The sequence below is a fragment of the Kitasatospora sp. NPDC001261 genome, assembly GCF_042896795.1.
Lineage (GTDB): Bacteria > Actinomycetota > Actinomycetes > Streptomycetales > Streptomycetaceae > Kitasatospora.
Window position 1 is genome coordinate 1 of sequence record NZ_JBIAXP010000022.1, and the last position, 177,007, is coordinate 177,007.

The window sequence follows — 177,007 nt, forward strand, 5'->3', positions numbered from 1 at the left end:
TCGATGCAGTTGCGCCCAAGAACGCCGCCCCAGCGCAGTAAGGCAGTCACGAGGCGTCACCGCCCTGGCTTGACAACATCATTGGGAATCTCCCTCGTCGAGGAGTTGCACGGTACGGGGGGCGGCGTTCGCCGGTGGGCGTTCACAGCCGTCGACGGTTCTAGCACCCCCGACGGGCCGTCATCCCGCCCTTCCGCCCGGGATGATCGCTCCGGCGCCCGCCGTCCACGCGCGCCCGTACGGATCCTCCGGCCCGCCTCGGCCGATCGGCCCGCCGGTCCCCTCCCGCGCCTGGCGCAGCCGCTCCGCGGGGGCACCGCCCACCAACCGCCGTCCGCTACCCGCTACCCGCTATCCGAGCGCGAGCATCGCCTCGGCGACCGCGCCGACCGCCGCGTCGGGGATCGCGGTGGCACCCCCGTCGAGGACGAGCAGTCGCGCCCCGGGGACGGCGCGCGCGATCGCCTCGCCGTTGCCGACGGGGAAGAACCGGTTGCGGCGGCCGTGGACGACGAGGGTGGGTACCCCGATCCCGGGCAGGCGCTCTCGCCAGCGGGGTGTGCAGTCCAGCCCGGCGAACACGGTGCCCAGGTGGTTGGCCGTCTGGACCGGGGGCGCGGTGCCGGGCGTGCGGTCCCAGATACGCGCGGCGACGGCGCGGGCCGTGATCGGGTCGTCGCCGAGGATCTCCGCGCCGGTGGCGGCGAACTCCGCGACCGCCGCGCGGTCGCTCCAGTCGGGCGCCGGGCGGGCGAACAGGCGGCTCATCGTCGCCCGGTCGTGGTCGGGGAGGTCGTCGTCGGGCGGGCCGGGGGCGACGGCGCGGGTGTTGACCAGGGTGAGCGCGGAGAACGCGCCCGGGTGGTCGAGCGCGGCGACCTGGGCGACCATCCCGCTGACGCCGGTCCCGGCGAGGTGCGCGGGCGCCCCGCCGAGGGCGTGGGCGAGGGCCGCCGCGTCGGCGGCGAGGTCGCGCAGGGTGTAGCCGGGTGCCCGCGGGTCCGTCGTCGTCGACTCCCCGCTGTCGCGCAGGTCGTAGCGCACGGCGCGGCGCCCGCCGGCGGCGAGGCGTTCGCAGAGCGCGTCGGGCCAGGAGAGCATCGTCGGCCCGCCCGCGAGCAGGACGAGCGGCGCGTCGACGTCACCGAACGACTCGACGCCCAGGGCGGTCCCGTTGACGGAGACGGTGGCCATCCCGGGTCACCGAGCGTCGTCGTCGTGCCCGAGGCCCCGGTCGGGCAGGCTCATGTCGCCGGTCCTCGGCGTGCCGTCCGCGAGCCCGTAGCGCAGGTAGACGGTGCCCTGCGCACCCGCCACCGGCGGTTCGAGGAGCGTGAGGTTGGTGGGCACCGCGCCGTCGTCGAAGACCTTCTTCCCGACGCCGAGCACGATGGGGTGCACCCACAGGTCGAGCCGGTCGAAGAGCTTCTCGCGCAGGAGGGTCTGCACCAGGTTCAGGCTCCCGACGACCTTCACGTTCCGGTGCCGGTCGCGGACTGCGCGCACCGCGCCGGCCAGGTCCGGGCCGAGCAGCGTGGATCCGGCCCACGGGAGGTCGGGGGTGCCCCGGGAGGCCACGTACTTCGGGACGCGGTTGAAGAGTTCGGCGATCTCGCCCTCCTTCTGCTGCGGCCAGTACGAGGCGAAGAGGTCGTACGTCCGCCGGCCGAGCAGGAGGGCGTCCGTGCCCTCGTACGCGGCGAGGATCTGCGCGCCGGTGACCTCGTTCAGCAGGGGTGCCTGCCAGCCGCCGTACGGGAACCCCTCCGGGTCCTCGTCAGGTCCGCCGGGCGCCTGCCCGACGAGGTCGAGGGTCGCGAACAGTTCGATCTGGATGAGGCCCATGTCTGTGCTCCCGGTGGGGGGTGAGGTGGTCGTCCCGGTCGAGATGTAGACCTTCCGGGGCCGGAAAACTCATCGCCACGCCGACACCCGGTTTCCGCCCCCGCCGACGACTCGCCGACCGACTCGCCCCCGATGCTCCCCTCAGGGTCAGACGGGCGGCAGCAGGTCGCTCCCGCTGACGGTGTACGTCAGCGGGGGGTAGCCGGGGCGGGCCGGGCCCCGCCGGCTCGTCGTCCGCCGCGCGTCGTCTCAGGCCGTGACGGTGCGGAAGATGTGCTGGGTGATGGCGAGACCCTTTCCGACGTACGCCAGTACGAAGGTGTCGCTGTAGTTGATGACCGAGTCGTCGACCGAGAGCTTGCCGATGACGGTGACGAGCTCGGCCGTTCCGCGCCGCCTGTTCGGCGACCGTCCCGCATGTACGGACATTGTCTCAGGTGGCACGTCTCGCCGGCTTCTTGCAGCAGGTCAGGGCCGCGGCCAGGGCCAGGCCACGGCGCTGCCGGGCGTACGGGATCTTGAGGCCACGAGCAGTCCATGGCAGCCTCATGGCGCATGATCGATGAATTCGCGAAGGACAACCTGCACGGGCGACTGCGGCGGGACCGCGAGGCACTGCTCTGGAAACTCGACGGCCTGTCCGAATACGACGCCCGCCGACCTCTGACAGCGTCCGGGACCAACCTCCTCGGCCTGGTCAAACACGTGGCCACCGTCGAGGCCAGGTACTTCGGCGAGGTCTTCGACCGCCCTTCCCCGGAACCGCTGCCCCGGTGGCAGGACTCCGACGGCGGCGATCTGTGGGCGACCGAGGACGAGACCCTCGATCAGATCACCGGGTTCTACCAGCGCACATGGGAACTCTCGGACGCGACGATCAACGAACTCCCCCTCGACGCACCGGGCCACGTGCCGTGGTGGCCGGAGCCTCATGCCGGCACGAACCTGTTCGCCGTCATGGTCCATGTCCTCGGCGAGTCCAACCGCCATGCCGGGCACGCCGACATCCTCCGCGAGAGCCTCGACGGCCGGACCGGCATGCGCCCCGAACACGCGAAGCAGATCGACGGGCAAGCCCGTGCGGCCTACTTCGCGAAGATCGAGCAGGCCGCCAGGTCGGCCGCACCGATCGAGGCTCAGGCCGTCTGATGCCGTGATCAACTCGCCGACGAGCAACGGACGTTCATCGAGTCATCCTGAGCTTGTGGGCGGCTCCACGCCACATCGCGGTGTCATTCCGGACATCCACAACTCTTCTGGCTCCCAGGTCAGTGGCGAACCGCAGCATGGTGGGCTCGGAAGCTCCCCTGGATCACCCCCATCCCGTCCGTTGCCACTGCCGGAGAGAAGGTTGTCATGAGCGCACCTACCCGTACCAGGTTCGCCCGCTTCCTGGCCGTCCCCGCCCTTGCCATGGCGAGCACGGTCCTCGCAGCCGCGCCCGCGAGCGCCGGAGGACTCTCCATAGGCGTCAACGGCGCCACCGTCGCGGATGCCGGGCGGACGCTGAACGTCTCCGTCACCTACCGGTGCCTCCCGATATTCGACTGGGTCAAGATCACCGTCCAGGCCACGCAATCCGCCGTGTCGGGCGTCGGCTCGGTCCAGCTCCCCTGCACCGGCGGGGAGACCGTGACCATCCCGGTGGGCGTCACCTCGCCCGGTGACACCTGGATCAGGTCCTCGGTGAACGTGGTCGTGCACATCTACGACGCCGAGCTCGACCGCGGCGGGGCCGCGGCCACCGTCGTCGCCACCTGACCGGCGTCCACGGAGAACGAAACGGCCGGTCGATCCGAAGATCGACCGGCCGTCCCGGCTCGTCGGGGGCTCACACAGGCCATAGAGGCCTCCGAACCCCTTGGAATCGATCACCCAGGACCTGCCGGGCGCCGTAGCGTGACTGGTCCATGGCGAGGGTACTCGCGTCATGATGGCCCGGACGGGCTCCGGCACCGGATGCCACCCCGGCAGGATCGCACTACGATCGCCCTGCAACGGCGCGGCAAGGGGTGGAGATGCCGGATGGGATGTTCGTCGTGTTCTGGTCGGTGCCGGTGGTCGCGGTGGCGCTGGTCTGCTTCGCCGCTCTGAGGGAGCACGGCACGCCTTCCGCCAAGCGGGCCGCTTACGTGTTTCTGGGCATCGCGGCACTGCCGGCGCTGTTCCTGGCGTTGATCGTGTTCGCGCTCGCGACGGGCTGATAGGGATCGAGGCCCGGCCCGCATGCGCTGTCCGGAGCAGCTTCCGGACAGCGCGTCACACTGGGCCAACAGGGCGGGTGTTGGCGGATCACACGCGGTAAATCCGGCGACGGCGGCGGTGATCCCCGGAATACTGGTCGCCCATGGATGAGGTCGAAGTCGTCGTCGCCCATTCCGAACGCGCGACCCTGCGCGTCGGCGACGTGTTCCTGAAGGTGGACGCCGATCAGGCGCGCATCGACCGCGAGGTCGAGGCGATGTCCCTCGCGCCGGTCCCGACGCCCGAGGTGCTGTGGCGCAAGCCGCCCGTACTCGCGCTCGCCGCGGTCCCCGGGACGACGCTCGGGCGCCTCGGCGGGCCGGCGACCGGGTCACCGGCCGCGTGGGCGGCGGCGGGCGCCGCCATCCGGAAGCTGCACGACGCGCCGCTGCCGCTCCGGCCCGGCCGGGCGGGCCGGAGCGTCGCCGCGCTGGAGGCTGAACTCGACGAGGAGTGCGGAGTGTTGGTGACGAACGGCATCCTGCCCGTCGACCTGGTCACCCGCAACCGCCGGGTCGCCGAGGCCGCCTTCCGGCCGTGGACCCCGGCGTTCACCCACGGCGACCTGCAGATCGCGCACGTCTTCGTCGACGGCGACGAGGTCACGGGCATCATCGACTGGTCCGAGGCCGGGCAGGGCGACGCCCTGTACGACCTCGCCACCTTCACGCTCGGCCACGAGGAGCACCTCGCCGACGTCATCGCCGGCTACGGCACCGATGTCGACGTCGACCTCGACGTGATCCACGCGTGGTGGTCGCTGCGGAGCCTGCTGGCGGTCCGCTGGCTGATCGAGCACGGCTTCGACCCCTTCGCGCTGGGCTGCGAGGTCGACGCGCTGAAAGCCCGGATGTGAGGCAGCACGGGATGGCAACCTCCGCGACCTCATTGGAAGCTTTCACTAACTCCCATTTGTCATCTGGTGGTTGACACCAGCGGTGTGACAACGGGCAGGGCCCCGACCCCGACAGCCCCCGGAGGCGCCGCAGCGGGCTCACGCAGGGAAGTCCCCGGACCGGATCACGGCGATGAACGACTTCCAGGCGGCGGACGGGAAGACGAGCGCCGGGCCAAGGGGGTCCTTGGAGTCACGCACGGGGACGAGGCCGGGGAATCCGGGGGCCACCTCGATGCAGTCGCCGCCGTTGCCCCCGCTGTAGCTGCTCTTGCGCCAGACCAGACTCATGCAGGGAACTCACCCTCCTGAATCGCGGCGATGAAGGAGTCCCAGGCGGCGGACGGGAAGACGAGGGCCGGGCCGTGCGGGTCCTTGGAGTCACGCACCGGGACGGCGCCGGACAGGAAGCCAAGGGCCACCTCGATGCACTCGGCCCCGTCGTCCCCGCTGTAGCTGCTCTTGCGCCAGATCAACACAGCCAGCTCCCTGAAGAGGTCTACGCCGGAAACTCGCCCGAACGGACAGCCACCACGAAGGCTTCCCAAGCGGCAGCCCGGAAAACGAGGGCCGGGCCATGAGAGTCCTTGGAGTCACGCACCGGGACGACGCCGGACAGGAAGCCAGGGGCCACTTCGATGCACTCGGCCCCGTCGCCCCCGCTGTAGCTGCTCTTGCGCCAGGCCGCCCTCTTGAGATCGACGTTCAGCAAAGCGGTACTCCTCCATCGCATCGACGATCAGGGCTCGGGTATCCCCTGGCGAGAGTACACCGGTACGCACCATGTCGAAGTCTCGCCTGGACTCCTCGACAACCGACGGCGCGTCGCTGAAGTGCCCGCGATACAGGCTCTCCGAGTACACCCACTCCTTCCCGTCCGGCATCAGCATGAGCACCATGGACGTCGCTGGCGTTGTCGCCGGCGGGCTGCCGAACGGCATCACCTCGACAACGATGTTCGAGCGCTCGGTCACCGCGAGCAGGTGTTCCATCTGCCGTCGCATCACGCCCGGGCCGCCGATGACAGTACGGATGGCACTCTCATCGAGCACCACCATGAGCGTCGGTCCCTCAGTAACCAAGAAACGACCCTGCCGCTTCAATCGGGTCTCGACCAGCTCGGCGTACCGCTTCGGGTTGTTGCGCGCATTTCCGGTGTTGATCATCGCGCGAACGTACTCTTCGCACTGCAAGAGGCCATTGATCCGGTTGAACTGAAGCACCCGAATCGCCAGCGCCTCGTCCTCCAGTTCCATGAACTTCTCGAACCAGTCCGGGGTTTCGATGTCCGCCTGCCAGTCCACCCGCTCCCAGAGCCGGACCAGCAAGCCCCCCATGGCCAGGATCCCGTCAGCCTTCTCGACGGTCTCCCGATCCATCGGCCTTCTACCACCCTCGAACCGGGTGATCACCGTACGGTCGAGGTGCAGCAGCTTGCCCAACTGCCCCTGGGTGTAGCCGGCTCGCTCACGCGCGAAGCGGAGCGCTTCGCCGAACATCTCCGCCGGGTTCGCCGTCGGCTCGAGCCCAAGGCGCCGATGTGCCATGTGTTTCCCCCTCAGGTGTTTCAGATCTCCACACAGTGTTTTGGTCGCAACCGTAACTCCGGCACCCCCATCATTGATGCCAGAACGCAATCTATTGCATGCGTAGCGTTACATCGCACGCCCCCCTTCACGCCCCCTCCGCCCCCATGAGGTGCTCCCCCATGCTCATGTCCCGCCGGCCCCGTGCCTTCGTCGCGCGTCTCGACTCCTGCATCGAATCCACGCCCCTGGCGAGGTACTTGCTCCGGGCCTATCTCGCGGGCCTGCCCTCCGGCGACCGCTACGCCGACACCGCCGAGCTCCTCCTCGGTGAGCTCTTCGCCAACGCCGTCCAGCACTCCGACGCCCCCGACGACCGCCACATCGAGATCCGCTTCACCCTCGTCAACTCCCGCCTCCGGCTGGAAGTCCACGACGCCGGCAGCGGCCGCCCGTCCCTCCACGCCCCCACCCCCTCCGACGAGCACGGGCGCGGCCTGTTCCTCGTCGACGAACTCGCCGAACGCTGGGGCTGCACCTCCCGACCCGACGACATCGGCAAGTTCGTCTGGGTGCTCATCGCCCCGGCCCCCGTCTCCGCCCTCGCCACCGCCTGAAAGCCCGAACCCCCATGCACCTCACGACCCTGGCCCGCCACGCCCTCTCCCGCGGCCGGACCCCCGCCGACACCTACGCCCTCCTCGCCCGCCGCACCCGCAAGCCCCTCCCCTCCGCCCGCGCCGTCTGCCTCGCCCTGTCGATCCCCCTCGCCGAGACCACCCGCCGCCTCAACGACTGCTACGACGCCCTCCTCGCCGACCCCCGCCCCGACTCCGAGACCGACACCGGCGAACTCCTCGAAGCCCTCGGCGTCTTCGACATCCCCAAGTCGCTCACCGACACCGAACTCGCCGTCGTCGACCTCTTCATCACCGCCGTCGATGCCATGGGCGGCATCCGCCCCGGCCACCAGCACGGTCTCCAGCGCTGGTTCACCACCGGCAACCTGACCACCGCGTACCTCTCCCTCACCGCCGCCCGCCCCATGCCCCGTACCGGCGACCCCGCCCTGTACTGGGCCACCCTCGTCACGGCCGGCGAACTCCTCACCACCACCCACCACTCCGAGACCCGCATCAAGTACGCCCTCGCCCACTGCCGCGCCCGAGCCGCCCGAACCTAGGCCGTTCCTTCGGATCATCCGATCGCTGGTTGAGGTGTGCGTCATTGACTGACACCCAGTGGGCAAGGATCGAGCCGTTGCCGCCGGATCCGACACCTCGGCGGGGAGGGCAGTGGCGTGATCACCGGCAGGTGATCGGCGCGATCGCCTTCAAGTACCGCACCGGGGTGCCGTGGATGGATCTGCCTGAGCGCTTCGGCTCGTGGAAGGGCGCCCACAACCGCTGCGGAAGTGGGCCGCCGACGGCACATGGGAGAGGGTCTTCACCGCCCTGCTCCATCGTCATCCGGTCGGCCAGGTGACTCCAGCCGGGCCGCCTAGACCCATCCCTCGTCGAGGTAGACCGTCCAGGCGTCTCCCACTGCTCTGTGCAGTTCAACCAGGGCCGCGACCTCCGCGACGGCTGCCGGGGCGTCGGACAGTCGCAGCGGGGAGTCCGGGACGCTGTCGCGGGTGTAGACCGGTAGCTCGCCGTCGCAGCTGAAGGCGTGAAGCGATGAGGGGGCGAGGCTGAACCATGCGGGACGGTTCTCCTCGGCCCATGCAGCCGCAGCGTCGACACGGTCTACATGCACCAGTAGATGCTCAGGTGCGGGCCCGCAACTGAACTGCACGAGGAAACCGTGGGCGTCCACTGCCCACCAATCCCACATGAACCCAGGTCGGGGGTGCCGCAGGATCGTCGTCATGTCAAAGGATCAGCAGCCGACTTCACCAAGGCCGCGTCAGCCGCGCTCGGGCCAGACCGGGCCCTGGTCGGTCCAGATGACGCCCTTGTTGCGGCACAGGCAGAAGGGGTGGCCGATCGGGTCGGTGTAGACCTGCCAGCCGTAGCCGTTGGGGCCGATGAAGTCCTGCCTCAGCGTCGCGCCGAGGTCGAGGACGCGGCGCTGCTCGGGCTCGATCTCGTCCACTTCGAAGTCGAGGTGGAACTGCTTGGGGTGCTCGCTGTCGGGCCACTGCGGAGCGCGGTAGTCGTCCACCCGGATGAATGCCAGCTCGATCTCGCCGAACTGGATGCCGGCCCAGTCCGCCGAGCTGCCTTCCTTGATCGGACGGCCCGTCACCTCGGAGTAGAAAGCCGCCAGCTTCATCGTGTCCGGGCAGTCGATGATGAAATCGGTGAGTCGCAGCATCCCGCGATCTTGCCACAAGCTCACACCCGACTTCGAGACGGGCGCCCCCAGACCCCGTTCACCAGGGGCGGCCGGGTTCGTACCGCAGGTTCGGATCGGCAGCGGGCTTCGGCGGAGCCGCTCAGCGCTCCGGTTGTGACGTCGTGATCGGCGTCAGTCGCGAGCGTGCCCGGTTGCCTCCGCCCGGTCCCGGGCCGCCATCACGTCCTCGCCGTGTTCGAAGGCCCAGGCGCCGAACGCCTCGATCGGTTCCAGGAGTGTCCGCCCCAACCCGGTGAGGGTGTACTCCACGCGCGGCGGCGACCCGGCGTACGCGCGGCGTTCCACCAACCCGTCGGACTGGAGCCGGCGCAGCGTCTCCGTGAGGACTTTGGGGCTGATCCCGCCGATCCGCTCGCGCAGTTCGCCGGGCCGCGAGGGCCCGTCGCGCAGCGCCCACACCAGGACGGCGTTCCAGGTGTTGGCGAGCAGGTCGAAGGCGAGCCGGGCTCGGCAGTCGGCGAGGAAGCCGTGGTCAGGGATCACTTACCAGATGGTGCCCCAGGACTTTCCTACTGTCTCCCTGTTCCGACTGGCAGGTCGTCACAAGGAGGTTGGTCATGATGAGGATCGGAATCATCGGTACCGGCGCAATGGCGCGGGTGCTGGGTACCCGGTGGGCGGGGGCCGGGCACGACGTGCTGGTGGGTGGACGGGACACGGGCCGCGCCGCCGCCCTCGCCGACCAGATCGGCGGACGGGCGGGGACTCCGCGGGACGCGGTCGAACACGGCCTGGACGCGGTGCTGCTGGCCGTGCCGTACGCGGCGGCGATCGGCGTGGTCTCCGGCCTGGCCGACGCCGCGCGGGGAAGGACGCTGGTCGACTGCACCAACCCGATCGCCCCGGGTTTCGTCCTGGAGACCCATGGCGGGCCGTCGGCCGCCGAGCGCATCGCGGCCGCGGCGCCTGGCGCGTCCGTGGTCAAGGCGTTCAACCTCTGCCACGAGAGCGTGTGGCGCAGGACCCCGACCGTCTTCGGCGGACGCCCCCTCGCGGTGCCGCTCTGCGGCGACGACGCGCCGGCCCTCGACACCGTCGGACACCTCGTTCGCGACCTCGGCTGCGTACCGCTCAACGGCGGCGGGCTCGACCGGGCGGGCCTCCTGGAGGCGACGGCGGCGTTCCTGATCGGCCTGTGGGTGGGCGAAGGCGCGGACGCCCAGGCGATCGCGCCGCCGCTGGAGTACGCGGGCGTCGATCCCTCCTGATCTGCGAGGGCTCCCAACCACCCGCCCCGCACAGGAAGTCGGACCCGCCGACTTCTCACTCAGCCGCCTGGTGCGGGGACCCGCTCTGCCGACCCCTCCCGTACAGCACGTGCTGGTCGCAGGGGCGATCGCTGCGTCCATGGACGTGGCGGAAGACCGGCGGCCCGGACGGCCGGCTCCGTCCGGGCCGCCCCGCTCACTCCACGACCTCGGTGCTCCACGTGCCGTTCCGCAACGCGGTCTCCTGGAGCTCCCCGTCGCTCCGGCGGGCCGTGTAGACACGGGTGACGCCGCCGTGATCCACCACCGCCGGCTCGAAGCCGTCGGCCACCTGCTGAACACCGGCGTTCGCCAGGGAGGCCTGTGGCGTCCACCCGTCGCCCGCCGCCTTCGTCTCGGTCAGCAGGCCGTTCCCGTCGACCAGGAAGAGGCTGGTGGTCCCGCCGTGCACCAGGGCCGCCGGGGCGGAGCGTGGCACCGGCACCCGGAAGTCCTTGGTCAGGTCGTGGAGTCGCCACCCTGCATCCTGCGTGCCGCCCGCCGACGTCCCCGGAGGCGTCAGCCGGGCCTCCGAGAGATGGCCGTCGCCGCTGTTGACGGTGAAGACGCTCGTCACCCCGTCGTGCACCACCGCGCTCGGCGTCATGACGGACGCCGGCACGCCGGTCATGGTGAAGATGTTCCACTTCTCGCCGATCCTCAGCGACGACTCCTGGAGCTGCTGGTCCTTCGTGATCGTGTACACCCTGACCAAATCCCCCTCCACCACCGCCACCGGCGCGGTGCCGGCGGCGACCGGCGCGGCGGGCAGCTGCCCCGCGCCCAGGAGCCCGAGGTCGTCGTGCAGGTCCTGCCTGCCCCAGCCCGAGTCGTCCAGGTAGGACCGCCGCAGGTGGTTGTCCACGCCGACGGTGAACACGTTGACCTTCCCGTCCAGTACCGCCGCGGTCGGAGTGCTCCGGACCTCCTGATCACCGAGGTCGGTGGCCTGCCAGTCCTTGTTGGGTTCCAACCGGGCCTCCACCAGGTGCTTGTTCACGGAGTTCACGACAAACACCCGGACGATGCCCTTGTCGAGCACCGCCACCGGGCGGGTGCCGGCCAGCACCTGGGGGATGTTGGAGTCTTCGGACCTGAGTGCGTAGTCCACCACCCTGACCTGGCCCGGGTTCGGGCTCTGCCGGAGCTTCGCCGCCTCGTTGCCGAGGTCCACGTAGCTCTCCAGGAGCTGCTGGTCCTTGTACGCCGTGAAGACACGGAGGTGCTGGTCGTCGGACACCGCCGGACCGGCCGCGTTCCCGGGCGTCGCCGTGGCCGTCATGGCGGCGTCCTGGGCGGGTGAGGAGGCCGAGGATGTCGCGGGGGGCAAGGGGGCGGAAGAGGCCGAGGGGGCCCCGGTGTCCCGGGCGGGCGAGGAAGCCGCGGCGCCGGCGCCGCGGGCGGCGTCGTCATCGCTCCGGAGCAGGGCCCAGGACAGGACCGACGCGCAGACGACGGCGACCGCGGTGGCCAGCGCGATCCGGGTCCGGGGCTCCCGCAGCCGTCCGGGGCGGGGCACGGTCGGTGTGGCTGTCGCCGTCGGTGTCGGTGTCGGCGTCGGTGCTGCCGTCGATGTCGGCGTCGGCGTCGCCGACGCGGGAGGGGTGACCGGAGGAGAGACCGGGAGGTCGGGCTCGGTGGGCGTGGCAGCGACCGCCGGTCCGCCGGTCGGTTCCGCCGCTACGGGGTCGTGCTGCGGACCGGCGCCCCCGACCGCCGGTCCGGGGCCGTCGAGCATGGCCAGCCCCGCCGCCGCGTCGGGCCGACCGGCCGGGTCCCGGGAGAGCAGCGCGGTGATCAACGGCGTCAGCCTGCCCGCCCGTTGAGGCGGCGGGACGAGGGCGAGCGCGACGGCGGCGATCGTCATCGCGGTCGTCTCCCGCCGGAACGGCGACACCCCCTCGACGGCCTCGTACAGCGTCGCGCCGAGGCTGAACAGGTCGACGGCCGGGGTGTCCGGCTCGTGGGCCAGCCGCTCCGGGGCGATGTAGTCCAGCGTCCCGACCAGGGACCCGGTGGTGGTCAGCACGGTGCCCGCGTGGTTCTTGGCGATGCCGAAGTCGGCCAGCAGCACCCCGCCGTCGTCGGCCAGCATGATGTTCGACGGCTTCACGTCGCGGTGGAGGATGCCCACCCGGTGCGCAGCGGCCAGCGCCCGCAGCACCCCGACGGCCACCTCGGCGGCCCGCTCCGGCCCCAACGGCCCGTCGGCCCGGAGCACCTGTGCCAGCGAACGGCCGCGGACCAGCCGCATCACCATCCACGGGCCGCCGTCCTCCACCACCACGTCGTGCACCGTGACGATGTTGGGGTGGTCGCGGAGCGCGGCCGCGTGGCGGGCTTCCGCCATGGCCCGGGCGATGGCCTGCTCGTGCTCGTCCTCGGAGAGGTCCTCCTCCTCCCAACGGACCTCCTTCACCGCGACCTCGATGTCCAGCAGTTCGTCCCTGGCCTCCCAGACCTGGCCCATGCCCCCGGCCGCCAGAGCTCTCACCAGCCTGAACCGTCCGCCGACGAGCCTGTTCGGTGCGGAACTCGAGTCCATGCGAAACCCTTACGCAGTTGGATGGTGACGGAACGTCAGGTCGAGTACAGAGCATAGCGAGGACGTGCGCCGGTTCGGGCCCCGAACCGTAACCGTCCGGCGCCCGGCCCCGACGCCCGCGCCGTTTCGCGCCGGACCGCGCCGGTTCACACCGGTTCGCGCCGGACCGCCCGGTCGGCCACTCCAGGACTCGCCCCCGAGACGAACCCCACGGACCGGCGGCTCGCCTTGACGGCCCGCTGGTCGGCTGGGCAGGGAAGTGGGGCCGCCCGCCTCCGGTGTCACCGGCAGCGGATAGCCTCCGGCGGGAACGAACGCCTGACGGGAGTGGACGTGGACATCGAGGAGACACTGGACCGGCTCGGCGCGGTCATCGGGCCGCCGCCCGCGGGCGGAGTCGTCCCGGTCCCGTGGGAGCTCGGGCCCGAGGTGCTCGGTTTCCAGCTGCCCGCGGACTACCGGGCGTTCGTCGACCGCTACGGGATGGTCAGCATCAGCGACGAACTGCACATCTACACACCATCGGCGGCGCCCAGTTCCCAGGTCAGTCAGCCGCTCGGTTTCGAGGGATTCCTGTACGACACGACCGATCCCTACGGATACTGCGCCTGGCTGGCCGAGGCCTACCGGGACGGGGACCACGACGAGTGCCCGTACCCGCTGTTCCCCGCCGAGGGAGGGCTGCTGAAGTGGGCCAACAACTCCAACTCGGACCACTTCTTCTGGCTGATGCGGGGCCCGGACCCGGACCGCTGGCCGGTCGCCGCCAAGTTCCACTCGATGCGGGAGTGGGACCTGTTCGAGGGCGGCTTCCTGGAGTTCCTGCTCGCGGCGGTGACGGAACAGTACCCGTACCACGACGACGTCGTCCCCGGCGGGACGAGGCAGCTCGGCGACGGCCGCGCCTACCGCCCCGGAGGAGACTGGTCGAAGCACCTACCGCAGTGAATCCGCGGACACGGCCGGCCCCCTGCCGCTACGGCCAGACCCCCAACCACCCACCCCGCGCAGGAAGTCGGACCCGCCGACTTCCTGCGCAGCCCCGAATCAGCCGCTCAGCTCCACCCCTTGCCCTTCCGACCACCGGCCCAGGTCCGCCGGAGCCACCCACCGGGTCATGAGCACCGCCATCGCCCGGTGGACCATCCTCCTCGGCACTGCTGGTGCGGCGCCCGAAGTCGCGCGCCAGGCGGCGACCACGCCGGCGACCGACTGCGCCAATAGGGACTCCTGAACAGCCTGTTGGCGTAGAAGCCCTGCGAGCTGACTAGGCCCGGCTCCCCTCTGCGGGAGCAACAGTCAGGAGTTGCGGGTGAGGCCCTCCGACTCGACAGCGGTGATCTCGGCTGCTGCGAGCCGAGCCTCCTCGCGCACCTCTGGGTCGGGGTGAGGGAGATAGGGTTCGATCAGCGGCCGGGCCTGCAGGGCGTGGGTGGCGCCGAGGATGTAGAGCGTGTGGACGAGGAGTTGGCGTTCCATCGTCGGCATGGCTGCCGCCAGCGGTTCGACGAGAGCCGGAGGCACGCGGTAGTGGTCGAACGCCTCGCTGATCGAGTTCAGGGCGGACTCGCACACCTTGGTCACCGGTTCGTTGACGGCCACGCTGACCAGATGTTCGACGACCAGGCGGGCGGAGTCCGCGTCGAGTGCGGCGTCGCGCAGGAGGTCGCCGAGGACGTCGGCGGCGACGTCCCGACGGCCCGGATCGCGATCGGTCAGCGCTTCAAGTGCCTCGAACATGTCGTTCATGCTGCCACCTCGGGCCGCTCGACCAGGACGCCGTTCTCGAAGTGCGCGCCGGCACGGACCAGCGGCACCGGGTGTACGCCGTCGGCCCACACGGAGACGTAGTCCCGGTCGGCCAGGTCCCGGGTCCGGAGGTCGGCGTGGTCGTCGCTCCACTGTTTGGTCAGCCAGGTCATGGTGGCCGGCGACAGGCCGGCGGTGCCGCCGAGGAGCTGCTCCAGGGCGGGCACGAAGCCCCCGGACGACAGGCCGTGCAGGTAGAAACAGGGGCAGCACCTCGGGGTCGTTGTTCCGACCCTTTCAGGGCGCAGGCATGTAGTCCAGGGGAAGCTCGACTCCTGTGCCGGCGTGCAGCCGTGCCATGTCCTGTCGGTCCTTGTCCGTGGCTTCATAGCCGAGGTGACACAGCACCTGCGTCGCCGCGTCGACACACGGGACCCGGCGCCCGCCGATGCAACCGGTCACCGGCGGCGGGTAGTGGAACCGTTCACCGCCCGGGAGAAGCTGCACCCCGCCCTCGCGGGAGGAGCCGAGGACGGGGTGCAGGTCGATCTCCCGGCCGGCACCGTCCGCGACGGCAAGCGCGGCGGGCAGCCAGTCCCGCAGGACCTCCGTGAACCCGGCCTCGGCCAGCGCGTCTCGCACCACGTCGAGCTGGTCCAGCAGGACGACCAGGTCGAGGTCCGCATGGATTCGGGTCGTCTCCCCGATCAGGGCGTCCACACCCCAGCCGCCGTCCACCCAGGCTGCGGCCCCTGCGCTCTTGAGCAGGTCCAGCACTTCGAGTACATCGGATTCCTTCAGCACCAGGGCACTCTGGCAGTGCGGACGAGCTGTCGCCACCGAGATACCCGCCGGTCCGGCGCAGTTCGCCACCGACTACGGCCCGGCCCGCGAGCGCGGGTTCAGTGCCTGCGGTCCTCGACCGTCCAGTCGTCGCCCAGCTCGCGGCGCAGCGCCTCCAGCGCCACGTCGGCCTCGCTTCGGAACGATTCCTGCTGGTCCCGGGTCCAGGGCGAGGGGCCGGCCGGGTGGTCCCAGTCGAGGGAGGACTGGTACAGGTCGGCGAGTCTGGCGAGTTCGTTCCGGGTGGCCGGGGTGATGGGCAGCTTCTCCAGGACACAGGGGTATTCGTAGGGGCTGTCGAGGTCGGGAGCGCTGTGAGGGCCCGGCCACAACGGGGTGTCGACGCCGTACTCGAAGAAGAACCGCAGGTGATAGGGCATGCCCCAGCCTTTCACGGCGCCGAGCACACCGTGCGGGCGGCCGACGTGCTCAGCCCAAGCTCCCAACCACCCCCGCGCACGGGAAGTCGGCTCCGCCGACTTCTCACGCAGCCGCGTGGTGATCCGCGGACCGGGCGGCCGCAAAACTCGGAGCGAGCGCCGTCGCACAGGCCCGATACTGATCGCCATGGCCGACGAACCCCTGTCCATCCCCCTTGCCGACCTGCGCCGATCGTTCGACCTGGTACTGCGCCACATCGAGGCCGCCACACCAGGCGACAGCCTCGCCCTGGACAAGGACTACTTCTGGTCCGTCCCTCCGGACGGCCTCTACGACGTCTACCGGGCCCCGGACGAGCTCACGATCGGTCAGCTCTCCGAGTCCTGGCAGCACCTGACCGGCCTCCTCGCCGAGCCGGATCGTGCGGTGGGGTACCACCTGGTGTGGCTCGCCGACGTCCTGCGGGCGATCGGCCAGGACATCGCGGCCTGAGGAGGCGTCGGGTCATTGATCAACCGCATGGCGTGAGGCGCTGAGGGTGAGCTTCGCGGACGCCCCGACCGCGAATCCGCAGCCGTCAGGCCTGCTTCTCATCCGCCGCGCCGACGCTGGACGATGGTCTTCCGGTCAGCCCAGCGATGCGCTCGCCGCGCGCAGTTCGTCCAGGGCCGCCAGAACGTACCCGGCGAGCTCCTGCTCTGCGCCACCGTCGTCCTCGGCGCCACGCTCACCCTCGGCGCCCCGGTCTCCCCGGTCGCCCTCGGCCCATTCGGCGTACCCCCGCTTGAAGGCAAGGACGCCCAGCTCACCCGCGAGGGCCGCGATCGGATCGGGTACGCCGCGGGCGACCAGCGCGGCGGTCATCGCGGCCGCGAGGCTGACGGTCTTGAGGGTGTCGCGTTCCTGGAGCTCGGCGCTGGCCGCGATGGCTGCCTTCAGGCGGGGGGCGAGTTCGCGGGTGGCCTGGCCCATCGCGGTCGAGGCGCGCTCGAGACCGGCGGCGACGGCCTCCAGCGGGCTGGCGTCACCGGGCGCTTCGGCGATGCCCTCGGTCAGCAGCCGGCTCAGCGTCTCCTGCCCGGCGACCAGCAGCTCGCGCTTGTCGGGGAAGTGCCGGAAGAAGGTGCTCTTGGTGACCCCGGCGCGCTCGGCGATCTGCGCGACCGTCGTGGCGTCGTACCCCTGCTCCGTGAACAGGTCGACCGCGGCCACGACGAGGCGTTCACGCGCACCTGGTTCCCATCGACTCATGGGATCAGCATATGCGATGGGACTCTTGTCCCATCATCCTGCTACGGTGATGGGACAAGAGTCCCATCACTTCCGGGAGGATTCCCATGCGCGTCTTCGTCACCGGCGGCACCGGTCTGATCGGCTCCGCCGTCGTCGCCGAACTCCTCGGCAACGGCCACACCGTCCTCGCGCTCGCCCGCTCCGACGCCTCCGCCCGGGCCGCCGAGGCGGCCGGCGCCGAGCCCCTGAGGGGAGGCCTCGCCGACCTGGACGTGCTGCGCTCCGGCGCCGCCCAGGCCGACGGGGTGATCCACCTGGCCTTCGGCAACGACTTCAGCAGCCCCGAGGCCCTCGCCCGGAACGTCGCCGAGGAGACCGCCGCCCTCACCGCCCTCGGCGAGGAGCTCCTCGGCAGCGACCGCCCCCTGGTCACCGTCTCGGGTACGCCCCACGTGCCGGGCCGCGCCTCCACCGAGGCCGACCCGGTGCCGACCGACGGGCCGGTCGGCGGCCGCGGTCGCACGGTCACGGCGATCCTCGGCCTGGCCTCGCGCGGAGTCCGGAGCACCTCCGTCCGTCTGCCGCGCACGGTCCACAACGAGGGCACGGGCGGGTTCGCCGGCCTGCTGACCGACATCGCGCGCCGCAGCGGCGTCTCCGGCTACCCCGGCGACGGCACCCAGCGCTGGCCCGCCGTCCACGCGCTCGACGCGGCCGCCCTCTTCCGGCTCGCCCTGGAGCGGGCGGAGCCCGGTACCGCCTGGCACGCCGTGGCCGACGAAGGAGACGAGGTGCGGGACATCGCGGCCGTCATCGGCCGACGGCTGGGCCTGCCGGTCCAGTCGGTGCCGGAGGAGACCTACGGCCCGCTCGGCCCGATCTTCCGGGCCGACCAACCCGCGTCCAGCGCCCGCACCCGGCAGGCGCTCGGCTGGGAGCCGCGGCACCCCGGCCTGCTGGCGGACCTGGAGAACATCCGGCCCTGACCGGCAACCGGCGATCCGCGATCGGGGGCGGACCCGCAGCGGCGCAGCCCGCAACAACCCGCTCCCGTACGGCACTTCACGTCCACAGCAAGGTCCACACCAAGCAGGAGGTTCCATCATGGTGGCAGTCGTCTTCGGCGCCCGCGGCAACGTCGGTCGTCATGTCGCCGACGGGCTGCTGGCCGCCGGCGAGCAGGTCAGAGCGGTCAGCAGGACCCCGGCCACGGGCTCGACCCCCGGGTACGAAGCGGTCGTCGCCGACCTGGACCGTCCCGAGACGCTGCCCGCGGCGCTCGACGGTGCCGACAAGGTGTTCCTGTACGGAATGCTCGACCCCCAGAAGCCCTACGACATCGAGAAGGTCACCGCGGCGGCCGCGGCGGCCGGGATCCGGCAGGTGGTCCTGCTCTCGTCGGTGGCGGTCGTCCTCGACCCCGCCGCCGACCACCCCGTCGCCCGCCTGAACCGCACGATCGAGCAGGCCGTCCAACGGTCCGGCCTGGACTGGACGTTCCTCCGGCCGGGGACGTTCGCAACCAACACCCGTACCTGGTGGGCCGAATCGATCCGCACCGGCAACGTCGTCCGCCTCCCCTATCCGCTCGCGCAGTCGGCGCCGGTGCACGAGAAGGACATCGCGGCGCTGGCGGTGACCGCCCTCACCGAACCGGGCCACTCGCACCAGGCCTACACCGTCCACGGGGCCGAGTCCCTGACCCTGCGACGCCAGGTCGAGCACATCGGCGAGGCCATCGGCCGTCCCATCCGGGTCGAGCACGTCTCCCACGAGCAGGCCCGCGCGGACGTCGCCAGGACCATGCACCCGGTCGTGGCCGAGGCGATCGTCGGCCAGTGGGCCGCCGCCGACGGTGTCGCGGCCGTGACCTCCGTCATCGCCGAAAAGATCACCGGCGCCCCGGCACACGCCTACGCCCAGTGGGCCGTCGACCACGCCGACGACTTCCGCTGAGCCCGTCGTACCGACCGGGCGAAGTGTCGGGTCATTGATCACCTGACCTGCACGGCGCGCACTGCCGAGGGTGGGTCTTCGCGGGCGGCGTCCCGTCCGCGAAAGCCACCCTCGTGTGTGCGCGTCTGCGCGAGCCGCCGACAGATGGTGGACGCCGCCGCCGGCTTCGCCTCCAGGAACACCGCCCGAACCGTTCCGAGGGCGCACCGGGCTACTCCGGGGGCCCGCCGAGCGGCGGGATCACGTCCAGTTGCTGGAGGAAGCCGAGGACGTCCTTGTCCGACCACTTCTCGGCGAGCTTCCCGTTCTCGATGCGGTGGATCACCGTCGCCGTCATCGTGATCGGCCGGCCGGTCGCCGGGATGCCCGGGAGGTCCCCCACGCACATCCCACGGCCCGTCAGCCGGGTCACCACCTTGTCGCCCTCCGCGATCTGGTCCTCGATCTCGTGGACTCCGGGCGTGGCCTCCCAGAACAGCCGGAACGCCTGCTTCAAGCCCTCCCGGCCGGCGGCGAGCCCCGGGAACGGCGGCGGCGAGTGGTCCTGGTAGTCCTCGGCGACAAGGTCGTCCATGGCATCCAGGTTGCCGGCGTCCACCTCCTGGTAGAACCGGCGGACCAGCCTCTTGTTCTCTTCGATGGACATGGGCACCTCTCCCTGCGTACGGTCGCGCCGCCGGAGCGGCGCACGACGCCCGCATCGTCGCCCGCCCGCTCCCCGCGCCACGTCCTCGGCACGCGCGGCCGCCGTGGACGTTCACCCGGAAAGCAGCCGTGCGGGCCCGCCGTCAACGGGCAGTTGGGACGTACCGGTCCGCCGACAGCGCGAAGACCCGGACTCGCCGGCCGCCGGTGGGATTGACGGTCTCGCGCTCCAGCCGCATCCCCAGCTTGGTCATGATCCGCTCGGAGGCGTCGTTGCCCACCTGGGCGATGCTGACGATCCGCTCCAGCCCCCGCTCCTCGACGCCGAACCGTACGGCGGCCGCGGCCGCTTCGGTGGCCAGGCCCCGCCCCCAGTGGGCACGTCCCAGCCGCCAGCCGACCTCGACCGCCGGCAGCACCTCCGGCAGGTAGGAGGGCACCGAAAGGCCGGTGAACCCGGCCAGTTCGCCGGTGGAGCGGATCTCCACGGCGAACAGGCCGAAGCCCCGTGCCTCCCACTCCCCCTCCCACGCCCGGATCCCGTCGCGGGTCTGCTGCTCGTCACGGACACTGCCGTCACGGATCCACCGCATGACCTCGGGGTCGGCGTTGACGGCGGCCATGGGCGCGACGTCCTCCTCGCGCCAGCGACGCAGGATCAAACGGGAAGTCTCAAGCCTGATCATCCGATCATTCTGGATCGCCGAGGGGCTCTCCGCCAGCGTCGCCGGGCACCGAGGGAACTTGTACGAAGGCCGCATCCGGGCCGCTACCGCAGGCAGGCGAAGGCCTGGTCGGCCTCGGCGACGGCCTCGGGCCGCACGTCGCGGGCGCTCCGCCCGTCGGCGATCTTCTGCCAGTTGGCGCGGGCGAGCACCCGCTGGACCGCGATCACCTGGGCCGCCCTCAGCCGTGCCTGGACGTCCGGACCCGGGTCGAGGGCCTCGGCCAGCGCCTGCTCGTCCGCGAGCATGTACTGCAGGAGCCGTCCCGCCAGGCTCGGCGTGGTGAACACCAGACGGTGGAAATCCACCACCGCGGGATGGTCGTTGAGGCCGGTGACGGGTTCGAACCGATCGAGGCCGTCCAGGAAGTGCGCGTGCAGTGCCGCCATCGGCGAGACGTCGGACGGGCGGTCGCGCACGACGCGCGCGGCCTCGCCCTGGTGGTCCGCGAACCGCTGAAGGACCAGGTCCTCCTTGGTGGGGAAGTACCGGAAGAGGGTCGGCTTGGAGACCTCGGCCACGGCGGCGATGTCGCTGACCGAGACCTGGTCGAATCCGTGCGCCAGGAACAGTGAGACCGCCGCTTCGGCGATGGCGTCACGGGTCCGCGCCTTCTTGCGGGCGCGCAGCCCCGTCGGCTCGATCACCTGAACAGCATAACATTAGTGACCAGGTTGCGTTTTTAACCGAGTAACGATTTCCTGGAGCAATGACCCAGCCGAACAGCACACGAAACACCGCACGAACCCCCATGCCGCCGGTGCTCGTCACCGGGGCCACCGGCCGGATCGGGCGCGGAGTCGTCGACGAACTCCTCACCGCGGGCGTGCCGGTCCGCGCCCTCACCCGTCGTCCCGAAGCGGCGGCCACGCTGCCGCCCGGCGTCGACGTCGTCACCGGCGATCTCACCGTGCCCGCCTCCCTCGACGGGGCGCTGCGGGGCGTCGGCGCCGTCTTCCTCCTCTGGACCGCACCGCCGCCGACCGCCGCGGCAGTCGTCGAGCGCCTGGCCGCCCACGCGCAGCGCGTCGTCCTCCTCTCCTCACCGCACCAGACACCCCACCCCTTCTTCCGGCAGCCGAACCCCATGGCGGTGCTCCACGCCGAGATCGAGCGACTCATCGCGGCCACCGGCCTCGAATCGACGATCATCCGGCCGGGGATGTTCGCATCGAACTCCCTGGCCTGGTGGGCACCCGCCATCCGCGCCGGCGAGGTGGTCCGCTGGCCGTACGGCGCCGCCGAGACCGCCCCCGTCGACGACCGTGACATCGCGGCCGTCGCGGCACGCACCCTCTACGAGGACGGACACGCCGGCGGCGACTACGTCCTCACCGGCCCCGAGTCCCTGAGCCAGGCGGCGCAGGTGGAGATCATCGGGAACGTCCTCGGACGCCCGACCAGGTTCGAGGAGCTGTCACCGGACGAGTTCCGCGGCGCGATGGACGGAAAGGCACCGCGCCCGGCCGTCGACATGCTGCTCAACGCCTGGGGCGCGACGATCGGAAGGCCCGCGTACCTCACCTCCGCGGTGTCCGACATCCTCGGAGTACCGCCGAGGCCGTTCTCCCGGTGGGTCGCCGACCACGCCGAAGCGTTCAGGCCGGGCCCGACCCCGTCGACCTGACCTTCGCCCGAGTCATCGCCCGAGCCGTCGGCCGGGTGGCGGGGGCCGCGTCGGCCGCCATAGCGTGGCAGGCCAGGACAGCACCGGCCCGGCGGGAGGGACGACATGGCAGGGACGGATCCGCGGTTCGCCGCCTACGCCCCCGCCCCGGCCGAACGGCACGCACCCGTGATCGCGGTGGTGGCGGAGGCCACCGAGGACGACGTACCCGCGCTAGCCAGGCTGCAGGCCCGGGCACGCGGCGGCTCGACGGACGAATGGGCGGACCGCATCCACCGGGCACTCCATGGCGAGCGCAGCCTGGTCGTCACCGCGAAGGTCTCCGGTGAAGCCGTCGGGTACGCGAGTGCGGCCTACCTGCCCGCGCACCCGGCGGACGGCGCCCCGGCCGGCCACTACCTGACCGGCGTCACGGTGGATGCCGCCTGGCGGCGCCGGGGCCTGGCGAGGCTGCTGACCCGACGCCGGATGGAATGGGCCTGGGAAAGGGACTCGGCGGTCTGGTGCTTCATCTCCGCCAGGAACCGCGCCTCGCTCGACCTGCACCGGGAACTCGGCTTCGAGCAGGTGGAGTTCGGCGCCTCCTTCCAAGGCGTCGGATTCGCGGGCGGCGAAGGCCGGCTGCTACGGGCGGACCGGCCGCGGACGCCCTCGCCCGACATTGCAGGAACGTCCCGTGAGAGCCTGCCCGAACGCCACGGTCCAGGCCCCGGGCCCATCAGCACCTGCGATGCCACCACGCCAACTCGGCGTCCGCCGTCGGCTCATGATGCGTCCGCCCGAGAAGCACCACGTCCAGGCGATCCAGCTGAACCCGGAGTTCGCCCGCAGCCCTTGGCGGAAGCATGAACAGAGCCTCCTGCAACGTGTCCCGGGCCCAGCCCGACCCACAGCACGGACAGGTGAACTCGGCCTCCCACCGCCTCCACCGGCGCTCGGTGCCGTGGACACGCACGGACCAGACGCTCAGCGCCACTGACACCATGCCCGGAGCCAACCGCTCCCGCTCAAGCACACGGACGGCGGCGTTGGCCGCCCCCGAAAGACCCGGGACATCGCGATACCGCACCCAGGCCCTCCCCCAGCCGCGTGCGCGCGGCCGAAGTGAAGCCGGTGTTCTACGCGGCATGGCCCCTTCGAATGCACGTCATGGATGACATCATCCCATGCTCCGAGATCGACCCGGTAGAACCCGGACCCGCCGGACATCAGGATTGAAGGAATTCCCGACGGCTTTCAAACGGTCAAAAACCAGGTGCGGATACCCCGGCACGCACTCCTATACTCGTGCGAACTCACGGAAAGGAGGTGCAGGCGGTGAAGCTTGCCGAGGCACTGGCAAAACGCGCGGAGGCGACGCGCCGAATAGAACAGCTGCGGGCGCGCGTCGTCAGCAGCGCGCGGCACCAGGAGGGGGAGACCCCCGCCGAGGACGCGGCCCAGCTGCTGGCCGAGATCGGTGAAGTGCTGGACGCCCTGGAAACGTTGATCCGGCGGATCAACCGGACCAACGCCACCGTGGAGATGGGACCGGACGGCACGCTCACCGACGCCCTCGCGCGCCGGGACGTCCTGCGGCTGCGCCACTCCGTGGTCACCGCGGCGGCCGACGCGGCGGCGGGTACCGGCGAACGGGGATACGGCCGGCAGCTCCGGTCCGAGCTGATGATGCTCTCCGCACTCCCGGTCGCGGACCTGCGCGCCCAGGCGGACGCACTCGCCCGGGACATCCGCGAGGTCGACGTGCGGATCCAGCGGACCAACTGGGAAGTCGACCTGCTGGACTGAGCACTCCGGCAGAATGACGGGACGCGATGTGGAGCAGGTAGCGGCTTCGGAGGCGTGCACACACCGAGAGCCGGCGGTACTCCGGCCCACTCCTGGCGCGTGAAGAGCAACGCGGGGTTCGACTCCCCACCAACAGCGCAGCTCAGCACCGCGTACAGGTAACAGTGCACATCACACAGCACATCACCATGTGCAGATCCGAAGCGGCGAGGGCGGGTTCGGGGCTTTCCACACCGTGCCACGGGTTTCCCCGTGGACCATCGGACGTACACCACCCCTCCTATCATGGAGGCATGAGTTCGTATACGGGCACTGAGACTCGACCGGAACTGACTACGGCATTGAGTGGGAACGAACTGGCCCGCTGGTACTGGACGCTGGCCGAACTGACCACGCTCGCCCGGGAACTCGGCGTGCCGCGCGGCGGCGGAAAGGCAGCACTGACCGAGCGGCTACGAGCCGCACTCGACGGCGCCGCCCCACCCGCCGCCCCACCCCGCGCACGCAAGGCCGACCGCCAGCTCGCCGCACCGGTGGACGGATCCACCGTCATCCCCGAGGGCCAGCGGTGCAGCCAGGTCCTGCGCGAGTACTTCCGCCGCGAGCTCGGCCCGGCCTTCCACTTCGACGCCCACATGCGCACCTTCATCGCCGAATCCGCCGGACGCACCCTGGCCGACGCCACTGCCCACTGGCACACCACCCGCCAGGCCGCCTCCCAACCCCAGGAAATCGGCCCACAGTTCGAACTCAACCGCTTCCTCCGCACCTGGCACACCTCCCACCCGGCCTGCACCCACACCGAAGCCCTCACCGCCTGGCGCACCCACCGCAACCGCCCCCGCAGCCCGGCCACGGGGTGACCGGCCCCAAGAGGCCGGGGAGCAGGGCTCGACGAGGTGACCGCCATCGAGAGCATCATGGCTGCCGCCGCGCAGAAGCTGGAGGCCATGCGCGACCGGGCAGCACAACCGTCCGCGGTCCACCTCGGCATGCCCGACATCCGACGCGACACCGGACGAAGCAGCGCAAACGTCTAGAGATCCTTCCCATCGGATCCTAAGCTTCGCGGATGACCTATGAAGAGTTGTGCTGGGAACCGATAGTGGCGCTTCCAGAAGGCGAGCCCGAGACGTCCTTCGGTGGGCGTTGGGAGGACCGGCTCTGGTTGAACGTTCCTGGCCCCTTCTATACCGGGATCGCCGATAACTGTTGGACGGGCCGGCTACACGCACCACGTCATGTACTCTACGGCGGCGAGTACTTCGGTGAATATGTGTATCGCCAGCCGGCGACCACGGCCGAGGTCCTGAACCTGGTGACAGCAGCCCAGGAAGATCCGTACCGCGGCTATGCCTGCGACGGCAACAGCCGATGGACACCCGAGGCTGTTCGGGACTGGTGGCTCGACCGTGGGCGGGTCACCGAGTACCTGGAGTCCCTCCTGCCCACATGGTCATCCAGCGACAGGTCTGACGAGAGGGAAGCCGCGGAGGGGCTGAGGGACTTTGCCGCCTACATCACTGAAGGGCTCCGCGCGGACCTCCGGAAGTACCTCTTCCGGCTTCAAGAGGGCTGCTACCCAAAGAACTCCGGACCACTGCCTGAGCTCCGATAGGCAATGACGGCCTTGGGGAGACCGGCCAACGGTGCGAGGGCCAGTTGACGATCGCTGCGATCAGCGGCAGATCCAGTAGCTGTTTCGGGCCGGATGCCTGCGTCGCTGACCGGTCGGGCACGTCACAGCAATGGTGCCGTCCTCGTACGAGACTCGGTCGCCGACCGCGACGAATACCGACCCGTCCAGTTCGACCCGGAAGTCGGGGCGGAGCAGGAACTCGCTGACCAGCAGCATCCGCGGCACCGGGGTGACACCGTCGAAACTCACGCGCATGAGCCGAGCATCGCAGAGGGCACGGCGACATCTCCATGTGCCTACGGACGCTCAATAGCATCCCCTGGAAGGACGAACGGGTCCTCCGGTCCGAAACAGCCGTAGTCCTGCAACGGCATCGGATCGTCGAGCACGACCTGCCTGCGTTCGCCCGCAGGCGAAAGACCATCCGAACGATCAAAAGTCCGTTGGCCGGGAAGGCCGGCGAACGTGTTCGGCGCATCGGCTGCAAGGTGGCCGAACCGCTCCAGCAGGACGAACACAGCTTCATGGACATCGTTGACGATCTCGGACGCGGTCTCCTCGGTGACATCGGGAGACAGTTCGCGATACGCCTGGCGGGCCGAGGCGAGGAAGCGCTCGGGATCAACGATCACCACGTCCTGGCGCGTCCGAACGCTGATCGTCATACCCGCTGTCGGGACCGTCGGTTCATCCACCCCATCAACGTACTCGTTGCCACACCAGCAGTGACAGCCCCCGTCGCCCACCACGCACCTCGGCTCGTTCGCGTGCCATCAGAAACAGGTACTCACGTTGTCGCTCAACGACTTCGTCGGGCGAGACCGATGAGGGACCCTGTTGACCGGCAGAGCCAGTACAAGAGCCGATTCAGCGCCACGTAGTAGTGGAAACCGACCCATCCGTTCTCTTTGTCGACGACCTGGGGTGCGCCGTCCCGGCATCCCCACCACCATGGGCGGCAGGGGATTCAGCCGGGCCTACCGTCCCACCCGCCGTGGTGACCTGTTCCTACACGTCATCGAACGCGGCTGCAGCGATCTCGCCCTCGTCGGCATGACCGGCCCTCTCGCCGGGCGCGTGGTCGTCGGCAACGCAGACGGCTTCTGGGGTCCGAACGTCTCCTCGGCCCCGGACTTTCTCGCCTGGTATGAGCGGTGGCTCGATCACATGGCTGCCGGACAGGACAACCGGGCTCCGGGGCTCACCTCGCCCCGGCACCTCGCTCGTCGATTCGGCGGCGGCTGACGACTCGACGTGGGAAGTCGGGCCTGCCGACTTCCCACGTCGGGCTGTGGTCAGGGTGGGGTCGGGGGGCCGGGGTGGCCGCGGAAGGTGGTGCGGTAGGTCTGGGGGGAGACGCCGATCGCCGCGTGGAGGTGCTGGCGGAGGGAGGCGCCGGTGGCGAAGCCGATCTCGGTGGCGATGCGGTCGACGGGGAGGTCGCTGGTCTCCAGCAGGTGACGGGCGCGGTGGAGGCGTTGCTGGATCAGCCAGCGGCCCGGGCTGGTGCCGGTCTCGTCCTGGAAGCGGCGGGCGAAGGTGCGCGGGCTCATCCGGGCGTGGGCGGCCAGCTCGCGGAGGGCGAGCGGGCGGTCGAGGTGTTGGAGGGCCCAGGCCTGGGTGGCGGCGGTGCCGTTGGTGCCTTCCGGGGGCACCGGCTGCTCGATGTACTGGGCCTGGCCGCCCTCGCGCCAGGGCGGGACCACGCACTGGCGGGCGACCTGGTTGGCGACGGCGCTGCCGTGGTCGGAGCGCACCAGGTGCAGGCAGACGTCGAGGCCGGAGGCGGCGCCCGCCGAGGTGAGGATGTCGCCGTCGTCGACGAAGAGCACGTCGGCGTCCAGGGCGACCCGGGGGTACATCCGGCGGAAGGCCGGTGCCAGGGCCCAGTGGGTGGTGGCGGGGCGTCCGTCGAGGAGGCCGGCGGCGGCCAGCGCGAAGGCGCCGGTGCAGATGGAGACGATGCGGGTGCCGGGGCGGATCCGGGCGAGGGCCGCGCGCTCGGGCTCCGGCAGGTCGGCGGTGGCGCGGTGCAGGGCGTACGGCGGGATGACGACGGTGTCGGCGCTCTCCAGGGCCTCGGGCCCGTGCCCGACGGTGATGGTGAAGTCGGCGCTGGTCGCGACCGTCCGGTCCTCCGTCGCCGCGCACGTCACCACCTCGTACGCGCCCGGCACCCCGGGGAAGACCCGGTTGGGGATGCCGAGCTCGAAGGGGTAGACGCCGTCGAGGGCGAGGACGACGACTCGGTGCGGCGGCCGGGCGCCGGGGCCGCCAGAACCGAGAGGACCACAGGGTTCCATCGCAGGCATGGCACGATCCTATCGGTCTTTGGCAATCTTGCCATTTCGCTGGCCAGGGGCGCGGCCGCAGGCTGGATCCATGACCACGAACTCCATGAGCACGAACACGATGAGCACGAACACGATGCGAGCCATCACCCAGACCGCCCTCGGCACCCCGGACGTCCTCCACGAGGCCGAGGTCGAGCGGCCCGTGCCCGGCGTCGGCCAGGTCCTCGTCGCCGTCCACGCCGCCGGGGTCAACCCCACCGACTGGAAGCACCGCGACTGCGGCTACTTCCTCGGGCAGCCGCCGTTCACGCTCGGCTGGGACGTCTCCGGCACCGTCGAGGCGGTCGGCGTCGGCGTCTCGCTCTTCGCCCCGGGCGACGAGGTGTTCGGCATGCTGCCCTACCCGTACGGCGCCGGCGCGCACGCCGAGTACGTCGCCGGCCCCGCCCGGGCCTTCGTGCCCAAGCCCGCCGTACTGAGCCACGTCGAGGCCGGGGCGCTCCCGCTGGTGGCGCTCACCGCCTGGCAGGCGCTCGTCGACACGGCGGGGCTGCGGCCGGGGCAGCGGGTCCTGGTGCACGCGGCGGCCGGCGGCGTCGGGCACGTCGCCGTGCAGATCGCCAAGGCGCGCGGCGCGTACGTCATCGGTACGGCGTCCGCCGCCAAGCACGATTTCGTCCGGGGCCTGGGCGCGGACGAGGTCATCGACTACCGCACGGCCGACTTCGTGGCGGAGGCCCGCGACATCGACGTGGTCCTCGACCCGCTCGGCGGCGACGACCGGCTGCGCTCCCTGGAGACCCTCCGGCCCGGCGGCGTCCTGGTGTCGATCCTGCCCCAGGGCCTCGACGAGGTGGCCGAGCGCGCCGCCGAGCTGGGCGTGACGGCGAAGGCCCTGCTGGTCGAGCACGACCGGGCGGGCATGGCCGCGATCGCCGCTCTCGTCGAAGCCGGGCAGCTGCGCCCGCACGTCTCCGCCACCTACCCGCTCGCGGAGGCCGCGAAGGCCCACGCCGAGGGCGAGACCGGCCGGGTCACGGGCAAGCTGGTCCTCACCGTCCGCCCGTAGCGGTCACCCAGGCCCCGGGAGCGACCAGCGCTCGGGAAGCGAACAGACCGGGGCAGATTCAGACCGAATCGGGCAGGGTGGGACGATACCTGCCATGCCTAGCAAGTCTCCATCGGTCCGGGACACCGACGCCCCGCCCGACCCGCTCTGCCGTCTCCTGCTCGACCTGGGCGAAGCCCTGCTGGGCGGCGGCCTGCCCGTCCATGAGGTCGAGGACGAACTCCGTGGACTGGGGCGGGCGTTGGGCGCCCCGGAGGTCCAGGTCGCCGCGCTGACCAACGGGCTGTTCGTGGCCCTGCACCCGGACGGCGCCACCAGGTTCCAGCCGCTCGGCGGCACCCTGCGGTTCGAGCAGACCGCCGACGTCCTCGACCTGGTGCACCGGCTGCGGGCGGGCGGACTCGACGGGCCGCGGGCGCGCGCCGAGCTGGACCGGATCCGGCGGGCGCCCGCCCGCTGGCCCGCGTGGGTGGCGGACTTCGGGGCGCTGCCGGTCGGGGTCGGGGTCTGCATCTTCCTGCAGCCGGTGGCGGCGAACGTGCTGGCCGCCGGGCTCGGCTCGCTGATCGTGGTGGGCCTGACCGTGCTCGCCCGGCGGCGGCCGCACCTGCGGCCGCTGCTGCCCGTCACGGCCGGCTTCCTCGTCGCGCTGCTGGTCCTGGCGCTCGCGCGGGCCTCGCTGCTGGACGGGCCGCTGCGGACGATCGTGGCCACCCTGGCGATCCTGCTGCCGGGCGGACTGCTGGTCACCGGGCTGTCCGAGATCGCCGCCGGCGCCGCCAACGCGGGCACCGCCCGGCTGGTCTCCGGCGCCGTGCAGCTGACGCTGTTCCTCGCCGGGGTGGCCGCGGCCGCCACCGCGATCGGCATGCCGTCCACCGCGCTGGCCAACGTGCAGGTGGCCAAGCCGAGCTGGTGGGTGATCGCGCTGGGGCTGGCGATCGCGGTGGCCGGGGTGGTGGTCAACGTCCACACCCCGCCCTCGGCCATCCCGTGGATCGTCGCGGTGATCGCGGTGAGCGTCACCGCCCAGGTGGCGGTGGGGTCGGTGCACGGCGCGGCGATCGGCGGCCTGGCCGGTGCCGTGGCCGCCGCGGTCGCGGCCACCCTGGTGCACTGGCTGCCGGGCGGTCCGCTCTGGCAGGTGCTCTACCTCCCGGCGTTCTGGATCGTCGTGCCGGGCTCCTTCGGTCTGCTGAACACCGCGCAGATCGAGGTCGGCAACGGGGCGCAGTCGCTGCTGGCGGCCGTCTCGGCGGTCTTCGGGGTGTCGATCGGCACACTGATCGGCGCGGTGATCAGCCGGATCCCCCGCCCCAGCCTCACCGGCCTGCCGCACCGGGCCTGAGCCGGTCGGAACCAGGCCTGAGCCGGGCCCGAGCCAAGCCGGACCCGGGACCGGTACGGGCCGGAACCGGGCCCCGGGGCGCGCGGAGGTGCGCCCCGGAGCCCGGAGTCTCGGAACCCGAGGTTCGGAACCCGAGGTTCGGAACCCGTGACCAGGGAACCCCGGAACCTCGGAATCCGAGAGCCTCGGAGCCCCCGTCAGGGCTGGCGCAGGGCCTCGGTGAGCCGGTGGGCCGCCTCGACGACGGCCTGGGAGAGCTGGGCACCGGGGTGGCGGCTGAGCCGTTCGATCGGCCCGGAGACCGTGACGGCGGCCACCACCCGGTTGGACTGGCCGCGGACGGGCGCGGCCACGGAGGCGACCCCGACCTCGCGCTCGCCGACCGACTGGGCCCAGCCGCGGCGCCGCACGCCGCTCAGCGCGGTGGCGGTGAAGCGGGCCCCCTGCAGGCCGCGGTGGAGGCGCTCGGGCTCCTCCCAGGCGAGCAGGATCTGGGCGGCGGAGCCGACCTTCATGGGGAGGGTGACCCCCACCGGAACGGTGTCGCGCAGGCCGGTGAGCCGCTCGGCGGCGGCCACGCAGATCCGGACCTCGCCCTGCCGCCGGTAGAGCTGGGCGCTCTCGCCGGTGGCGTCCCGGAGCTGGGCGAGGACCGAGCCGGCCGCGGCCAGCAGCCGGTCCTCGCCGGCGGCCGCCGAGAGCTCGCCGAGGCGGGGGCCGAGCATGAACCGGCCCTGGACGTCCCGGCTGACCAGGCGGTGGTGTTCGAGTGCGACGGCCAGCCGGTGGGCGGTGGGCCGCGCCATGCCGGTGGCGGCGACGAGGCCGCCCAGGGTGGCGGGCCCGGCCTCCAGGGTGCCGAGGATCGAGGTGACCTTGTCGAGCACGCCGACGCCGCTCGTGTTCTCCATGGGATGGGTACTCCAGTCTCAAGGCCCGGGAGCAGCGGGTCCGCGCTGCTCACGGCGGCTCCTGGCGGGGAGCCGGGGGGTGTGGTCAGCGAGGACAGGCCGGAGAAGTCGGCCGATTGCCTGCGCCGGGCACGAGACGGGTACGCGAAAGGACCGGGGCGGGAAGCGCCCGGGCGAAGGACAGCACAGAGAGCACCGTGTCTCCTCATCTTTCCCGCGCCACAGTGGCGACAGGCCGGAGTTGGCACTGCCCCCGCCAACACGGCGCGTACTTCGGACGCCGGGTCGAACGGGGAGTTGCCGGGGCTTCGTAGGGCCGGTCCCTCCACCCCTCTGGATGATTCGCCAGGAACGATACAAGACATCCGGGGCGGGTCGGCAAGTCCCCCCGCCCTCGACCACGCCCCGCGGGGCCGGCTCAGCGGTGGCGCGGCCCCGACAGGCCGGTGCACGGGGCCCCGTCCGGGCTGCCGGGGAGGGTCGCGTCCCAGGCGTGGAGGGCGGCGAGGGCGGCGGTGCGCTCGCGGTCCGTGGGCCGGGTGCCCTCGGGGCCGAGCAGGTAGTCGGCGACCGGGGTGAGCAGCAGGGTGGCGTCGCCGGCCGGGAGCAGCAGCGCCTCGTCCCACTGGTGCCGGATGACGGTGCGGCGCAGCAGCGTGCCGTGGCGCGGCGAGGTGCCGTGGCACGGCGGGGTGCCGGCAGAGGTCCGGCGGCGGAGTTCGGGGGCGACCTCGGCCTCCAGGACGGTGCGGACGTCCCGCAGGGCGCCGAGCGGCACGTGCTCGGCGGCGAGGTCGAGGAGGGCGGCGGCCTCCGGGGCGAGCCGGTAGGCGGCGACCACCGCGGCGGTCTCGACGGGCTCGAAGGGCTGCCCGGCGAGCCGGGCCACGTCGATCACGTCGCCCGCGAGGAAGGTGCGCCCGAGCCCTTCCTCGGCGAGGGCGATCAGGCATTCGACGTGGTCGTCGGCGGCCAGGTAGGGGCGGACCGGGACGGTGGCGAGGTCGCCGGGGAGCGCGGCGGTCGCGACCCGCACCTGGTACCACGGGTCGAGCAGCGGGTCCCCGGCCGGCCAGCGCAGGGTGACGGCGGTGTGCCGGGGGCGCTCGCCGAGCAGGGTGACCTCCACGGACTCCACCGGGTGGTCGGTGACCAGCCGGTTGACGGCCTGCCAGAGCGAGGCCTCGGTGGGGCTGACGAGGCTGAGCTCGGCCAGCGGCCGGGGCAGGTCGGGCGGGTAGTAGCCGGCCAGCGGCAGGTCGCGGATCGGGCGGACCCCGGTGGCGTCGGCGAGGTCGCGGGCGACCCGGGCGTAACACTCGACCCGGTCGCGGGCGCGCCGCAGCTCGTCCCGGGCGTGCGCGCCCATCCGGACGTCCTCCCGGGCGAGCGCGGCGAGCACCAGGTACGGGAGGTGGCGCTCGCCCCGGGCGCGGTGGAGCAGTTCGACGGGTCCGCAGGCCGGGTCGACGTCGAGCAGGCGGTGGAGCAGGTCGGTGTCCAGGCCGCCCTGCCGGTCCGTGGCCCGGTCGGTGCTCAGGTCCGTGCTCAACGCCGTACTCGGTTCCGCGTGCGGATCCGCTTTCCGGCCGGTGCTCAGGTCGCTGTTCCGGTCCGTGTTCATGGGCGTCCGCCTCCGAGAGCCGTGGGGGTCGCCGGTCGGCGGCCGGGCGACCGGGGACGTGGCGGGTCCGGCGGTGAGGGGCCGGGCCGACTGCGGGCGCCACATCACCGATTGTGGCGACGGCCGATCAACACCGGATCACCACCGGGTCGACGATCTCTCGACATCCCGCCAGGTCCCGTGGGTTGATAGGGACTCACCAATTCGGGGGTGGCACGTGCGGGCGGGGGCGAGCACATGAAGCGGGCAGGTGCAGGAATGGATGATTTCCGGTTCTCGGTGCTGGGCTTGATGCGGGCGCAGCGCGGCGCGACCGTGCTGAAGGTGGGCAGCCCCCAGCAGCAGGCGATGCTGGCGGTGCTGCTGCTCCGGCCCGGCCACGGCGCGAGCGCCACCGACCTGATCGACGCCCTGTGGGGCGAGGAGCCGCCGGGCACCGCGATGACGACGGTGCGCACCTACGCCTGGCGGTGGCGCAAGGTCCTGCACGGCGAGGCGCCGGACGCGCCGACCGTGCTGACCTCGGTCGGGGACGGCTACCGGCTGGTGCTGCCCAAGCACGCGGTGGACGCGGCGCAGGCGGAGGAGCTGGCGGCGCAGGCCGAGCGCACTGCGGCCGCCGGGGAGCCGCAGCAGGCGCGCGACCTGCTGAACCAGGCGCTGGAGCTGTGGCAGGGCGAGCCGCTGGCCGGCATCCCCGGGCCGTTCGCGCAGCGGCAGCGCCAACGGCTCCAGGAGCTGCGGCTGACCCTGCTGGAGGAGCGGATCGCCCTGGACCTGGCGCTGGGGCGCTACTCCCGGTGCATCCCGGAGCTGACCTCGCTGACCACCGAGCACCCGCTGCACGAGCGGGCGTACGGGCTGCTGATGCGGGCGCTGTACCAGGCCGGGCGGCAGGCGGACGCGCTGGCCGTGTTCCGGGGCGCGCGTCAGCTGTTCCTGGCCGAACTGGGGGTGGCGCCCGGGGCGGAGCTGGACCTGCTGCACCAGCGGATCCTGGAGGGGGACCCGTCGCTCGCCGCCCCGGCACCCTCCGTCGCGCTCGTCCCCGCCGCGCTCGTCCCGGGCCCGGTCGCCGCCGGTCCGGCGGAGCCGGCCGCGCCCGGGGCCGAGGCACCGGACCCGCCCACCGGACCGGCGGCGCCGAACGCCCCCGCCACCGCCCCGGCCGGGAGCAGCACACCGACCCCCAGACCGGCCCAACTGCCGCCCGACGCGGCCGACTTCACCGGCCGATCGGTCCTGGTCGAACGGCTGGGCAAGGCTCTCGGCGGGCCGCATGGAGGGGCGCACGGAGGGGCGCCCGACAGAAACCCCGGCGCACCGGGCCAGCAGGCGCTGGTGATCGCGACCGTGGTCGGCATGGGCGGGGTCGGCAAGACCGCGCTGGCCCTGCACGTCGCCCACCGGGTCCGCGAGGCCTACCCGGACGGTCAGCTCTACGTCGACCTGCGCGGCGCCGACGCCACCCCGGCCGATCCGGAGGCGGTGCTCAGCGGCTTCCTGGTGGCGCTCGGCGTGCCGGCCGACGCGGTGCCGGAGGGGCTGGACGCCCGCTCGGCGCTGTTCCGCTCGGCGGTGGACGGCCGGCGGCTGCTGCTGGTCCTCGACAACGTCCACGACACCGCGCAGATCAGACCGCTGCTGCCGGGCGCGGTCGGCTGCGCCGTGCTCACCACCAGCCGGACCCGGCTGTCCGGCCTGCCCGCGACCGTCCAGGCCGACCTCGGCGTCTTCGAACCCGAGGAGGCGCTGGAGCTGCTGGGCCGCACCATCGGCGCCGAGCGGCTGGCCGCCGAGGCGCAGGCCGCCCGGGAGCTGCTGCTCGTCTGCGGCCACCTCCCGCTCGCGGTCCGGATCGTGGCGGCCCGGCTGGCGGCCCGGCCGAGCTGGACGGTGCAGACGCTGGGCCGCCGGCTGGCGGTCGAGCGGCGGCGGATCGACGAGCTGCGGATCGGCGACCTGGAGGTGGCGGCGGCCTTCGAGCTGAGCTACCGCCAGTTGACGCCCGCCCAGGCCCGGGCGTTCCGGCTGGCCGCCTCGGTGGACGGGCCGGACCTCGGGCTGCAGGCCGCGGCCGCCCTGCTGGACCTGGACGAGTACGACGCCGAGGACCTGTTGGAGGCCCTGGTGGACGTGGCGATGATGGAGTCGCCCTTCCCCGGCCGCTACCGCTTCCACGACCTGCTGCGCGCGTTCGCCCGGCGCCGTCCGGACGATCCCGGCGCGGCCGTGGCGGCCCGCGACCGGATGCTGGACCACCTGCTGGCCACCGCGTGCTCGGCCTTCCAGCACGCCGTCCCCGGGGATCCGGCGGCCGGCGCGCTCGGGCCGGCCCGTAGCGCGGGCGTCCCGCTGGACGGCCCGGACGGGGCGCGGGCCTGGGCCGAGGCGGAGGGTTCCGGGGCGATCGCGCTGGCCGCGCAGGTGGCGGGCTGGAGCGTCGCGGACGACGCCGACGGCCCGACCGGCGGGCCTTCCGACGGCCCGACACCGGCCCCGACACCGGACTCCGCCGACGGACCGACCACGGACCCGCTGCGCGCCGCGATCGACCTGCTGATCGCGCTCACGCCGTTCGTCCTCGCCCCGCCCAGCCGCCAGCTGGCCACCACCGCGGAGGCCCTGGCCGCCGCCGCGGTCCACCGCGCCGACCACCGGGCAGCTGGTCGGGCGCACTTCCTGCGCGGCAACGTCGCCCTGGCCGCCACCCGGCTGGAGGAGGCGGAGGCGGCCTCCCGGCTGGCGGTGGCCGCCTCCCGCGCGGCGGGCGACACGGTGATCCTGCGCCAGGCGCTGAACGACCTCGGCCTGGTCTGCCAGTTCCTCAGCCGCTACGACGAGGCTGTCGGGCACTACGACGAGGCGCTGCTGCTGGCCCGCGAACTCGGCCACCGCTCCGGGGCGCTGGTGACGACGGTGAACGCGGCGCTGGCCCGGGTGCGCAGCGGGCGGGCCGCCGAGGCGGTGCCGATCTGCCACGAGGCGCTGGCCGAGCTGCGGACCCGGAACGACGATCCGGGCCGGGCGTACACGCTGTACGTGCTGGGGCTGGCGCTGCACGGGCTGGGGCGGCACGAGGAGGCGGTCACCTGGTTCGGCGAGTGCCTGGCGGTGGCCTCGGCGTCCGGTCTGCGGGCCCGGGCCGGGCACGCCCGCTACCGGATGGCGGACAGTCTGCGCTCGCTCGGCCGGACGGAGGAGGCGCTGGAGCACGCCGGGCAGGCGCTGGAGCTGTGCGAGGAGCTGGGTGCCGAGCGGGACCAGGGCCACGCGCTGCTGGTGCTGGGCCGGACGCTGGCCGACCTCGGGCGGGAGGCCGAGGCGTACGGGCGGCTGCGGGAGGCGCACCGGATCTTCGTCCGGCTGGGGCTGCCGGAGGCGGCGGAGGTGGCGGGGCTGCTGCCCCGGGCCGAGGGTCCGGATCCGTCGACCCCGTCGGGCCGGGCGGTCCGGCGGGCCGCCGACCGGCTCTCCTCGGGCTGCTGAGGAATCGATCCTGCTGACGGTTCCGGTGCGTTCAGGAACCGGTGCGTTCAGGAACCGGTGCGTTCAGGAACCGGTGTGCTCAGGAGCCGATGTTCAGGAGCCGGTGCTGTTCCAGTCGCCGTTGCCGCCGGTCGGGGTGGGGGTCGGGGTGGGCGTCGGCGTCGCGCCGCCACCGCTCACCACCGTCGCCACCCCGGCGTCGGCCGCCGCCCCGGCGACCGTCACCGAGAGGCCGGCGCCCAGGGCGACGGTCACCCCGAGGCCGACCGTGAACAGCCGGAGGCGGGTGCGGATGGTGGTGGCCGGACGCTGCGTCATCTCTGGTACTCCTCGGCTCGCTTCCCTGCTGGGAAGGGGTTCCGTCGTGGTGTGGCACCAGTCTGGCCGGGAGCGTTCAACGGTCGATCTACAGTCGAGCACCGGTGATCACCAATGATCACCGGTGCTCGGTGGGCCGCCCGCTGACGCCGCCCGCTCAGGCCGTCGCGCGGATCTCCAGGGTGCAGCACTTCACGCTGCCGCCGCCCTTGAGAAGCTCGCTGAGGTCCATCCCGATCGGCCGGAAGCCGCGCTCGCGCAGTCGCGAGGCCAGTCCCACGGCCGCCTCCGGCAGCACCACGTGCAGGCCGTCGCTGATCGCGTTGAGGCCGAACACCTCCGCGTCGGCCCGGTCCGCCAGCAGCGCGTCCGGGAACAGCCGCCGCAGCACCGCACGGCTGCCGGCCGAGAAGGCCTCCGGGTTGTACATGATCTCGTCGCCGTCCAGCACGGCGAGCGCGGTGTCCAGGTGGTAGAAGCGCGGGTCGACCAGCTCCAGGCCGACCACCGGGCGGCCGAAGAACTCCTGCGCCTCCGCGTGCCCGTCGGCCACGCTGCGGAAGCCCCGCCCGGCCAGCACGTAGCTCGCCGTCGTCAGCAGGTCCCCCTCGCCCTCGTTGACGTACTCCGGGTCGCGGGTCTCGAAGCCCCGGGCGCGGAACCACTCCAGGTAGGCCGGGCCCTCCGCGGCCCGCTCGGTGTTGCGGAAGCGCGCCCCGAGCACCCTGCCGTCCACCACGGTGGCGCCGTTGGCCGCGTAGACCATGTCGGGCAGGCCGGGCAGCGGGTCGATCAGGTCGACCCGGTGGCCGAGCTCGCCGTACAGGGCGTGCAGCCGCTCCCACTGGGCGACGGCCAGGTCGGTGTCCACCGGCTTCGCCGGGTCCATCCAGGGGTTGATCGCGTAGGTGACGTCGAAGTGGGTCGGACGGCACATCAGGTAGTGGCGCGGGCGGGCGGTGCGGGCCATCGGAAGCTCCTCGGAAGTCGGGTACGGGCGGCAGGGGCGTCACGGGCGGTACGGGCGGTACGGGCAGTACGGGCGGTGCGAGCGGTGCAGGCGGGGGCCGGTCAGGCCGTGGGGGCCGGCGGCCGGGTCGGGAAGTCGCGCAGGCCGCGCAGCGGGCTGGCCAGCAGCACCGCGCCCGCCGACAGCAGCACGCCCGCCATCAGCCAGATCGTGCTGCGGGCGCCGATCGCCTCGCCGAGGTAGCCGCCGAGCAGGGCGCCCACCGGGATCGCGCTGTAGTTGAGGGTCGCGGAGCTGGCCCGGATCCGGCCGATCATCGCGGGCGGGCAGTAGCCCTGGGAGAAGCTGCCGGCGAGGACGTTGCCCGCCACCACCCCGCAGACCGCGACCGCCCAGGCGAGCGCGCTGACCACCAGCGGCAGCCGGTCGCCCGCCAGCGGCAGCAGCAGGATGAAGGGCGCGACCACCAGTTCGCAGACCAGCAGCCCACGGGCGCTGCCCAGCTTGCGGGCGACCCGTCCGGCCAGCATCGCGCCGGCCAGTCCGCCGACGCTCACCAGCGCGAACACCCCGCCCACCGCGCCCGGTTCGAGCCCCACACTGCGCACCAGGAAGACCGTCTGCACCGCCTGGATGCCGTTCAGCCCCAGGTTGCCGACCGCCGCGAAGCAGGCGAACGTGCGCAGGTACGGGTCGCGCAGCAGGAACCGGACGCCCTCGCCGATCTCGCGCGGGATGCCGCGCCGCTCGGACACCGGCGGGGGGCGCTCCTCCGTCCTGATCCGCCGCAGGAACACCGCCGACACCAGGTAGGTGAGCGAGTCCGCGAACATCCCGCTGGCGGCGCCGAACGCCTGGGAGAGCAGACCGGCCGCGCCCGGGCCGGCGATCTCGGCCGCCGAGGCGCCGGAGCGCAGCTTGACGTTGGCCTCCAGCAGGTCGGCCTTGCCGACCAGGGTGGGCAGCACCGCGCCGTAGGCGGTGGAGAAGAACACCTTCACCGCCCCGGTCAGCAGGGCCACCACCACCAGGTGGGCCAGCGAGAGCACCCCCAGCCAACTGGCCACCGGCACGCTGCCGAAGAGGAGGAGCAGCAGCAGGTCGCAGACCAGCATCACCCGCAGCCGGGGCCAGCGGTCCACCCAGGCGCCGGCCAGCAGGCCGAGGAACAGCCAGGGCAGCCAGGCGGCCGCGTTGATAACGCCCACCGCGAGGGGGCTGGCGCCCAGGGTGACCACGGCCACCAGGGACAGCGCCACGCTCCCGACGGCCGTGCCGAAGTTGCTGGTGGTCTCACCGATCCAGAGCCGGCGGAAGTCCCCGTGGGCCCACAGGCCCCACCTGCTGCGCGGCCGGTCCGGCGGTGCCGGTGACTCGATCGGGACGGTGGTGGTCATCGCGGCTCACGCTCCGGACTTCTCGGTGTTCTGGGACTTCTCGGCGTTGTCGGTGGTGCCGGCGCTGTCGGTGGTGCCTGCGTTGTCGGTGATGCCTGCGCTGTCGGTGGTGCCTGCGTTGCCGGTGGTGCCGGCGCTCTCGGGCCGCAGCTTGTCGGCGAGCACGGCGGCGATCCGGGCGAGCGGCTCCGGCCGGGCCAGGTCACCGTGGCCGAACGGCAGCCGGTGGCCCTCGATCCGCCCGTCCAGGTGAGGCCGCCAGGCCTCCTCGTACGGCCAGTCGGCCGGCTTGCCGAGGGTGGCGCCGAAGAAGACGGCATCGCCCCGGTAGTGCTGGGGCCGGTGCTCGGCCATCAGTTTGCGGTGGCGGTCGAACACCTCGGGCAGGACGTGCGTGGCCTCGCCGAGCACCGCCGCCAGATCGGCCTGGCCGCTGCCGTCCGCCGGGTCGTAGCCCAGCGAGCGCAGCAACTCGTCCACCGTGTCGGCGGGTTCGGACGGCGGGGCGGCAACGGTGCGGACCGCCGGGCCGCCGTCCAGCAGGGCCAGCAGCCCGACCGGCGCGCCCTCGGCCTGGAGCCGGACGGCCATCTCCTGGGCGACCACCGCACCGAAGGACCAGCCCAGCAGGTGGTACGGGCCGGACGGGTGGACGGCGCGGATCTGCCGTACGTAGTCCTCGGCGATCTCGGCGACGCTGGCCGGCGCCCCGCCCCGCAGGCCGCGGGCCTGGAGGCCGTACACCGGCTGCCCCGGGTCGAGGTGGCGCAGCAGCCCGGAGTAGACCCAGCTGATGCCGGCCGCCGGGTGGACGCAGAACAGCGGGGGCCGGTCGCCGCCGGTGCGCAGGGGCAGCAGCACGTCCAGGGCGTCGGCCGCCGGGCCCTGGTCGAGCCGGCCGTCCAGCCCGGCCACCGTGGGCGCCTCGAACAGCGCCCGCATGCCGAGATCGACACCGAGGGCGGTGCGGACGCGCGAGAGCAGTTTCATGGCGAGCAGGGAGTGCCCGCCCAGATCGAAGAAGTCGTCGTCGATGCCGACGCGCTCCAGGCCGAGGGTTTCGGCGAACAGGGTGCAGAGCAGCTGCTCGCGCGGGGTACGGGCCGGGCGGCCGGCCGGGTGGGCGGCGAACTCCGGTGCGGGCAGGGCGCGGTGGTCGACCTTCCCGCTGCCGGTCAGTGGCAGGGCGGGCAGCGCGACGAAGGCGGCGGGCACCATGTGGGCGGGCAGCCGCTCGGCGGTGAAGGCCCGCAGTCCGGCCGGGTCGAGCGGGCGGTCGGTGACCAGGTAGGCGACCAGTCGGGTGCCGCTGTCGTCCGGCCGGACGACGGCCGCGGCGACCTCGGGGTGAGTCGTCAACACCTGCTCGATCTCGCCGAGTTCGACCCGGAAGCCGCGGATCTTCACCTGGTCGTCGGTGCGGCCGAGGTACTCCAGCTCGCCGTCCCGGGCGCGGCGCACCAGGTCCCCGGTGCGGTACATCCGCTCGCCGGGGGTGAACGGGCTGGCGACGAACCGCTCCGCCGTGAGCGCGGCGCGGCCCAGGTACCCGCGGGCCAGTCCGGCGCCCGCCAGGTACAGCTCCCCGGGGATGCCGACGGGCACCGGGTTCAGGTGCTCGTCCAGCACGTACCCGGCGGTCCCGGCGACGGCCCGGCCGAGCACCGGCCGGTCCGAGTCGTCGAGCGGCTGCTCCAGCGCCTCCACGGTGGACTCGGTCGGGCCGTACAGGTTGTACGCCCGCAGTCCCGGGGTCTCCCGCAGCCGCGTCCACAGCGCCTGGCCGACGGCCTCGCCGCCCACCAGCACGACGCCCGGCGCAGGCGCCTCCAACAGGCCCTCCTCGACGAGTTGGGCCACGAAGGACGGGGTGGCGTTCACCACGTCGATGCCGTGCGAGCCGAGGTGGCGGACCAGCGCGGCCGCGTCGAGGCGCAGGTCCTCGCCGATCAGGTGCAGCTCATGCCCGACCACCATCCACAGCAGGCCCTCCCAGGAGGCGTCGAAGCAGAGCGAGGCCGTCAGCGCGAACTTCCGGTTCTCCTCCCCCGCCATCATGCCCGCCCGATGGCCGGCCAGCAGGGCGGCTAGGCTCCCGTGCGAGACCACCACACCCTTCGGGCGGCCGGTCGAGCCGGAGGTGTAGATCACGTAGGCAGCGTCCGCCCCGTCCAGGACGGGCCTGGTGAACTCCGCCGGTCCGGGCGCGTCCGTGACGTCCAACACCGGGAGTTCGGTGAGCAGTTCGGGCAGCGGCCACCGGTCGTCGGTCAGCACCAGCGCGGGCTCGGCGTCCGCCAGGGTGTAGGCCGTGCGCTCCGCCGGGTACCCGGCGTCCAGCGGCAGGTACACCCCGCCGGCCTTCAGCACCGCGAGCAGCCCGACCACCGACTCCACCGAGCGCGGCAAGGCGATCGCCACCACCGCACCGGGCGTCACCCCCGCACCGACCAACCGACCCGCGAGCCGTCCGGCCCGCGCATCCAACTCCCGATACGTCAGCACCTCTTCGCCGCACACCAGCGCCACCGCCTCCGGCGTGGCCGCCACCTGCTCCTCGAACACCGCCGGAAGCAACGGCACCTCCGAAGCCAACGGCCGCGCAGCACCGAGCAGTTCGGCCCGCTCCTCCTGACTCACCAACGGCAGTGCCCCGATCCGGGTGTCCGGCCGCTCGACGGCCGCCGTCAGCAGGCCGGCGAAGTGGCGGACCATCGCCTCGGCCGTCTCGCGGTCGAAGAGGTCCGTCGCGAAGTCGAGCACGCATTCCAGACCGGCCGGCGCGCCGTCCGGACCGAAGGACTCGCCGATGCCGACACTCAGGTCGAACTTGGCGACCGCACGACCGGACGGCTCGACCGAGACGTCCAGCCCGGTCGCGTCCAGCGGCGCCGTGTCACCACCGCCCTGAAGGACCAGCATCACCTGGAACAGCGGATGCCGGGCCAGCGAACGCGCCGGGTTGAGCTCCTCGACCAGGCGCTCGAACGGCACGTCCTGATGGGCATGCGCATCGAGCTGGGTCTCCCGGACCCGGCCCAACAGCTCCGTGAAACTCGGATTGCCCGAGGTGTCCGTGCGCAACACCAGGGTGCTGACGAAGAAGCCGACCAGCTGGTCCACCGCCTCGTCCGAACGCCCCGCCGTCACCGAACCGATCGGGATATCCGTCCCGGCACCGAGCCGGGTGAGCAGGGCGGCGAGCGCCGCCTGCGCGGTCATGAACATCGTCACCCGCTGCTCACGCGCCAACGTCACCAGCGCACGGTGCAGTTCGGCACCCAACGGAAGCACCACCCGGTCACCCCGGTGACTGGCCACGGCACCCCGCGGACGGTCCGCCGGCAGCGCCAGCTCCTCCGGAAGATCGGCCAGCGCCTCGCGCCAGTAACCGAGTTGGCGTGCCATCGGGCCGTCCTGGTCCGCTTCGTCGAGCAGCTCGCGCTGCCAGAGCGCGTAGTCGGCGTACTGGACGGGCAGCGGCGCCCACCCGGGCACGGTGCCCGCCGTCCGCGCCGCGTAGGCGGCGGCGAGGTCCCGCAACAGCGGACCCATCGACCACCCGTCACCGGCGATGTGGTGCAGCACCAGGACCAGCAGGTACTCGGCCTGCCCGGCCGGGATCAGGTGGGCCCGGATCGGCAGGTCGGCGGCCAGGTCGAACGGGCGCCCGGTGCAGGCCTCCGGCGCGGTGCCCTCGGGCAGCAGCTCGACGGGCACCCGGGCCGCCCAGGCCGGCAGGACGCGCTGGTACGGGGTGCCGTCCTCCTCCTCGATCAGCGTGCGCAGGACCTCGTGCCGGGCGACCAGGTCGCCCAGGGCCGAGCCGAGGGCGTCGGCGTCCAGCTCACCCGCCACGCGGAGCACCAGCGGCAGGTTGTACACCGCACTGGGCCCCTCCATCCGGTCGATCAGCCAGAGCCGCTGCTGCGCGAAGGAGATCGGCGCCCGCTCCGGCCGCTCGGCGTAGGCGGTCAGCGCGAGACGCTCCGCCCCCGAACCCAGGCGGGCCGCCAACCCGGCCGGCGTCGGCGCTTCGAACACGTCCCGAACGGCCAACTCGGCGGCCAGCGTCGAACGGACCCGGCTGAGCAACCGGGTCGCCAGCAACGAGTGCCCGCCCAGCGCGAAGAAGTCGTCCTCCACCCCGACCACGTCCAGCCCGAGCACCTCCGCGAACAGACCGCACAGGATCTCCTCCTGCGGCGTACGGGCCGCCCGGCCACCGGCCGGCGCGAATGCTGCCAGGTCGGGTTCGGGCAGGGCACGGTGGTCGACCTTGCCGCTGCCGGTCAGCGGCAGGGCGTCGAGCGTCACCACCGCGGCCGGGACCATGTAGCCGGGCAGCGACTCGGCCGTGAACCGGCGCAGTGCGCCACCGAGTTCGGAGGTGGCATCCTCGGCCACCGCGCAGTAGGCGATCAGCCGACGGTCCCCGTCCTCACTCTCCCGAACGGTCACCACGGCCTGACGGACAGCCGGATGGGCCGCCAACACCGCCTCGATCTCACCGAGTTCGATCCGGAAGCCACGGATCTTCACCTGGTCGTCGGTCCGGCCCAGGTACTCCAGCTCACCGTCACGGGCCCGGCGCACCAGGTCACCGGTGCGGTACATCCGCTCGCCGGGGGTGAACGGGCTGGCGACGAACCGCTCCGCCGTGAGCGCGGCGCGGCCCAGGTACCCGCGGGCCAGTCCGGCACCGGCCAGGTACAGCTCCCCGGGGATGCCGACCGGCGCCGGGTTCAGGTGCTCGTCCAGCACGTACCCGGCGGTCCCCGCGACGGCCTGGCCGAGCACCGGCCGGTCCGAACCGTCGAACGGCTGCTCCAGCGCCTCCACGGTGGACTCGGTCGGCCCGTACAGGTTGTACGCCCGCAGCCCCGGGGTCTCCCGCAGCCGCGTCCACAGCGCCTGGCCGACGGCCTCGCCGCCCACCAGCACGACGCCCGGTGCCGGCGCCTCCAACAGGCCCTCCTCGACCAGTTGGACCAGGAAGGACGGCGTGGCGTTCACCACGTCGATCGCCGACTCGCGCACATGGCGGACCAGTTGCCCGGCGTCCCGCCGGACCTCGTCGTCGATCAGGTGCAGCTCATGCCCGACCACCATCCACAGCAGGCCCTCCCAGGAGGCGTCGAAGCAGAGCGAGGCCGTCAGCGCGAACCTCCGGTTCTCCTCCCCCGCCATCATGCCCGCCCGGTGGCCGGCCAGCAGAACGGCGAGGCTGCCGTGCGAGACCACCACACCCTTCGGGCGGCCGGTCGAGCCGGAGGTGTAGATCACGTACGCCGCGTCCGCTGCGCCCAGGGCGATCAGGGGACCCTGTGCCGATCCGGGCACGTCCGTGACGTCCAACACCGGGAGTTCGGTGAGCAGTTCGGGCAGCGGCCACCGGTCGTCGGTCAGCACGAGAGCGGGCTCGGCGTCCGCCAGGGTGTAGGCCGTGCGCTCCGCCGGGTACCCGGCGTCCAGCGGCAGGTACACCCCGCCCGCCTTCAGCACCGCGAGCAGCCCGACCACCGACTCCACCGAGCGCGGCAAGGCGATCGCCACCACCGCACCGGGCGTCACCCCGGCATCGACCAGCCGACCCGCAAGCCGTCCGGCCCGCGCGTCCAACTCCCGGTACGTCAGCACCTCATCGCCGCACACCAGCGCCACCGCCTCCGGCGTGGCCGCCACCTGCTCCTCGAACACCGCCGGAAGCAGCGGCACCTCCGAAGCCAACGGCGTGGCACCGCCCAGCAGTTCGGCCCGCTCCGCCGGGGACAGCAGCTCCGCCCTGCCGATCGGCAGGTCCGGACCGGCCGCGACGGCGGCCAGCAGCCGGCCGAACCGGACGGCGATCGCCTCGACCGTCTCGTGGTCGAACAGGTCCGTCGCGAAGTCGACCACGCACTCCAGACCGGCCGGTGCGCCGTCCGGACCGAAGGACTCACCGATGCCGACACTCAGGTCGAACTTGGCGACCGCACGACCGGACGGCTCGACCGAGACGTCCAGCCCGGTCGCGTCCAGCGGCGCCGTGTCACCGCCGCCCTGAAGGACCAGCATCACCTGGAACAGCGGATGCCGGGCCAGCGAGCGAGTCGGGTTGACCTCCTCGACCAGGCGCTCGAACGGCACGTCCTGGTGGGCATGGGCGTCGAGCTGGGTCTCCCGGACCCGGGCCAGCAGCTCGGTGAAGCTCGGGTTGCCCGAGGTGTCGGTCCGCAGCACCAGCGTGTTGACGAAGAAGCCGACCAGCTGGTCCACCGCCTCGTCCGAGCGCCCCGCCGTCACCGATCCGATCGGGATGTCCGTTCCGGCACCGAGCCGGGTGAGCAGGGCGGCGAGCGCCGCCTGCGCGGCCATGAACATCGTCACCCGCTGCTCACGCGCCAACGTCACCAGCGCACGGTGCAGTTCGGCACCCAACGGAAGCACCACCCGGCCGCCTTGGTGGCTGGCGACGGCACCCCGCGGACGGTCCGCCGGCAACGCCAGCTCCTCCGGCATTCCGGCCAGGGCCTCGTTCCAGTAGGCGAGTTGGCGGGAGATGAGGCTCTCCTCGTCGGCCTCGTCGCCGAGCAGGTCGCGCTGCCAGAGCGCGTAGTCGGCGTACTGGACGGGCAGCGGCGCCCACCCGGGCGCGGTACCCGCCGTCCGCGCCGCGTAGGCGGCGGCGAGGTCACGCAGCAGCGGACCCATCGACCACCCGTCACCGGCGATGTGGTGCAGCACCAGGACCAGCACGTGATCTTCCGAGGAGACCCGCAACAGCAGGGCGCGCACCGGGAGTTCGGCCGCCAGGTCGAAGGGCCGGCGGGAGGCCGCGTCGACGGACTCGCCGACCTCGTCGGCCGGGCAGTCCCGGACCTCGAAGGGCACCGATGCCGCCCCGACCGGCAGGATCAGCTGGTGCGGTTCGCCGTCGGTCTCCACCACCAGCGTGCGCAGGGCCTCGTGCCGGGCGACCAGGTCGCCCAGGGCCGAGCCGAGGGCGTCGGTGTCCAGCTCGCCCGCCACGCGGAGCACCAGCGGCAGGTTGTACACCGCACTGGGCCCCTCCATCCGGTCGATCAGCCAGAGGCGCTGCTGCGCGAAGGACAACGGCACCCGCTCCGGCCGCTCGGCGTGAGCGGTCAGCGCGAGACGCTCCGCCCCCGAACCCAGGCAGGCGGCCAGCCCGGCCGGCGTCGGCGCCTCGAAGACGTCCCGGACGGCCAACTCCGCGGCCAGCGTCGAGCGCACCCGGCTGAGCAGCCGGGTCGCGAGCAGCGAGTGCCCGCCCAGCGCGAAGAAGTCGTCCTCCACCCCGACCGCGTCCAGGCCGAGCACCTCGGCGAACAGGCCGCACAGGATCTCCTCCTGCGGGGTGCGGGCGGCCCGGCCGCCGGCCAGCGCGGCGAAGTCGGGGGCCGGGAGCGCGGCCCGGTCCAGCTTGCCGTTGGCGGTCAGCGGCAGGGCATCGAGCGTCACCACGGCGGCCGGGACCATGTAGCCGGGCAGCGACTCGGCGGTGAACCGGCGCAGCGCGCTACCGAGTTCGGGGCCGGCATCCTCGGCCACCGCGCAGTAGGCGATCAGCCGACGGTCCCCGTCCTCGCTCTCCCGAACGGTCACCACGGCCTGACGGACAGCCGGATGGGCCGCCAACACCGCCTCGATCTCGCCGAGTTCGATCCGGAAACCACGGATCTTCACCTGGTCGTCGGTCCGGCCCAGGTACTCCAGCTCACCGTCACGGGCACGACGCACCAGGTCACCGGTACGGTACATCCGCTCACCCGCGACGAACGGGCTGGCGACGAACCGCTCCGCCGTCAGCGCGGCGCGTCCCAGGTACCCGCGGGCCAGTCCGGCACCCGCCAGGTACAACTCGCCCGCCACCCCACGCGGGACCAGGTTCAGGTGCTCGTCCAGCACGTACCCGGCCGTCCCCGCGACAGCCCGGCCGAGCACCGGCCGGTCCACGCCGTCAAGCGGCCGGGTGAGGGCGTGCACGGTGGACTCGGTCGGGCCGTACATGGTGTGGCCTGCGGTCAGCGGAGCCGCGCACAGCCTGGTCCACAGGCCCTGCCCGATGGCCTCGCCACCGAGCAGCAGCAGCTTCGGCGCCGGCTCCTCCAGCAGCCCCTCCTCGACCAACTGCTCGGCGTACGACGGAGTCACGTGCAGCGCGTCCAGCCCGACCTCGCGGACGTGGCGGACCAACTGCCGGGCGTCCCGACGCACCTCGTCACCGATCAGGTGCAGTTCGTGCCCGGCGACCATCCACAGCACCACCTCCAACGAGGCGTCGAAGCAGAGCGAAGCCGTCAACGCCACCCGCAGTCTGCCGTGCGCCGCCTCCGCGTCCGCGACCAACGTCGCCCGGTGGCCGGCCAGCAGGGCGGCGATGCTGCCGTGCGAGACCACCACACCCTTCGGACGACCGGTCGAGCCGGAGGTGTGGATCACGTACGCCGCGTCCGCCCCGCCCAGGACGGGCCTGGTGAACTCCACCGGTCCGGGAACGTCCGTGACGTCCAACACCGGCAGCTCGGCCAGCACCTCGGGCAGTGGCCAGCGGCTGTCCGTCAGCACCAGCGCCGGCTCGGCGTCCGCCAGGATGTGCCCGGTACGCTCCGCCGGGTACTCGGCGTCCAGCGGCAGGTACACCCCGCCCGCCTTGAGCACCGCGAGCAGCCCGACCACCGACTCCACCGAACGCGGCAGTGCCAACGCCACCATCGCGCCCGGCGTCACCCCGGCACCGACCAGCCGGCCCGCGAGCCGCGAGGCCCGCGCGTCCAACTCCCGGTACGTCAGCACCTCCTCGCCGCACACCAGCGCCACCGCCTCCGGCGTGGCCACCGCCTGCTCCTCGAACACCGCGGGAAGCAGCGGCACCTCCGAAGCCAACGGCGCGGCACCGCCGAGCAGTTCGGCCAGCTCCTCCGGACTCACCAGCGGCAGCGCCCCGATCCGGGTGTCCGGCCGCTCGACGGCCGCCGCCAGCAGGCCGGCGAAGTGGCGGACGATCGCCTCGGCCGTCTCCTGGTCGAACAGGTCCGTCGCATAGTCGAGCGCGAAGTCGATCCCGGCGGGCTCACCGTCCGGGCCGAAGAGCTCCTGGGCGGTCACGTTGAGGTCGAACTTGGCGACCCCGGTGGCGGCCGGCAGCACCCCGTTCCACAGGCCGGACGAGGAGGCGTCGGCCTGCTCGTTGTTCTGGAGCACCATCGCGACCTGGAAGAGCGGGTGCCGGGCCAGCGAGCGGGTCGGGTTGAGCTCCTCGACCAGGCGCTCGAACGGCACGTCCTGGTGGGCGTAGGCGCCGAGGTCGGTCTCCCGGACCCGGGCCAGCAGCTCGGTGAAGCTCGGGTTGCCCGAGGTGTCGGTGCGCAGTACCAGGGTGTTGACGAAGAAGCCGACCAGTTCGTCCAGCGCTTCGTCGGAGCGCCCGGCGACCACGGAGCCGATCGGCACGTCGGTGCCCGCGCCGAGCCGGGTGAGCAGGGCGGCGAAGGCGGCCTGGATGGCCATGAACATCGTCACCCGCTGCTCGCGCGCCAGGGTCCGCAGCGCACGGTGGAGTTCGACGTCGAGCAGCTGTGCCACCCGGTCGCCCTGGTGGCTGGCGGCGGCGCTCCTGGGGCGGTCCGCCGGGAGCGCCAGCTCTTCCGGCATTCCGGCCAGGGTCTCGTTCCAGTAGGCGAGTTGGCGGGAGAAGAGGCTCTCCTCGTCGGCCTCGTCGCCGAGCAGGTCGCGCTGCCAGAGCGCGTAGTCGGCGTACTGGACGGGCAGCGGCGCCTGTCGCGGCGCGGTTCCGGCCGTCCGCGCCGCGTAGGCGGCGGCGAGGTCGCGCACCAGCTTGCGGGTCGACCAGCCGTCGCTCGCGATGTGGTGCAGCACCAGGACCAGCACGTGTTCCTCGGCGTCGACCCGCAACAGCAGGGCGCGCACCGGGAGTTCGGCCGCCAGGTCGAAGGGCCGCCGGGAGGCCGCGTCGACGGACTCGCCGACCTCCTCGGCCGGGCAGTCCCGGACCTCGAAGGGCACCGAGGCCGCTCCGACCGGCAGGATCAGCTGGTGCGGTTCGCCGTCGGTCTCCACCATCAGCGTGCGCAGGACCTCGTGCCGGGCGACCAGGTCGCCGAGGGCGCGTTCCAGCGCCGCCCGGTCCAGCTCGCCGGTCAGGCGCAGCGCCAGCGGCGAGTTGTAGAGGGCGCTCGGCCCCTCGATCCGGTCGATCAGCCAGAGCCGCTGCTGGGCGAAGGAGAGCGGCACCCGCTCCGGCCGCTCGACGTAGGCGGTCAGCGCGAGACGCTCCGCCCCCGATCCCAGGCAGGCGGCGAGCCCGGCCGGTGTCGGCGCCTCGAAGACGTCCCGGATGCCGAGTTCCGCGCCCAGCGTCGCGCGGACCCGGCTGAGCAGCCGGATGGCGAGCAGCGAGTGGCCACCGAGCTCGAAGAAGTCGTCGTCGGCGCCGACCACGTCGAGGCCGAGCACCTCGCGGAACAGGCCGCAGAGGATCTCCTCCTGCGGGGTGCGGGCGGCCCGGCCGCCGGCCAGCGCGGCGAAGTCGGGGGCCGGGAGCGCGGCGCGGTCCAGCTTGCCGTTGGCGGTCAGCGGCAGGGCGTCGAGCTCCACGAAGGCGGCCGGGACCATGTAGCCGGGCAGCGACTCGGCGGCGAAGGCGCGCAGGGCGGCCGCGTCGAGGGGGCCGTCGGCGACCAGGTAGGCGACCAGGCGCCGGCCGCTGTCGTCGGGCAGCACGGCGGCCTGGCGCACGGCCGGGTGGCCGGCCAGCACGGCCTCGATCTCGCCGGGTTCGATCCGGAAGCCGCGGATCTTCACCTGGTTGTCGGTGCGGCCGAGGTACTCCAGCTCGCCGTCACGGGCGCGGCGCACCAGGTCACCGGTGCGGTACATCCGCTCGCCCACCACGAACGGGCTGGCGACGAAGCGCTCCGCCGTGAGAGCGGACTGGCCCAGGTACCCGCGGGCCAGTCCGGCACCGGCCAGGTAGAGCTCCCCGGGGACGCCGACCGGCGCCTGGTTCAGGTTCTCGTCCAGCACGTACCCGGTGGTCCCGGCGACGGTCTGGCCGAGCACCGGCCGGTCCGCGCCGTCGAAGGGACGGGTGAGGGCGTGCACGGTGGACTCGGTCGGGCCGTACATGGTGTGGCCTGCGGTCAGCGGAGCCGCGCACAGCCTGGTCCACAGGCCCTGCCCGATGGCCTCGCCACCGAGCAGCAGCAGCTTCGGCGCGGGCTCCTCCAGCAGCCCCTCCTCGACCAACTGCTCGGCGTACGACGGAGTGACGTGCAACGCGTCCAGCCCGACCGCGTGGACGTGGCGGACCAGCTGCCGGGCGTCCCGGCGCACCTCGTCACCGATCAGGTGCAGCTCGTGCCCGGCGACCATCCACAGCACGACCTCCATCGAGGCGTCGAAGCAGAGCGAAGCCGTCAACGCGACCCGCAGCCGACCGTGCGCCGCCTCCGCCTCCGCGACCAGCGTCGCCCGATGGCCCGCCAGCAGGGCGGCGATGCTCCCGTGCGAGACCACCACACCCTTCGGGCGACCGGTGGAGCCGGACGTGTGGATCACGTACGCCGCGTCCGACCCGCCCAGGACAGGCCTGGCGAACTCCGCCGGACCCGGCGCGTCGGTGACGTCCAACACCTGGAATTCGGCGAGCAGTTCGGGCAGCGGCCAGCGGCCGTCGGTCAGCACCAGCGCGGGCCCGGCGTTCGTCAGGGTGTAGGCGGTGCGGTCCGCCGGGTACTCGGCGTCCAGCGGCAGGTAGACCCCGCCGGCCTTGAGCACCGCGAGCAGCCCGACCACGGACTCCACCGAGCGCGGCAAGGCGATCGCCACCATCGCGCCCGGCGTCACCCCGGCACCGACCAGCCGGCCCGCGAGCCGGGAGGCCCGCGCGTCCAACTCCCGGTACGTCAGCACCTCCTCGCCGCACACCAGCGCCACCGCGTCCGGCGTGGCCGCCGCCTGCTCCTCGAACACCGCCGGAAGCAGCGGCACCTCAGAAGCCAACGGCCCTGCGGAGTGGCGGAGTTCGGCCGCCCCGCCCGCGGGCGTCAGCCCGGCCGCCGCGACGCTGAGCTCCGGGTCGGCGGCGGCCTGCCGCAGGATCAGGGCCAGCACGTCGGCCAGCCGCTGCGCGGTCTCCGGGTCGAACAGGTCGGTGGCGTACTCCAGCCCGCCCGCGAGCCCGTCCGGGGTGCCGTCGGCGCGGTGGCGCTCGGTCAGCGCCAGCTTGAGGTCGAACTTGGCGGTGCCGTACTCCACCGGCTCCTCGGTGGCCGTCACGCCGGGGAAGGCGGGGCCGCCCTCGGCGGCGGCGGCGAAGGTCAGCATCACCTGGAACAGCGGGTGCCGGGCCAGCGAGCGGACCGGGTTGAACTCCTCGACCAGGCGCTCGAACGGCGTGTCCTGGTGCTCGTACGCGGCGAGGTCGGTCTCCCGGACGCGGCGCAGCAGTTCGGCGAAGCTCGGCCGGCCGGAGAGGTCGGTGCGCAGCACCAGGGTGTTGGCGAAGTAGCCGACCAGGTCGGTGGCGGCCTCGTCGAGGCGCCCGGCCACCGGGGTGCCGATCGGCAGGTCGGTGCCGGCGCCGAAGCGGTGCAGCAGGGTGGCGTAGGCGGCCTGGAGGACCATGAAGAGCGTCGCGCCGTGCTCGGCGGCGAGGTCGGCGAGCCGGGCGTGCAGGTCCGCGTCGAGCTCCAGCGGGACGACGGCGCCGCGGTGGCTGGCGACCGGCGGCCGGGGGCGGTCCGCGGGCAGTGCCAGCTCCTCCGGCAGCCCGGCCAACGCCTCGCGCCAGTGGGCGAGTTGGCGGGCGGCCAGGCTCTGCGGGTCGTCCTCGTCGCCGAGCAGTCCGTGCTGCCACAGCGCGTGGTCGGCGTACTGGACGGGCAGCGGTTCCCAGTCGGGGGCGTGGCCGCCCTGGCGGGCCCGGTAGGCGTCGGTGAGGTCGCGGTAGAGCGGGCCGAGCGAGGCGCCGTCCCCGGCGATGTGGTGCAGGACCAGGACCAGGACGTGCTCGTCCGGGCCCTCGGGCCGCAGGTAGGCGTGCACGGGCAGGTCGGCGGCCAGGTCGAAGCCGTGCCGGGCGAGTTCGTCCACCGGGCGGTCGGTGGTGGTGAGCAGCGGGGCCACGGGCCCGTCCAGGATGCGCTGGTACGGGGTGCCGTCGTGCTCGGCGAAGACGGTGCGCAGCGCCTCGTGCCGCCGGACGGTGTCGCCGAGGGCGTCCGCCAGGGCAGCGGAGTCGAGCGGGCCGCGCAGCCGCAGGGCGAGGGTGATGTTGTAGGTGGCGGTGGGGCCCTCGGCCTGGGCGAGGAACCAGAGGCGGCGCTGGGCGAAGGAGAGCGGCACCCGCTCGGGCCGGACGGCGGGCCGCAGCGCCGGGCGGGCCTGGGCGGGGGCCCCGGCGGCGCGCTCGGCGATCCGCTCGGCGAGCCCGGCGACGGTGGGCGCCTGGAAGAGGTCGCCGATGGCGAGTTCGACGCCGAGTTCGGTGCGTGCCCGGCCGACCAGGCGGGTGGCGAGCAGGGAGTGGCCGCCGAGGGCGAAGAAGTCGTCGTCGATGGTGATGTCGTCGATGCCGAGGAGTTCGCCGTAGAGCTCGCAGAGCACCCGTTCGCGCTCGTCGCGGGGGGCGCGCCCGGTGTCGTCGGCGGCGAGGTCGGGGGCGGGCAGGGCGCGCCGGTCGACCTTGCCGTTGGCGTTGAGCGGCAGGGCGTCCAGCAGGACGGCCGCGGCGGGGACCATGTAGCCGGGCAGTACGGTGCCGGCGAAGGCGCGCAGCCCGTCCGGGGTGAGCCCGGGCTCGGCGGTGCAGTAGGCGACCAGCCGCAGGTCGCCGGGGCGGTCCTCGCGGGCGATCACGATGACCTGGCGGACGGCGGGGTGGCGGGACAGCGCCGCCTCGATCTCGCCGAGCTCGATCCGGAAGCCGCGCAGCTTGACCTGGCCGTCGATCCGGCCGAGGAACTCCACGGCGCCGTCGGCGCGCCGGCGGACCAGGTCCCCGGTGCGGTACATGCGCTCGCCCGGCAGGTACGGGCAGGCGACGAAGCGTTCGGCGGTCAGGCCGGGCCGGTTGAGGTAGCCGCGGGCCAGGCCGGCGCCGGCGAGGTACAGCTCGCCGGGGACGCCGGGCGGCACGGGGCGCAGCCGGGCGTCCAGGACGTAGCCGCGCGTGTTGTCCAGCGGGCCGCCGATCGGTACCCGGGGGCCGTCGAGGTCGGCGGGGGCGAGCGGGTGGTGGGTGGCGAAGGTGGTGGTCTCGGTGGGCCCGTAGACGTGGGCGAGCAGCAGGTCGGGGCAGGCGTCCAGGACGCGGCGCAGCAGGGTGCCGGAGGCGGCCTCACCGCCGGTGCAGACGACGCGCAGGGCGGCGAAGGTCTCCGGGGCCTGCTCGGCGACGAGGTCGAACAGGGCCTTGGTGAGGAAGACGGCGGTGACGCCGTGGCGGACGGTGACGGCGTGCAGGGCGGTGGCGTCGAGGGCGCCGGGCGGGGCGACCACGACGGTGCCGCCGGCCAGCAGGGGCGTCCAGATCTCGTAGGTGGCGGCGTCGAAGGCGTGCGGGGAGTGCAGCAGGACGCGCTGGTGGCGGCCGTCCTGCCAGCGCCGGTCGGCGGCGAGGTCGACGACGTCGCGGTGGCGCACGGCCACGCCCTTGGGGCGGCCGGTGGAGCCGGAGGTGTACATCACGTAGGCGAGCCGGTCCGGGTGGACGGGCAGGCCGGGGCGGTGGTCGGGGGCGCCGGCCTCGTCGCCGGGGCGGACCACGGCGGCGCCGTGCGGGAAGCCGGGGTCGGCGCGGTCGGTGAGCAGCACGGGGGCGCCGGTGTCGGCGAGCACGTCGGCCATCCGCTCGGGCGGCAGGCCGGGGTGCATGGGGACGTAGCAGCCGCCGGCCTTGAGGACGGCGAGGGTGGCGACGACGACGTCGGCGGAGCGCTCCATCAGCATCGCGACGGGGGTCTCGGGGCCGACGCCGAGGGCGGTCAGGTGGTGGGCGAGCCGGTTGGCGCGGGCGTCGAGTGCGGCGTAGTCGAGGGTGCCGCCGTCGTGGACGAGGGCGGTGGCGTGCGGGGTGCGGTCGGCCTGGCGCTCGAAGGACTCGGCGAGGGTGCCGCTCCACCGGGGCGCGTCGGTGGCGTTCCACTCGGTGAGGACGCGGGTGCGCTCCTCGGGGGCGAGCAGCTCCAGGGTGCCGATGGGGGCGTGGGGGTCGGCGGCGGCGCCGGCCAGCAGCCGGCCGAGCCGCTCGGCGAGGGCGGCGACGGTGGCGCGGTCGTAGAGGTCGGCGGCGTACTCGATCGAGCCGGTGAGCCCGGCGGGGGCGCCGTCGGGGCCGTGCTGTTCGGCGATGCCGATGTTGAGGTCGAACTTGGCGACCCGCAGGCCGATCGGTTCGGGGGCGGACTCCAGTCCGGGCAGGGCGAGTTCGGCGTCCTGGCCGTGGTTCTGGAGCACCAGCAGGGTCTGGAACAGCGGGTGGCGGCCGAGCGCGCGGGGCGGGTTGAGCTCCTCGACGAGGCGCTCGAAGGGGAGGTCCTGGTTGGCGAAGGCGTCGAGCTGGGCCTCCCGGACCCGGCCGAGCAGCTCGGCGAAGCCCGGGTCGCCGGAGGTGTCCGCTCTCAGGACCAGGGAGTTGACGAAGAAGCCGACCAGGTCGTCCAGGGCCTCGTCGGCGCGTCCGGCGAGGCCGGTGCCGAGCGGGATGTCGGTGCCGGCGCCGAGCCGGGTGAACAGGGCGGCCAGGCCGGCCTGGAGGACGGTGAACAGGGTGGTGCGGTGGGTGTGGGCGAGGTCGAGCAGGGCGGTGTGCAGGCCGGCGTCCCAGGCGAGGTCGACGGAGTCGGCGGCGCCGGTGGGGGCGGGCGGCCGGGGGCGGTCCGTCGGCAGTTCCAGTTCCTCCGGCAGCCCGGCCAACGCTTCGCGCCAGTAGGCGAGTTGGCGGGCGAGCAGGCTCTCGGGGTCGTGCTCGTCGCCGAGCAGGTCGCGCTGCCAGAGCGCGTAGTCGGCGTACTGGATCGGCAGCGGCTCCCAGTCGGGGGCGCCGCCGGCCAGCCGGGCCCGGTAGGCCTCGGCGAGGTCGCGCAGCAGCGGGCCGAGCGACCAGCCGTCGCCGGCGATGTGGTGGAGCACCACGAGCAGCACGTGCTCGGTCGGGGAGAGGGTGAACACCGTGACCCGGATGGGCAGTTCGCGGCTCAGGTCGAAGGTCTCGGCGGCCGCGGCGTCCCGGCGGGCCGGGTAGTCGGCCGGTGCGCAGTCCTCGGCCAGGAAGCGCGGTCGCGCCTCCTCGGCCGGCAGGATCCGCTGCACCGGGACTCCCCCGGCCACCGGGAACACCGTGCGCAGGGCCTCGTGCCGGGCGACCACGTCCGCCGTCGCGGCACGCAGCGCGGCGGTGTCGAGCGCGCCGCGCAGGCGCAGGGCGAACGGCAGGTTGTACAGCGCGGTCGGCCCCTCGATCTGGTCGATCAGCCAGAGCCGCTGTTGGGCGTACGAAACCGGGATCACGGTGCTTCCTCTACTCGGGTCTACTGACGGCACGGGCTGGTCGAGGGGTCGGACGGCGGTCAGACGGTGAGCCCCGCGGTGGGCCGGCAGTCCTGGATCTCCAGGGGCTGCCCCATCGAGACGGCGATCTTGCGCCCGCCCCGGTACGGGTCCCGGCCGTGGGCGCAGAGCACGTTGTCGACCAGCATCACGTCGCCGACCTGCCAGCGCTCCCGCACGGTGGCGGCGTGGTAGGCCTCGTTGAGGGCGTCGACGTCGGCGCGCTCCAGCGGCTCGCCGTCGCCGAAGCCGGTGTTGAACGGCAGTCCGTCCGGCCCGAACTCCTCGGTCATCGCCTCCCGGATGTCCGGGTCGAGCGACCACGCGTTCCAGAAGGCGAGGTGGTTGAACCAGACCTGCTCGCCGGTCCGCGGGTGGCGGATGGTGCCGGGGCGCACCTGGGTGGTGCGCAGGTTGCCGTCCGCCAGCCACTCGCAGCTGATGCCGTTCTCCTTGCAGTAGGCCTCGACCTCGGCGCGGTCCTCGGTGGCGAAGGCGGTGCGCCAGCCGAGCGAGATGTAGTCCGAGTAGTTGCGGGTGAGCGTCCAGCCGCCGGTCCGCATCCGCTCCACCAGGTGGGCGGGCAGCTGCGCGAGCACCTGGCGGCAGTCCGCGGTGGGGGTGGCCCCGCCCTCGTCGGGGGCGGTCAGGCAGGCGAAGAGCAGCCGGCCGGGGAAGGTCAGGGTGTAGCTGTTCTCGTTGTGCATCCGGATCGGCTGGACCGGCGGCAGGTCGGTGGACGAGTAGACGCCGTTGCCGTAGTCGCTGCGCGGGGTGGCCTTCTCCCGGTAGGGGGTGCGCTCGGGGATGAGGACGTCGCGCACGGCGGCGACGTCCTCGGTGCCGGTGACCGGCAGGCCGCGCAGGAAGATGGTGCCGTACCGGTGCAGGGCGTCGGTGAGCGCGCTCTCGTTCTCGCGCAGCCACTCGCAGGCCTCGCCCATGTCCGCGGTGCGCGGCGCGTGGGCGAGGGCCGGGCGGCCGGGGTTCAGTTCCCAGGTCGGCATGGCGGCGGTCACCGGTCGGCGGGGGCGGAGAGGGCGGCGACCAGGCTGGCGGGCCTGATGTCGGTCCAGTTGGCCTCGATGTAGTCGAGGCAGCCCTGGCGGGTGTCCTCGCCGTGGACGGTGGTCCAGCCGGCCGGCACGTCGATCCAGACCGGCCACAGCGAGTGCTGGTTCTCGTCGTTGGCCAGGACCAGGTAGCCGGCGCTGTCGTCCTCGAACGGGTTGCTCATGGTGTCCTCTTCGGGTTGCTTCGAAGCTCGGCTTGCTTCGCTCGGGTTGCTTCGAAGGTAGGGGCGGGCCGCGGGGCGGAAGGGCAGGAGTCGCGGCAGGAACGCGGCAGTTGGGCCCTGCCGCCTGCCGTCCCGCCCGCCGTCCCGCCGCCCCGCCTGCCACCCCGTCGGCCGCCCCGCCCGCCGCCCCGCCCGCCGTCCCGTCGCCCGGCTCGGCACCCGGCGGTTCAGCGCGGGGTGAGGCGGACCGGGAAGCGGTCCAGGCCGAAGTTGATGATCGAGCGGTTGTGGACGACCGGCCCGGTCTGCTCGATCACGGCGACGCGCTCCAGCAGCGCCGTGAACAGGCCGCCGAGTTCGGCCTTGGCCAGCGGCGCGCCGACGCAGTAGTGGGCGCCGAGGCCGAGCGCGAGGTGCTTGTTGGGGGCGCGGTCGAGCAGGATCTCCTCGGGCCGGTCGAAGGCCTCCGGGTCCCGGTTGGCGGACCACACCCAGACCGCGACCCGGTCGCCGCGCCGGATGGTGCGCCCGTCGAGCTCGGTGTCCCGGCTCGCGGTGCGCAGGGTGTGCAGCCCGACCGAGGTCCAGCGCAGGAGTTCGTCCAGCGCCGAGTCCATGCCGACCTCGCCGCGCTGGAGCCTCCGCCACAGCTCGGGGTGCCGGACCAGGGTGTACAGGCCCATCGCGGCGGTGTGGCGGACGGTCTGGACGCCGCCGACCACGATGTTGTCCAGGTTGAGGACGACGTCCTCGATCGGCAGCAGCCTCCCGCCGACCCGGTAGGTGGCCATCATGCTGATCAGGTCGTCGCGCGGGTCGCTGCGCCGCAGCATCACCTGGTGCAGCAGGTACGGGATGAGCTGCTGGTGGCCGGCCCGGCGCTCCTCGGGGGTGCGGCCGAGGAAGGCGACGTCGCAGACCCGCTCGACCATCTCGCGGTCGCCCTCGGGGACGTCCAGCAGGTCGCACATGACGGACAGCGGCAGCGCGGAGACCGCGTCGACGAGGTCCACCTCGCCCAGTTCGACGGCCCGGTCGACGATCGAGGCGGCGAGTCCGGCGATGCCCCGGGCGGCCCCGCGCACGGCGCCGGGCGAGAAGAACGGGTTGGCGGGGGCGCGCAGTTCGCGGTGCCGGGGCGGGTCGGTGAGGGCCATCATCCGGCCGGAGCCGACCGGGACGTTGCCCTCGCCGGCGCCGAGCAGCGAGCCCTGCTCGGAGCTGTAGACGGCGGCGTTGCGCAGCACCTCGGCGGAGTGCCGGTAGGAGAGCACCGACCAGACCGGCCCGTCGTCGACGGTGTCGGTGCGGTGGACGGCGGACTCCCGGCGCAGCTCCGCGACCAGCGCGGGGGTGTCGGGCCGGGCCCAGAGGTCGGGGTCGGTGAGGTCGACCGCGGTGGTGGTGGGCATCAGTGCTCCGTCCGGGACAGGTGCGCGGTACGGGGCCGCGCGATGAGGGAGGTCAGCAGGTCGACCGGGCCGGGCCCGTCGACGGTGGCGAGCAGGTGGCCGCCGGGGACGACGTGGTGGCCGGAGCCGCCGCTGGTGTGGGCGGCCCAGCCTTCGAGGCCGCCGACGGCCAGGAGCGGGTCCTCGGCGCCGACGACGGTGTGCAGGGCGGAGCCGATCGGCGGGTGCGGACGGGGCCGGTAGGTGTCGACCACGTCCAGGTCGGTGCGGATGCCGCGCAGCGCGTGCTCCTTCAACTCTGCTTCGCCTTCGACGAGTTGCCCCATTCCGGCGAGGCGCAGCAGCTCGTCGGCGGTGTACTGGGGGCGGTCCGCCCCGGCCCAGGCGGCGGGCGGCGAGGCGGAGGCGGCGACGACCAGTTCGGGCCGCCGCCCGGCCGGCAGCGCCCGGGCGGCCTCGTAGCCGAGCAGGGCGCCGAAGCTCTGCCCGTAGAAGCCGAACCGCCCGGTCAGGTGCGGGCCGAGGGCCTCCAGGACGGCGTCGACCAGCAGGTCGAAGCTCGCGGGCATCGGGTGGCCGAGCCGGCCGCCGCGGGCCGGCGGGCGCAGCGCCCAGACCTCGGCCACCGGGGCGAGGGCGCGGGCCAGCGGGGTGTAGGCGGTGGCGTCGCCCCCGGCGTGCGGGAAGCAGAACAGCCGGTACGGGCTCCGCGGTTGGGGCACGGGGACGAACAGCCAGTCCCCTTCGACGCGGGGCCGCACCCGCAGGGCGGTGGTCATGCGCCGGCCGCCCGGGCGCGGGCGGTCAGGGCGGGCCGGGGGGCGGCGGTGCCGGCCGCGACGGCCCGTTCGACGGTGGCGGTGAAGGCGGCCAGGTCGGCCGAGTCGAGCAGGTGGCGCAGCTGGAGTTCGATGCCGAGGCGGCGGCGCAGCAGGTGGACGACCCGCAGTGCGGCGATGGAGTGGCCGCCGAGCGAGAAGAAGTCGTCGGTGGGCCGGAGGCCGGTGACGCCGAGCACGGTGCCCCAGACCTCGGCGACCTGCCCGGCCAGTCCGCCGGCGCCCGACTCCGCGGCGGAGGCGGAGGCGGCGGGGGCGGGGGCGGGGGCGGGCAGCGCCGCCAGGTCGACCTTGCCGTTCGGGGTGAGCGGCAGGGCGTCCAGCACGGTGATCACCGAGGGCACCAGGTGGGCGGGCACGGTGGCCCGCAGCCGCTCGGTCAGCTCGGCGGCGGTGACGGCGCCGGTGACGTAGCCGGCCAGCCTGCGGTCGCCGGGCGCGGGCTCGTGGACGGTGACGGCGGCGGCCCGGACGCCCGCCAGCCGGGCCAGGGCGTGCTCGACCTCGCCGAGCTCGACCCGGTAGCCGCGCAGCTTGACCTGGCGGTCCACCCGGCCGACGTACTCCAGCCGGCCGCCCTCGCCGCGCCGGGCCTGGTCCCCGGTGCGGTACATCCTCTCCCCCGCGGCGACCGGGTCGGCGACGAAGCGTTCGGCGGTCAGTCCGGGCCGGCCGAGGTAGCCGTGGGCGAGGCCGGGCCCGGCCAGGTACAGCTCGCCGACGACGCCGTCGGGGACGGGGGCGAGCTTCTCGTCCAGCAGGTGCAGGCGCACCCCGGGCAGCGGCGCGCCCAGGTGCGGTCCGGGGCCGCTGATCGGCGCGGTGACGGCGTCGACGGTGCACTCGGTGGGCCCGTACAGGTTGAGCGCGTCGACGCCGCCGTCGGCCAGCTCGCGCCAGGTGCGCTCGGGGACGGCCTCACCGCCCATGAACAGCCGCGGCACCCGGGCGCCGGCCAGCGGCTCGCGCAGCAGCTCCCAGTGCGAGGGGGTCAGGTCGAGGTCGGTGACGGCGTGCTCGGCCAGCAGGGCGGCCACCCGGGCCGGGTCGGCGCGGTGCTCCTCGCCGATGACCAGGACGGTGTCGCCGCGGCAGATCCGGGCCCACTGCTGGACGGAGGCGTCGAAGGAGACGCTGGCGTTCCAGCCGACCACACCGGGCTCGGCGCGGTAGGCGCCGCTCGCCTCCAGGGCCGTGACCAGGGCGGCGACGGCGCCGCGCGGCACCTCGACGCCCTTGGGGCGGCCGGTGGAGCCGGAGGTGTAGATGACGTACGCCGGGTCCAGCGGGTGGGCGTGCTCGGGCAGTTCTCCCCCAGCCTGGCGGCCGGGAGGTACCCCCAGCCCGTCGGCGGCGGCGTCCGGGCGCAGCACCGGCACCCCGTCGGCCGCCGGGAGGCCGTCGGCGCTGATCAGGGCCGCGAGACGGGCGTCGGCGGCCATGTGGGCGAGCCGCTCGGCGGGGTAGGCCGGGTCGAGCGGGACGTAGGCGGCGCCGGCCCGCCAGACGGCGAGCAGGGCGACCGGCAGGTCGGCGGTGCGGGCGAGGTGGACGCCGACCCGGTCGCCGCGGCCGACGCCGCGCTCGCGCAGGGCGCGGGCCAGGGCGGCGGTGCGGCGGTCGAGTTCGGCGAAGTCCAGGCGGTCGGCGCCGGCCAGGACGGCGGTGCGCCCGGGGTGGGCGGCGACGGTGTCGCGCAGGCGGTCCAGCAGATCGGTCATGACGGCTCCTCAGGACTCTCGGGCGGCGGCGGCCATGGTGTGCAGGGCGGCGGCGTAGGTGTCGATGAACTGCTCGGCGGTGTGGTCGGCGACCAGCGAGCGCTGGTGGTCCACGGCGAGCAGCACCCGCTGCGTGACCGGGTCCTGGATGACCGAGGCGCCGAAGGCGAAGCTGTTGGGTTCGTGGCGCAGGGTCGGCTCGGTGCCGATCCGGCCGTCCACGATGCGGGCCGAGCTGAGCCGGCCGAGGGCGTGGAAGCGCAGGTAGCCGAACTGGCTGTCCAGCGCGGTGTCGGTCATCAGCCGGGCGAGGCGGGCGAAGGGCACCCGGCGGTGCGGCATCATGTCCAGCTCCTCGCGGTGGACCTCGCGGACCAGGGCGAGCAGGTCGTCGGTGGGTTCGCAGCTCAGCGGGACGGTGTTGAGGAACAGCCCGTACACCTCGGTGCCGCCGAGCCGTTCCAGCCGGCCGTTGACGGCCAGGCCGGTGGTGACGCGCCGACGCCCGGTGACGGCGGCGAGGGCGTGCAGGTGGGCGGCGAGCGCCACCGACTTGACCGGCACGCCGAGCGCGTCGGCGACGTCGCGCAACTGCCCGGGCGCCTCCGGCAGCACCCGTTCGACGGTGCGCGGCGCCTCGTGCACGGACTCGCTGCCGGGGAAGGACTGGCCGCTGACGCCGTCCAGCCGCTCGCGCCAGTAGGCGAGCGAGCGCTCGTCCCCGGCGGCCTGCCGTTCGACGGCCACGAAGTCGCGGAAGGCGGTGCGCGGCGGCGGGGCGGGCGCGCCGAGCGGGTCATCGGCGATGGCCGTGTGGCGTTCCAGGATCTCGGTGAGCAGCGAGGTGAAGCTCCAGCCGTCGAGGATCGCGTGGTGCTCGGAGACGGTGAGCTGGAAGGCGTCCTCGGCGAGGCGCTGCACGGTGATCCGGAACAGCGGCGGCGCGGTGAGGTCGAAGGGCGTCCACCGGTGGGTGTCGAACACCTCGCGGATCGCCGCGTCCTGGTCCTCCTCGGCGGCGCCGCGCAGGTCGGCGAACTCGACGGGGGCGGGCAGCCGGCCGTGGACGAGCTGCAGCGGTTCGCCGTAGCCGGACAGGTCCAGGCCGGTGCGCAGCACGGCGTGGCGGTCCATGGCCTCGGCGACGGAGCGGCGGAAGGCCTGCTCGTCGAGGTCGCCGGAGATCTTGTAGGAGTTGACGTTGTGGTAGCTGTCGGTGCCGCCGGCGATCTCCATGTGGAAGACCATGGAGAGCTGCATGGACACCATCGGGTAGGCGTCGACCAGGCCGGGCGGCAGGTCGGCGCGGTCCTCGGGGGTGACCAGGGCGAAGGGCTCGTGGGCGTCCGGGCCCTGGGTGACGGGCTCGGCGAGCGGCAGCAGGGCGGCGACGGTGGGGGCGTTGAAGACGTCCCGCAGGCTCAGCCCCCAGCCGCGCTCGTGCAGCGCGCCGGCCAGCTGGACGGCCCGGATGGAGTCGCCGCCGAGGTGGAAGAAGTCGTCGTGGACGCCGATGCCGTCCACCCCGAGGACCTCCGTCCAGACGGCGGCGAAGGCCTCCTCCTCCGGGGTGCGCGGCTCGACGTGCCGGCCTCCGGTGGCGGTGGCCCGCTGGCCGGGGGCGGGCAGCGCGGCGCGGTCCACCTTGCCGTTGACGGTCAGCGGCAGCGACTCGAGCACGGTGAAGCTCGCCGGGACCATGTACGGGGGCAGCGAGCGGCCGAGGAAGGCGCGGACGTCGGCGGGCTCGCGTCCGGTGACGTACGCGGCGAGGCGGTCCTCGTGCACGGTGACGACGCAGGCGTCCACGTCCGGGTGGGCGGCGAGCGCGTTCTCGATCTCGCCGAGTTCGATCCGGAAGCCGCGCAGCTTGACCTGGAAGTCGGCGCGCCCGATGTACTCCAGCCCGCCGCCGGGCAGCCGCCGGGCGACGTCGCCGGTGCGGTAGAGCCGGGCCCCGGGCGGGCCGTACGGGTCGGCGACGAAGCGCCCGGCGGTGAGGCCGGGGCGGCCCCAGTAGCCGTGGGCGAGGCTGCCGCCGCCGATGTACAGCTCGCCGGCCGCGCCGGGCGGCACCGGCCGCAGCCAGTCGTCCAGGACCTGGGCGCTCAGGTGCGGCATCGGCGTGCCGATCAGGCTGCGCTCGAAGCCGGCGCTGCCGGCCAGGTCGTGGGTGGTGACGTGGACGGTGGTCTCGGTGATGCCGTACAGGTTGCACAGCCGGGCCGGGGGCGGCGGGTCGAGTTCGAACCAGCGCTGGACGACGGCCGGGTCCAGCGCCTCCCCGCCCAGCATGATCCACTTCAGTGCGGGCAGGGCGCGCGGGCTGCGCCGCAGCACCGGCTCCAGCTGGCGCAGCGCCGAGGGGGTCAGGCAGAGGTACGAGACCTCCTCCTCCGCCAGCAGCTGGGCGAACTCCTCCGGGGAGCGGCTGGTCACGTAGGGGACGACGACCAGGCGGGCGCCGTGCAGCAGGGCGCCCCACATCTCCCAGACCGTCCAGTCGAAGGCGTAGCTGTGGAAGAGCGTCCAGGTCTCCCGCGGGCCGAAGCCGAAGTGCCGCTCGCCGTCCGCCATCAGCCGGCTGACGTGCTCGTGGGCGACGGCGACGCCCTTGGGGCGGCCGGTGGAGCCGGAGGTGAAGATGACGTAGGCGACGTCGCCGGGGCGGCCGGCGGCCGGCGGGCGGGTGTCGGGGCGGGCGGCCAGGTCGGCGGCCTCGGCGGTCAGGTCGTAGGCCTGCCAGGGGCCTTCGGGCACCAGGTCCGGGCGGTCGGTGACGACCAGGGCGACGCCGGTGTCGCCGAAGACCAGCGCGGCGCGGTCGGCGGGGGCGGCCAGGTCGACGGGCACGTAGGCGGCGCCGGTCTTGAGCACGCCGAGGACGGTGACCAGGACGTCGGCGGTGCGGTCCAGCAGCATGCCGACGCGGTCGCCGGGGCCGACACCCCGGGCGCGCAGGGCGTGCGCGAGGCGGTTGGCCCGGCGGTCGAGTTCGGCATAGCCCAGGGTGCGGTCGGGGTCGCTGACGGCGGGCCGGTCGGGGTGGGCGTCGGCGGCCCGTTCGAACAGGTGGTGCAGGCAGTGGCCGGGGGTGTCGGTGGCCGCGGCCCCCTCGGCGGGGCGGGTGGTCAGCCGCAGCACGGTGGCGTCGGGGTCGTCCAGGGCCGCGGCGAGCAGGGCGTCGAACTCGGCGGCCAGCCGGCGGACGGTCTGCGGGTCGAACAGCTCACCGCGGTACTCGGCCTCGCCGCGCAGCTCGCCGCCGTCTCCCCCGTCGAACACGGACCAGGTGAGGTCGAACTTGCTGGTGCCGTTGGAGCGCACCCGGCTGCGGGCGGTGGCCGCCGGGCCGAGCGCCAGCGGGGTGCGGTCCTCGCCGTGGGCGCCGAACACCACCTGGACCAGCGGCGGGTGCTGGGCGCTGCGGGCGGCGCCGAGCCGGTCGACGATCTGGTCGAAGGGCAGGTCGAGGTAGCCGTAGGCCTCGAAGGCGACGTCCTGGACGTGCTCCAGCAGGTCCCGGAAGCTCAGCGCGGGCGCGAGCCGCAGGCGCAGCGGCAGCAGGTTGACGAAGTAGCCGAGCAGGTGCTCCAGTTCGGGCCGGTCGCGGGTGGTCACCGGGGTGCCGACCACCAGGTCGTCGGCGCCGGTCCAGCGGTTCAGCAGCAGGGCGAAGGCGGCCAGTTGGACGGTGAACGGGGTGACGCCCTCGGTCTCGGCCAGGGCGCGGACCCGCGCCGCCGTCCCCGGGGCGAGGTCGAACCCCTCGGTGCGGCCGGCCGCGCCGCGCTCGGCGGGCCGGGGCCGGTCGGTGGGCAGCTCCAGCAGCGCGGGGGCGCCGTCCAGCTGCTCCTTCCAGTAGGTCAGGTGCTCCTCGTAGGAGGTGCCGAGCTCCTCCTCGGCGCGGTCGGCGTACTGCACGGTCAGCTCCGGCAGTTCGGCCTCCCGGCCGCGCAGCGCCGCGTCGTACAGCTCGGCGAGTTCGCGCTCGAAGACCTCGGCGGACCAGCCGTCCCAGACGATGTGGTGGACGGTGAACAGCACGGTGGTGCGCTCGTCCGCGAGCCGGAAGGCCTCGGCGCGCAGCAGCGGGCCGGCCGCCAGGTCGAAGGGCTCGGCGCAGCGGGCGGCGAGCAGCTCCTCCAGGCGCGCGGCCCGGTCGGGGTGGTCCCGCAGGTCGGTCTCCGCGAGCGGCACGGCGAGGCGGTGGTGCACGTGCTGGCGGGGGCCGTCGGGGTGCAGCGCGAAGGTGGTGCGCAGGGTCTCGTGCCGGGCGGTGACGGCGTCCAGCGCGCGCCGGAGCAGCGCGAGGTCGAGCGGGCCGGTGACGTCGAGGGTCCAGGGGGTGCAGTAGGTGACGGCCTTCGGGTCGAGGCGGTCGAGGAACCAGAGGCCGCGTTGCAGCCCGGAGACGGGCGCGGTGCGCGCCGGGTGGTCGGACGGGCTCACGGCCTCGTTCCCTTCGTGTGCGGTGCGGCCGGTCACCGGGCGGCCAGCCGTTCGGCGATGGCGCTCACGGTCCGGGCCCGGAACACCAGTTGCGGGGGGACGCGGCTGCCGGTCTCCCGGGACAGCCGCATCGCGACCCGGACGGCGGCCAGCGAGTTGCCGCCGATCCGGAAGAAGTTGTCCTCGCGGCCGACCTCGGCGAGGTCGAGCACCTCGCGGACCGCCTCGGCGACCAGGCGTTCGGCCTCGGTCAGCGGGTCGGCGGCCTCGTCGGCCGTCGCGTCCTCGTCGGAGGCGGCCGGGCGCCCGGCGGGGGCGGGCAGCGCCTTGCGGTCCACCTTGCCGTTGTGGTTGAGCGGCAGCGCGTCCAGGACGTCCAGGGTCGCGGGCAGCATGTGCTCGGGCAGCAGGCCGGCCAGGTGGTCGAGCAGGGCGTCCGGGCCGGGGGCGCCGGCGGCGACGGTGACGTAGGCGGCGAGCCGGCGGTCGCCGGGGGCGGGCTCGTGGACGGCGACGGCGGCCTCCCGGACGGCCGGGTGGCGGGTGAGCGCGTCCTCGATCTCGCCGGGTTCGACCCGGAAGCCGCGGATCTTGACCTGGTCGTCGATCCGGCCGGTGACCTCCAGCAGGCCCTCGGCGGTGCGGTGGCCGAGGTCGCCGGTGCGGTAGAGGCGCTCGCCGGGGGCGCCGTACGGGGAGGCGACGAAGCGTTCGGCGGTCAGGCCGGGCCGGCCGAGGTAGCCGTGGGCGAGGCCGCCGCCGGTGGCGTACAGCTCGCCGGTCACCCCGGGCGCGACGGGGCGCAGCCGCTCGTCCAGGACGAGGACGCCCTTGCCGTGCAGCGCGACGCCGATCGGGATGGAGCCGCCGGCCGCGTCGGCGGGGCCGACCCGGTGGCAGGTGGTCAGGCCGAGGCTCTCCACCGGGCCGTAGCCGTTGGCGACGACCAGGCCCGGGTAGGCCTCCAGGGCCTTGGCGACATGGGTGGTGGAGGCCCGCTCGCCGGCCGTGAAGGCGAGCTTCAGGCCGTCGTAGGTCTCCGGGAACTCCTCCAGCAGGAAGTTGAACAGGCTTGCGGAGAGCTGGAGTTGGGTGACGCCGTGGCGGCGGGTCAGCTCGGCGACGGTCTGCGGGTCGGGGCGCTGGCCGGGCTGGAGGACGCAGGTGCCGCCGAAGCAGAGCGCGCCGTACAGCTCCAGCGCGAAGGCGTCCCAGGAGACCGGCGAGCACTGCAGCCAGACCTCGTCGGGGCCGAAGCGGGCGTAGTCCTGGCCGAGGTAGGTGGTGGTGAGCGCGCGGTGCGGGACGGCGACGCCCTTGGGGCGGCCGGTGGAGCCGGAGGTGAACATCACGGTGGCGAGGTCGGCGCCGTCGACCGGCAGGCCGAGGTCGTGGGCCGGGTACCGGGCGAGGTCGGCGGCCGAGGCGTCCAGGTCCACCTGGCCGGGGACGGCGAACGGCACGGTGGCGTGCCGGTGGGTGACCACCGTGGCGGCGCCGGTGTCGGCGACGGCGCCGGCCAGCCGCTCGGCCGGGAAGTCCGGGTCGAGCAGGGTGTACGCGGCGCCGGTCTTGAGGGCCGCCAGCAGGGCGGTGACCAGCTCCGGACCGCGCTCGGTCAGCACGGCGACGGTGTCGCCGCGGCCGATGCCCAGGCCCGCCAGGTGGCGGGCGAGCCGGTTCGCGGCGGCGTTCAACTCGCCGTACCCGACGGCGCGTTCGCCGGACACCAGGGCGACGGCGCCCGGCTCGCGGGCGGCCCGCGCCTCGAACAGGGCGTGCACCGGCACCTCGACGGCGGCGGCCAGGGTGCCCAGCCACTCCTCGCACAGGCCGGCCATGGTGGCCGGGTCGAAGAGGTCGCTGTCGTACTCGAAGCGGCCGGTGAAGCCGGTGCCGAGGTCGTCCACCGAGACGGACAGGTCGAAGCGGGAGACCGGGTTGGAGTGCAGGGAGCGGGTGACGGCGTGCCCGCCGACCGTGAACGGCCGGGGGTCCAGCGGGTGCAGCTCCAGCAGCACCTGGCAGAGCGGGTTGCGGTCCTCGGGGCGCTCGTCGAGCACGGCGTTCGCGATGTCGTCGAAGGGCACCTCCTGGTGCCGGTAGCCGCCGATCGACACCTCGCGCACGTGCCGGACCAGCTCGCGGAAGGAGGCGCCGTCCTCCAGCTTCAGCCGCAGCGGCAGCAGGTTGACGAAGTAGCCGATCAGGCCGTCGAGTTCGGCCCGGCCGCGGGCGTTCACCGGCGAGCCGAGGACCAGGTCGCGCTGCCCGGAGCGGCGGTGCAGGGTGAGCGCCAGCCCGGCCAGCAGCACCATGAAGGGGGTGGCGTCCTCGCTGCGGGCGAGCGCCCGGACGGCCTCGGCCACCGGATCGGGCATGGCGAAGCGGTGGAAGGCGCCGCGGAAGGCCTGCTCCTCGGGGCGGGGGCGGTCCGGCGCCAGCGCGTCGGCGGTCGGCGCGTCGCGCAACTGCTCGCGCCAGTAGTCGAGTTGCTTCTCCGCGGTGTCGTCCTGGTACTGCCAGGCGGCGTAGTCGCCGTACTGGACGGCGAGTTCCGGCAGCTCGGCCGGGCGGCCCTCGGCCAGCGCGGCGTACAGCTCCTGGAGTTCGGCCTCCAGCACGGGCAGCGAGCCCTCGTCCCAGACGATGTGGTGGAGGAGCAGCAGCAGCGTGGTCGCCCCGCCGGCCCGGAAGACCCGGGCCCGCACCAGCGGTCCCCGCGCCAGGTCGAAGGGCTCCAGCGCGGCCTCGGCGACCAGCTCGTCCACCCGGTCGGCGGTGGTCTCGGTGAGCGTGAACGGCAGCTCCACGGAGGGGTGGACGACCTGGCGCGGGCCGTCCTCGGCGAGCTCGAAGGTGGTCCGCAGGCTCTCGTGCCGCTCCACCACCCCCGCCAGCGCCCGCCGCAGCAGCCCGGGGTCGACCGGCCCGGAGAAGCGGAACACCCAGGGCACCACGTAGGTCGGCGCGTCCGGGTTCCACTGGTCGAGGAACCACAGGCCGCGCTGGAACTTCGACAGCGGGGCCTCGGCGGCGCCCGAGCGCACCGGGGCCGGGCGCGCGCCGCCGGTCGCGGAGGTCACCGCGGCGGCGAACCCGGCCAGGGTCGGCGCGTCGAAGATGGTGTACGGCGACACCATGCCGAAGACGTCGAAGACCCGGCCCACCACCCGTACGGCGGTCAGCGAATCGCCGCCCAGGTGGAAGAAGTTGTCGTCGGCGCCGACCTCCGGCACCCCGAGCACGTCCGCCCAGACCGCCGCGATCAGCTGCTCGGCGGGGGTGCGCGGCGGGCGGCCGGCCGCCCTGCCCTCCGGTGCGGTCCGCGGCTCGGGCAGCGCCGCGCGGTCCACCTTGCCGCCGGCCGTCAGCGGGAAGGCCTCCAGCGCGGTGAGCGTCGCCGGGACCATGTGCTCGGGCAGCCGCTCGGCCAGCCAGGCCCGGGCCTCGGCGTACCCCGGCGCGGCGCCGGTGACGTACGCGGCCAGCCGGCCCTCGTGCGCCACCACCACGCAGCCGGTGACGCCGGGGTGGCCGGCCAGCACCTGCTCGACCTCACCGGGCTCGACCCGGAAGCCGCGGATCTTCACCTGGTGGTCGGTGCGGCCGAGGAACTCCAGCGGGCCCTCCCCGGTGGCTCGGCGCACCAGGTCGCCGGTGCGGTACATCCGGGCTCCCCCGGGGCCGTCCGGGGCCGCGAACGGGTCGGCGACGAAGCGGCCGGCGGTCAGGCCCGGGCGGCCGAGGTAGCCGGAGGCCAACAGCGGCCCGCCGACGTACAGTTCGCCGGCCTCGCCGGGCGGCACCGGCCGCAGCCGCTCGTCGAGCACGTGCAGCAGCCGCCCGCCGACGGCGGTGCCGATCGGCACCCGGGCGCCCGGCTGCTCCTGCCCGCCGTCGAGCCGGTGGACGGTGGCGGTGACCACCGTCTCGGTCGGACCGTACGCGTTCAGCAGCGGCACCCCGGTCGCCGCCCACCAGGCGGCGGCGGTGGCCGGCTCCAGCTTGTCGCTGCCGGAGACCATCAGCCGCAGGGTGCGCGGCACCCGGCCGCCCAGCGCCGCCACCACGTCCTGGAAGTAGCCCGCGGCCAGGTTGGCGACGGTGACGCCCTCGGCGTCCAGCAGTTCCAGCAGCGCGGCCGGGGCGAGCAGCCGCTGCTCCGGCAGGACGAGGCAGGCCCCGGCGGACAGCGCCCCGAGCACCTGCTCCACGGCCACGTCCACGGTCGGACGGGCGAACTGCAGCACCACGTCCCGCTCGGTCAGGCCGAGGGCCTCGACCACACCGGCCAGGTGGCCGGTCAGGGCCGCGAGCGGGACGTGCACGCCCTTGGGGCGGCCGGTGGTGCCGGAGGTGTAGATGACGTAGCCGGCGCCCGCACCCGTCCCGTCGCCGAGCTCGGTGAGCTCCTCGCCGTCGAGGGCGAGCCCGGCCCCGGCGTCCTCGACGATCCAGCGGTTGCGCTCCTCGGGCGCCTCCCGGTCCAGCGGCAGGTAGGTGGCACCCGCCCGCAGCGCCGCCAGCAGCGCGACCACGTGGTCCAGCCGGTCGCGGCCGGTCACGGCGACCGTCCGCCCGGGGGCGAGCCGGGCGGCGAGGGCGGCGCTCAGTCCGTCCAGCTCCCGGTAGCTGACGGTCCGGGCCCCGGCCCGGACGGCCGGCCGCTCCGGGAAGCGCGCGACGGCGGAGGCGAACGGCGCGAATGCGGGCGCCGTGAATTCGACGGGAAAACCGCGAGAGGACATCATCCAGCCCCAGATCGTGAGAGGAATCGGCGAAGAAGGCGATAGGGGGATTACGAAGGCCCTATCGGCAGAACGGGCGGAAGGAAGTCGGCAGTTTCCTTCTGCCGCTTCCCGAGCAGGCCAGGGCTACCGGCCGAGGGGGATTCCGGAACTCCCGGGGGACCAGACGTCCGCCTCTTCCAGGGCCTCCGGGGAGTACTTCCCGAGCGCGCTGATCAGCAGCCGGAGTTCCAGCGCCAGGCATTCCGCGAAACGGCGGAGCCCGGATTCCCGGTCCTCCGCGACGGCGAGCAGCGCCGCCCGCCCGAGGCCCACCGCGCGGGCCCCCAGCGCCAGGCTCTTGACCGCCCGGGCGCCCTCCCAGATCCGCCCGGAGACCAGCAGGGAGGGGGGCGGCACGACCGCCAGCCTGCGCAGGCACTCCGCGAGCGGCAGGCCGACGTGCGGCAGGAACACCCCCGGCGCCCAGCCGGTGCCGCCCTCCGCGCCGTCCACCACGACGGCGTCCGCCCCGGCCTCGTGCGCCACCCGGGCGGCCTCGGCCACGTCCCGGCCGGGGTAGAGCTTCACCCAGATCCGCACCCGCGGGTAGTTGTTGCGCATCAGCCGGATCTGCTGGCGCAGGATCTCCGCGGTGAAGGTGCCCGGGGTGGCGGCGCGCAGCACCCGCCCGTCGCCGAACAGCGGGTCGAGCCCGAAGCGGTCGCCGAGCGCGGCGGCGGCCTCCGCGTCCAGCACGGTCATCCCGCCCAGGCCCGGTTTGGCGCCCTGGCCGACCTTCAACTCGAAGGCCAGCCGCCCGGATTCAAGCAGCGGCAGGGCGGCAGGGTCGCTGTGGACGAGGTTCCACACCTCGGCGTCGGCGTCCTCGGTGCTCTGCTGGACGGCCACGCCGCCGAGCCCGTCCGGGAGTTCCTCGCCGTAGGCGCGCAGCCGGCCGAGCAGGGTGCGGTCGGCGGCCTCGCCGAGCCGGCCGTAGCCGTTGACCGGCACCACGTTCTCGCCGATCACCATCGGGATCCCGAGCGCCCCGGCCTGCCGGCTGAGGGCCAGTCCGAGGTCGCCGCCGGCCGCCCGGGTGGAGCCGGTCGCGGAGACGTACACCGGCAGCGCGGAGGTGAACCCGCCGATGGCGGTGGCGAGTTCGACGTCCCGGTAGTCGGGCTCGCGGCCCAGGTCGATCAGCTTGGCGAGCCGCTGCGGCAGGAACAGCGGCGGGACGATCCGCAGGGCGTCGAGGGCGTCGGACGGCTGTGCCTCCTCGGCCGCGCCGGCGCCGAACAGCACCCGCCCGTACTCCTCGGCGGGCGGGAACACGGCGGCCGCCCCGGCCCGGGCCCGCCGCCGGACCTCCTCCTCCGGGAACCCCGGTGCGGTCAGGTCGCTCATGGCGACACCACCCCGGCGACCTTGGGGAACGCGCTGGCCTGCCAGACGGCGTCCAGCCCGGCGACGTACCGGGTGAGCCGCTCGACGCCGATGCCGAAGCCCGCGCTGGCCGGCACGCCCTCGCGCACCAGGTCCAGGTACCAGCGGTACTTCTGCGGGTTCTCGCCGGTCTCCCGCATCCGGGTGACGATCTCCGCGTAGTCGTTGGTGCGCTGGCTGCCGCTGCACAGCTCGCCGTAGCCCTCGGGCGCGAGCAGGTCGAAGTTCCGCAGCAGGCCCGGGTCCTGCGGGTGCTCGCGGTCGTAGAAGCCGCGCGAGCCCTTCGGGTAGTCGGTGACGAAGAACGGCCGGTCGCGCCGGGCCGACAGCAACGCCTCGCCCTCCCAGTCGAGTTCGGCGTCCAGGCTCTGCGGGTGCCCGATCCCGCGCAGTTCGGCGACCGCCTCGGCGTGCCGGACGCGGCCGAAGGAGCCCTTCAGCAGGTCGGCGAACGCCTGCGGGTCCCGGCCGAGTTCGGCGAACTCCTTGGGCAGCTCGCGCACCGTGCTGCCGACGATGTGCACCACCAGCTCCTCGGCCAGCCGGACGGCGTCGTCCCGGCTCGCGCCAGCCGCCTCCACGTCCAGCTGGTGGAACTCGGCCAGGTGCCGGCTCGTCCCGGCGGTCTCCAGCGGCTCCAGACGGACGTTCGGAGCGATGCAGAAGATCTTGTCGAAGGCGAGCAGCGAGGCCTGCTTGTACAGGATCGCGCTGGTCATCAGCTTGTAGCGGTGGCCGTAGAAGTCGATGTCCACCTGCTTGGAGCCGCGCGCGCCGGGATCGGTGACCGGGCCGATGATCGGCGGCAGCAGCTCGGTGAAGCCCCGGCCGCGCAGGAACTCGCGGGCGGCGGACAGCAGGTGCTGCTGGATCCGCAGCGCGCTGCGGGTGGTCGGGTCGGTCAGGTGCCGGCCCGGATCGGTCGGGGGCAGGGGGGTGGCGTCGGGCATGGTCGGAGTCCTCTTCTCTCGGGGGGCCGTGGTCCGCCGTCGGGGGGGCGCGGGCGGTCGTCGGTGGTGGAGCGCCGGCCGGGCGGGACGGCTGGAGCGCGGGCGGCTCGGCGGGGCGGCGGCTCAGCGCGCGACGGGCAGGCCCCGGGCGGCGGACGCGGACGCGGAGGCGGCGGCGTACCGGGCCCGGCCGTCGTAGCTCCGCTGGACGTGGGAGAGGGCGGCGAGCAGCCCGGCCGAGCCGGGGATCGGCGCGCGGCCGCGCTCGCCCAGCCCGGCGATCGGCATCGAGCCGACCGAGGACCAGTACAGCCGCCCGTCCGGGCCCAGCGAGCTGCGCGTGCGCCCGGCGTTGTCGGGGTGCAGGCAGTACGGCACGTCCAGGTAGCCGGCCGCGAACGCCCGTACCAGGGCCCGCCCGACGTCGGCGTCCAGGTCGAGCACCGCGCCGATCAGCGCCCTGGCCTCGGCCTCGATCCCGGTGTCCGGCGGCACGGCGGGACGGCGGTCGGACGCCGGGGGCCGGGCCCGCTCCGCCGTGGCGGCCGCGGCGGCGGCCTCCAGCGCCCGGACGTTCTCGGCGACGGTCGGGATGCGGTGCGCCTCGGCCGTGGTCTTGACGATCAGCCGGGCCGCGCCGCCGCGCACCGCGAGCCGCGCCGCGTCCTCCAGCAGCAGCCGCGCACCGCCGGGCGAGCGCGGGTACACGCCCATGTACGCGTACACCACCAGGTGCCAGTCGACGTCGGTGAGCAGTTCCCCCGCGATCCGGCCGAGCGCGGCCAGCGCCTCCTCGTCCTGGCGGGCGTCGGCCTGCTGGGCGTAGCTGAGCGAGATGCTGCGCAGCCCGTGCCGGCGGAAGAACAGCGCCTCCAGCACACTGACGGCGATCAGCAGCGAGGGCGGGCAGAGCTGGCCCATCAGGCAGCCGCCGAACGTCTCCAGGTGCGGCTCGGCGCCGAACTCCCGGACGGAGGCCAGCAGTTCGCAGCCGCGACGCCAACGGGCCACCGCCTCGTGGAGCGGGGTGCGGCCGTACGGCAGGCAGTAGGAGACCGGTCCGCCCTCGGTGGCGTCCAGGCCGGCCGCCAGCAGCGCCTCGACGATCCGCTCCGGTGCGGCCGAGCCGTGCCGGACCTGCACCGGGAAGCCCGCGTCCGCCACCCCGCGCAGCACCGCCCGGGTGACCTCGACGGGGTGGGTGGCGATCGGGTAGCCGTTGAGGCCCGCCCCGGCGGCCAGGGCGCGTTGGGCGGCCGCGAGGTCGCCGGTGCGGGTGTAGCTGTCCAGGGTGATGGTGCCGACGGTGACGGCGGCCGCGCCCCGGGTGGCGAGCAGGCCCGCCCGCATCGGGGCCGCCTCCGCCATGCCCATCCGGGGCTGGACCACCAGCGCGCCCGCCTCGGCGGCCTGCGCCACGAACGCGCCGAAGCCCGTCCCGGCGGGGCCCGCCCGTTCAGGACCGGCCACCGCGGGACCGAACCCGGCGGGACCGGCCCCGGCGGGAGCCGTCACAGCAGCACCCCGGAGCGCAGTCCGCCGACGAAGGCGCGGAACCCGGCCACCGCGGCGCCGTCCTCGAAGACCGCGTCGAACCCGGCCGCGAGCAGCGCGCGTTCGCGGTCCGGGTCGTCGGCCCCGGCGATGCCGAGCTTGCCGCCGATGACGGTCGGGGTGCTCCGCAGCTCCGGGCAGGCGCGGAGGGCCTCGATCACCCGCAGGCCCTCCTGGTGGCCGTGCCCGTTGACGCTGCTGATCACGATCAGGTCCGGTTCGGCCCGGCGGCATTCGGAGAGCAGCAGCGCGTCCGGGACGCACGCGCCCAGGTTCGTCACCCGGTGGCCCATCTCCTCCAGCAGGAACTGGAGGTACACCAGGTTCCAGGTGTGCGAGTCCGAGGCCGTCGTCGTCACGACGACGTCCAGACCGCCCGGACCGTTCTGTTCGGCATTCCCGTGCTCCACGACTCCGCCCTCACCGGTAGTGATCCTCGATGGCGTTCCGTCGCGTTCTGCGCGGCGGCCCGGCCCCACGGAGAACGCTAGGAACGATCGGGCCCGGCAAGCGGCAGCTCCGGCGGCATTAAGCGGCAGAATGGGTCAGCCGGCGGCAGAATCGGTCAGCCCGCGGCCGCCAGCAGCGGGACGTCCCCGGCCGGCGCGAGCCGCAGCCCGGACTCCTCCCGGACCAGCCGGCGGCACAGGTTGAGCACGGTGAAGCGCACGCCGTCCCGGGCGGGCACGCTGCGGATCAGCCCCCGCGACAGCAGCTCGTGCACCGTGGCCAGGCAGGTCTGCAGCGTCCAGCCGCTGCGGACCACCGCGTCCTCCCCCGACCAGTCCCCGGGCTCGTCCACCAGCACCTCCAGCAGGGCGCGCTGACGGTCCGTCAGGCAGAGGATCGCCGGCTCCAGGTCGTCCCGCAGGTCACCGCGCGCGCCGAACACCACCGGCGGCGCCGCCAGCGTGAACGGGACGGCCGCCAGCCCGGCCACCAGCTGGGCGGTGGACCGCACCAGCGCCCAGCCCGCCGCCCGCTCCAACGCGCCCGGCAGGCCGTCCAGTCGGCGGCACAGCTCCGCGACGGCGGGTGCCTCGGAGCGCTCCAGGGTGTAGCCGGGTCGCAGCCGGCACAGGTGCGAGAGCAGCAGCCGGACGGCCCCGACCTGCGCCAACGCCTCGGGCTCGGCGTCGAGTTCGGGGTCCGGTACGGGCAGCGGCGCGAGCGGGATGACCTGGCCGCCGGGCAGCGGCCGGGCCTCCCGGGCGGTGATCAGCACCCGCAGCCCCGGGCAGTGGCGGAACAGCCCGTCCAGCTGTCCGGCGTCCACCCCGCCGTCGGCGCCGTCCAGCACCAGCAGGGCGGGCCGCTCGCCGATGTCCCGGACGAGGTCGTCCAGCCGCCCGCGCCACGGGTGCGGGCCGCCGCCGCAGTCCACCCAGCGCACCGACCAGCGGACGGCCAGGTGCAGCCGGCGGGCCACCTCCAGGGCGAGCCGGGTCTTGCCCACCCCGCCGAGGCCGACCAGCGAGACCAGCCGGTCCCCGTGCACGGCGAAGGCGTCGGCCAGCACCTCGGCCTCCGCCTCCCGGCCGACGATCGCCCCGCGCGCCACCGGCGGGGCGGCCGGCTCGTCCCCCGGCTCGTCCGCGGCCTGCTGCCAGCGGGCGGCCTCCTCGAAGTCCGTCCGGCTGCGGCCCTCCAGCCGCAGCGCGTCCGCCAGCAGCCGGACGGTCTCGTTGCGAGGCCGTCGCACCCGGCCGCTCTCCATGTCCCGGATCGCCCGCACGCTCAGGGTCGCGTGATCCGCCAGGCACTGCTGGGTCAGCCCGATCCGCTCGCGCCGTAGCCGCAGCAGCTCGCCGAAACCCGCCGCCGTTCTCACCGCTTGCACCGACAGCCCGCCGTCCATGCCTCGTCTGCCCTTCGTGGTCCGGACTCCTCCTGGCGTCGGGACCGGTGGCGGCGTCAGCCACGGGCGCCCGTACGGCCCGTGGTCCGGCCGTACGGGACCCGGCGATCAGGCTGTGGCCTCCGGACCGGTTCCCTCCGGGTCCCGATGCTCCAGGCTCGCCGTCTACGCCCGATCAACGGCCGATCACCGGCCCTACCCACGACCTTCACCCGGGCCTCACAGCCCGCCCGCCACCTGGGCGGCCTCCCCGACGCATCCGGGTGAACCGTGGCGCCGCCCGGACACGTTAATGCCGTTTATCGGATTTTCGGCACGCATACTACGCCCGTACGGTCACTGTCCGTATTGGGTCAACAACACCCCGCATCCGCTCCACGGTCCCCGTGCCCGTCACCACCGCCATCCACCCCGCGCCGTCCAGCTCACCGCCGTCCAACCCACCGCTGTGCAGCCCACCGCGTGACACCGGACCGCTCGACCGAAGGGAATCGTCATGAGGCGCTGTCCAGCCACCAGCGGACACGAGCGAAGTCGACGCGGCCGCCGACACGGAGGCCGACCCGGGATGGACACGCTCCGCGACCGCCTCGTCGGGGCCGTGCTCACCCTCCTCCTCGCGTTCGCGACGGCCTCCGGCTCCTTCGCCGCCCCCGCCGTGGCACACGCGCCCAGCCGTGACCCCCGCACCCCCGCCACCGGCACGACGACCGCCCCCGCCGACCAGCGGAACGGCCGCCACGACGTCCGCCAGCAGCCCGTGACCCTGGCGAAGACCGGCACCGACACCACCACCGGCAGCACCACCCAGGCCGCCCAGGGCGACACCGTCCGCTGGGTCGTCTCCGCGACCAACCCCGACGGCGCACCGGTCAGCACCACCGTCACCGACGCCATCCAGGGCGGCCCGGGCAGCACACCGCAGACCCAGTCCTACGTCCCCGGCTCGCTGCAGGTGCCCCCCGGCTTCACCAAGCAGTGGTCCACCGACGGCGGCACGACCTTCTCCGGCACCGACCAGGGCGCCGCCACCAACGTCGTCCAGGCCACCAACCCGACGCTCTCCTCCCCGGCGACCGGCCAAGTGGTCCAGATCCCGCCGCCGTTCACCCCGATCAACACCGCCACCGGCGGCGACGGCTTCACCCCCATCCGCTACACCGCCACCATCAACGGCGTCCCCACCCCCGAGATCTGGAACATCTACCACCACGGCTTCTCCAACACGGCCAGCGTGGTCTGCACCGACCTGCTCACCAACGGCCCCTGCCCGACCCCGACCGGAGCCCCCGCCACCTGGCCCCAGGCGCTGAACTCCTCCGCCGCCGACACGACCACCGGCGACATCGGCAGCACCCGCACCCCGACCTACGTGCAGATCGGCTCCCGGCTGTACTACGCCGCGATCAGCCGCGTCACCCAGGCACTCATCGGCGTCGGCTGCATCGACCTCCAGGCCCAGACCAGCTGCGGCCTCACCCCGCTCCAGACCGGCACCGGCCTGGTCATCGGAGGCGTCGTCCAGGCACCCAACCAGCTGATCTACGCGGTTTCCGGCACCGGCGAGATCCTCTGCTACGACCCCGTCGGCAACTCCTCCTGCGGCACCTTCACCATCGGCCTGCCGCCCAACGAGGGCCAGGTCGCCTTCAGCGGCGACTACGCCGGCATCATGCGGGTCATCAACGGCAAGATCTACGTCACCGACAACCAACTGGCCCCGCTGCCCACGGTGATGTCCTGCTTCGACCCGTCGACGAACGCCGCGTGCACCGGCTGGGCCACCCCCAAGACCGTCGTCACCCCGACCGGCACCGAAGCCGCCCGCGCCGACAACGTCTTCGAGATGTACGACACGGCCGGCACCGTCACCGGCGTCTGCACGGCGGTCGGCGGCGTCGAACTGGCCGTCACCCCGCCGGTCGGCACCGTCGTCTGCTTCGACTTCGCCGGCAACCCCGTCGCCGCGCCCCCCGGCCTGCAGACCCTCCTCAGCACCAACGTCGCCCCCGGCGAATCCAACTTCCAGGTGCCGCTGACCATCACCGCCCCCAACGGACACCTCGAAACCGAGTTCCCGTTCTGGATCTACCTCAGCATCTCCCCCACCTCCAACAGCTCCGAGTTCTGCTACGACTGGAACACCCAGGCCCCCTGCGCCCAGTACGGCACCAACGGCGTCGTCAACGGCCCGCCCAACGTCAACGGCGGCGACACCAGGCCGTACGGCTTCGCCTACGACGGCCAGTGCAAGTACAGCCTCGGCGACACCGGCTACCTGTTCTCCATCGACCCGATCACCGGCGCCTCCCCCTGCCTGAAGACCAAGGCCCAGGGCAGCCTCAACCCCTCCGCGTACTACTGCGACGGGGCCACCGGGCACGTGAGGTCGTACGGCACGGTCAGCCTCCTCGGCCTCGACCCCACCACCGTCGACTTCACCCAGTCCTCGGTGACCGTCCTGGCCTCCGACGGCACCACCATCGGCACCTTCCCGTTCAACCCCACCACCGAGACGGCGGACATCTCATCCGTCCCGACCAGCGACTCACCGATCCAGGTGATCGCCAACCTCACCCTCGTCAACGGGTCGTCCTTCACCCCCGGCAACCACCCGCAGATGCAGGTGACCTTCGTCGGCGACGCGCCGCAGATCTGCTTCGAGACCACGGTCTCCACCGACTGCTCCGTCACCGCCGTCTCCAACCAGGCCTCCGCCGTCACCAACGGCCAGCCGCCCGTCACCTCCAACACCGTCACCCTCCAGGTCACCCCCGGCGCCGAGTGCGCGCCGAAGCTGGAGATCCTCAAGGAGGTCTGCACCTCCACCAACGCCGCCGACTGCGGGCCCGGCGGCCCCGGGCCATGGGCCAAAACCACCACCCTCGCCCCCGGCGGGACGGCCTACTGGCGGATCACCGCGACCAACACCGGCCTGGTCAACATCACCGGCATCACCCTGGACGACACCGTCACACCGTCCTGCGTGACAGCCGCCGGGACGTTCGACCTGGCAGCCGGCGCCTCCCATCAGATCTTCTGCAACCTGCCGGGCGTCACCCAGTCGACGACGAACACGGTGACCGCCTCCTTCCCCGGCCCCGGCGGCACACCGGTCAGGACAGGGCCGTCGGAGGCGAGCGCCGTCGTCCCGTCGCTGGCCATCAACAAGGAGGTCTGCACCTCGGCCAACGCCGCCGACTGCGGTGAGGGCGGCGCGGGGCCGTGGGCCAAGACCACCACCGTCGCCCCGAACGGGACGGCATACTGGCGGATCACCGTCACCAACACCGGCACGGTCAACGTCACCGGCATCACGCTGAACGACACCGTGACGCCCTCGTGCGTGACGGCCGCGGGGACGTTCGACCTGGCGGCGGGCGCGTCCCAGCAGGTGTTCTGCAACCTGCCGGGCGTCACCCAGTCGACGACGAACACGGTGACGGCCTCGTTCCCGGGGCCTGGTGGCACCCCGATCACCACGCCCCCGTCCGAGGCGAGCGTCGACGTCCCGTCGCTGGCCATCAACAAGGAGGTCTGCACCTCCGCGAACGCCGCCGACTGCGGCGCCGGCGGCGCGGGACCATGGGCCAAGACCACCACCGTCGCCCCGAACGGCACCGCGTACTGGCGGATCACGGTCACCAACAACGGCCCGGTCAACATCACCGGCATCACCCTCGCCGACGCCATCACACCGGCCTGCGTCGCAGCCGCCGGCACCTTTGACCTCGCCGCAGGCGCCTCCACACAGGTCTTCTGCAACCTGCCGGGCGTCACCCAATCCACCACCAACACGGTCACGGCCTCCTTCCCCGGCCCTGGCGGCACCCCGATCACCACGCCGCCGTCCGAGGCGAGCGTCGACGTCCCGTCCCTGGCCATCAACAAGGAGGTCTGCACCTCGACCAACCCGGCCGACTGCGGCACCGGAGGCGCAGGCCCGTGGGCCAAGACCACCACCATCGCCCCGAACAGCACCGCCTACTGGCGCATCACCGTCACCAACACCGGCACGGTCAACATCACCGGCATCACCCTCGCCGACGCCATCACACCGGCCTGCGTCACAGCCGCCGGCACCTTTGACCTCGCCGCAGGCGCCTCCACACAGGTCTTCTGCAACCTCCCAGGCGTCACCCAATCCACCACCAACACCGTCACCGCCTCCTTCCCGGGACCCGGCGGCACACCCATCACCACACCGCCCTCCGAAGCGAGCGTCGACGTCCCGTCCCTGGCCATCAACAAGGAGGTCTGCACCTCCGCCAACGCCGCCGACTGCGGCACCGGAGGCGCAGGCCCGTGGGCCAAGACCACCACGGTCGCGCCGAACGGCACCGCGTACTGGCGCATCACGGTCACCAACAACGGCCCGGTCAACATCACCGGCATCACCCTCACCGACTCAGTGACGCCCTCGTGCGTGACGGCCGCGGGGACGTTCGACCTCGCCGCAGGCGCCTCCACACAGGTCTTCTGCAACCTGACCGGCGTCACCCAATCCACCACCAACACCGTCACCGCCTCCTTCCCCGGTCCCGGCGGAACACCCATCACCACACCGCCCTCCGAAGCCAGTGCCGACGTCCCCTCCCTGGCCATCAACAAGGAGGTCTGCACCAGCACCAACCCGGCCGACTGCGGTGACGGCGGCGCCGGCCCCTGGGCGAAGACCACCACCGTCGCGCCGAACGGCACCGCCTACTGGCGCGTCACGGTGACCAACAACGGCCCCGTCAACATCACCGGCATCACCCTCACCGACGCCATCACACCGTCGTGCGAGACGGCCGCCGGCACCTTCGACCTCGCCGCAGGCGCGTCCCATCAGGTGTTCTGCAACCTGACCGGCGTCACGCAATCCACCACCAACACCGTCACGGCCTCCTTCCCCGGTCCCGGTGGCACCCCGATCACCACACCGCCCTCCGAAGCGAGCGTCGACGTCCCGTCGCTAACCATCAACAAGGAGGTCTGCACCTCCGCGAACGCCGCCGACTGCGGCGAGGGCGGCGCAGGCCCCTGGGCCAAGACCACCACCGTCGCCCCGAACGGCACCGCGTACTGGCGGATCACCGTCACCAACAACGGGCCCGTCAACATCACCGGCATCACCCTCGCCGACACCGTCACGCCGTCGTGCGTCACAGCCGCCAGCACCTTCGACCTCGCCGCAGGCGCCTCCCATCAGGTGTTCTGCAACCTGACGAGCGTCACGCAATCCACCACCAACACCGTCACGGCGTCCTTCCCCGGCCCCGGCGGAACACCCATCACCACACCCCCTTCCGAGGCCAGTGCCGACGTTCCGTCCCTGGCCATCAACAAGGAGGTCTGCACCTCGACCAACCCGGCCGACTGCGGCACCGGAGGCGCAGGCCCGTGGGCCAAGACCACCACCATCGCCCCGAACAGCACCGCCTACTGGCGCATCACCGTCACCAACACCGGCACGGTCAACATCACCGGCATCACCCTCGCCGACGCCATCACACCGGCCTGCGTCACAGCCGCCGGCACCTTTGACCTCGCCGCAGGCGCCTCCACACAGGTCTTCTGCAACCTCCCAGGCGTCACCCAATCCACCACCAACACCGTCACCGCCTCCTTCCCGGGACCCGGCGGCACACCCATCACCACACCGCCCTCCGAAGCGAGCGTCGACGTCCCGTCCCTGGCCATCAACAAGGAGGTCTGCACCTCCGCCAACGCCGCCGACTGCGGCACCGGAGGCGCAGGCCCGTGGGCCAAGACCACCACGGTCGCGCCGAACGGCACCGCGTACTGGCGCATCACCGTCACCAACAACGGCACGGTCAACCTGACCGGCATCACCCTCACCGACTCCGTCACACCGGCCTGCGTCACAGCTGCTGGCATGTTCGACCTGGCGGCGGGCGCGTCCCATCAGGTGTTCTGCAACCTGCCGGACGTCACACAATCCACCACCAACACCGTCACGGCCTCCTTCCCCGGCCCCGGCGGCACACCGATCACCACACCGCCCTCCGAGGCGAGCGTCGACGTCCCCTCGTTGACGATCAACAAGGAGGTCTGCACCAGCACCAACCCGGCCGACTGCGGTGACGGCGGCGCCGGCCCCTGGGCGAAGACCACCACCGTCGCCCCGAACGGCACCGCCTACTGGCGGATCACCGTCACCAACAACGGCACGGTCAACCTGACCGGCATCACCCTCACCGACACGGTCACGCCCTCGTGCGAGACGGCCGCCGGCTCCTTTGACCTCGCCGCAGGCGCGTCCCATCAGGTGTTCTGCAACCTGCCAGACATCACCAAGCTGACGACGAACACGGTGACGGCCTCCTTCCCAGGGCCCGGTGGCACCCCGATCACCACACCGCCCTCCGAAGCGAGCGTCGACGTTCCGTCGCTGACGATCAACAAGGAGGTCTGCACCTCCGCGAACGCCGCTGACTGCGGTGAGGGCGGCGCGGGACCGTGGGCCAAGACGACCACTGTCGCGCCGAACGGCACCGCTTACTGGCGGATCACCGTCACCAACAACGGCACGGTGAACCTGACCGGCATCACCCTCACCGACACGGTCACACCGTCGTGCGTCACAGCTGCTGGCACCTTCGACCTGGCGGCGGGCGCTTCCCATCAGGTGTTCTGCAACCTGACGAGCGTCTCCCAGTCAACGACGAACACGGTGACGGCCTCCTTCCCAGGGCCCGGTGGCACCCCGATCACCACACCGCCCTCCGAAGCGAGCGTCGACGTTCCGTCGCTGACGATCAACAAGGAGGTCTGCACCTCCGCGAACGCCGCTGACTGCGGTGAGGGCGGCGCGGGACCGTGGGCCAAGACGACCACTGTCGCGCCGAACGGCACCGCTTACTGGCGGATCACCGTCACCAACAACGGCACGGTGAACCTGACCGGCATCACCCTCACCGACACGGTCACACCGTCGTGCGTCACAGCTGCTGGCACCTTCGACCTGGCGGCGGGCGCTTCCCATCAGGTGTTCTGCAACCTGACGAGCGTCTCCCAGTCAACGACGAACACGGTGACGGCGTCCTTCCCCGGCCCTGGTGGCACCCCGATCACCACTCCGCCCTCCGAGGCGAGCGTCGACGTTCCGTCCCTGGTCATCAACAAGGAGGTCTGCACCTCGACCAACGCCGCCGACTGCGGTGACGGCGGCGCGGGACCGTGGACCAAGACCACCACCGTCACCCCGAACGGCACCGCCTACTGGCGCATCACGGTGACCAACAACGGCCCCGTCAACATCACCGGCATCACCCTCGCCGACTCCGTGACGCCGGCTTGTGTCACGGCTGCCGGATCGTTCGACCTCGCGGCAGGTGCCTCCAAGCAGGTGTTCTGCAATCTGCCGGGCGTCACCAAGTTGACGACGAACACGGTGACAGCGTCCTTCCCTGGCCCTGGTGGCACCCCGATCACCACGCCGCCCTCCGAGGCGAGCGTTGACGTTCCGTCCTTGGCGATCAACAAGGAGGTCTGCACCTCGGCCAACGCCGCCGACTGCGGTGACGGCGGACCCGGCCCCTGGGCCAAAACCACCACCATCGCGCCGAACAGCACCGCCTACTGGCGCATCACCGTCACCAACAACGGCACGGTGAACCTGACCGGCATCACCCTCGCCGACTCCGTGACGCCGGCTTGTGTCACGGCTGCGGGGACATTCGATCTGGCGGCAGGTGCCTCCAAGCAGGTCTTCTGCAACCTGCCGGGCGTCACCAAGTTGACGACGAACACGGTGACAGCGTCCTTCCCTGGCCCCGGCGGCACCCCGATCACCACACCCCCGTCCGAGGCCAGTGCCGACGTCCCGTCCTTGGCCATCAACAAGGAGGTCTGCACCTCCGCAAACGCCGCCGACTGCGGTGACGGCGGACCCGGCCCCTGGGCCAAAACCACCACCATCGCGCCGAACAGCACCGCCTACTGGCGCATCACCGTCACCAACAACGGCACGGTCAACCTGACCGGCATCACCCTCACCGACACGGTCACGCCGGCCTGCGTGACAACTGCGGGGACATTCGACCTCGCGGCAGGTGCGTCCAAGCAGGTCTTCTGCAACCTGCCAGGCGTCACCAAGTTGACGACCAACACCGTCACCGCCTCCTTCCCGGGCCCCGGCGGCACCCCGATCACCACACCGCCGTCCGAGGCGCGCGTGGATGTGAGCGGCACCAGCGTTCCGTCGCTGAGCGTCGACAAGGAGGTCTGCCAGTCGGACAAGTCCGGCGACTGCGGTGAGGGCGGCGCCGGGCCGTGGGGCAAGGAGGTGACGCTGCACAAGGGTGGGGCGTCCGAGGAGCCGTGTGCGCCGGACAAGTGCCAGGCGTTCTGGCAGATCACGGTGACCAACACCGGCACGGTGGACCTGACCGGGATCACGCTGAACGACCGCCAGGAGGTGTCCTGCACGGTGGCGGCCGGGACGTTCGATCTGGCCGCGGGGCAGACGAAGAAGTTCTACTGCTCCAGCCTGATCAGTGAGGACACCGTCAACACGGTCACCGCCTCCTACGTGCCGCCGAACTCGCCGCCCGGGACCGAGCCGGTGACCACTCCGCCGTCCTCCGCGCTCGCCCGGTGCACGCCGCCGTGCGAGAAGGAGGAGTGCCACGAGCACAAGCCCGGCCATGAGAACGGCAATGGGAACGGCAGTGGCCACGGCAACGGCAACGGCAACGGCAACGGGAACGGCAACGGCCAGGGGCCGGAGCACGGCAGCACCGGTCCCGGCGAGCACCCGCAGGGCGGGCACCAGCAGCACCACGAGGGTGGGCCGCTGCCGGACACCGGCTCGTCGGTCCGGCTCTACGCCGCGACCGGTGCGGCGCTGGCCGGTCTCGGTTCGGTGCTGGCCCTCCTGGTCCGGGCGCGCAGGCGCCGGGTGGGCGGGGTGAGCGAGTGAGCCCGACAAGGCCGGACCGGTCCTGACGGGCCGAGGGCGGTGGCCCGGGAGGAAGTCCTCCCGGGCCACCGCCCTTGTGCGGCCGTCACGGAGGCATCCGGTCGGAATCCGCCGTCGACGCGGGCCCTGGACCTGGCCGCCTCCTTCAGGGGACCCTACGGGCATGGAGTTCTTCTGCTACCACCGCGACCGGCCCGGCTCCGGGACGTTGCGCCGCGAACTGCTGGAACAGCACTGGTCGTACATGGACGGGTACGCGGAGGAGTTGATCGCCCGGGGCCCGACCCTCACCGAGGACCGCGACGCCCCCACCGGCAGCGTGCACATCATCGACCTGCCCGATGCCGCCGCGGCCCGGGCGTTCGCCTTCGCCGAGCCGGGTTACCAGGCGGGCGTCTACCGGGACGTGCTGCTGCGGCGGTGGAGCAACACGCTGGGGCGCACCATGTGGGACTTCCCCGGCGGCCGGACCGGCGGCAACCGGTACCTGGTGCTCGGCCTCGGCTCGGGGCCGGCCGTCGACCTCGCCGTGCCGGCCGGCCGGGACGGGCTGATCGCCTACGGTCCGCTGCTGTCCGACGACGGCACCGCCTGGCTGGGTACGGCCGCGCTGCTCCGGGCGCCGGACCGGGATGTGGCGGGCGCCGTCCTGACCCGGGAGCGGTACGCCGACATCGAGGTGCACGACTGGCAGTTCGGCGGGCGGCCGTCCTGACCGGCCGGTCCTGAGGCCGGTGCGCCGGGCCTGCGTCCGCCGCGGCCAGTGCCAGATCCGTCCGCCGTCCGCCCCTAGGAGACCTCGTGCGGGCGGTTCCTCGCGGCCTACCGTGGCGGGGTGAGCGAGGAGACGGACGGGTGTACCGGGCGGGTGCTGGTCCTGGTGCTGCCCGAGGTGAATCTGCTGGACCTCGGCGGTCCTGTGCAGGTGTTCGACGCCGCGGCGCAGCTCGGCGGCGGTTACCGGCTGGAGTACGTCGCCGAGGCGGACGCTCTGCGGTCCGCCCAGGGCCTGCGGCTGGCGGGGCTGGCGCCGCTGGACACGAGCCGGGCGGCAGCCGGTGACCTGGTGCTCGTGCCGGGCCCCCGGCTGACCGGATCCGACCGGCTGGTGGCACCCGCCGTCGTGCGCTGGGTGTGTGAGGCCTACGACGCGGGTGCCCGGGTGGCGTCCGTGTGCAGCGGTGCGGTCGTCCTGGGGGAGGCGGGGCTGCTGGACGGCAGGGCGTGCACGACCCACTGGTCGCTCACCTCGGCGATGCGCGACCGGTACCCGCGGGCCCGGGTGCGTGAGGCCGCGCTCTACGTGCACGACGGGCGGATCAGCACCAGTGCGGGCATCTCGTCGGGGATCGATCTCGCGTTGTCCCTGGTCGAGCGGGAGCGCGGCCCGGAGCTGGCCGGGCGGGTCGCGCGTGAGCTGGTGCTGTACCTGCGACGGGACGGGGACGCGGCACAGATCAGTCCGTTCCTGCGGCACCGCGACCACGTCCAGCCCGCGGTGCACCGGGTGCAGGACCATCTGGCGCAGCACCTGGACGCCGCCTTCACCCTGCGTGAACTCGCCGGCATCGCCGGGCTGTCCCCACGCGGTCTGACGCGGGCCTTCACCGCGGCCGCCGGCCTCACCCCGTTCGCCTACCAGCGGCAACTGCGGCTTGAGCGGGCCCGCGCCCTGCTGTCCGGTACCGACCTGACGGTGGAGGCGGTCGCGCTGCGGTGCGGGTTCCGTGACGCCCGGCAGCTGCGCCGGGTGGTCGCCGACGCCTTCGGGGCCCCGCCCTCGCTGCTGCGGGCGCCACTGCGGCCGACCGCCTGACGGGCCCGGCCTCCTCGGCGCAGAGCCTCTTCTGCGACCGGTTTCCCCCGATCTCCTCCGATTTCCCCCTTTCCCGTTTCCACGAGGGCCGACGGCACCGTGCTGCCGGAACGTGCCCGGATTGTCAAGGTATGTCTTGTTCGCGATGAGTTCCGGGCCCCGCAGGGGGCACCGGGTGCTGCGCCGTACCGGCCGGGTGCTGCTGGGCACGGGTCTGGCGGCCGCGTCCTTCGCGGGGATCGCCTTCGCGGGGGTGAGCGCGTCGATGGCGGACAGCTTCGCCGCCGCGCCCCGCGGATCCGGTGCCCGGGGGTGGCCGACCGCCCGGCCGGTGCCGGAGGGCAGGATCACCGTGGCGGTCGCGGTCAGCAACGAGGGCTCCGTGGCCACCGACGTCCTCGCGCCCTACCAGGTGTTCGCCGAGTCGCCGACGATGTTCGTCTACACGGTGGCCGCCGAACGCCGTGTCTCCCCGCTGTCCGGCGGTGCCCATCTGCTGCCCGACCACACGCTGGCCGAGGTGGCGGACGGCACTCTGCCGGAACCCGACGTGGTAGTCGTGCCCGCCGTGACCGACCCCGCCGGCGCGGGCGAGGAGCGCCTGCGCCAGTGGATCGTCGAACGCCACCGCAAGGGCGCCCGGATCCTCGGGGTGTGCGCGGGCTCCGAGCTGCTGGCCGCCTCCGGTCTGCTCGACGGCCGCGAGGCCACGTCGTTCTGGTCCAACATCGGCTCCCTGGAGCGCGGTTACCCGAAGGTCGACTGGCAGCGCGGGCGGCGCTACGTCGAGGACGGGCGGGTGACCACCACCGCGGGCGTCACCTCCGGCACCGTGGGCGCGCTGCGGCTGGTCGGGGAGCTGGCCGGCGAGGCGGAGTCGGCCCGTATCGGCACCGGCCTGGCCTACCCCGGCTGGACTCCGGACGGGCCGACCGCGATACCGGCCAACCACCTCGCCCTCGGCGACCTCCCGTACGCCCTCAACGCCGCGTTCCCGTGGCTGCGCCCCACCACGGCCATCGGCCTGGTCGACGGCGTCGAGGAGATCGACGCGGCCGCCGCCTTCGAGGGGTACGGCGGGGTCTCCTTCGCCACCCGGACGCTGGTGATCGGCGCCGGGGACACCGTCACCACCCGCCACGGCCTGGTCCTCGTCACCCGGCCCACGACGGGAGGCGCCCACGGGGCGGACCGCTTCGTGGTGCCCGGCGTCAGGGACGCCTCCGGCCTCGACGGTGCGCTGGGCGACTGGGCCCTGCGCAACGGGCTCGCCGCCGAACTGCCCGGCGGAGGGCGGCGGTCCGGGGAGTTCGGCTTCGATCCGGTCCTGCGGGACCTCGCCGAGCACGGCGACCGCCGGACGGCACTGACCACCGCGAAGTTCTCCGAGTACCCCTCGGCCCATCTGGAGCTGACCGGCGCGTCCTGGCCCTGGCGGTCCACTCTGCTGGCCGCGGCGGCGGTCGCCGTGAGCGTGGGGGTGGGGCTGGCACCGACGGCGGTCCGGCACACGGTTCGACGGCGGCGCCGCGCCGCACCGGGCCGCTGAGGGGGACCCGCCGGGGCCGGGGCGGCCCGTGGAGCGGCGGCCGTGCCGTCCGTCAGATCGGATCCGTCTTGATCGTTCCGACGCACAGGGCCCAGATGACGAGGGCGTCGATCGCGATCAGGACGATGGCCCACAGGGGGTAGTAGGGCAGCCAGAGGAAGTTGGCGATCATCCCCAGCCCTGCCACGACCAGACCGACGATGCGGGCCCAGGCGGCGCCGCTGAAGACCGCGACACCCGCCACGACGACGAAGACGCCGAGGATGAGGTGGATCCATCCCCAGCCCTCGGTGTTCATCGCGTACACGTAGCTGCGGGTGACGACGAGCAGGCTGTCGTGGGTGATGGCGGCGCTGCCCTGGAAGATCGCCATGAGGCCGGCGGTGATCAGCATGACCCCGGCGAAGATGGTCCACCCTGACGCGTAGGGGTACTGCTCGCGGCCCCGGGCGGTGGGGCCGACTCCGGACGTACTGCTGGCCATGACACGGTCTCCTTCGATCGCGGTCGCCTCGCGGACGGGGGACGGGGACGGGGACGGAGGGACGAGCAGCCGGGTGGAGGGGCTCCGGACGACCCGGAGCGGGGCACCCGCACCGGCAGAGCCCCACATTCACCGTAAGACCGGACCCTCCATCCCGCCGTCGGACGACCGGCCCGCCCGACCGCTGCCCCGGCCGCCGCCCCGCCCTCGCCCGGGCCGTCGCGGGCACCACACACGGAATCCGCTTGACCTTGACACCGTGACAAGCCCTTCACTGAGGCCCAGGAGGTGGTCCTGATGACCAGGCCGGAAGAGGACAGGGACACGATGCGGGCGGCGCTCCGCGGGCTGGAGCACGACGACCCGTCGGTGCGCCTGCGGGCGGCGCTGGCCGTCGGCACGAACCCGGACGCGGGGTTCGTCCGCCCGCTCGTCGGGCGGTGCGCGGTCGAGCCCGAGTTCTCCGTGCGCGAGATGCTCACCTGGGCGCTCACCCGGCACGAGGCGGCGGTGACCGTGCCGCTGCTGCTCGGCGAGGTCCGCGCGGAGCGGGCGCAGGCCCGGAGCCAGGCCCTGCACACGCTGTCCAAGATCGGGGACCGGCGGGCGTGGCCGGCGATCACGCCGGCGCTGCTGGCCGACGCCGACGAGGAGGTGGCCCGCAGCGCCTGGCGGGCCGCGGTCGTGCTCGTACCCGAGGACGGGGTGCCCGCGCTGGCCGTAGTGTTGGCGGCTCAGCTCGGGCGCGGCGGACGCGAGACGCGGCTGAGCCTCAGCCGGGCGCTGGTCGCGCTCGGGGAGGCGGTGCTGCCGACGCTGGGCGCCGCGACGACGGACCCCGACCCCGGGGTGCGCGCGCACGCGCTCGCCACCGAACGGCTGTGGCACGACCCGGACGCCGGGTTCGAGCTCGCCGTCGAGGAGGCGAAGCGCACGGCGGTCTTCGGCGAGGGCCGCCAGGAGGGACGGTAGGCAGTGTTGATCGGCGACGTCGCCCGACGGTCGGGGGTCAGCGCCCGCATGCTCAGGCACTACGAGTCGCTCGGGCTGGTGCGTCCGACAGGGCGCACCGGCTCCGGTTACCGCCGGTACGCGGACGAGGACATCCGGCGGATCTTCCACATCGAGAGCCTGCGGTCGCTGGGCCTGTCGCTGCGCGACGTCGGACGGGCCCTGGACGATCCCGGCTTCGCGCCCGCGGAGCTCGTCGAGGACCTCATCCTCCGGACCCGCGAGCGCATCGCGGCGGAGACGGAGCTGCTCACCCGGCTGCGGCGGATCGACGCCGCGGAGCCCGCCGGGTGGGAGGAGGTCCTCCGGGTCGTCGCGCTGCTCCAGGCCCTGGAGTCGAAGAGCCCGGGGGCGCGGCAGCGCGCCGCGCTGTCCGCGGGCGAGGACGCGGCGGTGCCGGTGGAGGCGCTGGTCGAGGCCGTGCTGGGCGAGTCGGACCCGATCGTCGCCGGGGCGCTCCGGTGGGCGCTGGCGCAGTCGGGCGGGGACGGGACGGCCCTGCTCGCGGAGGGGCTGGACTCGCCGGCGGCCGAGGTGCGCGAACGGGCCGTCCGGTGCCTCGCCGAGCTGCCGGACGGGACGGCGACCGCACTGCTGCGGGACGCCCTCGGGCACCCGGACGCCGTGGTCCGCAGGTACGCGGCCCTGGCGCTCGGGGCCCGCGGCGTGGCCGACGCGGTCCCGACGCTCATCGACATGATCGTCGGGGCGACGAACGACGCCGACGCGGCGGACGCGCTGGGCGCGCTGGCGAACGGCTCCGCTCCGGTGGACGATCCCGCGCCGGCGGACGGCGCCACGTCGGCGAGCGGCCCCGCGCTGGCGGACCGGATCGCCGCCGGGCTGGTCGACCGCCTCGCCCAGGAGGCCGTCGGCCCGGACGCGCGCCGGCGGCTGACCCAGGCGCTCGCGGACGTCCCGGGCGGTACGGCGTCCCGCGCCCTCGAAGCACTCGCGCGGGACGAGGACCGTGCGGTCGCGCTGACCGCGACGTACATTCTCAAGCTGCGCGACACGCGGTAGCCGCGCGGCGGTCGGGGGACGGTCGGGGGCGGGTTCGAGGTGGGGGTGGCATGACAGGGGCCGGGCGGTTCCGTCGGCAGCGGCGGCTGTTCCTCTCGGTGGCGATCGACACGTTCGGCTCCGGCGTCTTCCTGCCGCTGTCGCTGCTGTTCTTCGTCACCGTCCGGCACTTCCCGGCGGCCGCCGCGGGCACCGCCGTGACGGTCGGGTCGCTCGCGTCCTTCGCCGTCGTGCCGCTCTGCGGACGGGCCGTCCAGGCGGTGGGGCCCAAGTCCTGCCTGGTCGTCAGCAACGTCCTGACCGCGCTCGGGTACGGGCTGTTCTTCGCGGCCGGGAACCTGGTCACCGTGGCGGCCGCCACCTTCCTCGTGACGGCCTCCGACCGCCTCTACGGCGCCGCCTGGCCCACCCTGGTCGCGCGGTTCGCGAAGCCGGAGGAGCTCACCGAGTGGTTCTCCGCGGTCACCGTGCTCAAGACGACCTCCCTGGGCGTCGGCACCCTGGGGGCGACCGCCCTGATGGCGCTCGCCGGCGGGCACGGCCTGGAGGTCGCGCTCGCCCTGAACAGCGCGAGCTCCCTCCTCGCGGCCGCCCTCCTGCTGGGGGTGACCGTGCCGGCCGCCGAGCGGCCCGGGCTCCGGGCGGCGAGGTCGAACACCCGGGCGGCGCTCGGCGACCGGCCGTTCCTGTCCCTGGTCGCGTCCCAGACGCTGCTCTCGGCGGCCTGGCTGATCCCGACCGTCGCCTTCCCCCTCTACCTGGTGGAGGGCCTCCACCAGGCCGCCTACTGGCCGACCGTCGTGGTCGCCGTGCGCTACGCCACCGCCACCACCCTGCAGATGCGGATCAGCCGGCTGCTGTCCGGCTGGAGCCGCTCGCGGGTCCTGGGCCTGTCGATCGGCGCGGCGGCCGGCGCCATCGCCCTCACCGCGACGGTCTCCACCGCCCCGCACGCCCTCCAGGGCCCGCTCGCCGTCCTCGTGGCGGTGGTGCTGGCGCTGGCCGAACTGGCCTCGAAGCCCACCGCGGCCGCGACGGCGGTCGCCATGGCGCCCAAGGGCGACGAGGGACCGTACATGTCCCTGTTCCAGCTGACCTGGACGGTGTCCTACGCGGTCGGACCGGCGGTCATCGGCCTGGGCCTGCAGAACCCCCCGCTGCTCTGGACCGCGCTGGCCCTCTGCGTGGCGGCCAGCGCCCTGGCCCACCGCCTCCGCACGCCCTGGCGGTCCCGGCCGCAACCGCACGGGCCCTCGGTCCGTGGGCTGCGGGAGGAAGCCGAGGCCCCGTAGCCGACGCCCCGGACGCCCCGGACGCCCCGGACGCGCGGGCCGGGCGTCAGTGGCGTACCGGCGGCTGCTCGGCGGCGCCGTAGGCGCGCAGCTGGTACGGGAGCGCGGACGGGCGGCACCACTGGAGGTCGAGGCCGCAGGCGCCGAGGACGGCGCCGAAGGCGTGCCGCATCGCGTCCTGGACGGCGGTACGGGCCCGTGCGGCCCGCTCGGCGGCGGGGGTGTCGCCGTCGGCGGCCGCGGACAGGCGGCGGGAGGGGTTCCAGCGGAGGTCGGCGACGCCGGTGGTGTCGTCGCCGTCGTCGACGGGCCGGCACGGGGCGAGGGTGATGCCGGGCGCGTGCAGGTGGTCGGCGACCGGCAGCCCGGCCAGCGCGGCGGTGCGGCGCACCGCGTCGACGACGTGCGCGCCGATGCCGAGGTCCTGCGGGCGGGACCCGGCCGGAGCGGCGGTGTCCCGGCCGGCGTCCTGTCCGGTGGCCGGGGCGGGGCCGCTGGTACGGCCGACCCTGGTCTCCCCGTCGAGCCAGCCGGCCTCGACCTCGATGCCGAAGGCCGGCAGGAACTCCGCCAGGGCGTTCTGCATGCTGCTGGTGACGACGCGACCGGCGGCGGAGGCCGGCTGCTGGAACTCCTCCATGGCCGCCGCGGCGGCCAGCCGGGGGCCGGGCTCCCAGTGCAGGGCGATCAGGCCGGCGCAGTCGTCGGAGTCGTCGAACGGCCGGGCCGGGCGCAGCTGGACGCCGGGGCCGCGTCCGCCGTACCCGACGGGCAGACCGGCCAGGAGGAGCGCCTCGGTGACGCGGTCGGCGAGCAGCGGGTCGATCCGGGGCCCGCCCCGGGAGGTGCGTTCCGCAGCCGTGTCCTGCCGTGCGGCAGCCGTGTTCACGCCGTCCTCCTCCGGGTCCCTGGCGGCGGCCGACCGCCTGCGCCCCGAGCGTACGGCGTACCCGGACGGACCGTCGGCGAATCCCGGAACCCGGCCACCGCGGCGCGCCCGCCGGGAGGGCGGGCGCACCGGCGGTGTGCGTCCGGTCAGTTCCAGGGGTTGGCCGGCTGGTCGTTGATGGCCGTCCAGAAGCGGGTGTTGTTGGGGATGTTGCCGTAGGCCCAGAAGGTCCAGCCGCCGGTCTGCGACAGGTCGGTGCCGTAGTGGCCGTCGTGGAACTCGGCCTCGCGCCAGCCGGCGCCGAAACCGGCCTGGCAGACGCTGTCGGCCGCGGCCCGGCTGTTCAGGCGGGAACCCTTGACCGGCTGGCTGAGCGCGACGGTGCCCTGCGCCCAGCCGTTGTGGAAGGCGATGGTGAGCCCGTCCGGGGCCGGGCTGCCGTCGACGTTGAGGCAGAGCACGGGCAGCGAGACGGACGGCGCGGTGTCGCCGTTGTAGGCGTTGCTCGGGCTGCCGCCGGGGCCGCCGACCTGGACGGTGCCGTCGGGGCCGTAGGAGACGACGGACCAGGTCATCCCGAGGTGGGTGGCCGGCCCGGTGGCGGCCGAGGCCGGGGCGGCGGTGAGCGGGATCAGGGCGGCGGCGGCGACGGCGGTCGCGGTGGCGACGGCCTTCTTCAGACGGTTCATCGACTGCTCCTGGGTTCGGGGTCCTCACTGGGCGACCGGCTCGTTTCGGCCGGTGCACAAGAAACTTCTCAACCGAACGCACACAACTGGCATGATCTGATCATCAGTTCGTCACGACTCGCGCCCGTCCTCCACGGCGGCCGGTCCGGTCCGGCCCCGCGGGCCCCAGGGAGGGACGTTGGAGTTCAGGATCCTCGGCTCGCTGGAGGTGTGGACCGGCGACGGCCGACGCATCCCCTCCGAAGGCTCCCGGCAGGAGCGGCTGCTCGCCGCCCTGCTGCTCAACGCGGACTCCTCCGTACCGGTCGCCCGCCTGGTGGACACCGTCTGGGACGAGCGGCCGCCGGCCACCGCCACCCGCCAGGTCCGCAACCTCGCCGGGGTGCTGCGGCGCCGCTTCGCCGAGGCCGACCCGGACGCGCCGCCCGTCCTGCTCACCGACGGCCGCGGCTACCGCATCACGCTCACCGGCCACCGCCTGGACGCCCGCGACTTCACCGACCGACTCGCCCTCGCCCGCGCCGAAGCCGCCGCCGGGCGGACCCCGGAGGCCGTCGACGGGCTCCGCTCCGCACTCGCCCTGTGGCGCGGACCGGCCCTCGACGGACTCGCCGTGGACGCGGACGCCCCGGGCGCCGTCGCCCTGGACGAACTGCGGCTGACCGCCTGGGAGGAGTGCCTCGACCTGGAACTCGCGCTCGGCCGGCACCGTACGGCCGTCCCCGAACTCACCGCGCTGGTCGCCGACCACCCGCTGCGGGAACGGTTCACCGGGCAGCTGATGCGCGCCCTGCACGGCTCCGGACGCACCCCCGAGGGGCTCGCCGCCTACCGCCGGTTCGCGGAACGGCTGGCCGACGAACTCGGGCTCGACCCCGGTCCCGAGCTGCGGGCGCTGCACCTGGAGCTGCTGGCCACCGAACCGGTGCCCGCCGCCCCGGCCCGGGCCGATGAACCACCCGCGCCGGCGCCACCCGCGCAGGCGCAGGCGCCGCCCGCCCAACTCCCGCCCGCCCTGGCCACCTTCGTCGGACGCGACGCCGAACTGCGGGCCCTGGACGCGCTGCTCACCGACCCGGCGGACCAGGAGGCCGGGCCGGCCGCCGCCGCGTGCGCGGTCTGCGCCATCTCCGGACCGGCCGGGGTCGGCAAGACCACCCTCGCCGTCGACTGGGCCCACCGGGTCCGCGACCGCTTTCCGGACGGCCAGCTCTACGCCGACCTGCACGGCTACTCCGTCGACGCGCCGCTCGCCCCGCGCACCGTCCTGGCCCGCTTCCTGCGCGCCCTCGGCGTGCCCGGCGACCGGATCCCCGCGGCAGCGGACGAGGCGGCCGCGCTCTACCGCTCCCGACTGGCCGACCGGCGGCTGCTCGTGATCCTCGACAACGCCCGCGACGCCGAGCAGGTCCGCCCGCTGCTGCCCGGCGCCCCGGGCTGCCGCACGGTGGTCACCAGCCGCACCCGGCTCGACGGACTGACCGTCCGCAACGGCGCCCGGCCGCTGGTGCTCGACGTCCTGCCCGCCCACCAGGCCCTCGAACTGCTGGCCCGCATGGTCGGCGAGCACCGCACCCGCGCCGAGCCGCGCGCCGCCGCCGAACTCGCCGACGCCTGCGGCCGACTGCCCCTCGCCCTGGCCGTCACCGCCAGCCGCCTGGCCGCCAGCCCGGACCGCAGCCTCACCGACCACGCCGCCGAACTCCTCGACACGGAGCACCGGTTGAGCGCCCTCCAGATCGAGGGCGACGACACCTCGGCGGTCCGCGCCGCCTTCGACCTCTCCTACCGCTCACTGCCCGGCGAGGCCCGCGACCTGCTCCGGCTGCTCGCCCTCGTCCCGGCCGTCGGCATCGGCGCCGACGCGGCCGCCGCCCTGGCCGGCGCCCCGCCCGCCGCCGTCCGACCCGTCCTCGACCGGCTGGCCGCCGCCCACCTGCTCACCCCCGAGGACCGCGACCACTACCGGCTCAACGACCTCCTGCGCCTCTACGCCGCCGAACGCTGCTCCGTGGAGACCAGCGCCGCCGAACGCCGCGCCGCCCTGGTCCGCCTCGGCTCCTGGTACCTCCACCGCGGCCACTCCCCCGCCTTCCTCCCCACCCACCCCGCCGCCGACCACCCGGCCCGCCTGTACGGCCTCCACCTCGACGAGTGGGTCGAGGTGGACCGCCTGGCGGCCGCTGCCGCCGCCGCAGCCGAGCCCCCGCCGGGCGGCTAGAGCCAGCCGCGGCGGGCGGTCTTGAGGCCGGCTTCGAAGCGGCTGGCCGCGTCGAGGCGTTCCATCAGGACGGCCATCTGGCGGCGGACGGTGCGTACCGAGACGCCGAGGCGTTTGGCCGCCGCGTCGTCCGTGAGGCCGGTGGACAGCAGGCGCAGGAGTTCGCGCTCGCCGGTGGTCAGGGTCAGCGGCGGCGCGCCGTCGGGGTCGTCGGTGATCGGGACGGCGGTCTCCCAGGTCTGTTCGAACAGGGCGACCAGGGAGGCGACGATGCCCGGCTCCCGGGTGCACAGGGCGCCGGCCCGCGTGTTCTCCGGGTCGATCGGCAGCACGGCGGTGCTGCGGTCGAAGACCAGCATCCGCGGCGGCAGCACCGGTGCGGTGCGCACCTCGCCGCCGAGGCCGGACATCCAGCGGGCGTAGTCGAGGGTCTCCGGGGCGTCGTGGATGCTCTCCTGGTAGATGGTGCGCAGGCTGACGCCGCGTCGCAGGGCGTCCTCGTCGAGCGGCCGGGAGGCGGCCAGGCTGGCCGCGGACTGGGCGCCGCCGGGCATCACCGCCAGGACCTCGGTGGTCAGCCGGGCGGTCAGCACCTCCAGCTTGTCCTGGATGGCGTCGAGGCCGAGCAGCCGTTCGTGGTCGCCCACCGGGGTATCGGTCCGCACCTTGGCGTACTCCCCCAGGGCCCGCGCGACGGCGGCCTTGGAGGCGGCCAACTCCTGCTGTCGACGGGCGAGTTCCTCCTCCTGGCGGCGCAGCAGGATCTCCAGGCCGCGCTCCGGGCTGACCGGCCGCAGGGTGCCGGGCCGCTCGCGGGAGGTCCGTAGCAGGGTGAGGTCGGCGAGCCGGTCGAGGGCCGCGCGCACGGCGGCCTCGGGGAGGCCGAGCCGGTCGCAGAGTTCCGCGACCCCGCCTTCCGGGTCGGCGAGCATTCCTCGGTAGACGGCTTCCGCGGTGGCGTCCAACCCCAGCAGTTCCAGCACTTCTCGACCCCTGATCCCCGTGGACGATTCCGTATGCCCGGTCGGCCCGGGCCGATCCTTCCCCCGGCCGGAACCCCTCGCAAGGGCATGATCCGGTCAACGGCCCCCGCCGCTGCCGCCCTTCGCGGTTCTGCAGCATGCTGCCTGTCCTGTTCCTGCCCGCCGAATTCCCTTCCCGTGGCGGCCCGCGGACCGGGAGGATTCGCCGTGCGCGCATTCCCCGAATTCCCGGACACCCAGAACTGCGTTATCCCCCAACGAAGTTCCCGCACAGAACAGGAATCCGCCGTGGCCGTCCGTCCACTCGCCGCCGTCCTCCTGACCCTCGCCCTCGCCGGCTCCGCCGCGCCGGCCTTCGCCGCCGGTGCGACCGCCACCGACGCCCCGTCCGCCGCCCAGGGCCCGGGTGGCGGGATCGGCTGGGACAACCCCTCCGCCCGGTCGATCGGCTGGGACGCCCCGCCCGCCGACGACGCCGTCGTCGTGCAGGCCTGACCTGCGGTGTTCGCAGTCCAGCTGACCGTGCCGGCCGGTGCCGCCGCCCCCTCGGGAGAGGCGGCGGCCGCGGCGATCCAGGCCGCGCTGTGGGCGTGCGCCGCCCCGGACGACGGCCTGGAGCACGTGCGCGCCCGCGCCGTGCCCGAGGGCGTCGGCCTGGTGCTCTACGTCCGCGCCGCCGACGAGGCGGCAGCCCGGTCGAGGGCGCGGAACCTGCTGGCCAGGGCCCTGCCGGCGGCCGTCCGGCTCCCGTCCGGCCGCCGCTGAAGAACGCGCCGGGGCGCGCTGGAACGCACCGGGCCCCGCTGCGGCCCGCGCCGTACCCGAGGGCGTCGGCCACCCGCCGTCGCGCCCGGGCGCTTTCCGGCCTTCCAGGCAGCTTTCGACCGGTTCCTCCCGCCCGGGAGATTGGCCGGTTCTTTGCTGTCGCTTTACCCCGTCATGGCTGACACACCATCAGAACGTCGGCCGTCCACCCGTTTTCCGACCACCTTTCCTTCCCGTACGGACCAGTCGAGGAGTTCCATGTCACGCCCCACGGGCGGATCACCGCGGCAGCGGGCCGAAGCCGGCTCGCCGCCCCCCTCCGCACCTCGCCGCGGCAACGGCGTACTGCGCCACACCGCCGTCGCCCTGGCGGTGGTGCTCTCGGTCGAGGCCGCCGCCGTCATCATGACGACCGGTCAGGCCGTCGCCGTCACCACGGAGCAGTCCCCGAAGCCCGCCAAGGCCCTGGGCCCGGCCGAGGCCAAGGACATCGCGACCGCCCACCTCAAGGCCCGGTTGGAGAACCGCCGGATCGAGGTGGTGGACGAGCGCACCGAGTCGACCACCAGCTGGATCAACCCGGACGGCACCACCACGCTGGACCTCGCCTCCGGCCCGGTCCGCTACAAGGACAAGTCCGGCAGGCTCCAGCCGATCGACGTCGACCTGGCGCAGCAGTCGGACGGCAGTGTCAAGGCCAAGGGGCACCCGCTCAACCTCTCGCTGGCCGGCGCCACCCCGCCCGCCGCCGCGTCGGCGTTCAAGGCCGCCGGTGCCCCGGCCGGCGCCCAGCAGGCCCCGGCCACGCCGCTGGTCTCGCTGGACAACGGCAACGGCACCGCGATGTCGCTGTCCTGGCGCGGCACCCTGCCCGCTCCCACCGTGGACGGCGCCAGGGCCCGGTACGCGGACGCGCTCACCGCCACCGACCTGGTCATCGAGTCCACCCGGACCGGCTTCGAGCAGTTCCTGGAGCTCAAGGACCGCTCGGCGGTGGCCGCCAACGGCAGCGTGACGCTCACCCTGGACGCGGCCGGCCTCCAGGCCCGGCAGAACCCGGACGACTCGGTCTCCTTCCTCGACCCGAAGACCGGCGAGGAGAAGGGCCAGCTGCCCGCCCCGGTGATGTGGGACGCGCAGGTCGACGAGCGCAGCGGCGACCACACCCGCACCGCTCCGGTCGCGCTGAAGGTCGTCCAGAACGGGAACGCGATCGACCTGACGCTGACCCCGGACGCCGCGTTCCTGAACGACCCGAAGACGAAGTACCCGGTGACCATCGACCCGGCGGTCAACATCGGCGTCGGCTTCGACACCTTCGTCCAGCAGGGCTACGCCACCGACGTCTCCTCGCAGACCGAGCTGAAGCTGGGCAACAACGGCTCCGGCCAGGTGGCGCGTTCGTTCCTGCAGTTCCCGATGGCGAAGATCAGCGGGAAGCAGATCACCGGCGGCAAGCTCAACCTGTGGAACTTCCACAGCTGGTCCTGCACCGCGAAGAGCTGGGAGGTCTGGGACACCGGCACGGCCACCACGGCCACCCGCTGGACGGCCCAGCCCGGCTGGAACAAGAAGTGGGCGACGTCCACCGCGACCAAGGGCTACTCCAGCTCCTGCAACGACGGCTGGGTGAACCAGGACATCACCGCACTGGTCAAGGCCTGGGCCGCCAACGGCAACACCAACAACACCCTGGGCATCCGGGCCACCGACGAGTCCGACCCGTACGGCTGGAAGAAGTTCAACTCCGGCAACGCGACGTCCAACACGCCGTACCTGTCGGTCACGTACAACACCCCGCCGGGCGTCTCCACGCTGGTCTCCCCGGCCGACGCCGCGCTGACCAACGACGCCACGCCGACGCTGTCCGCCAAGGCGACCGACCCCGACGGCGGCAACATCGCCCTGGACTTCGAGGTCTGGGCGTCCAACGGCACGGCCGCGCTGCAGTCCGGGCGCACCGCCATGGCGGCCTCCGGCTCGACGTTCACCTGGGCCCCGGGCACCAAGCTGGCGCCGGGCGCCTACAAGTGGCGCTCGCGCTCCTGGGACGGCACCGCCAACAGCGCCTGGTCGGGCTTCCGCACGTTCACCGTGGACACCACGGCGCCGGGTGCGACCACCGTCTCCTCCGGGGACTTCCCGGCCGGCCAGTGGGCGGGCACCCCGGACGCCAACGGCAGCTACAGCGGCACCTTCACCTTCACCCCGCCGACCAGCGACGTGAAGGACATCCAGTACCGGCTGGACGGCGGGGCCTGGGTCACCGCGGCCACCACCGGCACCCCGGTCAGCGCCAAGCTCACCTTCAAGGCGGGCTCCCACACCGTCACCGCGCACACCCGGGACGCCGCGGGCAACGTCTCCGCCGACAGGACGTACGCCTTCTACGCCGGCAAGGGCTCCGCCCTGGTCGCGCCGGGCGCGGGCGAGCGCCCGGCCCGCCGCACCTCGCTGCAGGCCGAGGGCAACAGCACCTACACCGGGGTGCGCTACCAGTACCGGCGCGGTGAGACGGACGCCTGGAAGGACGTCCCGGTCGCCAACGTCGCCACCACCGACGGCAAGCCGGTGACGGCCTGGCCGTTCACCGCCCCCGGCGGCAAGCCGGCCGCGCTGACCTGGAACATCACCGACACCCTGGCCGAGAACGGCCCGGTCGACGTCCGCGCGGTGTTCACCGACGGCACCGCCACCGACGCCACCGAGCCGAACACCGTCACGGTGGACCGCAACGCGGGCACCGCGCCGGAGACCAAGGTCGGCCCGGGCGAGGTGAACACCCTCACCGGTGACCTCACCCTCACCGAGAGCGACGCCGAGGCCTTCGGCCTGCACGCCGAGCGCTCCTTCTCCTCCCGCCGGCCCGCCAACGGCTCGGCCCAGGAGGGCCAGGCGGCGATCTTCGGCCCGCAGTGGAGCTCCGGCACCACCGCCGAACTCACCGACGCCGCCTACTCCTACGTCCGCCAGACCTCGGCGACCTCCCTCTCGGTGGTCTCCGCGGACGGCTCCGAGACCGGCTTCACCGCCACCGGCGCCGGCGGCTGGAAGCCCGAGCCCGGCGCCGAGAACCTCACCCTGACCGGTGCGCTCACCGGCTCCTTCACCCTGAAGGACACCGACGGCACCACCGTCACCTTCGCCAAGGTCGACCCGGCCGCCACCACCTGGCAGGCCTCCGGCTCCTCGCTGCCCAGCGACAACTCCACCACCTCGGTGGTCTCGGAGAAGGTCGTCTCCGGCGGCAAGACCCTGGCCCGCCCGAAGTACGTGGTCGCGCCGTCCTCGGCGACCGCCTCCGCCGACTGCGCCGCCGTGCCGTCCACGGCCGGCTGCCGGGTGCTGGAGTACGTCTACGCCGACACCACCACCGCCACCGCGTCCGCCCTGGGCGACACGGCCGGCCAGGTGAAGCAGATCCGCCTGTGGTCCACCGACCCCGGCGCCGCCACCGCCACTCCCGTCGCCGTCTCGCAGTACGCGTACGACGCCCAGGGCCGGCTGCGCGAGGTCTGGGACCCGCGGATCAGCCCCGCGCTAAAGACCGCGTACGGCTACGACGCGGCCGGCCGGGTCACCACCGTGACCGAGCCCGGCGAGCTGCCGTGGACCCTGGAGTACGGCAAGGCCGGCAACGCCGCCACCGCCGGCGACGGCATGCTGCTCGCCGCCTCCCGGCCCACCCTCAAGCAGGGCAGCAAGGACGTCACCGACGGCACCGCCACCACCTCGGTCGTCTACGACGTCCCGCTGAGCGGCGCCAACGCGCCGTACCCGCTGGCGCCGTCCGACGTCGCGGCCTGGGGCCAGAGCGACGCCCCGACCGACGCCACCGCCGTCCTGCCGCCCGACGCCGTCCCGGCCACCCACGACGGCAAGGCGCTCGGCACCGCCGGCTACAACCGCGCCTCGGTGACGTACACCAACGCCTCCGGCCGCGAGGTCAACACCGCCACCCCCGGCGGCGGCATCACCACCACCGAGTACAACGCCTACGGCAGCCCGGTGCGGACCCTCTCCGCGGAGAACCGCGTCCTCGCCCTGGCCACCACCGGCAACGACCTGAACAAGCTGCGCGCCCTCGGCATCGCCGGCCGCTCGACGGCCGACCGCGCCCAGGTGCTCTCCTCGACCTCGGTCCACTCGGCCGACGGCAAGCGCCTGCTGGAGCAGTACGACCCGCTGCAGCTGGTCACCCTGGAGCACGGCGTGGCCGCCTCCGGCAGCTCCCCGGCGCTCGCCGCCGGCGACGAGGTCCCGGCCCGCGCCCACACCGTCAACGGCTACGACGAGGGCCGCCCGGCGAACGCCGCGGTCAGCGACATGACCACCTCGGTGACGGTCGGCGCCCGGATCGACGGCTACGCCGCCGACGCCGACACGCGGACCACCGCCACCGGCTACGACTGGGCCCAGGGCCTGCCCACCTCGGCCGTCCAGGACCCGGCCGGCCTGAAGATCACCACCAGCACCGGCTACGACGCCAGCGGCCGGGTGACCTCGCAGAGCCGCCCGAACTCCACCGGCTCCGACGCGGCCACCACCGTCACCACCTACTACACCGGCACCGGGACCGGCGCCTGCGCCGGCCACCCCGAGTGGGCCGACCTGGTCTGCTCGATCGCCCCGGCCGCGCAGATCGCCGGCGGCGGCGCCAACCCGCCGCAGCTGCCGACGAAGACCTTCCAGTACGACCGCTGGGGCAACGTCACGGTCCAGACCGAGACCGCCAACGGCGTCACCCGCACCACCACCCGCGGCTACGACGCGGCCGGGCGCGCCGTGAAGACCTCGATCAGCGGCGGCACCGGCACCGCGGTCGCCGACACGGTGTTCGGCTACGACCCCGCCAACGGCGAGCTGACCACCACCGCCAACGGCAAGGCCACCGTCACCCAGGGCTACGACCGGCTCGGCCGCCAGGTCTCCTACGACGACGGCGCCGGCAACGTCACCACCACCGAGTACGACAAGCTCGACCGCCCGGTGAAGAAGTCCGACTCGGTGCCGTCCACCGTGACCTACGGCTACGACACCGCCAAGGACCCGCGCGGCCTGCCCACCTCCCTGACCGACTCGGTGGCCGGCACCTTCACCGCCTCCTACGACGTCGAGGGCCGGCTGGTCTCCCAGACCATGCCCGGCGGCAACACCCTGACCAGCAGCTACGACAGCCAGGGCGTCCAGACCGGCAAGACCTACACCAACCAGGCGGGCACCGTCCTGCTGGCCGACACCGCCGACTTCACCGTCCACGGACAGCAGGCCGGCCGCACCCAGAGCGACGGCAACAGCACCACCAGCGGCTACACCTACGACGCCACCGGCCGCCTCACCAAGGCCGCCGACAGCACCGGCCTGGCCTGCTCCACCCGGACCTACGCGTTCGACAGGAGCAGCAACCGGACCAACCGCACCAGCGTCACCGACGACTGCGACCCGGCCACGGCGGACACCGTCACCCAGGCCGAGACCCACGGCTACGACACCGCCGACCGCCTCACCGACGCCGGCTACGTGTACGACGCCTTCGGCCGCACCACCGCCCTGCCCAAGGGCACCCAGGTCGGCTACCACGCCAACGACCTGGTCCGCACCGAGACCCTCGGCGACACCCGCAAGACCTGGGACCTGGACGCCGCCGGCCGCCTGGCGCTCTCCACCACGGAGACCAAGGGCACCGACGGCACCTGGACCGTCACCGCGCAGGACACCAAGCACTTCGACGGCGGCAACGACAGCCCGACCTGGTCCAAGGACGCGGCCGGCAAGCTGACCCGCAACGTCCTGGACCTGACCGGCCGGCTCACGGCCGCCACCGGCACCGACGGCGGCGCGGTCCTGCTGCTGACCAACCTGCACGGCGACGTGTCCGTCCAGATGTCCCCCGACGGCACCGAGGACCTCGCGGTCTACCACTACGACGAGTACGGCAACGTCGTCGACGCCACCGGCTCGGCCGCGTACGGCTGGCTCGGCGGGGCGCAGCGCGAGGCCGACAGCGTCTCCGGCCTCACCCTGATGGGCGTGCGCCTGTACGACCCGACCACCGGCCGCTTCCTGCAGACCGACCCGGTCCTGGAGGGCTCGCCGAACGCCTACGGCTACCCGGTCGACCCGATCACCATGGACGACCTGACGGGCATGTCCTGGAAGAAGAAGTGGGTCGCCAACTTCAGCCGGGCCGAGGGCAACACCATCGGCGGTCTGCTGGTCGTCTCCAGCAAGATCTCCAAGGGCATCTCCGGGATCCTGAAGAAGCTCCCGCACATCGCCGCCCGGGCCGCCGGCTGGGTCCTGTGGGCGCTGTCCTACCTGATGAAGAGCATCGGCAAGAAGTTCCTCAAGGCCGCCAACAAGCGGGGCAGCCACGGGGTCCGGTTCACCTTCGGCATCTGGCACTCCAGCCACTGGTACGTGCCGGACTACCCGACCTACCGCGTGGACCCGCGCTACTGAGAGCGGGGACGGCACCCGAGAGGGGGGACGGCACCACGCTGACGCTCCACTGACGCAAGGCAGGATGCACGACAGGTGAGGCCGGGCCCGGGGGTGCTCCCCCGGGCCCGGCCGCTTGCGCGCGCCGATGATCATCCCGGCGTAGGCTCTCGGCTGATCACAGGGGCACAGGAGAGGGAGACATGGGCCAGAAGATCATCCGGTTCTCGGACCTGACCGGCAAGCACGCGGAGAGCGACGCGGACCTGGTGCGGGTGGTGGTGCTCCGGCACCCCGACCTGACGGACGGTCCGGTCGAGATCGACGCGCTGGCCGGGGAGTTGGGCGGCGTGCGGGAGCTGGCGCTCGACCTGGTCACCGTCGAGCTGCACCACCCGGACCGGGCGGAGCCGCAGACGGTGGTGATGGAGGCGGCGACCTTCGACCGGCTGGCCTCGGCCGCGCCGATGGCCGAGGTGCTGCGCGGCGCCCGCCCGGCCGCCCGGACGGCCGCGCGCGAGACCGCGCCCACCCCCGTGCGGGAGGCCGCGCCCACCGCCGTGCGCGGGGCGGCGCCCGCCGCCGGCCGGGAGCGGGTCGACCACGCCGGCCTGGAGCACGCCGGACGGCCGCACCAGGGCCGCACCACCGAGGCGGAGAAGCAGGTCGTCCAGGAGCACCTGGAGAAGATCAACGAGCGGCTCGCCGCCGAGGGCGTGCGCACGATCGACCCGGCGAACGTCGAGCACGTCACCCAGTACCGGCTGGACACCCTGGCCCGGGAGACCGGTGTGATGTTCGGCTGAGCCACCCGGGTCGCGCCGCCCGGCGCTCCGGTTGCGCCGCCCGCCGGGGGGAGCTCGGCGGGGGCGGCCCGGCCCGTCGGCCGCAAAGCCCCCCGGAACGCCGTACCGCCCCGGAACGCCGTACCGCCCCGGAACGCCGTACCGCCCCGGGCCGCGCTGCCGCCGGGCGGGTGACCGCCGAGCAGGTGAACCGCCGCGACCGGCCCTCGTGTCGCCGACCGGTGCGCCGGGGCGATCGGCTGGACTGCCCGCTATGCGACTTCCATTCCGGACCGGGCGGATCGCCTCGGTCCTGGCGCTGGTGGCCGGCTCGCTGCTGAGCAGCAGCGTGCTGGCCCCACCGGCCCAGGCTGCGATCTCCTTCACCAAGAGCGTCGACAAGGCGACCGTCTCCCCGGGGGAGAACGTCACCTACACGCTGCGCTACACCTGCTCCATCACCGAGTGCACGGGCGGGAACATCCTCGACACCCTGCCGTCGAACATGCAGTTCCTCGGCTGGACGCCGGACCCGTCCTCCGTCGACGTGGCCGCCTCCACCGTGCCCGCCGCGGGCGCGACGGGCGGCACGATGGACATCAGGCTGAAGGACCTCAGTCCGGGCACCACCGCCACCATCACGGTGACGATGAAGTACCCGAACTTCACCACCCCGAACGGCGCCACCTCGACCAACTCGGCCACCATGTCGGCCACCGGCGAGACCTCGCAGACCGCCACCGCGAACACCACGGCCCAGGTGCAGCCGCAGTACACGGTGACCAAGGGCATCCAGACCTCCAGCAGCGACAACCGCACCGTCACCTACCAGTTCACCCCCTGCGCCACCGACAACGTGCCCAACGTCGACCTGGACAGCAGCCGGCTGCTGGACACCCTGCCGCCCGGCGCGGTGGTGGACACCGGCCGCTCGCCGGGCTGGACGCAGGTGCCGCCCGGCCCGAACACCTGGGGCTACGACATCGGCCCGTTCGTCTCCGGCAACGGGCGCGGCGGCTGCCGCAACCCGGGCGTCCTGGTGGTCAACTACCCGGAGGCCGCCTTCCCGGACGGGACCACCTCCGAGAACACCGTCGACCTGCTCGGCGCACCGCTCACCGAGGCCGAACGGCAGCTGGACACCTCGTCCGTCACCACCAACACGTTCCAGCCCCCGGTGACCGGCGTGGTGGTGACCGCCAGCAAGGTCTGGCGCGACACCACCACCAACGGCGACCTCAACTCCTTCAGCCTGTCCGCCACCAACACCGCGGGCCCGGCCACCAGCCTCACCATCACCGACCCCGGGGCCGGCAGCACCGACGGCGTCTACAACTGGATCTTCCCGCAGTCCCTCCAGCTGGAGCCGTGGAACCCCACCAGCATCCAACTGACCCTGCAGTACCGCCTCAACGGCGACCCCACCTGGCACACCTTCACCCCGGGCACGCCGTTCAACGGCTCCACCGCACGGCGGCTCACCTTCGCCCAGGGCGCGGGCGACCCGGCCAACGACGTGCTCGGCATCCCCGCCGGGCAGTGGCTGGACGGGCTCAAGCTCACCTGGAACGGCCCGATCCCCACCGGCTGGAGCCCCGGCAACGCGGTGCAGCTGGTCACCCAGGTCGCCACCCCCGGCCACGACGGGCGCCCCGCCCCCGAGCCGCTGACCAACTGCGTGGACACCAGCGCCACCGACGGCACCACCACCGCCAACGCCAACGCCTGCGCCCGGACCACCATCACCCAGGCCACCAACCTCGGCGCCGCCAAGACCACCGTGGCCGGCGAGCTGTCCGCCCCCGGCGGCAAGGCCACCTTCCAGGTCATCCCGTACAACCGCAGCGCCCACGACCTGGACCGCCCGCTCGTCCTGTACGACCTGCTGCCCGCCGGCGTGGTCTACATCGACGGCTCGGCCCGGCCCGACCCCGACTACCCCGACGCCAAGGCCCCCTCGTCGATCACCGTGACCCCGGGCCCGGACGGGCGCCAGCTCGTCAAGATGGAATGGCCGGCCGGCGCCCCCGACTCGACGTACCTGCACGACGCCATGGCCTACCGGATGCTCTTCGACGTCCAGGTCGCCGACAGCATCCGCTCCGGCACGCTGACCAACGACGTCTACGTCACCGTCGACCAGCCCACCCACCCGGTCGCCTGCATGTACTCCGGCTCCGACAGCGGCAGCACCCCCGACGTGCTCGACCTCAACGGCAACGGCGACACCACCGAGCTGATGTGCCACGCCTCCTCGCAGATCCAGGTCGACGTGCCGGCGGTGCTGCGCTCCTACAAGGAGGTCAAGGGGGACCTCGACGCCGACTACATGACCATCGGCACCGCCACCCCCGGCGGCCAGACGTCCTGGCGGATGACCGTCCGCAACGACTCCCCGGACCCGGTCACCGACTTCATCGCCTACGACAAGCTCCCCACCCCCGGCGACAACTACGTGCTCACCCAGGACGCCCCGCGCGGCAGCGCCTGGACCCCGTCGCTCAGCCAGCCGATCACCAGCAACGACCCGACCGTGGTGATCGAGTACGCCACCGACCCCAACCCCTGCGTGAACCCGCTGCTGGTCGACCGCACCGGCTGCAACAGCGCCGCGGTCTGGAGCACCACCTTCCCCGGGCCGGGAACGGCCACCTGGTTCCGCCTCAGCCGCCCCGGCGCCCTGGCCTCCGGCGAGTCCTTCACCCTGACCTGGCCGATGGTCGCCTCCTACGACGCGCCGGAGGGCGAGTACGCCTGGAACAGCTTCGCGTACACCGCCACCGACGCCTCCGGCCGCCAGCTGCTGCCGGCCGAGCCCGCCAAGGTCGGCGTCGCGGTCAAGCGCGTCGCCCCCTCCAACAACGCGCTGGGCGACTTCGTCTGGCACGACCGGGACGGCTCCGGGATCCAGAAGCCCGGTGACGAGGGCATCCCCGGGGTCACCGTGCACCTGCTGGACGGCAACGGGCAGCCCGTACGGGACAAGGACGGCAAGCCGGTCACCACGGTGACCGACGCCACCGGGCACTACCTGTTCGACAACCTACCGGACGGCAGCTACGCGGTGCAGTTCGACCTGACCACCCTGCCCAAGGGCGCCACCGTCACCAAGCAGCACGCCGGCACCGACCCGAGCAAGGACTCGGACGGCGACCCGACCACCGGCATCACCCAGACCGTCACCCTCAGCGGCGGGCAGCGCGACCTCGACCTCGACCTGGGCGTGATCCTCCAGACCAGCTCGCCGTCGCCCTCGCCCTCGCCCTCGCCGAGCCCGTCGCCGTCCCCCTCCCCGTCGCCGAGCCCGAGCCCGTCGCCGTCCCCGTCCAACTCCCCGTCCCCGTCGCCGTCACCGACGTCCTCGCCGAGCACGACGGCCACCGCGACCCCCACCCACCCCCACACCCCGAGCGCGTCGGAGAGCGGCGAGCTGCCGCACACCGGCGGCTCCTCCTCCGACACCCTGGTCGCGGCGCTCGGAGCCATCGCCCTCCTCGGCGGCGGCGTCCTCTGCTTCGTCGCCTACCGCCGCCCGGGCCGCCACAGCTGACGCCCGCTCGGACCCCCGCCTGACACCAGCAGGACACCAGTGGCGCCGCCCCACCGAGAGCGGCGCCACTGGCGCGTTCGGGGCCGGTACTCCTAGTCCAACTGGGACAGCACGTCGGTGATCAGCCTGGTGGCGAAGTCCTCGCCGTTGCCCGAGATCCGATTGATGTACTCCGCGAGCAGGACCACCATGGCCTCCAACGGGTTCATCTCCTCCTTCGTCCACGGTCCGTACTGGGCGCGCCAGAGGTTGGGGCTCAGGCCCGTACCGGCGGCGATGAGCAGGCCGGCCATGATGGGGATGACCTCGGGACTGAAGGTCCTCGGCATCATCCGCATGGTGGCCACCATGCTGGGGACCGCGTGCTCGATCACGTCCTCCTCCTGCTTCTCGAAGGCCGTGCGCAGCCAGTTCATGTACATGTAGACGAGCGTGCAGGCGCCTTCCACCAGCGCCTCGGCCTCGCCGGGGCCGAAGGACGCGGTGAGCTGGTCGACCAGCCGCTGGTGCTCGGGGTCCGTCCCGGACTTGCCGTCGTAGATGGACTTGAGCCGGGAGTCGATCACCATGAGCGCCGCGCTCACATCGCCGACGGGAGCGTACTTGGGGTCGCAGGACGACACGGGACTCCTCCTAGAGCGGCCATGGCCGGTACGGCCGGTCGGTTCGTAGGGTAGGCGAGCGATCGGACCGGGTCCGACGGCTCCGGCCGCGGGCACCCCGCGGTGCCGGGTACGGAAGGGCCGGGGCGGACCGGCCGGGGCGGTCCGGTGGTGGTGGGACGGGCCTCCCCGTCACCCGGCGGCGGCGCCTCACACGTCAGGGCGAGGTACCGGAAGCCGGGTTGACCGCGGCGGGCGGCGGGCGGCCGGCCCCTGCTCCGGGCCGGCCGCCCTGCCTCCCGTCAGACGGCCGACGCGGCGGACCGGGCGTTGCGGCGGCGGACGTAGACGGTGGCCAGGACACCGGCGAGCACCGCCCCGCCGCTCATCCCCGCGACGGACGGGTTGATCATCGGCACGGCGGCGGCGGGCTCCGCGCCGCCGCACCGGGCGTGCCCGATGACCAGGTTGGCGCCGTTCAGCGACGGCAGCAGGGTGAGGTGGACGGCGTTGACGGTGAGGACGCCGTTGGCGTCGGTGGTCTGCTCGTTGAGGACGATCGAACCGACCAGCGGGATGCTGACCCTGGTGTTGGCGGGGGCGTTGGCCTGGAGGTTGGTCGGGATGCCGGCGACGCTGATCGACCCGCCCGCGATCAGGCCGCTGCCGGTGGCCCCGGCGGGGGTGGCGGCGCAGGTCGAGTCGACGCCGGTCAGGGAGACCGAGGCGACACCGAGGTCGAGCCCGAGCTTGTCGACCGTCGCGGAGGCCGAGGCGGTGCCGTCGACCGGGTTCCCGGCGGTGTTCGCGGTGAGCACGGAGGTGGTGGCGACCGGCCCGACGGTGAGGCCGACCAGGGTCCGGGTGCCGCCGGACGGGTACGTCGACTCCGGCGACGGCGCGACGGCGACCGTCCCGCCCAACGCCTCCGTGGAGACGACGTAGGCGTCGGCCGCCGGGGCGGGCAGCGCGGCGTACGCCGGGGACGCCACGGACAGGGCGCCGACGGCGAGGGCGGTTCCGGCGAGGACACGGTTGCGGGTACGAGTGCGCACGGGTGGGCCTTTCGGACGGGGGGCACGGCGGACGGAGGTGTCCGCCGTACGGAGGGGGCAGGAAGGGGGGTGGTGCGTCGACTCCGCCGACCGGCCGCGGTGTTCGGTGCGGCCGCGGCCTCACCGGCCGGGGAGAAGTCTCGGCCGCTCAGACGGTGGCAATCTCCTGGGCGGCGGGCGCGGGGGCCTGACCCGGCGGCGGCTCGGCCGTACGGGCCGTCTTCTGCCAGGAGCCCTTGCCCCGCACGATCCGCCAGAAGGCGCGGACCGCGACGAGGTAGGTGGTCGCGGCGTAGACCGCGAGCGCCAGGCCGTAGCCGAGCGCGGCCCGGCGGCTGATCCCCGGTTCGCTGCGGCGCCGGTACAGCGGCCCCCAGAGGGCGAACTCGGCGACCCCGACGACCAGGTAGAGCGCGATCAGCACGGCGCCGCCCTGGCGGAGGAAGGCGAGCACGAACTCGGGGTAGAAGACCGCGTTGTAGCCGAAGGCGGCGATCGGCACCGCGTAGACCACCAGGCCGACGACCTGGAGCCAGGGCTGGACCATGAAGTAGAGGACTTCCAGGAAGCCCGCCGTGGTGAACTCCCGGGAGCTCCAGACCCGGCGCAGGTACGGCGCGCACTGCATCGAGCCCTGCGCCCAGCGGACCCGCTGGGTGATCAACTGCCGTACGTTCCACAGGGCTTCCTGGTCCACCCAGGCGGTCGTGGTGTAGCCGTTGCGCCAGCCGGCCAGCATCATCCGCAGCCCGAGCTCGAAGTCCTCCAGCAGCGCCCGGCCCCACGGCCCGCCGCTGCCGCCCCGGTCGATCGAGCGCAGCGCGCTGAGCCGGTTGGCCTGGCCGTTGCCGCCCACGTTGACGGTCCGGGTGAGCCGGCGGGTGATCTGGATGGCGGAGATCGGCCCGCGGAACTCGATGTCCTGGAGCCGGGCCAGCAGCCGGGCGAAGCGGTTGGCCAGGCGCCCCCGGTGGGGCAGCGGCACGGCCACGTCGCGGTTGGACATCCGGACCTCGACCTGGACGGCGCCGATGGCCGGGTCGCCGAAGCAGGACGCTCCGGCGAAGGTGTCCAGCATGCCCGGGGAGGGCCGTCCGTCGGCGTCCAGGACGATCAGGACGACCCGGTCGGCGTCGGCGCCCTCCGGCAGCCGGGCTTCGAGCGCCCGGTAGGCGGCGTTCAGGGCGTCGCCCTTGCCGGTGCGTGCCCGCGGCAGCCGCCGGTCGACCAGATGGACGGGCCGTCCCTCGGCGGCCCGGGCCCGTACCGCCTCGGCGGTCCGGTCCTCGCAGTGGTCGTCGACGACCCAGACCCGTGCCCGGGGGAAGTGCTCGGCGAGGTAGTCCAGGGTGGTGCCGATCACGGCCTCCTCGTCCCGGCAGGGTATGAGGAAGTGCCAGTCGAACCGGTCCGGGTCGCCCGGGGCGTCCGGGCGGACCCGCAGGAAGTTGCGCACGATCACCGTGACGTAGGCGAGGAAGCCGATCCCCAGCACGAAGGAAAGGGAGACGGACAGGTCGAGCAGGGTCACGGCGCACCGGCCTCCGCGTCGCGGGTGGACGTTCGGGTGATCAGGAGGAGGAAGAGCAGCAGCGCGATCAGGCCGGCGGCCATCATCAGCACCGAGCCGAACAGGACGTGCGTCCAGCCGAACCCCTCGTCGCCGTACCGGTACTGCATGGCGACGATCAGCGTCAGCCGGCCCAGGTTGGCGGCGAGGACCAGCGCGGCCGCCAGGACGAAACCCAGCAGGACCCGGGCCGGCCCGCGGGTGCCGAACAGCAGCAGGACTCCGGCCAGCAGGGCCAGCGGGGCGATCAGCAGCGCGCTGCTGCACCCGCTGGTGAGGGCGATCCCGCGCCCGAACCCGCTCGCGTCGCCGGCGTACAGCACCGGCGCGTCGGGGGCGGCGAGCAGCAGGGTCCGCAGGCCGAGCCCGTGCGAGACCACCCACCGCGCACCGGCCAACTCCTGGAACCGGTAGGCGCGTTCACCGGCGACCAGGGCCCCGCCCAGGCCCAGCAGCAGCGGTCCGGCCACCCCGGCGAGCACCCGGCCCGACAGCGGGGCGCGGCCGGGCCGCGACAGCGGCGGGCGGGCCGGCCCCGGTGGCCGGGCGGGTTGCGGGTACACGTCTGCGGTCACGGGGACACCCCTCGGGAGGAAGGCGGGTTGGCGGCGGGCGGCGCGGTGCGGTCCGGCGGGCTAGCGGCCGTCGCGCTTCCGGTCGGTCCGGTCAGTCCGATCGGCCCGGTCGGCGGCCAGCCGGCTGCGCCGCAGCAGTGCGACTCCCACCAGCACCAGGGCGGTGCCGGCCGCGGCCGCGAAGCCGAGGCCGGGCGAGCCGGTCGAGGCCAGTACGCCGCCGCCGGCCGCCGTCGGGGGGAGTCCGCCGCCTATGGGTCCGTACATGGTGGTTCCTCTCGTGAGGTCCGGTCGTGAGGTCGGGTCGTGATGTCCGAGTCATCCCGATCTTTGCGATCTGGAGCCGTATGTTGCTGGGCCGATCGGATGATCGGATAGGTGCGCCGCGCCCATTCGGGTGGAAATCACCCGTTTGCCGCAACCGGCCGCGCGGGGGCATCGGCGAACCGGTATCCGTGGGCGAGACCGGCCGCCAAGTGGGCCCGGTACGGCGGGTCTTGATGCACCGGCACACGAACCACCGCCGGGCCCGTTCCGCTCCCGAGGCGGCCTCGGACGGACCCCGGACGGCCTCCTGTCGGCCAAGTGGGTGACATTGTTCCCACCTATGGATCTTTCTGACGAATCCCCCCATATCGTCTGCTGATACTTCACCACCCCACCCCCTCGCCCCCTTCGGAGCGCCATGTCCTCGACCGACGTCGCCCTGGTCCTCGGAACCCGACCGGAGATCGTCAAACTCGCCGGAGTGGCCCGCCTCCTCGGCCCGCGGGCCCGCATCGTCTGGAGCGGCCAGCACTGGGACCCGGCCCTCACCACCACGTTCTTCGCCCAGTACGGCCTCCCCCGCCCGCACCACCTGCTGAAGGGCGTCGGCGGCGAACCGCGCGGCCGCCAAATAGGCCGGATGGTCAGCGCGTTGAGCGACCACCTCGCGGCCCGCCCACCGGCCGCCGTCCTCGTCCAGGGCGACACCAACACCGCCGCCGCCGGCGCCCTCGCGGCCCACTGCGCGGGCATACCCGTCGTCCACGTCGAGGCCGGACTGCGCTCCTTCGACCCCGGCATGCCCGAGGAGGCCAACCGCCGCCTGATCGCCCCGCTCGCCGACCTGCACTGCGCGCCCACCGCGACGGCGGCGGCGCACCTGCTGCGCGAGGGGATCGAAGCCGACCGGGTGGTGATCACCGGCAACACCGTCGTCGAGGCGACCCTGGCGACCCTGCCCGCCGAGGCCGAGGCCCACCGCATCGTCGCCGAACACGCCGTCACCCCCGGCGGCTACCTGCTCGCCACCATCCACCGCCCCGAGAACACCGACGACGCCGCGCGGCTCGCCCAGATCCTCGACCAGCTCGCCGCCCTGGACCTGCCGGTCCTGCTGCCGCTGCACCCCCGGACCAGGGCCGCCGTCGAGGCCTTCGGCCTGCGCGGCCCGGTCGCACGGCTGCGCCGGATCGAACCGCTGGACCACGCCGGCTTCCTCGCCCTGGCCCGGCACTGCCGGCTGCTGGTGTCGGACTCCGGCGGGGTCCAGGAGGAGTGCACGGTGCTCAAGCGCCCGCTCGTGGTGGTGCGCAACTCCACCGAGCGCCCCGAGGCCGTCCGGGCCGGCTTCGCCCGGCTCGCCCGCCCGGGCCACGAACTCGCCCGCGCGCTGCGGGAGTTGCTCGCCGACGAGGCCGTCGGCGAACGGCTGGCGCAGCTCCCCTCGCCCTACGGCGACGGGCGGGCGAGCGCCGAGATCGTCGCCGCCGTCCGCAGCCGCTACCTCGCCCCCGAGCCGCGCACCGAACAGCACACCGACCAGCGCCCGGAGCCCGACCGCACACCGGTCGCGGCCGCCGCCACCGGCGTCGGCGGACACCGCTGAGCGAGGGCGGACAGCCGCCGCCTCCAGGACCCGCCCGCAAACTGCCAGGCACGAAGGTGGCGGGTCGGACCCGTCGACCCCGCCCACCCCGGCTGGCAGGGTCGGAAGCAGCCCGCAACCGGCGGGATCGACCGCACCCGGGGGGCTCCCATGACGACGACATCCGACGGCCGGCCGGCCACCGGAGCGGGCGCGTCCGGGTGCCGGCCGCGGACCGCGGGCTGAGGCGGGCACCATGGACGACCGCTACGAGCGCCACTGCTTCGCCGACCCGCTGTTCTACGACGACCCCGCCCGCGCCGAGCACGCCGACGACCGCTTCGCCGCCGCCACCGCCCCGCTGCCGCCGGGCTGGGAGCGCCACGAGCACGGCCCCTGGATCAGCCTTCGGCCGCCGCACGCCCGACTCCCCGAGCAGGGCTGGAAGGTGCACGTCTCGGCCACCCCGGACGAGGCGGAGCAGGTCGTCGAGCAGGTCCTGGCGTACTGCCTGGAGCACGGGCTGACCTGGAAGTTCCTGCGCGGCCGGGCCACCGTGCTCGCCCTGAACAGCAAGTACGCCGACCGCCGCGCCAGCGGCAAGCTGATCACGCTCTACCCGGAGGACGACACCCGGCTGGCCCGGGTGCTGGACGACCTGTCCACCCTGCTGAAGGGCGTCCCCGGCCCCTACGTCCTGAGCGACCTGCGCTACCAGGAGGGCCCGCTCTACCTGCGCTACGGCTCCTTCGTCGAACGCCACTGCACCGACGAGCGGGGCCGGCGCGTCCCGGCGATGCTCGGCCCGGACGGCGCACTGGTGCCCGACACCCGGGGCACCGTCTTCACCGTGCCGGACTGGGCACCGGTGCCGGAGCTGGTCTCCGCCCAGCTCGCCGCCGACGCCGCGCGTGAGGCCGAGGCCCCGGCCGACTTCCCGTTCGAGGTCGTCAAGGCGCTGCACTTCTCCAACGGCGGCGGGATCTACCTGGCCACCGACCGGCGCGACGGCCGACAGGTGGTGCTGCGCGAGGCCCGCCCGCACGCCGGACTCGACTACACCGGCCGGGACGCGGTGCAGCGGCTGCTGAGCGAGCGCCGGGTGCTGGAGGCGCTGGCCGGGGTGGACTTCGTGCCCGCCCTGTACGAGTACCGGCAGGTCTGGGAGCACCACTACCTGGTCGAGGAGTACATCGAGGGCGAGCGGCTGGAGGACGTCTTCACCCGCACCTGCCCGCTCACCCACCCCGACCCGGACGAGGCCGAGCTGGCCGCGTACACCGACTGGGCGCTCGACGTGCTCGACCAGGTCGGCGGCATGCTGGCGGCGCTGCACGAGCGCGGGCTGGTCTTCGGCGACCTGCACCCCAACAACGTGATGGTCCGACCGGACGGGCGCTGCGCGCTGGTCGACTTCGAGATCGCCTTCCCCGCCGACGACCCCGCCGCTCCCCCGCTGGGCGCGCCCGGCTTCGTCTCGCCGAAGGCCCGGCGCGGAACCGCCGTGGACGCGTACGCGCTGGCCGCGCTGCGGCTCTACCTCTTCCTCCCGCTGAACATCCAGCTCGGGCTGGACTCGGGCAAGGCCGAGCTGGCCGGCCGGGAGATCTCCCGCCGCTACCCCGTGCCCGCCGGGTTCGGGGCCGGGGTGGCCGAGGCGCTGCACCGGGCGGCCGGCGGGAAGCTGCCGGCGGGTGCCACCGAACGCGCTCCGGGTGCCGCCGACGGCGCCGCGGGGCCGGCTCGTCCGGCCTGGCCCCAGGAGCCCTCGGCGGACACCGAGGCCTGGCACCCGGTGCTGGACTCGCTGGCCGCGGGCATCCTGGCGATGGCCACCCCGGACCGGACGGACCGCCTCTTCCCCGGCGACGTCGAACAGTTCGGCCCGGGCCACGGCGGCCTGGGACTGTCCTACGGCGCGGCTGGCGTCCTGTACGCGCTCCGGGCCTGCGGCCGCCCCGCCCCGCCCGAGCACACCGACTGGCTGGTGGCCCGCGCGAACGCCGCGGCCGACCTGCCGCCCGGCCTCTACGACGGGCTGACCGGCATCGCCTGGACGCTGGCCCGGCTCGGGGCGACCCGGGAGGCCGACGCGCTGGTCGAGCGGCTGCTCGCCACCGAGGCCCCGGCCGATCCGGGGCTCGGCTCCGGACGGGCCGGCATCGCGCTCGGCCTGCTCGACCTGGCCGACGTGCTCGGCCGCGAGCGGCTCGCCGACCGGGCCCTGGCCCTCGGCCACGAGCTGGCCCGGGACGAACCCGCACCCCGGCTGCGCGGACTGCTGGACGGCTGGAGCGGGCAGGCCGCACTGTTCCTGCGGCTGTACGGGCACACCGGCGAGCGGCGCTGGCTGACGGCGGCCGAGGCGGCGCTCGGCCGCGAACTGGACGAGGCGGACGTCACCGACGGGATGCTCTTCCTGGTCGAGGACCGCCACCGCCGCAAGCTCCCGTACCTGGCCGCGGGCGGCGTCGGCACCGCCCGGCTGATCTCCGAGCTGGCGCGGTACAGCGGGGCGGACCGGCCCGACGGCGCGGGCCGGCTGCCCGGCCGGTTCGCCCAGGCGACCGCCGCCGCCGACCGCGCCTGCCTCCCCGACCTGATCGCGGCGGCCGGCCTGTTCGAGGGCCGGGCCGGCCTGGTACTGCACCTGCTGCGCGGCGGACGCGGGGCCGAGGCCGACCGCCACCTGCGGCTGCTGGAGTGGCACGTGATGAACCATCGCGGCCACCTCGCCTTCCCGGGCCGGCGCTCGATGCGCCTGTCGGCGGACCTGGCCACCGGCGCCGCCGGAGTCCTGGTCGCGCTGCACGAGGCCGTCCTCGGCCCGGTGCCGCTGCCCGGCATCACCGACTTCCCCGGTCCTGAGGCCTCGCGGCCCTGAGGCTTCGAGGCCCCTGGGACCCGGGGGACCACCACGGCCACCACCCGGTGGCCGGCACCACCACGGAAAGGAACGACCATGACCCAGATCCTGGCCCTCCAGGGCCTCCAGAGCGAGATCGGCACCGGTGCCGTCGAGCCCAACAGCCACTGGAGCAGCTTCGCCCACTACCGCGCCGAGGCGCCCGTCGCCGAGGAGGCCGGTCTCTGATGTCGACGATCCTCTCCCTCCAGGCGCTCGAGGCCGCCCAGGACGACGCGGCCGTCCCGTTCAGCCACTGGAGCACCGACCTGCACCTGCCGTTCGGCGCCCCGGTCGAGGCTGCGGAGTAATCCTCCGACCGACGACGCGCAGGCCCGCCGGGACCACCCGGCGGGCCTCCGTCCGTCGTTCCCGGGCCCTTGCCCGCCGTGCCCGCCGGGTTGGGGCCGGCCTCAGCAGGGCCCGGTGGCGTCCGCCGGGACGGTGAGCCCGGCCCGCTCGGCCAACGCCCCGGCCTGGAACCGGCTCTGCGCACCCAGACGCGCCAGCAGCTCGGCGATGTGGCGCCGGCAGGTGCGGGTCGACATGCCCAGCCGCCGGGCGATCGTGTCGTCCTTCTCCCCGGCGGCGAGCAGCACCGCGATCACGTCCTCGACCTCGCGGGACACCGTACGGGCGGCCCGCGGCGCGGTGTCGTACGGGACCGCCTGGCTCCACTCGTGCTCGAAGAGCCCGACGAAGTACGCCACCAGGGACGGCTCCCGGACCAGCAGCGCCGCTCCGGTGGCGAGCCTGGCCGGCACGAAGGCCGTCGTCCGGTCCACCACGACCAGCCGGGCCGGCACCTCGGCGCGGGTCCGGACCTCCGCCCCCGCGGCGATGACCAGCTCCGCGTAGGAACGGGTGGGCGGGTCGAACCGGGCCGGGTGCTGGTACAGGCTCCGCAGCCGGACGCCCCGCCCCAGCGCGGCCAGGTCCCGGGGCAGCGCCTCCGTCAGGTCCGCCTGCGGGTGCCCGCCGCCCGGCTGGACGGTCAGCACCTCCTCCTTGGCGGCGCCCACCACGGAGCCGAGCGCCGAACCGGCCGCGTGGGCGTCCTCCAGCAGGCGGACCGAGCCGTCCACGCCGCCGCCCTGCGCCCGGTACACCGGCTCCAGCGAGGCCACCTCGGCGCGCAGCCCCGCCAGCGCGGCCTGACGGCGGCCCAGCTCGGCCTCCGCGATGCGCAGCCGCGCCTCCTCCCGTCCGGTCAGCCGCGCGGCGGCCGCCTCCGGGCCGACCGCCGCGAAGCAGCCCGGCCCGGCTCCCGGTCGCCGCACCAGCAGGCACAGCGCCGCCAGCCGGTCGACGGCCGCCCGGCAGCGCGCCTCGCCGAGCCCGAGGTCGGTGGAGATCCGCGCCAGGTCGGCGGGCTCGACCCGCCGGTGCCGCACCGCCCACTCGTAGACCAGCCGCGTCTCGCGATCGAGCAGGGCCTCCCGCCCCGACGACCGGACCGCGTCCGTTTTCACCGGATTCATCCACCCCTCCTCAGTCGGCCAACAACTTCCTGGCCCCCTCACCCCCTGGCGGCCGCCGCGACCGTTGACGACGATCGAACAACCGCTTCCGGGGCCGACCGACCGCCGGACGCGACCGTCGACCGTCGGCCGCCACCAGCTGTCAAGAGGGCTGTCATGAAAGAACGTGGAACCGTCCACATCGCGTTCACCCCACACGCACCAGGAGCCCCACTGGGCTCCGTCCCGGCCCCCACCACCCCCACCGCCGAGTCGGGCGACGGCACCGTCGCCTTCTACGCCTGGGCCGTCCGCCGGGACCGGCCCGCACCGGTCCGGCCCGTGCCCGGGCAGTCGTGGCGGGCCGAGCAGTCGTGGACGGCCGCACAGGCGGTCCACGGGCGGCCGGAGACCGGCGCACCCGCCGTACGGCCGGAGGAGGTGCCGCCGGGCCACGGCGCCGTGCACGCGATCGTCGGCGACCGGCTGCTGCGGGCCCGCCGGGAGGTCGTCCTCTGCTGCCCCGGCGGCGACCCGACGGCGGCGGCGCTGGCCGACCTGGTCGTGGCCGAACTGCCGCGCACCGACCCCGCGCTGCGGGTCCGGATCGTCCACCAGCACCCCGCGCGCTTCCACCTGCCCACCCAGCGCCAGGCCCGGGCCGCGGAACGGGCCGGCGCCGAGGTGCGGACCACCGGGGAGAGCTGCGGCCCGCTGCTGGTCGTCGACCGGGAGAGCGCCTTCCTGCCGGAGCGGGGACGGACCGACGGGCTCGTCCTGGTGGACCAGCCGTCGGTGGTGGCCCACCTGGCCGACTCCTTCGAGACGCTCTGGCACCAGGGCGAGGCCTTCCGCAGCGGCCCGGCCGCCGCCCGCGCCGTCTCGGACGAGCTCCGGACGACGATCCTGCGGCTGCTCGCCGACGGCCTGAAGGACGAGGTCATCGCCCGCCGGCTCGGGCTCTCGCTGCGCAACTGCCGACGGCACATCGCCAGCCTCTACAGCTCCCTGGGCGCGGACAGCCGCTTCCAGGCGGGCGTGCTGGCGGAGCGTCACGGCCTCACCGGGACGGCGGCGGCCGCCGCCGTCGCCACCGGAGGCCGCTGACGGCCGGCCCGGGTGCGACGGCGACACGCCCGGCGTCACACCGCCGTCACGTTCACCACGGATACTCGGACGGGCCCACCGCCCGCGCCCCGTACGACGGAGGACCCGCCTGTGACCGCCGGCCCCGACCGCCCCACGTTCCTGCTGGTCCACGGCGCCTGGCACGGCGCCTGGTGCTGGGACCCCCTGCGCGCCGCCCTCGCCGCCGACGGCTGGCGCTCCCACGCCGTGGACCTGCCCAGCTCCGCCGCCCACCCCGACGGCGCCCGGTCGGCGGGCCTGCTGGAGGACGCCGCCGTGATCCGCGACCACCTGCGGCGGATCGACGGCCCGGTGGTGACGGTCGCCCACTCCTACGGCGGCGCCCCCGCCACCGAGGCCGTCGCGGGCGCCGCCAACGTGGTGCGGGCGGTGTACGTCTCCGCCTTCCAACTGGACGTGGGCGAGAGCACGTTCTCCTTCCTGGGGATTCCCTCACCGGAGGACGACACGGGCCACACCCCGCCGGACGTCGCCCACGCCCGCCAGGAGTACTACGCCGACGTGCCCGCCGACGTCGCCGACCGCGCGGTGGCCCGGCTGAGCCCGCAGAGCGTCCGGTCCTTCACCGAGCCGGTGACCACGGCGGGCTGGCGCACGGTGCCCTCCAGCTACGTCGTCTGCGACCAGGACCAGGCCCTCGACCTGTCCCAGCAGCACCGGCTCGCCGCCCGCGCCGACACCGTCCACCGACTGCCCAGCAGCCACTCCCCGTTCCTGTCCATGCCCGGGGAGCTCGCCGCCCTGCTGGCGCGGATCGCCGGCTCCGCCGCACCCTCGGCCTGACGTCAATCCCCTTGTTGACAAGGGGTGTTGGCGGACACGCCAGGGTGGTCCGGCTCGTGCCGGACCACCCCGCCACGGCCCACGCCGGTCAGCCCGCCTCGGTGCGCGGCTCCAGCCGGGTACCCGTCCGGAGGGTGATCGACATCAGGTCGCTGGGGGCGTCGAGTTCCAACCGGTGCCAGCGGCCCCGGGGCACGATCGCGGCGGTGCCCGCCGTCAGCCGCACCACCGACTCGGCCTCGCCGGGCTCACCGGCCTCGCCGGGCTCACCGGGCTCGCCGGGCTCACCGGGCTCGACCGGGCGGAGGAAGAGCCGGACGCCGCCGGCCAGGCAGCAGACCGCCTCCTCGGCCTCGGGGTGCATCTCCCAGTGGTCGGCGTGGACCTCGGTGTCGCTCTCCACGTGGAAGGTCGCGATCTGCCAGGCCCCGGCGTCGCCGCCGGTCATCCGCCGCCCGGTGGCCCGGACGTCGCCGTCGGGGTGGATGTGCAGGGCCGAGGAGAACAGGTCCACGGCCTCGATCGGCGTGGTCGTCATGAGCGGGTTCCTTCCAGTCGGCTCTCCGCGCGGTTCCGCGCGGAGCTTTCTGCCGGGCCCTCCGCTACGGGGGTGAGCGGGTCGGGGAGGCCCGGCGCCTCCGGCCGCCGCCGGGGCAGCACGGCGACCGCCACCAGCGCGGCGAGGACGAAGAGCCCGGCGGTGACGGCCAGTCCGGTGGCGTAGCCGTCGTTGAGGGCGGTCGGGTCGGTGGCGCCGCCGGTGCGGTGCGCGGCGACGGTGGCCAGGGCCGCCAGGCCGACGCAGCCGCCGAGCTGGCGCGAGCTGTTGAGCAGGCCGGAGGCCATCCCGGCCTCGCGGGCGGCCATACCGGTGGTCCCGGCGGCGGCGACCGGGGCCAGGACCAGTCCGGTGCCGACGCTGGTGACCAGCGACGGTCCGAGGACGTCGGTGAGGAAGCCGCCGTCCGGGCTGATCAGCGCGAACCAGGCCAGGCCCGCGGCGGCCAGCACGGCCCCGGGCACCAGGGCGGCCCGCGGAGTGCGGCGCGCGACGACGCGGGTGGCGAACACGGTGCCCGCGACCAGTCCGGCCGAGAAGGGCAGGAAGGCGAGGCCGGTGGCGGCGGCACCCAGGCCCAGGACCTGTTGGAGGTAGAGCGAGACGAAGTAGAAGGCGGTGAACTGCCCGGCGGCGGCCAGGAACACCAGCACGTTGGCACCGGCCACCCAGCGGCTGCGCAGCAGGCCGAGGCGGAGCAGCGGCGCGGCGGTCCTGGCCTCGGTGACGGCGAAGGCGGCCAACAGGGCGCCGGCGGCGGCGAGCGTCCCCAGGGTGGCCGGGGAGCCCCACCCCCGGACGTCGGTGCGGACCACGCCGAACACCAGCAGCCCGATGCCGGCGGTCGCGAGGACGGCGCCGAGCACGTCCGGCCGCTCCCGCCGTACGGGCTTCACGGGCTCTCCGGGCCGCACCTCGGCGGGCAGCAGGGCGAGCGCCGTCGCCACGACGGGCAGGTTGACCAGCATGACCCAGCGCCAGCTCGCGTACTCGGTCAGCAGCCCGCCCGCCAGCACCCCCAGGGCGCCGCCGGCGGCGTTCGTCGCGCTCCACACGCCGAGCGCGCGCACCCGCCCGGGCCCTTCGGTGAACGTGGTGGTGAGCATCGCGAGCGCGGCCGGGGCGGCCGCCGCGGCGCCCACACCCTGCCCGGCGCGGGCGGCGACCAGCTGCCAGGGCTCCTGGGCCAGCCCGCCGCCGAGCGAGCAGAGGCCGAAGACGGCCAGGCCGAGCAGGAGCAGCCGGCGCCGTCCGTACAGGTCGCTCGCGCGGCCGCCGAGCAGCAGGAGCCCGCCGAAGGTGAGCGCGTAGACGTGCACGACCCAGGAGAGGTCGAGCGGGGCGAATCCCAGGTCGGTCCGGATCGCGGGCAGGGCGACGTTGACCACCGACATGTCCAGGGCGAAGACGAACTGGGCGACGGCCACCGCCGCCAGCACCCGACCGGGGCGCCCCCGTGAGTTTTTGTACATGTATAGAAAGTAACCCCGGGCGATCCCCACTGTCGAGTCCCGGGTGATGATGGGGGCATGCAGCAGCCCTCCACTCCGCCGCCCGCCACCCCCCAGCCGGCCGGAGCGCGGCCCGCCGCGGCGCAGCCCGCCGCGCGGCGCAAGGCCACCGGTCGGCCTCCCCGCATCTCCCGGGAGGAGGTCGTCACGGCGGCCCGCCGGATCGTGGACGAGGAGGGCGTCGAGCGGCTGACCATGCGCCGTCTGGCCGCCGAGGTCGGCAGCACGCCGATGGCGCTCTACCACCACGTCCGCGACAAGGAGGAGCTGCTCGTCCTACTGCTGGACGACTACGCCGCGCGGACACTGCGACCGACGGCGCTCCCGGCCGAGCCGCGCGCACGGGTCGTCGCCGCGGCGGCCGCCATCCACGAGGCGCTCGCCGCCTGCCCGTGGATCGTGGAGGTGCTGACCGGGGACAGCCTGATGTCCGCCCACTCGCTCTGGTTCGTCGAGCAGATCGTCGACGGTCTGGTGGCCTGCGGCCTGTCGCCGGAACGGGCCGTCCAGGGCTACCGCGCCATCTGGTACTACACGGCCGGCGAGATCATGGTCCGCACGTCGACGGCCCGCCGCCGGCCCGTCGACGACCGCCCGACCCACCGTCAGCAGGTCTTCGCCGACCTCGACCCGGAGCGACTCCCCCGCCTGGCCGGGCTCGCGGACCGCTGGGCGCCGCTCACCGCCCAGGACACCTACCGGGACGGCCTCGACGCCCTGGTGGACGGCCTGCTCGCGGCCCGCTGAGCGGCCGCTACCCGGTCACCCCCTGACCAGCGCCCCGGCTACTTCCCGACCAGGATCCGGCCCAGAATGCCGCTGACCACGCGGGGCGCCAGCCGCCGGGCGGTCCAGATCGCATGGGTGCCACGCCCGGGGAAGGCCCACAGCCGACCGCGCGCGAGGGCGCGGTCCATCGAGTCCAGCACCTCCTCCGGGCTCAACCCCCGACGCTGACCGATCAGTTCGGGGGTGTCCGTCCGAAGGCGCGCCAGCATCGGGGTCTCCACCGCGGGCGGGCAGACGCACACGACCTGGATCCGGTCCTTCCGGTGCTCGGCCGCGACGGTCTCGGCGAGGAAGTGGACCGCCGCCTTGGCCGCACCGTACGCCCCGCCCATCGGCGCCGGCACCCAGCCGGCGATGGACCCGAAGAGCACGACCTGGCCCCCGCCCCGCGCCGCCATCACCGGCACCACCGCCCGGACCGTACGGAGCGTGCCGCCGTACACGACGTCCGTCAGGCGCAGGGTGTCCGCCGGGTCCCGATCGAGCAGCCGGCCCATCACGCCGACGGCCGCGCAGTGCACCAGCCGACGGGGCGGGCCCAGTTCGCGGCCGACGTCACGGACCACGGCGGAGACCGCCGCGTAGTCCGTGACGTCGCAGACGTACGGGCGCACCCCCGGGGCCTGCTCCACCAACGCGTCCAGACCGGCCGCGTCGACGTCGACCGCCGCGACCGCCCAGCCCGCCCGGGCCAGCCGCAGCGCCGCCGCCCGGCCGATCCCGCTCGCGGCACCGGTGACGATCGCCACCTCACCCGGTACGGACGTCATCTGTCACGCTCCCACGGCTGCGAGAAGTACCGGACACGCCCCCGGCGCCGGAGGCCGGCCTGCCCCATCTCCCGCGCCGACCGGCGCCTACCCGGTCGACGCCCCGCCAACTCCTCTCCCCCGTAGGAACATCGACCTCAGCCGTTGCCGAAGAAGCCGAGCGCCCCCGCCCCGCACACCCCGCCGACCCCCATGAACACCGGGGTCAGCACCTTGATCTCCACCCAGCTGCCGGCCCGGAACCGCATGCCCTTCGGCGGCCCGATCGGGTACCAGCGCCGGCGCCCGATCGGGATCGGCCACAGCACCGGGCAGCCCGAGACGGTCAGCGCGTCACCCAGGCAGTGCACCAGCGCGCCGAGCGCGATCGGCAGCCCGATCCAGAGGTACTGCTGCCCGGGCTCCTCGAACAGCCACTGCGAGCCGTTGCCGGGCTTGTCGAGGACCTCCGCGAGCATCCACGCGCTGGTCGCCCCCAGCAGCCACACCAGGACGTCGCTGGAGACCCGGGCGTGCCGCCACAGCAGCCCCTCGATCGCCAGCACCATGTGCACGAACAGCACCACCAGCACGCCCCAGCGGCCGCCGTACACGGCCACCGCCGCCGCGCCCGCCCCGCACAGCACCGCCCAGAGCCAGGTGTGCGTCAGCGTCCGGTGGCCGCCCGAGCGCCGCGGGTCGCCCTTGCCGCGGGTGGCCTTGTACACCGCGTACGAGAGGTTGTCGATTACCTCGCAGAGCGCCCGGGACACCGGCCCGAACGCCCTGGATATCGTCGCCGCCTTGTGGTCCAGGTCGGGCGCCAGGGCCGCGCCCGCACAGATCAGCGCCCCCGCGAGCAGGACCGGCCAGGGCATCGGCTCCCCCATCCCGGCCGCCGCCGCGCCCACCCCCAGCCAAGCGGCCGCACCCGACAGCGAATGCGCCGGTCCCATCATGTCCGTACACCACCGATCCTCATCAGTTCCGTCCTCACCGCGAGGACCTGAGTTCACGGCAGCCTATCCGTCCAAGATCACCGGGCCCGCGCCCGTCCCGTGCGCCCCCGCCCCGGCGCGAGCCCTCCAGCCCGCGCCGGTCAGGCCAGGGCCTTCTCCAGCGCGGCGAGGTAACTGCGCATCAGGTGGTCGCGGATGCCCTCGCCGTCCGGGGAGAACGCCGCGGCGCCCAGGCCCTTGGCCCGGTCGGTCAGCGCGGAGACCAGCCCGACCTTCTCCTGGACGCGGCCCTCGGAGTCGATGTGGCGCAGCGCCTCGACGTGGGTGAAGGCGGGCTCCGGGGGCAGCTCGGGGACGATGTCGTTGCCGTGCACGAAGCGGTAGGTGCGCCCGCGCAGGCCCTTGTCGTACGCGGCGGCGAGCAGCCGGTCGCAGGTCCGGGGCTGGCCGTAGGTGTAGACGCCGTCGGCCGCCAGGCTCGGCTCCTCCAGGTCGAGCCGGGCGGCGGCGAGCATGGCGAGGGCGCCGCCGAGGCTGTGGCCGGTGAACCACACGGTCTGGTCGCCGGTCCGCAGGTCGGAGAGGGCCTTGGCGACGTCCGGGTAGACGGATTCGAGGGCCTCGGCGAAGCCGTAGTGGACGTAGCCCGTCCGGGCGGGGCCCGGCCAGGGCGGGGTGGTGGAGTCGGTGAGCCAGTCGCGGATCTGCGCGGGCTCGGTGCCGCGGAACGCGGTGACGATCATGTTGTCGCCGGCCATGGTGTAGGCCTGGGTGTCCTGCAGCGGGAACGGCGGGGTGAAGCGCGTCTGGTGGTGGCGCACGGTGTCGAAGCCCCAGGCGCGGGCCTGCTCCTCGATCGCGGCCTCGTCCTGGTAGGCGAGTTCGGCGGCCTTCGCCAGCCAGTACGCGTGCGGGAGGCTGTAGCCGGTGGCGTGCTGGTCGAAGTCGGTGGGGACGGCCATGGGGGCGACTCCTGTCGGGTCGACGGAAGGGACGGCGGGCCTGCCCCAGGGCCCGGCCTGCGCCCTCCACCGGGCGCGCACCGTAATGCCCTGGCGACCAAGGGTGACGCTACCGCCCGCGCGGTTCGTGGGCGACCGGGCTCACCGCCGCCCGCCGTCCCTCCCCGGGCGCCCACCAGCGGTGACACCCTCCCGCCCGACCCCCGTCAGCTCGCGGGCCGGGCGGCCCCGGCCAGGGTGGTGTCCAGCCAGTCGAAGGCCACCTGGTGGAAGCGGAACATGGCGCCCATGTGGCAGTGCTCGCCCGCGCCCTCGGCCTCGGGCAGGGTGACCAGCGTGTGCGGGCAGGTCAGCGCGGCCTGGACCTGCTGGGGCTGGCCGCGGAAGAACTGGTCGTTCTCGGCGTCCAGGACGAGGGTGGGGCAGTCGATGAGCTGAGCGACGCCGTCGAGCGTGTAGTCGGCGGTACGGCGGATGTAGTCCGCCACCGACGCGGCGCCGAACGTCCACACCCCGTTGCGCAGTGCCCAGCGCACCTGGGTGCTCACCTGCATGAACAGGCCCATGACGGGCTCCACGAGGTCGTCCCGGCCGGCCTCGATCCACTCGCGCAGGAACGGCGGCAGGAACCGGTCGTGGGCCTCCCGGTAGTTGTAGAGCCCGTCGTCCAACACCAGGGCGGCCAGGCGGTGTTCGTGGGCGGCGGCGCGGGCGGCCAGGTAGCCGCCGAGGCTGTACCCGAACAGGACCAGCCCGTCGGCGGCGATCTCGGGGCGGGTCAGCGCGTAGTCGACCACCGGGGTCACCACGGCCTCCCAGTCCGGCCGGAAGACCAGCTGCTGCTCGCGCAGCACCGCGCCCTGGCCCGGCCCGTCGTAGGCGAGGACGTTGTAGCCGCGGCGCAGCGCGGCCGCGGCGACGGCGAAGTACGCCTCCTCCAGCGTCGAGTCGAAGCCGCTGGTGAACAGGACGGTGGGGCGCCGGGCGCCGGAGTCGTCGACGAGGAACAGGTAGCCGGGCAGGTGCGTGCCCTCGTAGGGAATGGCCACGGCCTCGACGGGGGTGTCCATCAGGGCCGCCGCGGCGGCGAAGGTCTCCCGGGAGAGGGCGGACAGGCCCTTGGCCTCGGGGTCGTTCGCGGGGTCGTCGCGGCGATAGAACTCGGCGGTGCGGTAGTAGTTCGACGCGCGCAGCAGGGCCTCGCGGGCGCTGACCCGGTGCCCGGCCGCCAGGGCACGGCTGCCGATGCCGTGGACGCGCTCCGCGGTGGCCTTCCACTCGCGCAGCCAGGCCTCCTCGTCGCCCTCGCCGATGTTCCGGGCGGTGGCCACGACCTCGCCCAGGTCGGCGCCGCCGTAGTCGGCGAATCCGGCCGCCCGGAGCGTCTCGAAGGAGAACGACTCGTCCTCGAAGAGGAATCGCATGGTGCACTCCCGGGGTCTTGGCGAGACGGAACCGTTCCGTCTCGTCTATGACGCTAGCCCTCACCCAGTCGAGACGCAAGCGTTCCGCCTGATGTAGGTTCGGGGCATGCCCAGCACCCCCGCGCCCCGGCCGGCCTCCGACACCTCCGCGGCCCCCGACGCCGCCACGCCCCCCGCACGCCGGACGCCCGGCGGGCCGGTGCTCCAGGACTCCGTGACCGAGGCGATCGCGGCCGCCTTCTTCGAGGAACTGGCGGCCGTCGGCTACGCCCGGCTCTCCCTGGAGACGGTCGCCAAGCGGGCCGGTGCGGGCAAGGCCGCCATCTACCGCCGCTGGCCGTCCAAGCTCGACATGACCGTCGCCCTGATCCGCGCCGTGGCCGTGGACGCCTCCGAGATCAAGGACACCGGCACCCTGCGCGGCGACGTCCTCGCCTTCCTCACCGCGACCGCGGACGCGCTGCGCCACCCGCTCCCGGCGAAGATCATCCCCGACCTGCTCGCCGAAGCCGTCCGCACCCCCGAGCTCGCACAGGTACTGCTGACCGCCGTCCGCGACCCCCGCCGCAGCAAGGCCACGGACCTACTGGAACGAGCGGTCGACCGCGGCGAACTCCCCGCCGACCTCGACCGCGAACTCGCCCTCGACCTCCTCGCCGGCCCGCTGTACTGGCGCCTCGCCGTCGTCCACACGGCGACCGCCCCCGACTACCTCGACCGCCTCACCGACAAGCTCCTCGCCGCCATCGCCGCCTGACCGCCGAGGCGCTCGCACACCAGACCCGCACCGGCCTCCACCGACCCCCGAACCACCAGCGGCCATGGCGGCCCCCCTGCACCCACGACCCGCCACAGCCGCCGTCAGCCCGCCTCGGCCCGCCGCGCGATCCGTTCCCGTGCCGCGACCGCCCGCACGTCCTCGTACCCGTCCAGCAGTGCGAGCGCCTCCGTCCGGTGCCGCCGGGCGGCCTCCGACTCCTCCGCGGACACCGTCGCCGCCAGGGCGTCGAGGGCGAGCGCCTCGTGCCAGCGATCGCCGAGTTCGTGGTGGGCGGTGGCGGCCCGGCGGAGGAAGGCGGCGGCCTCGGCGTGACGGCCGAGGCCGCGGTAGGTCTCGCCCGCGCCGTACCAGGCGAGGGCCTCGCGGCTGCGGTCGCCGAGGCGGCGGTGGAGGACGGCGGCGCGCTGGTAGGAGTCGAGGGCGTCGGCGGGTTGGCCGTCGGCCCGCTGGGCGTCGCCGAGGGTGAGGAGCCAGAAGCCCTCCAGGCGGTGATCACGGAGGTTCAGGGCGATGTCGAGTGCCGCGTGCGCCGAGGCGAGTGCGCCGGCCTGGTCGCCGCCCTCGCGTCGGATGTCGCTCAGCAGGCGCAGGGCGTTTCCCTCCCCGCGCTGGTTCTTCAGCGCGCGGTGGGCGGCCAGCGCCTGCCCGACGGCGGTCGCGGCCTCGGGGAGGCGTCCGGCGCGGTAGTGGGTGCTGGCGAGGTTGGCGAGCGTGGTGGCCTCCCACCGGGCCTCGCCCAATGACCGGAAGGCGGTGAGGGCCTGCTCGAAGTACTGTGCGGCGTCGTCCAGTTGACGGCCGTGCAGGTGGACGAGTCCCAGCAGATTGAGCGAGTGCGCCTCGTCGAGCGCGTCGCCGAGTTCGCGCCAGAGCGCCAGGGCTCTGCGGTGGCAGTCCAGGCTGTCGCCGAGGGAGTTGACCCGGGTGTGCCCCATGCCGAGGTCGGTGAGCAGCAGGGCGCGGGCCGCGGTGTCGTCCAGGCGTTCGGCGGCCGCCAGCCCGAGCCGGCCTGCCGGGAGCCAGTCCGCCCCGGGGGCGGAGGGTGCCTGGGCGTTCCAGAGGACGGCGGCCAGCTGCCAGGTCCGCCGGTCCTCGCCCGCGGCGGAGGCGGCGTGGACGGCCTGAAGGAGGTTGACGCGTTCGCGTTCGGCCCAGTCCACGGCGGCGTTGTAGTCGGCGAAGGCCGCCAGCCGGACTCCGTCGGACACCGGGTCGAGCGGTAGCCGGGCCTCGGCCGGCCGCAGCCACTGCTGAGCAGCGTCGGCGGTGTGCAGGTACCAGTCGAGCACCCGGCGCAGGGCGGCCTGGCGCTGTGCGGGGGTCTCTTCGTGCTGGGCCTGATCGGTGGCGTAGGCACGTAGGAGGTCGTGGAACTGGTAGCGGTCGGGTGCGCTCTGCTCGACGAGGTGGGCACCCACGAGGGAGTCGAGGAGTTGCCGGGTCCGGCTGGGGGTGAGGTGGGCGAGGGCGGCCGCGGCGTGGAGCCCGAAGTCGGGGCCGGGGTGGAGGCCGAGGAGCCGGAACAGGCGGGCGACCGGGTCGGGCAGGGCCCGGTAGGACCAGGCGAAGACCGTGCGGACGGCGTCGGCGTCCTCGTCGTCGCCCACGCTGAGGGCGTCCCAGAGCGCGGACTCGTCGCGGAGGTCGTTGATCAGGTCGTCCAGACCCATGTGCGGCAGGCTGGCGGCGCGCTCGGCCGCGATGCGCAGGGCCAGCGGCAGTTGGGCGCAGAGGCGGGCCAGTTCGGTGAGCTTCGCCGGGTCGTCCTCGGACCGGTGCCCGGCCGTGACGGCCCGCAGCAGGGCGACGGCCTCGGCCTCGGGCAGGGTCCGCAGGGTGAGCCGGCGGGCGCCGTCGCGTACGGCGAGACCGGACAGCCGGCTGCGGCTGGTGACCAGGACGAGGCTTCCGGCACTGCCGGGCAGGAGCGGCCGGACCTGCTGCGCACTGGCGGCGTTGTCGAGGACCACCAGGACGCGGCGCTCGGCGAGGAGCGAGCGGTAGAGGGCGGCCGCCGCGTCGGGATCGGGCGGGACGGCCTGAACGGCGACGCCGAGGGAGGTCAGGAAGCGGTGGAGGGCCTCCTGGGCAGTGACGGGCCGGCCCGGATCGTAGCCGCGGAGGTTGACGTACAACTGGCCGTCGGGGAAGCAGTGCCGGGCCTGGTGGGCCCAGTGCAGGGCGAGCGAGGTCTTCCCCGCGCCGGCGGTTCCGGCGATGACGACGACGGCAGCGGCGGCATCGGGGTTCGGGTGATCGCCCGCCAAGGCGTCGTTCAACTGCTGGAGTTCGACCGTACGGTTGACGAAGCCGCGTACGTCGGCGGGTAGTTGGCGCGGAGTCGGGGTGCTGTTCGGCCGGTCGGGTCCGCCGTGGAAGTGGATGCCTCCGCTGACGTCCCTGGCCTGGACCACGTCCTGGGCGGAGGACCCGGACACGGTGGAGCGCGTGCTTCCGGGGTCGCCGGTGGACCCGACGTGCTCGTCTGCCACTGCGCTCCGTTTCCTACGCGGGTGGGAGGAGGTGTGCGGCTTCACGTTCGAAGTACGCCAGAACGTCTTCGCCCACCCGGTGGAGATCCGCGAGATATCCCTCCCACCGGAGGACGAGACCGGGATCGGTGTACCTGATCGCACCGGCCGGAATTCCCGCCTCCGAATACCGCACCTGATAGAGCGTACGGCCGCCGAGAACGACGATTTCCGGCAGCTGTCCGAATTCCTCGGAATCGGCCAGTTCCACGGCGTCGACCATACGGACGCGCTCCCCGCATTCGGCTCGGATCCGCAGCGAGTGCAGCTGCCAGCGCAGGTAGTCCGTCCACGGCCGCTCGACCACCCGCACCCGGTGGAAGAAGGACCGCCGCGCCGCGTCCTCCCGTCCGATCGCGAGCAGCGCCGGGCGCCGGTCCTCCAGGAGTCGCAGCGCCTCGCCCCAGTCGCCGCGCCGGGCGGCCTCCCAGCTCGGACTGCCCTGCTCCTCGAAGTACTGGCGACGCTCCAACTTCCATGAGTCCCGGCCGCGGATCAGCGCGTCCCGCTCGCGGAAGTCACGCTTGTAGTCGTCCCGGGTGAGGAGCTCGCCCCGCTCGGGCCGCAGCTCGGGGGCGTTCCGATCAGGCATCCGGGATGTCCGCCTTCGCCGTGCTCACCATGAGGCCGGGGATGACGACGAGCCGCTCGCCCGGGCCCAGGACGACGCCTTCGGGAAGCCGCCCGCGGTAGTCCTCCGTGAGATCGCGACCGATGACGGCGACATCGCCGTTCGAGAGCTGCCAGATGTCCGGGCATTCGTCCTTTCCGTCGGACGATCCCAGTTCTTTGGCGGATTTCCCGAGGCGTTTCTGCAACGAAGCGGAAGGGTCGGCTTCCCATCGGCGAGCCATGCCTGCCCCCATTGGTATTGCTCTCGGCGCGGAACCATGGTTGCCGCATCTTACACCTGATGGAGAGTCGGGAGAATGTTCAGTGCATTCGCCATGTACTCCTAAATGATCACCATCGCGGGCACATCGGTCCCCTGCGTGACAGAAACTCCGGGCACGTGGGCGTCGCACGCCGCCTCAGGGCGTGCGCGTCCCGTCGAGGTAGGCGAGGACGGCGAGGACGCGGCGGTTGTCGTCGTCGGAGGCGCCGAGGTTGAGCTTGGCGAAGATGTTGGAGGTGTGCTTGCTGACGGCGCCCTCGCTGAAGTGCAGCCGTTGGGCGATGGCGGCGTTGGAGCGGCCTTCGGCCATCATGGCGAGGACGTCGCGTTCGCGCGGGGTGAGGAGGGCGAGGGGCTGGTCGTCGGCGTTGCGGGCGAGGAGGCGGGAGATGACCTGGGGGTCCATCACGGTGCCGCCGGCGGCGACGGTGTGGACGGCGTCGACGAACTGGTCGGCCTTGGAGACGCGGTCCTTGAGGAGGTAGCCGACGCCGCCGGTGCCGTCGGCGATCAGCTCCCGGGCGTAGAGCTGTTCGACGTGCTGGGAGAGGACGAGGACCGGCAGGCCGGGCCGTACGCGGCGGGCGGCGAGCGCGACCTGGAGTCCCTCATCGGTGTACGTGGGGGGCAGGCGGACGTCGACCACCGCGATGTCGGGGCGGTGTTCGGCGATGGCGGCGGCCAGTTCGGGGCCGCTCTCCACCGCTGCGACGATCTCGTGCCCGTGGGCACTGAGCAGCAGGGAGAGGCCGTCCCTCAGCAGGACGAGGTCCTCGGCGAGGACAACACGCACGGTAGCTCCATGATCAGCCTGGTCGGACCCCCCGGGGGGCTGGTCAGCGTGAGCGTACCGTCGAACGCGGCGAGTCTGCGCCGGATGCCCCGCAGGCCGCTGCCCCCGTCGGGGTCGGCGCCGCCGCGGCCGTCGTCGGTGACTTCGGCGCGGAGCAGTCCGGCGGCGTGGGTGAGGTGCACGGTGGCGTGCCGGGCTTCGCCGTGCTTGACGGCGTTGGTGAGCGCCTCGCTGACGGCGAAGTAGACCGCCGACTCCACCGGCGCCTCGGCCCGTCCGGGCAGTTCGGCCCGGACCTCGACCTTCAGCGGGACGTCCAGTGCCAGCGCCCGTACGCCTTCGACGAGGCCGCGTTCGGCGAGCACCGGCGGGTGGATGCCGCGGACCAGGTCGCGCAGTTCCTGGAGCGCCTGGGTGACGTTCTCCTGGGCGTCCGTCGCCACCTGCTTCGCCTGGCCCGGGTCGCGGTCGACCAGTGCCGCGACCGCGCCGAGGCGCAGGCTCACCGCGACCAGTCGGGCCTGCGCGCCGTCGTGCAGGTCCCGTTCGATCCGGCGCAGTTCGGCGGCCTGGGCCTCGGTGGCGTCCAGCCGGATCTCGGTGAGCTGCTCGACCCGCCGGGCGAGCCGGGAGCGTTCGGTGGGGCCGAGGAGGGCGCGGGTCCACCGGCCGTGCAGGCGCAGCGCGGGCCGGGCGAGGGCGAGTCCGGCGGCGATCGACACCGGGCCGAGGAGGCCGAGGAGCAGCGCGACCGGGCCGCCGAACGGCAGGTCGTACGGCAACGGCGCCTGGACCATCCCGTACAGGCCGGCGCCGACCAGCAGCACGGGCGCGGCCGCGATGCCGCCGCCGACCAGCGGGTCGGCGAGCACCCAGAGGACGTCGCGCCAGGTCGCCGGGTCGGTCCAGAGCCAGCGGACGTCGAGGGACATGCCGGCGAACCAGCGGTTCCGGTGGTAGTCGTGGCCGGTCCAGTACCAGCCGTGGAGGGTGCGTTCCAGGGCCGGGCGCGGCCGGTACGGCGGCGGTACGGGCACCTGCGACCAGTGGCCGGCCGCCCACCGGGCGGCTCCGGCGGCGGAGCGGACCATCCGGGTGGCGGTCGGGAAGAACGGGAAGATCCCGAGGCAGCCCCAGATCACGAACGACAGCAGGAAGACCGCCGTCAGCCCCACCCCGACCGGTATCAGCAGCGTGAAGGCGGCGAGCCGCCCGAGCGCCCGTACGGCGGCGCGCAGCTCGCGGGCGGCGCCGCGACCCGGTTCGGCGGTGTCCGGCTCACGGGCGGCTGGGGTCTGCGGGCTGCTCACGGGGCCTCCGGTCGGATTCGGTCGTACGGGCCGTTCATGATCGCAGCCGTCCGCTCGGACGTCCCCCTGGGCACCACCCCCCGCTGACCGCGAGTCAGCCGGCACGCCCCCAGCACGAACCCGACCGCCACCGGCAGGTACCGGGCCAGGAACCAGCCCCGATTGGCCGGCGCGAAGACCGACCTCCCAACGCCACCGCGCCCCGAACCGCTTGCGCAACCCCGACAGCCGCAACACCGGAACCCCCGCCCCGCGCGCACCGTTCCGTACACCTCGCCCTCCCCGCATCACCACGCCCGCCCGCAACCTCGGACAGCACGCGATCAACGCTAGGGACGGCGGCGCGACGGCAGAATCCACCTGCACCCCGACTGGAGGTGGGGCTGGACCCACCCCGCCCCCAGCCCGCCCCCAGCTCACCGACGACACTGAGGACCACTCAACGGCGAAACGCGCTTGGCCTGATCAAGGAAAGCGCGACTGAATCGAAGCTCGCGGCCGCCGACAGCTCTGAGCACAGTTCGACGTGTGGTCCCTCAGCGGGATCTCGCCTCGCCCCCCGAGGGAGCTCCGTTAGGGATGGTCCGGGTCGGTGACGAACTCACGGTCCTCGTCAGCGAGGTCGACCAGCAGCGCCGCCGCCTCCTGCTCTCCCCGGCAGGCCTCGAACGCGGGAGCCGGTGGCTCACACCCAGGGCGCCCCGCCCCGCCCGTCCGCCCACAGGGCGAGCGCCCGCTGGTCGACGGCGCGGATGCCGACCTGGGCGCAGAACGCGGCGGCGGCCTTGGTGAAGGAACTGGTCGTCACCACGGCGGCCAGGTCGCAGTGGTGCACGTCGCGGTAGGTGCCGTTGACCTTCTGGACGTCCTGGGAGCCGACGAACGTCCTCGGCCCGTACCGCTTGGCCTGGATGAGGATCCGCTGCCCGGCGGGGGTGGTGGCGAGGACGTCCGCCGCGAGGTCGCCGGCCCCGCCGACCACCTTCACCTTCGTGCAGCCGTCCCGGCGGCACAGGTCCGCCAGCGCGTGCTCGAAGGCCTTCGGGGTCATCGCCAGGAACGGCCCGATGTGCCGCAGTCGGGCGGTCCGCGCGTCCAGTTCCCGCTGCCGGGCCCGCGCCCGCGAGCGCAGCACGGCGGCGCCCGCTCCCGCGCCGACGATGAGGAACGCGGCGACCAGCAGCAGGTGTTGGGCCAGCCACTGGACCAGCATCGTGCCCAACACGACCGCGACCAGCGCGGCCGCCCCCAGCAGCGGTGTGTTCTGCTTCAACCGGCGGGCGACGGTCGACCGACGTCGCCGAACAGGCCTACGGGCCACGGCACTCCCCCTCACGCCACGGTGTCCGGACGAGCCTAGGAGCAGCCGTCGCCGCACGCCCGCGATCCGGACGAACTCCTGCGCCTGGGCAGCCGAGTTGACCGGATTTCGGCATCGGCGGCCGAACCGTCCCCTTCAGTGGCTGCCCCCGCGCCTGCGGGGAGGACGCCCTCCGACCTGCACCGCACTACAGCCTTTGCCATTTCTTGACTATGCTGCGGTGCCGAGGCCGCCGGGTCGGGCGGCGTCATGGGACGTGCCCGTCGCGCGGTCGTGCCATGCCTCCAGTGGCGATGGGCCGCTGCGGTCCGGGCTCCCCGGGCGTCGCAGTACAGAACACCGAACTCCCGGAAGGCTCCCCACCATGACCGCTCTCTCCTGGCTGTCGCGGGCTGCGACGACCGTGCTGCTGATCCTGGAGACGGTGGCGGTGGTGATGTTCTTCTGCATCGCGGTCCCGTTGTTCTACAACGGGATCGGGTTCGAGGACGAGGTGGCGCCGAAGCCGCAGTGGGTGCCGTACGTGATGGGGGCCGCCGGGTTCGCGATGGCCGGGGTCAACGCGTTGGCGGTGCGCGGGGTCTGGCGCCCGCGGCCCGGCTGGAGGCGCCTGGCGGCGACGGCCGGGGTGCAGGTGCTGCTGCTGGCGTTCACCGCGCTGTCGGGCGAGTACCTGTTCGGGATCTTCGCGGCGGCGGCGCTGCCTGCACTGGGCTCGGTGGCCGCGTTCGCGCACTGGAGCGGCCTCCGCCGAGCCGACGCGCGGGCCGACGCGATGGCCGACGCGGGCTGACGAAGCCGCCGCGGGCCGACGGAAGCCGCACGGGCCGCCGGAGCCGGCTCACCCTGCCCCGCCCCTCCCCCGCGCGCGTTCCTCGACGTACTCCTTGAACCGCCTCAGGTCCCCTTTCACCCGCCGGTCGACCTCGCCCCGGACGTCGGCGGCCTGCTCCCCCGGGCCCGCGGGCCGGAGGTCGACGGCGAGGGTGACCCGGGTGTGGCCCGGGTCGAGCCGCCGGAAGGTCACCACCTCCTTCCGCTCGGCCTCGCCGTCCATGCCCCGCCAGGCGATCAGCTCCTCCGGTTCCTGGTCGACGATCTCGGTGTCGAACTCGCGGGTGACGCCGTCGATGCTGGTCTGCCAGTGGTTGTGGCGGCTGTCGAGCCGGCTCACCGAGTCGACGCCCTCCATGAAGCGCGGGAACTCCTCGGCGAGCGTCCACTGGTTGTAGGCGGCGTGCAGGGGGACGGCCACGTCCACGGATTCCTTCACCATGCTCATGACGACCTCCTCGTACGGCGCGGCCGGGGCCTTCCCGCCCGTCTGCGCGCGCCCGTCTGCACGCCTTCCGCCCCCTTCCTGTACGCCTGCCCGTCCGGCACCGGCGCAACCGTCCCGCGCCCGCGCTACGAGCCGCCCCGCTCGCCGGGCGCGGTGCGCGGCCGGTCGCCGTCGGCGAGGTGCCGGGCCACCGTGGCGAGGTCGGTGCCCAGTCGCTGGGCGGCTCCGACCAGCAGGCTCAGCGCTGCGTGCGGGGTGACGTCGAACCGTTCGGCGGTGAGGCCGATGGCCAGGCCGGTGGCGTGCCGGCGGTCGAGCAGGTCGGCCACGGCCCGGGACAGCGCGAAGCGGTCGAGGGCGGCCGACGCCTGGAGGGCGAGCACCTCCACCAGCCCGAGGGCCGGTGTGCCGGGGTCGACCGGGGTGCGCAGGTAGGCGCTGAACACGGTGCAGCCGTGCGGGTGGGTGCGCAGGTGCGCGCCGGCCACGGCCCGTACGCCGCAGCGCCGGGCGCGGTCGGCGAACCGGTCCGGCCGGCCGGGGTCGAGCCGGACGACGATCTGGCCCTCGCCCTGGCGGCGGAGCCGGGGCAGCGGGCCGGCGTCCGCCCCGCTCTGGGCGCGTTCGAGGGCCAGCAGGTAGGACGGGGTCGCCGCGAAGGTCTCGACCGAGCCGTCGTCGTGCCAGGTGCTCACGGCGGCGCCCACGCAGTCCGGGACGGTGACCCTGGTCAGCTGCACCACGTCGTGCAGGCTGGGCAGGGGCGCGGCCCGTACCCGCTCGCGGGCCGCGAGGTCGCCGAGTTCGGCGAGGAGCGCCGCCCGGGCCCGGTCGGTCGCCGGGGCTCCGGCCGCCGCGCCGCCGCCGTCGGCCGGGCCCTGACGGGCCAGCAGCATGCGGGCCCGGGCGACCGCGCGGACGGCGTCGGCCTCGCCCGTGTAGATGCCGATCGTGTAGCAGACGTCGCGCAACCGCTGCCGGGCCTCCGGCGAGCTCGACGGGGACAGGGCCTCGTACTCCGCGACCAGTCGGCCGAGGGCAGCGACATCCACCATGGGCATGAGCACCTCCGTGTGTTTACGGAAAGTATGCGCCGATCACGCAGCGAAACCGCACCCCGGGTCCCCACCCCGCACGTCGGCCCGCCCGACCGCCTCAGCCGGTGCCCTCGCGCCCGCCGCCGGAACCGCTCCCGGGCCCGCCGTCAAGCCCGCCCCCGGAAGCGACGGCCTCCGGCTCCCCATCACCCCACCCGGGCGCGTCCCGGTCCTCCAGTTCCTCGCGCAGCCAGGCCAGGGTGGCACTGAGCAGCCGGGAGACGTGCATCTGGGAGACGCCGATCCGGTCCGCTATCCGGGACTGGGTGCACCCGTCCCAGAACCGCAGCTTGAGGACGGTCTGCTCACGCTCCGGCAGGCGGGCCAGCAGCGGGCGGACGGCGGTGCGGAAGTCGGCGAGTTCGATGCCGGGGTCGCAGCCGCCGAGCCGGTCGAGCAGTGCGCTGCCGGTCTCGTCGGTGTCCTGGTCGCGCAGCGCGTCCAGGGAGTTGGGGCGGTAGACCCGGCCCGCCAGCAGCCCCTCGGTGGCCTGTTCGACGGTGAGGTGCAGGTCCTCGGCGATCTCCTCGGGCCGTGGCAGCCGGCCGAGCTCCTGCTCCAGGCGGTCGGAGTCGCGGGCGACGGACAGGTACAGCTCCTGCATGCTGCGCGGGACGCGCACCGGCCAGGAGGTGTCGCGGAAGAACCGCTTGATCTCGCCGGTGATGGTGGGGATCGCGTAGGTGACGAACTCGACGCCGCGCCGCGGGTCGTAGCCGTCGACGGCCTTGATCAGGCCGATCGTGCCGACCTGGAGGATGTCCTCCATGTCCTCGGCCCGGTGGCGGAAGCGGGCGGCGATGAAGCGCACCAGCGGCATGTTGAGCTCGATGATCGTGCCGCGGACGTAGCTGTAGGCGCGGGTCTCCCGGACCAGCCCGGCCAGCCGCTCGAACAGCGCGTCGCTCAGCTCCCGCGCCTCGGACTTCCCCATGCGGCGGAGTTCGGCCGCCGTGGGCCGTCGCGGGAGGTCGGGCGGCAGGCCCGAGGGGGCCGCTTCCCAGCCGGCTGTTTCCAGGTGGACGGACACGTGATCGCTCCTGGGCGCCGGGGTGAGCGCCCGGCGCCACGTACGGCCCGCACCTCGTGCGGCGTGTCACGGACTTCTCCCCCGGGACCCGTGCCCGGCCACTGCGGGCACGGCCCCGGTGGCACCGGCCCCGGCGGCACCGCCCGAGGTGCTGGAGCAGCCGGAATCGCACGGCCGCTGTACGACTGGTCTACCCCGGGATCCGGTTCCGAACGCACGTTCCAGGAGCTTTCCTGCACCGCCGCCGCCGGCGCCCGGCAGCGCTCAGTGATCGAGCGGACGAGGCCGGCCCGGCCACCCCGGCCACCCGGGCTGCTGGGGCCACCCCGGCCATCCGGCCGGCTCCGGCCGTCGCGGCCGGACGTACTCGACCAGCTGCATCATCCCGAGGTCCTCGTGCTGCAGCTGGTGGCAGTGCAGGACGGTGCGGCCGGTGAAGTCCTCGTACTTGACCAGGAGGGTGACGGTGTCGCCCGGCTTGCCGCCGGTCAGGTCGACGGTGTCCTGCCACACCGGCGGGTCGAGCCGTTCGCCGTTGCGGTGGGTGACGAGGACGTGGTTGGTGTGCAGGTGGAAGGGGTGGTGGAAGATCGGCATGGTCTCGTCGGTGTGGATGGTCCACCGTTCGACGGTGCCGAGTTCCAGGGTGTGGTTGACGTACTCGGGGTCGAACAGGCCGTAGGCGGGGTCGCGGGTGAGGTCGCCGCCGGGATCGGCCGCGGGGGTCGGGTGGCTGCCGAGGACGCGGTAGGCGTTGGGGAACGGCTGGGCGAAGACCTTCGGGTCGACGTGGAAGACCACCCTGCGGTCGCCGCCGGGGTTGGCGATGTCCTTCTCGTCGAGGAACGGCATGCCCTGCGGCAGCGAGGTCGGCAGCTCCATGGGCGGCTGGACGGCCTCCCCCGCCACCTCGATCGTCATCAGCGGGACGGGCACGCCCTTGGCCCGCAGTTCGTACGTCCCGGCCTCGCCGCCCCGGACCAGCACGTCGGCGCGGTTGCCCACACCGAGCGGGACCGTCTCGGCGGCGACCGGCGCGGGGAAGGTCACGCCGTCCATGGCGATCTGGTGCAGCGTCAACTTCCGTTCCCCGTCGGCGACCTGGAGCGAGAGGGCGGTGAACGAGGTCGCCGCGACCAGGCGCCAGCGCTGGACCTCGCCGGGGCGCAGCAGGAGGACGGGGTTGACCTCGCCGTTGACGGTGAAGGTGGGCGGGACGGCGGCCAGGGCGTCGCCGGAGGTGAAGTCGGGGACCCTGCCGCCCTTGAGCCGGAGTTCGTTGATGCAGACGACCAGGTCGGCGGCGGCCTTGATCTGCGGCACCTCGTCGACGTCGCCCTCGATGACGATGACCCCGGCCATCCCTCCGGCGATCTGTTCGGCGGTGGCCCCGTGCGCGTGCGGGTGGTACCAGTACGTCCCGGCCGGATGGTCGGCCGGGATCTGGACGGTGGTCAGGTACCGCGGCTCCGGGGCGCCGGCCGCGGCCTCGTCGGCGGTGCGCGGCGGGAACTCCCGCAGGATGTTGTCGGCACGCCCGGACGGCGAGACGTGCAGGCCGTGGGTGTGCAGGTTGAAGGTGTTCACACGGTGCGGCCGGTTGTGGCCGCCGTGGTGCGCCGGGCCTGACATCCCCGACATCCCAGACATCCCGGTCGACCCGGCCGGCTCGACCGGGTTCGGCGGCAGCCCGTTGACCTGGGTCAGCCACAGCACGTCCCCGCCGCGCGCCCGCAGGGTCGGCCCGGGGATGGTCCCGTTGTAGGTGCGCGTGGTGACCGTCCCGTAGCCCGGGACGGAGAGCGTCGTGAACCGTACGTCGAGCGTCTGGTCGAGCACCGCCGCCGACCCGCCGGGGGCCGACCGGGCGCGCCGGACGACGGGCTGCGGGAAGGCGGCGGCCGCCACCGCGGGCCGGGCGAGGGTCCCGCCGGAGCCGGCCGCGAGGACAGCTACGGGGACGGCCTTGAGCACCGATCGGCGACTGATTCCGACATTTTCTCCCATAACCGGGCAATGTAAGTCGGGTCCGCTACGGCAACGGTCAGGCACACCGCGCGCCGGCCGGGGGTTGGGCCTTCCGTACCACGCTACGAACGTTCCGGGTGGGTCAGATTGGCCCCGGTGCGGGGGTCGAAGACGTGGATGCGCGCCGTGTCCACCCGCAGGTCCAGCGGGCCGCCCTCGGCGGCCCGGGTGGCGGGGTTCAGCCGGGCGACCACCCGGTGCTCCCGCATGCCGGTGTCGGCCCGGCCCGAGTCGGCGGCGAGTTCGGCCAGCTCGGCCAGTTCGGCGAGTTCCGCCAGTCCGGCGAGGCCGCCGGGGCCCCGGGCCGCCGCCGGGCCGCCCTCCTCCGCGAAGTGGACATAGACGTCCGAGCCGACCGACTCCCGGACCTCGACGGTCACGGTGACGGTGACCCCGCCGGCGTGCCCCTCGACCAGGGCCGCGTCCTCGAAGTCCTCGGGGCGGATGCCGACCACCAGTTCGCGCGGCGCGTCCGCACCCTCCAGGGCGCGCCGGGTGCGGTCGTCCAGCGGTAGGTCGCCCAGCGAGGTGCGCAGGGCGCCGTGCTCCAGCGCGGCGCCGAGGAAGTTCATGCCGGGCGAGCCGATGAACCCGGCGACGAAGAGGTTCACCGGCTCGTCGTACAGCTGCTGCGGCGAGCCGACCTGCTGGACGACGCCGGAGCGCATCACCACCACCCGGTCGCCGAGCGTCATCGCCTCGACCTGGTCGTGGGTGACGTAGACGGTGGTGGTGCCCAGGCGGCGCTGGAGGGCGGCGATCTGGGTGCGCATCTGCACCCGGAGCTTGGCGTCCAGGTTGGACAGCGGCTCGTCCATCAGGAAGACCTTGGGGTCGCGGACGATCGCCCGGCCCATCGCGACCCGCTGGCGCTGCCCCCCGGAGAGGTGGGCGGGCTTGCGGTCGAGGTGCCGGGTGAGGTCGAGGACGCGGGCGGCCTCCTCGACCTTGGCGGCGATGGTCGCCTTGTCGACCTTGGCCAGGCGCAGCGCGAAGCCCATGTTGTCGCGCACGCTCATGTGCGGGTAGAGGGCGTAGCTCTGGAAGACCATGGCGATGTCGCGGTCCTTGGGCGCGCGGTCGTTGACCACTTCCCCGGCGATCCGCAGGGTGCCCTCGGTGATGTCCTCCAGCCCGGCGATCATGTTGAGCGTGGTGGACTTGCCGCAGCCGGAGGGGCCGACCAGGATCACGAACTCGCCGTCGGCGATGGTGAGGTCGACGTGGCGCACGGCGAGGGCGCCGTCGGGGTAGCGCTTGGTGATGCCGTCGAGGACGATCTCGGCCACGGTCCGCCTTCCTGGCCCGCCGGGTGGGGCGGGCTCTTCCTGGGAAAACTCGATGTCGGGCTCAGCCCTTGACGGCGCCGGCGGTGAGCCCGGCGACGATGCGGCGCTGGAACAGCAGCACGAAGACCACGATCGGGATCGTGATGATCACCGCGGCCGCCGCGATCGAGCCGGTCGGCTGCTCGAACTGGGAGCTCCCGGTGAAGAAGGCGATCGCGGCCGGGACCGTCCGGGCCGAGGTGGTGGAGGTCAGCGAGATCGCGAACAGGAAGTCGTTCCAGCAGAAGATGAAGACCAGGATGCCGGTGGTGAACACCCCCGGCGCCGCCAGCGGCGCGATGACCAGCCGGAACGCCTGCCACGGCGTGGCGCCGTCCACCTTGGCCGCCTTCTCCAGGTCCCAGGGGATCTCCCGGAAGAACGCCGAGAGCGTGTAGATCGCCAGCGGCAGCGAGAAGGTCATGTACGGGATGATCAGCCCGGGCCAGGTGTCGAACAGGCCGAGCGCCCGCTCGATGCCGAACAGCGGCGAGACCAGCGAGATCGGCGGGAACATCGCGATCAGCAGGGAGACCCCGATCAGCAGCCGCTTGCCGGGGAACCGCAGCCGGGCCACCGCGTACGCGGCCATGGTGCCGAGCGCGACGGCGACGGTGGTGGCGATCAGCGCGATGCCGATCGAGTTGACCAGGGCGCGGGTGAACTCCGAGGTCTGGAAGATGCCGCGGTAGTTGGCCAGGGTCCACCGGCGGGGCACGAAGGCGCCGTCGGAGAGGGTGCTCGGGTCCTTGAAGGACAGCGCCACGATCCACCACACCGGGAAGAGCGCGTAGAGCACGACCACCAGGTTGGCGATGCCCCAGCCGGTCAGGGCCCGGGCGGGCCGGCCGCTCATCGCCGCTCCGGTTCCGCGCCGGGCGTGGCCGCGCCGAACAGCTTGACGAAGACCAGCGCGATGAGCGCCACGCAGACGAAGATCAGCACCGAGATCGCCGAGCCGATGCCCAGGTTGAGCGCGGTGAAGAGGTTGTCGTAGCCGAGGATCGACACCGAGCCGGTGCCGTTGGAGCCGCTGGTCAGCACGTAGATGTTGTCGAAGATCCGGAAGGCGTCCAGGGTGCGGAAGAGCAGCGCGACCAGGATCGCGGGCTTCATCAGCGGCAGGATCACCAGCCGCAGCCGCTGCCCGGAGCTCGCGCCGTCCACCATCGCCGCCCGGACCGTCTCGTCCGGGACGAGGGCCAGGCCCGCGAGCAGCAGCAGCGCCATGAACGGGGTGGTCTTCCACACCTCCGCGAGGATGATCAGACCGACGGCCGGCCACTGCTCCGTCAGCGGGGCGCTGCCCTCCGGCAGCAGGGCGGCCAGGTAGCCGGTGCCCGGGGTCCACGCGTACTGCCAGGAGTAGGCCGCGACGACGGTGACGATCCCGTACGGCACCAGCACCGCGGTGCGCACCGTCCCGCGCCCGAAGACCGTACGGTGCATCACCAGGGCGAGCGCCAGGCCGAGCACCAGCTCGACGGCCACCGACACCGCGGTGATCAGCACCGTGACGCCGAGCGCCTGCCACCAGAACGGCGAGGTCAGCACCGCGCCGTAGTTGGCGAGCCCGACCCAGTGCGCCTGGGCCGGGAAGCGCAGGTCGTAGCGCTGAAGGGACAGGTAGACGGCGTAGCCGATCGGGTAAGCGGTCACGGCGAGCATCACGACCACGGCGGGGGCGCACAGCAGCAGGCCCAGCCGGCTCTCCTGGCGGGCGCCGCGCGAGGGCCCGGCCGGTCCCGGCCCGGCGGCGGCCCCGGCCGCGGCCGCGGCCTCAGCGGGCGGTGGCCCGGGAACGGGCGGTGTCACGGAATCAGCCCCTTCGAACCGAGGGCGTCCCGGATCTGCCCGCGGAGGTCGGCCACGTCCTTCTCCGGGTGGATGCCGGCGGGCGGGGAGAGGGTGTGCGAGATCGCGATGGAGACGTTCTGGTAGGCCGGGGTCTGCGGCCGCACGCTGGCGGAGTCGAGGGCGGCCAGCACGTCGGCGGCGAACGGGTAGCTGGCGGTCAGCTCGGCAGTCTCGTACAGGCTCCGCAGCGAGGGCGGGAGGCCGCCCTTCAGCGCGTTGGTGAGCTGGTTGTCCCGGTCGCGCAGGCAGAGGGCGGCCTCGGCGGCGAGGTCGGGGTGCCGGCTGTAGGCGCCCACCGCGAGGTCGATCCCGCCGATGGTGACGCTGGCAGGGCGGTCGGCGCTCACCGCGGGGTACGGCGCCCAGCGGAAGTGCGGGAACAGCTCCGGCCGGTTGGCCTTCATCGAGGGGTAGACGAAGGGGTAGTTGAGTTCGAAGGCGGCCGTGCCGGACTCCATCGCGAGCCGGTTCTGGTCCTCCATCTGGTTCGACAGCGAGGGGTCGGCGGCCACCGAGGCCGCCAGGTCGCGCATCACCCCGGCGGCCGTGACGGCGGGCGCCCCGAGCGCGGGCCCCTGGGCGTCGGGGGTGAGGATCGAGCCGCCCGCACTGGTGACCAGCGTGTTGAACCAGACCGTCAGCCCCTCGTACTGGGCGCCCTGGATCTCCACGAGGTGCGGCTTGCCCTCGCGGTCCAGCTCCCGGGCCTGGGAGAGCATCTCCGCCCAGGTGGCGGGCGGGGTCGGCACCAGGTCGTCGCGGTACCAGAGCAGCTGGGTGTTGGAGTTGTACGGCACGGCGTACAGCCGGTCCCGCCAGGTCGCGGTCCGCACCGCCGCGTCGAGGGTGTCGGCGGTGGCCCGCTCGCGCATCGCCCCGGTCCACTCGCGGATCCAGCCGGCCTCGGCGAACTCGGCGGGCCAGGTGACGTCCAGGCCGAGGACGTCCACGCCGGTGTCGTGCGCCGCCATCCGGCGCACCAACTGCTGGCGCTGGCCGTCGGCGCCGCGCGGCAGCTTGTTGTAGCGGATCGTGTAGCGGCCGCCGGACTGCTGCCCGCAGCGGTCGGCGGCCTGCTGGAGGGCGCCCGAGTCGTCCGGGAAGTTGTACCAGTTCAGGGTGACCGGGCCGCCGCTCCCACCGTCTCCGCAGCCCACCAGGGCGGCGGCGAGCACGGCCAGTCCGGCGGCGGCGCCCGCCCACCGCGAGCGGAACGTGGGGACCCTCGGCATCGTTCTCCCGGGCTGAGAAGGACCGGCTGGGGCGGAGCGGTCGGAACGGCGCGACCGGCACGCGGCGGTTCGGCCGACCCTAGCCCGGCGCCCCCGCCCGGCCCGGGCGTGCCGCGCCGCCGCCCGGCCGACCAGCCGGACGGCGGAACCGGGCCCGTCCCGTCACCCACCGCGACCGGCGACGGCTCCGGGAGGCGCCGGTCCGGGTCGGCGCGGATACTGGCCGCACCGAGACCTCCGGGGGCTGGGGCCGCACCGGAACCGAGGAGCACGCCGTGACCGGACCCGTCGTCGTCGGATTCGACGGCTCACCCGAGAGCCTGGCCGCCGCCGCCTGGGCCGCCCACGAGGCGCAGCGCCGCGGCCTGCGCCTGGACGTCCTCCAGGCCTGGCCCCGGCCGAAGCAGATCGCCCCCGGGAGCAGGCCCGGCGACCACTCCGCACTGGCACAACTCGCCGAGCGCGAGCGCGAGTTGCGCACCATCGCGCCGGAGGTCGAGGTCACCGCCGGCTCCGTGGCCGGCGATCCCGTCGAGGCGCTGGAGGCCGCCGCGCACGGGGCCGCCCTGCTGGTGCTCGGCTCGCGCGGGCTGGGCACCCTGCGCGGCTTCCTGGTCGGCTCGGTGAGCCAGGAGGTGCTGCGCCGGGCGGACTGCCCGGTGGTGCTGATCCGGGCCGGCGGGGACGAGCCGGACGGCGCGGTGACGGTCGGCCTCGACCTGGCGCACCCGGCGGACGAGGTGCTGGCCTTCGCCTTCGAGGCCGCCGCGCTCCGTTCGGCGCCGCTGCGCGTGGTGCACGTCTGGTCCCCGCCGGCCGGCAGCGAGTACATGTCCTACGGGGCGATCGGCGGGCTGGAGGGCGAGGTCTCGGCCGTCGAGCACGACGGCCTCGCCCGGGCCCTGGAGCCCTGGCAGGCCCGGCACCCCGAGGTGACGGTGAGCACCGACCTGATCCGCGGCAAGGCCGCCGTCGAGCTGGTGGACGCCGCCGCGACGGCCCGGCTGCTGGTCGTCGGCCGCCGCATCCGGCGGATGCCGCTGCGCCACCACCACCTCGGCCCGGTGGCGCACGCCGCGATCCACCACGTGCACTGCCCGGTCGCCGTCGTCCCGTACGGCTGACCGCGCTCCTCCCGTACGGCCGACGGCAGCCGGGTACGGCCGACCGGGTGGCCGGGCGCGCTACAGTCCGGTCCATGAGTGAGTCCACCGCCCCGCCGTTCGGGAACTTCGCCACCGCCGTACCGGCCCTGGAGCTCGGCGCGGAGCTCGCCGCGCCCGTCGCCGACGCGCTGAAGAACTGGGACGCGCCCGGAGCGGCCGCCTCGGTGCTCTACGTGGACAGCGACCCGGAGCAGGCGGACACCGCCGTGTTCTGCGCGGCCTACGACGTGCCGCCGGAGTTCTCCGCGAACTGCGTGGTGGTCGCCGCCAAGCGCGCCGGGGAGGTGACCCTGGCCGGGTGCCTGGCCCTGGCCACCACCCGGGTGGACGTCAACAGGGCGGTGCGCACCCAGCTGGGGGCGCGCAAGGCGTCCTTCGCGCCGATGGACACCGCGGTCGAGCTGACCGGCATGGAGTACGGCGGCATCACGCCCGTCGGCCTGCCCGGCGGCTGGCCGCTGCTGATCGACGAGGCGGTGGCCGCGGCCCCGTACGTCCTGGTCGGCAGCGGTCGGCGCCGGGGCAAGCTCATCCTGCCCGGCTGGGCCCTGGCGGAGCTGCCGGGCGCCCTGGTGCTGCCGGGCCTGGCCGGCTGACCGGCTGACCGGCCCGCCGACGTCAGCGCACCCGGGGGGCGAGGCCGACCGGGCAGACCACCGGGGTGCCGTGCACCGGGTCGGTGAGGATCACGCTCTCCACCCCGTACAGCTCGCGCACCAGCTCCGGGGTGACGATGTCGCGCGGCGCGCCCTGGGCGGCCACCCGGCCGTCGCGCATGGCCACCATGTGGTCGGCGTAGCGGCAGGCGGTGGTCAGGTCGTGCAGGACGAGGACGACGGTGCGGCCGCGCTCGGCCGTCAGGCCGCGCACCATCTCCAGCACCTCCAGCGCGTGGCCCATGTCCAGCGCCGAGGTCGGCTCGTCCAGCATCAGGATGTCGGTGTCCTGGGCGACGGCCATGGCGATCCAGGCGCGCTGGCGCTGGCCGCCGGAGAGGGTGTCCAGCGGGCGGTCGGCCAGCTCGTGCAGGTCGGCGGCGGCGAGCGCGTGCTCGACCGCTTCGGCGTCGGCGGCGGACCACTGCCGCAGCAGGCCCTGGTGCGGCTGGCGGCCGTAGCGGACCAGGTCGCGGACGGTCAGCCCGTCCGGGGCGGTGGCGGACTGCGGCAGCAGGCCGATGATCCGGGCGATGGCGCGGGTGGACAGCGAGGTCAGCGGCTTGCCGTCGAGCAGCACGGCGCCGGAGCGCGGGGCGATGGTCCGGGCGAGGCCGCCGAGCAGGGTGGACTTGCCGCAGCCGTTCGGGCCGACGATGACGGTGACCTGCCGCTGCGGCAGTTCGAGGTCGAGCTCGCGCACCACGATGGTGCGGTCGTGGCCGAGGCTGAGCGCGCTGGTCGCCAGCCGGGGCGCTCCGACGGCGGCCGTCACGGTCCCGGAGGATTCAGCGGTCGCGGGGCGGGCGGTCATGCGGTCCTCCGGGGACGGGTGGTGAGCAGCAGCCAGAGCAGGTACGGGCCGCCCACGACGGCGGTGACCAGGCCGGCCGGCACCTCCAGCGGCGACAGGAGGGTGCGGCCGATCAGGTCGGCGAGCAGGGTGAAGGCGGCTCCGGCGACGGCCGAGGTGAGCACCGGCACGCAGCGCGGTCCGGCGATCCGGCGGGCGGCCTCGGGCGCGGCGAGCGCGATCATGCCGAGCGGTCCGGCGACGGCCACCGCCAGGCCCGCGCAGACCACGGAGACCAGCAGGACGCCGACCCGCAGGCCGCGCACCCGGACGCCCAGCCCGGTGGCGACGGCGTCGGAGAAGCGCAGCAGCGACAGCCGGCGGCCGAGCAGCACGGCGGCGGGCAGGCAGGCCAGCAGGCCGAGTTCGAGGTAGCCGACGGCGTCGGCGTCCCGGCTGTTGAGGGTGCCGACCGTCCAGGCGTAGGCGGCGTTGGCGGAGTCGATGGCGGCGCGGGAGAGCATCAGGTTGGTCACCGCGCCGAAGACCGCGCCGATGCCGAGGCCGACGACCAGGAAGCGGTAGCCGTTGCGGCCGGCCCCGCCGCCGAGGGCGAAGGCGAGCGAGGCGGCGGTGGCGGCGCCCGCCAGGGCGGCGGCGGAGGGCAGCAGCTGGGTGGCGACGCCGGTGACGGAGGCCACCGCGAAGGCGGTGGCGCCCTCGTTGAAGCCGACGGTGTCCGGGGTGGCCAGCCGGTTCTGGGCGAGGGTCTGCATCAGGCAGCCGGCGACGCCGAGGGCCGCGCCGACGGCCAGTGCGGCCTCGACGCGGGGCAGCCGCAGCTTCTCCACCAGCAGCACGTCGCGCGCGGTGCCGTCGCCGAAGGCCGCGCGCAGGGCGGTCACCGGGTCGAGGTTCGTCTCGCCGACGGCCAGGCAGACGGCGGTCACCGCGACCACGACGAGCAGCAGGACGGTGCAGCCGAGCAGCGGCCGGACCGGGACGAGCACCGAGCGGCCGCCCAGGGCGAGCAGCCGGGTGCCGGGCGGCACGGACGGCGCCGGCCGCCGGGTCGCGGCCGAGGGGCCGTCGGGTTCCACGGCGTTCTCTGCGGTGGTCTTCACAGGGGCCTTCACGGGGGCCTTCACAGCGCGGGCATTCGGTGCGAGCGGACGACGGCGACCAGCACGGGGGCGCCGCACAGGGCGGTCATCACGCCGAGCGGCATCTCGTACGGGCGGGCGACCAGCCGGGAGGCCACGTCGGCGAGCAGCACGACGGCCGGCCCGAGCAGGGCGGAGACGACGAGCAGCCGGCGCAGGTCCGGGCCGACCAGGGCCCGGGCGGCGAAGGGCACCACCAGGCCGACGAAGGAGACCGGTCCGGCGATCGCGGTGGCGGCGCCGACCAGCAGGGCGACGGCGGTCACCGCGAGGGCGCGGGCCCGGCGGGGCTTGTGGCCGAGGCCGGTGGCGACGTCGTCGCCGAGGCTGAGCGCGGTCAGCGCCGGGCCGGAGAGCAGCGCCAGCACCAGGCCGAGCAGCAGGACCGGCAGTACCGCGAGCAGTTGGTCGGTGCCGCGGCCGGCGACCGAGCCGATGGTCCAGAACCGGATCTCGTCGGCGGCCCGGGCGTCGGAGAGCAGCAGCACGGAGGAGCCGGCGTTCATCAGCCCGCTCAGCGCCGCGCCGGCGAGCACCAGCCGGACGGGGTCGTCGCCGGTGCCGCGCAGCCGGGCCGCGCCGAGTGCCAGCAGGCAGCCGGCGCCGGCGCCCAGTACGGCGACGTACGGGCCGACGCTGGCGGCGCTGGCGCCGAGCACGATCGCGATCACGACGGCGAAGGAGGCGCCGGTGCTGACCCCGAGCAGGCCGGGCTCGGCCAGCGGGTTGCGGGCGGCTGCCTGGAGGACGGTGCCGGCCACGCCGAGCGCGAGTCCCACCGCGAGGGCCACCGCGGTGCGCGGGGCGCGCAGGTGGAACACGGTGAACCGGGAGTCGGAGTCGCCGTCACCGAGCAGGGTGGAGAGCGCCCGTGACGGTCCCACGTCGCCCGCGCCGAGCAGCAGGCTCGCCAGTACGGCGAGCAGCAGTATCGCGCCGGCGGGCAGCAGTCCGCGCAGCAGGAGTGATCGGAATGTCACACCGGGCCTCCCCGTCAGGGCCTTACGTATGGTTAGGCTAACCTCAGAAAAACGGTTCGCCCGTAAACTACCATTTCTCGGAGAACACCCATGCTTGGCACCCGCTTTACCAAGACCCTGCTCGGCGCGGCCGTGGTCGGCGCCCTCTCCCTGGGCCTGACCGCGTGCGGCTCCTCGGGGTCCGGCGGGTCCGCGGGTGACTCCGGCTCCTCGTCCACCGCCGCCGCGAAGGGCGGCAAGCGCAGCATCGACACCGCCTTCGGCGCCGTGGAGGTCCCGGCCGAGGCCAAGCGGGTCATCGCCCTCGGCGACACCTCGCTGGACACCGCCCTCGCGCTCGGCGTCACCCCGGTGGGCACCAGCTCCAGCCGCGGCGGCACCACCGCCCCCGCCTACCTGAAGGCCGACGGCATCCCGCTGGTCGCCACGGTCAAGGAGCCCAACCTCGAGGCGATCCTGAAGGCCACCCCGGACCTCATCCTGGCCTCCTCCGGCATCGAGAAGTCCCAGTACGACAAGCTCTCGGCGGTCGCCCCGACCATCGTCCCCAAGGCCGGCGACTGGCGCGAGGTGCTCGCCGTGTACGGCGACGCGCTCGGCCACAAGGCCGACCTGGCCGCCAAGCTGGACGCCCTGGACAAGCGCGCCGCCAAGGCCGGCGAGGGCAAGAGCGGCAGCGCCGTGGTGATGCGCTGGATGCCCAACGGGCCGATCGTGATGAACACCACCAACATGCCCGGCGACCTGCTGAAGAAGGCCGGCGCCGGCACCATGCCGATCGCCGACGGCCTGGGCGCCCAGCCCCACTCGGACCCGCTGTCCCTGGAGAACCTCAACAAGGCCGACGCCGACCGGGTGTTCGTCGCCACCCTGAACGCCGAGGGCGAGAAGGCCCTGGAGACCGCCCGCAAGCAGGAGGCCTTCACCCGCCTCAAGGCCGTCGGCACCAACCAGCTCATGGGCGTCGACGGCCAGGTGTGGAGCAGCAGCTCCGGCCCGATCGCGGCCGAGAAGGTCGTCGAGGACATCGAGAAGGCCTTCGGCGCGAAGTAACCGCGCCCGCCGGGGAATTCCCCCCCCCGGAGTTCTGAAGGGCCGTCACCGGAGCGGATCCGGTGACGGCCCTTCCGCCGCGGGCTCGGCACCCCGAACGGGTCGGCAGGGGCGGCTCAGCCCAGCAGCTTCGCCACCACCCGGTCGAGCACGCGGATGTCCTCCGGCGGCAGCGCGAGCAGCGCGTCCGGCGGGGTGCTGAGGATCCCGGTGGCGATCGCGGCCTTCGCCTCGCCCTCCTCGGTGAGGTGGACCAGCTTGGAGCGCCGGTCGACCGGGTTGGTGATGCGCTCGGCGAGGCCGCGCCGCACCAGGTCGTCCACGATGACGCTGGTGTACGGCGGGTCCGCGCCCAGCCGCTCGGCCAGCTCCCGCAGGGTGATCGGGCCGGCGACGAGCCGGCGCAGCGCCCTGACCCGGCTGAAGCTCATGCCGAGGGCTTCGGCGACGCTCTTGCGGCGGTCGTAGCGTTCCAGCACGAGGGCGTTCATCCCCTGCCAGACCCGGGCCGCCGCTCCGGCCTCGCTCCCGCTCCCCTCCGGGTGCCCGCCGCTGTCCAGGCGCTCCATCAGGCGTCCACCATCCCCTTCGTCCGCTCGGCTTCCTCGGCCGCCTCCTCGGCGGCGAGCCGCTGCGCCGCGCGTTCGGCCGTCGCCCGGGCCCAGCGGCCGGAAGTGAGCGTACCGGCGCTGCGATCAATCTCGCTCGCATCGACGCCCACCTCACCGAAACACCACGAGCCCGCACCCGCACCAGCCACTTCGCAGTACTCGGCCCCGCCGAGCTGATGCTCAGCGGGGCCGAGTAACGCCACCCCGAATTAACCAACAGCGTCAGTCCCTCCCGGCGGGGCGCGGCCGTTCGGGCCCGTGGTCAGGCCTTCTTCACCACGCTGGACTTGAGCTGCATCGCACCGAAACCCTCGACGCGGCAGTCGATGTCGTGCCCGTCGACGCCGTCCACCAGGCGGATGTTGCGCACCTTGGTGCCGGCCTTGATGCCGGAGACGCTGCCCTTGACCTTGAGCGCCTTGACCACCGTCACGGTGTCGCCGTCGCTCAGCACGTTGCCGACGGCGTCCTTGATCACGCGCTCGCCGGCCGGCGCTCCGGCCTCGTCGGCCCCGCCGGGCACCCACTCGTGGCCGCACTCGGGGCAGACCATGAGGGCGTTCATCTCATAGGTGTACTCGCTGGAGCACTGCGGACACGGGGGAAGGTTGTCGCTCATGGGATCAGGATATCCAGGCCGTACGGATCCGGTCCGCGCGGCGATCGGCGAGGTCAGCGGGGGTTGCGCGCGTCGCGGCCGACAGCGGCGCGGACCGCCCGGCCGCCTGCGTTCCGCAGCCTCAGCCCGCGGTGAGCGCGAGCCGGATCCAGCGCTCGGACTCCGCGACCGCCGCCCCCACGTCGAAGGCCTCCGGCGCGGCCGCGGCCTGCACCACCAGCCCCTTGAGCAGCCCGACGAAGGCCGGCGCGAAGGCCACCGGGTCCACACCGGGACGCACCTCCCCGTCCCGCTGCCCCTGCCCGACCACCTCGGCCGTCCACGCCCGGGTCCGGGCGTCCAGCTCCGCCACCGCGCCGGTCAGCTCCGAGGCCCCGGCGAGCGCCTCGGCCCCCAGCACCACGAAGGCCCGGCCCAGGTCGGTCGGGTTGCGGACGCCCTCCAGGCAGCCGCGCGCGAACCCGCACAGCTCGTCGGCGGCCCCCGCCCCGCTGCGCGCCGGTGCGGCCGACGCCATCGCCTCGGCCAGCGCCGCCTCCTGGAGCCGCGCCAGCAGCGCGGCCTTGGAGCCGAAGTAGTGGGTGGCCAGGCCCCGGCTGAAGCCCGCCTCCTCGCCCACCCTGGCCAGCGTGACCCCGGTGCTGCCGTGCTCGGCGATCAGCCGGGCGGCGGCGGCGATCAGCGCGGACTCGGCCCGGGCGCGCCGCTCGGCCTGGGTGCGGCGCGCCGGCGCCTCCCGGAGCGCCCCGGCCCCACCGGTTCGGTCCTCATCGTGCGTAGACATGCCACCATGCTAGTGTGAACTTGCTTGTTGAATAACAAGTAACTTCCGGAGCGGCGGGCACTCCCCCGACCCGCCGCCCCCGTGAGAAGGGAAGTCCCGATGACCGCCACGATGCTCGCCGGCCGGCTCGACGTCGCGAAGGGCGCCTTCGCCGTGGAGGAGGTCCCCGTCCCGGCCCCCGGCCCGGGCGAGGTGCTGATCAAGGTGGAGGCCGCCGGCGTCTGCCTCTCCGACGTCCACCTGATCGAGGGCATGCTCAAGCCGCTCTACCTCGAGGGCGACAAGGTCACCCTCGGCCACGAGGTCGCGGGCACCGTGCACACCCTCGGCGAGGGCGTGACCGGTACGGCCGTCGGCGACCGGGTGCTGCTGCAGGCCGGCGAGACCCGCGACGGCGTCGTGCACACCCGCGGCGTGGACTACGACGGCGGCTGGGCCGAGTACGCGCTCGCCACCGCCACCACCCTGGTGCCGATACCGGACGAACTCCCCTTCGAGCAGGCCTGCTTCATCCCCGACGCGGTCTCCACCCCCTGGGCCGCGATCACCGCCACCGGCGCCGTACGCCCGGCCGAGGCGGTCGGCGTCTGGGGCGTCGGCGGCCTCGGCGCCCACGGCGTGCAGCTGCTGCGGGCGATCGGCGCCTTCCCGATCGTCGCCGTCGACCCGCTGCCGGCCGCCCGCGAGCGCGCCCTGGCCTTCGGCGCCGACGCCGCCCTCGACCCGGCCGACCCGGGCTTCGCCGGGCTGCTGCGCGAGGCCACCGGCGGCCGCCCGCTGTCCGTCGCCTTCGACTTCGCCGGGGTCGCCCCGGTGCGCGAGCAGGCCATGGCCACCCTCGGCGAGCACGGCCGCCTGGTGCTGGTCGGCCTCACCAACAAGCCGCTGACCGTCACCAACGGCACCCTGGTCAGCTACCTGCGCCAGCAGATCCGTGGCCACTACGGCTCCGAGGGCCAGGACGTCGTCGACCTGGTCAACCTGGTCCGCGGCGGCCGGCTGGAGTTCTCCCGCTCGGTGAGCGGCACCTTCCCGCTGGCCGAGGCGGCCCGTGCGGTCGAGGCGCTGGAGCACAAGGAGGGCGACCCGATCCGCCTGGTGCTCAAGCCCTGACCCGACGCGCCAGCGACCCGGCGCCGCACCTCCGGACTGAGCCCGGCAGGTGCGGCGCCGCTCCTTCCGACCGACCCACGGACGGCCAACTCCGCTCCCCCGTACGGGAAATGGCATGCACGCCACTAGCCAACCGGCCAGTAGCACCCCTACCGTCGACTCTTCCGTGAGACTTCGACGGAGGAGTCCGCCTTGCGGTCACGCCAACGCCAACGCCAACGCCCCCGCTCCCTCCGACTCCCGGCCGCCGCCCTCGCCTCGGCCCTGCTCGTCACCGCCGCCCTCACCACCACCCCCACCGCCGCCGCGCCGGCCCCCGCGACCGCCGCCGCCAACGACTACTGCGGCGGCCACTGCGCCGACATCCTGCCGCCCGGCGAGAACGGCAACGCCACCCTCGCCGACATCCTGCTCAACCGGGCCTTCGGCACCCGCCCCGCGCACACCGACGACCAGCTCGGCCCCTACGCCGCCCTCGCCTCCGGCTACCCCGGCCTGACCGAGGCCAAGCTGCGCGACTTCTTCAACGACGCCTCCTTCGGCGTCCCCGCCGACCAGGTGGCCAGCACCACCAGCCCGCGCCCGGACGTCGCCATCGTGCGCGACAAGGCCACCGGCGTCCCGCACATCACCGGCACCACCCGCTACGGCACCGAGTTCGGCGCGGGCTACGCCGCCGCCCAGGACCGGCTCTGGGTGATGGACCTCTTCCGGCACGTCGGCCGCGGCCAGCTGTCCGGCTTCGCGGGCGGCGCCGCCGCCAACCGCCAGCTGGAGCAGACCTTCTGGCAGGCCGCCCCGTACACCGAGGCCGAGCTCCAGCAGCAGATCGACACCATCGCCGCCCGCGGCGGCCGGGCCACCCAGGCCCTCGCCGACGCCAACGCCTACCTCGACGGCGTCAACCAGTACGCCAAGGAGTCCTACAACGCCCGCACCTTCCCGGGCGAGTACGACCTCACCGGGCACATCGACCCGATCACCAACGCCGGCTCGATCGAACCGTTCAAGCTGACCGACCTGGTCGCCCTCGCCTCCGTGGTCGGCGCCCTGTTCGGCTCCGGCGGCGGTGGTGAACTGGCCTCCGCCCAGGTCAAGTCGGCCGCCGAGGCCCGGTACGGCAAGGACGCCGGGGACGCGGTCTGGGCGTCACTGCGCGAGGCGGACGACCCGGAGGCCGTCCAGACCCTGCACGACGGGCAGAGCTTCCCGTACGCCACCGTCCCCGACCACCCGCAGGGCGAGGCGCTGCCCGACCCCGGCTCGGTGGTGCCCGAGCGGGTCGTCTACGACGCCACCGGCTCCGCCGACTCCGCCACCACCGCGGCGAACGGCGTCCTGCCCGGCAACCTGGTCACCGCCCGGCACGGCATGTCCAACGCCCTGCTGGTCTCCGGCGCCCGCACCGACGACGGCCACCCGGTGGCCGTGTTCGGCCCGCAGACCGGCTACTTCGCCCCGCAACTGCTGATGCTGGAGGAGATCCAGGGCCCCGGGATCAGCGCACGCGGCGCCGCCTTCGCCGGCCTGAGCTTCTACGTGCAGCTCGGCCGCGGCCAGGACTACGCCTGGAGCGCCACCTCGGCCGGGCAGGACATCACCGACACCTACGCCGTCCCGCTCTGCACCACCGACGGCTCCCCGGTCACCACCGCCGCCAACTCCTATAGCTGGCACGGCCAGTGCCTGCCCTTCGACCGGCTGGAACGCAAGAACGCCTGGAACCCGACCACCGCCGACTCCACCCCGGCCGGGTCCTACACCCTGGTGATGAACCGCTCCCGGTACGGCCTGGTCACCGCCCGCGGCACGGTCGGCGGCGCACCCGTCGCCTTCACCTCGCTGCGCTCCACCTACCGGCACGAGGCCGAATCCATCATCGGCTTCCAGGAGTTGAACGACCCCGGCGCGGTGCACGACGCGGCGGGGTTCCAGCAGGCGGCGCAGGACATCAACTACACCTTCAACTGGTTCTACGCCGACTCGCGCGACATCGCGTACTACAACTCCGGCAGCAACCCGGTCCGCGCCCCCGGCGTCGACCCCGGGCTCCCCGTGAAGGCCCAACCCGCCTACGAGTGGGCCGACTTCGACCCCATCGCCAACACCGCCCGGTACACCCCGGCGGCCGAGCACCCGCAGTCCGTCAACCAGGACTACTACATCTCCTGGAACAACAAGCAGGCGAACGGCTACACCTCGGCCGGCTTCGGCAACGGCTCGGTGCACCGCGGCAACCTGCTGGACGACCGGGTCAAGTCCCTGCTCGGGAACGGCGGCAAGGTGAGCCGGGTCTCGCTCACCCAGGCCATGGAGGGTGCCGCCCTGGCCGACCTGCGGGCCGAGGACGTGCTGCCCGACCTGATCCGCGTACTGCGCAGCGCGCCCGTCACCGACCAGGCCACCCTCACCGCCCTGCAACAACTGGAGTCCTGGCTCGCCAACGGCGGTCAGCGGAAGGAGACTTCACCGGGCAGCCACGGCTACGCGGACGCCACCGCGATCCGGGTGATGGACGCCTGGTGGCCGCTGGTCGCCGAGGGCGTCATGCGGCCGGGCCTCGGCGACCCGCTGTTCGGCGCGCTGACCGGCGCCCTCCAGATCAACGAGTCCCCCTCGGGCGGGCAGACCGGCCCCGGAGGCGGCCCGGTGAGCGCCAACGAGGCCATCCCGCACAAGGGTTCGGCCTTCCAGTACGGCTGGTGGAGCTACCTGGACAAGGACCTGCGCGCCGTCCTCGGCGACCGGGTGGCCGGCCCGCTGGCCCGGCCGTTCTGCGGCGGCGGCGACCTCGCGGCCTGCCGGACCGTCCTGCTGACCACCCTGAAGCAGGCCGCCGCCCGGACGCCGGCCCAGGTCTACCCGGGCGACGCGGACTGCGCGGCCGGCGACCAGTGGTGCGCCGACACGATCATCCAGCGCCCGCTGGGCGGCGTGACGGACGCCAAGACCACCTGGCAGAACCGCCCGACCTACCAGCAGGTGGTGCAGTTCCCGAGCCACCGCTGAGCGACACCGCCGGTGCCCCCGGCCGGGGGCACCGGCGGCCGGTCACCTGGACCGCGCCGCGGTCTCGTCCTCGTCGCCCCGCAGGTTGCCGGCCTCGCTCCGCAGCCGCCTGCCCGCGACCGTGTACGTCCTGGCCGTGTCCCGGTTCGTCACCCGGTCGCCGACCGCGCCCGCCAGCTCCCCGATGCTCTCCACCAGCCCGGCGAGCGCCCCCAGCAGCGCCGCCTCCTCCTTCTCCGGAACCCTCTCGCGGCCGCTGTCCCGCGCCTTCGGCAGCGCGTTCTCCCGCACCTGCCGCTCCGCCTCGCCGACCGCGTCGACCATCGCCCGTATCCCGCTGTCCAATCCGGCCCCCTCGTCTCCCCGTTCCTCCGACGTACCCCGCGAGCCTTCCCACCCCGTGCCCCACTTAGGCCCAGCCCGACGCGCGACCCGCGGGAACTGCCCCTAGCGTGGTCCGGGGACCGCCCGACCAGCCCCGGGCCGAGACCCGGGACCCGCACCAGGAGGCATGCCGACCATGACCGCCAACCTCTCCGAACTCACCGGCGACTACGTCCTCGACCCCACCCACACCCGGATCGGCTTCGTCGCCCGCCACGCCATGGTGACCAAGGTCCGGGGCGCGTTCCACCAGTTCGAGGGCACCGCCCACCTGGACGGCGCCGACCCGTCCCGCTCCTCCGGCCAGGTGGTGATCAAGGCCGAGAGCATCGACACCGGCGTGGAGCAGCGCGACCAGCACCTGCGCACCAACGACTTCCTGGACGCCCCCACGTTCCCCGACATCACCTTCCGCTCCACCGCGGTCGAGGCGCGCTCCGACAGCGACTTCCGGGTCACCGGCGACCTCACCATCAAGGACACCACCCGCCCGGTCACCATCGACTTCGAGTACACCGGCAACGCCGTCGACCCGTACGGCAACCTCCGGGTGGGCCTGGAGGGCTCGGTCACCATCAGCCGCAAGGAGTACGGCGTCACCTGGAACGCGGCGCTGGAGGGCGGCGGCGTCCTGGTCGGCGACAAGGTCGTCCTGGAGTTCGACATCTCCGCGGTCCGCCAGAGCGCCTGATCCGGACCCGCCCCGCCCGGAACGGGCCCGGAACGCCCGGAACAGCCGGAACCGGTCCCCCACGAACGGGTTCGCGCCGCGGCCCGCCGAACCGCCGGACCGCGGGGCGGCCGCCCGGCTAGTCTCCTGGCATGCCAACAGAAGACTCCCTCGCGACCGGCCAGCGCTCCCTCGGCGACCCCGCCCTCGACTACCCGCTCTGGCCCCCGCTCACCGCCGGCTGCCCGCGCACCAGCACCGAGGACGTCTCCTACCCCGTCGAGGTCGACTACGCCTACGACAAGGCCGACCCGGCGGGCCTGTTCGCCCCCGCCCCGGTGCGCGGCGGCCTGGAGCGCTGGGCCCCGCTGCTGCCGCCGCTGCTCGCGCCGGGCCTGGGCGAGGGCGCCACCCCGCTGGTGGAGGTCTCGCCCGGGGTGTACGTCAAGGACGAGTCCCGCAACCCCACCTGGAGCCACAAGGACCGGCTGAACCGCTGCACCACCAGCGCCGCCGTGGGCGCCGGCGCGCCGGGCCTCGCGGTCGCCTCCTCCGGCAACCACGGCGCCTCGGCCGCCGCCTACGCCGCCCGCGCCGGGCTGCCCTGCGTGGTGTTCACCGGCCCGGACACGCCGCCGAACGTCGACGCCTTCCTCAACGCCTACGGCGCGGTGGTCCTCCCGGTGCCGTGGGAGGCCCGCTGGCCGCTGCTGCGCCAGGTGGTGGACCGGCTGGGCCTGCACCCGGTCAGCAACCTGACCACCACCCACACCGGGCACGCGTACGGCCCCGAGGGCTACAAGACCGTCGCGTACGAGATCTTCCAGGACGTCGGCCTGCCGAGCGCGGTGTTCGTCCCGACCGGCTACGGCGAGCTGCTGTTCGGCGTCTGGAAGGGGTTCGTCGAGCTGCACCGGCTGGGCCTGACCGCCGGGGTACCGCGCGTCCACTCCTGCGAGACGGCCGCCTCCGGTCCGCTCGCCCGGGCGATCGCCGACGGCCTGCCGGCCACCCATGTGACGGTCGGCCCGAGCGACGCCTACTCGATCACCTCCCCGGTCAGCGGCTACCGGGGCGTGCTCGCGGTCCGCTCCAGCGGCGGCCGGGCGCTGACCCTGGACGACGGCCAACTCGCCGACGCCCAGCGGGAGCTGGCTCGGGCGGGGCTGTGGACGGAGCTGTCCGCGGCGGCCGGTCTGGCCGGGCTGCGCAGCCTCGGCGAGCCGGACCTCTCCGACGGCCCGGTGGTCTGCGTGTCGACCTCCAGCGGCTTCAAGGACAAGGGCGTCGGCACCCGCAGGACCGAGCCGGTCGCCCCCGACTGGGACGCGGTCGAGCGCCGCCTGCGGGCGGCCGGCATCACCGGCTGAACGCACGGTGCTTCACCGCCGCGAGGCGTGCTGTTCGCCTGCCCGTCCCTGCTCGTAAGGTCGCCGTAGGGTCGGTGTTCGCCGAGCGCCAGCAGGCTTACACCCTCCGTCAACTCCCGCCTCCTGCCGAAGGGTAGCCACCGTGTCGCGTTCCCTCCGCCGCCTGCTGCCGCTCGCCGTCGCCGTCGCGGCGGTGCCCGTGCTCGCCCTGCCCGCCCTCCCGGCGGGCGCCGCCTCGTACGGCACCCCGACGATCACCTTCTCGGCCGGGTACCTGTCCGGCGCCGTCGGCGCCACCGGCGACCCGACCGTGACGGTGACGGTCGCCCAGTCCGGCGCCGCGGCCTCGGCGCTGATCGTCGCCGCCTCGGCGACCACCCGCAGCGCCGTCGCCCGCACCGGCGACGTGACGGTGAGCGGCACCGGCGGCGCCCGCACCCTGGCGGTCGCCGCCCAGGGCGTCGGCTACGCCGACCTCACCATCAAGGTCACCGGCCTCGGCGGCAAGAGCGCCACCCGCACCCTGCACTACGCCGCCTCCCCCGCCGTCCAGTCCTCGGCGACCAGCCGCTACCTGACCGGCTCCAGCGACGCCTCGGCGGCCGTGGACGCGGGCGGCGGCTTCATCGTGGTCGGCGACGACGAGTCCAACACCCTGCGCCTGTACGACCGCGACAACTCCGGTGCGCCGGTCCGCACCTGGGACTTCAGCTCGGCCCTCGGCGTCTCCAAGGAGATCGACATCGAGGCCGCCACCCGGGTCGGCAACACCATCTACTGGACCGGCTCGCTCGGCAACAACAAGGACGGCGTGGTCAAGCCCGACCGGCACACCGTCTTCGCCACCACCGTCACCGGTTCCGGCGCCGACACCCAGCTGTCCCTGGCCGGTTCGTACCACGGCCTGCGCGACGACCTGATCTCCTGGGACGACGCCCACGGCAAGCGCTACGGCTTCGCGGCCGGTGCCGCCGACGGCCAGGCGCCCAAGCAGATCGACGGCTTCAACGTCGAGGGCCTGGAGTTCGCCCCCGGCAGCACCAGCACCGCCTACATCAGCTTCCGCGCGCCGCTCACCCCGGCCGTCACCGGCGGCCGGGCGCTGCTCGTCCCGGTCACCAACCTCCCGTCCCTGCTGAACGGTTCGGCCGCGCACGCGACCTTCGGCGACCCGGTCGAGCTGGACCTCGGCGGGCTGTCCGTCCGCGACATCCGCCGCAACGACCTCGGCCAGTACCTGATCGTGGCCGGCTCCTGGTCCGCCGAGGACAACTCCGCCCCGTACGCGCTCTACCGCTGGAACGGGCAGCCCGGTTCCAAGCCGACCAAGCTGATCGACCTGCCGACCAGCGACTACGGCGCCTGGGAGGCCGTCACGGACGTCCCGGACCTGGACGCCCCCGGCGCCCGCGCCCAGCTGATCACCGACGACGGCTCCGCCGACCTCTACAACGACGGCACCGCCGCCAAGGACCTCACCCACCCCGAGTGGAAGAAGTCCCGCAGCACCTGGTTCACCCTGGGCTGACCGCGCGCCAGGGCCCTTCGGCACATCCGCCGAAGGGCCCTGCCGCACATCCGTCCGCTCAGAGCTCGACCAGCACCTTCCCCCGGTTCGCCGAACGGTCCAGGTAGAGGCCGCGGTAGGCCGCCGGGATGCTGTCGAACCCCCGGTGCAGCGTCTCCTGGTACACCAGCTCCCCGCTACGGACCAGTGCCCCGAGGTCCCGCCGCAGCGCGGCCCAGTTCTCCTCGGTGAACCACTCCAGCGAGAAGATGCCGCGAATCGTGGTGCGCGGGAACATGATCATCGGCAGCAGCCGCGGCCCCGCCCAGTCCCCGCCGACCTGGCTCCCCCACTGCCAGCAGACGGCCACCCGGCTCTCCACCGCGAGCATCCCGAAGACCACGTCGGTGAGCACCCCGCCGAGGCTGTCGAAGTACCGGTCGATGCCCTCCGGCGCCAGCTCGGCCAACTCCTTCCGCAGCCGCTCCGGCGCGTCGCCGTCGCGGTACAGCAGCACCCCCTCGAAGCCCAGCTCCCACAGCCGCTCCGCCTTCTCCGGCGAGGCCGTGGTGCCGATCACCCGGGCGCCCCGGTGCCTGGCCAGCTGCCCGACCAGCGAGCCGACCGCCCCGGAGGCCCCGCTGACCAGCACCGTCGACCCGGGGCGCACGTCGAGGAACTTCTCCACCGTCCCCCAGGCCGTCATCCCGGGCCCGCCCAGGATGCCGAGCGCGGTGGTCAGCGGCAGGTCATCGCCGTAGTCGGCGGGGTCCAGCCGGCGGAAGGCCGGGAAGACCATCGGGAAGGTCCCGGTCTGCCAGAAGCTCGGCGCGCCGGTGCTGACCAGGTGGGTGCGCCAGCCGCCGAAGCCCTGCACCAGGTCGCCGACACCGAAGCGCGCGGCGGGCCCGGCCTCCACCACCTCCATGATCGAGTCCGCGCCCATGTGGTCGCCGATCGGCGTGTCCAGCGCGATGCCCTGGAGGTACGGGTCGACCGAGACGTACCGGGTGCGCAGCAGCATCTCGTCCGCCGCGAGCCGGACGTCCACCTCCTCCACGACCTTCCGGTACATCCGCTCGACGTCCGGCACGCCGTCCACGTGCTCCCGCACGACCCACTTCTCGATCCTCACGAGGTGACTCCAAACTGGCGGTCGGCGGGGCCGACCGGTTCGATGAGCAGGGTGGGCGGCGGTGCGCTGTCGTCCACCTCGGCCCTGAAGGGCCTGCCGTCGTCCCGGCAGATGAACTGGACGACGTGCCGGCCGGCCGCCGCCGCCCGGATCAGCCCGCCGGTCGTCGCCCAGACCCCGGAGAGGTAGAAGTTCGCGAGGCCGGGCAGCCCCGGCCCGTTGCGCTTGACCTCCTCCTCCAGGGTCTCGCCGCTCTCCACGAAGGGCTGCCAGCCCAGCACCGTCCCGTTGTAGTTGCCGGTGTAGCGGACCTGGGTGAGCGGGGTGGAGACGTCCTTGACCGCCACCGCGTCCCGCAGCCCGGGGTGGTGGCCGTCCAGGTACTCGACGATGGTGTCGCGCACCCGGCGCTTCGCCCGCTGGTACTCCCGCCCCCGGCCGACCGGCAGGGTGTGCAGCTCCTCGCCGCGCCGCACCCGGGGCTCCTGCTCCGGCCCGGTGCTCAGCTCCCGCCAGGGCGCGATGTCGCAGAAGTAGCTGGCGTACACCACGGTGGTGTCGGCGGGCGACAGCTCCGGGTAGTGGCGGCTGCGGAACTGGACGTTGATGCTCGGGTGCCGGATGCCGGTGAGCCGCTCGGCGACCTCGTCCTCCAGCAGGTAGGTGGTGCACGGGTCCCCGGCCGGGAAGGGCCGGCGCAGGCCGAGGAAGACGGTCACGTAGCCGGGGAAGACCATGCCCGGCTCGGTGATGGTCTGGGTGTACAGCCGGCGGTAGGTGTCGCTCAGGTAGCGGCCCTTGAGCAGGTCCATCATGGTCGTCCGCCCGTCGCAGGCGGCCACCACGATGTCCGCCCGCACCTCCTGGCCGTCGCTCAGCCGCACCCCCACCGCCCGGTCGTCCTCGATCAGGATCCCGGTCACCTTGGTGTTGTACGTGATCTCGCCGCCCAGCCGCCGGTAGCGCTGCTCGATCGAGGTGGCCAGCCCCAGCGAACCGCCCTCCGGCACCCCGGCCGACTGCCCGGCGTGGCAGGCGAGTTGGAAGTAGTTGGGCAGCACCGGGAAGTTGGGGTGCTTCTCGTACAGGATGAAGTTGAACGCCTCGCGCAGCAGCGGGCTGCGGAACTTCGCCGAGTAGTCGCTCATCAGCACCGTGATCGAGCGCCGGATCACGTTGAAGTACGGCAGGAAGGAGGCCAGCATCCGCGTCCGCTCCCACCGCCCCATCAGTCCGACCGGCTTGAGGAAGGGGTAACGGGCCAGCGCCAGGCGGAACTTGCGCAGCCCGGCGCAGAACTGCCGGATCTGCCGGGCGTCCTCCGGGGCCAGCTCCAGCAGGTGGGCCTCCAGCCGGTCCGGGTCGGAGTAGAAGTAGACCGCCCGGCCGTCCCGGGTACGCACCACGTTGAAGACGTCGAAGTTGCGCATCCGCTTGCCCTGCAGTGCGCCGAGTTCGAGCCAGATCTGGTGCATCTCGTTGCCCGGACCGCTGCCCAGCAGCCAGCTGATGCAGCAGTCGAAGGTGAACTCGCCACGGTCCCAGCCGGTGCAGCAGCCGCCGGGGATCTCGTGCATCTCCAGGATCCGGGTGCGGTAGCCGTTCATCTGCGCGAAGCAGCCGGTGGAGAGCCCGCCGAGCCCGCCGCCGATGATGACCATGCTCTGCCGGCCGCTGGTGGTCGTCCCGCTCACTCCGCCACACCCACTTCCGCCACGCCTGCCTCCGGCACTCCCACGTCCGGCGCTCCCACGGTGGCGCGGTCGAGTTGCGGCAGGCGGCCCCACTTGCCCGCGTGCCAGGGTTCCCGGTTGTCGCTGGGCCAGGCCCGGAACGGCCGGCCGAGCTCCCGGCAGAGGTACTGCGCGGCGAACCGTCCGCTGGTGGCGGCCCGGATCAGCCCGCCGAGCGCGGTCCACTGGCCCGCCATGGAGAAGCCGCTCAGCCCGGGCAGCCGCATCCGGTCCTTGTTGACCAGCCGGTTGGCGGCGTCCTCGGCCTCCGAGAAGGCCTGCCAGGCGAGGATGCTGCCGTAGGTGTTGCCGGTGAACCGCTCGGTGGTCACCGGCGAGGCGACGTCCACGAGTTCGATCCGCCCGCCGAGCCCGGGGTACGTCCGCTCCAGGAACTCCCGGACGAACGAGGCGACTTCCTGCTTGCGCGCCCGGTAGGCCCGGCGGTCGCCGGTCCGCAGGTCCTTCCAGGAGCGGTAGTCGCTGAAGTAGGTGCAGTGCAGCACCGACTTGCCGGGCGGCGCGAAGCCGTCCGCGTAGGAGGACCGCAGCTGCACCACCAGGCTGCGCTGGAGCGAGCCGGGCAGCCGCTCGCCGTCCTCGGGCGACAGCAGGTAGGTGGTGCTGTGCGGCTCGCCCTCGGGCAGCGGTCCGTCGATGCCGACGAAGGCGGAGACCACGGCCGGGTACAGGTTGCCCGGCTTGTCGAGCAGTTCGCCGTACAGCTTCTCGGTGGCGGGGCTGGAGTAGCGGCCCTCCAGCAGCCGTTCGAGCACCGTCGGGCCGTCGCAGGCGGCCACCACGTGGTCGGCGAAGTGCCGGGTGCCGTCCTTGAGTTCCACCCCGATCGCGCGCCCGTCCTCGATCAGGACCCGTTCCACCCGGCAGCGGTAGCCGATCACCCCGCCGAGCGAGGTGTAGCGCTCCTCCACCGAGCGCGCCAGCCCGAGCGAACCGCCCTGCGGGAAGCCCGCGTTGCCGTTGTGGGCGGCCGCCAGGGTGTAGAGGTACGGCAGCAGCGGGAAGCCCTCGGGCTCCTGGAGGAACATGTTGGGGAAGGCCCGCCGCAGCAGCGGGTCCTGGAAGCGCTCGGCGAAGCCGCTCATCGGGGTGGTCGCGGTGCGCCAGAACAGCCGGAACGCGGGCAGGACGGCGCGCAGGGTGCGCAGCCGTTCCGCCGTGGTGCGCAGCGGCGGCGGGGTGAGCTCCCAGGGCAGCTCCATCGCGGCGTAGCGGCGCAGGTCGCGGCAGAAGGCCCGGATCGGCTTGGCGTCGCCGGGTGCGAGGGCCAGCAGGTGGGCCTCGAGCCGGCCCGGGTCGCCGTAGAAGGTGACGGCCCGGCCGTGTTCGTCGACCACCCGGTTGAAGGTGTCGAAGCGGGTCACCGACTTGCCGTCCAGGGCGCCGAGTTCGCTCCAGACCTGGTGCGCGCCGGTGCCCTCGGCGGTGCCGATCAGCCAGTCGATGCAGTAGTCGAACAGGTAGCCGTGCCGGGACCACGCGGTGCAGCAGCCGCCGGGCAGCACGTGCTTCTCGAAGATCCGGGTCTCCAGGCCGCTCATCTGGGCGTAGCAGCCGGTGGCGAGGCCGGCCAGGCCGGCCCCGATCACGATCACCCGGGGCGGGCCGCCGGCGGCCCGCTCCCTGCCGGACCAGTCCGGCCCGCGGTCAGCCGCGGCCATCGGCGGTGCCCCCGGCCAGGATGGCGCCCGCCAGTTCGGCGTTGCGGGCGGCGAAGTCCCCGTCGAGCATCTCGGCGTGGGCGCCGTGCCCGACGTACACCGCGGTGCCCGTGGTGGAGGCGCCGTGCCAGGAGCCCGGTTCGCCGCCCACGTGCACGGAGAGCCGGTCGCGCTCGCAGACCACGTCCAACTGGGCCTTGACCGTTCCGGTGTTGGGCGTCCGGCTGCTGAACTCCAGGTAGTCCCTGGCCTGTTCGAGGGTCTCCTGGGCGACGATCCGCGAGCCGGTGTGGCGGTGGAGGTGCTCGTGGAGTTCGCGTTCGAAGACGGCCAGGTGCTCCTCGCCGAGGTCGAAGGCCTCGGTGACCCGGTAGGCGTCCACCATCAGCACCGAGGCCACCGTGCGTCCGCGCCGCTCCAGCTCCTTGGCCACCTCGAAGGCGAGGTTGCCGCCGAGCGAGTAGCCGAGCAGGACGTACGGCCCGGCGGCGTGCAGCTCCTCGACCAGGTCCGCGTAGCGGGCGGTCTTGTCGTCGCCGGTCAGGTAGTTGAAGGAGGCGATCCGGTGTTCCGGCAGGTGCGCGGCGAGCTGCCGGTAGACCAGCCCGTGGCCGCCGGCCGGCGGGAAGCAGAAGACCGTGTGCTCCTCGGGCGCCCCGGCGTTGAACCAGAGGTAGGGCTCGCCGCCGGCCACCTCGCCGGTGATGATCTGCTCGACGGTGCGGGCCATGCCGTGCAGGGTGGTGACCTTGAACAGCAGGCCGACCGGGATGCTGATGTTGAACTCGCTCTGGAGGTGGTGGATCAGCTCGATGAGCCGGATCGAGCTGCCGCCGAGTTCGAAGAAGTCGTGCTGGAGGCCGACTTCGTCCAGGCCGAGCAGGTTCCGCCAGTGCTCGGCGACGCTGGTCTCGTAGAGCGTGACGGGCGGTTCGTGCTGCGCCCCGGCGGTGTCGGCCTTGGGCTCGGGCAGGGCCGCGAGGTCGACCTTGCCGTTCGGGGTGAGCGGCAGGGCGGGCAGCTCGGTGAGGTAGGAGGGGATCATCACGGTGGGCAGGTGCTCGGCCAGGTGGCGGCGCAGTTCGCGGCGGTCCAGCACGGTGCCCTCGGCGGGCACCACGTAGGCGGCGAGGACGGCCTCGCCCCTGGCGTCCTGGCGGACGGCCACGCAGGCCTGGGCGAGTTCCGGGCGGGCGGTGAGGTGGGCCTCGATCTCGCCCAGCTCGATCCGGTGGCCGCGGACCTTGACCTGGTTGTCGATCCGGCCGAGCAGGTGCACGGTGCCCTCGGCGTCCCAGTGGCCGAGGTCGCCGGTGCGGTAGAGCCGCGCGGGCGTGCCGTCGAGGTCCAGGGTGACGAAGCGCCGGGCGGTCTGCTCCGGGTCGTTGGGGTAGCCGGCCGCGACACCCGCGCCGCCGATCCACAGTTCGCCGGGCACGCCGACCGGGACGGGCTCCCCGTACGGGTCCAGGACGTACACGGCGCTGTTCGGGAACGGGCGGCCGATCGGCACCATCCGGCCGGGTTCCAGCCGGTCGGTGGCGCCCTCGTAGTAGGTGCTGTCGACGCTGGCCTCGGTCAGCCCGTAGGAGTTGACCAGCCGGGTCCGCGGGCCGCACAGGGCGCGCACCCGCTGGTGCTCGGCGGCCTTCCAGGAGTCGGAGCCGACGATCAGCAGCCGCAGGAAGTCCAGCGGCAGGCCCTCGCGCTCGCAGTGGGCCAGCAGCGCGCGGGCCACGGCGGGCACGAACTCGCCGCCGTCCACGGCCTCCTCGCGCATCACCCGGTACAGCCGGGCGGTGTCGAAGAGCAGCTCGCGGTCGACCAGGACGAGGGTGCCGCCGGTGCTGAGCGCCCGGGCGAGGTCGCCGGAGAAGACGTCGAAGGCGGTGCCGGCCATCTGGAGGTGCACCCGGACCTCGGTGTCCAGCCGGTACTCGGCGCGCCATCCGGCGGTGACGGCGGCCAGGTTGCGGTGGTCGACCCGGACCCCCTTCGGACGGCCGGTGGAGCCCGAGGTGTGGATCAGGTAGGCGGCCCGGTCCGGGTCGGCGGCGGGCAGCGGTACGGCGCCCCCCAGCACGGGCCGGTCCAGCTCCTCCAGGGTGACCGGTGTGGCGGGCAGGTCGGCCGGGAGCGGGCGCCGCTGGTCGACCACCACCAGCGCCGCTCCGGCGTCCGTGACCTGGTGGGCGAGCCGGTCGGCCGGGTGCCCGGGGTCGAGCGGCAGGTAGGCGGCGCCGGCCCGCCAGATCGCCAGCAGGGTGCTGATCAGCTCGGGCGACTTGTCCAGGCAGACCGCGACCACCGTGCCCTCGCCGACGCCGAGTTCGCGCAGCCGTACGGCGGTGCGCTGGGACTGCCGGTCCAGTTCGCCGTAGGTCAGCCGGCGGACGCCGTCCCGGCCGGGCGCGACCACCGCGACCGCCTCCGGCCGCTCGGCGGCGGCCTTGGCGATCAGCTCCGGCACCGGGGTGTCGTGCTCGATCCGGCGCTCGGCGCCGCTGAAGCCGGTGAGGATCTCCCGCCGTTCGGCCGCGCCCAGCATCCGCAGCCGCCCGACCGGCTCGCCCTCGGCGGCTCGGGTCATGGCGTCCAGCAGGTTGCGGTAGTGCGCGGCCAGCCGCTGGACGGTGGCGGGCTCGAAGAGGTCGGAGTTGTACTTGAAGACGCAGTGGAAGCAGCCGTCCGCGCGGTCCTCGTAGGCGGACAGCGTGAGGTCGAACTGGCCTTCCTCCTCCGGGAGTTCGATGTACTCCAGGCGGTAGCCGAAGCGCTCCACGGCGACCTTGTGGGTGAGCAGGATGAACATCGCCTGGAACACCGCGGAGCGGCTCGGGTCGTGCTGGAGCCCCAACTGCTCGACCAGCAGCGGGAAGGGGTACTCCTGGTTGTCCAGCCCGCCGAGCACGCTCTCCCGCACCCGGGCCAGCAGGTCGGCCACGGTCGGCTCCCCGGCCAGGCTCACGTGCAGCGGCAGCGGGTTGACGAAGTAGCCGTAGACCGAGGCGAACTCCTCCTGGGTGCGGCCGGTGACCGGGCTGCCGACCACGATGTCCGGCTGCCCGGACCAGCGGTGCAGCAGCAGGTAGTAGGCGCCGATCAGCACCATGAACGGGGTGGCGCCGTTGGCACGGGCCAACTCGTGCACCCGGGCGGTGAGTTCGGCGTCCAGCTGGAAGAACTCGGAGGCGCCGTTGTGGGTCTGCACGGCCGGGCGCGGCTTGTCGGTGGGCAGCGCCAGTACCGGCATCTCGGCCGGCAGGTGGCCGCGCCAGTAGTCGAGCATCCGCCGGGCCTCGGGCCCGGCCAGGAAGCGGTTCTGGCGGTTGAGGAAGTCCAGGTAGCGGGCGGGCACCGGGGGCAGCTCCGGAGTGCGGCCCTGGCGCAGCGCCTCGTAGACCTCGAACAGCTCCTCGATGAAGGTGAAGGTGGAGATCGCGTCCGAGACGATGTGGTGGACGGCCTTCATCAGCACCCAGCGGTCCGCCCCGCGCCGGAACAGCCGCAGCCGGACCAGCGGGTCCTCGGCGAGGTCGTACGGCCGCCGGTACTCGCGGACGATCAGGTCGTGGATCTCCTCCCACGGCCGGCCCTCGACGTCGAACAGCCCGGTGTCGGCCTCGACCGCCTCCCGGATGCGCTGGACCGGGCGGCCCTCCTCGGCGGTGAAGGCGGCGCGCAGCTCGGGGTGCCGGGCGACCAGGAACCGGAAGGCCCCGAACATCAGCTCCGGGTCGAGCTCCGCGCGGACCTCCACGGCGCCGCCGATGTTGTACGCGAAGCCGTCCGGGTGCAGCAGGCGCAGGAACCAGAGCGCCTGCTGGTTGTGGGTGAGCGGGAAGCGGGACTCGTCGGCGTACAGCTCCACCTCGGCCTCGGCCGGGCCGCCGGCGGCGGCGAGCCGCTCGGCCAGGCCCTCGGTGAGCAGGTCGACCAGGTCGCCGAGGCTGCCGTTGCTGAGCAGGGCCACCACCGGCAGGGCGACGCCCAGTTCGCCGTGCACCCGGGCGCGCAGCTCCATGGCGAGCAGCGAGTCCAGGCCGTGCGCGCCGAGTCTCGTGTCGGCGTCGATCCGTTCGGCGGCGATCCGCAGCACGGCCGCGGCAGCGGCGGTCAGCCGCTCGGCGACCAGCTCCCGGCGGGCCTGCGGGTCGGCCGCGCGGTAGGCGTCCAGGAAGCCGCCGGTCTCGGCCGGGGCCTGCTCGGCGGCGCTCGCCGCGAGGTCGGCGACCAGCGGCGGCGGCGCCGGGTACCAGGCGAGGAAGGTCGGCCAGTCGACCACGGTCGCGACCAGCAGCTGGGCGCGGTCCTGGCCGAGCACGCGCTCCAGGACGGCCGTTCCGGCGTCCGGCGGCAGCGAGCTCATGCCGCGGGCGTCGCGGTAGTGGGCGACCAGGCCCAGCTCCTCGATCATGCCGGTGGCCCACGGTCCCCAGTCCAGGCTGAGCCCGGGCAGCCCCTCGGCCCTGCGGTGGTGGGCCAGGGCGTCCAGGAAGGCGTTGCCGGCCGCGTAGTTGGTCTGTCCGGCGGTGGTGAGCAGCGAGGCGACGGAGGCGAACAGCACGAAGTGGTCGAGCGGTTCGTCGCCCAGCAGCCGGTGCAGCAGGTGGCCGCCGACCACCTTGGGGCCGTAGCCGGCGTCGAAGGCCGGACGGTCCATCTGGGCCAGCAGGGTGTCCTTGACCTGCCCGGCGAGGTGGAACACGCCCCGGATCGGCGGGAGTTGGCGCTGCCGGTAGTCGGCGAGCCAGCCCGCGAGGGCGGCCTCGTCGGTGACGTCGACCGGGGCGAGCAGCGGTTCGGCGCCGAGCGCCTGGAGTTCGCGCAGGAAGGCGATCCGCTCGCCGACGGGGGTGTCCGGGTCGGTGTACGCCCACTCCGAGCGCTCCGGCAGGGCGGTACGGCCGACCAGGATCAGCCGCCGGGCGCCGCGCCGTACGAGGGTGCGGCAGAGCAGTCGGCCGAGCGCGCCGAAGGCGCCGGTGACCAGGTAGCTGCCGTCGGGGCGGAGGACCGGCGGCAGCGGGCGGGTGAGGCCCTCGGCCTGCCGCAGCCGGCTGGTGAGCCGGACGCCGGCCCGCAGCGCGATCTCCTGCTCGTCCCGGGCCGCGAGTTCGGCGAGCAGCGCCTCGGCCTGCTCGGCGGCGTCGACGGCCGGGTCGAGGTCGATCAGGGTGCCGCGCTGGGCGACCAGCTCCTGCTGCCACAGCACCCGGCCGATGCCCCAGGCGGGGGCGCCGAGCGGTTCGACCCGGTCGCCGGGGGCGGCGGGCTGGGTGCCCCGGGTGACGATGTGCAGCCGGCCGTCCGGGCGGGCGGCGGGCAGGGCCTGGGCGAGGGTGATCAGCGAGTAGGCGCCGAGGGTCGCGAGCGGGCCGAGCCGGTCGGCGGCGGTGGCGGCCAGGGCGGGCTGGTCGAGGTTCCAGAGGTGGACGACGGTGCCGAAGGCTGGGTCGAGGTCGGCGAGCAGCCGCCGGACGTCCTCGGCGGAGTCGGGCCGGACGGTCGAGTGCCCCTCACCGTGCCGGTACTCGTCTCCGGGCCGGACCAGGTGGCAGCGGGTGCCGCGCCCGGCGGCCAGGGCCGCCAGGCGGTCGCCGAGTCCGCCCTCGTCGGCGAAGAGCAGCAGGTCGCCGGGGGTCTCGTCGAGGGGCGCCTCGGCGGCGGCCACCCAGTCGACCTCGGTGAGCCAGCCGTCGATGGTGGACAGCCCGACGGAGGCCGGGGCCTGGGCGACGTCGGCGACCCGGAAGCCGGTGACCCGGCCGACCGGGGTGCCGTCCTCGGTGTAGAGCGCGAGGTCGCCGACGAGTTCCTCGCCGCTGTCCCGGGTGACGGTGGCGTGCACCCAGAGCGGGCGGTCGCCGATCGCGTCGAGCCGGACCTCGGCGATCGAGACGGGCAGCCGGACGCTGCCGCCCTCGGGCACCGCCAGCCGGGTGGTGAGCAGGGTCTGGAAGCAGCCGTCCAGCAGCACCGGGTGGAGGTGGTGGTCGGCCGCGTCCGGGCCGAGCTGGGTGGTCGGCCGGATCCGGGCCAGCGCCTCGCCGGGGCCCGCCCACACCTCGGCGATGGCCTGGAAGGCGGGGCCGTAGTCGTAGCCGCGTTCGGCCAGCTGCCGGTAGCAGTCCGGGCCGTCCAGGTGCCGCCCCCGGGCGCGCAGGGCGTCCAGGTCCGGTGCGGGGCCGTAGGAGCGGCGCTGGCCGGTGCGGACCCGGCCGCCCGCGTGCACGGTCGGCTCGCCGCCGGCCGGGGTGGAGGCGATGGTGAAGCGGGCGTCCTCCGGCGCGTAGCCGAGCTGGACGGGGACGGGCTCGGTCTCGGAGAGGAACAGCGCCCGGTTCAGCTCGATCTCGGCCAGCGTCACCTCGGTGCCGCCGGTCAGGGTGCGGACGGCCTGGGCGGCCATCTCCAGGTACCCGGCGGCCGGGAAGACCACCTGGCCCTCGATCCGGTGGTCGGTCAGGTAGGGCAGCCGCTCGGGGTCGAGGGTGCCGGTCCAGCCGGGCTGGGCGCTCGCGGTGCGGCGGCCGAGCAGCGGGTGGTCCAGCCGCCCGAGCCGGACCTGCTCGACCGGCTTGGGCTCCACCCAGTACCGGTCGCGCCGCCACGGGTAGGCCGGCAGCGGCACCGGGCGGCCGGCCGGGTGCAGCGCGTCCCAGCTCAACTCGACGCCGAGGGTGTGCAGTTCGGCGAGGCTGCGGGCGAGGCGCTCGGGCTCGTCCTGCTGCCGGCGGATCGACGGCAGGGTGTGCGCCTGCTCCGCGCACTCGCGGATCGCGTGGCCGAGCACCGGGTGCGGGCCGAGCTCCAGGAACAGCCCGTGCCCGTCCTCGGCCATCCGCTCGACGGCGGCCCGGAAGCGCACCGGGTTGCGGACGTTCTGCCACCAGTACTCGCCGTCCAGCTCCGGCCCGCGGGCGAGCCCCTCGCGGGCGGTGAGGTAGAGCGGCAGCCGGGCCGCCTGGGGCTTGATGGCGGCGAGCGCGGCCACCAGCTCGCCGCGGATCGGGTCCATCCGCACGCTGTGGTACGGGACTTCGACGTCCAGCAGGCGGGCGAAGACGCCCTGCTGGCGCAGCTCCTCGGCCAGTTCGCCGAGGGCCTCGGCGTCCCCGGCCAGGGTCACCGCGGAGGGGCTGTTGACCGCGCCGAGCGAGATCTGGGAGCGGTACGGGCGGATCCGGCGCTCCGCCTCGGCCTCCGGCAGGCCGACCGCGAGCATGGTGCCGGTGCCGGCCAGGCGCTGCTGGAGCCGGCTGCGGGCGAGCACCACCCGGACGGCGTCGGCCAGGTCGTAGACCCCGGCCTCGTGGAAGGCGGCGACCTCGCCGGTGCTGTGGCCGACCACCGCGTCGGGGCGCAGGCCGTGGCTCCGCCAGAGCGCCGAAAGCCCCACCTGGACGGCGAAGTTGGCGGGCTGGGCCAGCCAGGTCTCGGCCATCCGGGAGTCCGCCTCGTCGCGGTCCAGCTCGGTCAGCAGCGACCAGCCGGCCTGCGCGCGGATCTCCCGGTCGACGGCCCGCACGGCCTCCCGGTAGACCGGCTCGTGCTCGTACAGCCCCCGGCCCATGCCCCACCACTGCGGGCCCATGCCGGTGAACACCCAGGCCAGCCGGCGCTGCCGGCGCTCCCGGGCGTGGCCCTGGACCACCCGCGGGTGCTCCTCGCCGCGCTCGTACGCGGCCAGCGCCTCGTCCAGGTCCTCCCGGCTGGAGTAGACCACGCCGAGCCGCTCGGGCAGGTGCTGGCGGCGGTGCGCCAGGGTGTGGCCGAGGTCGGCGAGGGACGACCCGCCGGCGAGCTCCTGCCGTACGGCGGCGGCCAGTTCGGGCAGTCCGGCGGCGTCCTTGGTGCTCAGCGGCAGCACCGTGCGGGCCGGCTCGGCCACCGGTGCGGCGGGCCCGGGCCGCGGCGGCTCCTCCAGCAGGACGTGGGCGTTGGTGCCGCCGAAGCCGAAGGAGTTGACGCCGGCCCGGGCCGGGCCCCGGTGCTCGGGCCAGTCCACCGGGGCGGTCGGGATCTCGAACGGCAGCGCGTCGAGGTCGATGCCGGGGTTGGGCCGCTCCAGGTTGAGGTGCGGCGGGATGCGGCGGTGCTTGATCGCGAGCGCGGTCTTGATCAGCCCGGCGACGCCGGCCGCCGCCTCGGTGTGCCCGATGTTGGTCTTGACCGAGCCGACGTAGCAGCGGTCCCCGGCGCGGCGGCCGACGCCGAGCACCCGGCCGAGGGCGGCGGCCTCGATCGGGTCGCCGACCGGGGTGGAGGTGCCGTGCGCCTCGACGTACTGGAGGCTGCCGGGCAGCACCCCGGCCTCGGCGCAGACCCGCTCGATCAGGGTGACCTGGGCGTCCGCGCTGGGGACGGTGATGCCGTTGGTGCGGCCGTCCTGGTTGACGCCGGTGCCGAGGATGACGGCGTGCACCGGGTCCCCGTCGCGCAGCGCGTCGGAGAGCCGCTTGAGCACGACCACGCCGACGCCCTCGGCCCGGACGTAGCCGTCCGCGGAGGCGTCGAAGGCGCGCGAGCGGCCATCCGCGGAGAGGAAGCCGCCCTTGGTCTCGGCGATCGTGTACTGCGGCGCCATGTGCAGCAACGCGCCGCCGGCCAGGGCGAGTTCGGTCTCGCCGCGGAGCAGGCTCTGGCAGGCGAGGTGGACCGCGACCAGCGAGGAGCTGCACGCGGTGTCGATCGAGACGCTCGGCCCGCGGAAGTCGAAGCAGTGCGAGATCCGGTTGGACACCATCGTCATCATGGTGCCGGTGGCGGTGTGCGCCGCGATGGTGGCGAAGTCGAGGTCGGCGAACTGGAGGATCTTCCAGTCGAGGGTGAAGGCGCCCATGTAGACGCCGACCTCCCGGCCGGCCAGCTCGCCGGGGCGCAGGCCGCCGTCCTCCAGGGCCTCCCAGCTGACCTCCAGGAGCTTGCGCTGCTGCGGGTCCATGTGTTCGGCCTCGCGCGGGCTGATCCCGAAGAAGTCCGGGTCGAAGGTGTCGAAGCCGTCGATGTAGCCGCCCCGGCCGCCGATCAGCCGCCCCGGCTTGGCCCGGTCCCTGCTGCCCAGGGTGCCGGTGTCGTAGCGGTCGGCGGGCGTCTCGGTGAGACAGTCCCGGCCCTCGATCAGGTTGCGCCAGTAGGACCGGTGGTCGTTGGCGTGTCCCGGCAGGCGGCAGCCGATACCGGTGATCGCGATGCGTTCGCGGGGCACGGCGAAGGGCGAGGAGGTCATGATCCAATCCGGGGTGGTGATGGCGTGGCGCCGGGGACACGGGCAGGTGGGAGCGGCCGCTCGGGCCGGGTGTCAGACGGACTGCTCGGTGGTCTTCGCCCGGCGCCAGGGGTGCAGCAGGGTGGCGCCGAGTTCGCCGGTGGCGGGGAACGCGGCCGGGTCGGTGAGGCCGACGGCCTTCGGCACTCGGCCGGGCCGCCAGGTGAAGCTCCCGAACACGTGGTCCCAGAGCGAGAGGTCGGAGGCGTAGTGGCCGGCTTCGGCGAGGTCGGTGCTGTGGTGCAGACGGTGGAGTTCCGGCCCGGCCAGGACGTGGCCGAGCGGACCGATGCGGACTTCGATGTTGGCGTGGACGAAATACCCCTGAGCCAGGACGAATATTCCGACCACGAACACTGAATCCGCCGAGAATCCGATCAGCGCCAGCGACAGTTGCACCACGGACTGCGCGACGAACACGTCCAGGAAATGATTCACGCCGTTGTTCGCGACGTTCACCTTGTCCGGGACGTGGTGCACCCCGTGCAGCCGCCAGAGCCACCTGTTGCGGTGGGACCAGCGGTGCACGAGGTAGTCGCCGAGCGAGCCGACCAGCAGCGCGAGTGGGATCTCCACCGCGAACGGCAGCGCCGGGTGGGCCGGGCCGAGCACCTGCACCAGCGTCGCCACCAGCCCCTGGGCCAGTGCGCCGCCGACCATGCTCAGCGCGAAGTAGACGCTGTACCAGCCGAGTTCACGTCGGCTCGGATGCCAGTCGGTCCGGTACGGGATCACCCGCTCCAGGACCGCCAGGTAGACGAGGACGGCGATCAGGAAGAGCGGGGAGACCCGGTCCGGCCCCCAGCGGAAGTGCAGGGTCGCGACGGCTGTGCACAGCACACCCAGGAGCAGCAGCGGATGGGCGAGCCGGCGGGCAATGGCTGACAGCACGCGCCCCCCGTTCTTCGCGGACTAACGACTGGAAACGTCAGAGACTCTAGCGGGCGACGCGCGCCGTGACAGTCATTCGACGTGTTAACTCCATGAATGACCCGATCGGCGGACTATACGCGCACGAAGTTGACGTCTGTGCGGCGCGAAGGGGGCGCATTGTCGAGAAGAAGCGGGACTTGACGGTGTGTGACAACAGTCGTGCAGATCTTCGAGCGCTGATGTGCGCCCCTTCTGCGCCGCCGCGCGCGGCTATCGATCCGGCCATATCCCACGGCCGGCGCCGCGACTCCAGGAGCACCCCCGGGTCAGGAGCGGGCCGGCTCCGCCCATCGGTGTGCGGCACGGGGCGCGTGCGCCGCGAGACGGTCGCGCAGACCGCGCAGCTCGTACTCGACCAGCGCGGGCAGCGCGGTCGCGCCGGTCGCCTCCAGGGCGGGGCCGAGCAGGTCGACGGCCGTGGCCGGGTCGTGCGCGCAGACGTGGCAGTCGGCCGCGCGGACGATGAAGAGCAGACGGCTGGAGGGCAGTTGGTCCGGGCCGAGCAGGCCGAGGGCGGTCTCGGTGGCGTCCAGCGCCCGGCGGGCCAGCCGGGGGTCGTCGGTGGCGGCGGCGAGGTCGCGCAGCGCGGCCGCCGCGGCGGACTCGACCCGCATCCGCATCGAGGCGATGGAGAGCCAGGGCACGTCGACCTCGTCCTCCGCGCCGATGTGGTCCAGGTGCGACCGGGCCAGGTCGATCTGCCGGACGGTCGCCCGCACGTCGCCGGTGAGCGCGTGCGCCCGGGCCCGGCTGATCCGGCCCATCGCACCGGCCCAGTGCCGGTCCGGGGCGGCCCGTTCGATCTCGCGGGCGTAGCCGAGGGCGGCGACCGGGTCGCCGTCCAGCCGGGCCAGGATGCTCATGTCGCTGAGCGTGCCGACCTGGGTGGCCCGGTCCGCGGCCAGCCCGGCCCAGGTGAGGGCGCGGTCGTAGCAGGCCATCGCGGTGGCGTTGCGGCCGTCCTGCATCCGCAGCGCGCCGGCCGCGTGGGCGTGCTCGGCGGCCAGCCGGACCAGCGGGCCGCGCTGCCCGGCGGGGGCGGTGGCGAGCCTCGCGAGCACCGCGCGCAGGGTGCGCTCGACGGCCGCGACCAGGACCGGGCGGTCGCCGGTCTCGCCCGAGCGCAGGCGGGCGGCGAGCAGGCCGGTCAGGGCGTGTGCGGTGACGGCGTCCAGCGGGCGGGCGGCGGCCGGGTCGGCGAGCGCCTCGGCGGAGCAGAACTCGGCGTGCAGGGCGGCGAGTTCCCCGGGCTCGGGGACGGCGCAGCCCTCGGCGCCGTGCAGCGGACAGAGCAGCCCGTAGTCCGGCAGTCGCGGTGGAGCGGGCGCCGGGGTCGGGGCGGGCGGGCCGGCCGGCGCGCCGCCCGGCAGCGGGGGCCGAAGCAGGGCGGGCGAGATGGCGTCCGGGTCGCACAGTTCGGCGTTCTCGGCGCGCTGACAGGCGGCGCTCAACTCCCCTGCGGCGCCGAGGAGGTCGTCGATCCGGTCGGCGACCCTGGGGGTGACCCGGCGGGCGCCGTGCTCGATCTTGCTGACCGCGGTGTGGTCGTAGCCGATCCCGGCGCCGAGCTGCGCCTGGGTGAGGCCCGCCCGGCGCCGCCAGTGCCGCAGCCGGGCGCCGAACTCCCGCCAGGCGTCCTGCCCCCGGCCGGTCGGCGGTGCCGGCCCCGCCGCCGCAGGGGCCACACGGTTCCGCTGCACGGCTGCCTCCCCGGGCGCGTCGTCCCCGGCCGGCCGCCGGGCCTGTCGACGATTCCAGTGATTCCGACGACTCGGATCAGGAGGACGGTACTCGATGGCCACCCGCCTCGTACATGAGGTGGTCTCAACCACTTGAAGAAAAGCCCAGCTTGACGCAAAGCCGGACCGACGGGCTTGACGGAATTTGCCAACCCCTTGCCCCGCGCGCACCGGGCATTGACCTGGGCATGACGTCGTGTGAGTGTTCGGGCACCCGAGCGCGGACGGCCCGCACGGCCGTCCCCCTGATACGGCCCCGCGGTGTGCCACCAGCCCCTGCCGTCCGCGGTCGAGGACCCCCACATGCGAGGAGCCTCGATGCAACGCAGAGTCACCGCAGGCAGGTTGCTGACCACGGCGACCACCCTGACCGT

At 73.8% G+C, this 177,007-nt stretch carries 134 protein-coding genes, 2 pseudogenes and 1 riboswitch; of the genes and pseudogenes, 52 read left to right on the forward strand and 84 right to left on the reverse strand.

What is annotated here, in order from left to right; genetic code table 11:
* Positions 1–351 precede the first annotated feature (351 nt).
* The 3 genes from ACFY4B_RS27585 to ACFY4B_RS27595 form a co-directional block, all read right to left on the reverse strand.
* The gene (locus ACFY4B_RS27585) at positions 352–1,194 is read right to left on the reverse strand and encodes an alpha/beta fold hydrolase (protein WP_387972322.1); all 843 of its coding nucleotides are present in this window, start codon (positions 1,192–1,194) and stop codon (positions 352–354) included.
* Between the two features lie 6 nt (positions 1,195–1,200).
* The gene (locus tag ACFY4B_RS27590) at positions 1,201–1,845 is read right to left on the reverse strand and encodes a dihydrofolate reductase family protein (RefSeq protein ID WP_387972324.1); all 645 of its coding nucleotides are present in this window, start codon (positions 1,843–1,845) and stop codon (positions 1,201–1,203) included.
* A gap of 249 nt (positions 1,846–2,094) precedes the next feature.
* Entirely contained in the window at positions 2,095–2,274 is a 180-nt protein-coding gene (locus ACFY4B_RS27595; protein ID WP_387972327.1) for a hypothetical protein, read from the reverse strand.
* Positions 2,275–2,400: 126 nt separating this feature from the next.
* Here ACFY4B_RS27595 and ACFY4B_RS27600 point away from each other — a divergent pair, with 126 nt between their 5' ends.
* The 4 genes from ACFY4B_RS27600 to ACFY4B_RS27615 all read left to right on the forward strand — a co-directional run bounded on the left by ACFY4B_RS27600 (position 2,401) and on the right by ACFY4B_RS27615 (position 4,945).
* Positions 2,401–2,994, forward strand: coding sequence for a DinB family protein (locus tag ACFY4B_RS27600; RefSeq protein ID WP_117486763.1), 594 nt, complete (start codon positions 2,401–2,403; stop codon positions 2,992–2,994).
* Between the two features lie 207 nt (positions 2,995–3,201).
* The gene (locus ACFY4B_RS27605; protein WP_387972330.1) at positions 3,202–3,606 is read left to right on the forward strand and encodes a hypothetical protein; all 405 of its coding nucleotides are present in this window, start codon (positions 3,202–3,204) and stop codon (positions 3,604–3,606) included.
* 269 nt (positions 3,607–3,875) lie between these two features.
* Positions 3,876–4,049, forward strand: a complete 174-nt coding sequence (locus ACFY4B_RS27610; RefSeq protein WP_387972333.1) for a hypothetical protein — start codon at positions 3,876–3,878, stop codon at positions 4,047–4,049.
* A 143-nt stretch (positions 4,050–4,192) separates the two neighbouring features.
* Positions 4,193–4,945 carry a phosphotransferase family protein gene (locus ACFY4B_RS27615; RefSeq protein ID WP_387972336.1) on the forward strand — a complete coding sequence of 251 codons (753 nt, stop codon included), beginning with the start codon at positions 4,193–4,195 and terminating at the stop codon, positions 4,943–4,945.
* A 138-nt stretch (positions 4,946–5,083) separates the two neighbouring features.
* On the opposite strand, the gene ACFY4B_RS27620 is transcribed toward ACFY4B_RS27615, so the two are convergent.
* The 4 genes and pseudogenes from ACFY4B_RS27620 to ACFY4B_RS27635 form a co-directional block, all read right to left on the reverse strand.
* Positions 5,084–5,275 (reverse strand): DUF397 domain-containing protein, encoded by a 192-nt coding sequence (locus ACFY4B_RS27620; RefSeq protein ID WP_117486767.1) that lies wholly within the window; start codon positions 5,273–5,275, stop codon positions 5,084–5,086.
* Positions 5,272–5,463, reverse strand: a complete 192-nt coding sequence (locus ACFY4B_RS27625) for a DUF397 domain-containing protein (protein WP_387972339.1) — start codon at positions 5,461–5,463, stop codon at positions 5,272–5,274. Before ACFY4B_RS27625 ends, ACFY4B_RS27620 begins: the two co-directional genes overlap by 4 nt.
* A gap of 20 nt (positions 5,464–5,483) precedes the next feature.
* Entirely contained in the window at positions 5,484–5,717 is a 234-nt protein-coding gene (locus ACFY4B_RS27630; protein ID WP_117486768.1) for a DUF397 domain-containing protein, read from the reverse strand.
* Positions 5,718–5,781: 64 nt separating this feature from the next.
* Positions 5,782–6,531 (reverse strand): annotated as a pseudogene (locus ACFY4B_RS27635) (helix-turn-helix domain-containing protein); the annotation flags it as partial.
* Between the two features lie 161 nt (positions 6,532–6,692).
* On the opposite strand from ACFY4B_RS27635, the gene ACFY4B_RS27640 reads away from it, so the two are divergent.
* From ACFY4B_RS27640 to ACFY4B_RS27650, 3 genes are all read left to right on the forward strand, one after another.
* Positions 6,693–7,127, forward strand: a complete 435-nt coding sequence (locus ACFY4B_RS27640) for an ATP-binding protein (protein WP_387972343.1) — start codon at positions 6,693–6,695, stop codon at positions 7,125–7,127.
* A 14-nt stretch (positions 7,128–7,141) separates the two neighbouring features.
* On the forward strand, positions 7,142–7,693 hold the full coding sequence (locus tag ACFY4B_RS27645; protein ID WP_375873522.1) for a hypothetical protein: 552 nt from the start codon (positions 7,142–7,144) through the stop codon (positions 7,691–7,693).
* A 77-nt stretch (positions 7,694–7,770) separates the two neighbouring features.
* Entirely contained in the window at positions 7,771–7,995 is a 225-nt protein-coding gene (locus tag ACFY4B_RS27650; RefSeq protein ID WP_387972577.1) for a transposase, read from the forward strand.
* A gap of 15 nt (positions 7,996–8,010) precedes the next feature.
* On the opposite strand, the gene ACFY4B_RS27655 is transcribed toward ACFY4B_RS27650, so the two are convergent.
* The 3 genes from ACFY4B_RS27655 to ACFY4B_RS27665 all read right to left on the reverse strand — a co-directional run bounded on the left by ACFY4B_RS27655 (position 8,011) and on the right by ACFY4B_RS27665 (position 9,354).
* Positions 8,011–8,268, reverse strand: a complete 258-nt coding sequence (locus ACFY4B_RS27655; protein WP_387972347.1) for a hypothetical protein — start codon at positions 8,266–8,268, stop codon at positions 8,011–8,013.
* A gap of 150 nt (positions 8,269–8,418) precedes the next feature.
* Positions 8,419–8,829 (reverse strand): VOC family protein, encoded by a 411-nt coding sequence (locus ACFY4B_RS27660; protein WP_387972350.1) that lies wholly within the window; start codon positions 8,827–8,829, stop codon positions 8,419–8,421.
* A gap of 153 nt (positions 8,830–8,982) precedes the next feature.
* Positions 8,983–9,354 (reverse strand): winged helix-turn-helix transcriptional regulator, encoded by a 372-nt coding sequence (locus tag ACFY4B_RS27665; RefSeq protein WP_387972353.1) that lies wholly within the window; start codon positions 9,352–9,354, stop codon positions 8,983–8,985.
* Positions 9,355–9,431: 77 nt separating this feature from the next.
* On the opposite strand from ACFY4B_RS27665, the gene ACFY4B_RS27670 reads away from it, so the two are divergent.
* On the forward strand, positions 9,432–10,079 hold the full coding sequence (locus ACFY4B_RS27670; RefSeq protein WP_387972579.1) for an NADPH-dependent F420 reductase: 648 nt from the start codon (positions 9,432–9,434) through the stop codon (positions 10,077–10,079).
* Positions 10,080–10,275: 196 nt separating this feature from the next.
* Here the strand turns inward: ACFY4B_RS27670 and ACFY4B_RS27675 are convergent, their stop codons facing one another.
* Positions 10,276–12,612, reverse strand: coding sequence for a protein kinase (locus tag ACFY4B_RS27675; protein WP_387972355.1), 2,337 nt, complete (start codon positions 12,610–12,612; stop codon positions 10,276–10,278).
* A 384-nt stretch (positions 12,613–12,996) separates the two neighbouring features.
* Between ACFY4B_RS27675 and ACFY4B_RS27680 the strand changes: the two genes are divergently transcribed.
* Positions 12,997–13,611: a hypothetical protein gene (locus ACFY4B_RS27680; RefSeq protein ID WP_387972358.1), complete on the forward strand. Its 615-nt coding sequence runs from the start codon at positions 12,997–12,999 to the stop codon at positions 13,609–13,611.
* 351 nt (positions 13,612–13,962) lie between these two features.
* On the opposite strand, the gene ACFY4B_RS27685 is transcribed toward ACFY4B_RS27680, so the two are convergent.
* The 4 genes from ACFY4B_RS27685 to ACFY4B_RS27700 form a co-directional block, all read right to left on the reverse strand.
* Complete coding sequence (locus ACFY4B_RS27685; protein WP_387972360.1) at positions 13,963–14,412, reverse strand: hypothetical protein; 450 nt, start codon at positions 14,410–14,412, stop codon at positions 13,963–13,965.
* Positions 14,409–14,639, reverse strand: coding sequence for a hypothetical protein (locus tag ACFY4B_RS27690; RefSeq protein ID WP_387972362.1), 231 nt, complete (start codon positions 14,637–14,639; stop codon positions 14,409–14,411). Before ACFY4B_RS27690 ends, ACFY4B_RS27685 begins: the two co-directional genes overlap by 4 nt.
* A gap of 70 nt (positions 14,640–14,709) precedes the next feature.
* On the reverse strand, positions 14,710–15,216 hold the full coding sequence (locus ACFY4B_RS27695; protein WP_387972365.1) for a nucleotidyltransferase domain-containing protein: 507 nt from the start codon (positions 15,214–15,216) through the stop codon (positions 14,710–14,712).
* 98 nt (positions 15,217–15,314) lie between these two features.
* Positions 15,315–15,635: a hypothetical protein gene (locus ACFY4B_RS27700; protein WP_387972368.1), complete on the reverse strand. Its 321-nt coding sequence runs from the start codon at positions 15,633–15,635 to the stop codon at positions 15,315–15,317.
* A 187-nt stretch (positions 15,636–15,822) separates the two neighbouring features.
* On the opposite strand from ACFY4B_RS27700, the gene ACFY4B_RS27705 reads away from it, so the two are divergent.
* The gene (locus ACFY4B_RS27705; RefSeq protein WP_049649920.1) at positions 15,823–16,128 is read left to right on the forward strand and encodes a hypothetical protein; all 306 of its coding nucleotides are present in this window, start codon (positions 15,823–15,825) and stop codon (positions 16,126–16,128) included.
* A gap of 135 nt (positions 16,129–16,263) precedes the next feature.
* Here ACFY4B_RS27705 and ACFY4B_RS27710 read toward each other — a convergent pair whose 3' ends face one another.
* Entirely contained in the window at positions 16,264–16,887 is a 624-nt protein-coding gene (locus ACFY4B_RS27710) for a TetR/AcrR family transcriptional regulator (protein WP_387972371.1), read from the reverse strand.
* Between the two features lie 86 nt (positions 16,888–16,973).
* Between ACFY4B_RS27710 and ACFY4B_RS27715 the strand changes: the two genes are divergently transcribed.
* Together ACFY4B_RS27715 and ACFY4B_RS27720 are read left to right on the forward strand one after the other, a co-directional pair.
* Entirely contained in the window at positions 16,974–17,855 is an 882-nt protein-coding gene (locus ACFY4B_RS27715; RefSeq protein ID WP_387972374.1) for an SDR family oxidoreductase, read from the forward strand.
* Between the two features lie 118 nt (positions 17,856–17,973).
* Complete coding sequence (locus tag ACFY4B_RS27720; RefSeq protein WP_387972377.1) at positions 17,974–18,825, forward strand: NAD(P)H-binding protein; 852 nt, start codon at positions 17,974–17,976, stop codon at positions 18,823–18,825.
* Positions 18,826–19,036: 211 nt separating this feature from the next.
* On the opposite strand, the gene ACFY4B_RS27725 is transcribed toward ACFY4B_RS27720, so the two are convergent.
* The 3 genes from ACFY4B_RS27725 to ACFY4B_RS27735 all read right to left on the reverse strand — a co-directional run bounded on the left by ACFY4B_RS27725 (position 19,037) and on the right by ACFY4B_RS27735 (position 20,842).
* Positions 19,037–19,471 (reverse strand): ester cyclase, encoded by a 435-nt coding sequence (locus ACFY4B_RS27725; RefSeq protein ID WP_117486781.1) that lies wholly within the window; start codon positions 19,469–19,471, stop codon positions 19,037–19,039.
* A 142-nt stretch (positions 19,472–19,613) separates the two neighbouring features.
* Positions 19,614–20,156, reverse strand: coding sequence for a GNAT family N-acetyltransferase (locus ACFY4B_RS27730; RefSeq protein WP_387972380.1), 543 nt, complete (start codon positions 20,154–20,156; stop codon positions 19,614–19,616).
* Positions 20,157–20,239: 83 nt separating this feature from the next.
* Positions 20,240–20,842 (reverse strand): TetR/AcrR family transcriptional regulator, encoded by a 603-nt coding sequence (locus tag ACFY4B_RS27735; RefSeq protein ID WP_387972383.1) that lies wholly within the window; start codon positions 20,840–20,842, stop codon positions 20,240–20,242.
* 62 nt (positions 20,843–20,904) lie between these two features.
* On the opposite strand from ACFY4B_RS27735, the gene ACFY4B_RS27740 reads away from it, so the two are divergent.
* From ACFY4B_RS27740 to ACFY4B_RS27765, 6 genes are all read left to right on the forward strand, one after another.
* The gene (locus tag ACFY4B_RS27740; protein ID WP_387972386.1) at positions 20,905–21,822 is read left to right on the forward strand and encodes an NAD(P)H-binding protein; all 918 of its coding nucleotides are present in this window, start codon (positions 20,905–20,907) and stop codon (positions 21,820–21,822) included.
* 168 nt (positions 21,823–21,990) lie between these two features.
* Positions 21,991–22,671, forward strand: a complete 681-nt coding sequence (locus ACFY4B_RS27745; RefSeq protein WP_387972389.1) for a GNAT family N-acetyltransferase — start codon at positions 21,991–21,993, stop codon at positions 22,669–22,671.
* A gap of 468 nt (positions 22,672–23,139) precedes the next feature.
* A complete protein-coding gene (locus ACFY4B_RS27750; protein WP_387972392.1) occupies positions 23,140–23,610 on the forward strand; it encodes a DIP1984 family protein in 471 nt (156 codons plus the stop codon).
* 341 nt (positions 23,611–23,951) lie between these two features.
* Entirely contained in the window at positions 23,952–24,473 is a 522-nt protein-coding gene (locus ACFY4B_RS27755; RefSeq protein WP_387972393.1) for a DUF6434 domain-containing protein, read from the forward strand.
* Between the two features lie 36 nt (positions 24,474–24,509).
* Positions 24,510–24,650, forward strand: coding sequence for a hypothetical protein (locus ACFY4B_RS27760; RefSeq protein WP_158077807.1), 141 nt, complete (start codon positions 24,510–24,512; stop codon positions 24,648–24,650).
* Between the two features lie 32 nt (positions 24,651–24,682).
* Complete coding sequence (locus ACFY4B_RS27765; protein ID WP_387972396.1) at positions 24,683–25,228, forward strand: hypothetical protein; 546 nt, start codon at positions 24,683–24,685, stop codon at positions 25,226–25,228.
* 60 nt (positions 25,229–25,288) lie between these two features.
* Here ACFY4B_RS27765 and ACFY4B_RS27770 read toward each other — a convergent pair whose 3' ends face one another.
* Positions 25,289–25,504, reverse strand: a complete 216-nt coding sequence (locus ACFY4B_RS27770; protein WP_074006460.1) for a hypothetical protein — start codon at positions 25,502–25,504, stop codon at positions 25,289–25,291.
* A gap of 41 nt (positions 25,505–25,545) precedes the next feature.
* Positions 25,546–25,944, reverse strand: coding sequence for a hypothetical protein (locus ACFY4B_RS27775; protein WP_143204771.1), 399 nt, complete (start codon positions 25,942–25,944; stop codon positions 25,546–25,548).
* A 259-nt stretch (positions 25,945–26,203) separates the two neighbouring features.
* Here ACFY4B_RS27775 and ACFY4B_RS27780 point away from each other — a divergent pair.
* Positions 26,204–26,494: pseudogene (locus ACFY4B_RS27780) on the forward strand (SMI1/KNR4 family protein); the annotation flags it as partial.
* 50 nt (positions 26,495–26,544) lie between these two features.
* On the opposite strand, the gene ACFY4B_RS27785 reads toward ACFY4B_RS27780, so the two are convergent.
* On the reverse strand, positions 26,545–27,552 hold the full coding sequence (locus tag ACFY4B_RS27785) for a GlxA family transcriptional regulator (protein ID WP_387972582.1): 1,008 nt from the start codon (positions 27,550–27,552) through the stop codon (positions 26,545–26,547).
* 79 nt (positions 27,553–27,631) lie between these two features.
* On the opposite strand from ACFY4B_RS27785, the gene ACFY4B_RS27790 reads away from it, so the two are divergent.
* Both ACFY4B_RS27790 and ACFY4B_RS27795 read left to right on the forward strand, forming a co-directional pair.
* Positions 27,632–28,612: an NADP-dependent oxidoreductase gene (locus ACFY4B_RS27790; RefSeq protein WP_387972399.1), complete on the forward strand. Its 981-nt coding sequence runs from the start codon at positions 27,632–27,634 to the stop codon at positions 28,610–28,612.
* Between the two features lie 94 nt (positions 28,613–28,706).
* Positions 28,707–29,960 (forward strand): threonine/serine exporter family protein, encoded by a 1,254-nt coding sequence (locus ACFY4B_RS27795; protein ID WP_380779684.1) that lies wholly within the window; start codon positions 28,707–28,709, stop codon positions 29,958–29,960.
* Between the two features lie 197 nt (positions 29,961–30,157).
* On the opposite strand, the gene ACFY4B_RS27800 is transcribed toward ACFY4B_RS27795, so the two are convergent.
* Positions 30,158–30,871 carry an IclR family transcriptional regulator gene (locus ACFY4B_RS27800; RefSeq protein ID WP_049657219.1) on the reverse strand — a complete coding sequence of 238 codons (714 nt, stop codon included), beginning with the start codon at positions 30,869–30,871 and terminating at the stop codon, positions 30,158–30,160.
* A gap of 202 nt (positions 30,872–31,073) precedes the next feature.
* Positions 31,074–31,215: riboswitch (SAM riboswitch) on the reverse strand.
* Positions 31,216–31,289: 74 nt separating this feature from the next.
* Positions 31,290–32,423 (reverse strand): hypothetical protein, encoded by a 1,134-nt coding sequence (locus ACFY4B_RS27805; protein ID WP_159028589.1) that lies wholly within the window; start codon positions 32,421–32,423, stop codon positions 31,290–31,292.
* Positions 32,424–32,753: 330 nt separating this feature from the next.
* Between ACFY4B_RS27805 and ACFY4B_RS27810 the strand changes: the two genes are divergently transcribed.
* Positions 32,754–35,984: a BTAD domain-containing putative transcriptional regulator gene (locus tag ACFY4B_RS27810; RefSeq protein WP_387972403.1), complete on the forward strand. Its 3,231-nt coding sequence runs from the start codon at positions 32,754–32,756 to the stop codon at positions 35,982–35,984.
* A gap of 93 nt (positions 35,985–36,077) precedes the next feature.
* Here ACFY4B_RS27810 and ACFY4B_RS27815 read toward each other — a convergent pair whose 3' ends face one another.
* The 16 genes from ACFY4B_RS27815 to ACFY4B_RS27890 all read right to left on the reverse strand — a co-directional run bounded on the left by ACFY4B_RS27815 (position 36,078) and on the right by ACFY4B_RS27890 (position 75,446).
* Positions 36,078–36,302 carry a hypothetical protein gene (locus tag ACFY4B_RS27815; protein WP_117486792.1) on the reverse strand — a complete coding sequence of 75 codons (225 nt, stop codon included), beginning with the start codon at positions 36,300–36,302 and terminating at the stop codon, positions 36,078–36,080.
* Between the two features lie 157 nt (positions 36,303–36,459).
* Positions 36,460–37,272 (reverse strand): dimethylargininase, encoded by an 813-nt coding sequence (ddaH, locus tag ACFY4B_RS27820; protein ID WP_049650865.1) that lies wholly within the window; start codon positions 37,270–37,272, stop codon positions 36,460–36,462.
* A 101-nt stretch (positions 37,273–37,373) separates the two neighbouring features.
* A complete protein-coding gene (locus ACFY4B_RS27825) occupies positions 37,374–38,669 on the reverse strand; it encodes an MFS transporter (protein WP_049650866.1) in 1,296 nt (431 codons plus the stop codon).
* Positions 38,670–38,675: 6 nt separating this feature from the next.
* Positions 38,676–55,205 carry an amino acid adenylation domain-containing protein gene (locus tag ACFY4B_RS27830; RefSeq protein ID WP_387972406.1) on the reverse strand — a complete coding sequence of 5,510 codons (16,530 nt, stop codon included), beginning with the start codon at positions 55,203–55,205 and terminating at the stop codon, positions 38,676–38,678.
* A 59-nt stretch (positions 55,206–55,264) separates the two neighbouring features.
* Complete coding sequence (locus tag ACFY4B_RS27835; RefSeq protein WP_049650871.1) at positions 55,265–56,251, reverse strand: TauD/TfdA family dioxygenase; 987 nt, start codon at positions 56,249–56,251, stop codon at positions 55,265–55,267.
* Between the two features lie 8 nt (positions 56,252–56,259).
* Positions 56,260–56,481, reverse strand: a complete 222-nt coding sequence (locus ACFY4B_RS27840; RefSeq protein WP_049650867.1) for an MbtH family protein — start codon at positions 56,479–56,481, stop codon at positions 56,260–56,262.
* Positions 56,482–56,708: 227 nt separating this feature from the next.
* Positions 56,709–57,893 (reverse strand): cytochrome P450, encoded by a 1,185-nt coding sequence (locus ACFY4B_RS27845; RefSeq protein ID WP_074006452.1) that lies wholly within the window; start codon positions 57,891–57,893, stop codon positions 56,709–56,711.
* The gene (locus ACFY4B_RS27850) at positions 57,893–58,672 is read right to left on the reverse strand and encodes a thioesterase II family protein (RefSeq protein ID WP_380741353.1); all 780 of its coding nucleotides are present in this window, start codon (positions 58,670–58,672) and stop codon (positions 57,893–57,895) included. Before ACFY4B_RS27850 ends, ACFY4B_RS27845 begins: the two co-directional genes overlap by 1 nt.
* A complete protein-coding gene (locus tag ACFY4B_RS27855; RefSeq protein WP_387972411.1) occupies positions 58,669–60,453 on the reverse strand; it encodes a non-ribosomal peptide synthetase in 1,785 nt (594 codons plus the stop codon). Before ACFY4B_RS27855 ends, ACFY4B_RS27850 begins: the two co-directional genes overlap by 4 nt.
* 9 nt (positions 60,454–60,462) lie before the next feature.
* The gene (locus ACFY4B_RS27860; protein WP_387972414.1) at positions 60,463–64,905 is read right to left on the reverse strand and encodes an amino acid adenylation domain-containing protein; all 4,443 of its coding nucleotides are present in this window, start codon (positions 64,903–64,905) and stop codon (positions 60,463–60,465) included.
* A gap of 32 nt (positions 64,906–64,937) precedes the next feature.
* Positions 64,938–69,659: an amino acid adenylation domain-containing protein gene (locus ACFY4B_RS27865; protein WP_387972417.1), complete on the reverse strand. Its 4,722-nt coding sequence runs from the start codon at positions 69,657–69,659 to the stop codon at positions 64,938–64,940.
* A 123-nt stretch (positions 69,660–69,782) separates the two neighbouring features.
* Positions 69,783–71,045, reverse strand: a complete 1,263-nt coding sequence (locus ACFY4B_RS27870) for a glutamate synthase-related protein (protein WP_387972420.1) — start codon at positions 71,043–71,045, stop codon at positions 69,783–69,785.
* Positions 71,042–72,034 (reverse strand): asparagine synthetase A, encoded by a 993-nt coding sequence (locus ACFY4B_RS27875; protein ID WP_074006450.1) that lies wholly within the window; start codon positions 72,032–72,034, stop codon positions 71,042–71,044. Before ACFY4B_RS27875 ends, ACFY4B_RS27870 begins: the two co-directional genes overlap by 4 nt.
* 123 nt (positions 72,035–72,157) lie before the next feature.
* On the reverse strand, positions 72,158–73,504 hold the full coding sequence (locus ACFY4B_RS27880) for a methylaspartate mutase (protein WP_387972423.1): 1,347 nt from the start codon (positions 73,502–73,504) through the stop codon (positions 72,158–72,160).
* A 41-nt stretch (positions 73,505–73,545) separates the two neighbouring features.
* Positions 73,546–73,998, reverse strand: coding sequence for a cobalamin B12-binding domain-containing protein (locus tag ACFY4B_RS27885; protein ID WP_049658201.1), 453 nt, complete (start codon positions 73,996–73,998; stop codon positions 73,546–73,548).
* 155 nt (positions 73,999–74,153) lie between these two features.
* Positions 74,154–75,446 (reverse strand): helix-turn-helix domain-containing protein, encoded by a 1,293-nt coding sequence (locus ACFY4B_RS27890; RefSeq protein WP_387972426.1) that lies wholly within the window; start codon positions 75,444–75,446, stop codon positions 74,154–74,156.
* A 568-nt stretch (positions 75,447–76,014) separates the two neighbouring features.
* Between ACFY4B_RS27890 and ACFY4B_RS27895 the strand changes: the two genes are divergently transcribed.
* The 4 genes from ACFY4B_RS27895 to ACFY4B_RS27910 all read left to right on the forward strand — a co-directional run bounded on the left by ACFY4B_RS27895 (position 76,015) and on the right by ACFY4B_RS27910 (position 87,740).
* The gene (locus tag ACFY4B_RS27895; protein WP_387972429.1) at positions 76,015–84,375 is read left to right on the forward strand and encodes a hypothetical protein; all 8,361 of its coding nucleotides are present in this window, start codon (positions 76,015–76,017) and stop codon (positions 84,373–84,375) included.
* 163 nt (positions 84,376–84,538) lie between these two features.
* The gene (locus ACFY4B_RS27900) at positions 84,539–85,090 is read left to right on the forward strand and encodes a YciI family protein (RefSeq protein WP_387972432.1); all 552 of its coding nucleotides are present in this window, start codon (positions 84,539–84,541) and stop codon (positions 85,088–85,090) included.
* 120 nt (positions 85,091–85,210) lie between these two features.
* On the forward strand, positions 85,211–86,191 hold the full coding sequence (locus tag ACFY4B_RS27905) for a GlxA family transcriptional regulator (protein WP_387972435.1): 981 nt from the start codon (positions 85,211–85,213) through the stop codon (positions 86,189–86,191).
* A gap of 145 nt (positions 86,192–86,336) precedes the next feature.
* A complete protein-coding gene (locus ACFY4B_RS27910; RefSeq protein WP_387972438.1) occupies positions 86,337–87,740 on the forward strand; it encodes a DJ-1/PfpI family protein in 1,404 nt (467 codons plus the stop codon).
* A gap of 52 nt (positions 87,741–87,792) precedes the next feature.
* Here the strand turns inward: ACFY4B_RS27910 and ACFY4B_RS27915 are convergent, their stop codons facing one another.
* Positions 87,793–88,224, reverse strand: a complete 432-nt coding sequence (locus ACFY4B_RS27915; protein ID WP_049656746.1) for a hypothetical protein — start codon at positions 88,222–88,224, stop codon at positions 87,793–87,795.
* 297 nt (positions 88,225–88,521) lie between these two features.
* Here ACFY4B_RS27915 and ACFY4B_RS27920 point away from each other — a divergent pair, with 297 nt between their 5' ends.
* Genes ACFY4B_RS27920 through ACFY4B_RS27930 form a run of 3 tightly spaced genes read left to right on the forward strand, consistent with a single transcriptional unit; the run spans position 88,522 to position 91,550 of the window.
* A complete protein-coding gene (locus ACFY4B_RS27920) occupies positions 88,522–89,196 on the forward strand; it encodes a HEAT repeat domain-containing protein (protein WP_049656759.1) in 675 nt (224 codons plus the stop codon).
* A gap of 3 nt (positions 89,197–89,199) precedes the next feature.
* Complete coding sequence (locus ACFY4B_RS27925; protein WP_387972441.1) at positions 89,200–90,258, forward strand: HEAT repeat domain-containing protein; 1,059 nt, start codon at positions 89,200–89,202, stop codon at positions 90,256–90,258.
* Between the two features lie 50 nt (positions 90,259–90,308).
* On the forward strand, positions 90,309–91,550 hold the full coding sequence (locus ACFY4B_RS27930) for an MFS transporter (RefSeq protein WP_387972444.1): 1,242 nt from the start codon (positions 90,309–90,311) through the stop codon (positions 91,548–91,550).
* Positions 91,551–91,596: 46 nt separating this feature from the next.
* Here ACFY4B_RS27930 and ACFY4B_RS27935 read toward each other — a convergent pair whose 3' ends face one another.
* Entirely contained in the window at positions 91,597–92,439 is an 843-nt protein-coding gene (locus ACFY4B_RS27935; RefSeq protein WP_387972447.1) for a hypothetical protein, read from the reverse strand.
* Between the two features lie 146 nt (positions 92,440–92,585).
* Positions 92,586–93,128, reverse strand: a complete 543-nt coding sequence (locus ACFY4B_RS27940) for a hypothetical protein (RefSeq protein ID WP_387972449.1) — start codon at positions 93,126–93,128, stop codon at positions 92,586–92,588.
* A gap of 178 nt (positions 93,129–93,306) precedes the next feature.
* Here ACFY4B_RS27940 and ACFY4B_RS27945 point away from each other — a divergent pair, with 178 nt between their 5' ends.
* Entirely contained in the window at positions 93,307–95,349 is a 2,043-nt protein-coding gene (locus tag ACFY4B_RS27945) for a BTAD domain-containing putative transcriptional regulator (RefSeq protein WP_387972452.1), read from the forward strand.
* Here ACFY4B_RS27945 and ACFY4B_RS27950 read toward each other — a convergent pair.
* Positions 95,346–96,332 carry a LuxR C-terminal-related transcriptional regulator gene (locus tag ACFY4B_RS27950; protein ID WP_117486809.1) on the reverse strand — a complete coding sequence of 329 codons (987 nt, stop codon included), beginning with the start codon at positions 96,330–96,332 and terminating at the stop codon, positions 95,346–95,348. The genes ACFY4B_RS27945 and ACFY4B_RS27950 overlap by 4 nt on opposite strands.
* Positions 96,333–96,620: 288 nt before the next feature.
* On the opposite strand from ACFY4B_RS27950, the gene ACFY4B_RS27955 reads away from it, so the two are divergent.
* The 5 genes from ACFY4B_RS27955 to ACFY4B_RS27975 all read left to right on the forward strand — a co-directional run bounded on the left by ACFY4B_RS27955 (position 96,621) and on the right by ACFY4B_RS27975 (position 107,873).
* Positions 96,621–96,827: a hypothetical protein gene (locus ACFY4B_RS27955; RefSeq protein ID WP_387972455.1), complete on the forward strand. Its 207-nt coding sequence runs from the start codon at positions 96,621–96,623 to the stop codon at positions 96,825–96,827.
* A 6-nt stretch (positions 96,828–96,833) separates the two neighbouring features.
* Entirely contained in the window at positions 96,834–97,097 is a 264-nt protein-coding gene (locus ACFY4B_RS27960) for a hypothetical protein (RefSeq protein WP_387972458.1), read from the forward strand.
* Between the two features lie 258 nt (positions 97,098–97,355).
* Complete coding sequence (locus ACFY4B_RS27965) at positions 97,356–103,559, forward strand: DNRLRE domain-containing protein (RefSeq protein WP_387972461.1); 6,204 nt, start codon at positions 97,356–97,358, stop codon at positions 103,557–103,559.
* A 182-nt stretch (positions 103,560–103,741) separates the two neighbouring features.
* Positions 103,742–104,344 (forward strand): hypothetical protein, encoded by a 603-nt coding sequence (locus ACFY4B_RS27970; RefSeq protein ID WP_387972464.1) that lies wholly within the window; start codon positions 103,742–103,744, stop codon positions 104,342–104,344.
* A 253-nt stretch (positions 104,345–104,597) separates the two neighbouring features.
* A complete protein-coding gene (locus tag ACFY4B_RS27975) occupies positions 104,598–107,873 on the forward strand; it encodes an SdrD B-like domain-containing protein (RefSeq protein WP_387972467.1) in 3,276 nt (1,091 codons plus the stop codon).
* 92 nt (positions 107,874–107,965) lie between these two features.
* Here the strand turns inward: ACFY4B_RS27975 and ACFY4B_RS27980 are convergent, their stop codons facing one another.
* From ACFY4B_RS27980 to ACFY4B_RS28000, 5 genes are all read right to left on the reverse strand, one after another.
* Positions 107,966–108,442 carry a hypothetical protein gene (locus tag ACFY4B_RS27980; RefSeq protein ID WP_387972585.1) on the reverse strand — a complete coding sequence of 159 codons (477 nt, stop codon included), beginning with the start codon at positions 108,440–108,442 and terminating at the stop codon, positions 107,966–107,968.
* Between the two features lie 335 nt (positions 108,443–108,777).
* The gene (locus tag ACFY4B_RS27985; RefSeq protein ID WP_387972470.1) at positions 108,778–109,530 is read right to left on the reverse strand and encodes a choice-of-anchor P family protein; all 753 of its coding nucleotides are present in this window, start codon (positions 109,528–109,530) and stop codon (positions 108,778–108,780) included.
* Positions 109,531–109,678: 148 nt separating this feature from the next.
* Complete coding sequence (locus ACFY4B_RS27990) at positions 109,679–111,061, reverse strand: glycosyltransferase (protein ID WP_387972473.1); 1,383 nt, start codon at positions 111,059–111,061, stop codon at positions 109,679–109,681.
* Positions 111,058–111,675, reverse strand: a complete 618-nt coding sequence (locus ACFY4B_RS27995) for an archaeosortase/exosortase family protein (protein WP_387972476.1) — start codon at positions 111,673–111,675, stop codon at positions 111,058–111,060. Before ACFY4B_RS27995 ends, ACFY4B_RS27990 begins: the two co-directional genes overlap by 4 nt.
* 60 nt (positions 111,676–111,735) lie before the next feature.
* Positions 111,736–111,942 (reverse strand): hypothetical protein, encoded by a 207-nt coding sequence (locus tag ACFY4B_RS28000; protein WP_387972479.1) that lies wholly within the window; start codon positions 111,940–111,942, stop codon positions 111,736–111,738.
* Positions 111,943–112,360: 418 nt separating this feature from the next.
* Between ACFY4B_RS28000 and wecB the strand changes: the two genes are divergently transcribed.
* From wecB to ACFY4B_RS28020, 4 genes are all read left to right on the forward strand, one after another.
* On the forward strand, positions 112,361–113,548 hold the full coding sequence (gene wecB / locus ACFY4B_RS28005; protein WP_387972480.1) for a non-hydrolyzing UDP-N-acetylglucosamine 2-epimerase: 1,188 nt from the start codon (positions 112,361–112,363) through the stop codon (positions 113,546–113,548).
* 235 nt (positions 113,549–113,783) lie between these two features.
* On the forward strand, positions 113,784–116,411 hold the full coding sequence (gene lanKC, locus ACFY4B_RS28010; protein ID WP_387972483.1) for a class III lanthionine synthetase LanKC: 2,628 nt from the start codon (positions 113,784–113,786) through the stop codon (positions 116,409–116,411).
* A gap of 78 nt (positions 116,412–116,489) precedes the next feature.
* Complete coding sequence (locus ACFY4B_RS28015; RefSeq protein WP_255357466.1) at positions 116,490–116,621, forward strand: hypothetical protein; 132 nt, start codon at positions 116,490–116,492, stop codon at positions 116,619–116,621.
* Positions 116,621–116,743 carry a hypothetical protein gene (locus tag ACFY4B_RS28020; RefSeq protein WP_255357467.1) on the forward strand — a complete coding sequence of 41 codons (123 nt, stop codon included), beginning with the start codon at positions 116,621–116,623 and terminating at the stop codon, positions 116,741–116,743. Before ACFY4B_RS28015 ends, ACFY4B_RS28020 begins: the two co-directional genes overlap by 1 nt.
* A gap of 102 nt (positions 116,744–116,845) precedes the next feature.
* On the opposite strand, the gene ACFY4B_RS28025 is transcribed toward ACFY4B_RS28020, so the two are convergent.
* Complete coding sequence (locus ACFY4B_RS28025) at positions 116,846–117,913, reverse strand: LuxR C-terminal-related transcriptional regulator (RefSeq protein ID WP_380775661.1); 1,068 nt, start codon at positions 117,911–117,913, stop codon at positions 116,846–116,848.
* Positions 117,914–118,069: 156 nt separating this feature from the next.
* On the opposite strand from ACFY4B_RS28025, the gene ACFY4B_RS28030 reads away from it, so the two are divergent.
* Positions 118,070–118,999, forward strand: coding sequence for a LuxR C-terminal-related transcriptional regulator (locus tag ACFY4B_RS28030; RefSeq protein ID WP_387972487.1), 930 nt, complete (start codon positions 118,070–118,072; stop codon positions 118,997–118,999).
* A 111-nt stretch (positions 119,000–119,110) separates the two neighbouring features.
* Positions 119,111–119,824, forward strand: a complete 714-nt coding sequence (locus tag ACFY4B_RS28035) for an alpha/beta fold hydrolase (RefSeq protein WP_387972490.1) — start codon at positions 119,111–119,113, stop codon at positions 119,822–119,824.
* 88 nt (positions 119,825–119,912) lie between these two features.
* On the opposite strand, the gene ACFY4B_RS28040 is transcribed toward ACFY4B_RS28035, so the two are convergent.
* Positions 119,913–120,362, reverse strand: a complete 450-nt coding sequence (locus ACFY4B_RS28040) for a cupin (protein WP_387972492.1) — start codon at positions 120,360–120,362, stop codon at positions 119,913–119,915.
* Positions 120,359–121,855, reverse strand: coding sequence for an MFS transporter (locus ACFY4B_RS28045; protein WP_387972495.1), 1,497 nt, complete (start codon positions 121,853–121,855; stop codon positions 120,359–120,361). Before ACFY4B_RS28045 ends, ACFY4B_RS28040 begins: the two co-directional genes overlap by 4 nt.
* A 57-nt stretch (positions 121,856–121,912) precedes the next feature.
* Between ACFY4B_RS28045 and ACFY4B_RS28050 the strand changes: the two genes are divergently transcribed.
* On the forward strand, positions 121,913–122,641 hold the full coding sequence (locus ACFY4B_RS28050; protein ID WP_387972498.1) for a TetR/AcrR family transcriptional regulator: 729 nt from the start codon (positions 121,913–121,915) through the stop codon (positions 122,639–122,641).
* Positions 122,642–122,679: 38 nt separating this feature from the next.
* Here the strand turns inward: ACFY4B_RS28050 and ACFY4B_RS28055 are convergent, their stop codons facing one another.
* The 4 genes from ACFY4B_RS28055 to ACFY4B_RS28070 all read right to left on the reverse strand — a co-directional run bounded on the left by ACFY4B_RS28055 (position 122,680) and on the right by ACFY4B_RS28070 (position 126,777).
* On the reverse strand, positions 122,680–123,453 hold the full coding sequence (locus tag ACFY4B_RS28055) for an SDR family NAD(P)-dependent oxidoreductase (RefSeq protein ID WP_387972501.1): 774 nt from the start codon (positions 123,451–123,453) through the stop codon (positions 122,680–122,682).
* A 137-nt stretch (positions 123,454–123,590) separates the two neighbouring features.
* Entirely contained in the window at positions 123,591–124,391 is an 801-nt protein-coding gene (locus ACFY4B_RS28060) for a metal-dependent hydrolase (RefSeq protein ID WP_049650939.1), read from the reverse strand.
* Positions 124,392–124,531: 140 nt separating this feature from the next.
* Positions 124,532–125,353, reverse strand: coding sequence for a lipase family protein (locus ACFY4B_RS28065; protein WP_387972504.1), 822 nt, complete (start codon positions 125,351–125,353; stop codon positions 124,532–124,534).
* Positions 125,354–125,559: 206 nt separating this feature from the next.
* On the reverse strand, positions 125,560–126,777 hold the full coding sequence (locus ACFY4B_RS28070; protein WP_387972507.1) for an alpha/beta hydrolase family protein: 1,218 nt from the start codon (positions 126,775–126,777) through the stop codon (positions 125,560–125,562).
* 106 nt (positions 126,778–126,883) lie between these two features.
* On the opposite strand from ACFY4B_RS28070, the gene ACFY4B_RS28075 reads away from it, so the two are divergent.
* Positions 126,884–127,534, forward strand: a complete 651-nt coding sequence (locus tag ACFY4B_RS28075) for a TetR-like C-terminal domain-containing protein (RefSeq protein WP_387972510.1) — start codon at positions 126,884–126,886, stop codon at positions 127,532–127,534.
* Between the two features lie 104 nt (positions 127,535–127,638).
* On the opposite strand, the gene ACFY4B_RS28080 is transcribed toward ACFY4B_RS28075, so the two are convergent.
* From ACFY4B_RS28080 to ACFY4B_RS28105, 6 genes are all read right to left on the reverse strand, one after another.
* Positions 127,639–130,050, reverse strand: coding sequence for an ATP-binding protein (locus ACFY4B_RS28080; RefSeq protein ID WP_387972513.1), 2,412 nt, complete (start codon positions 130,048–130,050; stop codon positions 127,639–127,641).
* Between the two features lie 13 nt (positions 130,051–130,063).
* Positions 130,064–130,681: a DUF6879 family protein gene (locus tag ACFY4B_RS28085; RefSeq protein ID WP_387972516.1), complete on the reverse strand. Its 618-nt coding sequence runs from the start codon at positions 130,679–130,681 to the stop codon at positions 130,064–130,066.
* Positions 130,674–130,943 (reverse strand): hypothetical protein, encoded by a 270-nt coding sequence (locus ACFY4B_RS28090; protein WP_049650950.1) that lies wholly within the window; start codon positions 130,941–130,943, stop codon positions 130,674–130,676. The genes ACFY4B_RS28085 and ACFY4B_RS28090 overlap by 8 nt, the downstream gene beginning before the upstream one ends.
* Before the next feature lie 177 nt (positions 130,944–131,120).
* On the reverse strand, positions 131,121–131,777 hold the full coding sequence (locus tag ACFY4B_RS28095; RefSeq protein ID WP_387972519.1) for a LuxR C-terminal-related transcriptional regulator: 657 nt from the start codon (positions 131,775–131,777) through the stop codon (positions 131,121–131,123).
* On the reverse strand, positions 131,741–133,087 hold the full coding sequence (locus ACFY4B_RS28100; RefSeq protein ID WP_387972522.1) for a histidine kinase: 1,347 nt from the start codon (positions 133,085–133,087) through the stop codon (positions 131,741–131,743). Before ACFY4B_RS28100 ends, ACFY4B_RS28095 begins: the two co-directional genes overlap by 37 nt.
* A gap of 685 nt (positions 133,088–133,772) precedes the next feature.
* Positions 133,773–134,360 (reverse strand): restriction endonuclease, encoded by a 588-nt coding sequence (locus ACFY4B_RS28105; RefSeq protein ID WP_387972524.1) that lies wholly within the window; start codon positions 134,358–134,360, stop codon positions 133,773–133,775.
* Between the two features lie 412 nt (positions 134,361–134,772).
* Between ACFY4B_RS28105 and ACFY4B_RS28110 the strand changes: the two genes are divergently transcribed.
* On the forward strand, positions 134,773–135,201 hold the full coding sequence (locus tag ACFY4B_RS28110) for a hypothetical protein (RefSeq protein WP_387972527.1): 429 nt from the start codon (positions 134,773–134,775) through the stop codon (positions 135,199–135,201).
* Positions 135,202–135,249: 48 nt separating this feature from the next.
* Here ACFY4B_RS28110 and ACFY4B_RS28115 read toward each other — a convergent pair whose 3' ends face one another.
* The 8 genes from ACFY4B_RS28115 to ACFY4B_RS28150 all read right to left on the reverse strand — a co-directional run bounded on the left by ACFY4B_RS28115 (position 135,250) and on the right by ACFY4B_RS28150 (position 144,262).
* On the reverse strand, positions 135,250–135,690 hold the full coding sequence (locus tag ACFY4B_RS28115; protein ID WP_380775632.1) for an SRPBCC family protein: 441 nt from the start codon (positions 135,688–135,690) through the stop codon (positions 135,250–135,252).
* A 125-nt stretch (positions 135,691–135,815) separates the two neighbouring features.
* Positions 135,816–136,745 carry a DUF5133 domain-containing protein gene (locus ACFY4B_RS28120; protein WP_241853195.1) on the reverse strand — a complete coding sequence of 310 codons (930 nt, stop codon included), beginning with the start codon at positions 136,743–136,745 and terminating at the stop codon, positions 135,816–135,818.
* Between the two features lie 100 nt (positions 136,746–136,845).
* Entirely contained in the window at positions 136,846–137,817 is a 972-nt protein-coding gene (locus ACFY4B_RS28125) for a SigB/SigF/SigG family RNA polymerase sigma factor (protein ID WP_380741021.1), read from the reverse strand.
* 264 nt (positions 137,818–138,081) lie between these two features.
* The gene (locus ACFY4B_RS28130; RefSeq protein ID WP_387972531.1) at positions 138,082–139,824 is read right to left on the reverse strand and encodes a multicopper oxidase family protein; all 1,743 of its coding nucleotides are present in this window, start codon (positions 139,822–139,824) and stop codon (positions 138,082–138,084) included.
* Positions 139,825–139,907: 83 nt separating this feature from the next.
* Complete coding sequence (locus ACFY4B_RS28135; protein ID WP_380741019.1) at positions 139,908–141,134, reverse strand: ABC transporter ATP-binding protein; 1,227 nt, start codon at positions 141,132–141,134, stop codon at positions 139,908–139,910.
* 61 nt (positions 141,135–141,195) lie between these two features.
* Complete coding sequence (locus ACFY4B_RS28140) at positions 141,196–142,029, reverse strand: carbohydrate ABC transporter permease (RefSeq protein WP_375875480.1); 834 nt, start codon at positions 142,027–142,029, stop codon at positions 141,196–141,198.
* On the reverse strand, positions 142,026–142,988 hold the full coding sequence (locus tag ACFY4B_RS28145; RefSeq protein ID WP_387972534.1) for a carbohydrate ABC transporter permease: 963 nt from the start codon (positions 142,986–142,988) through the stop codon (positions 142,026–142,028). Before ACFY4B_RS28145 ends, ACFY4B_RS28140 begins: the two co-directional genes overlap by 4 nt.
* Positions 142,985–144,262, reverse strand: a complete 1,278-nt coding sequence (locus ACFY4B_RS28150; protein ID WP_387972537.1) for an ABC transporter substrate-binding protein — start codon at positions 144,260–144,262, stop codon at positions 142,985–142,987. The genes ACFY4B_RS28145 and ACFY4B_RS28150 overlap by 4 nt, the downstream gene beginning before the upstream one ends.
* 275 nt (positions 144,263–144,537) lie before the next feature.
* Here ACFY4B_RS28150 and ACFY4B_RS28155 point away from each other — a divergent pair, with 275 nt between their 5' ends.
* Positions 144,538–145,386 (forward strand): universal stress protein, encoded by an 849-nt coding sequence (locus tag ACFY4B_RS28155; RefSeq protein ID WP_387972540.1) that lies wholly within the window; start codon positions 144,538–144,540, stop codon positions 145,384–145,386.
* A 74-nt stretch (positions 145,387–145,460) separates the two neighbouring features.
* A complete protein-coding gene (locus ACFY4B_RS28160) occupies positions 145,461–146,024 on the forward strand; it encodes a YbaK/EbsC family protein (protein WP_387972543.1) in 564 nt (187 codons plus the stop codon).
* Positions 146,025–146,046: 22 nt separating this feature from the next.
* Here ACFY4B_RS28160 and ACFY4B_RS28165 read toward each other — a convergent pair whose 3' ends face one another.
* From ACFY4B_RS28165 to ACFY4B_RS28175, 3 genes are read right to left on the reverse strand one after another with little or no spacing between them, the layout of a single operon-like run.
* Positions 146,047–146,898, reverse strand: a complete 852-nt coding sequence (locus tag ACFY4B_RS28165; RefSeq protein ID WP_387972546.1) for an ABC transporter ATP-binding protein — start codon at positions 146,896–146,898, stop codon at positions 146,047–146,049.
* Positions 146,895–148,001, reverse strand: coding sequence for a FecCD family ABC transporter permease (locus ACFY4B_RS28170; RefSeq protein ID WP_387972549.1), 1,107 nt, complete (start codon positions 147,999–148,001; stop codon positions 146,895–146,897). Before ACFY4B_RS28170 ends, ACFY4B_RS28165 begins: the two co-directional genes overlap by 4 nt.
* A gap of 20 nt (positions 148,002–148,021) precedes the next feature.
* Complete coding sequence (locus tag ACFY4B_RS28175; RefSeq protein ID WP_079272857.1) at positions 148,022–149,020, reverse strand: iron ABC transporter permease; 999 nt, start codon at positions 149,018–149,020, stop codon at positions 148,022–148,024.
* A 90-nt stretch (positions 149,021–149,110) separates the two neighbouring features.
* On the opposite strand from ACFY4B_RS28175, the gene ACFY4B_RS28180 reads away from it, so the two are divergent.
* Positions 149,111–150,073, forward strand: a complete 963-nt coding sequence (locus ACFY4B_RS28180; RefSeq protein WP_053112312.1) for an ABC transporter substrate-binding protein — start codon at positions 149,111–149,113, stop codon at positions 150,071–150,073.
* A 116-nt stretch (positions 150,074–150,189) separates the two neighbouring features.
* Here the strand turns inward: ACFY4B_RS28180 and ACFY4B_RS28185 are convergent, their stop codons facing one another.
* The 4 genes from ACFY4B_RS28185 to ACFY4B_RS28200 form a co-directional block, all read right to left on the reverse strand.
* Positions 150,190–150,642 (reverse strand): MarR family winged helix-turn-helix transcriptional regulator, encoded by a 453-nt coding sequence (locus ACFY4B_RS28185; RefSeq protein ID WP_117486839.1) that lies wholly within the window; start codon positions 150,640–150,642, stop codon positions 150,190–150,192.
* Positions 150,642–150,794: a hypothetical protein gene (locus tag ACFY4B_RS28190; protein WP_158077791.1), complete on the reverse strand. Its 153-nt coding sequence runs from the start codon at positions 150,792–150,794 to the stop codon at positions 150,642–150,644. Before ACFY4B_RS28190 ends, ACFY4B_RS28185 begins: the two co-directional genes overlap by 1 nt.
* Positions 150,795–150,946: 152 nt before the next feature.
* Positions 150,947–151,303 carry a zinc ribbon domain-containing protein YjdM gene (locus tag ACFY4B_RS28195; protein WP_117486841.1) on the reverse strand — a complete coding sequence of 119 codons (357 nt, stop codon included), beginning with the start codon at positions 151,301–151,303 and terminating at the stop codon, positions 150,947–150,949.
* Positions 151,304–151,424: 121 nt separating this feature from the next.
* Complete coding sequence (locus ACFY4B_RS28200) at positions 151,425–152,087, reverse strand: TetR/AcrR family transcriptional regulator (RefSeq protein WP_074005950.1); 663 nt, start codon at positions 152,085–152,087, stop codon at positions 151,425–151,427.
* A gap of 99 nt (positions 152,088–152,186) precedes the next feature.
* Here ACFY4B_RS28200 and ACFY4B_RS28205 point away from each other — a divergent pair, with 99 nt between their 5' ends.
* The gene (locus tag ACFY4B_RS28205; RefSeq protein ID WP_387830263.1) at positions 152,187–153,200 is read left to right on the forward strand and encodes a zinc-binding dehydrogenase; all 1,014 of its coding nucleotides are present in this window, start codon (positions 152,187–152,189) and stop codon (positions 153,198–153,200) included.
* A 192-nt stretch (positions 153,201–153,392) separates the two neighbouring features.
* Positions 153,393–156,209 carry a penicillin acylase family protein gene (locus ACFY4B_RS28210; RefSeq protein WP_387972553.1) on the forward strand — a complete coding sequence of 939 codons (2,817 nt, stop codon included), beginning with the start codon at positions 153,393–153,395 and terminating at the stop codon, positions 156,207–156,209.
* 42 nt (positions 156,210–156,251) lie between these two features.
* Here the strand turns inward: ACFY4B_RS28210 and ACFY4B_RS28215 are convergent, their stop codons facing one another.
* Positions 156,252–156,554, reverse strand: coding sequence for a hypothetical protein (locus tag ACFY4B_RS28215; protein WP_387972556.1), 303 nt, complete (start codon positions 156,552–156,554; stop codon positions 156,252–156,254).
* Positions 156,555–156,729: 175 nt separating this feature from the next.
* Between ACFY4B_RS28215 and ACFY4B_RS28220 the strand changes: the two genes are divergently transcribed.
* The 3 genes from ACFY4B_RS28220 (at position 156,730) to ACFY4B_RS28230 (ending at position 160,161) form a co-directional block, all read left to right on the forward strand.
* Positions 156,730–157,284, forward strand: coding sequence for a YceI family protein (locus ACFY4B_RS28220; protein WP_074005987.1), 555 nt, complete (start codon positions 156,730–156,732; stop codon positions 157,282–157,284).
* 131 nt (positions 157,285–157,415) lie between these two features.
* Positions 157,416–158,633, forward strand: coding sequence for a pyridoxal-phosphate dependent enzyme (locus ACFY4B_RS28225; RefSeq protein WP_387972559.1), 1,218 nt, complete (start codon positions 157,416–157,418; stop codon positions 158,631–158,633).
* A gap of 142 nt (positions 158,634–158,775) precedes the next feature.
* On the forward strand, positions 158,776–160,161 hold the full coding sequence (locus tag ACFY4B_RS28230; protein WP_387972562.1) for a hypothetical protein: 1,386 nt from the start codon (positions 158,776–158,778) through the stop codon (positions 160,159–160,161).
* A 58-nt stretch (positions 160,162–160,219) separates the two neighbouring features.
* Here the strand turns inward: ACFY4B_RS28230 and ACFY4B_RS28235 are convergent, their stop codons facing one another.
* The 6 genes from ACFY4B_RS28235 to ACFY4B_RS28260 form a co-directional block, all read right to left on the reverse strand.
* A complete protein-coding gene (locus ACFY4B_RS28235; RefSeq protein WP_387972565.1) occupies positions 160,220–161,275 on the reverse strand; it encodes an MDR family NADP-dependent oxidoreductase in 1,056 nt (351 codons plus the stop codon).
* Positions 161,272–162,936, reverse strand: coding sequence for an NAD(P)/FAD-dependent oxidoreductase (locus ACFY4B_RS28240; protein ID WP_074005989.1), 1,665 nt, complete (start codon positions 162,934–162,936; stop codon positions 161,272–161,274). The genes ACFY4B_RS28235 and ACFY4B_RS28240 overlap by 4 nt, the downstream gene beginning before the upstream one ends.
* 29 nt (positions 162,937–162,965) lie before the next feature.
* Positions 162,966–164,690, reverse strand: coding sequence for a phytoene desaturase family protein (locus ACFY4B_RS28245; RefSeq protein ID WP_387972568.1), 1,725 nt, complete (start codon positions 164,688–164,690; stop codon positions 162,966–162,968).
* On the reverse strand, positions 164,677–173,922 hold the full coding sequence (locus ACFY4B_RS28250) for an amino acid adenylation domain-containing protein (protein ID WP_387972571.1): 9,246 nt from the start codon (positions 173,920–173,922) through the stop codon (positions 164,677–164,679). Before ACFY4B_RS28250 ends, ACFY4B_RS28245 begins: the two co-directional genes overlap by 14 nt.
* Positions 173,923–173,994: 72 nt before the next feature.
* Positions 173,995–174,852 carry a sterol desaturase family protein gene (locus ACFY4B_RS28255; protein WP_234348325.1) on the reverse strand — a complete coding sequence of 286 codons (858 nt, stop codon included), beginning with the start codon at positions 174,850–174,852 and terminating at the stop codon, positions 173,995–173,997.
* A gap of 308 nt (positions 174,853–175,160) precedes the next feature.
* The gene (locus tag ACFY4B_RS28260) at positions 175,161–176,594 is read right to left on the reverse strand and encodes a helix-turn-helix domain-containing protein (RefSeq protein ID WP_387972574.1); all 1,434 of its coding nucleotides are present in this window, start codon (positions 176,592–176,594) and stop codon (positions 175,161–175,163) included.
* Positions 176,595–177,007 lie beyond the last annotated feature (413 nt).

What these genes read in the sequence shown, in the direction of transcription:
- ACFY4B_RS27640 (WP_387972343.1), top strand. Translation starts at nt 6,693, where the DNA reads ATGCTCATGTCCCGCCGGCCCCGTGCCTTCGTCGCGCGTCTCGACTCC.
- ACFY4B_RS27850 (WP_380741353.1), bottom strand. Translation starts at nt 58,672, where the DNA reads ATGACCACCGCCCTGCGGGTGCGGCCCCGCGTCGAAGGGGACTGGCTG.
- ACFY4B_RS27810 (WP_387972403.1), top strand. Translation starts at nt 32,754, where the DNA reads ATGGATGATTTCCGGTTCTCGGTGCTGGGCTTGATGCGGGCGCAGCGC.
- ACFY4B_RS27930 (WP_387972444.1), top strand. Translation starts at nt 90,309, where the DNA reads ATGACAGGGGCCGGGCGGTTCCGTCGGCAGCGGCGGCTGTTCCTCTCG.
- ACFY4B_RS28075 (WP_387972510.1), top strand. Translation starts at nt 126,884, where the DNA reads ATGCCCAGCACCCCCGCGCCCCGGCCGGCCTCCGACACCTCCGCGGCC.
- ACFY4B_RS27975 (WP_387972467.1), top strand. Translation starts at nt 104,598, where the DNA reads ATGCGACTTCCATTCCGGACCGGGCGGATCGCCTCGGTCCTGGCGCTG.
- ACFY4B_RS27600 (WP_117486763.1), top strand. Translation starts at nt 2,401, where the DNA reads ATGATCGATGAATTCGCGAAGGACAACCTGCACGGGCGACTGCGGCGG.
- ACFY4B_RS27865 (WP_387972417.1), bottom strand. Translation starts at nt 69,659, where the DNA reads ATGATGTCCTCTCGCGGTTTTCCCGTCGAATTCACGGCGCCCGCATTC.
- ACFY4B_RS28015 (WP_255357466.1), top strand. Translation starts at nt 116,490, where the DNA reads ATGACCCAGATCCTGGCCCTCCAGGGCCTCCAGAGCGAGATCGGCACC.
- ACFY4B_RS27705 (WP_049649920.1), top strand. Translation starts at nt 15,823, where the DNA reads ATGGCCGACGAACCCCTGTCCATCCCCCTTGCCGACCTGCGCCGATCG.
- ACFY4B_RS27920 (WP_049656759.1), top strand. Translation starts at nt 88,522, where the DNA reads ATGACCAGGCCGGAAGAGGACAGGGACACGATGCGGGCGGCGCTCCGC.
- ACFY4B_RS27900 (WP_387972432.1), top strand. Translation starts at nt 84,539, where the DNA reads ATGGAGTTCTTCTGCTACCACCGCGACCGGCCCGGCTCCGGGACGTTG.
- ACFY4B_RS27940 (WP_387972449.1), bottom strand. Translation starts at nt 93,128, where the DNA reads ATGAACCGTCTGAAGAAGGCCGTCGCCACCGCGACCGCCGTCGCCGCC.
- ACFY4B_RS27685 (WP_387972360.1), bottom strand. Translation starts at nt 14,412, where the DNA reads ATGAACGACATGTTCGAGGCACTTGAAGCGCTGACCGATCGCGATCCG.
- ACFY4B_RS27710 (WP_387972371.1), bottom strand. Translation starts at nt 16,887, where the DNA reads ATGAGTCGATGGGAACCAGGTGCGCGTGAACGCCTCGTCGTGGCCGCG.
- ACFY4B_RS28045 (WP_387972495.1), bottom strand. Translation starts at nt 121,855, where the DNA reads ATGTACAAAAACTCACGGGGGCGCCCCGGTCGGGTGCTGGCGGCGGTG.
- ACFY4B_RS28085 (WP_387972516.1), bottom strand. Translation starts at nt 130,681, where the DNA reads ATGCCTGATCGGAACGCCCCCGAGCTGCGGCCCGAGCGGGGCGAGCTC.
- ACFY4B_RS27770 (WP_074006460.1), bottom strand. Translation starts at nt 25,504, where the DNA reads ATGCGCGTGAGTTTCGACGGTGTCACCCCGGTGCCGCGGATGCTGCTG.
- ACFY4B_RS28205 (WP_387830263.1), top strand. Translation starts at nt 152,187, where the DNA reads ATGACCGCCACGATGCTCGCCGGCCGGCTCGACGTCGCGAAGGGCGCC.
- ACFY4B_RS27615 (WP_387972336.1), top strand. Translation starts at nt 4,193, where the DNA reads ATGGATGAGGTCGAAGTCGTCGTCGCCCATTCCGAACGCGCGACCCTG.
- ACFY4B_RS27965 (WP_387972461.1), top strand. Translation starts at nt 97,356, where the DNA reads ATGTCACGCCCCACGGGCGGATCACCGCGGCAGCGGGCCGAAGCCGGC.
- ACFY4B_RS28070 (WP_387972507.1), bottom strand. Translation starts at nt 126,777, where the DNA reads ATGCGATTCCTCTTCGAGGACGAGTCGTTCTCCTTCGAGACGCTCCGG.
- ACFY4B_RS27610 (WP_387972333.1), top strand. Translation starts at nt 3,876, where the DNA reads ATGTTCGTCGTGTTCTGGTCGGTGCCGGTGGTCGCGGTGGCGCTGGTC.
- ACFY4B_RS27630 (WP_117486768.1), bottom strand. Translation starts at nt 5,717, where the DNA reads ATGCGATGGAGGAGTACCGCTTTGCTGAACGTCGATCTCAAGAGGGCG.
- ACFY4B_RS27660 (WP_387972350.1), bottom strand. Translation starts at nt 8,829, where the DNA reads ATGCTGCGACTCACCGATTTCATCATCGACTGCCCGGACACGATGAAG.
- ACFY4B_RS28020 (WP_255357467.1), top strand. Translation starts at nt 116,621, where the DNA reads ATGTCGACGATCCTCTCCCTCCAGGCGCTCGAGGCCGCCCAGGACGAC.
- ACFY4B_RS27835 (WP_049650871.1), bottom strand. Translation starts at nt 56,251, where the DNA reads ATGCCGACCTGGGAACTGAACCCCGGCCGCCCGGCCCTCGCCCACGCG.
- ACFY4B_RS27730 (WP_387972380.1), bottom strand. Translation starts at nt 20,156, where the DNA reads ATGATCAGGCTTGAGACTTCCCGTTTGATCCTGCGTCGCTGGCGCGAG.
- ACFY4B_RS28090 (WP_049650950.1), bottom strand. Translation starts at nt 130,943, where the DNA reads ATGGCTCGCCGATGGGAAGCCGACCCTTCCGCTTCGTTGCAGAAACGC.
- ACFY4B_RS27700 (WP_387972368.1), bottom strand. Translation starts at nt 15,635, where the DNA reads ATGCCCTATCACCTGCGGTTCTTCTTCGAGTACGGCGTCGACACCCCG.
- ACFY4B_RS28115 (WP_380775632.1), bottom strand. Translation starts at nt 135,690, where the DNA reads ATGAGCATGGTGAAGGAATCCGTGGACGTGGCCGTCCCCCTGCACGCC.
- ACFY4B_RS27605 (WP_387972330.1), top strand. Translation starts at nt 3,202, where the DNA reads ATGAGCGCACCTACCCGTACCAGGTTCGCCCGCTTCCTGGCCGTCCCC.
- ACFY4B_RS28225 (WP_387972559.1), top strand. Translation starts at nt 157,416, where the DNA reads ATGCCAACAGAAGACTCCCTCGCGACCGGCCAGCGCTCCCTCGGCGAC.
- lanKC (WP_387972483.1), top strand. Translation starts at nt 113,784, where the DNA reads ATGGACGACCGCTACGAGCGCCACTGCTTCGCCGACCCGCTGTTCTAC.
- ACFY4B_RS27895 (WP_387972429.1), top strand. Translation starts at nt 76,015, where the DNA reads ATGGACACGCTCCGCGACCGCCTCGTCGGGGCCGTGCTCACCCTCCTC.
- ACFY4B_RS27840 (WP_049650867.1), bottom strand. Translation starts at nt 56,481, where the DNA reads ATGAGCAACCCGTTCGAGGACGACAGCGCCGGCTACCTGGTCCTGGCC.
- ACFY4B_RS28200 (WP_074005950.1), bottom strand. Translation starts at nt 152,087, where the DNA reads ATGTCTACGCACGATGAGGACCGAACCGGTGGGGCCGGGGCGCTCCGG.
- ACFY4B_RS28195 (WP_117486841.1), bottom strand. Translation starts at nt 151,303, where the DNA reads ATGAGCGACAACCTTCCCCCGTGTCCGCAGTGCTCCAGCGAGTACACC.
- ACFY4B_RS27845 (WP_074006452.1), bottom strand. Translation starts at nt 57,893, where the DNA reads ATGCCCACCACCACCGCGGTCGACCTCACCGACCCCGACCTCTGGGCC.
- ddaH (WP_049650865.1), bottom strand. Translation starts at nt 37,272, where the DNA reads ATGGCCCGCACCGCCCGCCCGCGCCACTACCTGATGTGCCGTCCGACC.
- ACFY4B_RS27715 (WP_387972374.1), top strand. Translation starts at nt 16,974, where the DNA reads ATGCGCGTCTTCGTCACCGGCGGCACCGGTCTGATCGGCTCCGCCGTC.
- ACFY4B_RS27620 (WP_117486767.1), bottom strand. Translation starts at nt 5,275, where the DNA reads ATGAGTCTGGTCTGGCGCAAGAGCAGCTACAGCGGGGGCAACGGCGGC.
- ACFY4B_RS27970 (WP_387972464.1), top strand. Translation starts at nt 103,742, where the DNA reads ATGGGCCAGAAGATCATCCGGTTCTCGGACCTGACCGGCAAGCACGCG.
- ACFY4B_RS27785 (WP_387972582.1), bottom strand. Translation starts at nt 27,552, where the DNA reads ATGGAACCCTGTGGTCCTCTCGGTTCTGGCGGCCCCGGCGCCCGGCCG.
- ACFY4B_RS27815 (WP_117486792.1), bottom strand. Translation starts at nt 36,302, where the DNA reads ATGACGCAGCGTCCGGCCACCACCATCCGCACCCGCCTCCGGCTGTTC.
- ACFY4B_RS28110 (WP_387972527.1), top strand. Translation starts at nt 134,773, where the DNA reads ATGACCGCTCTCTCCTGGCTGTCGCGGGCTGCGACGACCGTGCTGCTG.
- ACFY4B_RS27670 (WP_387972579.1), top strand. Translation starts at nt 9,432, where the DNA reads ATGAGGATCGGAATCATCGGTACCGGCGCAATGGCGCGGGTGCTGGGT.
- ACFY4B_RS28055 (WP_387972501.1), bottom strand. Translation starts at nt 123,453, where the DNA reads ATGACGTCCGTACCGGGTGAGGTGGCGATCGTCACCGGTGCCGCGAGC.
- ACFY4B_RS28025 (WP_380775661.1), bottom strand. Translation starts at nt 117,913, where the DNA reads ATGAATCCGGTGAAAACGGACGCGGTCCGGTCGTCGGGGCGGGAGGCC.
- ACFY4B_RS28000 (WP_387972479.1), bottom strand. Translation starts at nt 111,942, where the DNA reads ATGTACGGACCCATAGGCGGCGGACTCCCCCCGACGGCGGCCGGCGGC.
- ACFY4B_RS27980 (WP_387972585.1), bottom strand. Translation starts at nt 108,442, where the DNA reads ATGGTGATCGACTCCCGGCTCAAGTCCATCTACGACGGCAAGTCCGGG.
- ACFY4B_RS28140 (WP_375875480.1), bottom strand. Translation starts at nt 142,029, where the DNA reads ATGAGCGGCCGGCCCGCCCGGGCCCTGACCGGCTGGGGCATCGCCAAC.
- ACFY4B_RS28160 (WP_387972543.1), top strand. Translation starts at nt 145,461, where the DNA reads ATGAGTGAGTCCACCGCCCCGCCGTTCGGGAACTTCGCCACCGCCGTA.
- ACFY4B_RS28180 (WP_053112312.1), top strand. Translation starts at nt 149,111, where the DNA reads ATGCTTGGCACCCGCTTTACCAAGACCCTGCTCGGCGCGGCCGTGGTC.
- wecB (WP_387972480.1), top strand. Translation starts at nt 112,361, where the DNA reads ATGTCCTCGACCGACGTCGCCCTGGTCCTCGGAACCCGACCGGAGATC.
- ACFY4B_RS27910 (WP_387972438.1), top strand. Translation starts at nt 86,337, where the DNA reads ATGAGTTCCGGGCCCCGCAGGGGGCACCGGGTGCTGCGCCGTACCGGC.
- ACFY4B_RS27875 (WP_074006450.1), bottom strand. Translation starts at nt 72,034, where the DNA reads ATGCCCGACGCCACCCCCCTGCCCCCGACCGATCCGGGCCGGCACCTG.
- ACFY4B_RS28240 (WP_074005989.1), bottom strand. Translation starts at nt 162,936, where the DNA reads ATGGTCATCATCGGCGGCGGGCTCGGCGGGCTCTCCACCGGCTGCTTC.
- ACFY4B_RS27790 (WP_387972399.1), top strand. Translation starts at nt 27,632, where the DNA reads ATGACCACGAACTCCATGAGCACGAACACGATGAGCACGAACACGATG.
- ACFY4B_RS28120 (WP_241853195.1), bottom strand. Translation starts at nt 136,745, where the DNA reads ATGGTGGATGTCGCTGCCCTCGGCCGACTGGTCGCGGAGTACGAGGCC.
- ACFY4B_RS28050 (WP_387972498.1), top strand. Translation starts at nt 121,913, where the DNA reads ATGCAGCAGCCCTCCACTCCGCCGCCCGCCACCCCCCAGCCGGCCGGA.
- ACFY4B_RS28250 (WP_387972571.1), bottom strand. Translation starts at nt 173,922, where the DNA reads ATGACCTCCTCGCCCTTCGCCGTGCCCCGCGAACGCATCGCGATCACC.
- ACFY4B_RS27645 (WP_375873522.1), top strand. Translation starts at nt 7,142, where the DNA reads ATGCACCTCACGACCCTGGCCCGCCACGCCCTCTCCCGCGGCCGGACC.
- ACFY4B_RS27720 (WP_387972377.1), top strand. Translation starts at nt 17,974, where the DNA reads ATGGTGGCAGTCGTCTTCGGCGCCCGCGGCAACGTCGGTCGTCATGTC.
- ACFY4B_RS27890 (WP_387972426.1), bottom strand. Translation starts at nt 75,446, where the DNA reads ATGGACGGCGGGCTGTCGGTGCAAGCGGTGAGAACGGCGGCGGGTTTC.
- ACFY4B_RS28065 (WP_387972504.1), bottom strand. Translation starts at nt 125,353, where the DNA reads ATGGCCGTCCCCACCGACTTCGACCAGCACGCCACCGGCTACAGCCTC.
- ACFY4B_RS27915 (WP_049656746.1), bottom strand. Translation starts at nt 88,224, where the DNA reads ATGGCCAGCAGTACGTCCGGAGTCGGCCCCACCGCCCGGGGCCGCGAG.
- ACFY4B_RS28150 (WP_387972537.1), bottom strand. Translation starts at nt 144,262, where the DNA reads ATGCCGAGGGTCCCCACGTTCCGCTCGCGGTGGGCGGGCGCCGCCGCC.
- ACFY4B_RS28060 (WP_049650939.1), bottom strand. Translation starts at nt 124,391, where the DNA reads ATGATGGGACCGGCGCATTCGCTGTCGGGTGCGGCCGCTTGGCTGGGG.
- ACFY4B_RS27765 (WP_387972396.1), top strand. Translation starts at nt 24,683, where the DNA reads ATGACCTATGAAGAGTTGTGCTGGGAACCGATAGTGGCGCTTCCAGAA.
- ACFY4B_RS27590 (WP_387972324.1), bottom strand. Translation starts at nt 1,845, where the DNA reads ATGGGCCTCATCCAGATCGAACTGTTCGCGACCCTCGACCTCGTCGGG.
- ACFY4B_RS28220 (WP_074005987.1), top strand. Translation starts at nt 156,730, where the DNA reads ATGACCGCCAACCTCTCCGAACTCACCGGCGACTACGTCCTCGACCCC.
- ACFY4B_RS27800 (WP_049657219.1), bottom strand. Translation starts at nt 30,871, where the DNA reads ATGGAGAACACGAGCGGCGTCGGCGTGCTCGACAAGGTCACCTCGATC.
- ACFY4B_RS27795 (WP_380779684.1), top strand. Translation starts at nt 28,707, where the DNA reads ATGCCTAGCAAGTCTCCATCGGTCCGGGACACCGACGCCCCGCCCGAC.
- ACFY4B_RS28030 (WP_387972487.1), top strand. Translation starts at nt 118,070, where the DNA reads ATGAAAGAACGTGGAACCGTCCACATCGCGTTCACCCCACACGCACCA.
- ACFY4B_RS28130 (WP_387972531.1), bottom strand. Translation starts at nt 139,824, where the DNA reads ATGGGAGAAAATGTCGGAATCAGTCGCCGATCGGTGCTCAAGGCCGTC.
- ACFY4B_RS27825 (WP_049650866.1), bottom strand. Translation starts at nt 38,669, where the DNA reads ATGACCACCACCGTCCCGATCGAGTCACCGGCACCGCCGGACCGGCCG.
- ACFY4B_RS27870 (WP_387972420.1), bottom strand. Translation starts at nt 71,045, where the DNA reads ATGAGCGACCTGACCGCACCGGGGTTCCCGGAGGAGGAGGTCCGGCGG.
- ACFY4B_RS28165 (WP_387972546.1), bottom strand. Translation starts at nt 146,898, where the DNA reads ATGACCGCCCGCCCCGCGACCGCTGAATCCTCCGGGACCGTGACGGCC.
- ACFY4B_RS27855 (WP_387972411.1), bottom strand. Translation starts at nt 60,453, where the DNA reads ATGACCGATCTGCTGGACCGCCTGCGCGACACCGTCGCCGCCCACCCC.
- ACFY4B_RS27725 (WP_117486781.1), bottom strand. Translation starts at nt 19,471, where the DNA reads ATGTCCATCGAAGAGAACAAGAGGCTGGTCCGCCGGTTCTACCAGGAG.
- ACFY4B_RS28185 (WP_117486839.1), bottom strand. Translation starts at nt 150,642, where the DNA reads ATGGAGCGCCTGGACAGCGGCGGGCACCCGGAGGGGAGCGGGAGCGAG.
- ACFY4B_RS27740 (WP_387972386.1), top strand. Translation starts at nt 20,905, where the DNA reads ATGACCCAGCCGAACAGCACACGAAACACCGCACGAACCCCCATGCCG.
- ACFY4B_RS27595 (WP_387972327.1), bottom strand. Translation starts at nt 2,274, where the DNA reads ATGTCCGTACATGCGGGACGGTCGCCGAACAGGCGGCGCGGAACGGCC.
- ACFY4B_RS28040 (WP_387972492.1), bottom strand. Translation starts at nt 120,362, where the DNA reads ATGACGACCACGCCGATCGAGGCCGTGGACCTGTTCTCCTCGGCCCTG.
- ACFY4B_RS28245 (WP_387972568.1), bottom strand. Translation starts at nt 164,690, where the DNA reads ATGGCCGCGGCTGACCGCGGGCCGGACTGGTCCGGCAGGGAGCGGGCC.
- ACFY4B_RS27585 (WP_387972322.1), bottom strand. Translation starts at nt 1,194, where the DNA reads ATGGCCACCGTCTCCGTCAACGGGACCGCCCTGGGCGTCGAGTCGTTC.